This is a genomic window from Polaromonas sp., from assembly GCF_029945925.1.
In the GTDB taxonomy this organism is placed as follows: Bacteria; Pseudomonadota; Gammaproteobacteria; order Burkholderiales; family Burkholderiaceae_C; genus Polaromonas.
Genome location: NZ_JAQSDN010000043.1, coordinates 16398 through 189510 on the forward strand (window position 1 = coordinate 16398; position 173113 = coordinate 189510).

The 173113-nt window shown below is 60.0% G+C and carries 157 protein-coding genes and 1 other RNA gene; 24 read left to right on the plus strand and 134 right to left on the minus strand.

All coding sequences use genetic code 11. The annotated features are described in order from the left end of the window. Positions 1 to 115 precede the first annotated feature (115 nt). The 13 genes from ftsW to PSV40_RS14395 form a co-directional block, all read right to left on the minus strand. A complete protein-coding gene (ftsW, locus tag PSV40_RS14335; protein WP_300538872.1) occupies positions 116 to 1369 on the minus strand; it encodes a putative lipid II flippase FtsW in 1254 nt (417 codons plus the stop codon). Beyond that, positions 1366 to 3282, minus strand: a complete 1917-nt coding sequence (gene murD / locus PSV40_RS14340) for a UDP-N-acetylmuramoyl-L-alanine--D-glutamate ligase (RefSeq protein ID WP_366915021.1) — start codon at positions 3280 to 3282, stop codon at positions 1366 to 1368. Before murD ends, ftsW begins: the two co-directional genes overlap by 4 nt. Next, positions 3279 to 4457, minus strand: a complete 1179-nt coding sequence (gene mraY / locus PSV40_RS14345; protein WP_300538875.1) for a phospho-N-acetylmuramoyl-pentapeptide-transferase — start codon at positions 4455 to 4457, stop codon at positions 3279 to 3281. Before mraY ends, murD begins: the two co-directional genes overlap by 4 nt. Positions 4458 to 4535: 78 nt before the next feature. Continuing rightward, entirely contained in the window at positions 4536 to 5918 is a 1383-nt protein-coding gene (gene murF, locus PSV40_RS14350) for a UDP-N-acetylmuramoyl-tripeptide--D-alanyl-D-alanine ligase (protein WP_300538878.1), read from the minus strand. After that, entirely contained in the window at positions 5915 to 7411 is a 1497-nt protein-coding gene (locus PSV40_RS14355; RefSeq protein ID WP_300538880.1) for a UDP-N-acetylmuramoyl-L-alanyl-D-glutamate--2,6-diaminopimelate ligase, read from the minus strand. Before PSV40_RS14355 ends, murF begins: the two co-directional genes overlap by 4 nt. After that, positions 7411 to 9144 (minus strand): penicillin-binding protein 2, encoded by a 1734-nt coding sequence (locus PSV40_RS14360; RefSeq protein ID WP_300538882.1) that lies wholly within the window; start codon positions 9142 to 9144, stop codon positions 7411 to 7413. Before PSV40_RS14360 ends, PSV40_RS14355 begins: the two co-directional genes overlap by 1 nt. Beyond that, positions 9137 to 9430 (minus strand): cell division protein FtsL, encoded by a 294-nt coding sequence (gene ftsL, locus PSV40_RS14365; protein ID WP_300538884.1) that lies wholly within the window; start codon positions 9428 to 9430, stop codon positions 9137 to 9139. Before ftsL ends, PSV40_RS14360 begins: the two co-directional genes overlap by 8 nt. Before the next feature lie 181 nt (positions 9431 to 9611). After that, positions 9612 to 10565, minus strand: a complete 954-nt coding sequence (gene rsmH, locus PSV40_RS14370) for a 16S rRNA (cytosine(1402)-N(4))-methyltransferase RsmH (RefSeq protein ID WP_300538885.1) — start codon at positions 10563 to 10565, stop codon at positions 9612 to 9614. Between the two features lie 9 nt (positions 10566 to 10574). Continuing rightward, the gene (gene mraZ / locus PSV40_RS14375; RefSeq protein ID WP_300538887.1) at positions 10575 to 11003 is read right to left on the minus strand and encodes a division/cell wall cluster transcriptional repressor MraZ; all 429 of its coding nucleotides are present in this window, start codon (positions 11001 to 11003) and stop codon (positions 10575 to 10577) included. Between the two features lie 410 nt (positions 11004 to 11413). Beyond that, positions 11414 to 13237 (minus strand): STAS domain-containing protein, encoded by a 1824-nt coding sequence (locus PSV40_RS14380; RefSeq protein ID WP_300538889.1) that lies wholly within the window; start codon positions 13235 to 13237, stop codon positions 11414 to 11416. A gap of 37 nt (positions 13238 to 13274) precedes the next feature. Beyond that, complete coding sequence (gene dksA, locus PSV40_RS22855) at positions 13275 to 14408, minus strand: RNA polymerase-binding protein DksA (RefSeq protein WP_366915022.1); 1134 nt, start codon at positions 14406 to 14408, stop codon at positions 13275 to 13277. Positions 14409 to 14720: 312 nt separating this feature from the next. Then, positions 14721 to 15776 (minus strand): GTP-binding protein, encoded by a 1056-nt coding sequence (locus PSV40_RS14390; protein WP_096697481.1) that lies wholly within the window; start codon positions 15774 to 15776, stop codon positions 14721 to 14723. Between the two features lie 243 nt (positions 15777 to 16019). Then, complete coding sequence (locus tag PSV40_RS14395; RefSeq protein ID WP_300538891.1) at positions 16020 to 17201, minus strand: class I SAM-dependent methyltransferase; 1182 nt, start codon at positions 17199 to 17201, stop codon at positions 16020 to 16022. Positions 17202 to 17266: 65 nt separating this feature from the next. Here PSV40_RS14395 and PSV40_RS14400 point away from each other — a divergent pair, with 65 nt between their 5' ends. Beyond that, positions 17267 to 19030 (plus strand): 7TM diverse intracellular signaling domain-containing protein, encoded by a 1764-nt coding sequence (locus PSV40_RS14400; RefSeq protein WP_300538892.1) that lies wholly within the window; start codon positions 17267 to 17269, stop codon positions 19028 to 19030. A gap of 72 nt (positions 19031 to 19102) precedes the next feature. Here the strand turns inward: PSV40_RS14400 and PSV40_RS14405 are convergent, their stop codons facing one another. Genes PSV40_RS14405 through dapF form a run of 3 tightly spaced genes read right to left on the minus strand, consistent with a single transcriptional unit; the run spans position 19103 to position 21755 of the window. Further along, complete coding sequence (locus PSV40_RS14405; protein WP_300538894.1) at positions 19103 to 20110, minus strand: tyrosine recombinase XerC; 1008 nt, start codon at positions 20108 to 20110, stop codon at positions 19103 to 19105. A 13-nt stretch (positions 20111 to 20123) separates the two neighbouring features. Next, positions 20124 to 20828 (minus strand): DUF484 family protein, encoded by a 705-nt coding sequence (locus PSV40_RS14410; RefSeq protein WP_300538896.1) that lies wholly within the window; start codon positions 20826 to 20828, stop codon positions 20124 to 20126. A 39-nt stretch (positions 20829 to 20867) separates the two neighbouring features. Continuing rightward, the gene (gene dapF / locus PSV40_RS14415) at positions 20868 to 21755 is read right to left on the minus strand and encodes a diaminopimelate epimerase (protein ID WP_300538899.1); all 888 of its coding nucleotides are present in this window, start codon (positions 21753 to 21755) and stop codon (positions 20868 to 20870) included. A gap of 67 nt (positions 21756 to 21822) precedes the next feature. Here dapF and PSV40_RS14420 point away from each other — a divergent pair, with 67 nt between their 5' ends. After that, positions 21823 to 22374, plus strand: coding sequence for a carboxymuconolactone decarboxylase family protein (locus PSV40_RS14420; RefSeq protein WP_300538902.1), 552 nt, complete (start codon positions 21823 to 21825; stop codon positions 22372 to 22374). A gap of 144 nt (positions 22375 to 22518) precedes the next feature. Next, positions 22519 to 23817: a lytic murein transglycosylase gene (locus tag PSV40_RS14425; protein ID WP_300538905.1), complete on the plus strand. Its 1299-nt coding sequence runs from the start codon at positions 22519 to 22521 to the stop codon at positions 23815 to 23817. A 13-nt stretch (positions 23818 to 23830) separates the two neighbouring features. On the opposite strand, the gene PSV40_RS14430 is transcribed toward PSV40_RS14425, so the two are convergent. Next, the gene (locus PSV40_RS14430; protein ID WP_300538908.1) at positions 23831 to 24838 is read right to left on the minus strand and encodes a serine hydrolase domain-containing protein; all 1008 of its coding nucleotides are present in this window, start codon (positions 24836 to 24838) and stop codon (positions 23831 to 23833) included. Positions 24839 to 24972: 134 nt separating this feature from the next. Further along, positions 24973 to 25950 carry a tripartite tricarboxylate transporter substrate binding protein gene (locus PSV40_RS14435; protein WP_300538911.1) on the minus strand — a complete coding sequence of 326 codons (978 nt, stop codon included), beginning with the start codon at positions 25948 to 25950 and terminating at the stop codon, positions 24973 to 24975. 145 nt (positions 25951 to 26095) lie between these two features. Between PSV40_RS14435 and PSV40_RS14440 the strand changes: the two genes are divergently transcribed. Then, complete coding sequence (locus PSV40_RS14440) at positions 26096 to 27748, plus strand: MBL fold metallo-hydrolase (protein WP_300538913.1); 1653 nt, start codon at positions 26096 to 26098, stop codon at positions 27746 to 27748. Positions 27749 to 27774: 26 nt separating this feature from the next. On the opposite strand, the gene rnpB is transcribed toward PSV40_RS14440, so the two are convergent. Next, positions 27775 to 28102: RNase P RNA component class A (gene rnpB, locus PSV40_RS14445), an RNA gene on the minus strand. A 124-nt stretch (positions 28103 to 28226) separates the two neighbouring features. Here rnpB and PSV40_RS14450 point away from each other — a divergent pair. After that, complete coding sequence (locus tag PSV40_RS14450; protein WP_300538915.1) at positions 28227 to 29969, plus strand: NAD(P)/FAD-dependent oxidoreductase; 1743 nt, start codon at positions 28227 to 28229, stop codon at positions 29967 to 29969. A gap of 69 nt (positions 29970 to 30038) precedes the next feature. Here the strand turns inward: PSV40_RS14450 and htpX are convergent, their stop codons facing one another. The 11 genes from htpX to PSV40_RS14505 all read right to left on the minus strand — a co-directional run bounded on the left by htpX (position 30039) and on the right by PSV40_RS14505 (position 40581). Then, positions 30039 to 30923, minus strand: coding sequence for a protease HtpX (htpX, locus tag PSV40_RS14455; protein WP_300538918.1), 885 nt, complete (start codon positions 30921 to 30923; stop codon positions 30039 to 30041). A 111-nt stretch (positions 30924 to 31034) separates the two neighbouring features. Beyond that, positions 31035 to 31784, minus strand: a complete 750-nt coding sequence (locus PSV40_RS14460; protein ID WP_300538921.1) for a DUF3025 domain-containing protein — start codon at positions 31782 to 31784, stop codon at positions 31035 to 31037. Further along, a complete protein-coding gene (locus PSV40_RS14465) occupies positions 31781 to 32557 on the minus strand; it encodes an NYN domain-containing protein (RefSeq protein WP_300538923.1) in 777 nt (258 codons plus the stop codon). Before PSV40_RS14465 ends, PSV40_RS14460 begins: the two co-directional genes overlap by 4 nt. After that, entirely contained in the window at positions 32557 to 33600 is a 1044-nt protein-coding gene (gene pyrC / locus PSV40_RS14470) for a dihydroorotase (RefSeq protein WP_300538925.1), read from the minus strand. The genes PSV40_RS14465 and pyrC overlap by 1 nt, the downstream gene beginning before the upstream one ends. 174 nt (positions 33601 to 33774) lie before the next feature. After that, entirely contained in the window at positions 33775 to 34512 is a 738-nt protein-coding gene (locus PSV40_RS14475) for an amino acid ABC transporter ATP-binding protein (RefSeq protein ID WP_300538926.1), read from the minus strand. A 42-nt stretch (positions 34513 to 34554) separates the two neighbouring features. Then, positions 34555 to 35241: an amino acid ABC transporter permease gene (locus PSV40_RS14480; RefSeq protein WP_300538928.1), complete on the minus strand. Its 687-nt coding sequence runs from the start codon at positions 35239 to 35241 to the stop codon at positions 34555 to 34557. 1 nt (position 35242) lies between these two features. Further along, the gene (locus PSV40_RS14485; RefSeq protein ID WP_096697507.1) at positions 35243 to 35965 is read right to left on the minus strand and encodes an amino acid ABC transporter permease; all 723 of its coding nucleotides are present in this window, start codon (positions 35963 to 35965) and stop codon (positions 35243 to 35245) included. A 135-nt stretch (positions 35966 to 36100) separates the two neighbouring features. Next, the gene (locus PSV40_RS14490; protein ID WP_300538931.1) at positions 36101 to 37000 is read right to left on the minus strand and encodes an amino acid ABC transporter substrate-binding protein; all 900 of its coding nucleotides are present in this window, start codon (positions 36998 to 37000) and stop codon (positions 36101 to 36103) included. A 457-nt stretch (positions 37001 to 37457) separates the two neighbouring features. Continuing rightward, complete coding sequence (locus PSV40_RS14495) at positions 37458 to 38411, minus strand: LysR family transcriptional regulator (RefSeq protein ID WP_300538934.1); 954 nt, start codon at positions 38409 to 38411, stop codon at positions 37458 to 37460. Positions 38412 to 38627: 216 nt separating this feature from the next. After that, complete coding sequence (locus tag PSV40_RS14500; RefSeq protein ID WP_300538937.1) at positions 38628 to 39506, minus strand: methyltransferase domain-containing protein; 879 nt, start codon at positions 39504 to 39506, stop codon at positions 38628 to 38630. A 79-nt stretch (positions 39507 to 39585) separates the two neighbouring features. Then, positions 39586 to 40581: a carbon-nitrogen hydrolase family protein gene (locus PSV40_RS14505; RefSeq protein WP_300538940.1), complete on the minus strand. Its 996-nt coding sequence runs from the start codon at positions 40579 to 40581 to the stop codon at positions 39586 to 39588. Here PSV40_RS14505 and PSV40_RS14510 point away from each other — a divergent pair. Both PSV40_RS14510 and PSV40_RS14515 read left to right on the plus strand, forming a co-directional pair. Next, entirely contained in the window at positions 40580 to 40921 is a 342-nt protein-coding gene (locus PSV40_RS14510) for a hypothetical protein (RefSeq protein ID WP_300538943.1), read from the plus strand. The two genes, PSV40_RS14505 and PSV40_RS14510, sit on opposite strands and share 2 nt — an antisense overlap. Before the next feature lie 9 nt (positions 40922 to 40930). Continuing rightward, on the plus strand, positions 40931 to 41620 hold the full coding sequence (locus PSV40_RS14515) for a helix-turn-helix domain-containing protein (protein WP_300538945.1): 690 nt from the start codon (positions 40931 to 40933) through the stop codon (positions 41618 to 41620). Positions 41621 to 41737: 117 nt separating this feature from the next. Here PSV40_RS14515 and PSV40_RS14520 read toward each other — a convergent pair whose 3' ends face one another. Continuing rightward, a complete protein-coding gene (locus PSV40_RS14520; protein ID WP_300538948.1) occupies positions 41738 to 43642 on the minus strand; it encodes an ABC transporter ATP-binding protein/permease in 1905 nt (634 codons plus the stop codon). Positions 43643 to 43689: 47 nt separating this feature from the next. Here PSV40_RS14520 and PSV40_RS14525 point away from each other — a divergent pair, with 47 nt between their 5' ends. Further along, positions 43690 to 44130, plus strand: a complete 441-nt coding sequence (locus PSV40_RS14525) for an acyl-CoA thioesterase (protein WP_300538951.1) — start codon at positions 43690 to 43692, stop codon at positions 44128 to 44130. 62 nt (positions 44131 to 44192) lie between these two features. On the opposite strand, the gene PSV40_RS14530 is transcribed toward PSV40_RS14525, so the two are convergent. Genes PSV40_RS14530 through PSV40_RS14540 form a run of 3 tightly spaced genes read right to left on the minus strand, consistent with a single transcriptional unit; the run spans position 44193 to position 46776 of the window. After that, complete coding sequence (locus PSV40_RS14530) at positions 44193 to 44993, minus strand: crotonase/enoyl-CoA hydratase family protein (protein WP_300538954.1); 801 nt, start codon at positions 44991 to 44993, stop codon at positions 44193 to 44195. After that, positions 44990 to 45385: a hypothetical protein gene (locus tag PSV40_RS14535; RefSeq protein WP_300538957.1), complete on the minus strand. Its 396-nt coding sequence runs from the start codon at positions 45383 to 45385 to the stop codon at positions 44990 to 44992. The genes PSV40_RS14530 and PSV40_RS14535 overlap by 4 nt, the downstream gene beginning before the upstream one ends. Next, complete coding sequence (locus PSV40_RS14540) at positions 45382 to 46776, minus strand: acyclic terpene utilization AtuA family protein (protein WP_300538960.1); 1395 nt, start codon at positions 46774 to 46776, stop codon at positions 45382 to 45384. Before PSV40_RS14540 ends, PSV40_RS14535 begins: the two co-directional genes overlap by 4 nt. Positions 46777 to 46899: 123 nt before the next feature. Here PSV40_RS14540 and PSV40_RS14545 point away from each other — a divergent pair, with 123 nt between their 5' ends. The 7 genes from PSV40_RS14545 to PSV40_RS14575 all read left to right on the plus strand — a co-directional run bounded on the left by PSV40_RS14545 (position 46900) and on the right by PSV40_RS14575 (position 55461). After that, positions 46900 to 47796, plus strand: a complete 897-nt coding sequence (locus PSV40_RS14545; protein WP_300538962.1) for a branched-chain amino acid ABC transporter permease — start codon at positions 46900 to 46902, stop codon at positions 47794 to 47796. Between the two features lie 149 nt (positions 47797 to 47945). Continuing rightward, on the plus strand, positions 47946 to 49022 hold the full coding sequence (locus PSV40_RS14550) for a branched-chain amino acid ABC transporter permease (RefSeq protein ID WP_300538965.1): 1077 nt from the start codon (positions 47946 to 47948) through the stop codon (positions 49020 to 49022). Beyond that, the gene (locus PSV40_RS14555) at positions 49019 to 49870 is read left to right on the plus strand and encodes an ABC transporter ATP-binding protein (protein ID WP_300538967.1); all 852 of its coding nucleotides are present in this window, start codon (positions 49019 to 49021) and stop codon (positions 49868 to 49870) included. Before PSV40_RS14550 ends, PSV40_RS14555 begins: the two co-directional genes overlap by 4 nt. After that, the gene (locus tag PSV40_RS14560; RefSeq protein WP_293593829.1) at positions 49867 to 50664 is read left to right on the plus strand and encodes an ABC transporter ATP-binding protein; all 798 of its coding nucleotides are present in this window, start codon (positions 49867 to 49869) and stop codon (positions 50662 to 50664) included. The genes PSV40_RS14555 and PSV40_RS14560 overlap by 4 nt, the downstream gene beginning before the upstream one ends. Before the next feature lie 139 nt (positions 50665 to 50803). Then, on the plus strand, positions 50804 to 52660 hold the full coding sequence (locus PSV40_RS14565; RefSeq protein WP_300538970.1) for a long-chain fatty acid--CoA ligase: 1857 nt from the start codon (positions 50804 to 50806) through the stop codon (positions 52658 to 52660). 216 nt (positions 52661 to 52876) lie between these two features. After that, entirely contained in the window at positions 52877 to 54103 is a 1227-nt protein-coding gene (locus PSV40_RS14570) for an ABC transporter substrate-binding protein (RefSeq protein ID WP_300538973.1), read from the plus strand. 200 nt (positions 54104 to 54303) lie between these two features. Then, entirely contained in the window at positions 54304 to 55461 is a 1158-nt protein-coding gene (locus PSV40_RS14575; protein ID WP_300538974.1) for an ABC transporter substrate-binding protein, read from the plus strand. Positions 55462 to 55506: 45 nt separating this feature from the next. Here the strand turns inward: PSV40_RS14575 and PSV40_RS14580 are convergent, their stop codons facing one another. The 8 genes from PSV40_RS14580 to PSV40_RS14615 are packed head-to-tail and all read right to left on the minus strand — an operon-like array spanning position 55507 to position 64432. Then, positions 55507 to 55998, minus strand: a complete 492-nt coding sequence (locus PSV40_RS14580) for a thioesterase family protein (protein WP_300538977.1) — start codon at positions 55996 to 55998, stop codon at positions 55507 to 55509. Beyond that, on the minus strand, positions 55995 to 57149 hold the full coding sequence (locus PSV40_RS14585; RefSeq protein WP_300538980.1) for an acyl-CoA dehydrogenase family protein: 1155 nt from the start codon (positions 57147 to 57149) through the stop codon (positions 55995 to 55997). Before PSV40_RS14585 ends, PSV40_RS14580 begins: the two co-directional genes overlap by 4 nt. Next, complete coding sequence (locus PSV40_RS14590) at positions 57146 to 59179, minus strand: biotin carboxylase N-terminal domain-containing protein (protein WP_300538983.1); 2034 nt, start codon at positions 59177 to 59179, stop codon at positions 57146 to 57148. The genes PSV40_RS14585 and PSV40_RS14590 overlap by 4 nt, the downstream gene beginning before the upstream one ends. Further along, positions 59176 to 59964, minus strand: a complete 789-nt coding sequence (locus PSV40_RS14595; protein WP_300538985.1) for an enoyl-CoA hydratase-related protein — start codon at positions 59962 to 59964, stop codon at positions 59176 to 59178. The genes PSV40_RS14590 and PSV40_RS14595 overlap by 4 nt, the downstream gene beginning before the upstream one ends. Positions 59965 to 59978: 14 nt before the next feature. After that, complete coding sequence (locus PSV40_RS14600; RefSeq protein WP_300538988.1) at positions 59979 to 61160, minus strand: acyl-CoA dehydrogenase family protein; 1182 nt, start codon at positions 61158 to 61160, stop codon at positions 59979 to 59981. 25 nt (positions 61161 to 61185) lie between these two features. Continuing rightward, complete coding sequence (locus tag PSV40_RS14605; RefSeq protein ID WP_300538990.1) at positions 61186 to 62829, minus strand: carboxyl transferase domain-containing protein; 1644 nt, start codon at positions 62827 to 62829, stop codon at positions 61186 to 61188. Then, positions 62826 to 63710 carry an SDR family oxidoreductase gene (locus PSV40_RS14610; RefSeq protein WP_300538993.1) on the minus strand — a complete coding sequence of 295 codons (885 nt, stop codon included), beginning with the start codon at positions 63708 to 63710 and terminating at the stop codon, positions 62826 to 62828. The genes PSV40_RS14605 and PSV40_RS14610 overlap by 4 nt, the downstream gene beginning before the upstream one ends. Beyond that, the gene (locus tag PSV40_RS14615; RefSeq protein WP_300538996.1) at positions 63707 to 64432 is read right to left on the minus strand and encodes a TetR/AcrR family transcriptional regulator; all 726 of its coding nucleotides are present in this window, start codon (positions 64430 to 64432) and stop codon (positions 63707 to 63709) included. Before PSV40_RS14615 ends, PSV40_RS14610 begins: the two co-directional genes overlap by 4 nt. 133 nt (positions 64433 to 64565) lie before the next feature. On the opposite strand from PSV40_RS14615, the gene PSV40_RS14620 reads away from it, so the two are divergent. Then, positions 64566 to 65171, plus strand: a complete 606-nt coding sequence (locus PSV40_RS14620; RefSeq protein WP_300538999.1) for a hypothetical protein — start codon at positions 64566 to 64568, stop codon at positions 65169 to 65171. A 10-nt stretch (positions 65172 to 65181) separates the two neighbouring features. On the opposite strand, the gene PSV40_RS14625 is transcribed toward PSV40_RS14620, so the two are convergent. The 21 genes from PSV40_RS14625 to PSV40_RS14725 form a co-directional block, all read right to left on the minus strand. Continuing rightward, positions 65182 to 66465 (minus strand): RNA polymerase sigma factor, encoded by a 1284-nt coding sequence (locus PSV40_RS14625; protein ID WP_300539000.1) that lies wholly within the window; start codon positions 66463 to 66465, stop codon positions 65182 to 65184. 273 nt (positions 66466 to 66738) lie between these two features. Beyond that, positions 66739 to 67131, minus strand: coding sequence for a VOC family protein (locus PSV40_RS14630; RefSeq protein WP_300539003.1), 393 nt, complete (start codon positions 67129 to 67131; stop codon positions 66739 to 66741). A gap of 43 nt (positions 67132 to 67174) precedes the next feature. Next, positions 67175 to 67714, minus strand: a complete 540-nt coding sequence (locus PSV40_RS14635; RefSeq protein ID WP_300539006.1) for an SRPBCC family protein — start codon at positions 67712 to 67714, stop codon at positions 67175 to 67177. Positions 67715 to 67724: 10 nt separating this feature from the next. Continuing rightward, positions 67725 to 68150: a YciI family protein gene (locus PSV40_RS14640; protein ID WP_300539009.1), complete on the minus strand. Its 426-nt coding sequence runs from the start codon at positions 68148 to 68150 to the stop codon at positions 67725 to 67727. A 120-nt stretch (positions 68151 to 68270) separates the two neighbouring features. Next, positions 68271 to 68624 (minus strand): YciI family protein, encoded by a 354-nt coding sequence (locus PSV40_RS14645; RefSeq protein WP_300539012.1) that lies wholly within the window; start codon positions 68622 to 68624, stop codon positions 68271 to 68273. Positions 68625 to 68628: 4 nt separating this feature from the next. Further along, positions 68629 to 69468 (minus strand): NAD(P)-dependent oxidoreductase, encoded by an 840-nt coding sequence (locus tag PSV40_RS14650; protein WP_300539015.1) that lies wholly within the window; start codon positions 69466 to 69468, stop codon positions 68629 to 68631. 72 nt (positions 69469 to 69540) lie between these two features. Next, positions 69541 to 70308: an enoyl-CoA hydratase gene (locus PSV40_RS14655; protein ID WP_300539018.1), complete on the minus strand. Its 768-nt coding sequence runs from the start codon at positions 70306 to 70308 to the stop codon at positions 69541 to 69543. Between the two features lie 275 nt (positions 70309 to 70583). Continuing rightward, entirely contained in the window at positions 70584 to 71393 is an 810-nt protein-coding gene (locus PSV40_RS14660; protein ID WP_300539020.1) for a thioesterase family protein, read from the minus strand. Positions 71394 to 71420: 27 nt separating this feature from the next. Further along, on the minus strand, positions 71421 to 72317 hold the full coding sequence (locus PSV40_RS14665) for an alpha/beta fold hydrolase (RefSeq protein ID WP_300539023.1): 897 nt from the start codon (positions 72315 to 72317) through the stop codon (positions 71421 to 71423). 179 nt (positions 72318 to 72496) lie between these two features. Then, the gene (locus PSV40_RS14670; RefSeq protein ID WP_300539026.1) at positions 72497 to 73693 is read right to left on the minus strand and encodes an acetyl-CoA C-acyltransferase; all 1197 of its coding nucleotides are present in this window, start codon (positions 73691 to 73693) and stop codon (positions 72497 to 72499) included. A gap of 9 nt (positions 73694 to 73702) precedes the next feature. Beyond that, positions 73703 to 74113, minus strand: a complete 411-nt coding sequence (locus PSV40_RS14675) for a DUF559 domain-containing protein (RefSeq protein ID WP_300539029.1) — start codon at positions 74111 to 74113, stop codon at positions 73703 to 73705. A 59-nt stretch (positions 74114 to 74172) separates the two neighbouring features. Further along, on the minus strand, positions 74173 to 74682 hold the full coding sequence (locus PSV40_RS14680) for a DUF4442 domain-containing protein (RefSeq protein WP_300539032.1): 510 nt from the start codon (positions 74680 to 74682) through the stop codon (positions 74173 to 74175). A gap of 160 nt (positions 74683 to 74842) precedes the next feature. Further along, positions 74843 to 77332, minus strand: coding sequence for a 3-hydroxyacyl-CoA dehydrogenase/enoyl-CoA hydratase family protein (locus PSV40_RS14685; RefSeq protein ID WP_300539034.1), 2490 nt, complete (start codon positions 77330 to 77332; stop codon positions 74843 to 74845). Between the two features lie 99 nt (positions 77333 to 77431). Beyond that, a complete protein-coding gene (locus PSV40_RS14690; RefSeq protein ID WP_300539036.1) occupies positions 77432 to 77866 on the minus strand; it encodes a DUF2147 domain-containing protein in 435 nt (144 codons plus the stop codon). Positions 77867 to 77910: 44 nt separating this feature from the next. Continuing rightward, on the minus strand, positions 77911 to 79707 hold the full coding sequence (locus tag PSV40_RS14695) for an acyl-CoA dehydrogenase C-terminal domain-containing protein (protein WP_300539038.1): 1797 nt from the start codon (positions 79705 to 79707) through the stop codon (positions 77911 to 77913). A gap of 25 nt (positions 79708 to 79732) precedes the next feature. Continuing rightward, complete coding sequence (locus tag PSV40_RS14700; protein WP_300539041.1) at positions 79733 to 80512, minus strand: TetR/AcrR family transcriptional regulator; 780 nt, start codon at positions 80510 to 80512, stop codon at positions 79733 to 79735. 110 nt (positions 80513 to 80622) lie between these two features. Continuing rightward, positions 80623 to 83010, minus strand: coding sequence for a PAS domain-containing protein (locus tag PSV40_RS14705; protein WP_300539043.1), 2388 nt, complete (start codon positions 83008 to 83010; stop codon positions 80623 to 80625). Positions 83011 to 83053: 43 nt separating this feature from the next. Further along, on the minus strand, positions 83054 to 83902 hold the full coding sequence (locus tag PSV40_RS14710) for a fumarylacetoacetate hydrolase family protein (RefSeq protein WP_300539046.1): 849 nt from the start codon (positions 83900 to 83902) through the stop codon (positions 83054 to 83056). Between the two features lie 253 nt (positions 83903 to 84155). After that, positions 84156 to 84902 carry an SDR family NAD(P)-dependent oxidoreductase gene (locus PSV40_RS14715; protein WP_300539049.1) on the minus strand — a complete coding sequence of 249 codons (747 nt, stop codon included), beginning with the start codon at positions 84900 to 84902 and terminating at the stop codon, positions 84156 to 84158. Next, positions 84899 to 85642: an SDR family oxidoreductase gene (locus tag PSV40_RS14720; RefSeq protein ID WP_300539051.1), complete on the minus strand. Its 744-nt coding sequence runs from the start codon at positions 85640 to 85642 to the stop codon at positions 84899 to 84901. Before PSV40_RS14720 ends, PSV40_RS14715 begins: the two co-directional genes overlap by 4 nt. Before the next feature lie 30 nt (positions 85643 to 85672). After that, on the minus strand, positions 85673 to 86788 hold the full coding sequence (locus PSV40_RS14725) for a mandelate racemase/muconate lactonizing enzyme family protein (protein ID WP_300539054.1): 1116 nt from the start codon (positions 86786 to 86788) through the stop codon (positions 85673 to 85675). A gap of 143 nt (positions 86789 to 86931) precedes the next feature. On the opposite strand from PSV40_RS14725, the gene PSV40_RS14730 reads away from it, so the two are divergent. The 7 genes from PSV40_RS14730 (at position 86932) to PSV40_RS14760 (ending at position 95022) form a co-directional block, all read left to right on the plus strand. Beyond that, positions 86932 to 87651 carry a FadR/GntR family transcriptional regulator gene (locus PSV40_RS14730; RefSeq protein ID WP_300539056.1) on the plus strand — a complete coding sequence of 240 codons (720 nt, stop codon included), beginning with the start codon at positions 86932 to 86934 and terminating at the stop codon, positions 87649 to 87651. A gap of 55 nt (positions 87652 to 87706) precedes the next feature. Then, complete coding sequence (locus PSV40_RS14735) at positions 87707 to 88693, plus strand: sialic acid TRAP transporter substrate-binding protein SiaP (protein WP_300539058.1); 987 nt, start codon at positions 87707 to 87709, stop codon at positions 88691 to 88693. A gap of 83 nt (positions 88694 to 88776) precedes the next feature. Further along, positions 88777 to 89346 (plus strand): TRAP transporter small permease, encoded by a 570-nt coding sequence (locus PSV40_RS14740; protein ID WP_300539061.1) that lies wholly within the window; start codon positions 88777 to 88779, stop codon positions 89344 to 89346. A gap of 12 nt (positions 89347 to 89358) precedes the next feature. Next, positions 89359 to 90753, plus strand: coding sequence for a TRAP transporter large permease (locus PSV40_RS14745; protein WP_300539063.1), 1395 nt, complete (start codon positions 89359 to 89361; stop codon positions 90751 to 90753). A 38-nt stretch (positions 90754 to 90791) separates the two neighbouring features. Beyond that, positions 90792 to 92318 (plus strand): UxaA family hydrolase, encoded by a 1527-nt coding sequence (locus PSV40_RS14750; RefSeq protein ID WP_300539065.1) that lies wholly within the window; start codon positions 90792 to 90794, stop codon positions 92316 to 92318. 123 nt (positions 92319 to 92441) lie between these two features. Continuing rightward, positions 92442 to 93506: a malate/lactate/ureidoglycolate dehydrogenase gene (locus PSV40_RS14755; RefSeq protein WP_300539067.1), complete on the plus strand. Its 1065-nt coding sequence runs from the start codon at positions 92442 to 92444 to the stop codon at positions 93504 to 93506. Positions 93507 to 93585: 79 nt separating this feature from the next. Further along, entirely contained in the window at positions 93586 to 95022 is a 1437-nt protein-coding gene (locus tag PSV40_RS14760; RefSeq protein ID WP_300539070.1) for a mannitol dehydrogenase family protein, read from the plus strand. 90 nt (positions 95023 to 95112) lie between these two features. Here PSV40_RS14760 and slmA read toward each other — a convergent pair whose 3' ends face one another. The 44 genes from slmA to PSV40_RS14980 all read right to left on the minus strand — a co-directional run bounded on the left by slmA (position 95113) and on the right by PSV40_RS14980 (position 144243). Beyond that, a complete protein-coding gene (slmA, locus tag PSV40_RS14765) occupies positions 95113 to 95748 on the minus strand; it encodes a nucleoid occlusion factor SlmA (RefSeq protein ID WP_096697360.1) in 636 nt (211 codons plus the stop codon). Between the two features lie 148 nt (positions 95749 to 95896). Then, positions 95897 to 97312, minus strand: a complete 1416-nt coding sequence (locus PSV40_RS14770; RefSeq protein WP_300539246.1) for a sensor histidine kinase — start codon at positions 97310 to 97312, stop codon at positions 95897 to 95899. A gap of 87 nt (positions 97313 to 97399) precedes the next feature. After that, on the minus strand, positions 97400 to 98095 hold the full coding sequence (locus PSV40_RS14775; RefSeq protein ID WP_300539074.1) for a response regulator transcription factor: 696 nt from the start codon (positions 98093 to 98095) through the stop codon (positions 97400 to 97402). Between the two features lie 161 nt (positions 98096 to 98256). Continuing rightward, positions 98257 to 99168 carry an acetylglutamate kinase gene (gene argB, locus PSV40_RS14780; RefSeq protein ID WP_300539076.1) on the minus strand — a complete coding sequence of 304 codons (912 nt, stop codon included), beginning with the start codon at positions 99166 to 99168 and terminating at the stop codon, positions 98257 to 98259. Between the two features lie 56 nt (positions 99169 to 99224). Further along, positions 99225 to 101105 carry a nucleoside-diphosphate sugar epimerase/dehydratase gene (locus PSV40_RS14785; protein WP_300539078.1) on the minus strand — a complete coding sequence of 627 codons (1881 nt, stop codon included), beginning with the start codon at positions 101103 to 101105 and terminating at the stop codon, positions 99225 to 99227. A gap of 30 nt (positions 101106 to 101135) precedes the next feature. Continuing rightward, entirely contained in the window at positions 101136 to 101492 is a 357-nt protein-coding gene (locus PSV40_RS14790; RefSeq protein WP_300539080.1) for an H-NS histone family protein, read from the minus strand. Positions 101493 to 101543: 51 nt separating this feature from the next. Next, positions 101544 to 102104: a sugar transferase gene (locus PSV40_RS14795; RefSeq protein WP_300539083.1), complete on the minus strand. Its 561-nt coding sequence runs from the start codon at positions 102102 to 102104 to the stop codon at positions 101544 to 101546. 22 nt (positions 102105 to 102126) lie between these two features. Further along, positions 102127 to 103248, minus strand: coding sequence for a UDP-N-acetylglucosamine 2-epimerase (non-hydrolyzing) (wecB, locus tag PSV40_RS14800; RefSeq protein ID WP_300539085.1), 1122 nt, complete (start codon positions 103246 to 103248; stop codon positions 102127 to 102129). Further along, positions 103241 to 104251, minus strand: coding sequence for a polysaccharide biosynthesis protein (locus tag PSV40_RS14805; RefSeq protein ID WP_300539088.1), 1011 nt, complete (start codon positions 104249 to 104251; stop codon positions 103241 to 103243). The genes wecB and PSV40_RS14805 overlap by 8 nt, the downstream gene beginning before the upstream one ends. Positions 104252 to 104266: 15 nt before the next feature. Next, positions 104267 to 105121 carry an SDR family oxidoreductase gene (locus PSV40_RS14810; RefSeq protein WP_300539091.1) on the minus strand — a complete coding sequence of 285 codons (855 nt, stop codon included), beginning with the start codon at positions 105119 to 105121 and terminating at the stop codon, positions 104267 to 104269. Then, positions 105118 to 107988 carry a glycosyltransferase family 4 protein gene (locus PSV40_RS14815; protein WP_300539094.1) on the minus strand — a complete coding sequence of 957 codons (2871 nt, stop codon included), beginning with the start codon at positions 107986 to 107988 and terminating at the stop codon, positions 105118 to 105120. The genes PSV40_RS14810 and PSV40_RS14815 overlap by 4 nt, the downstream gene beginning before the upstream one ends. Then, entirely contained in the window at positions 107988 to 109133 is a 1146-nt protein-coding gene (locus PSV40_RS14820; RefSeq protein WP_300539097.1) for a glycosyltransferase family 4 protein, read from the minus strand. The genes PSV40_RS14815 and PSV40_RS14820 overlap by 1 nt, the downstream gene beginning before the upstream one ends. Positions 109134 to 109139: 6 nt before the next feature. Next, entirely contained in the window at positions 109140 to 110159 is a 1020-nt protein-coding gene (locus PSV40_RS14825) for a hypothetical protein (RefSeq protein ID WP_300539099.1), read from the minus strand. After that, a complete protein-coding gene (locus PSV40_RS14830; RefSeq protein WP_300539102.1) occupies positions 110159 to 111733 on the minus strand; it encodes an MBOAT family protein in 1575 nt (524 codons plus the stop codon). The genes PSV40_RS14825 and PSV40_RS14830 overlap by 1 nt, the downstream gene beginning before the upstream one ends. Positions 111734 to 111737: 4 nt before the next feature. After that, positions 111738 to 112862, minus strand: coding sequence for a glycoside hydrolase family 99-like domain-containing protein (locus PSV40_RS14835; RefSeq protein ID WP_300539104.1), 1125 nt, complete (start codon positions 112860 to 112862; stop codon positions 111738 to 111740). Beyond that, positions 112855 to 114096: a class I SAM-dependent methyltransferase gene (locus PSV40_RS14840; RefSeq protein WP_300539107.1), complete on the minus strand. Its 1242-nt coding sequence runs from the start codon at positions 114094 to 114096 to the stop codon at positions 112855 to 112857. Before PSV40_RS14840 ends, PSV40_RS14835 begins: the two co-directional genes overlap by 8 nt. Before the next feature lie 21 nt (positions 114097 to 114117). Then, complete coding sequence (locus PSV40_RS14845) at positions 114118 to 115083, minus strand: GDP-mannose 4,6-dehydratase (RefSeq protein WP_300539110.1); 966 nt, start codon at positions 115081 to 115083, stop codon at positions 114118 to 114120. Beyond that, positions 115084 to 116148 (minus strand): glycosyltransferase family 2 protein, encoded by a 1065-nt coding sequence (locus PSV40_RS14850; protein WP_366915024.1) that lies wholly within the window; start codon positions 116146 to 116148, stop codon positions 115084 to 115086. It abuts the gene before it with no gap. An 85-nt stretch (positions 116149 to 116233) separates the two neighbouring features. Next, positions 116234 to 117082 carry a hypothetical protein gene (locus PSV40_RS14855; protein ID WP_300539116.1) on the minus strand — a complete coding sequence of 283 codons (849 nt, stop codon included), beginning with the start codon at positions 117080 to 117082 and terminating at the stop codon, positions 116234 to 116236. Between the two features lie 25 nt (positions 117083 to 117107). Then, the gene (locus PSV40_RS14860; RefSeq protein ID WP_300539119.1) at positions 117108 to 118586 is read right to left on the minus strand and encodes an oligosaccharide flippase family protein; all 1479 of its coding nucleotides are present in this window, start codon (positions 118584 to 118586) and stop codon (positions 117108 to 117110) included. 30 nt (positions 118587 to 118616) lie between these two features. Continuing rightward, positions 118617 to 119702 carry a GDP-mannose 4,6-dehydratase gene (gene gmd / locus PSV40_RS14865; protein ID WP_300539122.1) on the minus strand — a complete coding sequence of 362 codons (1086 nt, stop codon included), beginning with the start codon at positions 119700 to 119702 and terminating at the stop codon, positions 118617 to 118619. 77 nt (positions 119703 to 119779) lie between these two features. Next, positions 119780 to 120727, minus strand: a complete 948-nt coding sequence (locus PSV40_RS14870) for an NAD(P)-dependent oxidoreductase (RefSeq protein WP_300539124.1) — start codon at positions 120725 to 120727, stop codon at positions 119780 to 119782. 5 nt (positions 120728 to 120732) lie between these two features. Continuing rightward, positions 120733 to 122898 carry a GNAT family N-acetyltransferase gene (locus tag PSV40_RS14875; RefSeq protein ID WP_300539127.1) on the minus strand — a complete coding sequence of 722 codons (2166 nt, stop codon included), beginning with the start codon at positions 122896 to 122898 and terminating at the stop codon, positions 120733 to 120735. After that, positions 122895 to 123785 (minus strand): polysaccharide deacetylase family protein, encoded by an 891-nt coding sequence (locus tag PSV40_RS14880; RefSeq protein WP_300539130.1) that lies wholly within the window; start codon positions 123783 to 123785, stop codon positions 122895 to 122897. Before PSV40_RS14880 ends, PSV40_RS14875 begins: the two co-directional genes overlap by 4 nt. Positions 123786 to 123919: 134 nt before the next feature. After that, positions 123920 to 124777 carry a class I SAM-dependent methyltransferase gene (locus PSV40_RS14885; protein ID WP_300539133.1) on the minus strand — a complete coding sequence of 286 codons (858 nt, stop codon included), beginning with the start codon at positions 124775 to 124777 and terminating at the stop codon, positions 123920 to 123922. A gap of 132 nt (positions 124778 to 124909) precedes the next feature. Next, complete coding sequence (locus PSV40_RS14890; RefSeq protein ID WP_300539135.1) at positions 124910 to 125884, minus strand: glycosyltransferase; 975 nt, start codon at positions 125882 to 125884, stop codon at positions 124910 to 124912. Further along, on the minus strand, positions 125881 to 127020 hold the full coding sequence (locus tag PSV40_RS14895; protein ID WP_300539137.1) for a DegT/DnrJ/EryC1/StrS family aminotransferase: 1140 nt from the start codon (positions 127018 to 127020) through the stop codon (positions 125881 to 125883). The genes PSV40_RS14890 and PSV40_RS14895 overlap by 4 nt, the downstream gene beginning before the upstream one ends. Further along, the gene (locus PSV40_RS14900; protein ID WP_300539140.1) at positions 127017 to 127502 is read right to left on the minus strand and encodes a dTDP-4-dehydrorhamnose 3,5-epimerase family protein; all 486 of its coding nucleotides are present in this window, start codon (positions 127500 to 127502) and stop codon (positions 127017 to 127019) included. Before PSV40_RS14900 ends, PSV40_RS14895 begins: the two co-directional genes overlap by 4 nt. A gap of 14 nt (positions 127503 to 127516) precedes the next feature. Further along, a complete protein-coding gene (gene rfbG / locus PSV40_RS14905; protein ID WP_300539143.1) occupies positions 127517 to 128614 on the minus strand; it encodes a CDP-glucose 4,6-dehydratase in 1098 nt (365 codons plus the stop codon). Then, positions 128614 to 129390 (minus strand): glucose-1-phosphate cytidylyltransferase, encoded by a 777-nt coding sequence (gene rfbF / locus PSV40_RS14910; protein ID WP_300539146.1) that lies wholly within the window; start codon positions 129388 to 129390, stop codon positions 128614 to 128616. The genes rfbG and rfbF overlap by 1 nt, the downstream gene beginning before the upstream one ends. A gap of 28 nt (positions 129391 to 129418) precedes the next feature. Beyond that, positions 129419 to 129979 carry a methyltransferase domain-containing protein gene (locus tag PSV40_RS14915; protein ID WP_300539248.1) on the minus strand — a complete coding sequence of 187 codons (561 nt, stop codon included), beginning with the start codon at positions 129977 to 129979 and terminating at the stop codon, positions 129419 to 129421. A 4-nt stretch (positions 129980 to 129983) separates the two neighbouring features. Beyond that, entirely contained in the window at positions 129984 to 131147 is a 1164-nt protein-coding gene (locus tag PSV40_RS14920; RefSeq protein ID WP_300539148.1) for a glycosyltransferase family 4 protein, read from the minus strand. Between the two features lie 38 nt (positions 131148 to 131185). Further along, positions 131186 to 131830: an acyltransferase gene (locus tag PSV40_RS14925; RefSeq protein WP_300539150.1), complete on the minus strand. Its 645-nt coding sequence runs from the start codon at positions 131828 to 131830 to the stop codon at positions 131186 to 131188. A gap of 16 nt (positions 131831 to 131846) precedes the next feature. Beyond that, a complete protein-coding gene (locus tag PSV40_RS14930) occupies positions 131847 to 132785 on the minus strand; it encodes a methyltransferase domain-containing protein (RefSeq protein WP_300539153.1) in 939 nt (312 codons plus the stop codon). A gap of 278 nt (positions 132786 to 133063) precedes the next feature. Next, complete coding sequence (locus tag PSV40_RS14935) at positions 133064 to 133816, minus strand: 3-deoxy-manno-octulosonate cytidylyltransferase (protein ID WP_300539155.1); 753 nt, start codon at positions 133814 to 133816, stop codon at positions 133064 to 133066. A 48-nt stretch (positions 133817 to 133864) separates the two neighbouring features. After that, positions 133865 to 134632, minus strand: a complete 768-nt coding sequence (locus PSV40_RS14940) for an aldolase/citrate lyase family protein (protein WP_366915025.1) — start codon at positions 134630 to 134632, stop codon at positions 133865 to 133867. Beyond that, a complete protein-coding gene (locus PSV40_RS14945) occupies positions 134625 to 135320 on the minus strand; it encodes an HAD hydrolase-like protein (protein WP_300539158.1) in 696 nt (231 codons plus the stop codon). Before PSV40_RS14945 ends, PSV40_RS14940 begins: the two co-directional genes overlap by 8 nt. Then, entirely contained in the window at positions 135296 to 136138 is an 843-nt protein-coding gene (locus PSV40_RS14950; protein ID WP_300539255.1) for an FkbM family methyltransferase, read from the minus strand. Before PSV40_RS14950 ends, PSV40_RS14945 begins: the two co-directional genes overlap by 25 nt. A gap of 47 nt (positions 136139 to 136185) precedes the next feature. After that, on the minus strand, positions 136186 to 137007 hold the full coding sequence (locus PSV40_RS14955; RefSeq protein ID WP_300539160.1) for a class I SAM-dependent methyltransferase: 822 nt from the start codon (positions 137005 to 137007) through the stop codon (positions 136186 to 136188). Between the two features lie 85 nt (positions 137008 to 137092). Beyond that, positions 137093 to 138004: an NAD(P)-dependent oxidoreductase gene (locus tag PSV40_RS14960; RefSeq protein ID WP_300539163.1), complete on the minus strand. Its 912-nt coding sequence runs from the start codon at positions 138002 to 138004 to the stop codon at positions 137093 to 137095. Then, complete coding sequence (locus PSV40_RS14965; RefSeq protein WP_300539166.1) at positions 138004 to 138987, minus strand: phosphoglycerate dehydrogenase; 984 nt, start codon at positions 138985 to 138987, stop codon at positions 138004 to 138006. The genes PSV40_RS14960 and PSV40_RS14965 overlap by 1 nt, the downstream gene beginning before the upstream one ends. 52 nt (positions 138988 to 139039) lie before the next feature. Beyond that, a complete protein-coding gene (locus tag PSV40_RS14970) occupies positions 139040 to 139645 on the minus strand; it encodes an acyltransferase (RefSeq protein ID WP_300539169.1) in 606 nt (201 codons plus the stop codon). Further along, positions 139642 to 142956: a hypothetical protein gene (locus PSV40_RS14975; RefSeq protein ID WP_300539172.1), complete on the minus strand. Its 3315-nt coding sequence runs from the start codon at positions 142954 to 142956 to the stop codon at positions 139642 to 139644. Before PSV40_RS14975 ends, PSV40_RS14970 begins: the two co-directional genes overlap by 4 nt. Positions 142957 to 142989: 33 nt before the next feature. After that, on the minus strand, positions 142990 to 144243 hold the full coding sequence (locus PSV40_RS14980; RefSeq protein WP_300539175.1) for a TIGR04372 family glycosyltransferase: 1254 nt from the start codon (positions 144241 to 144243) through the stop codon (positions 142990 to 142992). A gap of 119 nt (positions 144244 to 144362) precedes the next feature. Here PSV40_RS14980 and PSV40_RS14985 point away from each other — a divergent pair, with 119 nt between their 5' ends. Further along, entirely contained in the window at positions 144363 to 145220 is an 858-nt protein-coding gene (locus PSV40_RS14985) for an SDR family oxidoreductase (RefSeq protein WP_300539177.1), read from the plus strand. A gap of 60 nt (positions 145221 to 145280) precedes the next feature. Here PSV40_RS14985 and PSV40_RS14990 read toward each other — a convergent pair whose 3' ends face one another. The 27 genes from PSV40_RS14990 to PSV40_RS15120 form a co-directional block, all read right to left on the minus strand. Next, positions 145281 to 146315 (minus strand): transketolase C-terminal domain-containing protein, encoded by a 1035-nt coding sequence (locus PSV40_RS14990; protein ID WP_300539180.1) that lies wholly within the window; start codon positions 146313 to 146315, stop codon positions 145281 to 145283. An 8-nt stretch (positions 146316 to 146323) separates the two neighbouring features. After that, positions 146324 to 147298 carry a thiamine pyrophosphate-dependent dehydrogenase E1 component subunit alpha gene (locus tag PSV40_RS14995; protein ID WP_300539182.1) on the minus strand — a complete coding sequence of 325 codons (975 nt, stop codon included), beginning with the start codon at positions 147296 to 147298 and terminating at the stop codon, positions 146324 to 146326. After that, a complete protein-coding gene (locus tag PSV40_RS15000) occupies positions 147295 to 148200 on the minus strand; it encodes an NAD(P)-dependent oxidoreductase (protein ID WP_300539184.1) in 906 nt (301 codons plus the stop codon). Before PSV40_RS15000 ends, PSV40_RS14995 begins: the two co-directional genes overlap by 4 nt. 5 nt (positions 148201 to 148205) lie before the next feature. Continuing rightward, the gene (locus tag PSV40_RS15005; protein ID WP_300539186.1) at positions 148206 to 149489 is read right to left on the minus strand and encodes a nucleotide sugar dehydrogenase; all 1284 of its coding nucleotides are present in this window, start codon (positions 149487 to 149489) and stop codon (positions 148206 to 148208) included. Beyond that, on the minus strand, positions 149489 to 150394 hold the full coding sequence (locus tag PSV40_RS15010; RefSeq protein WP_300539188.1) for an NAD(P)-dependent oxidoreductase: 906 nt from the start codon (positions 150392 to 150394) through the stop codon (positions 149489 to 149491). Before PSV40_RS15010 ends, PSV40_RS15005 begins: the two co-directional genes overlap by 1 nt. 1 nt (position 150395) lies before the next feature. Continuing rightward, entirely contained in the window at positions 150396 to 151319 is a 924-nt protein-coding gene (locus tag PSV40_RS15015) for a Gfo/Idh/MocA family oxidoreductase (RefSeq protein WP_300539190.1), read from the minus strand. Between the two features lie 14 nt (positions 151320 to 151333). Continuing rightward, positions 151334 to 152887, minus strand: a complete 1554-nt coding sequence (locus PSV40_RS15020) for a PfkB family carbohydrate kinase (RefSeq protein ID WP_300539193.1) — start codon at positions 152885 to 152887, stop codon at positions 151334 to 151336. Continuing rightward, entirely contained in the window at positions 152887 to 153894 is a 1008-nt protein-coding gene (locus PSV40_RS15025; protein ID WP_300539196.1) for an NAD-dependent epimerase/dehydratase family protein, read from the minus strand. The genes PSV40_RS15020 and PSV40_RS15025 overlap by 1 nt, the downstream gene beginning before the upstream one ends. After that, a complete protein-coding gene (locus tag PSV40_RS15030; protein ID WP_300539199.1) occupies positions 153891 to 154910 on the minus strand; it encodes an NAD(P)-dependent oxidoreductase in 1020 nt (339 codons plus the stop codon). The genes PSV40_RS15025 and PSV40_RS15030 overlap by 4 nt, the downstream gene beginning before the upstream one ends. A 59-nt stretch (positions 154911 to 154969) precedes the next feature. Beyond that, complete coding sequence (locus PSV40_RS15035) at positions 154970 to 155698, minus strand: transaldolase (protein ID WP_300539202.1); 729 nt, start codon at positions 155696 to 155698, stop codon at positions 154970 to 154972. A gap of 28 nt (positions 155699 to 155726) precedes the next feature. Beyond that, complete coding sequence (locus PSV40_RS15040; RefSeq protein ID WP_300539205.1) at positions 155727 to 156251, minus strand: HAD family hydrolase; 525 nt, start codon at positions 156249 to 156251, stop codon at positions 155727 to 155729. Positions 156252 to 156283: 32 nt separating this feature from the next. Continuing rightward, positions 156284 to 156934 (minus strand): SIS domain-containing protein, encoded by a 651-nt coding sequence (locus PSV40_RS15045; RefSeq protein WP_300539207.1) that lies wholly within the window; start codon positions 156932 to 156934, stop codon positions 156284 to 156286. A gap of 102 nt (positions 156935 to 157036) precedes the next feature. After that, positions 157037 to 158851 carry an ABC transporter ATP-binding protein gene (locus tag PSV40_RS15050; RefSeq protein WP_300539210.1) on the minus strand — a complete coding sequence of 605 codons (1815 nt, stop codon included), beginning with the start codon at positions 158849 to 158851 and terminating at the stop codon, positions 157037 to 157039. A 340-nt stretch (positions 158852 to 159191) separates the two neighbouring features. Next, complete coding sequence (locus PSV40_RS15055) at positions 159192 to 159638, minus strand: class I SAM-dependent methyltransferase (protein ID WP_300539213.1); 447 nt, start codon at positions 159636 to 159638, stop codon at positions 159192 to 159194. A 35-nt stretch (positions 159639 to 159673) separates the two neighbouring features. Next, the gene (locus tag PSV40_RS15060) at positions 159674 to 160759 is read right to left on the minus strand and encodes a FemAB family protein (RefSeq protein WP_300539216.1); all 1086 of its coding nucleotides are present in this window, start codon (positions 160757 to 160759) and stop codon (positions 159674 to 159676) included. Between the two features lie 15 nt (positions 160760 to 160774). Then, positions 160775 to 161707, minus strand: coding sequence for a class I SAM-dependent methyltransferase (locus PSV40_RS15065; protein WP_300539219.1), 933 nt, complete (start codon positions 161705 to 161707; stop codon positions 160775 to 160777). A gap of 326 nt (positions 161708 to 162033) precedes the next feature. After that, positions 162034 to 164103 (minus strand): acyltransferase family protein, encoded by a 2070-nt coding sequence (locus tag PSV40_RS15070; RefSeq protein WP_300539222.1) that lies wholly within the window; start codon positions 164101 to 164103, stop codon positions 162034 to 162036. A gap of 26 nt (positions 164104 to 164129) precedes the next feature. Further along, positions 164130 to 164996 (minus strand): phytanoyl-CoA dioxygenase family protein, encoded by an 867-nt coding sequence (locus PSV40_RS15075; protein ID WP_300539225.1) that lies wholly within the window; start codon positions 164994 to 164996, stop codon positions 164130 to 164132. Positions 164997 to 165030: 34 nt separating this feature from the next. After that, complete coding sequence (gene pseI / locus PSV40_RS15080; protein WP_300539228.1) at positions 165031 to 166074, minus strand: pseudaminic acid synthase; 1044 nt, start codon at positions 166072 to 166074, stop codon at positions 165031 to 165033. Positions 166075 to 166086: 12 nt separating this feature from the next. Further along, entirely contained in the window at positions 166087 to 166779 is a 693-nt protein-coding gene (locus PSV40_RS15085) for a PIG-L deacetylase family protein (RefSeq protein WP_300539230.1), read from the minus strand. Next, positions 166772 to 167464, minus strand: coding sequence for a hypothetical protein (locus tag PSV40_RS15090; RefSeq protein ID WP_300539232.1), 693 nt, complete (start codon positions 167462 to 167464; stop codon positions 166772 to 166774). Before PSV40_RS15090 ends, PSV40_RS15085 begins: the two co-directional genes overlap by 8 nt. 1 nt (position 167465) lies before the next feature. Then, on the minus strand, positions 167466 to 169019 hold the full coding sequence (gene pseG / locus PSV40_RS15095) for a UDP-2,4-diacetamido-2,4,6-trideoxy-beta-L-altropyranose hydrolase (RefSeq protein WP_300539234.1): 1554 nt from the start codon (positions 169017 to 169019) through the stop codon (positions 167466 to 167468). Then, positions 169020 to 169796, minus strand: a complete 777-nt coding sequence (locus tag PSV40_RS15100; protein WP_300539236.1) for a glycosyltransferase family protein — start codon at positions 169794 to 169796, stop codon at positions 169020 to 169022. It lies immediately after the preceding gene. Between the two features lie 115 nt (positions 169797 to 169911). Then, positions 169912 to 171084, minus strand: a complete 1173-nt coding sequence (gene pseC, locus PSV40_RS15105; protein ID WP_300539258.1) for a UDP-4-amino-4,6-dideoxy-N-acetyl-beta-L-altrosamine transaminase — start codon at positions 171082 to 171084, stop codon at positions 169912 to 169914. 5 nt (positions 171085 to 171089) lie between these two features. Continuing rightward, positions 171090 to 171242, minus strand: coding sequence for a hypothetical protein (locus tag PSV40_RS15110; protein WP_300539237.1), 153 nt, complete (start codon positions 171240 to 171242; stop codon positions 171090 to 171092). Then, positions 171229 to 172674 carry a mannose-1-phosphate guanylyltransferase/mannose-6-phosphate isomerase gene (locus PSV40_RS15115; RefSeq protein WP_300539238.1) on the minus strand — a complete coding sequence of 482 codons (1446 nt, stop codon included), beginning with the start codon at positions 172672 to 172674 and terminating at the stop codon, positions 171229 to 171231. The genes PSV40_RS15110 and PSV40_RS15115 overlap by 14 nt, the downstream gene beginning before the upstream one ends. Then, positions 172671 to 173113, minus strand: a 443-nt coding sequence (locus PSV40_RS15120) for a MarR family EPS-associated transcriptional regulator (protein ID WP_300539240.1), incomplete at its 5' end; no start/stop codon positions are given. The genes PSV40_RS15120 and PSV40_RS15115, both read right to left, overlap by 4 nt.

The following is a 173113-nucleotide window of genomic DNA, read 5'->3' on the forward strand; positions in this document are numbered from 1 at the left end:
GCGCTGAACCGGTTTTGGCGAAACAGGCTTTTCATGCGCGGCCTCCGCGCATCAACCAAGCCGCTCCGCGCCTTGCAGCGCTGCGCGCTGAACCGGTTTTGGCGAAACAGGCTTTTCATGCGCGGCCTCCGCGCATCAAAAGCCTGTTTTCATAGTCAATCCGCAGCACCACCGCGAGAGAAATCAGGTTCATCAAAATTGCCGAGCCGCCGTAACTCATGAGCGGCAGGGTTAGCCCCTTGGTCGGCAAGGCGCCCAGGTTCACGCCCATGTTGATGAAGGCCTGGAAACCTATCCAGATACCCACACCCTGGGCCACCAGGCCGGCAAACAGGCGGTCCAGCGCAATCGACTGGCGGCCGATGTGCATGATGCGGCGCGTCATCCACATGAAGGCACCGATCACGCAGAGAACACCCAGCAGACCGAACTCCTCGCCGATCACCGCCAGCAGGAAGTCGGTGTGGGCTTCCGGCAGCCAGTGCAGTTTTTCGATGCTGCCGCCCAGACCCACGCCGAAAATTTCGCCGCGCCCGAAGGCAATCAGCGAATGCGACAGCTGGTAGCCCTTGCCCAGCGCGTATTTGTCGCTCCAGGGATCGAGGTAGGCAAAAATCCGCTCGCGGCGCCAGTCGCTGAGCATCACCATCAGCGCAAAGGCGATCACCACCACGGTGGCGATGACAAAAAACATGCGGGCGTTGACCCCGCCGAGGAAAAGAATGCCCATGGCGATCACCGAGATGACCATGAAGGCGCCCATGTCAGGCTCGGCCAGCAGCAGCAGGCCCACAATGCCGATGGCCACGGCCATGGGCATGACGGCACGGAAAAAGCGCTCCTTGACTTCCATCTTGCGCACCATGTAGTCGGCGGCGTACAGCAGCACCGCAAACTTGGCGAGTTCCGAAGGCTGGAAGTTCATGAAACCCAGCGAGATCCAGCGGCGTGCGCCGTTGACGCCCTTGCCGATGAAGGGGATCAGCACCAGCATCAGCAGCACCAGCGAAGCCACAAACAGCCAGGGTGCGACTTTTTCCCAGGTCGACACCGGCACCTGGAAGGTCAGCAGGGCAACGGCAAAAGCCACTCCCAGCGACAGCGCATGGCGCAGCAGGAAGTGGGTGTGTGCATAACGCGCGAACTTCGGGTTGTCCGGCATGGCGATGGACGCGGAGTACACCATGACCAGGCCCCAGACCAACAGGGCCACCGTGACCCAGATCAGAGACTGGTCCACCCCCGACATGCGGACCGGTACCGACTCGGAGCGCGAGCGGCGCTGGCCGCCCAGCCGGACCGGCAGGCCTTCGGGCACTGCCCCGCCCAGACTGGAGAACCAGCCGGAAAGACGGGCAGCCACCGTCATGACACCACCCCCGCGTCCTGCGCGAGCGCCTGGACGGCGTCGCAAAACACCTGGGCGCGGTGCCCATAGTTGTCGAACATGTCAAAACTCGCGCAGGCCGGCGACATCAACACCGCGTCGCCGGTTTGCGCCTGCCGGGCCGCCAGTTCAACGGCGGCCTGCATGGAGCCGGCATCGAACAGGGGCACACCCGTGCCTTCCAGCGCAGCACGGATCAGGGGTGCATCGCGCCCGATCAGCACGACCGCCCTGGCATGCTGGCGCACCGGTCCGGCCAGCGGAGAAAAGTCCTGCCCCTTGCCCTCGCCCCCGGCGATCAGCACCAGTTTGCGTTCGGCACCCAGACCGGTCAATGCCGCCACGGTGGCGCCCACGTTGGTGCCCTTGCTGTCGTCAAAATACTCGACGTCGCGCACCACCGCAACCGGCGTCACGCGGTGCGGCTCGCCGGTGTATTCACGCAAGCCGTGCAGCATGGACGCCATGTTGCCGCCCACGGCGCCGGCCAGCGCCAGCGCGGCCAGCGCATTGGTGGCGTTGTGGCGGCCTCGGATGCGCAGAGCCTCGACCGGCATCAGGCGCTGGATGTACAGCACCACTTCTTCGTCCTTGCGCCGCTTGATGGTTTCGTCGGCCTCGGCAGCACGCACCAGCCAGGCCATGCCATTGACGGTTTCAATGCCATAGTCACCCGGCCGCTGCGGCATGCCCAGCCCGAAGGTCACGTATTCACGCCACTTCGGCTTTTGCAGCTTGGCCCGCACGGGCTCTGGCAACATGGCCATCACCGCCGGGTCATCACGGTTGAGCACCAGCAGGCCCTGGCTGCCGAAGATGCGCGCCTTGGCGGCTCCGTAGGCCTCCATGCTGCCGTGCCAGTCCAGATGGTCCTGCGTCAGGTTGAGCACCGCGGCTGCGGTGGGCTCAAATCCCTGCACGCCGTCGAGCTGGAAGCTCGACAGCTCCAGCACCCAGACCTCGGGCAAGCTGCCCGCATCGAGGTGCCCGGCCAGCATGTCCAGCAGGTTGGGGCCGATGTTGCCCGCCACCGCCACGGTCTTGCCGCCGTGGGTCACCAGTTGGCCGGTCAGCGAAGTCGTGGTCGTCTTGCCGTTGGTCCCGGTGATTGCCAGCACCTTGGGGGCATAAGCGCGCTCGGCCTGCAGCTCACGCAGGGCGCGGGCGAACAGGTCCAGTTCCCCGCCTGCCCACAAGCCGATGGCCTGCGCTGCCTGCCAGACCGGGGCAAACACCGCAGGCGACAGGCCCGGGCTCTTGAAGACGGCGCGGATGTCATTGCCCTCAACCAGACCGGATTCGAATGCGCCGGCGCGGAAATCGACCTGGGGCAACTCCGCCTGCAAGCTGGCCAGTTGAGGCGGCGTCTCGCGGGTATCGGCCACCGTTACACGCGCGCCCTGCCGCACACACCAGCGCGCCATGGCCAGCCCGGAAGCGCCCAGCCCCAGGATGAGGACATGCTGGCCGTGCAACGCCGACACCACCGTCTCGCCAGATGTTTCGACGGCTGCAGGAGCATCGTCTTCAGCACCACCCTGCACGGTTTCGTCCGTCGGCGGTGGCACTTGCGCCACAGGGGGGATCGGCGCGGCCTGTTCGGGCGCACTCACCTCGGCAAACAATTGCGCGACAAAGGCAGCCGCATCGCGCGCGGCCGTCAGGGTCTCGGGCAGGGGCCGTGCCCCCGCTTTGCCCGCCCCCCCGGTGCGGACCGGGTCCGTTTCTGCCGCCGGGGCCTGTGATGCCGGCTCCCCCAGGGGCAACGCCTCTGGCAACGCCGGCACGGCATCCGGCGCCGGCACAGGCGCCGGCACCAGGCCGTTCGCCTGCGTCACCTCCGCTGGAGGCTCCTCATGCGTTTCGCCGGGGTTGGGGGATTCGTTGGCGTTCATCGCAGTTTCAACGTCGACAGGCCGACCAGGCACAGCAGCATGGTGATGATCCAGAAGCGCACGACCACCTGCGTTTCCTTCCAGCCGCTTTTCTCGAAATGATGGTGCAGGGGCGCCATCCGGAACAGCCGTCGGCCTTCACCAAAACGCTTGCGGGTGTATTTGAAATAGATCACCTGCAGCATCACCGACATGGCTTCGACGACAAAGATGCCGCCCATGATGGCCAGCACGATTTCCTGGCGCACGATGACCGCAATCGTTCCCAGCGCGGCGCCCAGCGCCAGCGCACCCACGTCGCCCATGAAGACCTGCGCGGGGTGGGTGTTGAACCACAGGAAGGCGAGGCCGGCACCGGCCATGGCCGAACAGAAAATCAACAACTCGCCCGCACCCGGGATGTGCGGGAAAAACAGGTATTTCGAATAAACGGCACTGCCGGTCACATAGGCAAACACGCCGAGCGCCGAGCCGACCATCACGACCGGCATGATCGCCAGACCGTCCAGCCCGTCGGTCAGGTTCACGGCATTGCTGGAGCCGACAATCACGAGGTAGGTGAGCAGCACAAAACCAAACACGCCGAGCGGGTAACTGATTTCCTTGAAGAAAGGCAGCTGCAGCCCGGCCTTGGGCGGCAGGTTCACGTCAAAACCGGACTGCACCCAGCTCATGAACAGCTCCAGCACCCGCATGTTGGAGCTTTCCGAAATGCTGAACACCAGGTACAGCGCAGCCACCAGGCCGATCACCGATTGCCAGAAGTATTTTTCCCGCGAGCGCATGCCTTCGGGATCCTTGTGCACCACCTTGCGCCAGTCGTCGGCCCAGCCGATGGCGCCAAACCCGAGCGTGACGATCAGCACAATCCAGACAAAACGGTTGCTCAAGTCAAACCACAGCAACGTGGAAATGCCGATGGACAGCAGGATCAGGACGCCGCCCATGGTCGGTGTGCCACTCTTGCTCAGGTGGGTCTGCATCGCATATTCGCGGATGGGCTGGCCAATCTTGAGATGGGTCAGGCGGCGAATCACGAAAGGTCCGGCGATCAACCCGATCAGCAAGGCGGTCATGGCGGCCATCACCGCGCGAAACGTCAGGTACTGGAACACGCGGAAATAGCCGAATTCCGGCGACATGGTTTGCAGCCACTGGGCCAGGCTAAGCAGCATTGCGTGCCTCCTGCCGAGCCGCCTCAAAGGAGGCACACGCCCCCTCGGGGAGCAGTGAACGCATGTGAACGTGGGGGTTCATTTTTTCTCCTCTTTTTGTTGTTGTGTGTCGGCCGCGATGGCCTGGACCACGCGCTCCATCTTCATGAAGCGTGAACCCTTGACCAGCACGCTGGCCACACCCGGCAAGGCAGCCATCACGGCGATCTTCAGGGCATCGATGTCGTCGCCAAAATGCCGGCCGTTGCCGAAGGCCCTGGCAGCGTCGGCGGACTGCGTGCCCAGCGTGAACACCTGATCGATGCCGCGCTCACGCGCATGGGCACCGACCTCGACATGGAAAGCTGGCCCTTGGTCGCCGACCTCGCCCATGTCGCCCAGCACCAGCAGGCGCGGCCCCGGCAGTTCGGCCAGCACGTCGATGGCAGCGCGCACGGAATCCGGGTTGGCGTTGTAGCTGTCGTCGATCAGCGTGAGGGCGTGGCCCGCCGCCTCGAGCTGGAGGGCGCGCGAGCGGCCCTTGACCGGGACAAAGGCCGACAGCCCGGCAGAAATGGCCGCCAGCGGCGCGCCGGCCGCCAGGGCACAGGCGGTAGCGGCCAGGGCATTTTTGACGTTGTGCCGGCCGGCGATCTGCAGCGAAAAGCCGATATCGCCCTGCGGCGTGCCGGCCACCACCCGCCAGGCGCCGCCCAGCCATTGCGCGGTGCCGGTGACGTCGGCCTCGCCCGACCCGGCAAAAGTCAGCACCGCGCGGGACCCGGCGAGTTCCCGCCACAGCGGTGTGTACAGCTCGTCGGCCGGAAACACCGCGACGCCCGAGGCCGGCAACGCTGCGATGACCGCGCCATTTTCGCGGGCAACGGCCTCCACCGTGGCCATGAACTCCAGGTGTTCGCGCTGCGCATTGTTGACCAGCGCCACGGTGGGCCGGGCCATGGCGGCCAGGCTGGCAATTTCACCGGGGTGGTTCATGCCCAGTTCGACCACCCCGGCCTGGTGGGTGGCACGCAGGCGCAGCAGCGTCAGGGGTACGCCGATGTCGTTGTTGAAATTTCCTTCGGTCGCAAAAGCACCGCCCTGCTTCCAGGCGCGCAGGATGGACGCCATCATTTGCGTGACCGTGGTCTTCCCATTGCTGCCGGTCACGGCGACCAGCGGCAGGCTGAACTGCGCGCGCCAGCCCGCGGCAAGCTGGCCCAGCGCCTGCTTCGAATCGGCCACCAGCAGGCCGGGGAGTTCGGCACCCAGGCCATGCTCGGCCAGGGCCGCCACCGCGCCGGCGCTTTTCGCCTGCACCAGGAAATCATGGGCATCAAAGTGTTCGCCCCTGAGCGCGACAAACAGGTCGCCTGGCTGCAGGCTGCGCGTGTCCGTGTGCACACGCTGGAACCGCAGCGTGCCGTCGCCCACCAGCCGGGCAGACGGCAACCACTGCAGGGCCTGTTGCAGGGTCATCATGCGAGGCCTCCCGGCGCGGCGTGACGGCTCGCACCCTGGTCCAGCGCCGCTTCGGCCTGCGCCTTGTCGGAAAACGGCAGTTTGACGCCCGCGGTTTCCTGGTAACTTTCATGGCCCTTGCCGGCAATCAGGACCACGTCGCCGGCCTGCGCCTGGCCCACCGCGTGAGCGATCGCCCGGGCGCGGTCGGCCTGAACGTGCACCGCATCGCGGCGGGCAAATCCCTGCAGGATCTGGCTGATGATGGCGTCGGGGTTTTCGCTGCGCGGGTTGTCACTGGTCACCACCACCCGGTCCGCCCCTTTTTCCGCGACTGCCGCCATCAGCGGCCGCTTGCTGGCATCACGCTCCCCGCCACAGCCAAAAACGCACCAGAGTTGTCCGGAACGCCCGCTGGCCAGTGGCCGGAGGGCGCCCAGCACCTTCTCGAGTGCATCGGGGGTGTGGGCATAGTCCACCACCACCAGTGGCCGGCCCGGCACCGCAATCGAGTCCATGCGTCCGGGCACCGGCGACAGGTGGGCGCAGGCTTCGACCACGTCCGATAAAGGCAGGCCAAGCGCACGCAAGGCCGCCATCACACCCAACAGGTTGGAAACGTTGTACTGCCCGACCAGCGCGGTCGAGAGCCGATGCCGTTCATCGCCCTCCACCACATCAAAACCCAGAAAATCCAGGCCGTGGTGGATGGCTTGGGCCTGCAGGCGCGCAGGCGCCAGGCAGGACACGGTCCAGACGTCGAGACCCGACTCGCGCAGGGTCACAGCGAGCGCCGCCCCGTGCGTGTCATCGATGTTGATCACCGCCGCTTTCAGGCCGGACCAGCCAAACAGCCGGGCCTTGGCGTCCCAGTAGGCCTGCATGCTCTGGTGGTAGTCGAGGTGGTCCTGCGTGAAATTGGTGAAAATCGCCACGCGTATGTCGGTGGCGTCCAGCCGGTGCTCGGCAATGCCGATCGACGAGGCCTCCAGCGCGCACGCTGAAAAACCGTCGTCGACCCAGCGCCTGAGCTGCTGCTGCAACAGCACCGGATCGGGCGTCGTCAGGCCGTTGAACACCATGGCTTCGGGCTGTCCGATGCCCAGCGTGCCGACCACGCCGCAGCGCCTGCCCAGCTTGCCCAGGGCCTGGGCCAGCCACCAGGCGGTCGAGGTCTTGCCGTTGGTGCCGGTCACGGCCAGCACGTCCAGCTGTTTGCTGGGGTGCTCGAAATAAGCCGCGGCTATCGGTGCTGTCGCCGTTTTCAGGCCGCTGTAGGCCGCGACACGGCTGTCGCTGAAGGCATAGGCTTCCGCTCCCGACTGCTCAACCAGGCAGGCCTGCGCGCCTGCGGCCAGAACATCCGCCACGTACTTGCGCGCATCGGTGGCCGCACCTGGCCAGGCAATAAAACCATCACCGGCACCGACCTTGCGGCTGTCGGTCCAGAGACTGCCGCTCACGCGCTGGTGCAACCAGTGCGCGGCCTGCTCGGGGGTGTGCAGCCGCTCCATCAGAACGACTCCTCCACCGGGTTGGTGACGATCTGCGGTTTGACGGCCATGTCGGGCTGAACGCCCATCATGCGCAATGTCTGCTGCACGACCTCGCTGAATACTGGCGCGGCGGCCAGCCCACCATAGTATTTGCCGTCGCTGGGTTCATCAATCATCACGGCAACAATGATGCGGGGAGCTTCAATCGGTGCCATGCCCGTGAACCATGCGCGATATTTGTTGCTCGCATAGCCCTTGCCGACCTGCTTGTGCGCAGTGCCTGACTTGCCTCCAACCGAATAGCCGACGGTCTGCGCCAGCTGGCCCGTCCCCCCTGGCGCCGCGGCCATCTGCAACATTTTCCTGACGGCACGCGCGTTCTCTGGTGAAAACACCCGCACGCCCGTCGCAGGCTCACTGCTCTTGAGCATGGTCACCGGGATGATCCGGCCGTCATGCGCAAAAGAGGTGTACGAATGCGCCATCTGGAACAGCGAGGCCGACAGGCCATAGCCATAGGCCATCGTGGCCTGCTCGACGGGCCGCCATGACTTCCACGGGCGCAGGCGCCCCGTGACTGCGCCCGGAAATTCGATTTGCGGCTTCTGCCCGTAGCCAAGCGCGACATAGGTGTCCCACATCTCATGCGGGCTCATCTTCTGGGCGATCTTGAGTGCGCCGACATTGCTTGACTTCTGGATGACCCCTTCCACGGTGAGCGTGCCGTAATTGTGGGTGTCGCTGATGGTGAATCCACCGATGCTGATGCGCCCCGGACCGGTTTCGATGAGGGTGGCCGGCTTGACCCTGCCCGCCTCAAGCGCCATGGCCACCGTGATGGGCTTCATGGTTGAGCCCGGCTCAAAAGTATCCGTCACCGCGCGATTGCGCAACTGCTCGCCGGTGAGATTCTGGCGTTTGTCGGGCACATAGCTTGGATAGTTGGCCAGCGCCAGCACTTCGCCCGTGATCGTGTCGAGTACAACCACACTGCCGGCCCTGGCCTTGCGTTCGATCACTGCGTCGCGCAGCTTCTGATAAGCAAAGAACTGCACCTTGCTGTCAACGCTGAGCTGGATGTCCTTGCCCTCCACAGGCGGCACTTGCTCCCCGATACTTTCGACCACGCGCCCCAGCCGGTCCTTGATCACGCGTCGGGAACCGGGCTTGCCCGCCAGATCCTTGTTGAATGTGAGCTCGATCCCTTCCTGTCCGCGGTCCTCCACATTCGTGAAGCCGACCACATGCGCAATGGTCTCACCCTCCGGATACTTGCGCTTGTATTCCTTGCGCTGATAAATGCCCTTGATGCCCAGGCCGTGAATCTGCTGTGCTACAGGCTCGTCAACCTGTCGCTTGACCCATACAAAGGTCTTGTCCTCGTTGGCCAGTTTCTTGTTGAGATCGACTACTGGCATTTCCAGGAGTCTGGCCAGCTCGGCAAGCTGGGCTTTGCTCGCTTCGACATCCTCGGGAATCGCCCAGATGCTCGACGCCGGGACGCTGGACGCCAGGATCAGTCCATTGCGGTCCAGAATGCGGCCCCGATTGGCAGGCAGTTCCAGGGTGCGGGCAAAGCGGACTTCGCCCTGACGCTGGAAGAACTCGTTGCCAACGACCTGTACATACGCCGCGCGGCCGGCCAGCCCGGCAAAGGCCAGCGCAATACCTGCGACGATCAGCTTGCTGCGCCAGACCGGGGTCTTGCTGGCCAGCAGCGGACTGGAGGTGTAACGCACGCTTCTACTCATGGGCGTCACCTGCCGCAGAAGGATTTTTATAGGTGACGTATTGCGTGATGGCTGGCGTTGCCGAACGCATCTGCAACCTGTCCCTGGAGAGCTGCTCCACCCGCAGCGGCGTGGCCTGCGCACGCTTTTCAACCTGCAGACGCTCCTTGTCGGACTCGAGCTGGCGGCTCAGTGCCGTCGTTTTTTCCAGCTCGACAAACAGCCGGCGCGATTCGTACTGCGTGTGCACCAGGTACAGCGCGCTGACCAGCACAGCCACCAGGAGGACCAGATTCAGGCGCGTCATGGCGATGTGGCCCCCACGCTTTTCACTGCGTGTAATGCGCGAGGCCTTGCAGGCCGCGGCTCGCGAGACGCTTCGCCTCTGTCGCCTGTCCAAACCTGCTCAAGCAGGTTTGGAGCCGCAGGCTCCAGCCCCTCAGGGGCTAATTTCCCTTGGGGCGGCCCAGCGGGAAATTGCTGCCGCCTCATGCTGAGGCCCCCGGGTAACGCTGTGTCGCCGCCTGAACAGGCACCTCGGTCCTTTCGGCGACGCGCATCACGGCGCTGCGTGAACGCGGGTTGGCCGCCACTTCTTCGGCGCCAGGCTTGACACGTTCCAGCGCCTTGAGCCGCATGGCCTTGGGCGCGGCAAACGGTACGCGACGGTCGAACACCTCGCGTGAATGTTCGGCGATGAATTGCTTGACGATGCGGTCTTCCAGCGAATGGAAACTGATCACCACCAAACGTCCTCCCGGTTGCAGTACTTTGAGCGAAGCCTCTAGCGCCTGTTGCAGCTCTTCAAGCTCGGCGTTGATGAAAATCCGAAAAGCCTGAAATGTACGCGTTGCAGGGTCCTTGCCCGGCTCGCGGGTTTTGACCGCGCCAGCCACGACCTCGGCCAGTTCAGCGGTGGTTGCAATAACGCCCCGCTCCTGTCGGCGACGATCAATCGCCTTTGCGATCTGCCCAGCAAACCGTTCTTCGCCATATTCACGAATGACCTCCGCAATGGTGTCCGTCTCGGCATCGGCCAGCCACTCGGCCACGCTCTGGCCCCGCGTGCTGTCCATGCGCATGTCCAGCGGCCCGTCGCCGCGGAAGGAAAAACCGCGCGCCGGGTTGTCGATCTGCGGCGAGCTGATGCCCAGGTCCAGCAGGATGCCCGCCGCACTGCCCGCCGGCATCTCGACCAGATGGCTGAAGGCCTGGTGGCGGATGGCAAAGCGCGGGTCGGTGATGGTCTGCGCCTCGGCAATGGCTTCCGGGTCCTTGTCGAAGGCGGTGAGCCGCCCCTGGTCGGACAGCTGCGAAAGAATGAGGCGCGAGTGACCACCGCGCCCGAAGGTCGCGTCGATGTAATGCCCGTCCGGATTGACCTGAAGCGCTGCGACTGCTTCGTTCAACAAGACGGTGCGGTGTGTCCATGTGTCTTGCACCGTCGTCTTTCAGAATGAAAAGTCTCTGAAGACATCGGGCATTTCGCCCTTCATCTGCTCGGCCTCCTGGGCCGCATAGGTCGCCGCATCCCACAGCTCGAAGTAGCTGCCCATGCCAAGCAGCACCGTGTCCCGGCTGATGCCTGCCGCGCTACGCAATTCGGGAGAGACCAGAACGCGCCCGGCGGCGTCCATGTCGACGTCCATGGCGTTGCCCAGAAAAATCCGTTTCCACCACTGTGCCTGCATCGGCAGCTCGGCAATGCGTTCGCGGAATTTCTCCCACTCGTTGCGCGGGAATATCATGAGGCAGCCGTGCGGGTGTTTGGTGATGGTCAGCTGGCTCGATGCGGTGGCGCTGAGCACGTCACGATGCCGGGTTGGCACGGAGAGCCGACCCTTGGTATCGAGAGCTAGAGAAGACGCGCCTTGAAACACCGTTAAAAACCTTTAGAGAACACTTTTCACCACTAAATTGCACTTTTTCCCACTTTAGCAGGAAAGTTTTGCCATGCAAGTGGTTTGCTACAAACTTTTTCAATGAAATCAAGCACTTAGAAACGCTTTTGCAAGCAGGCATCCATTAAAAATCGTTCTAAATTAAGCACTTAGAAGATCCAGTGAAAGTGTTGCTTTAAGCCGGGGCAAACCGGGCTGGCGTCGGCGCTGGTGCCACGCGGGAGAGCGAAGGAGAAAAGAGACCTCGAAGTTCCCGTGGGTCGTAACTGCACCTGCAGAACTGCCTGCCGGTTGCCCGGTGCAGACAGCCTGCGTGTTGCGCAAGAAAGCGCAAGGCAACGATGGCGTTTTTTTGCCCCCTTGCGGACGGGGCGGGGCCTGGCAGACTCCTAGTCGATACGCGTCAGGACCCGGGCGTGCTCCGTGATGCCGATCACGTTGAAGAATGCGGCCACCAGACGGTTGACATCGGTGAACTGCACGGCGCGATTTTCGGCTTCCCGGGCGGAAACCCAGTTGAGCAGGGTCCCGGCTGCAGAAAAATCAACACGAATCAGCTTTGCGCATGAAATCACCATGATGTCTGCGCCCATCAGCTTGGCCTCGAGCTTGTCGAGCACGGCAATGGCGTCCCCCTCGATCTGGCCAGACAGTTCGACAGCATACAGATGGCTCATCTGGGAGTTGCCGCCCATCTCGGTATCGCCCTCCAGTGCGCTGCTGAGGCTGGACGGCACCGAATCGCGGTAGACATCGCCAATGATGGCTTGCCCGGCCACAGCGGTGCCACGCGGCTCCAGCGGCTTGTAGTCGCAGCGCGCACTGTCCCAGGCGGGTGGCGAAACCTCGTACGTCACGCAAAAATCGAGGGCCGTCAGCTCAAACTCGTCAGGCTGGTGGGTCACCCGCAGGGTCTCCATCCGCAGCTGCCACCATCCCTGGGGCGTATCCCGCACCCCGGAGGGGGTCGCGTCCTGCAACACCCGCTCCAATTGCGCCTCCCCCATGAAACGCAGCTGCACGGGTTGTGCGGCCCAGCCGCTGAACACCTTGCACAGGGGCTCAACGGCGTTTTCATCAATCGTTTTGAGGTTTTTCCAGTCAAGCCGCCAGGGCATGGGAGCGCGGGCCAGGGCCGCGCTGAGCGCCGCCACGGTCTGGATGCCCAGATTTGACGGGCAGACCCAGTCCGCAGCCGGTCCGTTGCCGGCGGCCGGGCTGGCTGAACTGGCCGGACCGGACAACTGCTGCACCATCTCGGGCAGGGAAAACCACTGCGGGGCCGAACGGTCGAAACGGCCGACAAACTCGACGGCCAGGTTTTCGAACTTGTCTTGCTGTCCGGTGGCCCGGTACAGGTCAAACAGCGCGAGCCAGGTGTCCGCATGCCTGGCCCGGCTTCCCTGGGGACCCAGCGTCTCAAGCAACCCGGCTTCGGCGCCTGCATCGTCGCCATTGGCAAAACGGATGGAGGCCTCCTCCAGTTCGGGGTCGTGCGCCACCTCCGAGGCATCCACCACGGAAAATTTGGACGCTGAAAAACCAGACGGCTCACCGTCGCGGGAGGCTGCAGAAATGACCGGTCTGGGTGCAGCGGGCTTGGGCGGTGCAGCAGGCGACGTAGCGGTGACACCGGCGGGCAGTTCCGTCATGGGTGCCGGAGCGGGCTGCGGTGACATGGCGGCAGCCCTGGTTTTGGCCAGCGCCGCGGCCAGGGCACCAGGTGCCGTGGACGCATAACTGGCCGGCAACGCGTTGTCCAGCAGCGGGGCGTGGATGCTGAGGTTGGGCTGACCGGCCGGCGTCGCCGGGGAAAGCGAAGAAGGCTCGCTGGCGCCAGCGGCCGCACTTCCATGCTTGGTTTTCCACCATTGCATGGACATTTGCGCTTCAATCTCGTCGATTTTCTTCAGGGTGACGGCGCGGTCGTCCGGCTTGGACGGCATGCTGCTCTGGAAGAAGGAAGGCCGCGCGCCGGGGTCCTGGCCGGTCATGGCCTCCCGCTTGCGCATTTTCCGGAGCATGTCGAATTCGCGCTTGCGCACGAAATCGTTGCGCCGTTTTCGCTCAATCATCTCCTTGAGCATCTGCTTGCTCAGGGCTTCCTCCCGGTCCGACTCCTTGCCTTCAAGTTCCGACCAGTTCGTCGCGGGGTTGCGGACGAACTTCACGACTTTCGAAAGCAAGCCAGGTGTGGTGTCTTCTTTGGCCATCAACAGCGGTTCAGGAGGAAGTGGGCAACGGGAAAGATCAGTCGCCGAACATTTTCTGCTTGAGCTCGCGACGCTGCTGTGCTTCCAGCGACAGGTTGGCCGTCGGACGGGCAATCAGGCGCCCCACGCCGATGGCTTCCCCGGTTTCGTCGCAGTAACCGTAGTCGCCGGAGTCAATGCGGGCGATCGACTGCTCGATTTTCTTGAGCAGCTTGCGCTCACGGTCACGTGTGCGCAGCTCGAGGGCGTGTTCTTCTTCGATGGTCGCGCGATCAGCCGGATCCGGCACCACCACGGTGTCTTCCCGGAGATGCTCGGTGGTTTCACCGGCGCTGTTGTGGATGTCCTGTTTGAGCAGGGACAGCTTGTGCCGGAAAAAGGCCAGCTGCTTCTCGTTCATGTACTCCGAGTCCGGCATGGCCTTGACTTCTTCGTCCGTCAACTCTTCGCCCGGCTTGGTCTTCCAGTTGTTGGCGAGCTTGGGATCTTTTTTCGCCGCCACATGCGGGGGCGGCGCGATCACGCGCTCGGCAATGGTGGAGTAGCTGGCTTTCGCGGCGTCGGGAGAGTGGGTCGGAATCATCGGCGCGGGAGGCGGTGCAAAAGAGGAATTGCGCAAGGAGGCGCGGCGTCCCGGCTTCAGGGCCGGTGTCTGCAACGGTGCGGGCGCCGCAGCAATGCTGGCGGGGCTGGGCGGGGTTTTCACGGCGGGGCCTGCCGCCGTTTTGGTGATCGTTTTGATAATGACTTTTTCTTCAGGTTTGGCGGGGGCCTTGCCCTTCACGGACGGCGGGGCCGGCTTGGTGACGGGTTTGGCGGCTTTGACCGCGGGTTTAACGACAGGGGCGGGTTTGGGCGCCTGGGCAGGCTTGGCAGATTTGACGGCCTTGACGGCCGGACGGCTTTTGGCAACGAGTGTGGGCTTTTTCGCAGCGGGAGCGGCTTTTTTGGCGGGTGCCGCTTTGGGCTTGGCCACCACTTTGGCTTTGGCCACGGGCTTGGCCGACACCTTGGCCTTGGCTTTGGAGGCGGCCGGGGCCGGTTTTTTCACGGCGGTTTTCGAAGCCGCGGGCTTGGCCGCCGCTTTGGTCGTGGCTTTGGCTTGGCCGGCTGACGTGGCTTTTCCAGCGGACTTGACCGCGACCTTGGAGTTTTTCGCTTGAGCTTTCACATTGGGTCTCCTCGTGGAGGCAGCTTCGGGATGCTCCCCATGCTGACTCCGGGCCAAGCTGACTTTCGTCAGCCCAACCTTGTCTTTTACCTGATTGTCTGGTTTGTTCGCCGCCCTACCTGCCGTTTCAAGGCCAGCACTTACCCTGACTTCCCCGCCCTGCCTTTTTGCAGAAGACGACCGGCCAGGGGAGTCGGCGCGCGATTGTAGCGGCTCACCGGGACGCTGGGATGCCCGCGCGCCTAAACGTTGGAGAATGGAGACAATCATGAGGCCCTCCCGCCTTTCAAGGCATTGTGTGGACAGCCTACCTCAAACCAGACACTGCTCCAGGCCCTGGAGAAAAATATCTTTCGGCAGATCGATGCCGATAAAGACCATCTTGCTGACCTTTGTTTCATCCGCCGCCCAGGCCGGCCCCAGGTCGCTGCCCATCAACTGGTGCACGCCCTGGAAAATCACCTTGCGCTCGGTACCCTGCATGTTCAGCACGCCCTTGTAGCGCAACATGCGCGGGCCGTAGATATTGACGACGGCGCCCAGGAAGTCCTCGAGTTTCGCCGGATCAAAAGCGCGCTCCGAACGGAACACAAAACTCTTGACGTCGTCATCGTGATGGTGGTGATGGCCGTGCTTGTCATCCTGCGCGTGGGACGGGTGGTCGCAATGCTCGCCGTGCGCGTGGTCATGGCCGGCATGGTCGTGCTCGTCGGCCTTGAGGAAGTCCGGGTCGATGTCGAGCTTGGCATTGAGGTTGAAGCCGCGCAGGTCAAACACGTCGGCAATCGCCACCTCGCCGAAATGCACGGCTTTCTGCGGCGCGCGCGGGTTCATGTGTTTGAGGCGGTGCATCAGCGCCTGGACTTCGTCCTCGGCCACCAGATCGGCCTTGCTGATGAAGATCTGGTCGGCAAAACCGACCTGGCGGCGCGCCTCCTGGCGGTCATTGAGCTGGGTGGGCGCATGTTTGGCATCGACCAGCGTCAGGATGGAGTCCAGCAGGTACTGCTCGGCGATTTCCTCGTCCATGAAAAAGGTCTGCGCCACCGGGCCGGGGTCGGCCAGGCCGGTGGTCTCGATCACCACGCGCTCAAAATCCAGCAGGCCCTTGCGCTTCTTGGCGGCCAGCAGCTGCAGGGTTTCGCGCAGGTCTTCGCGGATCGAGCAGCAGATGCAGCCGTTGTTCATCTGGATGATGTTTTCCTGCGTGTCGTTGACCAGGATCTCGTTGTCGATGTTTTCCTCGCCGAACTCGTTTTCGATCACGGCGATTTTCTGGCCGTGGGCTTCGGTCAGGATGCGCTTGAGCAGCGTGGTTTTGCCGGCGCCGAGAAAACCGGTCAGGATGGTCACGGGAATCAAACTCATGGTGTCTGCCTAAAAAATACAGGAAAAAAATACAGGGAAAAGCGGGACGGTGGACCCGTGAAGGTGGGGAGTTTAGTCGTCAACGCAAGGCCCTGAAGCGCGCATTGACTCCACACGGGGCCTGTCGGACCACTTTACAGGCCCTGTCAAGCATTCCCGCGCCGGCGCCCATTGTTTGCTATGTTATTAATAGCTGTCTGTGCCCGTCCAGCAAGGACAACAGCCATTTTTGATTGAAGAGTTTTATTTTTTGAGCAGCACCAGCCCCTTGAGGTACTCGCCCTCGGGGAAACTGACGGTCATCGGGTGGTCGGGCGCACCGCCCAGGCGTTCGGTGATGAAGGCATCGACGCCCGCATCGGTGCCGGCGGACGCCACGATCTTGTGAAACAGGTCGGCACTGATGCCGCCCGAACACGAATACGTGAAAAGCACGCCACCGGGCGCCAGGATGGACAGCGCAATGCGGTTGATGTCCTTGTAGGCGCGTGCTGCACGTTCGGCATGGGCCACGGTGGGCGCAAACTTGGGCGGGTCCAGCACGATGGCGTCGAAGGTTTTCCCCTCCTTGTGGAACTGCCGCATCGAGGCATTGACATCGGCGTCGAGCATGGTGGTGCGGCCGGCGTCAAAGCCGTTCAGCGCCACATTGGCCGCGGCTTTTTCAATCGCCGGTCCGGACGAATCGATCGACGTGACATGCGCTGCGCCGCCGGCCAGCGCCGCCACCGTGAAGCCACCGGTGTAGCAATAACAGTTAAGCACGTTCTGGAACTGCAGGCGGCGCGCATGGTCGGCAAACTTGCGGCGGCTGTCGCGCTGATCCAGGTAAAAACCGGTCTTGTGGCCGGTGGCGATGTCCAGGCCCAGCTGCCAGCCGTGTTCGGTGATGGTCAGATCGGTCGCGCCCGAGCCCGCCAGCCAGCCGGTCGCCTCTGGCAACCCTTCAAGGGAACGCACACTGGCGTCAGATCGTTCATAGAGGCGCGTGAGTCCGGTTTCGGCGAGCAGGGCTTCGACGATCACGCTTTTCCAGCGCTCGACGCCGCAGCTGGAAAACTGAGCCACCAGCGTGTCGGCATACCGGTCCACCACCAGGCCCGGCAAGCCGTCGGACTCGCCGTGCACCAGGCGCATCCCGTCACTTTGTATGTCAAAACGGCTTCTGGCCCTTATAGCGCTAGCGATACGCGCTACAAAAAACGAAGCATCGATACGCTCGGCCTCGACAAAACTCCAGACCCGGGCGCGAATCTTCGAACTCGGGCTGAAGGCCGCCCAGCCGAGGAACTGCCCGTCGTGCCCTTCGACCCGCACCGTTTCGCCGGCGTCCGCCCCGCCGCGGGCAATCGCACCGTCAAACACCCAGGGGTGGCGCCGCAGCAGCGAACGCTCCTTGCCTTCTCTCAGCCGTATTGATTTCATGCGTCTATTGTCGCGGCTAAGGTTGGCCTGAAAGCGGCCTCAGGGAAATTTGCGACAATCACTTGATGTTTTTTAAGGGCTTTTCAGCGCATTTTGCAAGCAGCAAGGCATGGATTCATCCGTCCGCCGGCTTATTGGCGGCCTTCGGTCTGGCCCTGATGCTGGCCTTCCTGAGCCTGCCCGCGCTGTCACGCACGGTGCTGGACCTTGACGCGGACAAGCAACCGGTCGCGCTGGCCGACTGGGGCGACTACTGGATAGACCCGCAATCCCGACTGGCAGTCGATCAGGTCGTCAGTCAACGTGACCTGGGCTGGCAGCAGACCCCGGCGCGCGGCATTTACCCCCTGCAGCCCGGCCAGTCGTTGTGGATCCGTTTCATCGTGCCGCCCGCGCCCGACATGGAGCGCTGGCTGCTTGAAATTCCCTACCCTGCGCTGGACCGGGCATCGCTTTACACGCTGGACAGCGCCGGCCAGTGGATAGAGCAGCGCGCCGGCGACCTGACGCCGGTCAACCAGTGGCCCACGCCGCATCGCCACCCCTTGCTGGTGGTCAACTTCAATGCCGAGGACCCTACGCACTACATCCTGCGCATTGAAAATGCCCAAGGGTTCAGTGCGCCCATCCGCTTCGTCAGCTCCGGGCATGTGCTGCGCAGCGAACAGCAGGTGTCGCTGTTCCTGGGGATTTATTTCGGCCTGGCGCTGCTGGGCTGCACCGCCGGCCTGGCCGGCGCTCTCTGGCTGCGGGACAGGGCCTACCTCTACTACGCGGCATGTTCCGCGCTCATCGGCTTGACGCAGGTGGCCATCACCGGCGTGGGCGGCCTGCACCTGTGGCCCGGCTCACCGGTCTGGACGGACCTGTCGCTGACCGTGCTGGCAACCTGGATGCTGGTGTCGCTGCTGCTGCTCAATGCCACCATCGTGTCCCTGGCACAGCGCTCGCGCATGCTCAACCTCCTGGTGTGGGCCGTCGCGCTGCTTGGCGCTGGCCTCTCGGTCGCGCTGGCGGTGACCGACAGCGCGCTGCGCATCACGCTGATGGTGCCCTACCTGGTGCTGGTGCCGGTGTTGCTGCTGGCGATCAATCTCTGGGCCTGGCGGCGCGGCGACCGCTTCGGCGGATGGCTGCTGCTGAGCGCCACCCCGTTTGCCCTTAGCCTGTCGCTGGCCATTGCGCGTTACCTGCAGTGGCTGCCCCTGAGTTTTGCCACCGAGCAGGGGGTGTTGGCGAGCATGGCGCTGCAGATGCCGGCGATGCTGGTGGTGCTGGTCCTGCGCAGCCAGCAGCGCCGCGAGAACAGGCGCAGGATCCAGGGGCTGGACCGGGTCGACCCGTCGACCGGCCTGATCAACGAGCAGGTGTTTGTCGAACGCCTCGCGCGCATGATTGCACGCTCGGAGCGACTCAGGCACCAGGGCGCCGTGCTGATGATCGATCTGGTTAACTGCGAGCAGATACGGCGCGATTTCGGGCGCCGGGCCGCCGAAGAGTTGCCGCTGCGTGTGGCCGAGCGCCTGCTCTCGACGGCGCGCGACATCGACAGCGCTGCACGCCTGTCCGGGCAGCGTTTTGGCATGCTGGTGGAAGGCCCGTTTTCCGCGGAAGAAGCCGCCACGCTGGGCCCGCGCATCGTGGCACGTTGCCTGATGCCCTACAAGGGCCTGCCCGAGGACTGCGCGGCCCAGATTCGCGTGGCTTATGCGCTGGTACCGCGCCAGGGGCCGACCGCCGAGATCGCGCTGGGCCGCCTGGCCCAGCGGCTGACCGGCATTCCGCCCGAAAGCAAGCGCGCGGTGTTCATGCTGCCTGATTACAAGTAAAGCCCCCACGGTCGCTCACTTCGTGTAGCTCCCTGCCCCCCGAGGGGGCCGCTGCGCCTGCGGAGAACCTGATCAGCCTTTTTGCTTGCCCGGGGGTTTGAGGCCCGCCACCGTCGCACGCGGATGCGCGGCGTCGTAAACCTTGGCCAGGTGCTGGAAATCGAGCCGGGTGTAAACCTGTGTGGTGGTGATGTTGGCGTGGCCCAGCAGTTCCTGCACGGCACGCAGGTCGCCGCTGGACTGCAGCACATGGCTGGCAAACGAATGCCGCAGCATGTGCGGATGCACCGGCGTGGCCAGGCCGGCCTGCAGCGAGCGCTGCTTGAGCCGCACCCGGATGTGCTGGGGCGTCAAACGGGTTCCGCGCTGGTTGATGAACAGCGCCGCGTCTTCTTTGGCCCAGGCGCTGCGCAGTACCAGCCAGTCCTGCAGCGCCTCCAGAGCCTTGCTGCCCACCGGCACGCTGCGCCGCTTGGACCCCTTGCCAAGCACATGCGCCTCGGCGGCCTGCACGTCTACCCAGCCGCGTGCCTGGCTGCTGGCCACCGCGTCCAGCCCGGTCAGCTCGCCGATACGCAGACCGCAGCCGTACAGCAGTTCGGTGATGCAGCGGTCCCGGGCCTGCAGGGCCGCGTCGCCGGCGGTGCCGTCGCTGCGCCAGGCGGCCAGTTGCACCGCCTCATCGACACTGAGCGCCTTGGGCAGTGGTTTGGCGGCCTTGGGCGCGCGCAGGTCCTGCACCGGGTTGCTGCTGACCAGGCCTTCGCGGCCCAGCCAGGTGTAAAAGCCGCGCCAGCCCGAGAGGATGAGCGCAATGCCGCGCCCGCTGCGCCCGCCGCTGTGCATCTGGGCCACCCAGCGCCGCATGTGGAGGTTTTGCGCCTGGGTCAGCGCCACGCCGGCCTGCCGGCAGTTCGCCTGCAGTTTTTGCAGGTCCAGCGCATACAGCTCGACGGTGCGCTGCGCCAGCCGCTTTTCGACACGCACATGTTCGAGGTAACGCTCGACCAGCGGATCCGCCTCGGGCACCGGCTGCGCCGCCGCGCCGTCGGTGCTTGCGGGTTGCCCGTGCGCGGCCATGATCAGCGCAGGGTCAGGCTTCGGAGGCGGCCGGCCGCAGGCGCGACAGGGCCGCGCCGGCCAGCTCGCCGATGCGCTCCAGGAAGTCGGTGCCCATGCCGCTGCTGAAACGCTCGGGATCCGACGAGGCCAGCACCAGCATGCCGAAGGCCTGCGGCGACTTGCCCGGACGCAGCGGAATCAGCGCGACCGACAGGGCCTGGGCCGGATCGGGCAGCCAGCTGACGGCCTCGAACCCGGAATTGACGCCGCAGTAGGGTGTGGTCAGCGATGACGCAAAGGTCTGCGTGTCTTCGCTGACCCCTGTTGAAAAGTCTTCCATCGAAAAGATGCCGTTGACGTGCCAGACCTTGATGGCCGCCTGCGGCACGGCGAACTGCGTCTGGATCTCGCGCACTATGGTGTCGGGCAGGTCGCGCGCATGGGCGGTGAGCAGCAGGTTGAGCGTGCACTGCTGCAGCTTGTCGGCAATGCCCACGTTTTCCTGGCCATGGCGGATCATGTCGACGACCCGCGACTCCAGCACCTTGATCTTGTCGCGCAACATGCCGGCCTGGCGCTCCTGCAGGCTCACCGCCCGGCTGCCGTGGCCGCTGGACAGCTGCACGGTGGCCAGCAACTCGGCATGGCGCTCGAAGAAGTCGGGCGTGTTGGCCAGGAAGTTGGCAATGTCGTCTTCGGTGATCGGGTTCTGGATGGAGTGTTCGCTGGGATTCATGTTCTTGGTTTTTCCGTTAAGTCGACAAAATCTGCAGATTCAAAGGTGGTCAGGGACTTCAATGGCGGCTTCAAACACCGTGGTCGCCGGCCCGGTCATCAGCACCGGGGCGGTCGCGGCGTCCAGCCCGCCCTGCCACTCGATGGTCAGGGTGCCGCCATGCGTCAACACGTCCACGCCCGCATCCAGCAGGCCCAAGCGTATGCCAGCGACCACCGCCGCGCAAGCCCCGCTGCCGCAGGCCAGGGTTTCGCCGGCGCCGCGCTCATACACGCGCAGGGCGACCCGGCTGCGCGAGACGACCTGCATGAAGCCGGCGTTGACGCGGCGCGGGAAACGCACGTGGTTCTCGATCAGCGGGCCCGTCTGCAACACGGGCGCGGTCTCCACGTCGTCCACCAGTTGCACCGCATGCGGGTTGCCCATGGACAGAACTGCTACAAAAACAGGAGCTGCCTGCGCCCGTCCATCAAGGGCCAGAGGCCATTTTTGCCAAGAATGCACGGTTTCGGGCGTCAAGCCGGTGGCATCAAAAGGCACCCGCGCCAGGTCGAAGATGGGCGCGCCCATGTCCACCGTGACGCGGCCGTCCGGCTGCATGCGCGGCTCGATGACGCCCGCCAGGGTCCGGACCCTGACCACGTCCTTGTCCGTCAGGCCCTGCTCGCGCACAAAGCGCAAAAAACAGCGTGCACCGTTGCCGCACTGCTCGACCTCGCCGCCATCGGCGTTGTGGATCACGTACTCGAAATCAACACCTGCGCCGGGCGCGGGCCGCACCGACAGGATCTGGTCGGCACCCACGCCGAAGTGACGGTCCGCCAGAAAGCGGTACTGGCCCGGCGTCAGGTTCAGGCGCTGCTGCGTCTCGTCGAGCATGACAAAATCGTTGCCCGCACCCTGCATCTTGGTAAATCGGATTAGCATCCGGGCATTATCCGCCGAGGCTGCGCCGCCCTCCTCCCCACTTCCACAACTTCCGGAAAGACCCATCATGCGCATTCCCGACTGGACGCCCGCCCTCAAGCCTCAACCCCAGGACCTCGTCGAAGCCATCCTGAAACGGCGCGGCGGCACCCTGATCAACCTCGACAAGGCCCTGCTCTGGAGCGAGCCGCTGGCGCGCGCCTGGAACGTCTACCTGGGCGCGGTGCGCACCGGCCTGCCGACCAGCCGCAAGCTGCGCGAGCTGGGCATCTGCACGGTCGCGCTGCTGACCGGTGCGGCCTATGAATACAAACACCACGCGCCGGACTTCCTGGCCGCGGGCGGCACGCAAGCCGAGCTCGATGCGCTCAATGCCCTGGTGAAAGCCGATGCACGCGCCTCGGCGGCGCACCCGGCGCTGGGCGCGGTCGAACAGCTGGTGATCCGTTATGCGGCGCAGATGACGCTGGACGTGAAAGTCAGCGACGACGTGTTCGAGGCGCTGCGCCAGCACTTTGACACCACCGAACTGGTCGAGCTGACCAGCGCGATCGCCACCTACAACATGGTCGCGCGTTTTCTGGTGGCGCTGGGCGTGTCGCCGGAAGACCAGACGTAGAAGAAAAAAACAGCACGAAGGCTCGCCAGGTTCGGGAATCCTGCGACCCGACCTCCTGTGACGCACGCGCCGGCCCTGGTCGTGCGCAATGCAGGGCATGGGTATTGAATGCATCGCTCATCGGGCGTCCATGAAAGGGCGAAAATGAAAAGCATGCAAACACCCACCCGTTTCCCTGTGCCCGCGCGCCGCGGGCTGGCTCCCGTCTTGCTGGCGGTCTTCGCGCTGGCGGGTTGCGCCTCCACACCTTCGGCCGGCACCCGGGCGCCAGCGCCTTCGGCGGCTGTCGCCACACCGGTGCCAGCCGTATCGAGCGAGGACGAACACCAGCAGAAGTTTGCCCGCTGGGTGCTGGAGTTCAGTACCAGCGCACGCGCAGCCGGCATCACCGAGGAGACGCTGCGCCTCGCCTTCGATGGCGTTCGCTTCATTCCGCGCGTGACCGAGCTGGACAGCGCCCAGCCCGAGTTCACCCGCGCCGTCTGGGACTACCTGGACAGCGCGGTGTCGCCGCAGCGCATAGGCCGCGGGCAGGACAGGCTGCTGCAATCGCGACCCGCGATCGATGCCGCCGCAGCGCGCTACGGCGTCCCGGCAGAAATTCTGGTGGCGATCTGGGGCATGGAGAGCAACTACGGCAGCAATACCGGCGACATTCCGACCATTGACGCTCTGGCGACGCTCGGTTTCGAAGGCCGGCGCGAGGCCTGGGCGCGCGGCCAGCTGCTCGCCGCCCTGAACATCCTGCAGAACCGCGACATTGACCGCGCGCAGATGCTGGGGTCGTGGGCCGGCGCGATGGGCCAGACGCAGTTCCTGCCAACGAACTTTCTAGCCTATGCAGTTGATGCCGACGGCGACGGCCGGCGCGACATCTGGGGCAGCCTGCCCGACGTGATGGCCTCGACCGCCAACTTTTTGGCCAAAGCCGGCTGGCAGGCCGGCCAGCCCTGGGGGCTGGAGGTGCGCCTGCCGCCGGGATTCGACCTCGCGCTCGCCGATGCCGACGTGCGCCAGCCGACCTCGGCATGGGCGGCCCAGGGCGTGCAGTCCATGAACGGCGCGCCTCTGCCTGCCCTGGCCGACAGCGCCCTGCTGCTACCGGCCGGCGCCCGCGGGCCGGCCTTCCTGGTCGGCCCCAATTTCCGCACCGTCCTGCGCTACAACAACTCGACCAGTTATGCGCTCGCCATCGGCCTGCTGGCGCAGGCGCTGGCCGGCGGCCCCGCGGTGCAAACAGTCTGGCCGCGTGACGTGCCCCCGCTGTCACGCAGCCAGTTGCTGGCGCTACAGACGGCGCTAAACTCCCGCGGCTTCGACAGCGGGACGCCGGACGGCACGATGGGACCAGCCACGCGGCGCGGCATACGTCTCTACCAGCGCAGCCTGGGCCTGCCGGCGGATGGATATCCGACTTTGGAGTTGCTGCAAGGCTTGCAGTGAGGTTCCTTGCTTCTTACAACTGTCCGATCTGCAACCACTGCACGGACGGGTGCTCACCGGGAACCGTTTTGAGAAGCAGCAGGTGCGCCAACCTCAAGCCACGAGCCGAGTTGGCGAACCACACCACAGCGTCCTGCGTAGTCCGGTTACCAAGAACGTAGGCCCGAAAACCGGGATTGTGTCCCCAGTGGAAGAAGCAATGCTGCGACGGCTCGAGGCCCCAGCCCAAGCCCCAAGCCACGTGCTCGTTGGGCGGATTTATTCCCCTCAGGTCTTCCGCGTTCTCACCCTTGCGCACATGCACTACAGGCTCGAACCAGCGCGCATGCATCTGCGGTGTGAGGCTCTGAGCAGTCTGGACAGCCTGAACGAAGCGCAGATAGTCCGTTGCCGTCGTAAGAAGCGACCAAGAAGCCTGCGCCGTCGCCACTCGGCGCTTGGGCACCGCTTCACCTTCCCATTCATGACCTTGGGCATGGTTGGACGCGAAGCGCTCCTGCCATTCCAGGCTGGAGTCATGCATCTCCAAAGGCCTAAAGACACGTTGCTGGGCCAGTGCCTCCAGCGACATTCCGGTCAGGCTCTGCATTGCACTCTGCAACCAGGCGAATGCGCTACTTCCATAACTGAAACGCTCTCCGGGCGAGAAGTAGGTTTTCAACGGAGCATCCTCGCGCACGATATTGGGCAACCCACTCGTATGCGACAGTACGTGCAGAGCTGTGATCTGCCGGGCTCTTGCGTCGTTAGGTACGTACTCGCCGCAAATCTCAAACAGCGGTGCATTGAGATTCAGCAATCCTTCCTCGGCAAGCTGTAACGCGATAAATGACACGACGGGCTTGGTTAGCGAGGCGGCCTCGAACACCGTGTGTGCGTCGACTGGAGAGTCATCATGGCTGCCCCGGACCCCGAAGACACGCGCGGCCTCCAAGCGACCTGCGTGAAGGGTAGCAAAAGCAAGTCCGGGAATCGCCCGGGAGGCGACCAGCTTTTCGAGGACTTCTTCCAATGCATGCATGCGTGTTGCCTCAACGTGAGTCGGGTGGGCATTGTCGCAGGGTCCTCTTATGACGCCGTAAGATTTTCACCATGCGATCCTGCGAGTCCATGAAAAAAGGGCCCGCAGGCCCTTTTTTTATTTGCACCAGGCGTTCAATCCGCTTTGATCCCATTGTCCTTCACCACCTTGGCCCAGGTGTCAATCTGCTTGTCGATGAAGACACGGGCTGACTCTGAAGAACCGCCAACGATCTCGATGCCTTGGGCGCTGAGTTTTTTGGCGATCTCGGGGTTTTTCAGCGCCTTGTTGACTTCCTCGTTCATGCGTTTGAGGACCTCGGGCGGGGTTTTGGCCGGTGCCAGGATGGCCCACCAGGCCGGCGCATCAAAGCCGGCAAAACCGCTTTCGGCCACCGTCGGCACGTTCGGCAACTCGGCCGCGCGTTTGCTCGTTGTCACCGCCAGCGGACGCAGGCGGCCGCTGTCGATGTGCGGCTTGGTCACAAACACCGAACCGATGGCCAGCGGCACATGGCCGGCGACGGCGTCGCTCATCAGCGGGCCGCCGCCCTTGTAGGGAACGTGCTGCCAGTCGATACCGCCGCTTTTGGAGAGAAGCGACATGGCCAGGTGGCCCAGGCTGCCGGAACCGATGCTGCCGTAGTTCACATTCTTTTTCGCTTTGGCCGCAGCCACCACATCGCCAAAGGTCTTGTACTCCGAACCTGAAAAAGTCGCGAGCACCATGGCCGAGGTGCCGATCAGCGAGACCGGTGCCAGGTCCTTGCGCGTGTCGAACGGCAGGCCGGGAATCAGGCTGGGGTTGACGCCGTGCGTGTCGAACACAAAGGCGAAGGTGTAGCCGTCGGCCGGCGCGGCAGCCACGGCGGCGGTGCCGATGGAACCGGACGCACCACCCTTGTTTTCGACAATGATGTTCTGGCCGAGCTGCTGCGACAGCGGCACGGCGAGAATGCGCGCAACCTGGTCGACCGAGCCGCCGGGTGGGAAAACGGCGACAAACTTGATCGGTTGCTTCGCGGGCCACGTTTGGGCCATCGCGCTCATCGAGGTGGCGCACAGCGTGGCGGCCGTCATGGCCAGGGCGGTTCTGGAAATCCACTGCTTCATGATTCATTCCTGCAAAAAAGGTGGTTGCCAGTATCCCCACGCCGCCGCCGGAACGCCATTGCGGTTAACACTTAGCATGCTACCAATCGCGGCCCGCCACCGACTGCCACAGCCGCCTTCTGCCGTTTCACTGCAAAATCAGCCCATGGTCCGACCCACCCAACTCCTCTACCCGCAACGCGAACCCGCGCCCATCCGCCCCGCCGCCACCGTGCTGCTGCTGCGCGACAGCGCCGAGGGCATCGAAATCCTGATGACGCGGCGCTCGACGACAGCCAGTTTTGCGCCCGGCGCCTACGTGTTTCCGGGCGGCGGCATCGACGCGGCCGATGCGGCCGCGCACGCGCAATCCACCCGCCGCGCGACGCAGACCGACCTGCACCTGACGCAGGCGATTGCCGCCATCCGCGAAAGTTTTGAAGAACTGGGCGTGCTGCTGGCCTGCCATGCCGATGGCAGCCACGCCACCACTGCCGACATTGCAGCGCTGGACCGCCAGGCACCGTTCGCCGCACAGTGCCAGGAACGCGGCCTGACGCTGGCCGGCGACCAGGTCTTTGTGCTGGCGCACTGGGTCACCGACCGCGACCTGCCGCGCCGTTTTGACGTGCCTTTTCTGGTGGCGCGCATGCCCGAGGGCCAGGAGCCGGTGGCCGACGAGAGCGAACAGTTCGAGCCGGTCTGGGTGCGGCCGGCCGATGCCCTGGCACGCCATGAAGCCGGCGGCTTTTTCATCATCTTCCCGACCATACGCACGCTGCAGCGCCTGCAGCATTTCGACACGGTGGACGCCGTGCTGCTGGCCTGCGCCGCGTCCGAGCAGCCGCTCTGGACCTCCTGCCCGCGCGCCGGTTTTCTGGCCGGCGCCGAAGCGCGCTATATGGAGCACGAGGCACCTTATGGCGAACTGGCCCTGACCAGCCCCGACGGCCAGATGGTGCACACGCTGGACTGGCAGACCGCGCGGCCGGTGGCCCTGCTCAAAAACCTGATGCGCCTGACCGCGCCGAATCCCGGCGTGATGACCGGGCCGGGCACCAACAGCTACCTGGTCGGCGACCCGGCCACCGGCTACATCGCGATCGACCCGGGACCGGCCGACACCGACCACCTGCAGCGTCTGTGGCGCGCGGCGGGCGGCAACATCCGCATGATTGTGTGTACCCACTCACACGCCGACCATTCGCCCGGAGCCCAACCGCTGCAGGCCCTGTGCAGCAACACGCCGCCCATCCTGGGCCTGCCGTCGGCGCCGACAGCACGCGCCGCCAGCCAGTTCACGCCGGACCGGTCGCTACAAAATCAGGAGCTGCTCGCGCTTGCGGGACAAGGGCCAGAGGGCGAAATGATGCATACCCTGAAAGTCATCCACACGCCCGGCCACGCGGCCAACCACCTGTGCCTGGTGATGCTCGAAGATGGCATTTTGTTCAGCGGCGACCACATCCTCAACGGCAGCACCACGGTGGTGGACCCGCCCGACGGCAACATGAATGCCTACCTCGATTCGCTGGACCGGCTGAGCAGCGCCTGCGACGAACACGGTATTGATTTCATCGCCCCGGCCCATGGCTATGTGCTGGGTGAGGCCAGAACCGTCATCGCCCAGCTCAAGGCGCACCGCCTCAAACGCGAGGCCAAGATCATCGGCGTGATGCAGGCGCAGCCGCAGGGCTCCATCGACGAGTGGGTGGCATCGGCCTACGACGATGTGGACTCGCGCATCTGGCCGGTGGCCAAACGTTCGCTGCTGGCGCATGTGGAGCGGATTCAGGCGCAGGGCTTGTTCAACCTGTGATGGCTGGAACAGAACCGCATGAAAAAGTGTGAAGCCCGCCGATAGGCCGGATTTTGTGCGGAACGGTTTCCTTGCGGTCGCCGCCCCGTGACTGCCATTAATCTGGGCCGTCTGTCGCCAGACGGCTCGGTGCTACCTACCCGCACACTCCGGGGGCCCCGTCAACGTGTGCCTACTTGGTATTGCTGCGCGTAGAGATTGCTCGTTTCACCCGGACTTAACCGGCTCGTCTCTGTAGCTCTGATCCTCACCTCACGGTGGACAGCTGTTAGCTGCTACGCTGCCCTCTGCAGTCCGGACCTTCCTCCAGTGCGGTGTTTCCACCCTTGCACCAGCGGCAGTCTGGCGTGCTTCACCCCTCTATTATCCCGGCAAATCGCTTGCTACTGATTTGATAGCTGCTTGCGCCCACCCCATCTGGACCCGATGGTTAAAATGCTTCATAGATCCGAAATACAGATCCACGAGGTAACACCCCATGATCCGCCTGACCGAGCTCAAGCTGCCGCTTGACCACCCCGAAGACGCGCTGCCTGCGCTGATTGTCAAGACACTGGGCATCCAGCCTGCCGAGCTGTTGCGCCACAGGATCTACAAACGCAGCTACGACGCGCGCAAACAGAAGCTGCTGCTGGTTTACATCGCCGACGTGGAAGTGGCCCCCACGCTTGTCGCTTCGCGTACTACGCTGCCCCCCGAGGGGGCGCTGCGCCTGCGGCCCGGCAAAGCCGGTTCCGCGGCCCTGGCTGGTGGAGAAGATGCCCCCTCGCTGGAAGCTGAACTGCTGGCAAAGTTCAAGGACAACCCCCACATCCGTCCCGCCCCCGACCAGAGCTACCACCTGTTGGCCCAGGTGGACAACGCACCGGCTGTGCGCCCCGTCGTCGTCGGCTTCGGTCCCTGCGGCATTTTTGCAGCGCTTCTGCTGGCGCAGATGGGTTTCAAACCCATCGTGCTGGAACGCGGCAAGAAGGTGCGCGAACGCACCCAGGACACCTGGGGCCTGTGGCGCAAGGGCGTGCTCAACCCGGAGTCCAACGTGCAGTTCGGCGAGGGCGGCGCCGGCACCTTTTCCGACGGCAAGCTCTGGAGCCAGATCAAGGACCCGCGTTTCCTTGGCCGCAAGGTCATGCTGGAGTTTGTCAAGGCCGGCGCGCCGGAGGAAATCCTGCTGGTCAGCAAGCCGCACATCGGCACCTTCAAGCTGGTCAAGGTGGTGGAACACATGCGCGAGCAGATCACGGCGCTGGGCGGCGAGATCCGCTTCCAGCAGCGCGTCAGCGACGTGCTGATTGAACAGGGGCAGATGCGCGGCCTGACCGTGCAGAACCTGCAGGACGGCAGCAGCTACGAGTTGCGCGCCGACCATGTGGTGCTGGCGCTGGGCCACAGCGCACGCGACACCTTTGCGATGCTGCACGAGCGCGGCGTCTACATGGAGGCCAAGCCGTTCTCGGTGGGTTTCCGCATCGAACACCCACAGGGCCTGATCGACCGCGCGCGGCTCGGACAGCACGCCGGCCACCCGCTGCTGGGCGCGGCCGACTACAAGCTGGTGCACCATGCGGCCAACGGGCGCTCGGTCTACAGTTTCTGCATGTGCCCGGGCGGCACCGTGGTCGCGGCCACCTCCGAGGTGGGGCGTGTCGTGACCAACGGCATGAGCCAGTACTCGCGCAACGAGCGCAACGCCAACGCCGGCATCGTGGTCGGCATCACCCCGGCCGACTACCCGGGCGGGCCGCTGGCCGGCATCACCTTCCAGCGCCAGCTCGAATCACACGCCTTCACGCTGGGTGGCGGCGGCTACGTGGCGCCAGGCCAGCTGGTCGGTGATTTTGTGGCCGGCCAGGCCTCGACGCAGCTCGGCAGCGTGGAGCCTTCCTACAAGCCCGGCGTGCTGATGACCGACCTGGCCAGCGCCCTGCCCGCGTACGCCATCACGGCCATGCGCGAGGCGCTGCCGGCCTTCGGCAAGAAGATCAAGGGCTTCGACATGTTTGATGCCGTGCTGACCGGCGTCGAAACCCGCACCTCGTCACCGCTGCGCATCACGCGCGGCGACGATTTCCAGAGCCTGAACGTCAAGGGCCTGTACCCGGCCGGCGAAGGCGCCGCCTACGCCGGCGGCATCCTGTCGGCGGGCGTGGACGGCATCGAGGTGGCCGAGGCGGTGGCGCGTCGCTTGGTCCCCTCTCCCACTGGGAGAGGGTTAGGGTGAGGGCCGCCTTGAAGTCCGCGCGTCCCCCTCACCCCTGCCCTCTCCCAAAGGGAGAGGGAGCAGACCGGCTCAAACCTGGCCGGGCTGGGCGGATTGCAGCGCGGCAATACGCTCTTCAATCGGCGGGTGCGTCGCAAACAGCTTGCCCATGCTGCCGGTGATGCCCATGGCCTCGACGGTTTTGGGCAACTGGCCGGGCACCATGCCGCCCAGCCGGGCCAGCGCGTTGATCATGGGCTGCCTGCGCCCCATCAGCTGCGCGGCACCGGCGTCGGCGCGGAACTCGCGGTGGCGCGAGAACCAGGCGACCACGATGGCGGCGGCAAAACCAAGCACGATGTCGAGCACGATGGTGCTGACGTAATAACCGATGCCGGGGCCGGAGTTGCTGTCGCTGCCCTTGCGCAGAAAGCTGTCCACCGCGTAACCGATGACGCGGCTGAGGAACACCACAAAGGTGTTCATCACACCCTGGATCAGCGTCATGGTGACCATGTCGCCGTTGGCCACGTGGGCGATTTCATGGCCGAGCACGGCTTCGATCTCTTCACGCGTCATGCCCTGCAGCAGGCCAGTGGAGACGGCGACCAGCGCCGAGTTCTTGAAAGCACCCGTGGCAAAGGCGTTGGGCGCACCTTCGAAAATGCCGACCTCGGGCATGCCGATGCCGGCCGTGGTGGCCAGCTTGCGCACGGTCTCGACGATCCAGGCTTCGTCGGCGTTTTGCGGCTCGTTGATCACGCGCACGCCCGAACTCCACTTGGCCACGGGCTTGCTGATCAGCAACGAGATGATCGCGCCACCAAAACCGATGACCGCGGCAAAGCCCAGCAGCATGCCCAGGTTCAGCCCTTGCGGCGTGAGGTAGCGATTGACGCCCAGCAGGCTGGCGACAATGCCCAGCACCACCACAACGGCGAGGTTGGTCATGACAAATAGAAAAATACGCTTCATGGATGCTCCGTAGAGGTCGGTAAAAACAAGTGCCGCAAAAAAAGGGACTGTTGCAGGCAAATGGGGAGGGTTCAGCCCAAATCAAGCGCCGGATTTTTTACTGGGTGTTGTTTACCGGCGCGGGCGGAATACGAAAGAGTCATCATAAAAGGAAAAGTTCTCGTTATCCGGCCACCAGCCCGGCACACCGAGCACCGGCAAGGGCACAAACGGCTTGGCAGCCAGTTTGTCCGCGCTCAGGTCGGCGGCCACCCAGGCGTCCAGGTCCGCTATGGAATTCATAGCTGGCTGCGCCCGGTAGATATGGGCTGTGATCGGTTTTCGTGGGTAAACCAGCTTTTCCAGCAAGGCATGGCCAAACAGCACCAGCTGCGCCTGCTGCCACAGCGGGCGCAAGTCGACAAACAGGCGCTGCCAGTCCCGCGCGGCGAGCGCGTCCCACAGCGGTGGCGGTGCCGACAGGAAGGCCGCGTTTTCGTCGAACACCGTCAGCGCGTCACGCACCGGCCCGCGCAGCGGCGCCACACCGGCCGCGGCGATTTCTGCGGCCTGCAGCTGGTTGAGTTTTTTCTTGGTCAGCGGAAAACGCATCCAGCACAGCCCGTTGAAGAAGTCGTGCAGGTTGTCGCGCGTCGGAACGGTGCCGGTCTCAAAAATGAACTGCTCGTAGGCCTGGCCGGGCGGCAAGGCAGATTGCGGCACAAAACGCCGCGGCGCGCCGGGCTCCCGGTTCAGCGCCTCGTGGAAAGTCGCGCCGCCTTCAATGGCCAGAGCCACCCGCTCGCCGGGTTCACGCCAGGCGGACAGCCAGGGGCGGCTCCAGTCCACCGGCCAGGCCGCAACTGGCGCGTCAGCGCTCATCCGTTCCTGGCAGACGGCCGCGACAGTCTTTTGTCGCGCACCATCACCGTGGACTTGCCTTCGTCGACGATGTCGAACAGCTGCGAGGCCACCAGCAGCTTGGTCAGCGTGGCGTAGCCGTAGTTGCGGTGGTCGAACGAGGCCTGGTTGGCGATCTGCGTGCCGACCGCACCGACACGCGCCCAACCCTCGTCGTCGGCGGCGGCCTGCACCGCGTTGCGCAGCAGCATGACGAGTTTGGCGTCCTGCTTGAGCTGCGCCGGTGTGGCGCGCAAGGGCGCGGTGGCCACGGCTTCGGCGTCTTCCCGGCCGCCCGCAGGCGCATCGGCTGCGGCAATGGGGCGCAGCTTGTCGAGGTAGAGAAAACGCGAGCACGCGTTGACAAAGGGCTCCGGCGTTTTCTGCGCGCCAAAGCCGTACACGGCTGCACCCTTGGCGCGCAGGTGCATGACCAGCGGGGTGAAGTCGGCGTCGGACGAGACAATGCCGAAGGCGTCGGGCCGGTCGGTGTACAGCAGCTCCAGCGCGTCGATCACCATCGCCATGTCGCTGGCGTTTTTGCCCTTGGTGTAATCGAACTGCTGCATGGGACGGATCGCGTGTTCGTGCAGTGCTTCTTCCCAGCCCTTGAGCTCGCTTTTTTTCCAGTTGCCGTAGGCGCGCCGGATATTCGTCTCGCCGAAGGTCGACAGTTCGTTGAGGATCAGGTCGATCTTGGAGGCCGGCGAATTGTCGGCATCAATCAGCAGCGCAACGCGCGGTTTGCTTTCCATCAGGGCCTCACATCGGTGATCAGTCTCCAGGCCAGCGACTCGCCGGACCGCAGCGGTTTGAGCTCGGCTTCGCCAAAGGCAAAACTCTCAGGCGGCATCCAGCTTTCCTTCTTCAGCGTGATCGTGCCCTGGTTGCGCGGCAGGCCGTAGAAGTCCGCCCCGTTGAAGCTGGCGAAGGCTTCGAGCTTGTCCATGGCGCCCACGGCATCAAAGGCTTCGGCATACAACTCCATCGCCGCGTGGGCGGTGTAACAACCGGCACAGCCTGTGGCGTGTTCCTTCAGATGCGCCGGGTGCGGCGCGCTGTCGGTGCCGAGGAAAAAGCGCGGATTTCCGCCGGTAGCGGCTTCCACCAGGGCAACGCGATGGGTTTCACGTTTGAGCACCGGCAGGCAGTAATAATGCGGGCGGATGCCGCCGGTGAAGATGGCGTTGCGGTTGTACAGCAGGTGATGCGCGGTGAGTGTGGCGCCTAGAAAGCGGCCTGCGTCGCGCACATAATGCGCGGCCTCCTTCGTCGTGATGTGCTCGAACACAATCTTCAGCTCGGGGAAGTCGCGACGCAACGGAATCAGCTGGGTGTCGATGAACACCGCCTCGCGGTCGAACAGGTCGATTTCGGGTGAGGTCACCTCGCCATGCACCAGCAGCAACAGGCCTTCGCGCTGCATGGCCTCCAGCGTCTTGTACGTCTTGCGCAGGTCGGTCACGCCGGCGTCGCTGTTGGTGGTGGCGCCAGCCGGGTACAGCTTGAGCGCGACCACACCGGCGTCCCGGGCGCGTTTGATTTCGTCGGGGGGCAGGTTGTCGGTCAGGTACAGCGTCATCAGCGGCTCGAAGGCCACACCCGCCGGCACGGCGGCCTGGATGCGATCGCGGTAGGCCATGGCCTGCGCGGCCGTGGTGACCGGCGGACGCAGGTTGGGCATGATGATGGCGCGGCCAAACTGCGCCGCGGTGTGCGGCACCACGGTGCGCAAGGCATCGCCGTCGCGCACATGCAGGTGCCAGTCGTCGGGGCGGGTGATGGTTATTTGAGTCATGGCCCCATTGTCCCAAATCTCAGAGCCCCGTCCCAGTACCGATCCCCGTACCCGGCGCGTAGCGAGCGGGATGCAGGGCAAGGCGCGGGTGTCAGGTCACCGGAACGTACTGCGGGTACGTGAGGATGGCCTGATCGAGACCCGCAACGACGCGGTGCGCCCGCGCAGTAGCGCCTAATGCTGCAGGATCTTGTTGAGGAAATCCCGCGTGCGCTCCTGACGGTTCTCCGGGTGGCTGAAGAATTCGTCTTTCGAGCAGTCCTCGAGGATCTTGCCGCCCACGTCCATGAAAATCACGCGGCTGCCGACCTTGCGGGCAAAACCCATCTCGTGCGTGACCACCATCATGGTCATGCCCTCGACGGCCAGGCCCATCATGCAATCGAGCACCTCGCCGACCATTTCGGGGTCTAGCGCCGAGGTCGGCTCGTCGAACAGCATGGCAATCGGGTCCATGCTCAGCGCACGGGCAATCGCCACGCGCTGCTGCTGGCCGCCCGAGAGCTGGCCGGGAAACTTGTCCTTGTGCGCCATCAGGCCCACGCGGTCCAGGTATTTCAGGCCGTGCGTTTTGGCCTCGTCGGGCTTGCGGCCCAGCACCTTGATCTGGGCCAGGGTCAGGTTTTCGGTCACGCTCAGGTGCGGGAACAGCTCGAAGTTCTGGAACACCATGCCGACGCGCGAGCGCAGCTTGGGCAGGTCGGTCTTGGGGTCGTGCACGGCCTGGCCATCGACGTAAATCTCGCCCTTCTGGAAAGGCTCGAGCGCGTTGATGACCTTGATCAGCGTCGATTTGCCCGAGCCGGACGGGCCGCAGACCACAACCACCTCGCCTTTTTCGATCTTTGTGCTGCAGTTGTTGAGCACCTGCACGGCGCCATACCATTTGGAAACTTCTTTGAGTTCGATCATCTTGTATCTCCGGAGAGCTTGGGCAGGTGTTGCCGAAAGGGGTTAGCGAATGATGGCGATCTTGTTCTGCAGCTTCTTGACGATGTACGACAAGCCAAAACAGATCACAAAATAGACCACGGCAGCGAGCAGATAGGCCTCTTCGGGCCGGCCGTAAATCTTGCCGGCGGTGGTCAGGCCCTTGAGCAGGTCGTAGGCGCCGATGGCGTACACCAGCGAGGTATCCTGGAACAGGATGATGGTCTGCGTCAGCAAAATCGGCACCATGTTGCGGAAGGCCTGCGGCAGCACGATCAGGCGCATGTTCTGGGCGTAGGTCATGCCCAGCGCCCTGCCCGCGTTGACCTGGCCGCGCGAGATCGACTGGATGCCGGCGCGCATGATCTCGCTGAAGTAAGCGGCCTCAAATGCGATGAAGGTGATGATGGCCGAAATCTCGGAACGGTTATTGGCACCGCCCGGAATCATGTCGAAAAATGCGGCAGGCATCAGCAGGTAAAACCACAGGATCACCATGACCAGTGGCACCGAACGCATGCCATTGACGTAAAAAGTCGCGGGCAGGGTCAGGACCTTCACCCCGGACAGCCGCATCAAGGCCAGCAGGGTGCCCAGGAGGATGCCGCCTATGGTCGCGATCACCGTCAGTTCGACGCTGAAAATCAGGCCCTTCATGACGAACTTGGAAATGATGTCCCAGCTCAGAAAGCTCCAGTCAAGACCGAACATGTCAGTGCCCCCCACCGGTGCTGCCGGCCACGATGTAGCCCGGAATCTGGACCTTCTTCTCGACAAAAGCCATGACGCGATTGACCGCGAAGGCTGATACGGCATAGAGCACGGTGACAGCCAGGTAAACCTCCACGCCGCGCGAGGTTTCTTCCTGGGCCTGCATGGCGAACATGGTCAGCTCGGCAATCGACACCGCAAAGGCGACAGAAGAGTTCTTGAGCAGGTTCATCGACTCGCTGGTCAGCGGCGGGATGATGATGCGCAGCGCCATCGGCAGGATCACATAACGGTAGGTCTGGGCTGTCGTGAAACCCATGGCCATGCCGGCATAACGCTGGCCACGCGGCAGGGCCTGCACGCCGGCGCGGACCTGCTCGGCAATCCGTGCAGAGGTAAAAAAGCCCAGGGCAAACACGACCAGCAAAAAGCTCGGTACCTGCTGCATGAAAGGAAACATCTTGGGAACGACGAAATACCAGATGAAGATCTGCACCAGCAAAGGCACGTTGCGAAAGACCTCGACCCAGACATTGGCCAGCCGCACCAGCCAGGGGCTGTTGGGCAGCGTGCGCAACGTGCCCATCAGGCCGCCGGCCAGCATGGCCACCACCCAGGAACAGCCCGCCACCGCCAGGGTCCAGCCCCAGGCGTCGAACATCCATTCCAGATACGTCCGGCCGCTGCCGTCGTCATTCAGAAAAACCTGCCAATCCCAATTCATGTTCTCTCCCGCCAGGAATTTTTCAATCTATCCACCGGCAGCCGGCGCTGCATCGCGTTCGCCAAGGCTGCCGCCAAACAACAAACCCCGCCAGCAAAATCACAGACGGGGTTTGAGGTTCAGCTCAAGCCAGGATTACTTCTTGGCGTAGTCTTCCATGGGCTTGTCGTTGGGGTTGGCCCAGGCAGCCTTGGTGCTTTCGCTGACAGGCAGGCCGACACGGCTGTTCTTGGGCGGAATCGGCTGCATGAACCATTTGTCCCAGAGCTTGGCGATGTCGCCGGACTTGATCAGGTCCTTGATGGTGTCTTCGCCGATTTTCTTCAGGGCGGCATCGTCCTTGCGAACCATGATGGCAATCGGCTCGACGCTCAGCACTTCACCGACGATCTTGAAATCGGCCGGGTTCTTGGCAGTGGCAATGTTGCCGGCCAGGATGGATCCGTCCATCACGAAGGCGTCGGCACGGCCGGACTCGAGCAGCAAAAAGCTGTCAGAGTGGTCCTTGCCAAAAACTTCCTTGAAGTCGACACCGCTGGCTCGCTCGTTCTTGCGCAGGGTCTGCACCGAGGTTGTGCCGGTGGTGGTGGCCACGTTTTTGCCATTGAGCTGGACAATCGAGGTGATGCCGGAGTTGGCTTTCACGGCGATGCGGACTTCCTCGACGAAAGTCGTCGGCAGGAAAGCCACGTCTTTCTGGCGCGTTGCGTTGTTGGTGGTCGAGCCGCACTCGATGTCCACCGTGCCGTTTTGCACCAGCGGAATGCGGTTCTGCGAGGTCACTGGCAGGTATTTGATCTCGAGCTTGCGGCCGGCGGCCTTTTCGAGGTTGGCGATCACGCGCTGGCAGATTTCAACGTGGTAACCGGCGTACTTGCCGTCACCCAGGGTGTAAGACAGGGCGCCCGAAGAATCGCGAACACCCATGGTGACGACGCCGGAAGCCTTGACTTTGGCGACGGTGTCGCTGGCCTGGGCAAATGCGCCGCTGGATGCAAGCAATGCGACGGTTAATGCGGCTAGTTTGAGTTTCATGGAGAGTTTCCTTCGGGTTAAATGAAAAGGTTGGTGAATGCCATTCTAAGGAGGGGGTACCGGGGCGAACCCCAAGGTTTACCCCAGCCATGGAAACGGCACCGGGTGGACTGACAGTCCTGGAAAGGGGGCAACGCAGGGGGAGCTGGCAACACCGGGGGAAAATCCTAAAGGTCCGAGAGGTCCGAGAGGTCCGAGAGGTCCGAGAGGTCCCAAAGGGTGAAAGCCGTCAGCGGATCAAACAAAAAAACAGTCCCCAAGATAGTGCGTGCGTTGATTCGATGGAACACGGATGTCCTGACAAGCAGTCTTTGTGCCAACCCGCTGACCGGCCTTCGCAGGCCTCTCCAGAGGGCACGCCAACCCCGCCTTGGCAGAACGTGACGGACTGTAAATTTACGGTTCGTGAAAAGCCAATGCTGTTTGGGTGCGGCATTATGCATATTATTTATAACCACTAAGGGTTGCTACCAAGGCGCGGTTTGCCGGGCGTCTTCGGCTGGGCCTGGCTTTCGAGGTAATGCCACAGGGCCTGCGCCGGGCTTTTGGCCGCGGCCTTGCCGGTCGGCCGCTCACGGTAGACGCGCAGGTCCATGGTCATTTCCAGTCCCTCGCCGGCACTGACCAGTTTTTTGGCCCGCAGTTCCTTCTTGACGGCGCTGAAGGGCAAAAACGCAATGCCGTGGCCTTCCAGCGCCATGGCCTTGAGGCCCTCGGCCATGTCGGTCTCGTACACCCGGTCCAGGTGGATGGCGGTACTCGACTGCTTGAGGATCAGGTCAACCATGTGCCCCAGGTAAGCCCCGGGGGCATAACCCAGGTAAGGCAGGGGCTGGCCGGCCCGCCCCGGCAAGCGGAACAGGGGCGTGCCGTCGGCCTGGGCTTTCACGAAAGGCGCCAGCACTTCCTGCCCCAGGCTGATCATCTCGTAACGGTCGGCATCGAGCTGGAAAGGCTGCGAGTCGTGGTAGTAGGCAATCAGCAGGTCGCAGCTGCCCTCGACCAGGCGCAGCACCGCGTCATGCACGTTGAGCGCAATCAGCCGGCTCTTGATGGGGCCGAATTTTTCGCGCAGGCTGCTGACCCAGGCCGGGAAAAAGGTGAAGGCCAGGGAATGCGGCACGGCGAATTCGATGACGTCATGCGCGGCCGAATTGTGGCCGCGCAGCATGGCGCGCGTCGACTGCAGGCCCTGCAGCATCTCCAGCGACTGGCTGTACAGCGTTTCGCCGGCAGGGGTCAGGCGCGTGGGGTAGGAGCTCCGGTCCACCAGGTCGGTGCCGGCCCAGGCTTCCAGCGCCTGGATGCGGCGTGAAAACGCCGGTTGGGTCACGTGGCGCAGCGTGGCCGAGCGGCTGAAGCTGCGGGTTTCAGCGAGACTGACGAAATCTTCCAGCCATTTGGTTTCCATCCAGGCGATTATTGCCGAGGCAGCTTACGCAACGAAGATGCGGCCGGGCCGACCCGGGACAAGTCAGCACCAGCGCCATGCCGCACGAGGGACGCTGATCCGCCAGCCCCCCCGACCAAGGGCCGGAAAGCCTGCCTGTCGCCCGCCCGACGGAGAGACCTGGTCACTTGTGTCGGGGAAAACCAAGTCGCTGACCGAAATCCCCGCAAGCGCGAGCTATGCAGCAGAAGCCGGTTTGACCGCTGCCCCCACCAGCATTTCACAGGGGCCGATAAAGCCATCAGGGCCTTCGAATTTTTGCAACTCACTCTCGATTTCACGCCAGGTGTCAGCGCGCTCGGCTTCGGACAGCGTGGACATCATCTGGTGCAGCGCACCGAAGGATTCGCGCTCGAAGCGAACACACTCGGCCGCCGACGGCAGACGCACCGGGGCCTGTATTTTTTCCACCACCACTTGCCGGAAACCCGCCCGCTCAAGCGTAGCCGCCAGCACACCATCGGCGCCCAGCGAGAACGGGCCGGGCTGTCCCGGCAGGGGCGGCGGCAAACTGGCACGCCGGCGGATGATGGAAACCGGGATGGAGAAGAACGCGTTTTTCTCAGGCGTCGAATACACGATGGCCCCCATACGCCCGCCCGGCTTCAGCACGTGCTTCATGCCCCTCAGGGCCTTCTGCTGGTCCGGGAAATAGATCAATCCGACACGGGAAATCACGGCATCGAAACTCTCCGCCGGCAGGATGTCCAGCGCCTCGCCGTCGAGTTCACGGGTCGTGACATTCGGCAATCCGGCCTGGCGAGCCGCTGCGGCGGCGTACGCCAGAATCGCTGGCGAAATGTCTGTTGCGAGCACATGCCCGGACGGGCCGGCGCGCTGCGCAGCCGCCAGCGTCTGCTCGCCCGCGCCGGCCGCCACGTCCAGCACGCGGCTACCGGCCCGGACAGCGGTCAAATCCAGCATCCGCCCGGTTGCCTGGCCCAGCCATTGGCCGAGAAAGGGGCCCCAGTCGTGCCAGGCAGGCGCGGCATTTTCCCACTGCGCCCGCGTCGTGGCCTTGAATTTTTCCGGATCAAAGACAGCCTGAGTGTTCATGAGAAATCTCCTGTTGGGTTATGGTGTTGCCAACCCCTGCAGCACCTGTACCCAGACTACCCATGCCAGCCCGTCGGGGCTAGTCCAGAATCTGGACTGCATTCTGACTCGGACGACGCACCACGGTCTCCTGTTCGGCTTCCTCCTCGATAGACATCGGCGTCAACATACGGCGCCGCAGTCCAAAGTGGAAGACATCCGGCCGGGCATAGTGGCCAGCCACATCCAGGTTCCAGCGCGAGCCCGTGATGGCGACCGGATCAATGTCAGCGTACAAAATGCCCTCCTCGCGCGGCAATGGCCCGGCAATGAGTTCCCCTGAAGGCGCGGCGACCGCCGAATCACCGTTCTTGATCCAGTCCCGCCCGGCAACCAGCCCCGCCAGTCCGTGGGCTTTCGGGACATGGTCCACATGCAACACCAACGACGCGGAAGCCACGTAGACACGGCCCTCTTTCGCGATGTGCCGCACAGAGCACAAAGCTGTCTCACCTTCGTCATAGGTCGGAGACAGCAGCACGTCCATGCCCTGCGCATACAGTGCATAGCGCGCCAGGGGCATGTAGTTCTCCCAGCAGATGAGCATGCCGAACCGGCCCAGAGGCGTACTGACTGGCGAAAGCGTGCTCCCGTCGCCCTGGGCCCAGACCAGGCGCTCCGGGCCGGTCGGCACCAGCTTGCGGTGCTTCGCGACAATTTCACCATCCGGCCCCATCAGCACGACGGTGTTGAACAGGCTGGTGCCGCTGGCTTCGGCATTGCGTTCATTCACCCCCAATGCCACGAAGACCCCGGCTGCACGCGCGGCCTCCTGCACGGGCGCCAGTTCGGGCCCGGGCAAGCTGACAGACTGTTCAACCAGTCTTGCGTGCAGCTCAGCCAGACGCGCATGTTCGCGCGGCGCCAGGAACCACACCCAGAATGGATAGGTCGGCACATATGCCTCCGGGAACACCACCAGTTTCGCGCCCTCCCGCGCTGCCCTGGCGATGTAGGCGGCGGCTTTTTCCAGCGCCGCCGCTCGATCAAGCACCACCGGTGCAGCCTGCACGACAGCCAATTTAAATGTGTTCATGCCGGCCTCCCTCCTGATCACAACGAACCGGCAACCGGACCGCTCCGAAAAAATCTCTTGCTTCGTCACCCTTTGCTTTACCCATGGTTCACCTCCATCAATTGACAGAAAAAAACCTGCTGCGGTGATGCACGCCATCGGGCTCGCCAAAATCCGTCGTTTCCATGACCTCTCCGCAAAAACCGCGCCTGAATCGAACCATTGCTGCGGCTCGTGCATAGCCCCGGACAAAAAAACCAGCCGGGTCATCGGCGCCCGAAAGAATGCCCCTCCACCAGCGTATCGCCTGATGCGTCGCCGTCCAGTCCAGAATCTGGACGGCCCACCGACGCAGGCGTAGACTGTCCCGATGATCGATTACGGCCAGTTCTGCACGGTCGCGCGCGGTGCCGAGATATTCGGGGAGCGCTGGACGCCGCTGGTCGTGCGCGAGCTACTCTGCGGCAGCACGCGCTTCAACGACATCCACCGGGGCGTTCCGCGCATGTCCACCACGCTGCTGGCGCAGCGACTGCGCAAGCTGGAGGAAGCTGGTGTCGTGCAGAGGACACAGGCCGGCGCCGTCCGGGAATACCGGCTCACACAGGCAGGCGAGGAGTTGCGACCCATCATTCTGCAAATCGGCCACTGGGGCGCAAGCTGGATTGGCAGCCGGCTGAGGAATGACCAGCTTGATGCGGGTTTCCTGATGTGGGACATACGCCGCTTTGCGCGGGTTGATCAGTTTCCCTCCGGACGCCGCGTGGTGATTCGTTTCCATTTTCGCGACGCGCGCGACCGCGAGCGGCGCTGGTGGCTGGTGGTCGAACACGGCGAAGCGGATCTTTGCCGCGATGACCCCGGCCATGAACTGACACTGACCGTGGAGTCCACCGTGCGCGCGCTGACGGAGGTATGGACCGGAGACAGCGACCCGGGAACGGAACTCTCCACCGGACGCATCCGCGTGATCGGCGCCGAGTGCGACACCCTCAAGCTGTGGCGCTGGCTCGGTCAAAGTGTGTTCGCACCGACCCGCATCACCGCCGGTGGCAAATGATCATCCCGGATCGTTCAAGACGGCGGGATGCTTTCCGGGGAGCACGCGACAGATCCACCGCAAACAAGGGCGAGTTCGTCCCGAGCTTCCATCAGAAGCGGGGATACGGCATGCCCACTACTTCTCTAACCGCTCGTTGCTCTGCTGCTGCAATGCCCACATCTGCGCGTAGCGGCCGCCGCGGACCAGCAGATCATTGTGGTTGCCGCGCTCGATGATCTGCCCGGCCTCCATCACCAGGATTTCATGGGCATCAACCACGGTGGACAGCCGGTGTGCCACCACCAGCGTGGTCTTGTTTTCGGCGATGCTGCGCAGCTCGGCCTGGATGGCGCGTTCGTTGGCCGAGTCCAGCGCCGAGGTGGCCTCATCGAAAATCATGATGGGCGGGTTTTTCAGCAAGGTGCGGGCAATCGCCACACGCTGCTTCTCGCCGCCCGAGAGTTTCAGGCCGCGCTCGCCAACCATGGTGGCGTAACCGGCGGGAGTGGAGGCAATGAAGTCGTGGATGCGGGCCGCGCGCGCGGCTACTTCCACCTGGGCGCGGCTGGCACCGGGCTGGCCGTAGGCGATGTTGTATTCCACCGTGTCGTTGAACAGCACGGTGTCCTGCGGCACGATGCCGATCGCCTGGCGCAGGCTGGACTGCGTCACCTCGCGGATGTCCTGGCCGGCGATGGTGATGCAGCCTCCAGCCACCGCAGGGCTGCCCGGAATGCCCACGTCGTAAAAGCGAAACAGCAGGCGCGCCAGGGTGGACTTGCCGGCGCCCGACGAACCGACCACGGCCACCGTCTTGCCCGGCGGTATCACGAAGCTGATGTTGTGCAGGATGGGCCGGGAGGGCTCGTAGGCAAAACTGACGTTTTCAAACCGGACAGCGGAGTCCAGCGCCGGGGAGCCCTCACCCCTGCCCTCTCCCAGCAGGAGAGGGGGAAAGACCAAAGGCGGCGCGCCGAGCTGGTCGGCGATCTCGCGCTCGCGCTCCATCAGGTTGAACATCTTGGACAGGTCGGTCAGGCTTTGCTTGATCTCGCGGTACAGCACGCCGAGGAAGCCCAGCGGAATGTAGAGCTGGATCATGAAGGCGTTGACCATGACCAGGTCGCCCAGCGTCATGCGGCCGTCCACCACGCCCTGGGTCGCGCGCCAGAGCATGGCCACCAGGCCGGTCGCGATGATCAGCTGCTGGCCGGTGTTGAGCAGGCTCAGCGTGGTCTGGCTCTTGACGGCAGCGGCGCGGTAACGCTTGAGGTTTTCGTCGTAGCGCTGCGCCTCGAACTCCTCGTTGTTGAAGTACTTGACGGTTTCGTAGTTGAGCAGCGAGTCGATCGCGCGGCTGTGCGCCGAGGAGTCGAGTTCGTTCATCTCCTTGCGGAACTTGGTGCGCCATTCGGTCACCGTCACGGTGAAGGTGATGTAGAACACCAGCGCAATGATGGTGATGCCGGCAAACCAGACGTCGAACTTGACCGCCAGCAGGGTCAGCACCAGCGTGACTTCGATCAGCGTCGGGATGATGCTGTACAGCGAATACGAGATCAGCGAATGCACGCCGCGGGTGCCGCGTTCGATGTCGCGCGTCATGCCGCCGGTCTGGCGTTCCAGGTGAAAACGCAGGCTCAGCGCATGCAGGTGGCGGAACACTTCCAGCGAAATGCGCCGCGCGGCGCCCTCGGTGGCCTTGGCAAACACCAGCTCGCGCAGCTCGGTGAACAGCGAGGTTGACAGCCTGAGCAGCCCGTAGCCGACCAGCAAGGCGGCCGGGACGATGAGCACGGCCTGCACATCGCCCGGCTTGAAGCTCATCGCGTCGACCAGGTTTTTAAGCAGCAGCGGCACGCCGACGTTGGCGAGTTTGGCGCCCACCATGAAGGCCAGCGCGGCCATCACGCGCCATTTGTAGTCCCAGAGGTAGGGAAACAGGCGCTGCAGGGTCGCCCAGTCGGAGCGGTTCAACGCAGGTTTGGGAGGCGCGCCCGGGGTGGGCGGCGTTTCGGCGGCGGGGGCATAGGAGCGCATCGGAGACAATTGTCCTGTTGTTTAATTTTTCAATACCGATTGTGCCTATGTCTACCGAAACCGGCCTTCCCCCCCACGCCCTGAACGTCAAGCTGCCTCTCGACAAGGAACTGGTGCTCAAGGTGATTCCGATGCCGGCGGACTGCAACGCCAACGGCGACATTTTTGGCGGCTGGGTCATGGCCCAGGTCGACCTGGCCGGCTCGGTGATCCCCGCGCGTTACGCCGGCGGCCGCATGGCCACCGTCGCGGTCAACGAGTTCATCTTCAAGCAGCCGGTGCGCGTTGGCGACATCCTGTCCTTCTACTCCGAACTCACGCGCATCGGCCGCACCTCGATGACGGTCAAGGTCGAGGTGTATGCCGAACGTTTTGGCTCGCAGGGGAGCTACATCAAGGTGACCGAGGCCAGCGTGACCTATGTGGCCATCGACGACGCCGGCCAGCCGCGGCCGGTGCCGCCGTCGTCGTTACCGCGACCGCAGTAATCTGCTATATTTTCGATAGCTGCTTGCGCACGCCCGACAAGGGCTTGAGGCATATTTGATCATTAAATCTTGCCGTGCCGCCCCTGGCCGTCGGCAAAACGGGCGGCACCCTGCAAGCCTTCGCCGATGCAGCCCCTGCCGCGGTCCCATTCCTGCTTGAGCGCCTGCGGCAAGGGCAGGTCCCACTGGGTGTAGGCACTCTGGCGGTCGGCCAGCAGGGTCTTCTGGGGAAACGCCGCCAGCTGGTGCGCCAGCACCAGCGCCGCCTCACGTGCCGTGCCGGTGGGGACGACCCGGTTGCACAAACCCATCTGCAGGGACTCCATTGCCTCGACCTTGCGCCCGGTCAGGATCAGGTCCATCGCATGGCCCATGCCGACCAGACGCGGCAGGCGCACCGTGCCGCCGTCGATCAGCGGCACGCCGAAACGGCGGCAATACACGCCGAAATAGGCGTCTTCCTCCATCACCCGCATGTCGCACCACAGCGCCAGCTCCATGCCGCCGGCCACGGCTGCGCCGCTGACTGCGGCAATCACCGGCTTGGACAGCAGCAGGCGCGACGGCCCCATGGGGCCCGCCGGGTGTTTGTCTTCCGGCTGAAAGTCCAGCCCGGCAAACACGTCCGATTCAGCACCCGGTGATTCGCGCAGCATTTGCGCGCCAAACTGCAAGTCCCAGCCGGCGCAAAAATGGCCGTGGGCGCCATGGAACACCGCGACTTTCGCGCCGCTGTCTGCATCGAATGCCAAAAAAGCTTCATGCAAGGCGCGGGCAGTCTCGCTGTCCACCGCGTTGCGCACGTCCGGTCGGTCCAGGGTGACGATGCTCACCTCGCCGTCTTTTTCAATATGCACGGTCATTGGTCATCTCCCCACCAGCCGACACGCGGCGCCGCCAGGCAGGCGGCGAGTTCGTCGTCGGTCACGTTGATGTCCATGCGCAGCAGCGCCGCCGCCATGGACTTGCCCAGGTTGTCCAGGCGCAGGTTGCGCGCGCCACCGCCCTGCAAGGCGTCGTGCAGCACCAGCTTGATCGCCAGGATGTTCGGCAGGTACCAGCACTCGACTTCACCCGGCAGCCAGGACGCAAAGTGGGCCTGCACGCGTTGCGCCGTGACTTCGCGCGCCAGCACGGCGTAACCCGCCACGTTCCAGGCAAACAGGCCGAAGTCCACCCAGTCGGCCTTGTCGCCGCTGCGTGCATGGGCCAGCCGGACGAGCTGGATTTTTTGAGTGAGCGTCTTCGTCTTCATGTCTGCAGCAGCTCCACGCGGGTGTTGGGCTCGACCAGGCTGCGATCGATCAGGGCCGGCCAGATGCCCAGCAACTCGCTGGTGTTGTGCAGGCCGTGAAAGCCGCAGGTGTAGGCCGGCCCGCTGAGTCCCATCCACGGGAACAGCCGGCCGAAACCGTCGGCGGCTTTTTTGTCGCGCGTGCGCAGCACCAGACGAACCCAGACCTCGTTGAGGTCTGCCAGCGCGGACGCATCGGGCATAGGCGCCAGCGCACCATGTGCTGAATTGAGGCCCGGGAATTCGACAAACAGGGCCTCGTGCGGCACGCCCTTGTCGGCCAGCTGGGTCTTGACCATCTCGACGGCCGCCAGCGCCTTGTCATGGGCGTCGGGCCAGCTGAAACCCCAGGTCACCTCGGCCTTGAAGCCGTCGCGGTAGCCGCCCACCACCTTCAGCTGGCCGGTGCGTGGCAGGCCGGTGGCGCCGGTCATGCGCACCCGGTCCTGGCCCAGGTCCTCGAGCCGGACCGTTGACAGGTCCAGCACCACATCCGGCGAAAAATACTGGTGCGGGTTGTGCACTTCGTACAGCAGTTGCTGGCGCACGGTGTCGAAGTTGATGCGCCCGCCCGTGTCCGGCGCTTTCATGATCACCGCCTCGCCGTCTTCGCTGACCTCGGCGATCGGGTAGCCGATGTGGGCCAGGTCGGGAATGGCCTTCCAGGCCTGCAGGCTGCCGAAGTTGCCGCCGCTGCCCTGGCCCGAACATTCGAGCAGGTGCCCGACCGCGAGGCCTTGCGCCAGCCGGTTCAGGTCGGCCGGCGTCGCCGCGTCTCCCACGTCGCCGAGATTCCAGTTGAACTCGTGCACCAGGGGCGCAAGGAACAGGGCGGCATCGGCGACGCGGCCGGTGATCACGATGTCGGCGCCCTGCTGCAGTGCGGAGACGATGGGACGCGCGCCGAGATAGGCATTGGCAAACACCATGCGTTCACGCACGGTATCGAACGGGGCGCCGCTGAACATGTGTGCCGGTGCCAGGCCGGACAGCTGCTCCATGACCTCATCGCCTGTCACAACGGCGACGCGCGCGGCCCATCCTTTTGCCGCAAAAGCGTCGCGAACAGCGGCTGCCGCGCCGGCTGGATTGAGTCCGCCGGCGTTGCAGATGAAGCGTACTTTCCGCTGCGCCATCGCCGGCCACAAACGCAAAAGCATGGGCACCACGTCCCTAGCGTAGCCAAGGGAAATGTCGCGTTGCAGATCCTTCTGCAGGATGGCCAGCGTGAGCTCGGCGAGATGGTCGCTGGCGATGTATTGGACCCCGCCGCGTTCGATGCTTGCAAGCACCGGTTCCCATGCGTCTCCGTAGAAACCCAACCCGGCACCAATCCGGATTGATTTTTTCATTGAATGCAGCTCATGATCAGTCCCGTCAGATTCGAGTCAGAAAAAAAGCGGCTTGTCCCGCCTTCCGGCTATGGCTTATTTTTACCAAGCGCCTGCTTTGTAAAAATTTATTGTGGAGTAAAAGTGCAGTTATTGCAATTGATCATCAGCGGCATCGCACAAGGCTGCATTTACGGGCTGATCGCCCTGGGCTTCGTCCTGATTTACAAGGCCACCGAGACGGTGAGCTTCGCCCAGGGCGAGCTCATGATGCTGGGCGCCTTCGGCGGGCTGGCCTGCATGACCATGCTGGGTTTTCCGTTCTGGCTGGCCATCCTCAGCGCCATCGCCGGCATGGCGCTGTTCGGTGTGCTGCTCGAGCGGCTGGTGATAAGGCCCATCCTGGGCCAGCCGGCTTTTTCCATCGTGATGCTGACCATTGGTGTCGGCTACGTGGCGCGCGGGCTGATCACCATGATTCCCGGCATAGGCACGGAAACCCACACCCTGCCCGTGCCCTACAAGGACATGATCTGGCAGATCGGCGGCGACGCCAATGCACAGGGCGCCCTGATTCTCAATGTCGAGCAGATGGCCGTCATCGGCAGCACCGCCGTGTTGTGCCTGCTGCTGTTTGCACTCTTCAAGTACAGCAAGCTGGGCATTGCCATGCAGGCCTCGTCGCAAAACCAGCTGGCCGCCTACTACATGGGCATTCCGGTCAAGCGGCTCAACGGCCTGGTCTGGGGCCTGGCTGCCGCTGTGGCCGCCATCGCCGGACTGCTGCTCGCGCCCATTACCTTTGTGCACGCCAACATGGGTTTCATCGGCTTGAAGGCTTTTCCGGCGGCGGTGGTCGGCGGCTTCGGCAGCCTGCCCGGCGCCATCGTGGGCGGCCTGATCATCGGCATCGTCGAATCGCTGGCCGGCTTTTATGCGCCGGACGGCATCAAGGATGTGGCTGCCTACATCGTGGTGCTGATCATGCTCATGGTCAAACCCAACGGGCTGTTCGGCGAAAAACTGCGGAAGAAGGTATAGGTATGGCCCCCACGCTTTTCACTTCGTGTAATGCGCTGCCCCCCGAGGGGGCCGCTGCGCCTGCGGGCCGGCAAAGCCGGACCCGCGGCCCCTGCTGGAAAAAGAGTATCCCGCTCCCGTTTTCAGTGCACTCATAAAAAACAGAACACATGCGCTTCATATTTAAAACTGACTACGGGCAGGACATCAACCTTGCCAAGCACGGCGGCCACATCTTCTGGTACAGCGCGCTGGTGCTGTTGCTGGTCGCCGCGCCCTGGCTCTTCGCCGAGTACTGGCTGGCACAGCTGACCTTCATCCTGATCTATTCCATCGCCGGCCTGGGGCTGATGCTGCTGGCTGGATTCACCGGCCTGTTCTCGCTGGGGCATGCGGCCTTTCTCGGGGTGGGCGCCTACACCCAGGCGGTGATGACCAATGCCGGCGTGCCTTTTCCGATAGCGCTGGCCTGCGCGGCCGGCCTGTCGGCCGCCGTGGGCCTGGTTGTCGGGCTGCCGGCCCTGCGCGTCAAGGGTATCTACCTCGGCATTGCCACCCTGTCCTTCGGCTTTATCGTCGAAGAAGTGTTTGCTCGGTGGGAGTCTGTCACCGGCGGCAACTCGGGCATCCACATCAAGGCGCCCGACCTGTTCGGCTGGAAGTTGAACAGCGGGGAGGAGTTTTATTTTCTTTGCCTGGTGATTGCCATCGGCGCCACGCTGGCCATTCTCAACCTGCTGCGGTCGCCCACCGGGCGCGCCTTCGTGGCGATTCGCGACTCGGAAATTTCGGCCCAAAGCATGGGTATTCACCTGGCGCGCTACAAGACGCTGTCGTTCGCGCTGTCCGCCGCGCTCGCCGGCATTGCCGGAGCGCTCTACGCCCACAAGCTGCAGTTCATCTCGCCCGAGCAGTTCAACATCCTGCAGTCGATTGACCTGCTGCTGATGATTGTGGTCGGCGGCCTGGGGTCGGTGCATGGGGCTTTTCTTGGCGCCATCTTCCTGATCTCGATGCCGCAGGCCATCGCGCTGGTCAAAGACTACCTGCCGGCCTTCATCGGGCAGGCCCCTGGCCTGCAGGGCCTGGTGTACGGCCTGGTGCTGATTGGTTTTGTCCTTTTTGAGCCCCTGGGTCTGTATGGGCGCTGGCTGAAGATACGCACCTACCTGCAGACCTTTCCCTTCTATCGCAAGGGCATGTTCAAGCGCCAGAAATCTTTTCAAAAGTCGGATCGCCTGAAATGAGCGCCATACAACCATCCGCCATGCAGCCCCTGCTGTCTGCAAAAAATCTCAGCGTGCGCTTTGGCGGCGTGCTGGCTGTCAACAACGTCAGCTTTGATGTCAAGCAGGGCGAGGTGTTCACCCTGATCGGCCCCAACGGTGCCGGCAAGACCACGGTGTTCAACCTGATCAGCCGCATCTACACGCCCACCTCCGGTGAGATCGACTACCTGGGCGCAAAACTGACCGACCAGCCGCCGCACAAGATCGCCGCACTCGGTATCGCGCGCACCTTCCAGAACATCGAGCTGTTCGAACATGCCACCGTGCTGCACAACCTGCTGATCGGCCGGCATACGCACCGGCAGACCGGTTTATGGAGCGAGATCTTCTTCACCAAAAAGACGCGCGAAGCCGAAATCCAGGCGCGCGAAAAGGCCGAGCAGATCATCGACCTGCTGGACCTGCAACACCACCGCGATTCCTATGTGGCCGGCCTGCCCTACGGCGTGCGCAAGGTGGTGGAGCTGGCGCGTGCGCTGTGCACCGAACCCAAGCTGCTGCTGCTTGACGAGCCTTCCTCGGGGCTCAATGTGGAGGAAACCGACGACATGGCCTTCTGGATCCAGGACATCAAAAATGAGCTGGGCATCACGGTGCTGATGGTCGAGCATGACATGACGCTGGTCTCCAAGGTGTCCGACCGCGTGCTGGCCATGAACCAGGGCGAAGTGCTCGCCATGGGCACGCCGCGCGAGGTGCAGAACGACCCCGGCGTGATCGAAGCCTACCTCGGCTCCATCGACGACGTGTCCTCGCTGCGGCGCGAACACAAGTCCCCCATCCTGCGAAGCGAGGTGGACGCATGAGCGCCGTACCTCCACCGGTGAGCGACCAGCCCGTGCTCAAGCTGCTCAACGTCGAAAGCTCCTACGGGCCCATCAAGGCCATACGCGGGGTCAGCCTGCAGGTGCGCCGCGGCGAAATTGCCACCGTGCTGGGCTCCAACGGCGCCGGCAAGACCACCATTTTGAAAACCATCTCCGGCATCATCGACCCGCGCAAGGGTTCGATCGAATTCAAGGGCGGCAACATCACGGCGCAGGACCCGGCCTACATCGTGCAGCAGGGCCTGAGCCATGTGCCCGAAGGCCGCGAGGTGTTCCCGCTGCTCAGCGTGCGCGACAACCTGCTGATGGGCGCCTATACCCGCAAGGACCGCGATGGCGTTGCGCGGGACATCGAGGTCGTCTTCGGCTACTTTCCCATCCTGCGCGAACGCGCGCTGCAGGACGCCGGCCTGCTGTCGGGCGGCCAGCAGCAGATGTTGTCGATCTCGCGCGCCCTGATGGCCTCGCCCGACCTGATCCTGCTCGACGAACCGAGCCTGGGCCTCAGCCCCAAGCTGACCAAGGAGATCTTCGAGATCGTGGTGCGCATTAACCGCGAACGCGGCACCACCATTTTGCTGGTCGAACAAAACGCCAACATGGCCCTGAACGCCTCCGACTACGGCTACGTGCTGGAAAACGGCCGCATCGTGATGGAAGACACCTGTGCCCGCCTGCGGGAAAAGGAAGACATCAAGGAGTTCTACCTGGGCATGAAGGAAGACGGTGTGCGCAGCGAGCGGCGCTGGAAGAAGAAAAAGACGTGGCGATGAAGAGCATGTATCCCAGAGCCAAATTCACCTGCTTGTGTCATTGCGGACGGGATCCGCAATCCATGTTCCTCGAACCACATTTGCACGCGCGGCATGGATCCCGGATCAGGTCCGGGATGACAGCCGTGTGGAGAAACGTATGAGCAATCTTTGGGACCTTTCCCACATCCAGCCCGAAACCCGTGTGGTGCTTGAAGGCGAAACCATTCCCGAACTGTTCTGGAACGGTGTGGCGCAGCGCCAGGACAAAGTCTGGATGCGCCAGAAAAAGCTGGGGATCTGGCGCAGCTGGTCCTGGAACCAGACCGGCGAAGCCGTGCGCGAGATTGCCGGCGGCCTGATCAGCCTGGGTTTTGCGCCCGGTGAATGCGCCTCCATCCTCTCAAACACGGTGATCGAATGGGTGCTGGCCGACCTCGCCGTGCTGAGCTGCGGCGGTGTCGCCAATGGCATCTACCCGACCGATGCGGCTTCACAGGTGCACTACCTGTGCGAAGACTCTGCTACCCGCATCCTGTTTGTCGAGGACGACGAGCAGCTCGACAAGGCCCTGGAAGTGCGCACACAGCTTCCCGGGCTGCGCAAGATCGTGGTGTTCGACATGGAAGGCCTGCGCGACCTCGACGAGGCGGATGTCATCAGTCTTGCCGGCCTGCGCGAACTGGGCCGCAGCTACCTTGCGCAGCATGCCGATGCGGTCGAGGCGCGTGTCAAGGCCTGCAAGCCCGAAGACCTGGCCATCCTGGTCTACACCTCAGGCACCACCGGCAAACCGAAGGGGGCCATGCACAGCCACCGGGGCCTGGTGTTCACCGCGCGTGGCTACAACACTCTCGTGGCGCAGGACGAGAACGACGAGCGCATGTGTTTCCTGCCGCTGTGCCACATTGCCGAGCGTATGGGCGGCGAGTACTTTGCCATGTACACGGGCGCCAAACTCAACTTTGTCGAGAACCCCGAAACCATTCCTGAAAACGTGCGCGAAATAGCGCCCACGGTGTTTACCGCCGTGCCCCGCGTCTGGGAGAAGTTCTATTCGGGTGTGATGATCGCGCTCAAGGAAGCCAGCCGCCTGCAGCAGGCCGCTTACGCCTGGGGCATCGGCGTGGGTAGCGAGATCGCCGAGCGGGTCATGGCCGGCCAGCCGGTCAGCAGCTGGCTCAAGCTGAAGTTCACCATCGCCCGCTGGATTGCGCTGGACAACGCGCGCAAACTGATCGGTATCCACCGCGCGCGGTTTTGCGTGACCGGCGCCGCACCGATTTCGCCGGAGCTGGTCAAGTGGTACATGGCGCTCGGTGTGCCCATGCTGGAGGTCTGGGGCATGACGGAAACCTGCGGTGCGTCGACCGGTGTACCGGCCAGCCGCATCAAGCCGGGCTCCATCGGGCCGGCTGCGGGTTACAACGAAATGAAGCTTGATCCGGCCACCGGTGAAATCCTGGTGCGCGGCACCAATGTCTTCATGGGTTACCTGAACCTGCCGGAGAAGACCGCAGAGACGATCGATGCCGATGGCTGGCTGCACACCGGCGACGTCGGCCTGGTGGACGAGGAAGGTTTTTACCGCATCACCGACCGCATGAAGGACATCATCATCACGGCCGGCGGAAAAAACGTGACGCCCAGCGAACTGGAAAACGAGCTGAAGTTTTCGCCCTACATCACCGATGCGGTGGTGATCGGCGATAAACGCCCCTACCTCACCGCCATCATCATGATTGACCAGGAGAACGTCGAAAAGTATGCGCAGGATCACGACGTTCCTTTCAGCAACTACCAGAGCCTGACGCGTTCGGCGGAAGTCCAGGAGCTGATCCAGGCCGAGCTGGACCGGGTCAACAAGAAGTTCGCCCGTGTCGAGCAGATCAAGAAGTTTTTCCTGCTTGAAACGCAGCTGAGTGCGGAAGACGAAGAACTGACACCGACCATGAAACTCAAGCGCAAACTGGTCGAGAAAAAGTACGCCGACACCATCGAAGCGATGTACCGCTAGCCCACCCACCGGCCTCACGCTGAGGCTACCCCCTTCCCTTTTCTCCTGTCGCCAGGCATGCAAGCCCGGCGCTGATGGCCTGCTCATGCCCTTTTTTCCCGAAAACAGTTACTGCGCTTGCAACGACATCCTGATTTGACTGCTGGCGTCAGGATGCCAGGCGTGCCCGCGCCTGAGACACGCCAGCGATAGACCACCTATAAACCGGAGACTTCGATGAATTTCAGAACCACAGCAGCCCTCGCCCTACTGGCGCTCAGTGCCGGCCACGCCGCAGCCCAGCAGGGCGTCACCAAAACCGAGATCACCCTCGGCTCCATCCAGGACCTGTCCGGCCCGCTGGCCGGCTTCGGCAAGCAGATCCGCATGGGAATGACGTTGCGCGTGGAAGAACTCAACGAGCAGGGCGGCGTCAATGGACGCAAGGTCAAGCTGTTGATCGAAGACTCTGGCTATGACCCCAAGAAGGCCATCCTGGCCGCGCAGAAGCTGGTCAACCAGGACAAGATTTTCATGATGGTCGGCCACATCGGCACGGCGCAGAACCTGGCGGCCATGCCGGTCCAGTTCGAGAAGAACGTCATCAACTTCTTTCCGATCACCGCAGCGCGCGAGATGTACGAGCCTTTCCACCGCCTCAAATACGCGTTTGCCGCCACTTACTATGACCAGATACGTATTGCCACACCCAAACTGGTGAAGGACCGCAGCATCAAGAGTGTCTGCATCATTTACCAGGACGACGATTTCGGCCAGGAAGTGCTGCGCGGCGCCGAAGCCGGACTCAAAACCATAGACATGGCATTCGCCGAAAAAACTTCCTACAAACGCGGCGCGACCGATTTCTCTTCGCAGGTGGCGAAGATGAAGGCCTCCGGCTGCCAGATGGTGGTGCTTGGCACCATCATTCGCGAAACCATAGGCGCGATTGGCGAGTCCCGAAAGACCGGCTTCAACCCCCTCTTTCTGGGCTCCAGCGCCGCCTACACCGACCTGATCCACAAGCTGGGCGGCAAGGCCATGGACGGGCTGTTCACGACCATGACCTCGCAACACCCCTACCTGGACGCGGCCGAACAACCCGTGCGCTTCTGGGCCAACAAGTACAAGACCAAGTTCAACGATGATCCGACGGTGTTCTCGGTCTATGGCTACGCCGCCGTCGATGCCTTCATTCGTGGCGCCCAGAAAGCCGGCACCGACCTCAGCACCGACAGCTTCATCAAGGCCATGGACACCATGGTGATCCCGCGCGACATGTTCGGCACGGCGGAGGCCAGCTTCAGCCCGACCAAACGCCTGGGCAACAACTTCTCGCGGCTTTCCCAGCTGCAGGAGGGCCGCTGGAAGGTGGTGTCCGAATACGTGGCATTCAACGGCCTGCGCCCCGTGCTGCAGAAGAACGGCACCTGGAAGATTGGTTCGGATCAGTTCAAGGACTAAACCTGCGCCGGGGCCCGGATCAGGAACTACCCTGACAGGGTCGCGCATGTGACAAGGCCGCCTTCGGGCGGCTTTTTTTCCTTTTTGCGCACGAACTGCAATGGCAGGGGTGCCCCCTAAGTGAATACGCCAGCTTGACAGGCGCGGGCGAAGGTTAAGAATGCCAAGCTGCAAGCACCCTCGTTTTACAGGAGACATCCATGAAATTCAAAACCACCCTGGCACTGGCCGCCCTGGCGCTCAGTACCGGCTACGCCACAGCCCAGCAGGGCGTGAGCAAGACCGAAATCACCCTGGGTTCGATCCAGGACCTGTCCGGCCCCATCGCGGGTTTCGGCAAGCAGGCCCGGCTGGGCATGCTGTTGCGGGTTGACGAGATCAATGAGCAGGGTGGCATCAATGGCCGCAAGCTGAAAATCATCGTCGAAGACTCGGCCTACGATCCGAAAAAAGCCGTGCTGGCTGCCCAGAAGCTGGTCAACCAGGACAAGATTTTCATGATGGTCGGCCACATCGGCACGGCGCAGAACCTGGCGGCCATGCCGGTCCAGTTCGACAAAAACGTCATCAACTTCTTCCCCATCACCGCGGCGCGCGAGATGTATGAGCCCTTCCACAAGCTCAAATACTCTTTTGCCGCCACCTACTTCGACCAGATACGCAACGCTGCGCCCAAACTGGCCAGGGAAAAAGGCGTCAAGAAGGTCTGCACCATGTACCAGGATGACGAGTTTGGCCTGGAAGTGATGCGCGGCGGTGAAGCGGGCCTCAAGGCCATCGGCATGGAATTCGCCGAAAAAACGTCTTACAAGCGTGGTGCGACCGATTTCTCCTCGCAGGTTGCGAAGATGAAAGCCGCCGGCTGCGAGATGGTCGTGCTTGGCACCATCATCCGCGAAACCATTGGCGCCATTGGTGAATCACGCAAGACCGGCTTCAATCCGATCTTCCTGGGTTCCAGCGCGGCTTACACCGACCTGATCCACAAGCTGGGCGGCCCGGCCATGAACGGCCTCTATGCCACTATGACGGTGCAGAACCCCTACCTTGACGAGGCTTCACAGCCCATCCGCTTCTGGGCCAACAAGTACAAGACCAAGTTCAACGAGGACCCCACCGTCTTCTCGGTCTACGGCTACAACATCATCGACACCTTTGCCAAGGTCGCGCAGAAGGCCGGCCCCAACCTGGCGACGGAAAGCTTCATCAAGGTGATGGACACCATGAGCATCCCGCCCGACATGTTCGGCAGCGCACCAGCCACCTTCTCACCCACCAAGCGCCTGGGCAGCGATGCCTCGCGCCTGTCGCAGATCACCGACGGCAAATGGAAAGTGGTTTCCGAGTACATCAAGTAAGCGGACGGCCTCATTCATCAAAAAGCCGCCTTCGGGCGGCTTTTTTCATGAGACGATGTAAGCGCCCGCCCCCGTGGACAGCAGCTTGCCGTCGGCGCCGAGAAACTCCATGCGGGTGGACGCGACGCGTGAACCCAGGCGCATGACCTCGGCGCGCAGTTCAAAAAACTCGCCGATGGCGGGCCGCAGGTAATCCACCCGCAGGTCAATGGTGCCCAGTTTGGAGAAGCGGTGCATGCGCTGGGCCGGGGTTTCATCCATGTGGCGTGCACCGATCGCAGCCATGATGGCCAGCCCCGCCATGGCGTCGAGCCCCGCGCTCACGACCCCGCCATGGATGCGGTTGTAGGCATAGTGGCCCACCAGCGAAGGCTGCATGTCGATGCGGCCAACCACGCCTTCGGGACGGACCGACACTACCTTCAGGCCCAGGGCCTGGTTGAAGACAATTTTTTCTTCGAAAAGTGTTTTCAGGGCAGCAATGAACTCGGGCTCGAATTCGACGGCGCCGGCAGGCGGTGGGGTGGTTCTGGTCATAGGCCCAATTGTCGTGCAGCGAGGTCCTTCATGATTTCCTCGGCGCCGCCGCCAATCATCATGACCTTGACCTCGCGGTAAATACGTTCGCTTTTGGTGCCGCGCATGAAACCCATGCCGCCCAGGATCTGCACCGCCTGGTCCGCGCAGAACTGCATGGTTTGCGTCGCGTGGTTCTTCAGCATGCAGACATGGGCGACCCATTCGGGGCCCTGGTCGCCGGCGTCGGCACGGTCGGCCACCGCATCGACCCAGGCCTGCGTCGAGGCGATGCGCATCTGCATGTCCACCAGCTTGTGGCGGATCACCTGCTTGTCGACCAGCGTGCTGCCGAAGGTCTTGCGCTGGCGCGCCCAGTCCAGTGCCTCGTCGTAACAGGCCTGGGCAAAACCCAGCGCCGCGGCCGCCATGGCCATACGCTCGCCGTTGAAGTTGCCCATGATGATCTTGAAACCACCGCCCTCTTCGCCCAGAAGATGGCTGGCCGGCACACGCACACCGTCAAAACGAAGCTGCGCGGTGTCCGAGCACCACCAGCCCATTTTCTCCAGCCGGGTGCGCGACAGGCCCGGGCTGTCGCCAGGCACCAGAATCATCGAGATACCCCCGGAACCTTTGCTTTCGCTGGTGCGCACCGCCACCGTGATGAAGTCCGCGCGCATGCCCGAGGTGATAAAGACCTTCTCCCCGTCGATCACATAGTCCGCGCCGTCACGCCGGGCGGTCGTGCGCAAGGCCGCCACATCGGAGCCGCCGCCCGGCTCGGTGATGGCCAGCGCTGCAATTTTTTCGCCGCGCAGCACCGGCGGAATCACCGCCTGCTGCAGGGCCGCCGAGCCATGCGCCAGCACCGGCGGCAGGCCGATGTTGTGCGAAAACAGGCTGGCCAGCACACCGCCGCTGCCGCTGTAGCGGCACAGCGCCAGGGTCATCGCGTTGCGCAGCCGCCAGGATGCCGGGGTGCCGCCCAGTGCCTCGGGGTAACCCAGCGCCAGCAGGCCCAGGTCAGCCGCCTGGTGATACAGGGCGCGCGGAAACTCGCCGGCGTCATCCCACTGGCCGACGTGCGGGGCGATGTCGTTCTGCGCGAAACGTTTGACCGACGCGGTGATGTCGGCCAGCATGTCGAGATCGGTGGAGGAAGGATTCATGCTTCAAACCTCAACAAGAGCTGACCGGGCGCCGTCTGCTGGCCGGGTTCCACGGAAACGGCCGCCACCACCGCATCCCGCGTCGCACAGACCGCATGTTCGAGTTTCATCGACTCGATGACCAGCAAGGTGTCGCCGCGCTTCACCGATTCGCCGGCACGCACCCTGACCGCGATCACCTTGCCATTAAATGGCGCCCGGAGCTCCGTGGCCTGGCTGCTGGAGGCAACCCCGGCCGCAGGCTCAAAACTCGCGTCCTTGAGCCAGACATCGGTCGCGCCGACCTGCACATGCCAGCGCCCGTCGGCCACCCGGCACGCCTGCACCGTGCGGCTCAGGCCGTCTACCGTGACACGCATCCGTCCGTCGCTGCCACGCACACAGGCGGCCGCGTGCTGGTGCGCGCCCGACGTAACTTCCAGCCCGCCCGCGCCCGTTTCCGTCACGGTGATGGCCAGCACCTGTTCACCATGCAACACGCGCAGCGCTTTGCCGAACGGACAGGGCAAGGCCTGCGCAGCGCCGGCGCCACCGTGGAAGTGCAACCCCAGGACAGCGGACAACACCACCTGCGTTTGCTGGTCCTGCAAGGTCTTGCGGATATCGTCACCGTGTTCGGCCAGGAAGGGAATCAGCGCCCGGCCGGCGCGGAACACCGGGTGCGCCAGGCACGCCGCCAGAAAAGCGCGGTTGGTCGGCAGCCCCAGCACCTGCGTGCCGGCCAGCGCGGCCATCAGGCCGTCCATGGCCTCCGCCCGCGTGGCCCCATGCACGATCAGCTTGCCGAGCATGGAGTCGTAAAACGGCGTGACCGCCAAGCCCTGGACGATGGCGTGATCAAAGCGCAGAGCCCTCACCCCCGCCCTCTCCCCGGGGGAGAGGGTGCCGAAAGCTGGCTCGCGAAATTGCATCACCGTGCCGGTATGCGGCGTGAAGTTATCGTCCTCCGCACACAGGCGCACCTCGATCGCATGGCCTTGGAACGTCACTTCGTCCTGGCGCAGCGGCAACGGCTCTCCCTGCGCGATGCGGAGTTGCCACTCGACCAGATCCAGCCCCGTCAGCGCTTCGGTGACCGGATGCTCGACCTGAAGGCGTGTGTTCATCTCCATGAGATAGAACGGATTGCCCCCCTCTCCCTCTGGGAGAGGGCTGGGGTGAGGGCCAGCGTCCACCAAAAACTCCACCGTGCCAGCGCCCACGTAACCGGCCGCCTGCGCCAGCGCGACCGCGCAGGCGCCCATGCGCTCACGCAGGTCAGCGTTCACTGCCGGGCTCGGCGACTCCTCAATCAGCTTCTGGTGACGCCGCTGTACCGAACAATCACGCTCACCCAGATGAATGCAGTGTCCGTGCGAATCGGCAAACACCTGCACCTCCACATGACGCGGCTGCAGCAGTGCGCGTTCGAGCAGCAACTCGTCGCTGCCAAAAGATGACAGGGCTTCGGACCGTGCACTGGCCAGCGCAGCTTGCAGTTGGGACGGCTCCAGCACCAGGCGCATGCCGCGGCCGCCGCCGCCTGCCGCGGCTTTCACCATCAGCGGGTAACCCAGCTTGTCCGCCTCGGCCGTCAAGCACGTGTCGGACTGGTCCGGGCCCTGGTAACCGCTCAGGCAGGGCACGTTTTGCTGCAGCGCCAGGTTCTTGGCGCTGGCCTTGTTTCCCAGCGCACGAATAGCGGCCGGTGGTGGCCCGACCCAGGTCAGGCCAGCGTCGAGCACAGCCTGCGCAAACCCGGCGTTCTCGCTCAGGAAGCCGTAGCCGGGATGCACCGCATCGGCGCCGGCTGCCTTCGCGGCGGCCAGCAGCTTGTCGATGCGCAAATAGGAGTCGGCCGAGAGCGTGCCGCCCAGCGCCACCGCACTGCCCGCTTCCTGCACATGCAGGGCCTGCGCGTCGGCATCGGAATACACGGCCACGGTGGCAATCCCCATGCGGTGCGCGGTGCGCATGATGCGGCGGGCGATTTCGCCGCGGTTGGCAATCAAGAGGCGGCTTATGCTGGTGGTCGGGATCGTGGTGCTCATGCCGCCCACCCGGGCTTGCGCTTTTGCGCAAAGGCCGCGAGGCCTTCGGCGGCCTCGGGGCTGCGCAGGTTTGCTGCAAATTTGATAGCTGCTTGCGCAGGCAGGTCAAGGTCTGGAGCCTGATTCAGCATGTAAAGCAAAGCCTTGGTGTGGGCCACAGCTCCCGGGGCCGCCCGGCGCAGCGCGCTGATGCGCCGCGCCACGGCGGCCGGCAGATCGTCGGCAACCTCGTCCACCAGCCCTTGTGCCAGGGCTTGCTGTGCGGAAAGTTTTTCTCCGGACAGCATCAGCTGCCGTGCCAGCCTGTCACCCAGACGCCGGTGTACAAACGGTGCAATCTGCGCCGGCACCACGCCCAGCGTGACTTCCGGCGCGGCAAACACCGCGAAGGGCGTGGCCAGCACGAAGTCGCCACAACACAGCAGCCCCAGGCCACCGCCCATGGCCGGGCCGTCTGCGGCCACCAGGAGGATCTGCGGCAGGGCACACAGGCTGCCCAGCAGGTGGCCAAAACCGGCGTTCATGGCAATCAACGGGTCGGTCTGCCCGGGTGGCAAGGCCTGCCCTATGGCCTGGGCAAAGCCGCCCAGACTCCCGCCGGCGCAAAACGCACCGCCGCTGCCCTGCAGCACCACAAAGCGCAAGGCGCTGTCCTGCGCGGCGCGTTCACAGGCCTGTGCCAGCGCGGTCACCAGCTCGTCGGTCAGCGCGTTGCGCGTGGCCGGGTCGTGAAGGGTCCAGTGTTCGACCTCACCCGAGCGGGTGATCTGCAGCTTGTCGCTCATGGCCGTGGTCATCTTCAGGCAGCGGGTTTTTTGCTGCTTTTGGCCAGGCCCATGTACTTGGCGATGATGCCCATCATCACCTCGTCGGCACCGCCGCCTATCGAGGCGAGCCGGCCGTCGCGGAACATGCGTGCCACCTTGTTCTCCCAGGTAAACCCCATGCCGCCCCAGAACTGCAGGCAGGTGTCGGGCACCAGGCGGTTCAGGCGCCCGGCCTTGAGCTTGGCCATGGAGGCCAGCTCGGTCACGTCCTGGCCCTGCACATACAGCTCACAGGCGCGGTAGGTCATGGCGCGCAAGCTCTCGACCTCGGTCTTCATTTCGGCCAGCTTGAACTGCACCCATTGCTGGTCGGCCAGCGTCGCACCGAAAAGCTTGCGCTCGTGCGCCCACTCCACCGTCCAGTTGATGCAGTTGGTGAGCGACTGGATACAACTGGCCGCGCACCACAGCCGCTCTTCCTGGAACTGCATCATCTGGTACATGAAGCCCGAGCCTTCCGCGCCTATCAGGTAGCGCTGCGGCACGCGTACCTCGTCGAAATAGATCAGGCCGGTGTCGCTGGCGTTCATGCCGATCTTCTTGATCTTCTTGCCGACTGTTATGCCCTTGCGCAGCTTGCCCTTCTCGCGCATCGGCACCATGACCAGGCTTTTGTTCTTGTGCTGCGGGCCGTCGCCGGTGTTGACCAGCATGCACATCCAGTCGGCCTGCAGGCTGTTGGTGATCCACATCTTCTGGCCGCTGATCACATAGTCATCGCCATCCTTGCGTGCATGGCTTTTGATAGCTGCCACGTCGCTGCCGGCGCCCGGCTCGCTGACACCGATACAGCCGACCGTGTCGCCCGCAATCGCCGGGGCGAGGAACTCGCGCTTGAGCTCGTCGCTGCCGAAACGCGCCAGCGCTGGCGTGCACATGTCTGTCTGCACACCAATGGCCATGGGGATGCCGCCGCAATCGATATGGCCCAGCGCCTCGGCCATGGCGACACCGTAGGAATAGTCCAGTCCCGCGCCGCCATAGGCCTCGGGTTTGGTCAGGCCCAGCATGCCCAGCTTGCCGAGTTTCTTGAAAACCTCATGGGCGGGGAAAATTTCAGCCGCCTCCCACTCGTCAACATGCGGGTTGATCTCGGCGGCTATAAAACGCTTGAGGATTTTCTGGATTTCGAGGTGCTCGTGGGTGTATTGCATTTTTGTCTCCTGAGGTCTATTCCGTTCACATGCGCGCCACGCCGAACTGCATGGGCCGCAGTTGCCGGGTTTCGGCATCGGCACACATGGCCAGGCACTGCGCCAGCACCGCGCGGGTATCACGCGGATCGATCACGCCGTCGTCGAGCAGCAGACCCGAGGTGTAGAAGGCATCGGCCTGCGCCTCGAACACGGCGACGATCTTGTCGAACTGGGCCTGCGACTGCGCCGCATCCACAGGGAGGCCTTTGCGCGCCATCGCCGCCTCCGTCACGATCTGCATGGTGCGCGCCGCCTGCTCGCCGCCCATGACCGCGGTTTTGGCACTGGGCCAGCTGAACAGGAAACGCGGTGCATAACCGCGACCGCACATGCCGTAGTTGCCGGCACCAAACGAGGCGCCGCACTGGATGGTGATCTGCGGCACGGTCGCGTTGGTCACCGCCTGGATCATCTTGGAACCGTGTTTGATCATGCCGCCCTGCTCGGCGTCCTTGCCGACCATGTAGCCGGTGGTGTTCTGCAGGTAAATGATGGGGTGGCCGAGCTGGCACATCAGCTGAATGAAATGGGTGGCCTTGTTGGCGCCCGCCACGTCGATGGGGCCGTTGTTGCTGATGATGCCCACCGCGTGGCCGTCGATTGCTGCCTGCACACACACCGTGGCGGCGCCGTAGAGGGCCTTGAAGGGCAGGAAGTCCGAGCCATCAACCAGCCGGGCAATCACTTCATGCATGTCCACCGGCTGGCGCAGATCGCCGGCCATCAGCCCGAGCAGCTCATCGGCCGGGTACAGCGGCTCGCTTGCTACTGAATCCATAGCTGCTTGCGCACGTCCTGCCTGGGCTGGATGCCGATTTGACCATGCAGTTTGGGCCACAATCTGGCGCGCCAGGCCCAGCGCCTGGCGATCATCCTCGGCCAGCTGCTCGCCCAGGCCCGACACGCTGGTGTGCATCCCGGCGCCGCCCAGCTCCTCTTCGGTGGCCACCTCGCCGGTGGCCGCCATCAGCAGCGGCGGGCCAGCCAGAAAGGCGCGCGAGCGGTTTCGCACCATGATCACCACATCACTGAGCCCCGGCATGTAGGCCCCGCCCGCCGTGCCGGAACCGTGCTGCACCGTGACGACCGGAATGCCCGCCGCCGACAGGCGCGCGAGGTTGCGGAAAAGGGAGCCGCCGTGCACAAAACCCTCGACGCGGTAACGCATCAGGTTGGCGCCGGCGCTCTCCACCAGGTGAATGAAGGGCAGCTTGTTCTGCAGCGCGATCTCCTGCACACGCAGAATTTTTTCCAGCCCCATGGCCTGGATCGCGCCGGCCTCGATGCCCGAGTCGCTGGCCACGACCATGCAGCGCACGCCCTGGATAAAACCTATGCCGGCCACGATGCCACCACCGGGCACGGACAGCACCGGGTCCTTGTGGTCCTGCATGAACCCCGCCAGCGAACACAAAGGCAGCCAGGGCGCGCCCGGGTCCAGCAGCAGCGCCACACGTTCACGCGGCAACAACTGGCCGCGTTTGTCGAACACCGGTTTCGATTTGGCTGACGCCTGCGTGGCACGGGCCTCCAGCGCACGCAGCGCTGCAATGCGCGCGAGCATGGCTTCGCGCCGCTGCACGGCCACGCTGCCCTGCGCGTTCCAGGCCGACTGGAAAACCGTCATGACTGAAAGACCTTGGGCGTCGTGGCCAGATGAAAACCGTCAAACGGCTTGACGGCATCACGCCGCTGCGCCTCGGCATCGGGCAGGCGCATGGGCCAGCCCATGCGCGCCTGCGGCCGCGCGCCGTCCACGCGCAGCACGGTGCCGCTGATGAAACTGGCCGCGGGGCTCAGCAAAAACACGATGGCGGCCGAGGTTTCCGCCTCGGTGCCGAAGCGGCCCAGCGGCACGGTGCTGCGCATCTCGCGCAACATCACCCCGGCCTCGGGCGGGTAGTGGTCCATGCCGCTCGAGGCGATGTAACCCGGCGCCACCGCGTTGACGCGCACACCGCTGTGCGCCCACTCGGCTGCCGCGGTTTCGGTGAAGCTGACCATGCCGGCACGCGCGGCACCGCTGTGGCCCATGGAGGGCATGGAACCCCAGATGTCGGCGACGATGTTGACGATGCTGCCGCCGTGCTCCGCCATGGACTGCAGGTAACACTCGCGCGCCATCAGGAAGCCGCCCGTCAGGTTGGTGTTGATGACCGCTTCCCAGCCCTTGGCGCTGATGCTTTCCAGCGGCGCGATGTACTGCCCACCCGCGTTGTTGACCAGGGCATTGATGCGGCCATGCGCAATCACAATCGCCGCGACCGTGACCTTCACCGCCTCTTCCTGGCGAATGTCGCAGGGGTGGAAACTGGCGCGGCCGCCGGCGGCCACAATCTCGCCGGCCACGTCATGCAGCTTTTCGAGCTTGCGGCCGATCAACACCACATGCGCGCCCAGGGCCGCCAGCTCATGCGCCGTGCAGCGGCCTATGCCGGAGCCGCCGCCGGTCACCGCCACCACCTTGCCGGCAAACAGGCCGGCGCTGAAGACGGAACGGTAAGTCATGTGCGGGCTTTCCTTGTGGAGGGCGTCCGGTCTTCGCCGATGAACAGCGCCATGGCCGCGTCGGCCAGCTCATCGAGCGACGCACCCTTTCTGGCATCAAACCACTGCGCCGACCAGTTCAGCGCACCAAAAATCAGCAAGCGCGCCAGCTTCACCGGGGCCTGCAGCCGGCCCTGGTCGCTCAGGGCCTGGAGCACCGGCTCCCAGACCGACTCGTAGTCGCCCTGCAGCCTGGCCAGCAATGCGCGCTGCCTGGCCGTGATGGAACGCGACTCATACAGCATCACGGGAATGAAATCGCTGCCCGGGCCCAGCAACACGTCGAAATGATTACGGATCAACACGTGCAGCAAAGCCGCCGCGTCGGGTGCGGACGGCGCCGCCGCCTCCAGCGCCGCCGCCTGCCGGGCCATCGCCGAGCGCATGCCCTCCTCCATCACGGCATAAAGCAGCGCACCCTTGCTTTTGAAATGGTAGAAGGGCGAGCCGCTGTGCATGCCAACGGCTGCCGCGATATCGCGCGTGCTGGTGCCGTCAAAGCCCTTGCGGCGAAACAGCCGCGCGGCGGTGTTGACCAGTTCCACCCGCCGGTTGCCATCGTCGCGTTCGCCGGGCGTCTTGCGCGGACGACCGCGCGGCCGCTTTTCAGCGGCGGCGACAACCGCCGCAGGCAGGGCCAGGGCACGGCCGGCAGGGCGGGTACGCGCAGGTGTTTTGTCCATGGAAACAGACCATAACAAAAGCCGTTATTTTTAGCAAGCGCTTGCTTTGTAAAAATAGACACGGACTGCGGCACGGCCCCGGAACCCCAGCTGACTACACTGGGGACCTTCCCAAAACAAAACCGAAACATTGATGGACATCTTCTTTCTGGCGCTGATGGTCGCCGCCGGCGCTTATGCGCTCAAATCGGGCTACGAACGCAAACGCATCGCCCTGCTGGGCAGCCACCTCGGCCAGTACCAGATCGAAAAACTCATGGAAAGCCTGACCGAAGGCTACATGCGCGCACTTCGCGAGGACGATCTGGAGCGCCGCGCAAGCATCTGGAACCTGTTGACGAGCACCGAGACCAAGCTGTGCGAGCAGTTCAACAACTTCGTGGCCGGGTTCTCCCGGGTGGAAGGCGCCGCCGCACGGGTGAGCAGGCTCCCCCTGCCCCTGCCTTACGCCGACAGGCTCTTTCCGGCTGCGACATTCGACTTGCGCCAGGTCCTGCTGGTGCATGCCGAGGGCATCACGCGCGCCGCGAAAAACACGCCCGAACAATCGCCCAAGAACAAGGCCTTCACCCTGTCCGCTGAAGTTTTCCTGATGCAACACACCTGCCACTGGTTCTGCAAGTCCAAGGCCGTCGCCTCGGCCCGGCTGCTGGTCCGCCACAAGACGTCTTATGAGCAGGTGCTGGCGTCGGTCGCACCAGAAACGCGCCGGGCCTACCTCGCGCTGGTCGGCCCCTGAATCGATGCAGTCAGGGGAGCAGCCCCTGCGCTCGCTCGAGCAGCAATTCACGCTCGCGCAAATTGCCCGCCAGCGCCGCGGCGCGTTCAAACTCCTGGCGCGCCTCGCCGTTGCGGCCCAGCCTGGCGAGCAGGTCGCCGCGCACGCCGGGCAGCCACTGGTAGTTCTGCAGGGACTTGTCCTCGCGCAAGCTATCGATGATGGCCAGGCCGGCGGCCGGGCCGAAGGCCATGCTGACGGCCACCGCGCGGTTGAGTTCCACCACCGGTGAGGGTGCGGTTTGTGCCAGCGCGTCGTACAGGGCGGCAATACGCACCCAGTCGGTCTCTGCCGACGTCGGCGCGCGCGCATGGCAGGCTGCGATAGCGGCCTGCAGCGCATACGGCCCCAGGGCACGGGCCGACGACTCGGCCAGCGCCATGGCCATGTCGAGCGCGGCCAGCCCCCTGCCGATCAGGAGATGGTCCCAGCGCGCCCGGTTCTGGTCGGCAAGCAGTATCGGCCGGCCGGCGGCATCGACCCGGGCCGCCATGCGCGAGGCCTGCAGTTCCATCAGTGCCAGCAAACCCTGCACCTCGGACTCGCCCCTTGCCAGGCCGGCCAGCATGCGGCCCAGACGCAGCGCTTCGTCGGTCAGCGCGGGCCGCATCCAGTGGTCCCCGGCGGTGGCGGTGTAACCCTCGTTGAACAGCAGGTAGACCACCTCCAGCACCGAGGCCAGGCGAGCGCCCAGTTCATCGCCGCGCGGGACTTCAAAAGGCACCCGCGCCTCGGCCAGGGTGCGCTTGGCGCGCACGATGCGCTGGGCCATCGTGGGTTCGGACACCAGGAAAGCGCGGGCGATTTCGTGGGTGGTCAGGCCGCCCAGCAGCTTGAGCGTCAGCGCCAGCCGCGCCTCGGTGGAAAGCACCGGGTGGCAGGCGGTGAAGATCAGGCGCAGCAGGTCGTCGCCGATCTCGTCCTGCCTGGCCTCGTCGAGCGCATCCACAAAATCGGGCACGACCAGCGCGTCCTGCGCCTCCAGCTCATGGCCGATCTGCTCCAGCTTTTCGCCCTGCATCTTCTGGTGCCGCAGGTGATCCAGCGCGCGGTTTTTGGCCACCCGCATCAGCCAGGCGCCGGGGTTGTCCGGCACACCCTTGCCGGGCCAGCTTTCCAGCGCAGCAACCAGCGCGTCCTGTGCGAGCTCCTCGGCCAGCCCGATCTCGCGCACCATGCGCGCCACCGAGGCCACGATCTTCGCGGACTCGATGCGCCAGACGGCTGAAATCGCCTCATGGGTGGAGGAATGCATGAATCAATGGTAGCGGCAGAGCCAGAGCTGGGAGTAAGGCGCACCCAGAGGTATTAGTCAGGCAGGGGCCGCGGGTCCGGCTCTGCCGGCCCGCAGGCGCAGCGGCCCCCTCGGGGGGGATCCTTCGACAGGCCCAGGACAACGGATACGCAACAAGCGACCATGAGGACTTTTCTCTTTCCAGCAGGGGCCGCGGGTCCGGCTCTGCCGGCCCGCAGGCGCAGCGCCCCCTCGGGGGGCAGCGTAGTACACGAAGTGACAAGCGTGGGGGCGCTACTTCTTCATCCAGAAAACCTCCCAGACATGGCCGTCCAGGTCGGTGAAGCCGTGGCTGTACATGAAGCCATGGTCCTGCGACGGATTGGGCGCGGTGCCGCCGGCGGCCAGCGCCTTTTTCACCAACTCGTCCACCTCGGCACGGCTCTCGCACGACAGGGCAATCAGCACCTCGGTGGTTTTGGTTGCATCGGCAATCGGCTTTTTGGTGAAGCCCTGGAAGAAGGGCTCGACCAGCAGCATCACATAGTTGTGATCCTCGCTGATCACCATGCAGGCGCCCTGCTCGTTGGTGAACTGCGGGTTGAAGGAAAAGCCCAGGCTCTTGAAGAAGGCCTGGCTCTTTTCCATGTTCTTGATGGGCAAGTTGACAAAAATCTGGCGGGTCATGGCTGTTCCTTTGAGGATGGTTGAGGCAAGACAGGGGCGGCCCTCAGGCCTGCTCCGCCCTGGCCTTGAGGTTGGCGAGGCCGGCGTCGAAGTCGGTGCCAATCATCTTGTCCATGTTGAAAATCACACCCATGAACTTCGACAGGAAAGACGCAGGGCCGTCCATGGCCCAAGTGACCTGTGTGGTCTGACCTCCGGGTACCAGCGAAAAGGTGATGAGGTTGTCGGCCTTGAACGGCGCAGTCATGACCAGGCGCATCTTCAGCTGCGAAGGCGCGCTGACCTGCACGATTTCAAAGCTGCCGCTGCCTGATTTTTTGCTCTCGAAGTCGTAGTGAGCGCCGGGCCCAATGAACGGGCCGCTGTAGCTGCCTTTCATCTCCGGGGCTTTCAGCGCATACGGGTTCCATGAATTGAAAGCATGCACGTCGTTGACTAGCGGGAAGATTTTTTCTGCCGGCGCAGCGATGCTGGTGCTGCGCGACACGCGGAAAGTGTCAGGCCGTTGCAAAGCAATGACCGCGACGACAGCGATGGCCAGCACGACCAGCCCCAGCAGGGTGAGCAAGGTGGTTTTGATCATGGCGCGCTCCTTACTTCTGGCTGGGCGTGTTTATTTCGCGGAAACGCTGGACCTGCTCGCTGGGCTCGAAGTCGTCCAGTTCATACAACTGACGAACCTCGATCACGGCCGGCGCGTTTTCGCCGACAGGGTTGGGGAAACGGCGCGACCACTCCAGCGCCTCCTCGCGGTTGCGCACCTGGATGGTGGTGAAGCCGGCGATCAGCTCCTTGGCTTCCGCGAAAGGACCGTCAATCACGGTGCGCTTCTGGCCGTCGTAGTGGATGCGCCAGCCCTTGCGGCTGGGCTGCAGGCCACTGGCGTCGAGCAGCACGCCGGCCTGGGCCAGCTCCTCGTGGAAGTCGGCCATGGCAGCCATCAGTTTTTCGTCGGGGGTCTGCGGGGTGGTCTCGGCCTCGAACTCGGGCGTCGACTTCACAATGATCATGAATCGCATCCTGGTACTCCTTGTGTGCGGCAGCCAGAATCCCTGGCCTCCTGTGGACACGACGAAGCAGCCGATGCGGAATCGACAAACCGGAAGTAAGTAGAAACCCCTGGATTCGGGTTCCCGACCTCAGAGGAAACAGGGGCCGGTGGCCCGAACCTCCAGCGTGGCCCATTCAGCGGCGGGGCAGCGGGCGGCAATCGCCAGGGCTTGCTCCCGGGTTGTGCAGTTCACCAGAAAGAAGCCGCCCACCATTTCCTTGGCTTCGGCAAACGGGCCATCCAGCACCTGCGGCTTGCCGGCGCTCACACGCACGCGGGCGGCGCTGTCCTGCGAGCCCAGCGACTCCACGCCAAGCAACACGCCCTCTGATTTCAGCTCGTCGGCAAACTTCAGCATGCGCCCGTACACCGCCTCGCCTTCGGCCTGGCTGCGGGTCAGGCGCTGGCCGACGGGTTCGTGGATGAGCAGCATGTAGGGCATCGTTCTAGTCCACAAAGAAGTCGGGTATGAAATTCTTCGTGCCCGGTGTCACCGAATACTTCTCCAGATCGGTCACGCCGTGCGCGGCCAGCAGCTCGTCGTCAATGTAGAAACGGCCGGTGGCCGGGTTCGGACTGGTCAGGATCAGCCAGGCCGCGTCCGAAAGAATCTCCGGCTTGCGGCACAGCTTCAGGTCCACGCCGGGAATCATCTGCAGGGCCGCCGTGGCAATGGCGGTGCGCGGCCACAGGCTGTTGACGGCAATGCCGTATTTTTTGAACTCGCCCGAATGGCCCAAAGTGCACATGCTCATGCCGTACTTGGCCATGGTGTAGGCCGTGTGGTTCTCGAACCAATGGGGCTTCATGCTCAGCGGCGGCGACATGGTGAGCACCTGCGGCTTGCGCCCGGCCTGCGCAGATTTTTTCAGTTCGGCCAGGCAGGCCTGGGTGCACAGGTAGGTGCCGCGCGCGTTGATGCCGTTCATCAGGTCGTAACGCTTCATCGGTGTGTGTTCGGTGTCGGTCAGGCTGATGGCGCTGGCGTTGTTGACCAGGATGTCGATGCCGCCGAAAGCCTCCACCGCTTTGGCCACCGCCGCCGTCACCGCGTCTTCGTCACGGATATCCACCGCCAGCGGCAGCGCCTGACCACCGGCGGCCTTCACCGCTTCGGCCGCGCTGTAAATCGTGCCCGGCAGCTTGGGGTTGGGGTCGGTGGTTTTGGCCAGGATCACGATGTTGGCGCCGTCGGCCGCGGCACGGGTGGCCATGGCCAGGCCGATGCCGCGCGAGGCGCCGGTGATGAACAGGGTTTTGCCTTTGAGACCGGGGACTGAACTCATGATGCCTCCTGAATGCTACACAATCAATAGCTGCCTGCGCTTACCACATAAGGGCTGCAGGCCAATTTGACCTCAAACCCTGGAAAAATCCGGCTTGCGCTTTGCCATGAAGGCGCCGAACGCTTCGCGGGCGGCCGGCTCCTTGAGCATGCGGCCAAAACTCACACCTTCTTCGGCCATGCGCTCGGCAACCATGCCGGCCTGGCCTTTTTTCATCAAGCGCTTGGTTTCCACCAGCGAGCTCAGCGGCTTGGCCGCGAGTTTTTGCGCCTGGCGCTGCGCCAGCGCGTTGGCCTCAAGCGGCGGAACGATGCGATTGATCAGGCCCATCTCGAGCGCCGACTCGGCCGTGAAGGGTTCACCGAGCAGCAGCGCCTCGGCCGCACGTGCATAACCCATGAGCTGCGGCGCCAGAAAGCTCGACGCCGCCTCGGGGCAAAGGCCCAGGTTCACAAACGGCATGGAAAACCCGGCGTTGTCGCCGGCATAAACCAGGTCGCAATGCAGCAGCAGGGTGGTGCCTATGCCCACCGCGGGGCCACACACGGCAGCCACCAGCGGTTTGGGGAAGGTGCTGATGCCGCGCAGAAAGCGGAACACCGGCGACTCGTGGGTGGCGGGCGGGCCGTTGAGGAAATCACCGATGTCGTTGCCGGCCGAAAAAATGCTTTCGTGGCCCTGGATCACCACTGCGCGCACCGCCGCGTCCGCGTTCGCTACGTCCAGCGCATCGGCCATGGCGGCGTACATGGCCGAGGTGATGGAGTTTTTCTTCTCGACCCGGTTCAGGGTGATGGTCATCACCGCAGCGTCGGTGTGGACCAGGATGTCTGTGCTCATGTATTGCTTTCCAGTATTTGTTTGACGAAATAGATACAGACGCTAACTCGTCCAGGCCAGCCGGGACCGCGGAACCGGCCTTGGCCCGTCCTGAGCCTGCTGAGGGGCCGGGCCGCAGGCAACGGCCCCCTCGGGCAGCGAGTTACACGCAGCGAACGAACGTGGGGGCGGTCTTTTCAAGCAGGGGCCGCGGATCTGGCTTTGCCAGTCCGCAGGCGCAGCGGCCCCCTCGGGGGGCAGCGACGACACGACAGTGCGGAGCGTGGGGGCCATATTCACTCCTTGTAATAAACGACCTGGTGTGTGGTCACCAGCAATTGCCCGGCTTCATTCCACAACTGCGCCGTCTGGTCGAAATAACCGCTGCGAAAGGCCTGGGCCTGGGTCTGCCCCAGCAGGTAACCGTTGCCGGTGGCCTGCAGCATGGCTGCGTCGGCATGGTAATACACCGTCATCGACACCGTGCCTACCGGCACCAGCAGCGGCCGGCGGCGCCAGACGCGCGGATAGAACACATCCGACAGCGCCGTGAGCGAGGCGAAATCCAGCGGCCGGGGCGGGTCGTCGCGCAGCCACAGCAGGGTGCGGCTCGCACCCTGGTCGGCTCCGTGCCATTCGGTGGGAATCGCGCCCTCGGCAAAACGCATCTCATAACGTTGGACCCACTCGACCCGGGTCGGGCCACCGGCCCGGGCGACATCGGCGGGGGCCGCGACGGCCGGCATGGCGTGTTCGTCGGTGCCCCAGGTGTCGCGCCGCAGGCCGAAAAAAGCGGTGCCGATCAGCACCGTCTCGCCGTTCTGTTGCATCTCGATGACCCAGTGCTGGGTCGAGCGGTTGGTGCGCGCGGGGCGCGCACTCACGGCAAACGGACCATCGGCCAGCGCGGCGGCAAAGTTGACGGTCAGCGAAATCGGATCCCCCAGGCGCTGCGGATGCTGCAGCACGGCATTCAAGGCCTGCGCCGCCGTGAGACCGCCGAAGGGTCCGACCATGTTGGCATAGGCCGCGCTGGTGTGACCGAGACATGTCCCGTCGGCCTGCGCCTGCAAGGCCACTGCGGTATCAAAAGGATGAAAACTCATGGTCGGAGTATGCCGCCGCCGTCGGTCTCAGGCAGTCGTGCCGGGGACGCCAGCCGCCGGGCGGGCCTGACGCATGCGCTCCAGAATCTGCACCGTGTGCGGCCACAGGTTCTGACGGAACTGCTGCCTGAAAAAGCCGAAATGGCCGATGCGCTTGACGCCCAGGTCAGCCGGCGTGATGCGCTCAAAACTGCGCGAGGCGCCGCTGTAGAGGTTGATCAGGTTTTGCGTGCCGCGCCAGGTCATCAGTTCATCGTCCGTGATGGACAGCGCCTGCACCGGAAACCTGGCCTGCGCATAGGCCAGGCGCGCGCCTTCGCCTTCGGCGCCCACGCTGTAGAGCGGGTTCAGGCACCATTTGCGCCACTGCAGCATCACGCCAGCCGGCAGGTCGCCGACTTTCTTCAGTTTGCGTCCCGGGAAGTAGCCGAACAGGCGCGTGGCCAGCGGCACCAGCAGGTACCAGAAGTACAACACCATGCGCTTGAGCTGCGGCGCGTTGTCGCGCCAGTAACCGCTGCCGGCGGCAATGCTGACCAGGCCGTCGACCTGGTGCTGGTTTTTCAGGAAACCCGGCAGCTGCGCGCCCAGGCTGTGACCCAGCAGGTAAAGCGGCGCATCCGGCAAAGCGGCCTTGGCCGAGGCCACCACCGCGTCGTAGTCGCTGGCCCAGTCGAAAAGATCGGCCTGGAAGCCACGCAGCGAGCCATCCGGCGTACCCGGCAGCGACTCGCCGGAACCGCGGTAGTCAAACGTCGTAACCCGGAAGCCCTGGCCCGACAACCACTGGGCAAACGGCGCGTAATAGTCTTGCCGAACCCCCATCGCGCCGCCAATGACGACGCTGGCCCGCGCAGGCGTGCCGGCCTCGTAAACCCGCAAGGCGAGCTGTGATGTGCCCGATTCAAGAAGCTGCTGTTGCATGTTTGTCTCCAAAATTTGCATACCGGTCTTCGCCGGTTTAACCACCACAACTGCCAGGGCGTAGCGAGCGGGATGCAGTGCTAGGCGCGGGCGCCCGAAGAAAACCGGAGCGACCTTCAGGGTCGTGAGGATTTTCTTGGGGCTGCAACGACGCAATGCGCCCGCGCAGTAGCCCCAACTCAGACCCGTTCGAAGATGCCTGCGGCGCCTTGCCCCATCCCCACACACATCGTCACCATGCCGTACTTGAGCTGGTGCCGGTGCAGCGCATGGATCACCGTGGCGGCACGAATCGCGCCGGTGGCGCCCAGCGGGTGGCCCAGCGCAATCGCGCCGCCCATCGGGTTCACTTTCGCCGCATTCAGGCCCAGCGTGTTGATGACCGCCAGCGACTGCGCGGCAAACGCTTCATTCAATTCATACCAGTCGATGTCGTCCTGCTGCAGGCCGGCATAACGCAAGGCAGCGGGAATCGCCTCGATCGGGCCTATACCCATGATGTGCGGCGGCACGCCCTTGGCCGCGTAGCTGACAAAACGCGCGAGCGGCTTCAGCCCGTGTTCCTTCACCGCTTTTTCGCTGGCCAGGATCAGCGCGCCGGCGCCGTCCGAGGTTTGCGAGCTGTTGCCCGCCGTGACCGAACCGCGCGCGGCGAACACTGTCTTGAGCTTGGCCAGGCCTTCGAGCGAGGTGTCGGGGCGCGGACCTTCGTCCAGGCTGACGGTACGGGTTTTGCTGATGACTTCGCCGGTCTCCAGGTCCGGCGAACGGTCGGTGACCTCGACCGGCGTAATCTCGGCCGTGAACTCGCCGGCCTGCTGTGCCTTGATGGCCTTCTGGTGCGACTCGACCGCAAACTGGTCCTGCGCCTCGCGCGACACCTTCCACTGCTGCGCGACTTTTTCAGCCGTCAGGCCCATGCCGTAGGCAATGCCGATGTTCTCGTCGTTGGCAAACATGGCCGGCGACAGCGAGGGCGAGTTGCCCGACATCGGCACCATGCTCATGCTTTCGGCGCCGGCGGCGATCATCACATCGGCCTCGCCGACACGAATGCGGTCGGCTGCCATCTGGATGGCGGAGAGGCCCGACGCGCAAAAGCGGTTGACGGTGATGCCGCCCACGCTGGTCGGCAAGCCGGCCAGCACCGCACCGATACGCGCGATGTTCAGGCCCTGCGGGCCCTCGGGAATGGCACAGCCGCAAATCAGGTCCTCGATCGCTTTCGGGTCCAGCGTGGGCACCTGCGCGAGCGCGGCATGCAGCGCACGCACCAGCAGCTCATCGGGGCGGGTGTTGCGGAAAAACCCCCGGTGCGAGCGCCCAATGGGCGTGCGCGTGGCGGCAACGATGTAGGCTTCCTGGACTTGTTTCATGGCTTTCCTTTATGGGGTAATTTCAGACTCCTTCCCCCTCTGGGGGAAGGTTGGGATGGGGGCGGCCGAGGCCAACTCATTCAATCGATTGAAGATTGCCTCGACCATCGACTGCAGATCAGAAAATGGCAAATTGGCGGGGAAACGCATCACCTCAAATCCTTGTCTGCTGAAAAAAGTGTCGCGCCTGCCGTCATAAGCTTGTCGATCACCATGCTGCGATCCATCAATTTCGACAATCAGTCGGGGAGCAAGACAGGCAAAATCAGCGACATACGCACCCATCGGGTGCTGGCGCCGGAATTTGAATCCCAGTTGCTCGCCACGCAGCCTCTGCCAAAGTAAACACTCGCCGTCGGTCATGTCGCGCCGAAGGGACTTGGCGAAAGTCCTGGCATTGACAGTGGCTTGGTTCTGCATATCGGCTGCCCCCCATCCCTGCCTTCCCCCAGTGGGGGAAGGGGCAAGACAAGATAGATTCATTCACTTTTCCTCGGGCCGGAGGGAATCCAGGCCCAGACAAATTCGCATTCGACCGGGTTCACACCGGCCTCATCCAGCACGGTGACGGACACCGTCACTTCGCCCTTGTCGCTGGCCTGCATGGCGGCGCGCTGCTCGTCGCTCAAGGTGGCCACGGCGCGTAGCGCGCCGGTGGCGCGCTTTTTGAACGCCATCTTCAGCTCCTTGGCCAGCGGCGTGCAGTCATCACGCACATTCATGCCGACCACCATGCCGGTGGCGGTTTCCGCCAGCAGGTTCATCGCCGAAGCATGGATGCCGCCAATGTGGTTCTGCACCTTCTTCTCGTTCTTGATGCCGATCTCGACCCTGCTGACTGTCATCTCCAGAAAGTCCAGCCCCGCCGTGCCGGTGAAAGGCACGGCGCGGTGCATCACCACACCGCGAAACCAGGTGCGCGCAAAAGCCGGCAGGTCGGACAGCCGGTCCAGCTGGCGTTCGAGGCGGTTGGGGAAATGAGTGCTCATGGACTTTGATCGGTTGTGCGAAGTAGCGTGCGTGATTGACAAAGCGTAGCGAGGAGGCATCAGGCCAGGCGCGGGCGCCCGGAAGCACTTGGCCCGTACTTCTGTACGTGAGGATTGATTCTGGGCTGCAACGACGCATGATGCCTCCGCAGTAGCTTGATCAGTTGCGCACAGGTTTGCCCGTGCTCATCATGCCCATGATCCGCTCCTGCGTTTTCGGGTGTTCCAGCAGCGAACAGAAGGCCTTGCGCTCCAGCGTCATCACGTATTCCTCGGTCACCAGCGAGCCGGCATCGACATCGCCGCCGCAGACCACGTTGGCGATCAGGCTGGCAATGTGGAAGTCGTGCGCGCTGATGAAGCCGCCGTCGCGCATGTTGACCAGCTGGCCCTTGATGGTCGCCAGGCCGCTACGGCCGACCACCGGAAACGGCCGCTTGTGCGGTGCGCGGTAGCCGGAGTTGAACAGCGCGCGGGCCTCGTTCAAGGCGACAAACAACAGCTCGTCCTTGTGGGGCACGATCACGTCGCTGTCGAGCAGGTAGCCGATCTTGCGGCTCTCAATGGCGCTGGTGCCGACCTTGGCCATGGCCGCGGCGGTGAAGCCCTCAGTCAGGAAAGGCAACATGTCCTTGCTGGTGGAGCTTGCCGCGTTCTCCGCAGCGCGGCGCGCAATATAGGTCAGGCCGCCGGCACCCGGCACCAGGCCGACACCGACTTCGACCAGGCCGATGTAGCTTTCCATCGCGGCCACGCGTTTGGCCGAGTACACCGCCAGCTCGCAGCCGCCGCCCAGCGCCAGGCCGCGAACGGCCGACACCACGGGAACGGCCGCATAACGCAGCTTGAGCATCACGTTCTGCATCTCGGCCTCGGCGCCTTCCACGGCCGAGACACCGGCCATCATGAAGGCCGGCAGCATGGCCTGCAGGTCGGCACCGGCCGAGAACATCTCGTCGTTCGACCAGATCACCAGGCCCTTGTAGCTTTTCTCGGCGAGGTCCACGCCCATCGCCAGGCCTTCCACCACATCGGGGCTGATGGCGTGCATCTTGGTCTTGATGCTGGCGATCAGCACATCGCCCTGTTCACCAGCCAGCGTCCACAAACGGATCGCGTCATCTTCGTGCAGCGTCGTGCCGGCGGTCATGAAGTCGGGCAGCGCCTCGCCCAGCAGTTTTTCGGGGAAATGCTGGCGGTCGTAGACGGGAAGCGCGCGGCGCGCCACAAATTTGCCGGCCGAAGCGCTCCAGGAACCCTGCGCCGTGTGCACGCCGCCGGCATCCGCCACCGGGCCCTTGAAAACCCACTCGGGCAGCGGCGCCTTGCACAGCGCCTTGCCTGCATCGATGTCTTCCTGGATCATCGTCGCCACGTCCAGCCAGCCGGCTTCCTGCCACAACTCGAACGGTCCCTGCTTCATGCCGAAGCCCCAGCGCATGGCCTGGTCGACATCGCGCGCGTTGTCGGCAATGCTGGCCAGATGCACGGCGGCGTAGTGAAAGCTGTTGCGCAGGATGGCCCAGAGGAACTGGCCCTGCGGTCCTTCGGCGTTGCGCAGCAGGCGCAGGCGCTCGGCGGCCGGCCGCTTGAGCATGCGGGTGTACACCTCGTCGGCCTTCTGGCCGCCGGGCACGTACTCCTCGCTCTCCAGCTCGAAGCGCAGGATGTCGCGCCCCACCTTCTTGTAGAAACCGGCCCTGGACTTCTGGCCCAGGTTGCCCAGTTCCAGCAGTTTTTTCAGCACATCGGGCGTGCCGAAGCTGGCGTAGAACGGATCGCTCTTTTCGTCCAGGTTGTCCTGCAGGGTCTTGATGACGTGGGCCATGGTGTCCAGGCCCACCACGTCGGCGGTGCGGAAGGTGCCGCTGCTGGCGCGGCCCAGCTTCTTGCCGGTCAGGTCATCGACCACGTCATAGGTCAGGCCGAAGTTCTCGACCTCCTTCATCGTCGCCAGCATGCCGGCAATGCCGACGCGGTTGGCCACGAAATTGGGTGTGTCGTGGGCGCGGATCACGCCCTTGCCCAGGCCGCTGGTCACAAAGGCTTCGAGGTCGTCGAGCACCCTGGGGTCGGTGGTCGGCGTGTTGATCAGCTCGACCAGCGTCATGTAACGCGGCGGGTTGAAGAAGTGGATGCCGCAAAAACGCGGCTTGATGGATTCCGGCAATGCCTCGCTGAGTTTGGTGATCGACAGGCCCGAGGTGTTGCTCGCGACGATGGCGCCTTCACCGATGAAAGGCGCGATCTTGTGGTACAGGTCGGTCTTCCAGTCCATGCGTTCGGCAATCGCCTCGATGATCAGGTCGCACTCCTTGAGAACATCCATGTGTTCCTCGTAGTTGGCCTGCTGGATAAGGGCCGCGTCTTCGGGCACGCCCAGCGGTGCGGGCTTGAGCTTTTTCAGGCCTTCGATCGCGCGGCTGACGATGCCGTTTTTCGGGCCTGTTCCGCCGCCGGGCCGCCCCAAGGTGGAAGCGGCCCCCTCGGGGGGCAGCGAACCACGCGAGGCGGGGAGCGTGGGGGCGCCGTTATCGGGCAGGTCAAACAGCACCACCGGCACCTTGAGGTTGACCAGATGGGCGGCGATCTGCGCACCCATCACGCCGGCACCGAGCACGGCGACTTTTTTGACTTGGAATCTTGACATGTCTTCTCCTGTTACCTCTCCCCGTGGGAGAGGGTTAGGGTGAGGGCTCTCCAAGGCCGCCCTCACCCCCGCCCTCTCCCCGAAGGAGAGGGAGTTAAATCAATTAATGCGCACCCAGGTCTGGGTGCGCCCGAAGGGACCGAACGAGCCCCGGACTTCAAGTTTTTTGCCGCCTTCGACGGGCGTCAGGCGCAGCGTGTAGTTGCGGCCGTTTTCGGGGTCCAGGATCTTGCCGCCCTCCCACACCTCTTTGCCCTCGGTCTTTTTAGCGCCGCGAATGATCTCCAGACCCAGAATGGGTTTGTCCTTGCGGTCATCGCTGCATTGGTCGCAGACGTCGTCAGGCTTGACGTCCTTGCCCAGGCGCGTGGCAATCTTGCCGCTGAGCACACCGGCGCTCTCGGCAATCCGGATCTCGGCCTTGGCCTCGCCGGTCTTGTCGTCCACATTGCGCCACAGGCCGACAGGTGTCATCTGGGCCAGGGCCGGGAAGGCAACCGCTCCCAAAAATATAGCTGTCAGCGCACGGTACATAAGGGCTCCAGGGCTAAAAGGCATGTAAAACAAACGTCAGCCGGTCAGGCCAGCGCGGCGTCCGTGTCCATCAGCGCCTTGCTGCCGCTACGCGCGGTGCGCATCAGCGTCGCGGTCTCGGGGAACAGTTTCGCGAAGTAGAAGCGCGCCGTCTGCACCTTGGCCAGATAGAAGGAGTCGGCATTGCCGGCAGCGATTTCGCGCAGCGCGGTTTGCGCCATGCGCGCCCAGAAGTAACCAAACACCAGGTGGCCGGCGACGCGCAGGTAGTCCACCGCCGCCGCGCCCACTTCGTCAGGGTTCTGGAAACCCTTGAAGCCGAGCTCGGTCGTGAACTTGGTCATCTGGTCGGCCAGGTAGGCCAGCGGATTGATGAACTCGGCCATCTTCTCATTGACGCCTTCCTCGGCAATCAGGGCGCCGATGATCTTGCCGAATTTTTTCAGCGTGGCGCCGTTGTTGCCGAGCACCTTGCGGCCCAGCAGATCCAGCGACTGGATCGTGTTGGTGCCTTCGTAAATCATGTTGATGCGGTTGTCGCGCACGAACTGCTCCATGCCCCATTCCTTGATGAAGCCGTGGCCGCCGAAAACCTGCATGCAGGCGTTGGTGGAAATATGGCCGTTGTCGGTCAGGAAGGCCTTCACGATGGGCGTGAGCAGCGCGACGATTTCGCCGGAATCCTTGCGGACCTTCTCGTCGGGGTGGTGCAGTTCCTTGTCGAGCAGCATCGTGCAGTAGATCGCCAGCGCACGGCCGCCCTCGGCATAAGCCTTGGCGGTCAGCAGCATCTTGCGCACATCGGGGTGCACGATGATCGGATCGGCCGGCTTGTCCTTGGCTTTCACGCCCGACAGCGAACGCATCTGGATGCGGTCCTTGGCGTAGGCCAGCGCGTTCTGGTAGGCCACTTCGGTCAGGCCCAGCGACTGGTTGCCGACGCCCAGGCGGGCGGCGTTCATCATGACGAACATGGCGGCCAGGCCCTTGTTGGGTGCGCCCACCATGGTGCCGACGGCGCCCTCAAGCACGATTTGCGCGGTGGCGTTGCCGTGGATGCCCATCTTGTGTTCCAGGCTGCCGCAGTAAATGCCGTTGCGGGAACCGATGGCGCCGTCTTCCCCGACATTGAATTTCGGCACAAGGAACAGGCTGATGCCTTTGCTGCCCTGCGGTGCATCGGGCAGGCGGGCCAGCACCAGGTGCAGGATGTTTTCGGTCATGTCGTGTTCACCGGCGCTGATGAAAATCTTGTTGCCGGTGAGTTTGTAGGTACCGTCTGCCTGGGGCTCGGCTTTTGTGCGCAGCAGGCCCAGGTCGGTGCCGCAATGCGGCTCGGTCAGGCACATGGTGCCGGTCCACTCGCCGCTGACCAATTTTGGCAGGTAGAGCTTTTTCTGCGCGTCCGTGCCGTGGGCATGCAGCGCCTCGTAGGCGCCGTGCGACAGGCCGGGGTACATGGTCCAGGCCTGGTTGGCGGAGTTCAGCATTTCGTAGACGCACTGGTTCACGACAAAGGGCAGGCCCTGGCCGCCGTATTCGGGGTCGCAGGACAACGCTGCCCAGCCGCCTTCGACGTACTTGGCATAGGCTTCCTTGAAACCCTTGGGCGGTGTCACCTCGTGCGTGGCCTGGTCCAGTTTGCAGCCTTCCGTGTCGCCGCTGATGTTCAGGGGGAAGGTCACTTCGGCGGCAAACTTGCCGGCTTCCTCGAGCACGGCATTGATGGTGTCCGCGTCCACATCGGCGTGTTTCGGCAGGGCCTTGAACTCGTCGGTGACCTTGAGCACTTCGTGCATGACGAACTGCATGTCGCGCAGTGGCGGGTTGTATTGAGGCATGGAAAGATCCTTTGATGGGAAGGGATTAAACGGAAGAGCCGAAAGAAATGGAGGAAGCGGAAGAGGCGAAAGAGTCAGGAATAGGCACGGCGCCGCCCGTCAGTGATGCAGAGGTGATGGGTGGCGCCAGCGCGCCGGCGGCGTCGCTGCCGTAACGCGCCAGGATGCTCTGGAAGGCGCGCAATGTCCGGTCTATGGAACCAGGCGTCTTGAGAAAGCGGGCTTCGTAATGCAAGGCCAGGATCAGGCCGTGGATCTCGAAGGCAATCTGGCGCTCGTCGGCGTCCGCACGCAAATGGCCGGCCTCCTTGGCCAGCACCACCGCGCGGTACATGGCCGCCAGCCAGGTCTGCACCGAGGTGGCCAGCGCGTCGCGCACCGGGCCGGGCCGGTCGTCAAATTCGACGGCGCCGCTGATGAAGATGCAGCCCGACTGCAGCTCGACCGCGACCTGTTTCATCCAGTTGCCGAACAGGGCCTGCACACGCGGCAGGCCTTTGGGCTCTTTCAGCGCGGGGTAAAAAACCTCTTCTTCAAAACGCGCGAAATACTCGCGGATGACCGATATCTGCAATTCTTCGCGGGAGCCGAAGTGGGCAAACACGCCCGACTTGCTCATGTGCATGACTTCGGCCAGGGCGCCAATGCTCAGGCCTTCCAGGCCGATCTGCGTGGCCAGTCCGAGGGCGGCATCCACGATGGCAGCCTTGGTCTGCTGGCCTTTCTGCATGCCGGCATGCGCCGCGCGAGCACTTTCCCGGGGACCCGGGCGGGCTGTCTTGACAGGAAGTTCGGTAACAGACATGGGCGCCAGACAAAAAAAAAGAACGACCGTTCTATTTTGCCGCAAAACCTGCCCCGTTCAACGCAAGCGCCAGGAAATACCGATTTATAGGGTTGAGGCCCTAGGCTGGGTCAGGGTAAACCCTTGTCAACATCAGACTCAGGGACCGGAAATTCGGCGATCCAGGCGGAAAGCTGCTGCGGATCAAAGGGCTTGGTCAGGTGCCGGTTGAAACCTGCAGCCAGGGCCTTCTGCCGGTCATCGTCCTGGCCCCAGCCGGTCGCTGCGATCAGCAGCGGGCGGTCGCCCCAGGGCTGGGCGCGCACCAGCCGTGCGACTTCATACCCATTGAGGCCGGGCATGCCGATATCGAGCACCAGCACATCGGGCCGCAAGCGCATCGCCAGGTCAGCCGCCTCCCGTCCGTCATTGGCCGTGTGCACGAGGTAGCCGTCCATGCGAAGCAGTTCGGCCAGCACATCGACTGCGTCGCGGTTGTCGTCGGCGAGCAGCACGGTCCGGGCCTGCGGCGGGCCCGGGGCCGGCAAGGTCGCAGCCGGGCTGGCGACGACTTGTTGCCTGTCGGCGGAATACGGCAGCTTCACGACAAAGCGGCTGCCGCGGCCCGGGCCTTCGCTGAAGGCCGACACCGTGCCGCCGTGCAGCTCGACCAGCCCCTTGGCCAGTGCCAGTCCGATGCCCAGACCGCCTTCCGAGCGGTCCAGCGCCGATTTCTCCTGGGCGAACATGGTGAAGATGTTTTCGATGGCCGCCTGGCTCAGGCCAATGCCGCTGTCCGTCACCGTGAAACTCAGCCAGTCCACCTCGACCTGCACGTCGAACCCGATCTGACCTCCTTCGTCGGTGTATTTCACGGCGTTGTTCAGCAGGTTGGACAGCACCTGCGCCAGCCTGAGCGGATCGGCCACCAGCTGCAGGCCGTCGCCGCCGATCGTGGCCACCAGAACGTGCCGCTTGGCCTGCGCCAGGGGACGCACCGTTTCCAGGACGGACTCCACCAGATCGTCGACAGCCAGGGGCACTTTCTTCAGGACCACCCTGCGCTGGGTGATGCGGGCGACATCGATCAGGTCGTCCAGCAGGCGGGCCATGTGACCCACCTGGCGTCCAATCACCTCCACGGCATGTTCTCGCGCCGCTGGTTGGGAAGCCGGAGAGCCGAGCAACTGCGCGGCGGCACGAATCGGCGCCAGCGGGTTGCGCAGTTCGTGCGCCAGCGTCGCCAGAAACTCGTCTTTCTGGCGGTCCGCATCGCGCAACGCCTGGTGGTTTTTTTTCGCGTCCTCAATGTCGGTGGTGGTGCCAAACCAGCGCAGCACGCGGCCATCGGCGTCGAGTTGCGGCACGGCGCGCGCCTTGAACCAGCGGTAAGCGCCGCCCGCACCGCGCAGGCGGTAGTCCACCTGCCACTCCTGGTTGCCGCCGCGCACCCGCGCCCAGTTCTCCCGGGCCACGACGCGGTCATCGGGATGCAAAAAAGCCATCCAGCCATTGCCGAGCGCACTTTCCGCGGTCTGGCCGGTGTAAGCCTGCCACTGGGAATTGAATCGCTCCAGCGGACCATCGGCCGCGGCCACCCAGGCGATGGCGGGGATGCTGTTGGAAAAAGCCAGCAGGGCCTGCTGGATGCGCTGCAATTCGGTGACCTCGTGCCCCTGCACAAACACGCCGTTGACCGCACCCTTCGCATCCCGCAGCGGCTGATAGACAAAATCCAGCCAGGCCTCGGTAGGAGGCGCATCACGTTCGTGATTGAGCATCAGGCGCACGGACCGGCCCACATAGGGTTCCCCGGTAGTAAACACTTGGTCCAGCAGTTTGACAAAACCCTGCTCGACCACCTCGGGCAAGGCCAGGGCCAGGGGCTTGCCGATCACGTCGCGAAAACCGGTCAGTTGCACATAGGCCTGGTTGGCAATTTCAAACACATGGTCGGGTCCGCGCATGATGGCGATGAAGCCGGGCGCCTGGCTGAACAGCGACTGCAGCCGCTCCTGTTCCGCGCGCTGATGGCGTTCGGCCAACACCATGCCGGTGGTTTCCGTGCAGGCGCAGAAAAAGCCGGCGACACCACCGGCCTCGTCACGCACCGGCGACCATGAAAACGTGAACCAGGTGTCTTCGTCGTAGCCGTGGCGTCGCATGCGTAGCGGCAGGTTTTCCATGAAGAAGGCCTCGCCGCCGACCGCGCGTGCCACCAGGGGCACGAGCTCGACACGGATTTCATGCCAGATATCGAGAAACGGCTGCCCCATGCCCGCAGGATGTTTGGCGCCCATGATCTCGCCGTAGGCGTCGTTGTACAGCGTGTTCAGCGCCGGTCCCCAGGCAACGAACATGGGGAAGGCCGAACCCAGCATCAGGCTGACCACCGAGCGCAGCGACTGGGGCCACTGCTGCGGCGGACCCAGCCCCGGACCCGACCAGTCCATGCCACGCATCAGGCGCGAGGTGGAGGTGTCGCCGGAGAGAAAAGGCAGGTCGGAGGCGGCGCTCATCCGCCGCAGTTTACCTGCCGCGGTGCCGGCCTGGCAGCCAGGATTACAGCTTGAACGGAACCACCACCTGGCGCTGCTCGCCCAGGCCTTCAATGCCCAGGGTCATGACGTCGCCCTTTTTCAGGAACAAGGGCGGCTTCATGCCCATGCCCACGCCGGGCGGTGTGCCGGTGGTGATCACATCGCCGGGCATCAAGGTCATGAACTGGCTGACATAACTGATGATTTTGGCGACGCTGAAAATCATGGTTTTGGTGCTGCCGGTCTGCGCCCGCTGGCCGTTGAGGTCCAGCCACATCGCCAGCTTTTGCGGATTCGGCACATCGTCGCGCGTGACCAGCCAGGGGCCGATCGGACCGAAGGTGTCGCAGCCCTTGCCCTTGTCCCAGGTGCCGCCGCGCTCGATCTGGTATTCACGCTCACTGACGTCGTTGATGGTGCAGTAGCCGGCCACAAAATTGAGCGCGTCCTTCTGCGAGACATAACGCGCGCGGGTGCCGATCACCACGCCGAGTTCGACCTCCCAGTCGGACTTGACCGAACCCTTGGGCAACATGACCGGATCGTTGGCCCCCTGGATGCAGGTGGTGGCCTTCATGAACACGATGGGTTCTTTCGGAATCGGCAGGCCCGACTCGGCCGCGTGGTCGGCATAGTTCAGGCCAATGGCGATGAACTTGCCGACACCGGCAACCGGGCTGCCCAGACGCGGCTTGCCTTTGACCAGCGGCAGGTTCGCCGCCTTGAGCTTGCGCAGCTTGGCCAGTGCGCCATCACCGAGCTGGTCGGGGCCAATGTCCTTGACCACGCCGCTCAGGTCGCGCAGTTTGCCCTCGGCATCGATGAGACCTGGTTTTTCCTTGCCAGGGTTGCCGTAACGAACGAGTTTCATGGTTTTTCCTTTAAAAAAAAGAGGTGCGAAATGGGGCGTCCAGAAATTCGATTATCGGGATGCAGGGCGAGGCGCACGGGGTTTTTGGGGTCAGAGCCCAAATTCGCCGTGCCTTCGGCACACCTGGAAGGCGCGGTGCGACGCACCGCAGCGAAATTGGCGTCTGACCCCAATAACCCCTTGGGTGCATGAGGATTCCGAGCACCGCGCAACGAAGCCATGCGCCCGAGAATCGGATTGATGGATGTCCCCATCAGTAGGTGGAGCGGCCGCCCGACAGGTCAAACACCGCGCCGGTCGAGAACGAACATTCTTCGGTGCACAGCCAGACCACCATGGCGGCCACCTCGTCGGGCGTGCCGAAGCGGCCCATCGGTATTTTCGACAGCATGAAGGCAATGTGTTCCGGCGTCATCTGGTCAAAAATCGCGGTCTTCACGGCGGCCGGCGTGACGCAGTTGACGCGCACGCTGGTATCGGCGAGTTCCTTGCCCAGCGACTTGGTCAGCGCAATCACCCCCGCCTTGCTGGCGCTGTAGGCGCTGGCATTCGGGTTGCCGTCCTTGCCGGCCACCGAGGCGATGTTGACAATGCGGCCGTAGTTGTTGGCGCGCAGATGCGGCGCCCATTCACGGCAGCACAGGAACAGGCCGTTGAGGTTGACGGCCATCACCTGCTCCCACGCATCGACCGGGTAATCCCAGAGCTTGACGTTGGGGCCGGTCACGCCGGCGCTGTTGACCAGCGCATCGACCTTGGGAGCCAACAGCAACGTCGCCTGGACCGCCGCGCGCACCGAGGCATGCTGCGACACGTCCACCGCCACCGCCGAGGCCCGCGGACCCAACGCGGCCGCCGCCTGCTTTGCCGCCGCTTCGTCGCGGTCCCACAGCGTGACACTGCCGCCGGACTGGATCAGCCGCTGCGCAATGGCGTAACCCAGGCCGGTGGCACCACCGGTGACCACCGCGTGCCGGCCCTGGAAGTCGAGCTGGTTCATATGGTCATGCCACCATCGATGTTGTAGTGCTGGCCGGTGACAAAGGCTGCTTCATCGCTGGCCAGGAAGGTCACGACGGGTGCAATCTCGTGGGCCTGCGCGAGCCGGCCCATGGGCTGGCGGGCAATGAAATTCCTGCGCGCTTCCACCGGGTCTTCAAACACATTGATGCGGTCCTGCAGCGAGGGCGTATCGACGGTACCGGGGCAGATGCAGTTGCAGCGTATGCCCTGCATCACAAAGTCGGCCGCCACACTTTTTGTCAGGCCGATCACCGCCGCCTTGGACGCGCCATAGACAAACCGGTTGGGAAGCCCCTTGATGCTGACCACACTGGCCATGTTGATGATGCTGCCGCTGCCCTTGCCGCCGTTGTTGGCGAGCATGCGCGGCAGTGCCGCCTGGATGGTCCAGAACTGCGAGCGCACATTGAGGTTGAAAGCGAACTCCCACTCTTCGTCGGTGGCCTGCAGGGCCGTGCCCGCGTGCACAAAACCCGCGCAATTGAACAGCACGTCGAGCGCCGGCAGGCCGGCGATCGCCTTCTGGATCGCCGCCTTGTCGAGCACGTCCAGCGCCATGGTGCGGATATTGGGCATGCCCGCATAACTTTCCAGCAGCTTCGCATTGACGTCGGTCGCCCAGACCTGCGCACCTTCTGCCGCCATGGCCAGCGCACTGGCCTTGCCTATGCCCTGGCCGGCGGCCGTGATCAGTGCGGTTTTCCCTTGGAGTCTCATGTCTTTTCCTTGGTTGATTGTTTGATTGATTTATTGATTCAGGGTGGTGTCGGCAAGCTGCCGCTTTTCGATGACAGGCCAGTCCCACGCCATGCCCAGGCCGGGCGCATCGGGCGGCCAGGCATAACCGCCCTCGACCCGGATGCGGCTGGTCGTGATGTCGTCGAGCTGCGGGATGTATTCAACCCAGGCCGCATTGGGAACGGCGGCGCACAGGCTCACATGCAGCTCCATCAGGAAATGCGGACAGACGGGCACGCCAAACCCTTCGGCCAGATGGGCCACCTTGATCCATGGGGTGATGCCGCCTATGCGCGCCACATCGGGCTGGACAATGCTGCAGGCGCCCTGTTCCAGGTATTCGCGGAACTGGCTCAGGTGGTACATCGACTCACCCACGGCCACCGGGATGGCGGTCTGGGCGCGCAGTTGCCTGTGCCCCGACACGTCTTCGGCCGCCATGGGCTCCTCCAGCCAGGCCAGGTCCAGCCCCGCAAAGGCGGCCGCCCGGCGCACCGCCTCCGGGCGGTTGAAACCCTGGTTCGCGTCGACCATGATGTCAAAGCCCGGGCCCACCGCGTCCCGCACGGCGGACAGCCGTGCCACGTCCTCGCTGACATGCGGCCTGCCCACCTTGATCTTCGCGCCCCGGAAACCCTGGGCCTGGGCCGCCAGCGTCTGCGCCACCAGCTCGTCGGCACCCAGGTGCAGCCAGCCGCCCTCGGTGGTGTACACCGGGACACGCGATTGCGCGCCACCGAGCAACTGCCACAGGGGCAAGTCCTGGCGGCGTGCGCGCCAGTCCCACAAGGCGGTGTCCACGCAGGCCAGCGCCAGGCTGGTGATGGCCCCCACGGCCGTGGCGTGGGTGTGGAAAAACAGGTCTTTCCAGATCGCCTCGACATGCAGCGGGTTGCGGCCCAGCAGGCGCGGCGCGAGGTGGTCGTGCAGCAAGGCCATGACCGATGAGCCGCCGGTGCCTATGGTGTAGGCATAACCGGTGCCCTCCACGCCGTCACTGCAGCGCAGGGTGAGCAGCAGGGTCTCCTGCGTCACAAAGGACTGGATGGCGTCGGTGCGCACGACCTTGGGCGGCAGGTTGACTTGGCGCAGGCGGACGGACTCAATCGTGACGGGCGCGGTCATGGGCGGACGCGGAGGAAAAACATGGCAGGAAACATTACAGGGTTTAGCCGGATGGCCGGAAGGGCTGGAATCATGGGATTATCAATTGGTCTTACCACTTGTCCACTTCTGGCTAACCCTTAATTCATCCCCGCACTGAAAAAATGCCGCTGCAAACCGTCGAACCGCAACGCCTTTATCGCCAGATCGCCGAGCAGCTGCGCTCGCTGATCAGCAAGGGGGAATTTGCGGCCGGCACGCGCCTGCCGGCAGAACGCGACCTGGCCAAACAGCTCGGCGTGAGCCGGCCGTCGGTGCGGGAAGCACTGATTGCCATGGAAGTCGAAGGCTGGGTCGAGGTGCGCACCGGCTCCGGTGTGTATGTGCTGGACCGGTCGGTGCGGGCCAGCCGGTCCAAGGGGCCGCAGGTCACACTGACCGAATGGGGGCCCCTGGAACTGATACGCGCACGCCGCGTGGTGGAGGGTGAGATCGCCTCGATGGCCGCTCTCCAGGCCAGGCGCAAGGACATCGACGCCATGCGCGCCGCCATTGACATGATGGTCACCGACGCCAACCGCGGCGTGCTGCCGCTGGACGGCGACCGGGCCTTCCACAGCGCGATTGTCGAGGCTTGCGGCAACGTGGTGCTGATCGAAACCGTGCAGAGTTTCTGGGACTCCCGCCGCGGCCCGCTGTTCACGCGCCTGACCGGCTACTTCGAGACGATGAAATCATGGCAATCGGCGATTGCCGAACACGAAGCGATCCTGGCCGCCATCTGCGCGCACGACGGCCCCGCCGCCCGCACCGCGATGCATACCCACATGGACAAGTCCCATTCCCGATTCAGCGCGAGCTGGCGCCGCGCGAAGACAAGCTGAAGGAAGCGCCCGGCAATTCATCTTATCGACCCTTTCTTTTAACCGAGGAGACAACATGACAAAACGATTCACTCTAAAAACAATAGCATGCTGCGCAATCATGGCGGGCACCCTGGGCACATTTGGCATGGCCAATGCGCAGACCAAACTGAAATGGGCGCACGTCTATGAAACGTCCGAGCCCTATCACAAATGGTCGGTCTGGGCGGCCGACGAGTTCAAGAAACGCACCAACGGCAAGTACGAGATCCAGGTCTTCCCGGCTTCCAGCCTGGGCAAGGAAAGCGACATCAACCAGGGCCTGCAACTCGGCACGGTGGACATCATCCTGACCGGCGCTTCCTTCGCTTCCAACTCCTTTCCGCGCCTGGCCGTGAGTTACTACCCCTTCACCTTCCGCGACGCCGACCATGTGGTCAAGTATGGCAAGAGCGATGTCTTCAGGGAACTGGCCGAGGGCTACAAAAAGGCCACCGGCAACACGGTGACCGCGCTGACCTACTATGGCGCGCGCCACGCCACCAGCAACAAGCTGTTCACCAACTGCGACCAGATGAAGGGCCTGAAGATGCGGGTGCCCGATTCTCCGGCCTACACCGCGCTGCCGCGCGCCTGCGGGGCGAACCCGACACCCATCGCGTTTGCCGAGGTCTACCTGGCGCTGCAGAACGGCACCGTCGACGCGCAGGAAAATCCGCTGCCGACCATCGAAGCCAAAAAATTCTTCGAGGTGCAGAAGAACATCATCCTGACCGGCCACATCTCCGACGCGCTGCTCACGGTGATTTCGCCCAGCACCATGGCCAGGCTGTCGCCGGCCGAGCAGAAGCTGCTCGCCGACATCACGCAGGAAGCCGCCGAAAAGGCCACCAACGACATCCGCAAGCGCGAAGGCGAGCTGGTGGAAGAGTTCAAGAAAAAGGGCAACAACGTGGTGACGGTTGACCGCGCCGACTTCCAGCAGCGCGTGCTCAAGGCCATCACCTTCGAATCCATGAAGCTCGACAAGAAGGACTGGGACCGCATCATCGCCATCAAGTAACCGAAGTCACCCCCCGGGCCGGGCCCGCCGACACATCGGCCGCCCGGCCTTTCGACAAGTTCAGGACGATCGGAACCCAAAAGATGGAAACCATTGACGACATGGCCCCCGTGATGGGGGCGGACGGACAGTTTCACGCGCAGGACGAAGCCGTGGACCTTTCCGACACCAAACTGGAAGCCTGGGTGGCGCTGGGCTTCTTCTGGATCCTGGGCGCCACGGTGTTCTACCAGTTCTTTACCCGTTATGTGCTCAACGACTCGGCGGCCTGGACCGAGGAGATCGCGCGTTACCTGCTGATCGCCGTGGTTTTCACCGGCGCGACCATCGGTGTGGTCAAGAACAACCACATCCAGGTGGACTTTTTCTACAAGTTCATGCCCACACCGATGGCACGCGCCATGGCAACCGCCGTCGATGTGCTGCGCGCGGGCTTCTTCGCCGCAGCCGCCGTGTTGACCGTGATGATGATGCTCAAGCTGGGCAGCAATTCGCGCATGACCATGGTCGACCTGCCCATGAACTGGGTCTACGGCATTTGCCTGCTGGGCTTTGCCGCCATGGCCTTCCGCTCCGTCCAGATTGCGCTGTTCCACCACCGGCGCGGCTACTCCGTCCTGGAACGTCCCGAGTCCTCGATGGACGACAAATAACACCCATACAACATGCTCAAAATCATTTTCCTGCTGCTCATGAGTGGCGGCATTCCGGTGGCCATCGCCATGGCGGGTTCGGCCCTGATCTATATCTGGTGGACGGGCACCCTGCCGGCTTTCGTGGTGATCCACCGCATGGTCAGCGGCATCGACAGCTTTCCGCTGCTGGCGGTTCCGTTTTTCATCCTGGCCGGCAACCTGATGAACAACGCCGGCATCACCAACCGCATCTACAACTACGCGCTGGCGCTGGTCGGCTGGCTCAAGGGCGGCCTGGGCCATGTGAATGTGGTGGGTTCGGTGGTGTTCGCCGGCATGAGCGGCACCGCGATTGCCGACGCCGCCGGCCTGGGAACCATCGAGATCAAGGCCATGACCGACCACGGCTACAGCAAGGAGTTCGCCGTCGGCGTCACCGCAGCATCGGCCACGCTCGGGCCCATCATTCCGCCCAGCCTGCCCTTCGTGATTTACGGGATGATGGCCAACGTCAGTGTCGGGGCGCTGTTTCTGGCCGGCATCCTGCCGGGCATCCTGATGGGCGTGCTGATGATGCTGACCGTGGCTTACTTTGCCCACAAGAACGGCTGGGGCGCCGACATCAAGTTCGAGTGGCCCCGCGTAATCAAGGCACTGGTCGAAACCCTGGTGGTGGCCGGCTGGCCGCTGGCGCTCTGGCTGCTGATCACCAAGGCGGGCTTTCCGCCACAGATCACCGTGTTTGTCGGCCTGATCGTGCTGTTTGCCGCCGACAAGTTTTTCAACTTCCAGGCCGTTCTGCCCATCATGACGCCGGTGCTGCTGATAGGCGGCATGACCACCGGCATCTTCACGCCCACCGAAGGCGCCATTGCCGCCTGCCTCTGGGCCATGGTGCTGGGCCTGGCCTGGTACCGCACGCTGAACTGGAAAATGTTCGTCAAGGTCTGCCTGGACACGGTGGAAACCACCGCCACGGTGCTGTTCATTGTGGCGGCGGCCAGCATCTTCGGCTGGATGCTCACCGCCACCGGCGTCACCGCAGCGATTTCCGAGTGGGTGCTCGGTTTCACCAAGGAGCCCTGGGTGTTCCTGCTGCTGGCCAACCTGCTGATGCTGTTTGTCGGCTGCTTTCTCGAACCCACGGCCGCCATCACCATCCTGGTGCCGATTCTTGTACCGATCTGCCAGCAGCTGGGCATCGACCTGGTCCACTTCGGCCTGGTGATGGTGCTCAACCTGATGATAGGTTTGCTGCATCCGCCCATGGGCATGGTGCTGTTTGTGCTGGCACGGGTGGCCAAACTCTCGGTCGAGCGCACCACCATCGCCATCCTGCCCTGGCTGGTGCCCCTGCTCGGCTCGCTGGTCGTCATCACCTATTTTCCGAAACTGGTGCTCTGGCTGCCAAAAATGGTTTACTGAAACTTTTCACCGAGATGGCCCATCGCCCTGACCCCACCATGACTCCTTTTATCCGCCTTCATCCCGCCGACGACGTCCTGATTGCCCGCGCCCAGCTGGTGGGCGGCACCCAGGTCGAAAACATCACTGTCAAGGGCCTGATCCCGCCCGGCCACAAGGTCGCCACGCGCGCACTGGCCGCCGGCGAGGCGGTGCGGCGCTACAACCAGATCATCGGTTTTGCCAGCAAGGCGATTGCACCCGGTGACCATGTGCACACGCACAACCTCGACATGGGTCCCGACAAGGGCGACTTTGCGCGCGACTATGCCTTTGGCGCCGACGTGAAACCCGCCGCCCCGCGGCGCGAGGCCACCTTCATGGGTATCAAGCGGGCCGACGGGCGCGTGGCCACGCGCAACTACATCGGCATCCTGTCCAGCGTCAACTGCTCGGCGACCGCCGCGCGTGCCATTGCCGATCATTTTTCGCGGCAAACCAACCCGGCCGCGCTCAAGGACTTTCCCAACGTGGACGGCGTGGTGGCGCTGACACACGGCACCGGCTGCGGCATGGACTCCGAGGGCTTGGGGCTGAAAATCCTCGAGCGCACGCTGGCCGGCTACGCGACCCATGCCAACTTTGCCGGCGTGCTGGTGGTGGGCCTGGGCTGCGAGGCCAACCAGATCAACGCCTGGCTCGCACACAGCGCGCTGCGCGAAGGCGACAACTTCCGCGTCTTCAACATCCAGGACACCGGCGGCACGCGCAAGACGGTGGACAAGGGGATTGCGCTGATCAAAGAGATGCTGCCGCGCGCCAACGCGGTAAAACGCGAACCCTGCAGCGCGGCCCACATCACCATCGGCCTGCAATGCGGCGGCTCCGACGGTTATTCGGGCATCAGCGCGAACCCGGCACTGGGCGCGGCGGTAGACCTGCTGGTGGCGCATGGCGGCACCGCCATCCTCAGCGAAACCCCCGAAATTTACGGTGCCGAGCACCTGCTGACGCGCCGCGCCGTGCGTCCCGACATCGCCGAAAAACTGATCGCCCGCATCAAGTGGTGGGAGCACTACACCGAGATCAACGAGGGCGAGATGAACAACAACCCCTCGCCCGGCAACAAGGCCGGCGGCCTGACCACGATTCTCGAAAAATCGCTGGGCGCCGTGGCCAAGGGCGGCACCAGCAACCTCGAAGCAGTCTACGAATACGCCGAACCCGTGGACGCACACGGCTTTGTCTACATGGACACGCCGGGTTACGACCCGGTCAGCGCCACCGGCCAGGTGGCCGGCGGCGCCAACCTGATCTGCTTCACCACCGGGCGCGGTTCGGCCTACGGCTGCGCGCCCTCGCCTTCGCTCAAGCTCGCCACCAACTCGGCCCTGTGGCAGCGCCAGGAGGAAGACATGGACATCAACTGCGGCGAGATCATCGACGGCGGTGTGTCCGTCCAGGAGATGGGCCAGCGGATTTTCGACATGGTGCTGGCCACCGCCTCGGGCGCGCAGAGCAAAAGCGAACAACACGGCTATGGGCAAAACGAATTTGTGCCCTGGCAAGTCGGCGCGGTCATGTAGGCCCATTCTTCACTCCCTCTCCTTCCGGGAGAGGGCGGGGGTGAGGGCACTGCGCACTGGGCTACCCTCACCCTGACCCTCTCCCTGAGGGAGAGGGAACAACATCCACAAAGCTGGAACATCATGCAAAAAACCCTCCCAGCCCAAGCACTGCAAGCGCAGATAGCTACTGTTTTAATAGCGGCCGGCAGCGCTGCCGAAGAAGCCGCTGCCGTGGCGGCCAACCTGGTGCTGGCCAACCTGAGCGGCCACGACTCGCATGGCGTGGGCATGCTGCCGCGTTATGTGGACGCGGTGCTCGAGGGCGGCCTGCATCCCAACACCGGCGTGAAAGTGGTGCTCGACACCGGCTCCCTCCTCACGCTGGACGGCCAGCGCGGCTACGGCCAGATCGTCGGCGCGCAGGCCATGGCGCTGGGCATGGAACGCGCCCAAACCCACGGCAGCTGCATCATGACGCTAGCCAACGCGCACCACCTGGGGCGCATCGGGCACTTCGCCGAAATGGCCGTGGCCCAGGGGCTGGTGTCAATACATTTTGTCAATGTGCTGTCCCGGCCGGTGGTTGCACCTTTCGGCGGTGCTGACGGCCGCTACGGGACCAACCCGTGCTGCATAGGTGTACCTCTCGCAGGACGCGATCCGTTTGTGTTGGACTTTGCCACGAGCCGCGTCGCGCAGGGAAAAATGCGCGTCGCCCACAACGAAGGCCGGCGTGTGGAGCCCGGCACACTGATCGACGAACACGGCCGACCCACCACCGACCCCGGCGTGGTCGTGGTGCCGCAGAGCAATGGCCTGTTCGGCGCGCTGCTGGCCTTTGGCGAACACAAGGGTTACGGCATGGCCGTGGCCTGCGAGCTGCTGGGCGGCGCGCTGACCGGCAGCGGCACCTGGCACAAGCCAACCGACCCGGCCGTGCGCGCGGTGATCAACGGCATGCTGACCATCCTTATCGACCCGGCCAGGCTCGGGACCCAGGCCACGTTTGCGCAGGAAGCGCTGGCTTTTGTCGACTGGCTCCAGGCCGGGCCGGTGGCGCCGGGGTTTGACGCGGTGCAGATCGCCGGTGACCCGGAGCGGGCTTACCGCGCGCAACGACAGGACCAAGGCATTGCAGTCGATGCCCAGACCTGGCAGGAGATCGTGGCCGCGGGCCACAAGGTCGGGGTGTCGCTGCCCGATTGACGCCTTCCAGCCACTGCCCGCGGTCACACTATGAAATTGATAGCTGCCTGCGCTTGCCCTGTGTGGGCTGGAGGCCAAAATGACCATGAAGTCTGCTGAAACGGCGACCCGGCTGAGCAGCGCCTGCCTGCCCGCCCTCGCCGCGCGCGGCATCCCGGTCCCGACCTACCCGCGCCAGGGCCTGCCCGGCGTCGTGCACCTCGGCCTGGGCGCCTTCCACCGTGCGCACCAGGCGCTGGTGTTTGATGCGCTGCTGCAGCGCGGCGACACGCGCTGGGGCGTGTTCGGCGTGGCCATGCGCAGCACGCAGCTGGCCGATGCCTTGAACGCGCAGGACGGCCTCTACGCGGTGCAGGTGGCCAGCAGCGCCGGCAGCCAATGGCAGGTCGGCGGCGCGATCTGGCAGACCGCCGTCGCCGCGCGCGAGCCGGCCCGGGTGGTGCAGGCGCTGGCGGCGCCCGCCACGCGCTGGGTCACGCTGACCGTCACGGAAAAAGGCTACGGGCCGGCCCTGGCCGACCTGCTGGTGCAAGGCCTGGCCGCGCGCCATGCCGCCGGCCTGCCGGGCCTGACCATTGCGTCCTGCGACAACCTGGCGCACAACGGGCGCAAGCTACAGGCCCTGTGTGTGAACGCCGCGCGGCAGCTGAGCCCCGCTCTGGCGGACTGGGTCGAGCGCACCTGCGCCTTCCCCAACAGCATGGTGGACCGCATCGTGCCCGCGGCCACGCCGCAGCGCCTGGCCGCCGCGCACGAGGCCCTGGGTGTGGCCGACGAAGCTGCCCTGGGCACCGAGGCCTTCTGGGAGTGGGTGATTGAGCGGCGCTTTGCCGACTCTGGCGACGCCGATGTGCTGGCCGCCGCCGGCGTGACGGTGGTGGACGACGTGGCCCCGTTCGAGGACGCCAAGCTGCGCCTGCTCAACGGCAGCCACACCGCCATGGCCTGTTTGGGCGCGGTGGCCGGCTGGCCAGTGATCGGCGAATGCATCACCCAGCCGGCGGTGCGCAGCTTCATCCACGGCCTGATGACCCACGAGGTCGGCCCCCAGCTCAGCCGCCCGGACTGGGCCGGCTACCGGGACGCCCTGCTCGCACGGTTTGCCAACCCCGCGCTGCAACACAGCGTGCACCAGATCGCCACCGATTCCTCGCAGAAGATCCCGCAGCGCTGGCCGCCCTCGGTGCTGGGCGCGCTGCGCGCCGGCCTGCCGGTGGACCGCCTCGCGTTTGCCGCCGCGGCCTGGATGCGTTATGTGCGCGGCAGCGACGAGCAGGGAGGCGCTTATGCCATGAACGACCCGATGGCCGGCGAACTGCAGGCGCTGGCGCTGGCCCATGCCGGCGATGCCGCGGCTACCGTGCAGGCGCTGGGCACATTGCGGGTGATCTGGGGCGAGGTCCTGCCGGACAACACGCACTGGCTGGCACTGGTGGCGCGGCAGTTGGACCTCATCGACCGGCTCGGAATCCTGGCGGCGCTGGCGCAGCTGCAGGCCAACCTGGACGACGCCTGAGCCCGTGACCGGCACCCCGGCGTTGTGAACAAAATCGGCCTCCAGCCCTTACGGATCGGGCGCGAGATGCTCTCCTTTTGAGAGTGAGGATTAACCCAGCACCACGGCCAGGCTGGCGTCGAGGTGCTCGGTTGGCAGGCGCTTGAAGCCCGAGCGCGAGAAGCGCTGCAGGCGACCCATCATGAAAGCCACGATGACCGAGGCCTGAACCTGCGCCTGGACGGTCGGTGTGGCGGCGCCGTCGGCCCCGGCCGCATCGCGCAGGTTTTGCTTGAGGCTGGACTCGAGCTTGTCGAAAAACTGGTTCATGCGCTCCTGCAGGCGTTCGTTTTCGAACACCAGGGCGTCGCCGGCCATCACGCGGGTCATGCCGGGGTTTTTCTCGGCAAACTGCAGCAGCATGATGACCAGCCGGCGGGTGCGCTGCGCCGGGTCGGTCTCGCGTTCGGCGATCTGGTTGACCAGGGTGAACACGGTCTGCTCGATGAACTCGATCAGGCCCTCAAACATCTGTGCCTTGCTGGCAAAGTGGCGGTATAGCGCCGCCTCACTGACCTCGAGCCGGGCCGCCAGGGCCGAGGTGGTGATGCGCTCCGCACCGGGCTGCTCCAGCATGGTCGCGAGCGCCTGCAGGATCTGCACGCGGCGCTCGCCCGGCTTGGGGCGCTTGCGCGGCGCAGCCGGCGTGGAGAGCTCGGGACTCACGTCAGACTCAAACTCGGACATAGGGCATGCAGTGCGTTGTTGTAAGAGATGTTTCAAAACTGGGCCGACGCTTTGGATTCTCGCACAGCCAGAGGGGGCTTTCGGCCGGCGCCGGTCAGGGGCAAACCCGCGTGCCCGGCCCTGCAACAACGTGGTTTTTCGGGCGCGCTCAGGTTGGGGAACGCATCACCAGCCGCACCCGTAGGCCGCAGGCGACACCCTCCCGGCTGCCGGCGGCCTCCAGCGTCAGCTGCGCTCGGTGGGCGCGCGCGATTTCGTCGGCGATCGCCAGCCCCAGCCCGTTGCCCTCCCCGCCGGTGCCGGGCACCCGGTAAAAACGCTCCAGCACGCGGGCGCGCTCGGCGGCAGGGATGCCCGGCCCGTCGTCTTCCACCTCGAGAAAAACCTGCGCCTCGCCCGCCGCATCCCGCGTCTCCAGCGGGCCGCAGCGTATCGTGACCGTGCCGCCCGGCGCCGTGTACTTGACGGCGTTGTCCACCAGGTTGCCGAGCAGTTCGCGCAGCAGCCACGCGTGGCCCGAGACCTGGGCAAAACGCACTTCCAGCCCCAGGTCGATGCCTTTGGCCGAGGCCGCATCCAGGTGCAGGGCCAGCACCGACTCGCACAGGTCCTTGAGGTCCACCCGATGCACCGGCTGGCCCGCCATCTGGGAGGCATCGGCCCGCGACAGGGCCAGCAGCTGGTTGGCCAGCTGCGAGGTACGCCGGGTGGCGCTGCGCAGCGCCATGATCTTGTCGGCCGACAGGGTCAGCTGCCGGCCTGCCGCGGGCGCCATGGCCGCCTGCGCCCAGGCTTCCACCTGGGCCTGCAGCCCCGCCAGCGGGGTGCGCAGCTGATGCGCGGCATCGGCCACAAAGCGGCGCTGGCCCTCGGCCTGGTCGTTGACCAGCGCAAACAGGCGGTTCAGTGAGGCCACCAGCGGCCGCACTTCGCCCGGCGTGCTCTGCGGGTCGATGGCGCTGAGGTCGCGCGGGGACCGGCGCTCGACCGCATCCTTGAGCGCCAGCAAGGGCCGCAGGGCCCGGTTGACGGCCCAGTTGACGGCCAGGGCGGCGGCCAGCACCAGAATCAGGTTGGGCAGCAGCACCTTGAAAAACACCGAACGCACCCACTGCTGGCGGGCATCCGAGCCATCGGCCAGCTGCAGGATCAGCTCGCCCGCCGCGGTTCTGACGCGCTGCACCACCACCCGGTAGGTGACGCCGTTTTCCTCCATGCTGTGAAACTCGGGCTCGCGGGTGGTGGGCACCACCATGCTGATCCAGGCGTCGCCGGCCAGAAAACGGCCTTCGGCATCCGACACCCGGTAACCGGCAAACCCGGCGCGCGCCTTGATGAACTCCTCGACCGGCGGCGCCAGCAGCATCACCGGGCTGTCGTCGGCCGTGCGGCCGGGGGCGAGCACCGAGTCGGCCAGCAGGGGCGTCAGGCGCCGCAGTTGCTGGTCCTGCTGCAGGGCGGCGTTGCCCGCCGCCTCGTAGTCGAAGTAAATACTCACCAAGGCAAACAGGCTCAGGGGTGCCAGCAGCAGCAGCAGCAGGCGGCGCTGCAGCCCGGATTTCATGGCCGCAGGTACGCGCAAGGCGGCGGTTTTTTCCGCGACAGCCGCCGTGGCCGGGTCAGCGCCGGTGTTCTCACGCATCAGGTTAGCCTAGCCGGCCGGCGCGTCCAGCGACCCGCCGCCCACCAGCTCCAGCCGGTAACCAAAGCCGCGAATGGACCGCAGGGCGATGCCGTGCGGCTCCAGCTTGCCACGCAGGCGCGAGACGTAGACCTCGATCGCGTTGGGGGTGATTTCCTTGTCCCAGCCGGTCAGCGCGGCGAGCAGTTTTTCCTTGCTGGCAGGTTTGGGCGCGTGGATGAGCAAATACTCCATCACCGTCCATTCGCGCGGTCCCAGATCAATCAGCTGGCCGTTGGCGCGCGCCTGGCGGTTCGCCGAGTCAAGCTCCAATGCGCCGAAACTCAACATGGCGCTGGTGGCCGCCTGCGAGCGGCGCAGCAGCGCACGCAGGCGCGCGAGCAGTTCGGGCAGTTCAAAGGGCTTGACCATGTAGTCGTCCGCCCCCAGGTCCAGGCCCTGCACCCGGTCTTCCAGGGCGTCGCGCGCCGTGAGGATCAGCACCGGCATGGCCAGCCCCCGCACGCGCAGCCGGCGCGTGAGCTCCAGGCCGTCAATTTTGGGCAGGCCGATGTCGATGATGGCGGCGTCAAAACTCTCGCCCTGCAGCACCTCTTCGGCACGCTCGGCACTGCCGACCCAGTCCACCGCGTAACCGGCATCGGACAGCCCCAGCTTGATGCCGCTGGCCAGCATCACGTCGTCTTCAACGAGGAGAAGTCTCATAAGACTGGAGTAAGTTGGAAAACGCGTTCAGGAAGCGTTGCGAGCGGCTGTCAGGCTAGGCGCACGGAGCACAGCAACCGGAATGTGCTTCAGGCACATGAGGATTGCGAGCACCGCGCAACAACGCATGGCAGACGCGCAGTAGCTTCATGGGCGCGTTTTCAGTGCGATCGGATCATGGTGCCGTACGCCTGGTCGGTCAGGATCTCCAGCAGCATGGCGTGTGGCACGCGGCCGTCGATGATGTGCACCGAGTTCACCCCGCTTTTGGCCGCGTCCAGCGCACCCTCGATCTTGGGCAACATGCCGCCCGAGATGGTGCCGTCGGCAAACAGCTCGTCGATTTCACGGGCGCTGAGGTCGGTCAGCAGTTCGCCGGCCTTGTTGAGCACACCGGGCGTGTTCGTCAGCAGCACCAGCTTTTCGGCCTTCAGCACAATGGCCAGCTTGCCCGCCACCACATCGGCGTTGATGTTGTAGCTTTCATTGTGCTCGCCAAAGCCGATCGGGCTGATCACGGGAATGAAGGCGTCGTCCTGCAGCGCCTTGACGACACTGGGGTCGATGCTGAGGATATCGCCGACAAACCCGATGTCGTGCTCCTTGGCCGGGTCGTCCTTGTCGGCCATCTTGAGTTTCTGCGCCCGGATCAGGCCGCCGTCGCGCCCGGTCAGGCCCACCGCCTTGCCGCCGGCCTGGTTGATCAGGCCCACGATATCCTGCTGCACCTGGCCCGCCAGCACCCACTCCACCACTTCCATGGTTTCCTCATCGGTCACGCGCATGCCCTGGACGAATTGCCCCTTTTTGCCGAGGCGGTTCAGTGCCGTTTCAATCTGCGGCCCGCCGCCATGCACCACCACCGGGTTCATGCCGACCAGCTTGAGCAGAACCACATCCTCGGCAAAGTCCGCCTGCAGCGCCGGGTCGGTCATGGCATTGCCGCCGTACTTGATGACCAGCGTCTTGCCGTGGAACTTGCGGATGTAGGGCAGCGCCTGCGCCAGGATTTCGGCCTTGTCGCGCGGGCCTACGTGGGAGAGGTCGGGGTCGGAGTGGGAAGAATGGTTCATTGCGGGATTTTTTAGTGGAGGACCAAATTGTGCTGCATAGCAGCAAGATCGGGAATTCAGGTGGACTGGGCAGCCTGCCCGCCATAACCGTGGACACATGCCCGAAGCACGGCCTTGATGGCGGGCACATCGCTGCTGTCAGCGGCACGTCGCAGTGTCTGCAAGTGCACTTCGAGGACGGGCCAAGTCAGGTAATCTTCATGCGCTTTCATGATGCGCGGGTGTGTGGTGGACGACGGGTTGTCGCCAATCAGCAACTCTTCGTACAGTTTTTCACCGGGTCGCAAACCCGTGATTGCAATTTCAATATCACCGCTCACATTGACTTCGTCGCGCACGCTCAGGCCAGACAGCTCCACCATACGGCGGGCCAGATCCATGATTCTGACGGGCTCGCCCATGTCCAGCACAAACACTTCACCGCCTCCAGCCATGGCACCTGCCTGCAGCACCAACTGGGCCGCCTCGGGAATGGTCATGAAATACCGGGTGACTTCCGGGTGCGTTACCGTCAACGGGCCGCCACTGGCGAGCTGCCTGCGAAACAGGGGGACCACACTGCCGCTGGAACCCAGCACGTTGCCGAAGCGAACCATGCCAAAACATGTGGTTGATTCTCCGGCTTGCCCAGCCAAAGCCTGCAAAACAAGTTCGGCCATGCGCTTGCTGGCCCCCATGACGTTGGTGGGGCGCACAGCCTTGTCAGTAGACACCAGTATGAACTGGGTGACTCCACTTTCAATGGCTGCGCGCGCCATGTTGAGCGTACCGAAAACATTATTGGCAATGCCCTCTGCCGGATTGGATTCCACCATGGGCACATGCTTGTAGGCCGCCGCATGGTAAACCGTAGCAGGTCGGTAGGTGTGGCAGATTTCCTGCAGGCGCCGGGGGCTGGCCACACTTCCCAACAGCGGCACCAGTTCGCAGCCAAATCTTTGAGCCACACACAGACCCTGCAATTCCTGGTGAATGCTGTAAAGACCAAATTCGTTGTGGTCCAGCAACAGCAACTGACGAGGATGTTCAGCCAGAATCTGCCGGCACAACTCACTGCCGATGCTGCCACCCGCACCAGTCACAAGAACTACCTTGTCTGCCAGATTGCGGGCCAGCAAGTCCGTGTTGGGCGGCACCGTGTCGCGGCCCAGCAGATCTTCAATGTCAAGTTCCTTGAAATCCTGTACCGTGACGCGCCCCGTGGCCAAATCGGCCAAGCCCGGCAAGGTGCGAATATGAACAGGCACCGAGCGCAGGCTGTCGATGATCCGGTTGCGCCGTTCGCGGGAGGAGCTGGGCAAAGCCAGCAAAATGTCCGTCACGCCCAGCCGGGCCACCAAGCCAGGCACTTCTGACGGGGCGAACACCGGTACACCGTTGATACTGCGGCCCACCTTGGCCGCGTCATCATCGACAAAACCCAGCAAAGAAAATTGCCTGGAGATGCCCATTGCCGAGGCTGTTTGCACACCCGCCGTGCCCGCGCCGTAAATCAGGAGGCGGCCTTCGGCCGGCCTTTGTGCACTTCCCAGACCCGCCAGCCAGAATCGGGCCACTGCCCGGCTGGTCCCCACAAGCAGCAAAAAGATCAATGGCTGCAACACACCCACGCTACGCGGCACACCGGGCCACTGCTGCCACAACAACACAGCCATAAAGACCATGCCAAACACCACCACGGCCTGCCCGGTGGCTTTCAACGCCGCTTGCCCTGTGTATCTGAAGATGGCCCGATAAAGACCAAACTTGATGAATACAGGGATCGCCAGCAGCGGCGCCAGTCCATACACCCACCATTGCGCCTCGCTGGGCGAATGCAATTCATCCAGTCTGAGCGTGAACGCTATCCAGGTGGAAAGCAATGCCAGAACAACGTCGACCGCAATAACCACCGCCAGCTTGACCACCCGTGGCCAGCTCAAAATTCTGCTCTGCATTGATCCCCCTGACCTGCCCTCTGATTCACACTAGCTTTTGACGGCGAACTCTTCTTTGGTTTTGCCTTGAGCCATCAAAGCGGCCAACCAGCGCGGCGTCAAGCCACGCCCACTCCAGGTTTCACCAGCCGGCCCCCGGTATTTTGCTGCCAGCGTAGAAGTGCTTTTCTTTTTCCCAGTACCGCCCCCACGGGTCGCGGCCACCTTCTTTGACTTCACCTTTGCGCCACCCGATTTTCCGGAACTGAGGTCTTTGACGGTAATGCCAAAAGCTTCCATCATTACCAGTATTTCATGCACTGTTTTATCAAACTCCCTCGACTTGATTTCATTGGCCTGTTTCTGCAATTTTTCAATTTGACCTTGAATTTCAACCAGATTACTCATGCCGGCACCTTTCATTGATTTAAAACGTTCGACTGAAATTTGAAAATAATTCTAATGCGTTACATTATCTCTTCTCAAAACCTTTAAAAATGTCAAACATATAATTTTTATATCCAGCAAGGAAGATTTTTTATTTAGATATTCAATTTCCAGTGCCACTTTTTGTGGAATGGGCAACTCATCGCGTCCATTGACCTGCGCCCATCCCGTCAGGCCCGGCAACAGATTATGAATGCCATTGCGCGTGCGCAATTCGATCAAATCATGCTGATTAAACAATGCTGGCCGGGGTCCGACAAAACTCATGTCGCCCTTGACGATACTCCATAACTGGGGCAATTCATCCAGGCTGCTTTTCCGTAAAAAGCTGCCGATCGGCGTGAGATAACTATTCGCATCAGCAAGTAAATGGGTGGCGACTGCAGGCGTACCAATTTTCATGCTGCGGAACTTCGGCATCCTGAAAATCATGTTCCGCCGTCCCACGCGGTCCGACCAGTACAGGACAGGACCCGGAGACGTCAGTTTGACTGCCAAGGCCAACAACAGTAGCGGCAAAGCGAAAATACATATCGCCAGAACTGCCAGCGACAGATCAAACAAACGCTTCATCAGGCAAACAGGGAAACGGGCATCATTTGCGCCAGACAACGCGGTTGATATAACCCGTATAACTGAGTACCAAACGAACAATTTTTCGCGATACGTCCGCAGACGCATAGTCGGCAACCGGGCGCATCGGCCCGTACTCGGCAGATTGCTCACATACCACCTTCACCGCATCCAGAACTTCCTGCGACTTGAGCCCACACATGATCAGAATACCCTCGTCCATGCCTTCAGGACGCTCGTGCGCATAACGGATCGTTATGGCCGGCAAATTCAGCAATGACGCTTCTTCGGTGATGGTGCCACTGTCTGAAATCACACACATCGACTCCATCTGCAATTTGACAAAATCAAAGAAGCCGAATGGTTTTGCAAAATCGATCAAGGGGTCGATGTCGGTCAATCCCAAAGCATCCAACCGCTTGCGTGTGCGTGGATGGGTGGAAACAATGATGGGATACCCGTAGGTACTGGCGAGGAGGTTCAGGGTTGTGACCAGATCGCGGAGATTTTCCGGCGTGTCAACATTTTCTTCCCGGTGCGCACTGACTACAAAAAACTGTTTGGACTTGAGGCCAAGGCGCCCCAGCACATCCGATGCCTCTATGCCCGGCATGTAGTGTTTCAAGACCTCATCCATGTGAGAGCCGGTTTTAATAATGGTTTCAGGGCGAATACCTTCCGCGATCAAATACCGCCGCGCGTGCTCGGTCAGAACGAGGTTGATGTCGCTGAGGTGATCCAGAACCTTGCGGTTCAGCTCTTCAGGCACCCGCTGGTCGAAGCATCTGTTTCCCGCCTCCATGTGGAATACCGGGATCTTGCGCCGCTTCGCCGAAATCACCGCAAGGCAGGAATTAGTGTCGCCATAAAGCAATACCGCATCCGGTTTTTCCTTCTCGAACACCTCGTCCGCCTTGATGATCACCTGCCCAATGGTCTGGGCAGCCGTCTCGCCGACCGCACCCAGGAAATAGTCGGGTTTTCGGATCTGTAGATCCTCGAAAAAGATCTGGTTGAGCTCATAGTCGTAGTTCTGACCGGTGTGTACAAGCACATGGCGGGTGTGCTTGTCCAGTTCAGCAATCACGCGACTCATCTTGATGAGCTCCGGGCGTGTACCAACAATCGTCATGACCTTAAGCATTGAGTTTTTCCTGAATGAAGTCCAGCTTTTTCAGCAGGGTTTTGATCTGCGCAACGTCCAGCAACTGGGTGTTGTGCGATGTGTAATCATCAAGATGGGAAATTTTCTCTTCCCCATCGCTGAAGTACTTGGCGTAGTTGAGGTCTCGATTGTCAGCCGGGATGCGGTAGTAGTCGCCCATATCATCCACCCTCGCCATCTCCTCCCTGGACACCAGGGTTTCATAAAGCTTTTCTCCGTGGCGGGTGCCGATCGTGCGCACCGAGCTTTTCCCCGGAAACAGCGAAATCAGCGCCTGCGCAAGGTCCGCAACCGTTGAAGCCGGCGCTTTCTGGACAAAAATATCGCCCTGTTTACCATGCTCAAACGCATGCAGCACCAAGTTCACCGAGTCATCGAGCGACATCAGAAAACGGGTCATTCCAGGATCGGTGATCGTGAGAGGTTTGCCTTCCTGCAGCTGAGAGACAAACAAGGGAATGACAGAACCGCGGGAAGCCATCACATTGCCGTAGCGTGTTGCGCAGAGCACGGTTTCGCCTTCGTTTTGCATGCGCGCCTTCGCCACCATCAATTTCTCCATCATGGCTTTTGATACGCCCATGGCATTGATGGGATAAACCGCCTTGTCCGTACTGAGCACCACCACGCGTTCCACGCCCTTCTCAATGGCGGCATTCATGACGTTCTCGGCGCCAATAACGTTGGTTAACACCGCCTCCATTGGATAGAATTCGCATGAAGGCACCTGTTTGAGTGCTGCCGCGTGGAATACATAATCCACCCCCTTCATCGCCTGAAGAATGCTGTCGTAATTGCGGATATCGCCGATATAGAACTTCAGCTTTTCATTGTTCAGGCCGATACGCATCTCCTCCTGTTTTTTTTCATCGCGGCTGAAAATCCGGATTTCCCGAACATCGGTTGACAGGAAACGCTTCAGCACAGCGTGGCCAAAAGAGCCCGTACCACCCGTGATCATTAATATTTTATTATTGAACATTATTTCACTCTCGCATTATCTTGATGCGTACATGGATTGAATTAACTCCGGCCAGGAAGGCGCGATGTAACCGGTTTCCTTGGAAAAACGCTCAGAAACAAGGGAGCGGTTAATCGCAAAAGACTCGTCCCGGATGATCTCAATTGACTTGCCATAGACCTTTGCGATCAGACACAGCAATTCAAATTTATTGATGGCTTCGGCCCCGACATGATACAAGCCGGACAGATCAGTGCAGGGGATCACGATGTCGCGCACAACCTGCGCAAACACGGTGCTCGGTAAACCGGAAAAAATGGCGCGCTCAAAACCATTGCATTTACCTTCCTGTGACAAAAACCATGCGAGCAACCCATAGGTGCTTTGGAGTTCATGGCCAATGGTGGAGGTGCGTAGGGTAACGGCATGCGGATAACTTACTTCACCCAAAAACTTTGTCTTGCCATAGACGTCCCGGGCATCAGCCGGGTCATCCTCGACATAGGCCCCCTTCAAGCCGGAAAACACACAGTCCGTGCTCACGTGGATCAACCGGGCACGCGCCACAGCACAGAGCTCCGCAATGCGATGAGGCAACAAGGCATTGATCGGGATCGCCAGGACGGGATCGTCGGATTCCTTGTGGTGCTTCGTCAATCCGATGCAGTTGACGACCACCGCCGGCTGCACCCGCGAGAAAACCCGCACGAGTGCATCATGGTTGTCAATGTCAACCCCGGGTAGCAGCTTGCTGGCAACAGCAGCCGAGAAAAAGCGCTTTGCATCGGCGGAGCGCAGGGTCCCAAAAACCTCCCACGCCTTGTTTTCGCCAAGCACACGAAACATGGCACTTCCAATCATTCCGCTGGCTCCCAATACCAGAATTCTCATTGTTTTTTCCTGTGGTTTTCGGCAACCGCCTTGAAGTGCCCAATCAACTGATCCGTCAGCATGTTGTGATCGAAATGGTCCTTGAAGTAACGCCTGCCATTCTCGCCAAGTATTGCCCTGTCCTCCGCCGTCATTTGGAAAAGCCTCAGCACGGCATCAGCGAGCGCCTTTGCATCACCCGCCGGACAAGTCAGTCCAGCATGGGCTTCATTGACCAGACGTGCTCCCTCCCCGTTCAACGACGCAACGATAGGCCTGCCAGAGGCCATATACGCTTGCACCTTGTTGGGTACCGTAGCGGCAAAAATAGGCTCGTCCGCAAGCGAAACAAGCAATGCTCCTGCCTTCTGCATCAGGCCGGGCATGGTCTCAACGGGATACCTTCCGGGAAGGTGCAGATTCGTCAGCTTCAGCACCTCGACCTGCTGGAGCATCCAGTCCCGGCGACTGCCCTGACCGATCACCACAAAACGGATGTCGGAGTGATCTTTTAGCAGATGCGCCGCTTGCACAATGACATCAACAGCTTGGCCTGCGCCAATATTGCCAGCAAAAACAACCGGGAAGCCATGATCGAGCACCGGAATCTCCGGGAGCACCACTGTCGATGGTGAACCAAAGGTATCGTCAACCGAGTTGGGGTAATACCGGACAGTTTTTCCGGGCGCCAGCGCGTTTACAAAAGGCAGAAAACCCCAGGACTGGGCCAGTAGCAGGTCTGCACGCCGATAGACAAGGCCCACCAACCAGCCGACTTTTGCGAGCACCCCCCGATTCTTCACATACCCAGTCGCTTCCAGGCTCTCCGGCCACAAGTCCTGAACCCAGATGATTACCGGTCTTCGTTTTAGCCAGCCAATCATCAACGCCGGAATGGCCTGGAAAATGGGGGAAACGCCGTATACAAAAATCGCTTCGTAGTCACGCGATCTCAACAGCCAAGGTCCCAAAACCACACCGGAAAAGATGAACGAAAGATAATTGATAACCAGCCGTAGCGCACCTTTGCTGCCACGCGGAATCAACGGGATACGGTACAACGTTGCTCCATGCCATCGCTCGGTCTGGCAACCGAGAATACGATAGCCGGAATGAAGCCGCCCTTCGGGGTAATTAGGCTTCCCGGTCAACACATCGACATCAACACCTTTTTCCACCAAGGTCTTCACCAGATCATTGATACGAAAACTTTCCGGCCAGAAATACTGGCTGACAATCAGGATGCGCACGGTTTTTTGATCTGCTTTGAGGGCTTTGGCAGGGCCGGCCGGACTCAAGCTGGAGAAATCGGCTTTAGCGGCTGATGAATTTTCGCCTGCAGACGACCACCAGTTCAGGCAGGCGCCGAGCGTCATTGAAAGAAATACCCAGGTTGGGAATAACTGGGGTGTCCTCAAAAACAATCCAGAGGTAAAACAAAAGGCAAGTCCGGTCAATGCATAGGCGGAGAAAATACCCGGAGAATTTAGACTCTTCTTGATCCCCACCCAGAATAACACCGACCAGAGCAAGAACCAGATCGTCAGCGATACAGCGCCGCCAATAGCATATATCGACATAAAAGAATTGTCGCTGATATATTCGAGCAACGTGCGGCCACTCACGGACTCCATCATTTTCCCGGCATCACTCGTAACCGCCATAGTCTCCATACCTTTAGCCGCGGCCCCAATGCTGTTAGCCGCAGACTGGATACTTCCACCCAAATCTTCAAATGCCGTCGGCAGAATAGCAGTTAGTTTTACCATCAAGGCTGATTTTGGCAACCACTCTGACAGCGAGACCAGCCACCGATCCAAATGCTGCATTGTGGGGGAAAAAACCTTCATCACAAAGATCCAGAATATATCGACTGGCAATTCCAAAAATCTTTGCAGATTTGCGCGCAGCGTATTTAAGAATGCATAAGGTGAAGGAGTTGCATATGTAATCAACAAGGCAGAGGCAGCAAATGCGAACACAAAAGCGAGGGGCGGCCAAAGCCAGTCGAGTGCTTTTTGTTGTATATGTTTTCTGCTGAAAAACAGTAGCATTGAAGCGGAGGAAAGATTGACAATGGACAACATCAACCCGCTTCTTGAGGAAGACAGAAGAAGCGACAATATGACCAGCAACATGGCGCCAAAAGCAATCCGGCGGGAAATCCAACCCAGATGAAACACCAGCGAAATCAGTGCCACCATCAGTGCACTCCATAGCCCAAATACGTTCGGGTTAAACAAAGTACCGCTGGTTCGATATGAAAAGCCGGTCACATAATATGTCCCCGCCCAAACTACCCCAGTGACGATTTCATAAAAACCGCCAGCGATCATAAGTAGCCCCAAAACAACCAGTGCTGTGAGCCACTCCTTCCGACGGGAAACAAAATAATCACGCCCCTGGCTCACTCCAATGGAAAATACAAGCATGCCAGCCCACATACAAATGGAAAATATCGACTCCTTCAAAATCGTTAATAATTTTCCGGAAGAAATTCCTGGATAATTTACTGCACCATAAACCATAGACATCAGAAACAAGGCCAGAAGAAGAAGAATATCCAGTCTAAAAAAAGGACTGCCCCTGATTGAATTCAATGGATGCTGCATGCGCAAAATTAAAAGTACGCCGCAATAAATCAGAAAACCGGCACCGACCAGTTTGACGCCTAAATCGCTGCTCTGATAGTGCAACGCATTCAGAGTATCTATTCCACTACCCGTGGCCGCCGCAAAAATTGCATACCCGCCGTGCAGACCAAGATAAATAAGCATGGCCACCAATACTGCACCGATGCTTTTTCTTATATAAAGGTAATAAATCAACCCAAAAATCCAGATCAGATTTGGGATCGAGTTCCATAAAAAATATTTATCCCCAGGCATCAGTTTCTTTTCTTGATGTGAATTAGCCGCTCATACAAATCAATGTATGAAAGAACGACAACATTCCACGTGAAATATTGGGAAACAAACCTTTTGATCATCAATCCAGCAGGCTTGATGATTTCAGGTTGCGATAACACATTCAGTAGCCCCTGCTCCAAGCCTTGAACTGAAGCAGGGACTATCCAGCCACCGCCTACTTCCTGCAACTGCTCAAAGCCGCACTGATCTGTCAACAGAACCGGAGTCCCGCACATACCGGCCTCGATGGCCACAATCGACATGGCCTCATGCCGGGAAGGCACCGCGAGGAGATCAGCAGCATGGTAGGCATCCGATTTTTCGCCGCCCCCCAAATAGCCGACAAAGTGGACACGCTGTTCAACCCCATGACTTTTAGCCATCGCCTTCAGCTGCTCCAACATGCCTCCATCAGGTCCCGCAAACACAAGATCAACATCGAGGATCCTGTCTTTGAGGATACAAAATGCCTCCAGCAGGAGGTCCGGGCCCTTTATCACGTTCAAGCGCCCGACAAAAAGAACAAAGCGCCGCGCACCGAGCGAATGCCTGCTGCGAAATTCTTTCGTGTTTTGGGATAAAAAATCGGATTCCGCAATGCCATTAGGCAACACAACGACTTTCTCCGGCGCTATACCTGACGCAATAAAGTAATCTTTTTCCGCCTGCGTCACGGCAATGCATGTTGTAGCGTTTTTGACTATCCTTGATCCAACCGCCAGATTGTAAATTTTCTTCAGAAGTTTTGACCGCCCGAAAATGGAAAGTGCACCAGCCGGACAAACGACGTAAGGCTTTCTCGCCCTTTGGATGGCCCAGTAAACCACTGCGTTTAGCACCGTCCAGTGCCCGATCAGATGAACGATGTCGGATTCATCGACCAAGCGCTGGATATGATGAAACGAAACCCGGGGCACATAAAAGCGCCGGAACAAGCAGGGCAGTGCAATTACTGCGCTATCGCCCAAGGCTTTTTTCCGTTGATCACTCAAGCCGGTATCTATGGTCAATATACGGCAGCGCACATCCGCCAACCCTAAAAATCTGGCCATCTGAAAGGTTCTCTCGGCTTCCCCGCCACCTGTCACCGGGTCAAAGTTGCTGCACACACTCAGGACATTCATGTCAGCTTATTTCTCGCCTGCAGTCTGGAGCCGTTCAGCGATCGCTGATGCCATGATGCGATAACCGGACGGACTGAGATGAGTATCGTTGGGAAGATAAAGATCAATGGTATTGGCTACATTTTTCTGAAACAGGTTTCGCAGATCGACCGAATCGACCCCGGCGGCTGCGATGGACGAAAAAATGTCAGGGTATTCGGCCGTGGCCGCCGCACGAAGCATATAAGAGCGGTAAACAGTTGACTTGTCTGGCACCACAACAATAACCAGGCGCAATTTCCCCAGTCGGTTCTGGATATTTTTCAGGTTTTCAACAGCGGCAGCGATGTCCTGCTGAGTCCAGGTTTTTTTGCTGTCGTCCTCCGCGTAATACAAGAGCCTGTTTGCCTGGATATTCGAAAACAGGTTGGCATTTGAAAGAGGGACATTGATCGCCTCACCGGAATTGATGCTTCCCGCCTGCCAGCGTATGCGCAGGGCGTTTCCAGCCGTCTGGACAAGATAAAACGCGTCAAGCGTTACTCCAGGGATCAGGCTGGTTGACCGTGTTTTATCAGGTGCGGCGCTCGCCAGGGGTGTGCTGGATGCACACCTCCTGTCGCTTCTGAAAACTGGAACGAAGCTGCGTTCAGCTACCTCAATGATGATGGTCCGTACGTCCGAAGCAGTCTGCGCAACAACCCAGTTCAACCAGTTGTCGATACACCCCACATCCTTGAACTCAAATGACAGTGTTTCCAATTTGCTTGATTCGAAAAGGTACGACTGCCAGATATTCGGATGCGAAAAGGAGTCCCCCAGCACAAGGATCTGCTGATGAGTGAGCAAAGGGCCGTTTGCCTGTATCACTGGAGATGACTGCAAGAGGGTTGGACCAAAATCACGCTCGGGCCATTTGCCAATACGGGTAAGGTCACCCGAAAGCGGTTTAAAAAACAGTGATAAACCGATGGCAGCCAGCAACAGCACAAGCGCCGTTCCGGAAAACCACGCGACATAAACCACAAAATTGCGATCAGGTTTCATCAAAACTGGTAGTAAAGAAATGGGCTTACCTTGTCGAGCTTGCTTACTGCCAGATAAAACAGGCACCCAAGCAAAATTCCAACCCAGGGTTTGGGTTGCCAGGCAAGCGTCCACTTGCCCAAACCAGCCTTGGCTCGACCTTGCCCGTCATAGTTGAACAGCTCCTGGCAGTTGGGCGCCAGCCAGACAATGAACATACCCGCCAGCAGCAACCTGGCAAATGGACCAATACCGCCCATGGCACCCATGGCGGGAATATTGATAAAAACGCCGTCAAAACTCACTCCGGACGGTAGAAATCGGCCGAGGGCTCCAATACTTTCGACAACCGCGCCCACTTTGGACGGCAGGGAAATCCCGCCATAGCCAAAGCACCCCTTCAGCAGCAGGACGGCCGCGTTGAAAGAATCTGCCCGAAAAAAAATCCAGGCGACTACCACACATACAAATGTCAATGCCGCCGCGACGAAACGGTAACTTTTCCCCTGAATGCCTTGGACAGGGAGCCATTTTCCAAAAATACTGCGCCAAGCATGATTAATAACCAGATATACCCCGTGCAACGCTCCCCATATAACGAAGGTCCAGTTTGCCCCGTGCCACAATCCCCCCAGCACCATGGTGACCACGAGATTGACATGGCGCCAGGTGGCGCCTTTACGGTTTCCCCCAAGAGGAATGTAGAGGTAATCACGGAGGAATTGCGAAAGTGTCATGTGCCAGCGCCGCCAGAATTCAATGATGCTGGACGCTTTGTAGGGTGAGTTGAAGTTGATGGGCAGCTTGATTCCAAACAGCAATGAGACTCCGATAGCCATGTCGCAATAGCCAGAAAAATCAAAGTACAGCTGCAGGGTAAAAGCCAGCGCGCCTGTCCATGCCTCAATGAAATCAGGCTGAATTCCCCGCTCCGCGGCGGAAAATACAGGGCCTGTGTATTCGGCAAAACTGTCCGCAAGAAGCACTTTCTTGACCAGACCTATTGTAAAAATACTCAACCCAACAGCGACATTGTCCAGCCGTATTCGATAAGTCTCGCTGCGGGCGAACTGGGGCATCATTTGCCCGTGATGAAGTACCGGACCAGCGATCAAGTGCGGGAAGTAGGTGACGAACAACAGGTAGTGATTGAAGTTGTATTCACGAGCGATGCCTCTGTGAACATCAACCAGATAGGCTATCTGGGTAAATGTGAAGAACGAGATTCCAAGAGGCAGGACGATGCTGACAAAAGAGATCGAATCACCACTGATGGCATTGATATTGCCAATGAAAAAGTTCGCATATTTGTAAAATCCCAACAACGCCAGGTTCACGACAACGGCAAGAACCAGGAATGACTTGGCTCGCGTGCGCGTCAGTGCGTGGCCAACCAAGTAGCCCATGCTGTAGTTAAAAACAATGGAAAACAGCAGCAACCAGATATATTTGGGTGACCACCAGCCATAAAAAAACAGCGAAGCCAGCGAGAGCCACAGCGCACTGATGTTGTGCCCAAAACGCGCAAGAAAGAAAAAACCTGCAAATACAACCGGCAAAAATAGGAACAAGAATTCGTAGGAGTTGAAAAGCACGCGACTACCCTACAACCCGTTTGAGTGCCTCGAGGTACTGGAGACCCCATTTGGTATCCGGCTCAAGATAGTTCCCTTCAGCCCATTCATTCCAGGATTTCAGAAAAACAATTCTGTGCTCTTCTTCGCGGCCAGCGACAGCCTGGACAGCATCCCGTAAATGTTGCTCAAAAAGTTGAGGGGTTGAATTTGCCAGGACCAGCCCCTTGCGCCCTTTTCTGGGCGTGTTGTCCCAGTTAGGGAAAACGCAGGGATAAGCCTCACAGTCGAGTTGATTGAGGTCTGGCACCAAGTGCTTGATGGCTTCACGATATTCGACCACACGGGGTCCGCCCAACGGCAGTCTTCGGCGAATGCCCCAGGCGATTCTTGAAACTTCATTGACGACCGCATTTGAGGTGTTGGTTACAGCCAGCGTGGACATTGTCACGGCATCCAGTCCCAGTTCCGTGGCGCTCTCAAAATCCAGCATGTTGATCCCGACGATATGCAGACCAGGGAGGCCTGCTTTTAACGCCAGTCCACGCCAGAAGTCAAATCGCCTTTTGGCCTCCGGCACATCGGTAGGCTTGAAAATGACAAGCATGGGTTTGCCATCAACCCTGATGTAACGATGATCTGCGAACGCCTTCAGCAGGTACTCGAAATGCGCCCTATCATCCTCTTCCCCAGGATAGGTCTGATCGATCAACAACCGGTGAGGCTCATCCTTCCAGATACCGCTCCATGAGTGATTGGCCCAACCCAGGCAGAACGGAAAATCTGGCTGGCCTGAGTGCAGGACTTCATTGAAAGGCCGCTCCAGCATGCGGCGACCTCCAAACCAATAGTGCCAATAACAAAAGCCCTCAACACCGAAACTCGCGGCCATCTCTGCCTGCGCAACTCTGGTTTCCGGCAGTCTTAAATCATAAAATCCCAGATCTGCGGGGACGCGGGGCTGCTCATGCCCTTTGAACAAGGCCTTTGCGCTGGCAACATTGGTCCACTCGGTAAACCCCTTACCCCACCACAAATCGTTTTCGGGAGTCGGATGGAACTGAGGCAAATAAAAGGCAATAATGCGGGCCGTTTTTTCCGGACCAGAACAATGCGGCAAATCACCTTGACCCGGGGCGGCGTTATGCAATTTTTACCACCTCAACTTCAGGTAACGGGAACACCAAGTTCATACCTGAAAATTTCTTGTTGCTGACAAAAAAACTTCTGAAGTGCCAAGGCAACACCATGACGTAGTCGGGGGTTTTGGCGAGCAACTCGGCCTCGGGAATAATGGGTATCCAGGTTCCGGGCGTAAAACAGCCGAATTTTTCAGAATTGACCTCCCCTACAAACGGGATCTCATTTTCAGTCAAATTACAGTACTGCAGAAGGACATTTCCCTTGGTGGACGCACCCAAAGCAGCGACCGTTTTGCCTTCAGCTCGGGCCACTTGGAGAAACGCAAGCAAATCACGTCTGGTACGAGCCGCACGATCAGCAAAGGCATGAAAAGGCGCAAGCGTGTCAAGCCCCCTTGAACGCTCAGTGTCGAGAATTTTCTGGACCGCCGGCACCGGGACTTCGTCTCCTGAACCTTTTGCCACGGTGATCGAGAAACTGCCCCCGTTTACATCATTGAACTCAACATCCAGAATCCTGAATCCAACCCGATCAGCCATCCACTTGATCTGGCTCAACGCGTAAAACTCCAGATGTTCATGGCACACCGTGTCATAGGAGTTGGTGTCCAGCATTGTCGGCATGTAGCTCTGCTCAAATACCCAGATCCCGTCATCGGCCAGAACTTCATGAACTTCCTGCATAAAAGCCATCGGGGCTTCCAGGTCGTAAAACATCGAGAATGAAGTAACGACCTTGGCCTTTTTCCCTGGAAAGCGTTCTTTGACCAGGGCGGCCGAGAAAAAGTCGGGGATCAAATCAATATGTTTTGGGTAATAGGCGTGGAATTTGATGCCCGTTGGATCGATCCCTGCAAGCACAAGCCCCTCGGATGGATAAGCCTTCAATGTAGTGCTGTCGTTGCTCCCAATATCCAGAACCAGGTCACCGGCACGCAGGTCGACTTGCCCAAGGATTCTTTTGACCTTGCCATGCAAGTGCGCCACCATGCTGGCGTTGAGGCCTGAGCGGTATCCATAATTCTCGCCGTACATTTCGGCAAGATCGTAGGAGTGCTCCATCTGCAATAGACCACAAGTCTCGGAGCCGCCCACGCATTTCACCAGCCGCAGTGGGCCGATTGTCACGTTTGCATTTTTTTTTCGGGGAAACACTCCTGTGAGCATTTGCTCGCCCAAATCCAGTACGCATTCGAGTTGCGTATTGCCACAGATCCTGCACTTACTGACCTTTTTGTACATTGTTAATGTCCTGTTAAATATTCATGTTTTTGCATCGAGCAATTGCAGATCAGCATCGACCATCATGCTTACAAGCGTCCTGAATCCAATCTCGGGACTCCAGCCCAGCTCACGCTTGGCCTTCGCGGCTGACCCCACGAGCAAGGCCGGTTCATTCGGGCGATAAGAATCCTCACCTTCCCGCACGTAGTCCCGATAGTCGAGTCCGAGATGTGCAAACGCATACTCACATAGTTCCCGCACTGAATGACTTTCGCCTGTGCACACAACATAGTCATCCGGGCGAGATTGTTGCAACATCAACCACATTGCGCGGACATAATCTCCGGCAAATCCCCAGTCGCGCCGCGCATCCAGGTTGCCGAGACTCAATTGCGTTCCAAGCCCTAATTTTATTCTCGCGGCTTCGTATGTAATCTTCCTGGTGACAAACGACAGACCTCGACGGGGACTTTCGTGGTTGAACAAAATGGCTGAAGCTGCGAACATATCGTAGCGCTGGCGATAAATGCGAATCGAGGCATCCGCAAAAACCTTTGCAGCGCCGTAAGGGCTTCGAGGATTCGTACGTGTGCATTCCGTTTGAGGGCTTTCAACAGCCTCGCCAAAAATTTCACGGCTTGAAGCTTGGCATAACCGGATTTCAGTATCTACTTCCCGTATGGCCTCAAGGATGCGCAACACAGCCAATCCGTTGACGTCACCAATTCCCACAGGGTCGTCATACATGCCGGAGCCTGACGAATAGGCTGCAAGATTGTAAATCTCTGAAGGTTTGACACGTTCGATCACCTCCTTCATTTCAGCCTGGCTAGACATGTTCCACTTCACCAACTCGACTCTTTGCGCCAGCTCTACCGGAAGCTTTGCACGAGCAACGCCTACATCCCGCACCGCCCCAATCACACGGTACGCTTTCCCGAGCAACAGCTCGGCCAAATAACAGCCGTCCTGCCCCGTTATTCCGGTAATCAGTGCAACTTTCATTCAGGACAAGGGCTTCACGCCAAAAGCCTTAGCCAGCCTGAAGCTGGCTGCTGTCGCGTGCCGGCTGTGGAGCAGGTCGTATAAAGCCATTCCGGAGGTTTTGGCCCTCAGGGAAAAATATAAAACCATGATGAAGTTGGCTGCAGAAGCAGGAAACCGGCTTATCAGCCAGGCAGTCCGACTTTCCAGACCGCGCCTGCTCTCTGGCCAGAACTTGCGAAATTCATTGATGGAATAAGAACCCATAGCTCTCTGGTGAAACAATGCCTTGACACTGCGCCATGGTTGCTTGCGGCAAACCGCGCGCTTGGCATCGTCCGAATACTCAGGAAATGACCATATGAGTTGAGGCCACTTGAACATCCAGATTTCAAACCCGCGCGGGGTCCACATCGCGTTGCCGTAGCGAATTTCGATCAATGGATCGCTGATGACAAGAACGTCGTCAATGGAGGGCTTTTGAAATATGACGCCTACATGAATGAAGAGAGATCCATAGTAGGCAGGTCGCTCCCTGGTCATCCATTTTTCTCTTTTGATGACGACACAGCCAATAAACGAAAGGTATGAACCAACCTCTCTGAGAAATTCATCCTTTCGGGAACCGGAATAACAAACATCCTCCAAGAAATCAAGACGCCGCTTTTCCATGACCACCGAAAGATCAGCGCTCCTTACCTCCGCATTCACCACGATCAGATCGGGACTGGCCTTCATCGCGGTCAAAACCCGTTGAATAGCACCGGGCTTCAGCAGGTCATCATCCGTCATCAGCCAGCAGTATTTCCCTGTGGCGTAGGCGACAGCCTTGTCGTAATCGGCGTCCACGCCCGAATTGGTCAACTCACGACGATAAACAATTTGCGGATAGCGTGCGCAATATTGCGCCATCACCTCGGCCGTATTGTCCGGCGAGGCGCCATCAACGATGACAAGCTGAACACCGTCTTCGATCTGATCCACGATCGAGTCGAGGGTTTTTCCAATGAAGCGAGCTCTATTCAATGTCGCTATGCATATGGACAACTCAAACATGGTAGACGGTAATGGCCGAGAATCAATCATTTACAACACAGCAGAAATTGAACGTACGACTGAAATGTCAATTAAGTACTTCAGTTTACCTTTTTAGATTACAGACAATATCTTATTAAATCACTACGAATTTCTGGTCCGCAATTAATTCAAACTGCTCAGCGCTTGATTTTCTGAATTTCTTGAATTGCGATTTATTTTCCGCAAACTTCAATCCCTCTACTCCATCCAGGAAACTTTCATCAAAACAATCTGGGTCTACAAAAAATCCGTTTACGCCATTTCGATCAACCGTAATAAACTGATAGCCGTAGGATTTGAAAAAATTCGTCCAGCCAGAAATGGAGACGCCGTAGTAGAGATGGCTGGGGTGGGCCTTTGTGAACACAAAGTCGGACTGATATTCGACCGTTGTGCTCCGCTCGGGACCATAAACAGAATTGTATTCAACTACAAATATTTTCGGCCTGAAGCCATTATCGAAAATGGCTTTTGCAATATAATAGTCATTGCCATCAATATCGAGCGAGAACACATCCGGGTCATGGTGAAATGCCAGCGCTTTAATGTCACGCACACTTTCTACGGTAACAAACATGTCGCGAATCTCCGCGCCAATGCTATAGCCAATAACCGTTCTTTTGGCCCGCTCCACCAAATGGGCGCTGCCTTCAATCAGTAGCCCACTGTATTTTTCGGCGACCAGCAGCCACCCGGTGTTGTTTTCAATGCCGTCAGCAGCACCGATCTCGATAAAGTAGCGATTGCTGCGGAGCAATTGCTTGCGCAATACATCAAGAATTCCGTCTTCGCCGTTCTGGCTGAAACCTGAGAACTCCCAACTCCCGGGCTTGCTCAAGTCTATATTTCGCGCGCCCATCATTGCGGCGCCTTTACTCAATGCAATAGCTATACGCTGCCTGTCTCGCATGTCAAGCAGATAATTAGTGGCTTTTCTGATCATACTTTTTTCGTTATAAAAATCAAATTCAGACGCTGGATTTTACCCAGCCAAATTTACTCAACACAATGAGTCGCAATTTTGAAGATAAAGCGGTAGCCACCATGGCGGCTGTGAATGCTAAAAATATTCCAAAAATCAGTTTTCCGTAAACAGAATGCACCATCGCCTGAGACCATAGCCCGCCCAGTAAACCAACAATTGCGGTCACGATAAAAGGGATGCCCACATCTTGAAAGAACCAGGCAAAAGCGATCCCCTTAAGCAAATGACGATGCGTCAGCCACGTACCAATTATCAAGTACACCACGTGCAAAGCCAGCCATGCCATGGCTGCTCCCTGTGCCCCCCGTGTCAAGGTTAACAGAACAATCAAGGGCACCAGCAAAATGATCAAGATCAGCGTGATGAAAATGGGCAGACGCGTTTCTCCATATGCCAATTGCAGCGCATAAGGCATATACATGATGCCATGCAAAGCTGATCCGACCACCAGCAGCTTTACAAGAGGCGCAACGCTCTCTGCGATTCCCACGTTGCCCGTCCATGCGGTTAGAAGCTCTTCAGCGAAAAGTACCAGAAACATTGCAAGGGGAAAAAGCACGATCGCCAAGACTCGGGTACTTAAACGGTAGGCCTCTTCAAGTTGAAGAGTATTGCCGCTTGCCACCATTGCCGAAAACCGCGGATAGATGACGTTGAAAAATGGTGTGACCACCGCATACAAGCCGCTCACAACTACGGTTGCGAGCATATATTTCCCAAACTCTTCCAGTCCTAGCAACTTACTCAGAATGACCTTGTCCAACTGGGACAATATGATTCCAGATAACGCGATCAAGCTCATTCCGGCCGAAAAACGCCAAACCTTTTTTAGTGCGCTCCAATCAAATCTCTGAAACTGTTCAACACCCATGACCTGCCATGCTGCCATACGCATAATTCCTGCGTAGACAAGACCTACTACCGCCTGCCAGATAAAGAACGCTTCAATAGTTGGAGATATAAATTCGAGTATGCCTATCGCGCCCAAACTTCCAAGGGTCACCATTACAATATTGATACTGCTCGATACTGCCAGGCGTTGTGCTCCCAATAGAGCTCCTTGGTATAGTCCAACTGGCCAACGAGCAGCGACAACAACTCCCATCAAAACTACAGCATGGGAAACAGTATCCGGCGATAATTTATTTAACTGCAACCAATATTGCGAGATGAATGGCGCAAAAATGAAAACTGCTACGGCGATTGCAACCGCCATTGCCCAATAGATAACTGCGAGGGTATGTAGGAGACTTCTGGCCTCGCGCATGTTACCGGACGCCGTACAGCGTGCAACCTCGCGGTTGATCGTTGGCGCCATGCCCATATCCAGCAACTGAAACAACGCCTGAGTCGTGACAAAAAACCCGATCAACCCATAAGACTCAATACCCAAGTATTTAAGATACAGTGGTACAACCGCCAGACTGAGAATTGCCGACCACCCCGAGTTGGCCAGCCCCACGAGCAAATTGCGTTCCAATCTCACGTGCACTTACTCGTGATAGGCATTCGCATAGTAGCCGTGCTTTTTCACCAGTTCATCACGTTCTGCGGATTTGAGGTCTTCGCGCACCATCTCCTGAACCAGTTCGAAAAAAGTGATCTTGGGTTCCCAGCCGAGCTTGGCTTTGGCCTTGGAGGGATCTCCGAGAAGAGTTTCAACCTCCGTGGGTCTGAAGTAACGTGGATCCACCGAAACAATACATTTCCTGGACGCGTTATAGCCCTTCTCCTGCAGCCCCTCTCCCTCCCACCGAATGTCCATGCCCAGCTCTTTCGCTGCAATGCTGACAAAATCGCGAACACTGTATTGCACTCCGGTGGCAATCACAAAGTCCTCCGGCTGTTCTTGCTGCAGCATGAGCCACTGCATTTCTACATAGTCCTTGGCGTGACCCCAGTCGCGCAAGGCATTCAGGTTGCCCAGGTAGAGATGTTCTTGCAAGCCCAGCTTGATGCGAGCCAAGGCTCTTGTGATTTTCCGGGTGACAAAGTTTTCTCCACGAATGGGGGATTCATGATTGAAAAGAATCCCGTTACACGCATACATACCATATGCCTCGCGGTAGTTGACGGTGATCCAGTATGCATACAACTTCGCGACCGCATAAGGTGAACGCGGGTAAAAAGGCGTGGTTTCCTTCTGCGGTATTTCCTGAACCAGGCCATACAGCTCAGAAGTTGACGCTTGGTAAAAGCGCGTTTTCTTCTCCAGGCCCAAAATCCGGATGGCTTCAAGCATGCGCAACGGCCCCATTGCGTCCACGTCTGCGGTGTATTCTGGTGACTCAAAGCTCACGGCCACGTGGCTCATGGCGGCAAGGTTGTAGATTTCGTCGGGCTGAATCTTCTGGATCAGACGAACCAGGTTCGAGGAATCCGTCAAGTCACCGTGATGCAGGAAAAAGCGCACATCTTCCTCATGCGGGTCATGGTACAGATGGTCAATTCTGGCGGTGTTGAACGACGATGCCCGGCGCTTGATGCCGTGCACAACATAGCCTTTGCTCAACAGAAGCTCTGCCAGGTAGGCGCCGTCCTGCCCTGTGACGCCAGTGATTAATGCAGTTTTTTTCATGGGGGATTTTCAGTTTGACTTGATATTGTCGAGGTCTTGGGCAGTGCGCTATCCGGCGTCACAATCCCACTTTTTCTTCAAAGACTGTTAGATCGGTACCAATCGGAATAATGCCTCAACCCGACTTCAAACTCAACGGGGCGCGTAAAGCCCATATCCAGCAGTTTGCGAGGGTCGTAGTTGCAAAGCGGATTCACATTGTTTCTGCCGAGTAGTTTTAAAAAGAGGGAAAGCAGATGCAGTGGAATGGAAATCGTTGGGATACGGTAGTCGGTCAATCCGAGCTGGCGCATAAGAAACTGCTCTACATCAGCAAAATTGTTTCTGGAATTATCGTCTTCTGAAATTATAAAAATCCCGCCCCCAAAATTCTCTTTGTATTCGACCATGAAGATCACCGCGGCAACCACGTTGCCCACGTGAACTAGATTCATGCGGCGCCTGTTGAAAAGGCAAGACTTCAAATAATTGCGTATAGTTTTCCTGGCCATCAGGTTGCCGATGAGTTTTTTCAACGACCCCCCTTCCGGGCCAAAAACGGAAGTAGGACGCAAAATCGCAACATCAAAACTACCGACTGCAGCATCAACCACGGCTTTTTCGATCTTCAGTTTGGTAACGCCATACTCACTCACCGGATTACAAGGCGTTTCCTCGGTAATGATGTTGTCGGGCACGCGCCCCACGACGGCGGCCGTGCTGCAATGAATCAGGCGTCTTATGTTTGCATCCTTGCACGCCTCGAGCAAATTGGCAGTCGCGGCGAGATTTTCACTTTCACCTCCCCCCTGAAGGTAAGCAAGGTGCACAACAGTACAGCCGGGCTCCAGGAACCCCTTCAAGGAATCCGGCATGAAAAGATTTCCTTCAACGACCTCGACACCGGAACCAAATTGCGCGGACCCAGGGGTCCGTTGATTCCGCCTGGAAAGTACCTTGATACGGACATTTCCAAGCCGCCTGAGCTGGGCAACAAGATGTCTTCCTATGTACCCGGAGGCACCCGTGATAGCAACTGTTTCCATAGGTCTCACAACTTCCAATATTCACCAACAGACTCATACGGCTTTCCCTTCAAGCCCAATTTGAAGGCGGCAATTCCAGGCGTATCGTCTTCATTGATCCCCCCCAGATCGAACCACTCCAGACCCAATTGTTTGAGAGACACCGTGGCGTTCCACAACAAATACTGATTCGCCTTGAGGCGCCGGCCAGCAGGGCCGTTCCAGCCAAGCAGATAGGTCGCCGCGGCCCCATGACGAACCAGACAAATGCCTCCAACAGCCTCTTCGCCATGCATGGCGCGCAATATGAGCAACTGGGATTCTGCAGGCAAATGGGCACGCAAGGCCAGTAACAAGGCTACAGGAGCACCTGTAAAGCCTTTCTCCAGCATCAGCTCCCGATATCTTTCCATCATCCATTCGAAGAGGTAGTCATCACTGCCAGACTCCAGGCGCAAGCCATGCTTTTCAGCGGATATCAACGCAGTGCGCCATTTGCCATCAAGTTTTTTCCGCAGTTCACTCAACTCCATCCTCAAGTCAATCCACACCGATTCCCATGCTACCGGGGAAAACTGGCGAAAGCCCAACCCCGCCATCAGGTCCAGATGCGGCCCCGAGAGGTCAAGCTCCGGCGCTGCGGCAAGGACCTTGCCGCGGAAGACGTTTCCCAAGCTTGCCAGTTCCGTCCAGACTGCCGTCACTTCCGCCAAACCCGGCGGTTTCAAAAATAGAGGACCCCGATTGATGCGTGAAACACGCAGTATCCCGGCTACAGACTTTTGCAGCAGCTGCACGAAGGCAATGATCTCACCTCCGCGGTAAAAAACGCCGCGCTTCACTCGCCAGCCAGAATCCGCCAATTTGGCTTCGCCATACGCCCAGCTTTGAAGCAGGCTGGAACGACCGGACTGCACCATCCACTCGCTCCACTGACCCGGGGATGCATCGCCCCAAACAAGCCGAAGCTGCGATTGCCCCCCTGGAGGCGGGCCGGACGGACCGCGATGTCTTACCATCTCCCGCACAACCAGGCTCTGATGTACCGGCAGGTATACCCGCGTGTGACGTAAATGCCAAGCGTTGGCGTGCTGCTCCCTGTCCAGCATCACTTCAGGCGGCAAATCGGGCCACGTCGTCACCGGCAAGCCCTGGCCCTGCCAACGGTCGTACATGGCTTCGGCGCGGCGGATGGAGTCAGCCTGATAAGCGCCAAGGTAAGGTGTCCACGCCCGGCTCTCAGATCGCTCGGCGAGCATGGGCAAGTCGCCCACACTCGCATTATCGTCGACGAGCAAGGCATCCCAGAGCAGTTGGTGACGCTGACGGTGTCGAGCTACCCGGCCAAGGTCGCCAATCAGCCCCCCCAACAGGCGCCGGCCAAGCCCGCTCGGCGAGGGTGCAACCACCGCCTGAGCCGCAGCCTCGCTCGAGTCCGGGGACTCGGCAAATGGCGTGGTCATCCCGCGCAGCCCGCGAAAACCCAGTTTTTGCAGTACACGCTTGGTCAGCCAGAACCACGCGTGGACTTGACTGCTTTTGACGGCCGGACCCATTTGCTGTTGCAAATCGCGAAGCTGGCCAGCCCAGGTGAGAGGTGGGCCAAAAGACGTGACGATGGCTTGCCCCAAAACTCCCGGACCATTTGGGCGCACCACCAATACGGCACCATCCGGGACAGACAGGTGCTTGTGGGGGCTGTAAATGACGAAATCGCCGCCAGATCCAACGCCATCCAGCGGACGCAACACATGTGCAGCGTCCTCAATCAACCATGCCCCGTAGTGTCGGCAAAAGTCGCTTGCCGGCGCAGGATGCACGGGGCGGCCGAAATAGTGGACCAGCAAAAACATGTCCGGGGGGTTGATCCCCGCCAACTTCCGACACGCAACCATGTCGGGCTCCATTTGGGGGGTCAGCGGGTAAAACACCAGCTTGAACCCCGTCAGCCGCAATGCATGCAAAGAAGAATTACAGAAAAAGTCCGGCAACCAGGCCGTTGGCTGAGTTGAGGACGTCCGACTTTTCCGCCATAGCGCAATGAGCGCAAGGGACCAGGCGGACCGCGACAGCCAGCCGGCACTCTCGCCGTCCCGATGCCATGGCGCCGCGAGCGCCGCATCAGGGAGCGGCCGGCGCATCATTGCACCGAAAAGCTTGCTCCAGGCAGGCAAAGGAGCCTGGGTCATCATTCGCGGAGATTCCAGGCATCCAGCCTTGCTCGTGACGGGGCGTAATGGGCATCTGCTGCGCCCTCAAGAAACGCGCCCAGAAGCTTGTTGGGAAATACCGTGTAATTGGAAAATTCGTCCTGAAATTCGGCTGAATCGCGCCGCAACGCAAACGGCGAGCCCCCCTGTGCATTGTCTCCGCGCAACCCGCTGTAAATGAAGCGGAAACGGCGCCTCGCCACGGCCAGAGCCTCCTCACTGAAACTCGCAAGATTTCCGAAGGTGTAGGAAAAATGATCGATGGAGACACCAAGACGTTGCTCCAGCGTGTCGGCGCTCGACGTGATTTCCCGCTCCAGCCCGTCGGGGGAATCAACGCCAGACAAGCGCGCATGGGTGCCCGTGTGGCAGCCAATGGCGTGCCCCTGCTCCAGCAGCGCTTCAAGATCGCCCCAGCCCATGTTGCCCCAGTGCGCCGGCAGCTCCTCCGCGCGTGTCCCCGGGTAAATGCGCTCGGCAATCAGCCGTCGGGCCTCGAGGCGGTCCGTGATGCCCACAAGCCCGGAAACCGCAAAAAATAGTGCCTGAATGCCCATGGGGTTCAGTACTTCCTCCGCCACCACACGATTGGAGGTAAACCCATCGTCAAAAGTCAAAAGCAAATTGCGTCCGTGAATCGGCTCTTTGCCGGAGACCATCGATTCGAATTGCTCAACTGAAACGAAATTCCAGGAACGTTGCAGCCAACGCAGCTGGGAAGCAAAATTTGCCTGATCAGCAGGCGCAATATCATGATAGAGAAGAACCCGAAGCTGGTTCCCAGGCACAAGCCCAACTGATCGACCAACTGCCTTTAGCACCCTGACGGGGTAGTAGGCCGCAGCCAGAATATGGTGATGCAATGACATTGCAATGACATCAGGCTTTGTTCAACTCAATGCTGCTCGGCAAACGGAATGAACCAAAGCGCGCAGAGAGTGAGGGGAGATGAGAAAACGTCATTGGAAGCAGATGCAAAAAAGCTGCGAAAAATAGGCCGGCCTCAGGGCTTTTGACAGTGAAAGGAACGCTGCCTGGCGAACCAACCGAGAAAACCAGCATTGTTCGACAGCAAGGCGTCAAGCTTACCAAACACGCTTCCCGGCCTCCCGGGCGCCGTAAAGCGTAACTCAGGGCTGTACAGTATTTCGGACCAGCGCTCCGAGACCGTGCTGCCGAAAGTGGCCGCAATGGACTCTTTTTGATCATCCGAGGCCCGGGCCAGCCAGAATGATCCCTCCACCCACCCTTTCGTCAGGTAACCCCGGCCAAGCAGGCGGCGGAGCCAACGAATGTGTGGCTGGACGTTCAGCGAATAGTTGGCAAATACACCGCCACTCTTGAGAACCCGACAAGCCTCTGACACGGCCTTGCCGAAATCAGGGATGTGCTGGAACGTCTGAACGGTCCAGATGCCGTCAAAACCGGCGAAGTTTTCGTCTATCGTGAACGGCAACGCAGTGGCGTCGGCATGCATGAGCCCCACTTGATGGCCAACCAGACTGCCGAGTACATTCCTGGCGTGCGGCAGGTTCGAACGCACAAAATCCACAATTAGCACACCTACATCCGGACGTGTCTGCGCAATACGGCGCCAGTGCCAGCCCCAGCAACCGCCGACATCCAGAATCAGCCCGCCCCGCGGGATGGTCGCCAGGAAACGGTCGACCTCATGGTCCATCACTGGTATCGAATGGCTGGCGCTGAGTGCAGCGAGATAATTGTCGTAGCACTCCGCGGCAACGCGCTCGCGCAGTTCGATTTCTGCTGATTGAGCCGTGCACACCATCGGCATGCCGCCATAAATCCCGTCGGAGTCAGCCTCGCGAGAATGAAGAAGATTTTCCAGCTGCGCAATCATGTGTTTTGGACCGCTTTCAATAGCCAATGCTTGGCGGGGAGATGCCGCAGAAACCCGGAGAAACAAACGTCCGTGTCGCACCCAAAATTTTTTGTTCCAGATCTGGCGACAAGTACATACAGATTTTCGAATTCAGGCAGTTTCCTTCGGAGTGACCGAACCAAACACGCCCCTGTGAATAGACTCAACAAACGCATAAGGCAAAAAACTTGCGCACCATATCAGGCAGGCCTTCAAATCGCGAACCGGATCATTGCGAATACGCTTTCGCGCCGCTACGCCTTGCCCTTTTTTCCAGTACATCTTCGCCTCTGCAAGTGCCAGCCCATGCCATGCCAATGTCACGTCACGGGAATAGGTTTCGACAATTTTTGGCAGTTGCTCAAGCTTTTCAAGCATGCTTTTGGTTTCATGGATAAACGATTCAGGCGCCTTCCAGGTGAGGCTCTGATCGTGTACCCGCCATTTCGCAAGGACATCCGGCGAGAAATCAATTTTCCAGTCCAAACCAACCCGTACAAAAAGATCGTGCTCCTCGATCATGTTGAAGTTCACATCGAACCAGTGATCCAGCGAATCCAGCGCAGTCTTTCTCACAACTGCCGTCTCAAGGGAGACCAGATAGTTATTCAACAAATCTGGAAATCGATACCCTCTGTAAGGCGTCTTTCCTGAATAAAGTCGCTTCTGGAATCCTTCTTCATTGAAGAAATAGGTGTCCGAGTAAACAAGCCCCACGTCCTTGTCCGCCACGAACAGGGGGACCTGGCGCTCAAGCTTTGTAGGCAACCAGAGATCATCACAGTCCAGGAAAGCGATGAACTCGCCCCGACTTTGGGCAATAGCCAGATTGCGGGCGTGTCCTAGCGGCACGGTGGTGTCCCCCCGAAAGTAACGCAGGCGACCATCCCCATAAGACTGGGCAATCGCTGCACTGTTGTCACTGGAGGCGTTGTCCCAGAAAATAATCTCCCAGTGCGGATAAGTCTGCGCGTATACGGAATCTATCGCTTCCCGCAGGTACTTTGCACTATTGAGGCAATTCATGATGACGCTCACCACGGGCGGCACGGCTTGACCCGGCATCGACACCTGCTGGGTGTTCATTGGATCAGGGCTTTCAAATGAACACACACGGCTTCGACATCCTTTTCTGTAAGGTCCACGTGTAGCGGCAATGTAAGCAGCTCAGGGAATGTCCGGTCAGTTACCGGCAATGGCAACGCATCTGGATCACGGAAGAGCGTAAGGTCGTGATTGGGCTGGTAATGGACACCCGTTTGTATGCCCCGCTCAAGAAGCTTGGCCTGCAATGCCTTGCGATCCAACATGCCCCGGATTCGCACCGGGTAAATATGTGGCACAACCTGGCTGTAATCCCTCGGCAATGGAAAGATGCGCAGATGGCCGATCAGCAACTCATCGTATCGGCGAGCCAGCCGCTGGCGCGTGGCGGCCATTACGGGAAATCGCTCAAGCTGTTCAAGGCCTATCGCTGCCATGATATTGCTCATGTGATAGCGCCACCCTTGGGCAGTGACGTCAAACTCCCAGCTTCGCTGGCCCGAATATCGCTTTTCCGAGTCCTTTTCGACGCCCAGCAGACGTGCATCTTGAGTCCTGCGCAGCACAACCTCGTCATTCGTCACAATGCAGCCGCCCTCGCCGCAGGTCATGTTCTTGATGCCGTCAAAGCTGAAGCATGCGATGTCACCGAACCCGCCCACCCGCTCACCCCGCTGACGTGTACCAAATGCATGTGCCGCATCCTCAATAACCCTCAGGCCATGGCGCCGGGCGAAGGCGTACAAACCATCAAGATCGCCAATCCCACCGCTGTAATGCACAGGCATGACGGCTTTTGTTCGTGCCGTCAGTCGCCGCTCGGCATCCTTCCAGTCCAGGAGGCAGGTCTGTGGATCGATATCGCAGGCTACCGGCCGAGCCCCCGTGGCAGAGATTGCCTGGAAAGATGCCACATAGGTCAGCGAAGGCACCAACACCTCATCGCCGGAACCAATGCCACAGGCCTGCACAGCCAAATGCACCGCTGCAGTGCCGCTCGAGACGCACAGCGCGGTTCTGCCAAAAAAGTGACTGAGCGCAAGCTCCAGCTGCTGAACCTCTGCGCCCATACCAAGGTACTCGCGATCCAGCACACCCATCACGGCATGCTTTTCAGCTGCACCAATGGACGATTTGGAGAGGCGAATCAACTTCTGAGAACCCGGGCTTTGAGTCATGGCGTCCTCCCATCCCATCTATAGGGGATCACGGGATCATTGAGAGGGCAAACTTCACTCTCATGAGGGTCATGAGGTGAATCAGCACAATTGACCAGTAACGCAGGCGTAGCACCCAAGCAGCCAAAACCATACCAGACCCCAGGAGGGATACGCAAGCGTAAATAAGCGTCCGGCCGTCCCAGCTCCAGCTCTTGCAGCTGCCCCTTCGTGGTGGACTCTGCGCGGTCGTCATACATCACCATGCGAATCCGCCCCACCGGCACCGCCAGGACTTGAGTCTGCATGCGGTGACGTTTCCACGCCTTGACGGCGCCAGGCTGGACCTCGGAAAAATAACACTCTCCAAAGCGGGTGAAATCCGGTGCATCGCTGCGAAGCATGTGCAACACCGCGCCGCGCTCATCCGTAATCTGGCGCAGACCCGCAAGGGTCACGCCCATGATCGCACTGGTTATAGGGTTTTGGTTGGCGGCGGCCATGTACTCATCTCTCTCTAATGAGACCAAGCCCGGTCTCTCTCGATACCCGCACGCTCATAAGTGGAAATTTGATCCATCGTCAGGGCATACATGTCAGCCTTCTCTTTGTAGAAAGCGGTGTACCAGTCGCCTGTCAGCCGGATGGTTTCGGCGTAATCCAGGTTGGGCACCCATTTCAATTCGAGCAAGGCCTTATCGCAATTGAGCTTGAGCAGGCCCGCTTCGTGGAAAGGAATATCGGCAGTGACACTGTAGGCTTGGTCAGAGCTGTCGAAACCCCAACGCCCCCCTAGATCCCCCAGCAACTCGACCACACTGCGATTTTGCTCGGCCCGCGGGCCAAAGTTGAACGCTTCGCCGTGTAACTGTGACCGCTGGTCAAGTGCCTGGCCAAGCGTCAGGTAGCCGCTCAAGGGCTCCAGCACGTGTTGCCAGGGTCGGGTAGCTTGAGGGCTGCGTATCTCCACTTTCCCCCCCTCGCTCCAAGCCCGCATGCAATCGACCACGATACGGTCCTTTGCCCAATCGCCACCACCAATAACATTTCCCGCCCGCGCTACCGCCAGGCGAACTGGATGTTTGTCCTGAAAAAACGAATGCAGGTAGGAGTTAATAACCAGCTCCGCTGCACCTTTTGAACCACTGTAGACGTCCTTGCCGCCCAGCTTGTCGGTTTCACGATACCCCCACACCCATTCCACGTTGTCATAACACTTGTCACTGGTGACGAGCACCGCAGCGCAGGGCTTTACCAGTTGCCGTAGCGCCTCGAGAATATTCATCGTTCCGACCACATTGGTCGATATCGTCTCTGCCGGATCAGCATAGGAGGCCGAAACAATGGCCTGGGCAGCAAGATGAAAAACAAAATCAGGCTGCTCGAGCAAGACGAGCTCCCGCATCGCAGCAAGGTCACGGATGTCTGCCTGAACATGCCTGATGCGGCCGGCCAGCGACAACTCCTCAAACATCGAAGGTTGGGTCGGCACATCTTTTGACACGCCGACCACGTCTGCGCCCAGCTTGAGCAGCCAGGCAGTCAGCCAGCTCCCCTTGAAGCCGGTATGCCCGGTAATGAGTACGCGCCGTCCGTGATAACTATTGGCAAACATCAATTGACCTGCTTGATCCACGGAGCGTGGCCGCTGTCCCAAGCAGACTGCAAGGCATCACGGTCGCGCACGGTATCCATGCACTGCCAGTAGCCGGGATGCTCATAGGCCATTAGCTGCCCCTCTGCGGCCAGCGTCTCCAGCGGCGCTTGCTCTAGCACTGTCGCATCGTCTGCAAGGTAATCAAAAACACCAGGCTCAAATACAAAAAAACCGCCATTGATCCAGCCTTCGCCGGACTGCGGCTTTTCCTTGAAGTCCAGCACCCTGCCGCCCCCGATGTGCAGCCCGCCAAAACGCGCGGACGGCCGCACGGCAGTCACCGTCGCCAGTTTTCCATGGCCGCGATGAAAAGCAAGCAGTGCGGTGAGATCCACATCCGACACACCGTCCCCGTAGGTCAACATGAATGTGCCGGTTGATTGAAGGTGTGATTTCAGACGCAGCAGACGCCCACCAGTCATGCTGTTCGTGCCGGTGTCTATGAGCGACACCTGCCAATCTTCGGCAGTCGGATTCGAATAATCAACCCGTCCGGTTTTCAGATGCACGGTCAAATCACTGAGCCGGGCATGGTAGTTAAGCAGGTAGTCCTTGATCACCCCGCCCTTGTAACCCAACGCCAGAGTAAAGTCATTGAAACCATGGCGCTCATAAATTTTCATGATGTGCCAAAGCATTGGTTGCCCGCCAATTTCCACCATGGGTTTCGGTTTGAGTTGCGTTTCCTCGCTCAACCGGGTACCCAAGCCGCCGCATAAGATAACTGTTTTCACGCTTGTTCTGCCTGGATATATGTCTGGGTCATGGGACAACTCGCGGCTTTTCAAGCGTCAAGCGCAAGTCATGGATAAGGTTGGATATCAGGTAGTTGCCAATCAGGCCCACGATTTTTTTGCTCCATGCGCGCCTGACATGTATTTCGCCCACACCGGGCAGCGCAAAGTAAGGGCTGAACGGTGCCAAAACAAATTCTTCCTCGATTATCCTGAAACGCGCTTTAGTGTAATAGGGGCGCTCCTGACAGTAACTTGAATCCGGATCAAAAAACCGGAAGGTGATTTCGTGAAACCCCCGCTTGTGCGTCGGGTCTGCATGCGCGCACCAGCTGTTCCAGTAGGGAACGCTCACCATGCAGCGGCCACCCGGTGCCAGTATCCTGGATATTTCTTCCATGGCCCTCATGAAGTCGTTCAGGTGCTCAAGGACGTCATACATCTTGATTTCTTCGATGGATCCGTCTTCCCATGGCCAAGGGTACTGATTGAGGTCATGGACCACGTCAATGCCAGCCAGGTCTGCCACGTCATGATTGACGTAGCCGTTCAGGACATCCGTACCCGCACCCAGATTGACTTTCATCATCAAGTCATCCACCTGAAACCAGCAGCAGGCGATGGAATTTCCTGGCCATGGCCTGTCCGCTGTGTTTGCTGATATGCAGCCGGGCCCTTGCCGCCCGGCGCTGCGTTTCTTCCCGATTCGACATGATCTCAACCAGCGCTTCGGCAATTTCGTCTGGCGCCTCCGGCTGGACGAGCGTAGCGATGTCGGTCGAGACAAACTCGGGCACCGCGCCCACCCGCGTCGCCATGACGGGTGTTCCGGCAGACATGGCTTCGGCAATCGTCAAGCCAAAGCCTTCAAAATCTTTGGTGAGCATGGCCAGAAGGTCAAACTGGCGCATCAGCGCGCCGACGCCCCCTTCGACGTAGCCCGCAAACCGAACCCTGGAGGCTACCCCGATTTTTTGGGCCATGGCTTCAAGCCGCTGCTGTTCAGCCGTTTCACCGCTTCCGACAAAGACCACCACGACTTTTGCCAGTGCCGCAACCGGCAACTCACCTAACGCCAACACCAGGTCTTCCTGCCCCTTGTAGCGCTCCAGGCGGCCCACCATGCCGACTACAAACGCATCGCCCGCAATGCCCAGGCTGGCTCGCAAGTTCGGGGCTGCCTCTTCGTTTGCGGGCGCAAGGTCAACGCCGTTATGGATGACGCGAATGGGATTGCGCACGGTAAAAAACCCCCGTTGCTCGATCAAGGTTTCGCGGGTCGCGCGGGATACGGCCACCAAGTCCGTGGCCCATCGCTGCACACCGATGTCAATCAGGGATTCAACGTTGTAGCGCAGCGCAGCGCGCGCAATGGCGCAATGGTGGATCAGCAACATTCTTGTGCGAATGCCTGCCGCGGCGCCCGCCCAGACGGCCGCCAAGCTGCCCCAGGCGCCCGGGTAACCACCGTTGTCCACCAGCAATGCATCAAAGATGCCATTTCGACTGAAAACGTCCTGCGCCCGACGCTTCATCAGCCAGAAGCGCAAGGGTAGCGAAAAATGCCGGATCACCCTGGTCAACACCGACAAACCGGTGTTGGCACCCTCGGGAAAGGACACCAATGTCACGGCCGGAATTTTACTCAGCGCGCGCGCGATGCGCGCCACACCCTGGTTGCCGGCATTGGAGAAGATCACGAACCGGTCATTGGCGTCCGGCCAGTTTTGCAACAACGTCAGCAGGTGGGTGTCCACCCCCCCCCATGAATCCTGCTCCCACCAGATGGCGATTCTCATGCCTGCACTCCGGCTTCAGGCAACCGGCTTCCGATTTTTTTAGCCGGCACGCCGCCGACGATTTCATAGGGCATCACATCTCGCACCACTACGGCATGGGCGCCAATGATCGCGCCCTTGCCCACAACGACGCCCCGCAAAATGGTTGCATTGGCCCCTATCCAGACATCATCACCCACTTGAATGGCCAAAGGCCTCTCACCCTGATGCATCATGGGCACTGAAAGATCTGAGTATTCGTGGTCGGCGGTGCGAAACGAAACATTGTCCGCAATCATCACATTGGCACCCAGAGTGAGGTCACAGGTCAGCCCGAAAATCACGCCGCCATTGATGCTGCACCCGTCACCAATCGTCAGGCGGCCACGACCCCGGATGCTGACGCGCGGGTAAAACACAACACCGCTACCTATATTCACAACCAGTGCTTCCCGAAAATCCGGGTCGAATTCCGGCGTCCCGACAAAGCGCGCATCTTCGCCAAGCCGCTCAAAATAATGGCCAAACCGCAGGACGGTCCACACCGTCACCCGCATGACCCGTAGCGAATACAGGAGGTGCTCTACACGCTGGGAGCGACTGCTCACGCCAACGCGCAGGGCCACGACCAGCTTGATGAGCGCATTGGAAAGGGATTTCACAAGCTGGTTCCGTGCCTCAAAGCCCAAACGACTCGCGAATCCTCAGCCACTCGCCCATGTCTTCAGTAGGCGAGGGACGAGACGACTTTTGTGCGTCACATTCGACAACCTTCTCGGCGATGAGCACTTGGTGATCCCTGAGGTGCGGAAGGTAACGGAACAAGGCCTTGCGGACCATGCCCTTGAAGCCTTTGTAGCGGCTCTGCCTGTAAACCTGACCATTGGCATCGAAGTAATAATCGCCCTGCTCGCGCTCGAAGTACTGGTGCTCCTGCAGCGTGAACCCGCAATACTCCAGGAAGAAAGCCAGCTCGCCCCGCGACAGCTCCTTGAAGTGCGGACGCCAGTCGCCACGGTAAAAAAGGTGGGAACGGACTGGCGGTATGTTGGGGCTCTCACCGCGCCTGAGCATGGGCACGATATAACCCAGCGCGGTGATGTTGTCGGTCGTGATGATCAGCTTGCCACCCATGCGAAGCGACTTGTTGATCCTGTCCAGGCAATCGATGGGATTCACCAGATGCTCGATCACGTCCAGGAAGATGCAGCAATCGACACCCGAGAAAGGCCATTCCCGGACGGCCTTGGGCTGGATGAATTCCGGGTCAAGCTCCGTCTCGAAAAGCGTGCCGCCCAGCTTTTCCATCTCGGTTTTGTATTCAGCGGAAAAACCAAGGCCTATGCCGATGTATGCCACGCCCTGGCCAAAAAAGTGCCGGATGATCTTGATAAAGCTCCCGGGGTAGGAGCCGATGTCCATGACCGACCGAAGCTTGCCCTGGCTTGCCAGCGTCTCCAGATAGCCCAAGACGTGCCAGTAACGGACCAGGCTGACGAGGACGCTGTGCTTGCCCCGCACATCCTTCTGGTGGGTGTCTTCGTTAAGCTCCCAAGGGAAAGGCGCGTACGCCGCGGCAAACTGCCTGAAAGATTCGATGCTGGTGCTGGTTTTCATGTTTACTTGAGCTTACCCGTCAACGCGCCATGGCCACAGGAACCATTCACCTCATTTACCAGCCGGATAAATGCTATGAAATTAGTAGCTATCTGCACCCGATTCTAAAGGGCTACAGGTCTTTTTTATGCTTAAAAAACCGTTTTCAGGGCCTAGGAGGCCCAAAATCGCCGTTCCAGTGGCTTTTGGGCAGCCTTCTAAAGACCTGCAGCCGCGGGAAGCGCCGGAAAAGGCGCATCGCCCACAACAAACTCAACGGGGAACCGACAAGACGACCGTCAGCCCACGGCCTTGGACTTCATGATCTGCTCCACTCGGGCAAGGTCGTCCGGCGTGTCCACTGAATAGGAGCTGTGGCTGGTGGGAATCATCTTGACCTTCATTCCGTGCTCCAGCACGCGCATCATGTCCACCGACTCAGCAACCTCCAGGGGCGTCGGCATCATGCGGGTGTACTCCAGCAGGAAGTCCCGGCGAAACGGAATGATGCAGACCTGCTTGTGCATGGGCACCACCTCCACTTTGGCACGGGTGGGGATGGGCTCGCGCGAGAAATAGATCGCGTTGCCCTGCAGGTCGCAAACCACCTTGATGCAGTTGCGGTCCTCGAACTCCTTGGCGGACTCAATCGTGCCGAGCAAATTGACAACCTTGATGGCCGGATCCGACAGCATGGGACTGACGGCCTCGGAAATCATGTCCGGGTGCGTCATGGGCTCATCGCCCTGCACCATCACCACGATGTCATAGGTCACGCCATCTTCCTTTTCCAGCACCTCCAGCGCCTCGGCACAGCGGTCCGATGCCCGCTCGTGGTGGCTACCGGTCATGATGGCCCGTCCGCCTATGCTCCGAACGTAGTCAGCGATTTCCTGGTCACAAGTCGCCACAGCCGTCACCGTCAGCAGCGGGTTCTTGGCCACCCTTTCGTAAACATGACCAATCATGGGCTTCCCTAGCAATGTTGCCATGGGCTTGCCCGGAAACCGGCTGCTGCCCATGCGGGCGGGGATAAGAGCAACGATATTCACACGAACTCCTTCATTGGAAAATCAAATACAGGCAGAAAGAAACAAGTCTCATGCGCCCACCTTGGGCCGGGTGACTGCCTGATTAAACATGACAGCATCGATCGAATAAGCCAGAAACCGGTAGCCTTCCGAGATTCGCTGGTTCAGTTGTTCTGCAGACGGGGCAACCACATGGATGCCGCAGGGGACCTTGCGCGCCAGCGCCAACTTGAGAATTTTCGCCATGGCGGACAAAAAATCAGGATGGTCAAATTGCGCCGTCAACCCCATGGAAGCAGACAGGTCGTAAGGCCCGATCAGCACCGCATCCAATCCGTCCACATCGAGAATCGATTCCAGGTTGTCAACCGCCCGGCCGTGTTCGAGCATCGCCACCAGCAAAGGCGCCTGAGCTTCCTCCCGGTAGGCTTCAAAGTGCTTGCCGAAAAGGTTGGCGCGCGAGAAACCCACGCCTCGCGTACCTGCGGGCGGCCAGCGACAGGCGTCACGCACCGCCGCGAGTTGCCCCGCAGTTTCGATCATGGGCACAATCACGCCGCCGGCACCTGAATCAAGAGCCTGCTTGCAATCCTTGGCATGCCCATGCGCCAGACGCACCATCGGCAAGGTGCCCCCCAGCTCCAGCGCTCGAAACAGATCGGGCAGCTGGTGCGCAGATACCGGTCCATGCTCCATATCAACAGCCACCCAGTCATAGCCGGCCTGCCCCATGATCTCGGCCACCGAAGTATCGGGAATTTGCATCCAACTGCCGATGGAGTGATCACCTTGGCGCAGGCGGCTCCGGATTTCCCGGATGGCATTCAGTTTATTCATGATTTAACTTGTCAAATGTTGGCCCGGAATAGCGCGCTTGCAAAGATCGGTTCAGCCCGGTGCGCCTGAGCAGAAATGAAACCCCGTTGGCGTCAGCCGCTTCAAGATCGGTTTCAGAGTCCCCGATCATCAAGGCCTGCCCCGACGGGCATTTTAGATGCTGTAGAACACGACTGATGGCCTCTGTTTTAGGCGTTGGGGCACCGTAAACCTCCCGAAAGCAGTGGGCGATCTCGAGCGCTCTCAATATCTGTTCAATTTCCTGCTGGGGTGTAGCGGTGACCAGCACAAAATACTGAGAGGCATGCCTCGCCAGCAAATACTCACGTACTCCGGGAACCCAGGCCGCATCAATCACCGCTTGCTGCACCAGGCTCGAGAACCTGTCACAGAAATGCTGGATATTGGCTGCGGTAGCCGTTTCGCCAGCCCACTCAAGATAGATGGGCATCTTCTTGTAGCGGGAAACCCCACCATGCGCCTCGTGGTGTTGCCTGACACGATCGGCCACCTCCTGCCCATAAGGCAGAAAGAGCTGCTCAAAACCGACCGTCTTGACCGCAACCGAATCCTTGATGACCCCATCGAAGTCCCAGAAAACAATTCGCATTGCCGACAACACGTGATCATTCGGCACGATGCCGGCTTCTAGGCGATTCGGGATCATCTTGTCGCCGCGCGGCGCCATATCTGGTTGAACACAGGAGTTCCGGCGGACATTTCAGAATGGCGTTTTTCGATCAATTCCAAACCGCATTCACTGAGATATCTGAATGAATCTACTGACTGCTCCGTAAATTCCTCGTTGATCTCAATCAATACGCCCTTAACCTTAGCCAGGACGTCGAAACCACCCTTGAGAATCAGATGCTCGATGCCATCCACATCCATCTTGATGTAGTCCGGCTGCGCAAGTTCAAGACGCTTGACCGCGTCATCCATAGAGAGCCCCAAGGTCCGAAACTCAAACACTTTGATCAACGGTTTGTTGTCATACGAATACGACTCCCCGAAGGTAGACAGCGCTCCGCCCCAATCAGTCATCGACATGTTCAAGGTGCTTGTAGCAAGTCGGTCCGCAAGAGGTAACGGCATCATGGTGACCTTGCCTGTAAGGTCATTCAGAAAAATATTCCTTGCAAGCAGCTCCAGATTGAATACCGATGGCTCGAACGCAAATACCGTGCAGCCTCTGGCCTTTGCCGCATAACAGGAGTAAAGCCCTACGTTCGCGCCAATATCCCAAACTACTGACCCCTGCTCCATGCGGTCTATCCACTGGAGAGTTTCGGGCTCCTTGGTTGAAAAGGTTTCTATCCGGAAGTGGTTCATGCTGTTCGGTACAGCAAAAGTAAGTTCAATGCCATTGTGCTGTGTTGTAGCGGTCCTGCTCAAGGCAGTACTCAACACCTGCTCCAACAAATAGCGACCGACCTCTGTTTTGACAGCGGTATCCATGGCGAACCTGATGGCAGACTTGACGAAGTTCTTAATTGCTTTTATCACTTGTTCCAATTCTTGCGTGTTTTAACTATGGGCAGCCAGTACCAATCTCACGGCTTTTTCAGACAGGCGACATATTTCCGCTGTTTGATCTTGGCAAAAAACAGCGGGTTTCTTCTTTTTAGAAACAGGGCCAATTGCACGGAAGCCCGTGCTTCAAGGTAATTCAACACCTCAAAGGACTCTGTCGATACATATCTGTCCCTGTACAACTTCTTCAGTGGTATGACATCGTCACATAAAACATGACCACCGCTGGCGCAAAGATGGTAAGCACTGCACAAGTCCCACGCCACCTCTGGGTAGAGGTGCCCTCCATCAACCCAAATCAGGTCAAATTTTTCGCTGGTTTTCTCCAGCAGAAAAAACGAGTTTGTTTCTATCAGCTTGATGTTTTCATTGGCAAGGTTTGCGGCCTGCTTTTTCTTGTATCGCTGGAAAGCAGAGTCCTCCTCGCGGTCATAAAAATCCCTCAGCAAAGGATCGCTTGCCGGCAAGTCAACCGTTGTTATTTTTGCATCAGGGAAGAGTCTGGACAGAATGGACGTGAATTCGCCATCAAAGGTGCCGATTTCAAGGATGTTACGAATCCCGGGCGTTGAAATGCTCAGGGCACTGAAAACCAGCCAGTGAATGCTGTCGTTTTCATAATCAAAATCCCTGCCACGCATTACCTGCAAGATTTTGTTCAACACAGTTTGCGCCTGTGCAAGATCAAGAGAATTTTTCTCAAACTTCGAGTTCTCCGTCGCTTCCAGGCTTTCGGCGTCGTGAATAAATTTCCGATAACAGGTTCGGTAATAATCATCCACATGGCGGGAAGCCCTGTTCAGATATCTGACTGGATTCAGGTATTTTGAAAATCCCGTCATACAGACGCCCCGCATGAGCCTGCTATTGCATCAAAAAGTGCATGCACTGATTGTCGGATGGCTTTAAAAAAGTGTGTCATGGAATTCAATTTTCTGGACTGGCCAGCAGGCTGGCGCGGACTTCGTCGATCAACTGCAGCAAGCCCTGCCCCAGATCTACATGCATGGGGGGAACGTACTTGCGACCGAGCTTCGGCTGGTAAGCATAAGGTGTTCTCACATAGTGGCCGGTCTGCTCGCCTGGTATGAACTCCACGGCATCTGGCTTGCCCAGAATCTCAGCCAGCATCTTCAGCAAATCCACCACGCGCATGGGCTCCTGCCCGGTGAGCACCACGCTCTGGTTGCGAAATTCATCCCCGAGCGCGGCCACGCTGGCCTGGGCAGCATCCTCAACGTGAATATATTCGCGCAGAGCATCCGGGCTTCCCTGGTAACGAACCACGCCACTTTCAAGGGCCTGGCGAACGATGCGCAGAAGGCCGTTCCCGACATCGGCACGAGGCCCGTACAGCGAGCCATAACGCAGGATGGTGTAGTCCAGGCCGAAGGCGCGCTGGTACTCCTCTACATAATGTTCTGCGGCCTGTTTGCTACAGCGATAAAACCCCCCTTCACGGCTATACACATAAACCGTGCTGGCATACACAAAGCGTTTGACATTGTTCCTGCGACACGCCTCGAGCACCTGAACGTTGCCGAGTACGTTGATCTCTACAGTCTTGAGGGGCTGATCCAGGGCCTGATTCAGATCGGCCAAGGCCGCAAAGTTATAAACCGCTTGCGCGCCAGCAACAGCGGTCTGCAGTTTTTCGACGTCGAGCAGGTCACCAACAATCATCTCCTGGTCTGGACGCGCCCACGGTGAGGCCACCCTGTCATAGATGCGAACCCCGTACCCGGCTTCGCTCAACTGGTCAGCCACGTGGGAACCGATAAAACCGCTCCCACCAATAACCGTGACCACACGGCGTTGTATGTTGCGAAGAGTGCCCATCACAGCCCCTGGCTTTGAACGTCGTACTCGGCTTGGGGCACTTCACTGGTCAATGGCTTTCCCGAGAGAAAACGCACAGCCTCTTCAGTGGCCTCAATCTCCATGCGGGTGCGGCAGTCGACCGACATGGACCCCATATGTGCCGTCAGCAGGCAACGCTCGATCTGCGAAAGGGGGCCGGCATAAGGCTCATGCTCAAACACATCAATGGCCGCGCCGCTCAGATGCCCGGCCATCATGACGTCATGAAGATCGCCTTCATTGATAATGCCGCCGCGGGCGGTATTGATGATGATGGCATCCGGCTTCATGCTCAACAACTGCTCGCGCCGGATCATGTTCTTGGTCAGGCGTGTCAGCGGCAGGTGCAGGCTGATGAGGTCTGCCTCTTTATAGATCTGCTCCTTGGTGACCCAGTCGAGCTTGAACTCGCGGTTCAACTCGTAGTTGGGCATGGTGTCGTTCACCAGAATCCGGGGCGTACCAAACGCCTTGGTGCGACGCAGCACGCGGGTACCAATCCGGCCCACGCCAATGATGCCCACCGTAATCTCCGCCAGGCGCCTGCCGAAAATGCGTTGCCACTTACCCTCGTGCATCTGTGCATTGGAAACATGCACAGAACGCAACAGCGTCAGCATCATTCCCAGCGTCAACTCCGCAACGGCCGGTGCCGGCGCGTCTGGTGTGTAGGCAACCCGGATGCCGCGTTTCTTCGCGGCCATCAGGTCCACACCATCCAGCCCCACTCCTACCCGGGAAATCAGTTTGAGCTTGGGCGCGCGTGCCATCACCTTCTCGGTGATAAGTTCGGTGCCGGCAATGATGACGTCGAAGTCGGCCACCATATCGGCGAGCTGGTCCTCGGTCAACTTCTTGTTAAGCGGATTGATCAGGTAGTCGATGCCAGCGTTTTCAAGCAGCTCCAGAGGGAGCCGGTTTTTATCGCCAAACGGAACGGTGGTAATCAGGGCTTTTGCCATTTTTTGTTGCCTCTCAACAGATCGTGTATTGGGGTAAGGGGCGAGTTCTTGCTCAACCGGCGTTCGCTGACTGTTCCCGCTCGCGCGCCTTGATTCGCCTGGCCGGTACACCCGCATAGATGGACCAGGGTTCAGTGCCGCCCTTGAGCACGGAACCAGCCGCCAGGACAACGCCCTCTTCAAGGACCGAGCCGGGCAGTATCGTGCAGTTGGCATAAATCAGGCAATGGCTTTTAATGGTCACCGGTGCCACAACATCTACTTCGTGATTCAAGCCATCGTGGGAAACCGTCAGGATATGGCAGTTGAGTGAAATCGTGACATTGTCACCAATCACGATACGGTCGTTCGTTCCGAGGTAAGTGTTTCGATTAATCTGGAAATTCTTTCCGGCAATCAGGTTGTGCGGGTATTCGGTGAACGCACCGGCACGAATCACGGTACTTGAATAATCTGCCAATTGAACACCGGCCAGTCGCCACAAAACAGCCCTGACAACAGCGCAACCGAAAAAGTCAGGCAGCAAATTTCCAAGGCCGATGAGCAACACGCCTCGAAACCGCCCACTCTGAAAATCGTTTTTCATATAACAGGCAAATGCCCAGGTAGCCTTGACCATCCGAAATGAGGCCAGTCTGGATATCAATGTCGTCTTCATCCGGACATACCCTGCTGGCGCGGCAGGTCGCCCAGTTGGCCAAGCTCCGTCCAGAAACGCGTGGCTGCCAAGCCATCGAACTTGTAAAAATACCGTTTCAGGGTGCGCGAAACTTCCGGGGCGAGACCAGTTGCAGCCTTGACTTGGTCGAGTTCTGAAAGGACCCTCAGCAATTCTTGCTGGGTGGTGACGTGGTCAACGCCGGGTTCGTCCTCAACCATGGGAGGCTGTTCGGGGTTCAAGACCCGTACGGATGGGACGCCCACAAAAAAAGACTCCAGCGCTATTCCCGAGTAACTGCAAACCACAAGACTCGCGCTTTCCATCAACTGCACGGTGGACTTGGACGGGTCAAAACCTATCTCCAGGGCGATTTCATTTCGGCGTATCAGTTCGTTGATCCATTCCTGACTCACCGTCGGATGTTTTGACAGCATGACGCGCCACCCGGGAAGCGCCCGTAACCCTGCCAGTACTTTCAAGATGATCTCCTCGTCACCCACCGAAGGTGCCAGTAGCAGGATGCGATCATCGCTGGGCACGCTTTGAAGCCTGCGACCCTGGCTGTAAACACGATAGAGACTATCGTATTTAAGGCATCCCGTGATCCGGATGTTACCGGCAGGATAAAAGCCAGAAAGAATGTCGGCAAACTGTGAGCCATGCACGAAGTAGTAGTCCGGCATGGGCGAAATGCTACGCTTGTCTTCGAGGCCTGAGCGATTGAATTCCGAGTAGCGGTGATAGAACCCCATTTTGTTTTTATAGATGGTGGCATGCTGTATCGACACCCAGCGATGCCTGGGGGAATTTTTCTTTGTCGCGAAATAGACCGCCCGCATGGGCGCGAGAGTTTCGCCGTAAGTCACCAGGGCTTTGTCACCACCACTGCTTTGCAGCCAGCGTTCAAACATGGCTGCATAGGTCAAGCTCCAGGGGAGCATGGACATAAAGCTTTTCTGCATTTCCAGTATCAGAATGTCGGAGAACTCGGCGTGCCCTACCCGCACGCCTTGTTGTTGCAATCTCTTCGCCATTTTGCTGAATTTGAAGTAGTTCCCTATCAATGAGGCGTGTATCTGGATGATGTCAGCTAGAAACAGATACCTGTCGAGAATTTCCACATCCCGCTGCAGCCTGGATGCATAGTCCGTCAATTTCTTGCGCCAGAGGCCGGGGTGCAGAAAATCTGCGCTTTTGATATTCAACCGAAAAATGAAGGCTGAAGTAAAGCCATGTTTGTGATCATCCAGCGGTACTTGTTCGTACATTCTGTCGCAAAACCCGCCGCGGGCATGGATGAGGTTGTATTCAAGGCCATGAAACCAGACGCGCTCCCCACCTGTCTCAGGGCGCTTGGGCAAAAACCTCAGCAACAACCATTTACCCAGTTCCTTGAACAGGCTTTTCAGTATTCCAGCGTAAACGGTGCCATGGCTGAGCGGACTCATCGGACTGAGCTGCTTGTCTGCCAACCCGCACAACCTCTCATGCAGCGCCTGGTACCAGACGTAGTCAACCGCGGTGTCCTTGGCAATCAAGGTGCTCGCCCACCAAAGCGGAAAGCCGCGCCACTGCAATGCGTTTTTGATACCGGAACGATCTGCCCACTGGGCCACCCAAGTGATGTACAGCTCACGGGTTTGATCCCATGACCAATCAAGCTGTGGGCATTCAGTGCCGAACAGCAGCGCGCGGTCATTTATCACCGACCCTTCAGGTCGCTCCAGTAGGGCATCCAATTCGGCAGGTGTGCGCGCCACACCTCCTTCAGCGAAGATGACCGCGGAAGCAATTTCCGCCGCACTATAACCATTGGCTAAAGGCTCATAGATGTAATACGGAATGTCATGGTAAGTCGCTTCGGCGACCGCCGAGCTGATGCCTCCGATTATTCTGCGAGTGCTCGCCACATGGTCAGAAAATGGCCCCTCCAGCAGGGTCACCTTGTCGAGATAGCCTGTACTCTCCAGGATGGGCAGCAGCCATTCCCTTTCAGTATGGTGCTTGATTTTTATGGCCAATTTCTCAAAACCAGCATCCGTCGCACTTCTTAACGCATCCACCAGGGTGTTGGGACGTGAACCGTTACGCCCATCCATCCCCAGGTCGTTTGGAATCCACGTCATGATAATCGCGTCGAAGGTTTTTGGAGCGTTATCCTTCAGTACATGGTTATCCAAAATGGGGGGGGCTACCGTCACCACCTCTTGCACATCCAGCCTGCTCTTTAATATGCGGCGTTCGTGCTGACAAGCGATGGCGTAAATGCGGTCAAACATGGCCGGCCCCAAAGACGCTTTGCCAATGCGCTTCTCTATATCAACAATCAGATAACCGTCAACCAACCATGACACCTTGATGCCTTTGGTCTTCGCCAGGTGGGCTGCAATCAGATAGGGCTCGTAAAACTCCGACCCCACCACCAGTTCTGCAGGCTTGTACGAGTCCAGCATGTCCTGGTAGGCGGCGACGGTCCAGACAAAGTAACCGCGATAAAGCTGGTACCTGCCGACCATGGATTCCGACAGTGCCTCAATCAACTCATTGTCCCAATGAACGTTGACGCGCTGCAAAACATCCACCAGCCGAGCCGGCTCTAGCAGGGCCTCAAAGTCGTTCGGAACATGTCGTTCAGCATCCAACAAACACCGCGGCGGTAGCGTGCGCGTATACGCACCCCGCCACGGCCAACGCGAATTCACGCTGATCCATCCTTGCTGTCGAGCGGAAAAACGTGACATGGTCCAGTCACTTAAGGCCAGTGTTTTATTACGCAGCAACCTCAAAAACGGAGTTTGCAATTTCCGTAGAAAATTGGCACGCCGATCAATCGGAGGCATACCCAAGACACGATCAGCAAGGGTACATAACGGCGACACCATGCGATGCCCCGGATCGTAAACCTGAACCTGCGGCGCAAACTTTTTCGCAATGTTCAGGAACGCTGCTGGCTCATTGCAGGAAATATATACGCAGGCATAACGGCTACACCAGTATTTGAGCGCGAAATATTCACGACAAACGCTCGATATATTGATCAGCAATCCAGCCGAAAAAGCATCTGCAACTGAAAAATGATCGCCTTCACAATTTTCTTTTCCGTCCTCATCCCTGTACCAGTTAAAACTAAGAAAGTTGATCGCTTCATCAGTACGGTCTTCGAAATTATGGTGGTCAAAAAAAAGGGGGACAGCTTCACCCAACAAAATGGGGAGGTAGTCTTCGTGAGCAATAAGTTGCGCATCAGCCCCATGGCGCTGGCGTACCCACGCCAAATCGTCCCTATGGTGAAGAAGGTAGGCGTTCATCTGGCTGCGCGGTGAAAGCGTGGCATACAGAGGTCAGAGTGACCTGAGAAATTTGGTGCCCAGCCGATGAACAAACCCGTCCTTGTACTGACTTTGATATTGCGCCGAGCCCGCGATGATATTGCCCGCGACATGCTGAAGCTCTTCGTCTACACAAGATTCCACCCATGAACCTTCAATTCGAGCGTGCATCTCCTCAACCGCCTCCTTGATTTCCTGTGGCGTGTTTTCCCGCCATTCAATATTTCTGCTCCAGTAAAAATCGCTGGATTTGAAATATGTCTCGGACTCGCGCCGGATAATCTCGGGCAGTGACAGACGCTGGCCGGATTTTGCGTCATAAAGATGTTTGAAAATGATCAGCGAATTTCTGAAAAAGTAAGTAGTGTCAAGGTAGGCTAGGAGATTAACGCAAACAATCGGCTTCCGGGCTATTGCCGCGAGGGCATCAAGACCGGAGCCCGTGGAAATCATGAACGTACAGTTAAAACACAACCAAAGATCCAGAAATTCAGTGCGCAGCCCGGAATGCGAGTAATCAAAAATTCTTGGATTGCTTGACTTGAGCGGATTTGCCGTAAATTTGCCCATTCGAATGACCCAATAACCTTGGTCAGCAAGAAATTCAAACGCCTCTACGTAGTTAGTGACGTCGGAATTTCGAAATGCGTTGTAATCGGAAGGCAACCCGACAGGATTGAGCCTGACGTCATGCGCATTGTCTCTCACCTGAACGCAGACGAATTTCTCGTTCGGCAAGATACCAAGCTTTCTTAAAAATGCATCGCCAACCAAGTTTTCCTCTGCAGTAAATCGTATCTGTGGAGCGATTCTTCCCAGCAAGTCTTCCGGATCTGCCGTGGCGTGAAGCTCGCCATAAGAAATGCGATAGTGCGGTTCCCAGTTAGGAAAAAGCTTATTGAACCTATGCAAATAATAATAAAACCGGCTGACCGGCAAATGGCGCTCTACAATTTTTTTCCAATATTTATTGGAATGCCAGGTGCTCTCAAAAAAATAGAGATCCAGCACATTCTTGTCTGGTGTCAGGCAAAGCGCGGAGCGCGACAAATGCATCTCGGGGTCCACAACAGCATGACCAAGAAGCCTGCTCGGCAACCAAGTGAATCGAATAGTCTTGAAGGGCTTTGCCAGCCTGATCAAAAATACAAGTACAAGGCATAGCGGAGCGACAAGGACGAACACCAAGCCTGTTGCGGCTTTAGCCCTCAGCATCGGCCACCCACCTGACCTAATTTGCGAGATCTGCTGTTTTATAAATCGCATTATTGTTTAGTTTGTTGTGCACAAAAAGTTTTCTGCCAGTCCCTCATTTTGACAGCGTATTAGAAGTGCCGGTTAAACTAGAATTTTCTATCCAGACATGTGAGTTCATGAGGTCAGCTATGTCCCTTACCGGAAAAACCGCTTTGATTACTGGAGCCAGCAGAGGGCTCGGCAGGGAACTCGCTCGCTCTCTTTGGATAAAGGGCGCCAATCTCATTCTCGTTGCCAGCAATGAAAATCTCCTTCAGCTCACCCTTAACGGTTTATCTCGAAGCCCTGAGCAAAAATTGCAGTGCATTCCTTGTGATTTTGGCAATGAAAAAAGCCTGGCTGAACTGGGAGAAAAATTAAAATATTTAAATATTGATGCGGTAATCAATAACGCCGCAACTCAAGGACCGATCGGACAGCTTGGGGATAATGACTGGGACGACTGGAAACGCACCATTCAAATAAACCTCTTCGCACCAGCATATATTTGCCGTCTGCTGGTACCGCTCATGGTCAACCGAAAAACCGGCGGGTCGATCATCAACCTGTCCGGCGGGGGTGCTGTCGGGCCTAGGGCCCATTTTTCCGCATACGCTTCATCCAAGGCCGGATTGGTAGGGTTTAGCGCCACCCTAGCGGAAGAGCTAAAGGGTTCTGGCGTACGGGTCAACTGCATCGCACCCGGTCCCCTGCCTACGGACATGCTTAGGGAAGTGGTAGAAGTGGGAAGTGATATCGCTGGTGAAAACGAATTCAGACTGGCATCCAAAATCGTCGAGCAAAACAGCGAGTCTTTTTCCCGTGTGGCTGAGCTTTGCGCTTTCCTGATCTCCGAGAAATCGAAAGAGATTTCCGGAAAACTGATAAGTGCAATTTGGGATCCCTGGGAACGACTGAACGAGTTGGCTAGCGTTCTGAATAATTCGGACATTTACACCTTGCGCAGAATTGTTCCCGAAGACAGGGGAAAGTCTTGGGGCAAATGAATGACTCGGGAATTCGTCTTTTTTTTTTCTCTGCCCGGCGATCCCTCACGCGGCATACTTTTAATACGGTCCCTTAAAGGTGTCAGCGCGATCAATCAAACCAAGGCTGCCACCGTCTTTCCCGAGCATGACCATTGCAGCCTTGGCAATGGTGCTTGCCGACGGATAAAAAACCTTTTCCAGAGAATGCGACACGGGAGCAGGACAATCTGCCAGCGAAATTCGGCGGACAGGTGCTTTCAGTGATTTGAACGCCTTTTCCGCAACCAGAGCAGCGACCTCACTCGCTATTCCGCACAGTTCCCAACTTGTATCTGCAGCAATCAGCCGGCCGGTTTTCCGGACCGACTCGAGGATAGTTTCTTCGTCGAGCGGACGTATGGAACGCAGATCGACAACCTCCACAGACACACCGTTTTTCTCGAGTTCGTCAGCCGCATCGAGTGCTTCAACCGACATGTATGACGTAGCAACGATGGTGATGTCTTTTCCTTGTCGTATTACAGCTGCTTTGCCAAGAGGCACAGGCGTGGCTTCCTCTGGAACCGGCCCACTCGTGTCATACAAAGACCGATGCTCCAGCATGACAACTGGCCCAGTGTGTTTGAGCGCACTCAGCATCAGCCCCTTGGCATCTGCCGGAAATGCAGGCATAACCACCGTCAACCCTGGAAAATGCGCGAGGGGCGCCTGAATGCTTTGCGAATGAGTTGATCCCTGGCCCCATCCACGCCCAATAATGGCTCGCACAACGACAGGAGCGATCCCCGCATTACCACCGTACATGTAACGCCACTTGGCCGAGAGCTGCAACAGCATATCGAATGACAGAAACATAAAATCCACTCTCGGGTGAACAATGATTGGACGTTTGCCAACAGCTGCTGCACCGATAAGAATCCCCGTCAGTCCGTTTTCCATTGCGGGCGCGTCGAACACGCGCCCAGGACCAAATCGCTTGGTCGCTTCCACAGTTGACCCGAAAATTCCAGACGGGTAATTCACTGAAATTCCGGTAATGAAAATATTGGGATCCCGCTCCATTGCCTGGACCATGCCCTCCGAAAGCGCCTGGGAGTATTTAAGTTGTCGCATACGCGCTTTCAATAGACGTTATCGAACAAGGTTGACGTTTCCGGCCAGGGGCTCTTCTTCCCCTGAACAATGGCCTCGTTCACTTCGGCGTCGACTTCCGACTGCCATTGCTTCAGATCGCCGGCGCTGGCCATACCCTGAGTTACAAGCAAGTTGCCAGATCGAACAAGTGGACATTTTTCCATCCACTCTTCCAGTTCCTTTTTAGTTCGATAGGCACGATTAACCTCGTAGTCCCAAAGTGGTCCCACATGCTCCCGCCAGCGATAGGTCATGCACTCAAGAAACGTCGGACCCTCGCCTGCACGGCAGGCGTCCACTGCCGATTGCGCAGCTTGATACACCGCATTCACATCGTTGCCATCAACTCGTTCGGCGCGAAGCTTGAAACTACGCGCACGTTCACACAAATCTGTTCCGTCAGCCTGCCTGACCGACATCGGGCTCTCCGTCGCATAAAGATTGTTCTCGCATACAAACAGTACCGGCAATTTGTGGACAGACGCGTAGTTGAAGCTTTCCCAGACACTGCCTTCATCACATGCACCTTCGCCAAAAAAACCGACTGCAATATGAGGAAGCTTGTCCATGCTGAATGCCAATGCGCTACCAGCCGCAAGTGCACTGGAGTGACCCAATATAGGAGACGACCCGACAAATCCGACGGACCGGTCTGTCAGGTGAACAGAACCGCCTCGGCCCCTGGAGCAGCCGGCTTCACGCCCCAGCAGTTCTGCAACCAACCCCAGAAGATCGCCGCCTTTCGCGAGATAGTGTGTATGGCACCGATGATGGGTGTACACGACATCCTGAATCGTCAGCGCCTTGCTCACACCCACAGCGACTGCCTCCTGACCGATTCCAAAATGTGTAGGCGTGCGCATACTGCCGGTCCGGTACTCATCAGCAAGGATTTCTTCAGTTCTGCGTATGCGTAAAAGCTCCCTGTAAAAATGAACCTGCAGATCTTTATTTGTATTCATGATGTTTGAATCGGATCGACCGATACGTTTAGCAAAAGCTGGTGGTGGATTTCTTCAAAGCCCTGCTTTCCGGAGACAAATCTGAAATCGGGAAAGGATTTGACCAAATTGGTGATGTCGTAATGGCGATGTGTCACCGCACTGATGCGCGGGGTTTCAGTGATTTCAATCTCATCAGCAAACTCGTCAACAACAAGTTCTGCAATTTCGCGAAAGGATTTTGATACCCCAGTGGCGATATTGAGAATACCCGTGCCGCGTGTCATTAGACATTTGATTGTGAGCGCGGCGACATCGTCAACGTGCACATGATCGCGAGTTTCTTCACCGCCACCGAAGAGTGCAATCTTTTTATCCTTGAGCGCTGAGCGCAAAAACCGATTGGGGCCATACGCGTTATGGGTATCACCCAACCCATACACCAATGTGGGACGCAACACCAGCAGGGGAATATTTTTCAGGTTGCGCGCCATAACTTCGCGAGTCAGGTGCATCACACCGTAAAGATCTTTGGGAGACGGTGGTGTGCTCTCAGTCACACGACTGACAGCGGAATCATAGACCGCATCAGAACTGAAATAAACCAGATGCGAACATCCGCTTTTTTCAATCGCAACACAGACGTTCTGCATCATTGCGAGGTTTTTCATCAGCGTTGCGACGTCGCGCCCCTTGTCCGGGGTACGTGCCGCCAGCATCACCACCGCGTCGCCAGCCGTGATCAGGGAAGCCAGCTTGGGCGCTGCGTCGGCGGATGCCAGGTCGATATCGGACGAAGTCAACGCAAGGTTGGAAATTTCATCTACATCAAGCCGCTTTTTCAGCGCCTGGCCGATAAACCCACGGGCGCCCAACAGCACCACGCGCTGGGGCTTCTTGTAAATACCGCTTTGCAGAGTCATGATGATCAGCAGCCTCCAGGAAAGGAGCTAACGCCAAGCGTGCGATAGTCAAGGCCTGCATCGCGACAGGCTGCCGCCTTGAGGACTGCATAAGGATCCAGTACTAATTTGCCATGCATGCTCTTGGCAATCTCGCGCGGATCCACTCCGGAGAACTGACTCCATGGCGTCATCAATACCAGGACGTCTGCCCCTTCGCAGGTTTCAAGTTCAGACATTGCGTCATGAATTAGGGGATGAGGCACAACGCTTGCGGGAACCACCGGGTCATATACCCGAACCCGAAATGGCTTGAGGTGCCCAAGCAAAGCTATCGAAGGCGAGTTTTTGACGGAATTTGTGTCCTGCTTGTAGGCCAAACCCAGTACAGCAATCAGGGGATCGTCAACTTTTGACAGTAACTCGCGATAGAGGACGCCGAGGACCCAGTCACGGCGGTGGTGGCTGTTTGCTATCCACGCACGAACCACGCCTGCATCAGTGCCATACCTGTCCGCATAGCTGCACACCGTCGCGAGATCCCGCTCAAGGTTGCCACCGGCAATCCCCAGCCCGGGGGCAAGATAGGAATACGGACCGATCCTCCTGTCAAGCTTGAGCGCCGGGACAATTTCAGACCAGTCAGCGCCAATATGCTCACACAACTCGGCAAGCGTGTTCGCCACGCTAACCGATGCAACCAGGCACATGTTGATGGAAATTTTTGCAAGCTCTGCACTCTCGTAGCGCATGGGCAAAACAGGACAGCCATGCGCCGCCAGAAACACGCGATAAGGCTCCGGCAATGGCCGGCGCGGGTCCGCGCAGCCCACAATATAACGTTCAGGTTGCAACGCGCGCTCCACCGCACGGCCAAAAATCAGCGTCTCTACTTGGTAATAAAGGATTCGACCCTCTCGCTGCTTCGTGCGTGTAAAACCAGGCGGCACCTGTGACAAAACAACAATGACTGTATCGTCACGTGAAGCCTCGAGAACGCGGCCAAGCAGGTTGTTGATTGGTCCCAGGTCGCTGCCGCCGAAATCGTCGGTGGGTACGTCGGGTGCCACATAGACCACGTCACAAGCCTGCAAATCAGCGGCATTGGAGGTAAAGGAAAGGCTGGCCCGGTTCTTCGCCATCAGTTCGTCGAGCGACGGCTCGGAGACCGGCAACACCCCCTTGAGCAAGGGCGCAATGCGCTGGAGATCAGGGTCAAAGCAAATCACCCTGAACCCTTTTTCGGCGGCCGAGATGCCGGAAACAAGACCCAGATGGGTCATGCCCGCAAAACCAAGAACGGGTCGCATCAGCCTGCACTCCCGTTCATCCGGGCGGCATATATCTTTTCGAGGCCTTCGCGCCAGCCTTTGAAAGCAAAACCCGGAAAAGCCTGAAGCACCGCCTGATTGTCGAATGCGCGATAGCCGTTGTGCGGCATGGGGCCAGACCTTCGGCTACCGCGCACAGATACCTTGCCGGGAAAAGATGCAGACGCAAAGTCGGCCAGCTCCCTGAATGATGCAACCGCACCTGATACCGCATTGGCAATGCCTGAACTTCTGTGCATGATCACCAGTCCGGCCAGCTCGGCCACATCTTCAACGTCGACATGGTCGCGGAGTTCTTCACCTTCACCAAACAGTGATATATCCTCGCCTGCTGCAGCAAGCCTTCCAAAGCGATTGGGTCCATAACCGTTATGCGGATCGTCATTGCCGTAAACCAGCGTCGGCCTGATGAGCATCAACGGGCCTTGGTGAGCGTGCCGCAACGCGATTTCCCTGCTCAGATGCATGGCGCCATGCAGGCCGCCGGGTTCCGCGCATGATTTTTCGGTCAACGGTTTTGTGCTGTCGCGGTACACCGCGTCCGAACTGAGATATACAAGGTGCGCGACGGGACGACGTTGCAACGCCAGGCACACCGCTTCAATCATGCGAATGTTTTCGGCCAGCATCGCAACATCCTTGCACGGTGCTTTGGCAGACGCAACAACGAGCACGTCTTCTGGCCGCAGCAACCCGGCCAGTTGTTCCGCCGCACCCGGTTTGAGCAAATCAAGCGCCGGTCGCCCCACAGCAAGAGTCGAAATTCCATTCGCCTCAAGCCGCCGCCGAATGGCGCCGGCAATAAAACCGCCGCCTCCCAGCACCACCACGCGCGCCGGCTTTCGGGCCTGCAAGTACTCATGCGAAAGTGCCACGGCCGTCATGTCAGGCCTCTGCCCCGGGGATCTCACGAGCCAAACCGACCAGCACGTCGTTGATCCAGATGTCGTTGTCGATATTGCTTTGGCCTTTTTTGCAAAGGTTCTTGAAATGTGTGTATTCCAGCTCCCAGGTAGGGTCCGCCTGCACAAGTGTCGTTGACTCCTCGTCTGGACGCCCGCTCGGAAGCACGCGGTCCCGGACGGTCATCGTGCTCGGGCCCCACTTGCAAAGTGACTGGATGTGCGCGCTGCCGCCCTCGGCAAAGATGTCGCAAAAGAAATGATTGCGCCATGACAGCAAAGCCACCTCCATCTGCAGAACAGGGGAACCGTTCGCCCCAAAGGACACGTGGTCAGGTGCGCGGTTTTCGAAGCAATTCGCGGAGAAGACCTTAAAAGGGGCGGCCGGTTTACCAAACCAGAAGAGTGCTGTATCCAGCAGGTGCGATCCGAGGTCAGGCAGCACGCCCGCGCCTTGGTCGCGCCACGCGGAATCCCGGACAAGCCGCGCCGTGCCATTGCCGTAAAACATTCGCACGCTATAGATACGGCCCAACCGGCCAGATTCGATCAGCTTTTTCATGCCCACAAAATGAGGCTCGAAGCGGTGGTTGTATGCGGTGTAGCAAACAGCGCAGTTCTTCGCAGCCAATTCCCTGAGAGCCACAAGGTCGGCCTGCTTTTCTGCGAACAGGGGTTTTTCAACCAGCAAGTGCTTGCCGTTGGACAGCAGGTAAGTGATCAACTCAAGCTTGGGCTCGTCGGGGATGCAGAGCAGAGCTGCATCGTACGAAGAAAGGGGGACATCCTGCACATTTCTGTAATCGGCATCTGCATGGAATGGATCCACGGTCGCAACAGCTTCGGCACCTGCCACAGCAAGGCGTTTGCGACCTTGCACACCCAAACCCACAACAATAACGCGCATGGAAGTCAATTTTGTTACTCGTACCTGGCCTGCTTTTCAACCGCATCGATCTTTTTCAGTACCAGTTCAGGTGTGACAGGCCAGTTGCCGTCATGTTCACATTCAACGCCCGCAGCCATGTTGCCAAGGATCGAGGCAATGACATCGTTTTTGGTAGCGACCAGTGCCAGCGTTGAGTAGGCGAGCAAGGCGTCGCCCGCGCCAACTGCATCGACCACGTGGCCGGCAAATGTATCAATGCTGAAGAATGCGCGCGGATCACCTGGCGGCAAAGTCGAGCGATAGGTGATGATGCCGCGCTCACCGCACTTGAGCATCAGCGTGCCGCAACCCGAGCGATTGAGCAGCTCAAGCGCCAGCGGCCTGACCACCGAATCCTGGTCCCCAAGCGCAAACCGTGCTTCACGTTCGTTGGGCGTGATGAGGTCGAAGTTCTGAAACTCCAGGATATTGCCCCACCGGCTGGCTACCTGGCTGTCGGCTACCCGAAAAACGCCTTCTGGAATGGCCGAGGTTAAGGAGGGAATCGTGCCGCGATTGAACATGCCGTGACGAAAGTCGCTGAACACAACGGCCTGGCTGTTGCCGTCGGCGATCTGACGCTTCAACTGCTCAACAATCCTGTCAGAAATGGACCGGTTGTCGAGGGTGTCGATCTTGAGCATGCGGTAGGTTTCGGCGACGATGGCGTTTTTATTCGTCGTGGGCCGTGTCTCGTCAATGATGGGCAGGCAGTGGACGCCAAACGCCTTGAGGTCGTCCAGCACAAAGCTCTTGTATGCATCATTGCCCAGCACCGTCGAGAAGGTCACGTCCGCACCGGCGGCCCGTAAATGTTTGGCCACTACGCCGGCACCGCCGACATAGTCGACTTTTCTTTCAAAACGCACGCTCATGGTCGGCGTTTTGGTCATGCCACCGATCATGCTGCAATAGGTATAACTGTCGACAATGGTGTCGCCGACAACGTGGACGCGAAGGCCCTTGAGCTTGTCCAGCGTGTCGCGCAAGTCCTGAAAGCTCACGCCCTCAGCCTCCATCAGCGTCATCAGCTTGTCGACGGCAATGGAAGGTGGCGCCAACTCGATCAGTGCCGACGACGAATACACGATGTCGCCTGGGGTGAAGATGACTTCCCCGCCGTAACTGTCGAGGACTGCAATTTCTTCCTGCGTCTTGGGGTGCACGGCGCCTGCGGTGTACTCGTAACCTTTGGCAAAATAGTCGGGCTGGATGATGGCGAGATTTTTAAGCGGTGTCGCATCGCTGTCCACCACCACGTAATCGACCATCTCCAGCGCAGCGAGGTTCATGGCGCGAAGATCCTGGGGCACATAGGGACGCATATTGCCCTTCTTGATGTGCTCGTCCGCCGTCAGGCTGGCAATCACGACGTCAGCCTTGGTCTTTGCATACAGCAGATGCCGCACATGACCGGGATGAACCACGTCGAACGTGCCGTGACACATGATCACTTTTTTCTGCCGCGGGCGCTGGCCGATAGCATCGCGAATCTGCTGCGCCGACATGATCTTGTGCGAAAAGAGGTGCTTGCTCGCTGAGTCCATCAGGTTTTTCCTTGGGGGGACATGTATTCAAACCAGGTCTTGGTGGCGTTGGCAATCGACCCGGGATTCCACAGCGGGGCATTGCGCCAATAGTCGATGTTGGCCACGATGTTGGCTACGCCCTGCTCAAAGCTGACTTCCTGCCGCCAGCCCAGTTCACTGGTGATGCGGCTGATGTCTGCCCAGGTCACGTCGGGTTCACCCGGGCGCTTGGGGATATACGTCACGTCCCCACCCAGCAACTCAATAAGGCGATTGACCGACTGCGGGTTGCCTGCGCCCAGGTTGTAAACGCTTCCGGTACGCGACGTTTCCGCAGCCGCCAGGAATGCACGCGCCACGTCGGTTACATAAAGAAAGTCACGCGCCTGCGTGCCATCCCCCACGACTGTGTACGGCGTTCCGGCAATCTTCTGGCGAAGGAATACGCCAAACACGGCGCCGTAGGCTCCAGAAGTTCTGGAGCGCGTGCCATACGCATTGAAGATGCGTATGGAATTCACTGGCAGCTTGTAAACCTGGTGCCAATGAAACGCGGCCTGCTCCCCTTGGTACTTTGAAAGCGCGTAGGGGTAACCGGTATTGATAGGGTGGTCTTCCCGGGTCGGCACGTCTGCCAGGCCATAGCAGGAAGAAGATGCGGCATAAACGAACTTTTCCACGCCGGCGTGACGGGCACATTCAAGCATGTGCACGGTACCCTGCACGTTGGCGGACATGTATTCCATGGGCCGTTCTATCGAAGGAACGATATCACCGATGCCGGCAAAGTGGATGACATATTTGGCACCGGTGAACAGTGCATCGTCGGGCGCGAAACTGCGAATGTCGCGCAACTCAACCTGCAGGTCGGGATTGCTTCTGTGATGCGCCAGGTTTTCTTCCCGGCCGCCAATCAAGCTGTCAATCACGCGCACGGCGAAGCCGCGTTCAAGCAGCAGATCCACCATGTGGCTGCCGATAAAACCGGCCCCGCCCGTGACAACGGCGACTGGGCGGCCCGTCATTTCGCGCCGACAGCCTTCATGGTGCGAACGTTGTAATAACGGTCATCTTCGAAGCTGTTAGGCAACTTGCCCTTGCGGAACGCTTCACACAGGTCTCGCACAGCGTCTTCAACCGAATGAGTTGGCTCGAAGCCAAGCGCGCGCTTGATTTTTCCGGAGTTGATGTGATACGAGCGAAGGTCGTCCGAGGTTGTCGTCACGATCGGAATGTCACCTTTCTCCGGAAACTCCTCTTCAACGACTTTTTTCACCGCCTTGGCGATGTCCATGATGCTCAGATTCTGAAAGCCGCAATTGAACACCTGGTTGGCAATCTTTTCGTCGGGAGCCGTGAGCAAAAGCTTGCACAGGTCAGCGTAATCCTGCACATGAAGGTTGGGCCTGAGCTGCGCCCCCCCGAACACCGTAATTTTCCCCTTATTCACTGCATGATTCGTCAAAATATTCACGGAAAGGTCAAGGCGTTGCCGCGGTGCATAGCCGCAGACCGTCGCCGGGCGAAAGACCACACCGACAAATTCTTCGTTGGTATGTTTGAGCAGTAGCGGCTCGCACATACCCTTGTACTTGTTGTACAGGGTGAGGGGCACAAGCGGGTGATCTTCCGTGACGTCCGGCGAATCAGACACGCCGTAAACAGAACTCGACGACGCAAATACAAACCGCTTGACGCCAGCTTTTTTGGCAGCGATTACCACCGGTTCGAAGGAGTCGAGATTGACCGACGTCGACAGGTGCTCGTCAAGCTCAAAGCTTGCATCATTGGAGATGCAGGCAAGGTGCAAGACGCTGTCGTTACCAGCGCAGGCGGCCGCCACGGCAGCCGTGTCGCGCACATCACCCTGGATGATTTTCAGCCTGGGGTTACCCTTGGGCAAATGTTCGCTGCCGTACCAGACAAGAATGTCAAAGACAGTAACTTCCCAGCCCTCTTCAAGCAGCTGAGGCACCAGCAGGCTGCCGCAATAACCACCACCACCAATAACCAGCACCTTCTTGTTCATATCTTTGCCCATTTACAAATTGCTATTGCGATAAAGAAAGGCGGCCAAAGAAGCAGCCAACCGGGATTGCATCAGCCCTTGACAGCGATTTTGTAGCCAGCGGCCTGCGCGTCCTTGTAGAACATCTGCACGGTTTCAAGCGAGTACTGATCCAGGTCCTTGCCGACCAGAGACAGCTTTTTAAGGATGTCGTTGGTTGCCGTGATGATGTGACAGCCGACAGAGTCAGCCTGGAAAATATTGAGGAGCTCACGAGGACTGGCCCAGATCAATTCCGACTTTGGCTTGTCGCGCATGATCCTCACGGCATCCGCCATCAGCGGAACCGGGTCGCGCCCGGTGTCAGCGATGCGTCCTGCAAATACCGAAATAATGGCAGGAACGTCTGACGCCAGACGGGCTGTCACATTCCGTACCTGATCCAGCGTTGTCAACGCGGTCACGTTGAGCGCGACGCCGGCCTTGGAAAGCCGCTCGATCAGGGGGCCGGCAAATTCCTTGCGGGTATTGGTCACGGGAATCTTCACGCTGACATTCTTTCCCCAAGATGCGATCTCAAGAGCCTGGCGCTCCATTTCGTCAAAGTCATCGGCAAACACCTCAAACGAAATTGGCCGGTCGGGGATGGCCTCGAGCACCTGATGCGCAAAAGCCTTGTAGTCCTGGATGCCAGCTTTGCGCATCAAGGTCGGGTTGGTGGTAAACCCCTTGATCATCGGGTTGGCGTACATCTCCTTGATGCCGGCGAGGTCGGCGCCGTCGGCAAAAAGTTTGACTTTCAAATTTGTTGTTGCGCTCATTTTTAAAACCGTTCTTTTCTATCGTTAGTCAATTTTCCAGAATCAGTCGACCGGCTTCTTCAAGCGACATGACGATCGCATCAGGCGCCTCGTCAAGCTTTTCCCTGTAGCCGTAATCGATAAAAAAGGTGTGGCAACCTGCCGCCTTTCCGGCATTCACGTCACGCCACCTGTCACCCACCATAAAACTCCTGGCCAGATCAATTTGCCACTCGCCCGCCGCCTCAATCAGCATGCCAGGCCGGGGCTTGCGGCAATCGCAGTTGTCTGCATCAACGTGGTAACAAACCTTCACGTCGTCGCAAATACCTGCCGCGCGCAATTTTCCGTGCATCGCCTCAACCACTTCACGCTTTTGCACGCCGGTCGCCACATCGGGCTGGTTGGTCACAACGACCACCAAGAAACCTGCATCACGAAGCGCCCGGGAAGTGGCCTCAACCCCAGGGAGAAATTCAAACTCTTCAAGCGCAGCCGGTGGATAGGGCTTGCCGTCGCGCACAACTGCACGGTTGATGACGCCATCACGGTCCAGGAAAACTGCCCGCCTCACGCTGTTGACCTGTCAGATGGACGGAGCCACGCTTACCATTTCGTCGCCATCTGCTGGAGATCGGGATGGGACACCAGGCAATGCCACACCACCGCCTGGAATGCCTCCGTGTGAGGTGTGATCCGCGATGCGTCAACCACCGGCACGACCACCACCGCGTCACCAACCTGCTTGGTGTAGCCACCGTCGCGGCCGACAACTCCCATGATGGTCAGTCCGCGGGACTTGGCTTCCTTCAGCCCGTGAACGATGTTGGCGCTGACGTTTTTCTCGACATCGCCGCCACCCACTGAAAACACAAAAATGCCGTCATTCTTATTGGCCTTGCTGACGCGCAGCCAAGCGGCAAAAACCGTGTCCCATCCTTCGTCGTTGGTGCGCGCGGTGAGCTCCGACACGTTGTCAACCGGCGTATAGGCCTCAATGCCGCAGAGTTTGCGAAAGTCATTGACTGCATGGCTGCAGTTCGCAGCGCTGCCCCCAACACCCAGCAGAAAAAGGCGCCCACCACGATCGCGCAAGGCCACCAGTTCAGCCACCAGCTTTTCAATGGCTGCAATGTCAATCGCTTTGGCAACCTGCGTAACTTCTTCAAAGTATTTTGTCGTATGCATTTGATATGGGTAAGTTTCGGGGCAAGTGGGCAGAGGAAAAAATACGATATTGAAAACCCGAAGGCTCAAACCGATTTCATTACGCCAGAGCGCCTCGGCAAGGTGCAGGTATTGTAATGGATGCCCCGGTGTGCAACTCGGGACACTGCAAAGGGAAAAAGCAGGTTTTTCTCAACCATTTCCGTGCGCCATTTTCTGGAAAGTCGGGCTATTTTGAATCAGGACCTCATAGCTTCCCTGCGCAATAACCCCGCCACCTCCCAGCTCAACGATAGTGTCGCAGCGGCGCACCGTCGTCAGACGGTGGGCAATGAGTAGAACGGTGAGGTTTCGGTCAAGGCCTTCTATCGCCTCCATGACGGATTGCTCTGTGGCGCTGTCTAGGGCGCTGGTGGCCTCGTCAAAAACCAGCACGCTGGCCTGCTTATAGAGCGCACGGGCGATGCCAATACGCTGGCGCTGCCCGCCTGAAAGCCGCACGCCTCGTTCGCCCACCATGGCTTCATAGCCATCAACGCCCTTTTCAATGAAATCGGCTATCTGCGCCTGCCGTGCCGCCAGCCGAACCCTGGTCATGTCGATATCGGCGGCAGGCACGCCAAACGCGATGTTTTCAGCCAGGCTGGCATCCGCCAGGTAAACACTCTGCGGCACATGGGCGATGGTCCGCTGCCAAGCCCTGAGCCGCGGACCGGTGACGGGGTGGCCGTCGACCAGAAGCTGACCTTCGGATGGCTCAAGCAAACCCATCAGCAAGTCGAGCGCGGTGCTTTTTCCGCTGCCCGTGCTGCCGACAAAACCGACCCGGCTGCCGCGTGGAATGACCAGGTTCAGGCCGTCAAGAACCCAGGGGCCGCCTGGCAGATATCGAAAGCGCACTGATTCAAAACGGATGCTGTCGCCAAAGGCAAGCGGCGCGGGAGCAGGCAGCAGCATCTCGGCGGGCAATGGCTGGTCAAGCAAGTCAAGTGCATCTGTCAGGGATGCCTGGCTTGCCACGATGGTTGCCCAAGCGCTATAGGCTTGCTGCAGTGCAGGCAACAGGCGTTGCGCGCCCAGCGCCAAGGCACCCAGCACGGGCAAGGCGCTGGCCACTCCGCCACTTCTCTGGCTCAACCCATACGCCAGCGCAGCGATCAGCACCATGCCCAGTGCTTCCATGGCATAGCGGGGTGCCTGGCTGATGATGGCATTTTTGCTTTGCGCCTGCCGTAGAGGCTGGTCGGCCCGCCGGTAAATATCGCAGTACACGGGCTGCGCGCCGTCGAGCAGCACATCGCGCACACCGCCGAGTCCCTCCTGCAGAGCCTTGATGACCTGCGTCTGCTCGTAAGCAATACGCTGGCTGTTCCGCAGCAAAGTGCGGCGCGACAGCAAGGTAATCAGGCCATAGCTCACACCGAAGGCGAATGTCGCAACCAATGCCACCAGCGGGTCGATGGCTACAAGCGCGGCGGTTACGGCAACCAGCAGCACGACCGAGCTGACCAAGGTCATGAACTGCAACAACACGGTCACCGCGCTGCCGACTTTATTGGTGATGCCGCTGATCACTTCACTGCTGTTGCGTGCGAGGTGCACTCTGTAGGGCTGGTAAAGCGTGCGGCGGTACATTTCCAGACTCAGGTCGGCAGCGCCGGCAAACGCCAGACGGGTACTGACTGACAGCAACAAAATGCGGAACACGCCCGCCACCAATGCGGCAGCCGCGAAGGCCAGCGTCAAAGGCAATACCAGGCGGTCTGCCGAGGCGATGCCCAAAGCCCGCGCCACGTCAGCGACAAACGGATAAGTGAAGACGCGCTCGGGCGCCGTCAGAACGCCAAGAAAGGGCAATACCGCGCCCAAGCTGACGACTTCGGCAAATGCACTCACCAGCGTCAACACCATCAGCAACAGGAACTGGTACTGACGGCGCTTGCTGTTGTGGCGCCACAGCCTCAGCAGCGAAGCAGCGACCCGGCTATTTGCTGTGTTTGATGTCATTTGCCTGGGGCAGGCGCCCATGTTTTATCACAGCAGCCTGCACCCAGCAGGATCCGCCAAACTGATTTCCAAGTCCCAAAATGCCTGGATGATCCCGGAAAGCCGAGTCTGTTCATCAATTGAACGGATTATAACGCCGGCTTTCTTTCGGAGGCAATACAGCTTGAGCCGCGCACTACGGCAATTGGTGCAAGGAAATCTTTCTTGTCTGGTTACGGAAGACCACCTGGAAACCAAAAGTCGCCAGCGTGGCCTTATGCACATCATTCGCGTAAGCAATGACGGACTGATGTGTCTTGAAATGCTCAAGATTGATGGAGATAAATTTTTCCAGGATCACCTAGTCAAAAGGATTAAACATAAAAACAAGATTTGTAGCTTGCGGCAAAATAAATGCGGCAGCATCACCTTCCACAAAGGAAACCTCCGGACGCGAAAACCTGCTGTTATTAGCCTGCGCTATTGCAAAAATAGGTCTCGAAAATTCAATTCCGATAACCCCCTGAAATCTTTTTTGTTTGGCTGCAAAAAAACACGCTTTGCCTTTCCCCGAGCCAAGATCGACGAAGTTTTTAAAAACCAATCCTGTCTTTTGTGCCTCATCCAGCAGTTCCCGGAGATTCCGGCACCAAACGGCGTAATAAGAGGTAGCGTGAAAAACCGCCTCCGTATGGTCTGACGTCAACGCCGCATGCGGCACTACCCCACCGAGGTCCAGTCCATTGGTTTTCTCAAAGAACCAGTCGTCCAGGTCAAACGCTTTTCTTTTGATCTTTTCAAGAAGCATCGGACAGCCTTTTTCTTACTCGGATATACATGGCTTCAAGATTCAGCCAAATCCGCAACCGCTGAATCCAGAGATCTTTTGAGAATCAGTCGCGGAAATGTATGGGTTGCGAAACCATTTTGAAACAGCACAATAGCCTTCTGCTTGTCACTCAGAGCCGGTGGTTCTGCCGGAAAGGGACGGCCGCCGATGAAGTACCACCGAACGCCACGGCGTTTCAACTCTTCAATGGCTTCATGCTGGATGACATGGCCAATGGGTTTGTCAAACAGGTTCCGGTCGTAAGCGCCGACCGAATAATAACCTTCATCGCGGGTTACGTGAAACAGCGCACCACCCACCATGCGGTCACCGTGATCCTTCAGGTGCACCAGGAAAATTTCGCCTTTGAGCAGAGTCAGGTACTGCAGGTCCCAGCTTTCCTCCGACCGGGTGGCGCGCCCCGCGGCGGCCAGGTGCAGCGCCCTGAATTCCTGCCAAATTTCTGTATTACCCTCCGCGCCCAGCACGCCTACATTGAAATGCTGCTTGCCGGAGGTGATAAGCGACTTATAACTCTTGCGAAAGCGGTTCTTGATGGCAGCGATGTCCATCGACAGGTCCACAAAGATGTCATGCCTGAGCGTCGCCTCGGCGCCGCGCTGCATCGCCTGTAGGTGCCATTCACCCAAGCCGGATTTGGCGGAAAAGGACTCCCGGCTTTCCCAAGCAGGTACGCCATTTTCTCGGCAAAAAAAGTCTGCAAAATCCAGGCAGCCTGCAATCACTTTTTTTACCGACCTCAGCGCCAGCCGCTGATCAAACACCGGGGGCAGGAGCATGCCACCGCAGGAGCCAAAAGCAATGCTTTCACCACCCATGACGCTAAGTGGCCAGATAGCGGCGGGCTGCTTGTCGTAGTAGATAAGCAGCGATACATCAGTGAAGTCGGCTCGGTTGCCAATCCAGTAGGAAGAGTCGTAGTCGATAGACGTGCCGGAATATTTGACCGGCAGGTAGTCGACGCGATCAGACACCCTGCTCCAGTCACTGACAACGTCGCGGCGGTACCTCGCCTCCAGCCCCGACTGCTTCAGCGCTGAATCAAAAGCCTGGGCAGCAGCACTTGATTTGTTTTCCATGGTTTCGCGGTTGCCTCAAACACCAAGCTTCGAAGCCACGACCCCGTGCGCCGTCGTCAGCAGCGGCACACCGCGCAGGACCGGATAGGCGAGACCGGAGTCCTTGCTGAAAAGGGCATCGCCGACATCGGTAAGTGGCGTTGCGGTCAAAGGGCAACGCCACGCCGGCGCTGGACCAGCGGCTTGTGCAGGTCGGTTACCTTTTTCAAGTACCAACACGCCGCTGGGGTTGAGCGGGTTTTCTATGTGTTCGAGCAGGCGATAGTCCTTGACCGTTGCGCCGAGGCGCTCGGCCGTTTGCCTGAGGCCCCGCACATAGCCGTGGTGCGTCATGCGCGCCTGCGCCGCCGGGCTGGCCAGTTCGTAAATAGGCTCGACCAGCACGACTGCATGCCTAGCCAGCCGGAGAAGTTCAGCGATGGCCTGCTCTTCCCGACCGCCGTTGGGCTCCAGCGAATGCGAGGTGTAGACCACATCGACACTTGAATCTTCCAGAGGGATCTCAAACAGGTCAGCAACAAAAAGCCTGGCGGTCACATCGTTCTCCGTCAGCCATGCCAGTCCTTCGCTGCAGCGCGACCAGCTGATGTCAAAGCCCAGCGCATGCTGAGGCACCGTGCCGAGCACCTTCAACACGCCAGCCAAGGTAGTCGCTTCGCCACAACCGACTTCAAGGATGGAGCCCTGTGCCGGCATGTAAGGGGCAAGCAGTTGTGCGAGTTGGCCGCACCAGCGCTCGCGGCCCTGCGGATTTGCCCGGGCGCCGGCGACATACGAACCGGCCTGCAGGTCATACGCCAGAAGTGTCGAGACCACGGAGTTGCTGGCATCACCGGTTGCCTTGCGCAGAAACTCCATGGCGTTTTCACCGCGCGCATAGGCAGCCCTTACTTCCAGAATCAGGGCGCGGAGGTCGCCCCTGTTTTTTACCGCATCGCCATGATCCATTTGCCGCCCAGCTCCTCTAATGTGTTTGTTGTTGGAGGGCGCCCACCACCCCCGCGAAATTGCAGCCTATCGTACCCAAGACTTTGCTCCGGCAAACCGCGACGCATTGCGATAGCCCGGCAAGATTTTCATCAAATAGATGGCTACATGGCCTTGGATAAATGACTAAAGGCAGATTTGGCCCCCAAAAGCAAGAAAGGTCCAGTTTTTGATATTTCAAGACCTGCCATTCGGCTGCTCAGGAAGGGAAAGTGCCTGCAGCCCAATAGACACAACATTTATAGCTATCAAATAAGTAGTACAGAGGACCGACATCACCCAGCCTGTTAATTGTCGATGAACGCGGCAATAGCCGCACCGAGTTTTCCTTCTGCGAACGCGCGGGACGTAGCAGGCGTCAGGTGACCGGAGTCGTGGGTGGTGAGGTCGAGGCGATCAGGACCCAAGCTAACCAGGCATGCCCTGTTTTGGTCACAGAAAAAATCAATAGCCGACACATACGATGTCGTCGGCGTGTTGATGATATCTCGGCGCAACTGCCTGTCTACCGCAAACATCTCCGGCTGCAAATGATCCTGAAGCCGCGCGGGGGGAGCCGGCCAGTACCGGTACGCCACCAGTTGCGGCAACGACTCTGTCCATTGCGGCACCGGTCCGACCACGATGACGTGTTTTGCACCCCGGCGGGAAACTTCAGCGACCAGGTCCGGCCAGTTGGTGGATGCATGGCCGATCGCCTGCGTGATGATGACAACGTCGGGTTTGACTTTGGCAATCGTCTGCAAAGCTAACTCATTGGCCAAATTGCAGCCCCGCGCTTCCTCCGTCGTGCGGTCAGTTTGTTCAATGGCCGCGTGGCATGAACCACTGGTGACCTGCAGGATGTTCAAAGACTTGCCGTTGCTCTGCCTGCGGCGCTGGAGCGCATCCAGCCCCGGCCTCAAATGCATCGCGTGGGAGTCGCCCCACAGCAACACGATTGGACTGCCGGCGGGAACAATACAGGGCGCGTCCAGCGTCGGCTTGACGTCACCCGGCCCGCCGTAAACGCTGCAGTCGGTCCGGTAGGCGGCAACGGTGGTGCGCCGGTAAGCTGAGTTAGGTGACGACATGTCGTACCGCTTGAAGAACTCGCCACGGCCGGCACCGTTCATTTTGTATTGCATGAAGGCCATCTGTGCCCCTGCCAGCACGGGAATGCCGATAACAAGTGCGATAAACAGGCTTCGGGTTGTCCGGCTTCGGTTCGGGGACGTCCTGACCCGCTTTTCAATCACGAGGTAAGTGAACACCGCCAAAGCAAACGCCACCAGCAAAGCAGCCATCTTCGGGCCGCGCTGGATGACCCACCCGGCAACCTTGCGGCTGTTGTCGGAGCCGGCAAACTCCAGGGCATCGACGATCAGCGTGTGGAGGGCCAGCAGATCAACCCGCTTTGCGATCAGGGGCGCCCAATGAAGCGCGGGCCAGTGCCAGAGATAGAGCGGGTAGCTCACCAGTCCGATGAACACCACGGACGGCTGCGACAGCAAATGCCGGTTGATCCATGCGCCGGGGCCGGCTGCGATCAGCAACACCGCGCCGAGTGTCGGCATGATGGCGGGCCACCCAGGATAAGCCACGCCATCTGTCACGACTGCAATAGAAACAACTATCAACGCCATGCCGGCGAGCGAGACGATTTGGCGAAGCGGCCTGCTTCCTTGCGGTGACTGCAGGATCGGGTTACTCTGCAATGCAGCCATGGCCAACAGCGCGCCGCAAAGCAATTGCCAGAACCGCGTGAACGGCAGGTAAAACGCAGCCGAAGGGTGCGTTTCGACAAGGACAATATTCAGCAGGAAGGACGCAAGCGCAAGCGCTGCGATGACAACGGAACGGTGACGCTTCAACCTCCAGACAAGAACAAGCGCCACTGGCCAGAGCATGTAAAACTGCTCTTCGACGCCAAGTGACCAGAGATGCAGCAATGTGTTTTGCGCGGCCGCCGTATCGAAGTAGTCGGTCGTTCGCAGGACAAGAAAATTATAAAAAAACAGGGCGCCCGCCATCACCTCCTTGCCCAACGGCAGGTTCTGGTCAGGCAGCAACAGGGTCAGACCCAGGCCGAGCGTTACCAGCAACACAAAAATCAGCGCAGGAAAAATCCGCCTGATCCGGCGAGCATAGAAGTCGCGGTAGCTGAAGGTACCCCCTTCAATGCCGCGCATGATGATGCTCGAAATCAGGAAGCCGGAAATGACGAAGAAAACATCGACGCCGACAAAGCCACCGGGAAGACGCTCGGGAAAGGCGTGAAAAGCCACGACAGCCAGTACCGCCAAGGCGCGCAGGCCATCAATGTCCGGGCGATATGCCATGTCCGCTTCCTGCGGGGCATGGGTCGGAGTCAGCATGCAATGCGGTCTGACGGCACGCCGCGTCAGGCGGCCTTGCGCTGACGGCTTTTCTCCAGCCCGTCGAAACGCAGGTCAATGCCTTTTTCCCTGCACAGCTGGATGATCTCGGGATCATCAAAGTGGCAGGCCGGCCAATGGGCAACATTCGATGGATGCTCCGCGCGGTCCTTGATGAAGCGATCAAGGCTCACCGAAGGCGCGCCGAAAGATGCAAACATGACGGCTCGCGGACCTTCATAGGGTCGCGTCCACGATTTCGGAATGTATTTTTCAAAACGCGGGTTGATGCACAAGCCCGGAAAGGCCTTCAGCCGCACGGCATAGCCACTGTGAAAAAGGCGGTGGTTCCAGATCACCAGGTCACCGGGTTCGGTGTCAAGGTTGACAGCCCTTCCCAAACGGAATGATGCGAGCTTGAGCGGGCCATGCGGTGACGCAGAAGAGAATAACCGCTTGAGGCTGCTACGCCCCAGGAAAGCATGCCGGTGGGAACCACGCCGGACTTTCAGGCCGCCGCTATGCCGCACATGGTCCTGCATGTAAAGGCCGATGCGCAGAACGGGGTGATCGGTGCTGGACGGGTCTTCGAAGTCGCCGAGCGAATCCTTGTGAAACCCCCTGGAGCCTTCATTAGCGTCATAGCGAACAGTGCTGTCGCCGAAGTAGACCACTTTTGGCCCAAGGAGAATCTTCAATACATTGACGATACGGTCCTCAAGCATGATGGAACGCAGTGGCGCGGCGCTGAGTGCGTCGCCGTCCAAACCCGACATCCTCGTGAGCTCTGCAATCGTATTTTTGAAGCCGGCAGTTTCGGATGGACTGAACAGGCCCTTGACCAGTACATAGCCGTCTCTTTTGTAGTTTTCGAGAATTTCAGAAGCGTTCACTTTTGTTCCTTCAGGCAAATGCCGGCCACCGCCTTCATCCGCAAATATCCCAGTCCAGCGCCGTGCCGCGTTTCACATCCCGCGCGACCTTTTTACCCATGAATACACTGATGTATTTCGTCGGTAACCCGAGGCCAGGCCGGATGGCACGGAGATTGTCCACCGTCAGCACCTCACCCGCCTTCAGGTCTTTCACCACATACAGTGAGCGGCGAAACTGAAGCGATTTCATTTCGGCATCGGTCGGGCCGTAACTTACCTGTCCCATAGCCTGCCAAGCGCGTTCGGTTTCCACCACCAGTTGGGCCATTTCAGCGGGCTCCATCGAAAAGCTGCTGTCGACCCCGCCATCTGCACGGCTAAGCGTGAAATGTTTCTCTATAACGGTAGCGCCCAGTGCAACGCTGGCCACCGACACGCCGACGCCCATGGTGTGGTCCGACAGCCCCACCTCGCAACCAAACAGATCCTTGAAGTGCGGAATGGTCAGGATGTTTGTATTGGCCGCTGTCGCCGGGTAAGTGCTGGTGCACTTGAGAAGCACCAGATCACTGCAGCCGGCTTCACGCGCGGCGCGAACGGTTTCATCAAGCTCGGCTGCCGTGGCCATGCCGGTTGAAATGATCAGCGGCCTGCCCGTTGCGGCCACCCGCCTTATCAAAGGCAGGTCGGTGTTTTCGAACGAGGCGATTTTGTAGCAGGGAACATCCAGGCTTTCAAGAAAGTCCACCGCCGTGTCATCGAATGGCGTACTGAAGGCGATGATGCCCAGTTCGCGTGCCCTGTCAAAAATCGGTCTATGCCAGTCCCATGGCGTATAGGCCTTACCATACAATTTGTAGAGTGAAGTGCCAGTCCACAAACTCTTGGGGTCGCTGATGTGGAACTCGCGCTCGTCCAGATCAAGCGTCATGGTCTCCGGTGTGTAGGTCTGGATCTTCAGCGCATGCGCGCCGGTCTTCGCTGCAGCCTCGACAATTTCGAGCGCTCGCGCCAATGACTGGTTGTGGTTACCTGACATCTCGGCAATCACAAAGGGAGGGGCGTCCCGCCCAATTATTCGATTTGCTATTCGCATAAAAACCTGCTTTTAGTCAATGACTTTGCGTCCCAACATGAATGCCTCAGCAGCATCCACGCCGACGGTCGCCCCGCGCCACGCCGCCAACGCGCTAACCGCTTGCAGTGAACGAGGGTGCGGAAATGCCCTGAGCTCAGTCTCGTAGACTTCAAGTGCCTTCAGTTTTTTGGCCATGGTCGCCGATATGTCGACAAACCAGTTTGGAACAAACGGCGCCGCGGAACCAGCGGGCCGCCATTCGGTGGAAGAAGGCACCTCAAAAAACAACAGCTCCCTGACGTGGTACTCCGGCAAAGGCCGGCATGCGGTAATGACGGCATGATGCACCACCTGATGATCAACATTGACATCGCCGGCATGATGCGTGAATACAGTCGAAGGCTGATGGCGCAGCAGGAATTTTTCGACTTGCCTGACGACATCAAGTAGTACCAAACTATCCAACCGGTTGTCGGGCAACATCAGGATTTCCACGGTAGAGCAGCCCAGTACTTTGCAGGCGTTCTCGGCAGCGGCTTTACGTGCTGCCATCTTGTTCGCATCTGAGCCTCGATCCGGGATTTCAGGTCGTGAACTCTCGCCGTCAGCCAGCAACAAAATATGAACGGCACGGCCCTCGCTGGCCATGCGCGCCAACGTGCCGCCACATCCCAACACCTCATCGTCGGGATGCGCGGCCACAACAGCGACCGAATTATTCATTGGACCTTCTCCTGATTCGCACTTTTGCTTCGATGAACTCTTCGTTCATTCGGGCCCCGGAAAACTCAAACTGCAAAGATCCAGTCTTCAGGAAGGCTTGCGGATAACCAACGGCGTCCAACATACGAATATGGTCATACACCTGCTTGAGCTCCTCTAGCCGCGAGAGGTCTCCATCCTCAGGCCGCCGACGTTTGAATTCAACAACATCGCCTTTCTGAGGCAGCGGCGGTGGTCGTTTTTCCACAATTTCGACAATCATCTCTACCGTCAAATCTGCCGCTTGCTGCAGGATATCTTCGGCCGTCCCCACGAGAGACAGTGGCCGCTTCAAGTACAACGGCCCGGCATCCAGTTCCTTAACGCATTTGAATGCTGACAGCATGGTGTCGCAATTCCCGCGCACGATCAGATTTTGCAGAGGGCTTCCACCTCGTCCGTACGGAAGATCTGTCATGTGAAAAATCACACAATCAAAACCTGAATAAACATCCTCGGGAATCAACCACGACCAATGGGGGAAGAACACAAAAATCGGCTTTATCTTCTCCAGGGTATTGAAGGTCAGGTCTTCACGAGACCTCACCCGGACAACTTCGTAGCCCGGCAAATCGTCACGAACCCGCTGTTCCAGATCGTCGTGCCGTGCGTGCGGCGTGGCGATAACGATTGCTGACCGAGCCATATTAAGAACTTTTAACCTCGGAAATGTATTTCACGGTTGCCGGCTCATCGCTCAGGACAGAAAAGCCTAGAGATTCAAACACTTTCCGGGATGCAAAATTCCCCGCTTTGACCTCGCCGAAAACGATGGCATCGGCCTCTTCGCTCCGAAGCTGCGACAAGGCGACCTCCAACAAACGGCGTCCCAAACCAAGTCCACGAAAAACGGGCGATAGTGAGTAGTCTACAACCCAGACAGCCTCCGAAAGCTCAAAGCGCACCTGCCCAAGCGCCTCACCCTCACCCGTTTCGACAACATAAATACGGCAACCAGTGATGTTTTCCAGGCGGCCAAGAAGCCATTGCCTGTGCGCTTGCGAAGTAATCTGCGAGCCGGAAAATGCATTGGCCCGGGTTACAGGGTCATTGGCCCACTCCAGTAATATCGCTTCGTCTGCAATGGCAGCCTTGCGAATGCGCATAGGCAGGATAGAGGTAACAGTCATTGCCCCCCAAACCCGATCGACACCTTTGCCATCAACAACCTGCCGGCCGTCTGAAAACTTGTCTTGAAGTACTCCATGCGCAGTCAATTCGCGCAAAGCCCTCAAAAAATCAAGCTCATCCACATCGTCCTGATCGCCCAGCCAGCGTATCAGTTGGCGACGGTGAAGCTCTGCAGCTATCGGACGCTGGTTGTCAGCCAAAGTGACGACAAGGGCGGGAAGACCCATGCGGAGACGCTCCCAACTTGTTGCTCCTCCCGCACCAATCGCCAGATCAGCCCGCCGCATCAAAGGAGCAAGACTGGGAAGATTGCTGTGCAAGTGAATATTCCCGTGCCCCTGCACCTGGTGGTGAATCGCATTTGCATGGGGACTACCAGTACTGAGCACCACATCAACCCCGATGTCCGGACGGTTCAGCGCCAGAACAGCAGAAATACAGCGACCTGTCAGGTTGTGCTGATCCGCACCACCAAAGAAAACAAGAATGCGACGAACGGATTTCCTGATAATTGCGGCATCACCAGGAACGTCAATGTAATCACGCTGCAACAGGGCGTATTCTGGCCCCAAAAGAAGGCGACACGACTCAGATACTTTGCCGGCATAGCGAATATCAAGGTCCGCGACCAAATTTTGATCTAACAGCAGGTCACAACAATGCTGCCTGTCAGCAAGATCGTCAATGACCATCAAGCGTTTCACCGAGGGCGCAACAAGAGTTTCCCAGCGTTGATCGATTGCGTAGTGATCGACCACCAGCCAGTCCCATATGCAACCGGTCAATGCATTGACGGTTTCGCTTGCATCCTCATCTTGAGTAGAGCCCAGCCAATGTGAGTGGTGTAACTTGCCCGGCAGTAGATTCGTCTGACCGCTTTTCAATACGGTCAGTTCACATTCTTTCTTTCTCACCATGAGCTGCAAATGCGTAGGCAAGTCCCGGCTGATGAAACGGACCAAGGCGCCTTTCTTGCTCAACGTTTCCGCAAGGGTCAGGCACCGCATTAGATGCCCCGTACCCATTTGACTTGAGGCATCTACGCGAACTGCAATTCGCATTTTGCTCATCTAGCCATTCTGTAAATTCTGCCGGGCACGTTTTAGCTTTTCCGCGATGCTCAAGGTACTGCCTTCATTGCGCACCAAATGCCGGTTGGCAGAAAAAAACTCCGGGTGCTGCCGCTGCAAATCGAGCACCTCACCCCACGTGAAATCGATGCGGGGATGGAAATGCTGGAATACTTTTTCGACCACGACGAAATCAACCTGTTCGTCCACAGTCCAGCGCAAGGCTGCAAGGTCTTCGTTGTGCTCCATACCCGCAGTTGAAAACTGCCCCGATTCACGCAGATAGGGCGTCACGTGTTCCCGGTCATGAGGCTTGGAGGTCTCCCGACTGGCTCGCTCGAGTGCCTCGAAACTACAAACTTCTACAGACAAGCCATCTGGATAAGTGGGTGGGTCGACATTGCTGAAATAATCCACACCTGCTGCTTTAAAGCGACGAATGACTTCATCCACCAGCGCGGGGTCGGTCAAGGGACAATCGGCAGTGATACGCACCACAATGTCGGCATGATGTACTTTTGCGGCGTGGACAAAGCGATCGAGAACGTCGTTTTCGCTTCCCAGTTCGCAGGCGTAACCCAGCTTTTTTACATGCTCGATGAGTGTTCGGTTCCGAGCATCCTCAGAAGTGGCGACGACAATCTCGTCTACCTCTCCGGCCTGGGAAAGGCGCGAGAGAAGCAGCTCAATCATTGGTTTGCCGTCAATCGGCTTCATGACCTTGTTCGGCAAACGGGTAGAACCCATTCGGGCCTGAACGAGCGCAACAACCTTCATACCCGACACCTCCCCAGTAGTTTGATCAGGTTCATTGCACGGCAACGCAAACAGGCTCCTCCGCAAGTACCGCCTGGAAATTCGTCGCAACCTGTCAAGGCTTTGGCGCGCACGTCTAAAAAATCGTCTGGTGACCTATGGGGGTTCCCAATAGTCGAACCACTTCCAATTGCTGATCCTGCGTCAAAGCCGGAAAAAGCGGCAGGCTGATAGCCTCCGAATAGTAGCGCTCGGCTTCAGGGAAATCTGTGGCGTTGAATCCTTGGCGAGCGTAATAAGGGTGGTGATAAACCGGTATGTAGTGGAGGTTTACTCCAATGCCATTGACGCGCAACCGCTCAAAAACCTCCCGATGGCTTGCTTTTATTTCATCCAGGCGCAGCCTGACGACGTACAAATGCATCGCAGAGTAGCTATCAGCATGCTGCCATGGCGTGATTGCCGGAAAGTCTTTCAGCAATTCCCCATACCGCGCCGCCAGCGACTGCCTTTTTGTCACAAATTCATCCAGCCGCTGCATCTGACTCAAACCCAAGGCGGCCTGCAGGTCCGTCAGGCGGTAGTTGTAACCTAATTCAATCTGCTCGTAGTACCACGGCCCGTCTGCTGCGCTAATCATCTCTGACGCGTCGCGGGTAATACCATGGCTGCGTAAACGCGCGATTTTCCCGAAAAGGGCAAGGTCGTTGGTCATCGCCGCACCACCCTCCCCACTTGTGATTATTTTCACGGGGTGAAAGCTGAAAACCGTGATGTCGCTGTAACGACAGTTGCCGATCGGCTCGCCCTTGTATCGGCCACCCAGCGCGTGTGAGGCATCTTCGATGATTTTGAAACCGTACTTCTGGCCAAGCGCATGAATGCCGGCCATGTCACAGGGCTGTCCACACAAATGCACGGGAATCACAACCTTGGGCAATTTTCCAGATTTTTCAGCTCTATCCAGTTTTTCCGCCAGGCGTTCCACGCTGAGGTTGTAGCTCTGCGGGTCAATATCGACAAAATCAACCGAGGCACCACAATAGACCGCGCAATTAGCGGTCGCAACAAAGGTAATTGGGGTTGTCCACACCACATCCCCGACGCCCACGTCCAAAGCCAAGCAGGCCAGATGCAAAGCGCTTGTCGCACTGGTCGCAGCTGCCGCATAACGGGCACCGCAGTAACCGGCAAGCGCTTTTTCAAATGCTGGAACGACAGGCCCTTGGGTAAGAAAGTCGGAACGAAGGACTTTGACGACAGCTTCGATATCGGCTTCGCTGATGTCTTGGCGGCCATAGGGAATCATGGCCATCAGATACCTCGTTTTGTATAACGATAATGCAGCCCCAACGCATGCGTTGTGTTGATCAGGCTTGCAGGGAAGATTGCGCTTACCAATACATGTATTGCGCGTTTTTTCCGTTTTGAATTCACTTCTTTTGCCCCTTTTTCAACCGCGTCCATACGTATCTTCCATCCGCACGATATCGTCTTCACCCAGATAGGAGCCGGTCTGCACCTCAATGATTTCAAGCGGAACTGTACCGGGGTTGGTCAATCTGTGAGTCTGCCCCTGCGGAATATAGGTGCTCTGGTTTTCGGTGAGAACCATGCGCTTGTCGCCATTGATGACTTCAGCGGTACCGCTTACAACCACCCAATGCTCGGCACGATGGTGGTGCATCTGCAAGGACAGAGACGCGCCCGGCCGTACCGTAATGCGCTTGACCTGATGGTTCTGACCGACGTCGACGCTGTCATACCAGCCCCAGGGACGGGCGACAAGCCGGTGCTGCACAGCCTGGGACGCGTCCAGCGCCTCCAGCTTGGCGACCACCTCCTTGACGCCTTCAGATTGACCCGTATGGGCGACCAGCAAGGCGTCGGGGGTGTCGATGATGAACAACTCCTGCGTCCCCAAAGCCACCACTGGCCTGCCGCCTCCTGCATGAATATAGGTATTGCGCGAGCGCAGATGATGCGCATTTTTTGCATCTCCACCTGCATGATTGCCTTCCGCCTGCGAGCCGGCCAAGTCCGCCACGGCGTTCCAGCTACCCACGTCGCTCCAGACGCCATCAAACGGGAACACGACCACATTGGCGGCGCGCTCCATCACCGCGTAGTCGATGGACTGGCTACGGCAACCGGTAAACACCTGCGCGTCGGGGCGTGTAAACAACCCATCCTGCTGCGACTGCTGCATGGCCATCCGGCACACATCCAGAATGTCCGGCGCATGGGCCTGCAAGGCATCCAGCAGCGCCTGTGCGCAGACAAGAAAGATGCCCGCGTTCCACAGGTATTGACCGCTGGCCAAAAACTCAAGGGCCTTTGCTGCATCCGGCTTTTCCACAAAACGGGCAACCTTGAAACTCCCGTCCCCGCAAGACTGCCCTTTTTGGATGTATCCGTAGGCCGTGCTGGGCATGCTGGGCTGCACACCGAAAGTAACCAGCTGCCCGGCCTGCGCAGCGGCAGCGGCCGAACGCACCATGGTGACAAAGGCAGGCATATTGGGGATGTGGTGGTCTGCCGGGCAAAACAGCAGCAAGGCATCTGCAGGGGCCGCGAGCGCAGCAAGCGCCATGGCTGCCGCAGTATTTTTTGGCTGCGGCTCCAGGATCTGGCGCACCACAACGCCCGCCTGCTCGGCCACGTCGGCCACGAGGAAACGATGGTCTTCCGAAGATATACAGGTAATGCCCGCACCAGTGGGGTCAGCAAGCAGCGCCAGGCGCTCCAGCGTGAGCTGCAACAGCGATTTCTCACCCACCAGGGGAATGAACTGCTTGGGGAACGCCTTGCGCGACAAAGGCCAGAGCCGCGTGCCGCTGCCGCCACAAAGAACAACCGGGTGAATGGCAGCAAAGCCCGGGGTGCCAGAGCCCGTCACGACCGCTCCACTTCCCGGCGCAGCGCCTCAATCTCCTTCTGGAGCAGCTCAAACTCTGCCAGCTTGCGCTGCAAAAAGGCTTTCGTCAGGGCACTTTTTTCCTCGATGCCGGACGGCGTGAGTACATAGGAATAAGCCATCTTGTTGTCGCTACGCCTGAAGTTGTTGGCTTTGACCAGCCCCTTGTCAACCAGCGCCCGCAGGCAGTAATTGACCTTGCCAAGGCTCACCCCAAAACGTTCCGCCAGCCCCCGCTGACTGGCAGCAGGCTCTTGGGTCAGCTGGCACAAAAGGTAGTAAGGCAGATCTTGGGGTGCCATCGTCTGTTTTGATATGTTCATGACTTGAACGCATTGTAAACATATGCGTCGCTGGCGGATAGCCAGAGCCTTGTCCAACGAGGTATGAGCCTGAAGGAGGCGCGTATTTCCAACGAAAA

Bases quoted from the DNA above. Each gene is read 5' to 3' on its own strand.
- ftsW (WP_300538872.1), bottom strand. From the start codon at position 1,369: ATGACGGTGGCTGCCCGTCTTTCCGGCTGGTTCTCCAGTCTGGGCGGG.
- murD (WP_366915021.1), bottom strand. From the start codon at position 3,282: ATGAACGCCAACGAATCCCCCAACCCCGGCGAAACGCATGAGGAGCCT.
- mraY (WP_300538875.1), bottom strand. From the start codon at position 4,457: ATGCTGCTTAGCCTGGCCCAGTGGCTGCAAACCATGTCGCCGGAATTC.
- murF (WP_300538878.1), bottom strand. From the start codon at position 5,918: ATGATGACCCTGCAACAGGCCCTGCAGTGGTTGCCGTCTGCCCGGCTG.
- PSV40_RS14355 (WP_300538880.1), bottom strand. From the start codon at position 7,411: ATGGAGCGGCTGCACACCCCCGAGCAGGCCGCGCACTGGTTGCACCAG.
- PSV40_RS14360 (WP_300538882.1), bottom strand. From the start codon at position 9,144: ATGAGTAGAAGCGTGCGTTACACCTCCAGTCCGCTGCTGGCCAGCAAG.
- ftsL (WP_300538884.1), bottom strand. From the start codon at position 9,430: ATGACGCGCCTGAATCTGGTCCTCCTGGTGGCTGTGCTGGTCAGCGCG.
- PSV40_RS14380 (WP_300538889.1), bottom strand. From the start codon at position 13,237: ATGGCCAAAGAAGACACCACACCTGGCTTGCTTTCGAAAGTCGTGAAG.
- PSV40_RS14390 (WP_096697481.1), bottom strand. From the start codon at position 15,776: ATGAGTTTGATTCCCGTGACCATCCTGACCGGTTTTCTCGGCGCCGGC.
- PSV40_RS14395 (WP_300538891.1), bottom strand. From the start codon at position 17,201: ATGAAATCAATACGGCTGAGAGAAGGCAAGGAGCGTTCGCTGCTGCGG.
- PSV40_RS14400 (WP_300538892.1), top strand. From the start codon at position 17,267: ATGTTTTTTAAGGGCTTTTCAGCGCATTTTGCAAGCAGCAAGGCATGG.
- PSV40_RS14405 (WP_300538894.1), bottom strand. From the start codon at position 20,110: ATGGCCGCGCACGGGCAACCCGCAAGCACCGACGGCGCGGCGGCGCAG.
- PSV40_RS14410 (WP_300538896.1), bottom strand. From the start codon at position 20,828: ATGAATCCCAGCGAACACTCCATCCAGAACCCGATCACCGAAGACGAC.
- dapF (WP_300538899.1), bottom strand. From the start codon at position 21,755: ATGCTAATCCGATTTACCAAGATGCAGGGTGCGGGCAACGATTTTGTC.
- PSV40_RS14420 (WP_300538902.1), top strand. From the start codon at position 21,823: ATGCGCATTCCCGACTGGACGCCCGCCCTCAAGCCTCAACCCCAGGAC.
- PSV40_RS14425 (WP_300538905.1), top strand. From the start codon at position 22,519: ATGAAAAGCATGCAAACACCCACCCGTTTCCCTGTGCCCGCGCGCCGC.
- PSV40_RS14430 (WP_300538908.1), bottom strand. From the start codon at position 24,838: ATGCATGCATTGGAAGAAGTCCTCGAAAAGCTGGTCGCCTCCCGGGCG.
- PSV40_RS14435 (WP_300538911.1), bottom strand. From the start codon at position 25,950: ATGAAGCAGTGGATTTCCAGAACCGCCCTGGCCATGACGGCCGCCACG.
- PSV40_RS14440 (WP_300538913.1), top strand. From the start codon at position 26,096: ATGGTCCGACCCACCCAACTCCTCTACCCGCAACGCGAACCCGCGCCC.
- PSV40_RS14450 (WP_300538915.1), top strand. From the start codon at position 28,227: ATGATCCGCCTGACCGAGCTCAAGCTGCCGCTTGACCACCCCGAAGAC.
- htpX (WP_300538918.1), bottom strand. From the start codon at position 30,923: ATGAAGCGTATTTTTCTATTTGTCATGACCAACCTCGCCGTTGTGGTG.
- PSV40_RS14460 (WP_300538921.1), bottom strand. From the start codon at position 31,784: ATGAGCGCTGACGCGCCAGTTGCGGCCTGGCCGGTGGACTGGAGCCGC.
- PSV40_RS14465 (WP_300538923.1), bottom strand. From the start codon at position 32,557: ATGGAAAGCAAACCGCGCGTTGCGCTGCTGATTGATGCCGACAATTCG.
- pyrC (WP_300538925.1), bottom strand. From the start codon at position 33,600: ATGACTCAAATAACCATCACCCGCCCCGACGACTGGCACCTGCATGTG.
- PSV40_RS14475 (WP_300538926.1), bottom strand. From the start codon at position 34,512: ATGATCGAACTCAAAGAAGTTTCCAAATGGTATGGCGCCGTGCAGGTG.
- PSV40_RS14480 (WP_300538928.1), bottom strand. From the start codon at position 35,241: ATGTTCGGTCTTGACTGGAGCTTTCTGAGCTGGGACATCATTTCCAAG.
- PSV40_RS14485 (WP_096697507.1), bottom strand. From the start codon at position 35,965: ATGAATTGGGATTGGCAGGTTTTTCTGAATGACGACGGCAGCGGCCGG.
- PSV40_RS14490 (WP_300538931.1), bottom strand. From the start codon at position 37,000: ATGAAACTCAAACTAGCCGCATTAACCGTCGCATTGCTTGCATCCAGC.
- PSV40_RS14495 (WP_300538934.1), bottom strand. From the start codon at position 38,411: ATGGAAACCAAATGGCTGGAAGATTTCGTCAGTCTCGCTGAAACCCGC.
- PSV40_RS14500 (WP_300538937.1), bottom strand. From the start codon at position 39,506: ATGAACACTCAGGCTGTCTTTGATCCGGAAAAATTCAAGGCCACGACG.
- PSV40_RS14510 (WP_300538943.1), top strand. From the start codon at position 40,580: ATGCCGGCCTCCCTCCTGATCACAACGAACCGGCAACCGGACCGCTCC.
- PSV40_RS14505 (WP_300538940.1), bottom strand. From the start codon at position 40,581: ATGAACACATTTAAATTGGCTGTCGTGCAGGCTGCACCGGTGGTGCTT.
- PSV40_RS14515 (WP_300538945.1), top strand. From the start codon at position 40,931: ATGATCGATTACGGCCAGTTCTGCACGGTCGCGCGCGGTGCCGAGATA.
- PSV40_RS14520 (WP_300538948.1), bottom strand. From the start codon at position 43,642: ATGCGCTCCTATGCCCCCGCCGCCGAAACGCCGCCCACCCCGGGCGCG.
- PSV40_RS14525 (WP_300538951.1), top strand. From the start codon at position 43,690: ATGTCTACCGAAACCGGCCTTCCCCCCCACGCCCTGAACGTCAAGCTG.
- PSV40_RS14530 (WP_300538954.1), bottom strand. From the start codon at position 44,993: ATGACCGTGCATATTGAAAAAGACGGCGAGGTGAGCATCGTCACCCTG.
- PSV40_RS14535 (WP_300538957.1), bottom strand. From the start codon at position 45,385: ATGAAGACGAAGACGCTCACTCAAAAAATCCAGCTCGTCCGGCTGGCC.
- PSV40_RS14540 (WP_300538960.1), bottom strand. From the start codon at position 46,776: ATGAAAAAATCAATCCGGATTGGTGCCGGGTTGGGTTTCTACGGAGAC.
- PSV40_RS14550 (WP_300538965.1), top strand. From the start codon at position 47,946: ATGCGCTTCATATTTAAAACTGACTACGGGCAGGACATCAACCTTGCC.
- PSV40_RS14555 (WP_300538967.1), top strand. From the start codon at position 49,019: ATGAGCGCCATACAACCATCCGCCATGCAGCCCCTGCTGTCTGCAAAA.
- PSV40_RS14560 (WP_293593829.1), top strand. From the start codon at position 49,867: ATGAGCGCCGTACCTCCACCGGTGAGCGACCAGCCCGTGCTCAAGCTG.
- PSV40_RS14565 (WP_300538970.1), top strand. From the start codon at position 50,804: ATGAGCAATCTTTGGGACCTTTCCCACATCCAGCCCGAAACCCGTGTG.
- PSV40_RS14570 (WP_300538973.1), top strand. From the start codon at position 52,877: ATGAATTTCAGAACCACAGCAGCCCTCGCCCTACTGGCGCTCAGTGCC.
- PSV40_RS14575 (WP_300538974.1), top strand. From the start codon at position 54,304: ATGAAATTCAAAACCACCCTGGCACTGGCCGCCCTGGCGCTCAGTACC.
- PSV40_RS14580 (WP_300538977.1), bottom strand. From the start codon at position 55,998: ATGACCAGAACCACCCCACCGCCTGCCGGCGCCGTCGAATTCGAGCCC.
- PSV40_RS14585 (WP_300538980.1), bottom strand. From the start codon at position 57,149: ATGAATCCTTCCTCCACCGATCTCGACATGCTGGCCGACATCACCGCG.
- PSV40_RS14590 (WP_300538983.1), bottom strand. From the start codon at position 59,179: ATGAGCACCACGATCCCGACCACCAGCATAAGCCGCCTCTTGATTGCC.
- PSV40_RS14595 (WP_300538985.1), bottom strand. From the start codon at position 59,964: ATGAGCGACAAGCTGCAGATCACCCGCTCGGGTGAGGTCGAACACTGG.
- PSV40_RS14600 (WP_300538988.1), bottom strand. From the start codon at position 61,160: ATGCAATACACCCACGAGCACCTCGAAATCCAGAAAATCCTCAAGCGT.
- PSV40_RS14605 (WP_300538990.1), bottom strand. From the start codon at position 62,829: ATGACGGTTTTCCAGTCGGCCTGGAACGCGCAGGGCAGCGTGGCCGTG.
- PSV40_RS14610 (WP_300538993.1), bottom strand. From the start codon at position 63,710: ATGACTTACCGTTCCGTCTTCAGCGCCGGCCTGTTTGCCGGCAAGGTG.
- PSV40_RS14615 (WP_300538996.1), bottom strand. From the start codon at position 64,432: ATGGACAAAACACCTGCGCGTACCCGCCCTGCCGGCCGTGCCCTGGCC.
- PSV40_RS14620 (WP_300538999.1), top strand. From the start codon at position 64,566: ATGGACATCTTCTTTCTGGCGCTGATGGTCGCCGCCGGCGCTTATGCG.
- PSV40_RS14625 (WP_300539000.1), bottom strand. From the start codon at position 66,465: ATGCATTCCTCCACCCATGAGGCGATTTCAGCCGTCTGGCGCATCGAG.
- PSV40_RS14630 (WP_300539003.1), bottom strand. From the start codon at position 67,131: ATGACCCGCCAGATTTTTGTCAACTTGCCCATCAAGAACATGGAAAAG.
- PSV40_RS14635 (WP_300539006.1), bottom strand. From the start codon at position 67,714: ATGATCAAAACCACCTTGCTCACCCTGCTGGGGCTGGTCGTGCTGGCC.
- PSV40_RS14640 (WP_300539009.1), bottom strand. From the start codon at position 68,150: ATGCGATTCATGATCATTGTGAAGTCGACGCCCGAGTTCGAGGCCGAG.
- PSV40_RS14645 (WP_300539012.1), bottom strand. From the start codon at position 68,624: ATGCCCTACATGCTGCTCATCCACGAACCCGTCGGCCAGCGCCTGACC.
- PSV40_RS14650 (WP_300539015.1), bottom strand. From the start codon at position 69,468: ATGAGTTCAGTCCCCGGTCTCAAAGGCAAAACCCTGTTCATCACCGGC.
- PSV40_RS14655 (WP_300539018.1), bottom strand. From the start codon at position 70,308: ATGAGCACAGACATCCTGGTCCACACCGACGCTGCGGTGATGACCATC.
- PSV40_RS14660 (WP_300539020.1), bottom strand. From the start codon at position 71,393: ATGAGTTTTCATCCTTTTGATACCGCAGTGGCCTTGCAGGCGCAGGCC.
- PSV40_RS14665 (WP_300539023.1), bottom strand. From the start codon at position 72,317: ATGCAACAGCAGCTTCTTGAATCGGGCACATCACAGCTCGCCTTGCGG.
- PSV40_RS14670 (WP_300539026.1), bottom strand. From the start codon at position 73,693: ATGAAACAAGTCCAGGAAGCCTACATCGTTGCCGCCACGCGCACGCCC.
- PSV40_RS14675 (WP_300539029.1), bottom strand. From the start codon at position 74,113: ATGCAGAACCAAGCCACTGTCAATGCCAGGACTTTCGCCAAGTCCCTT.
- PSV40_RS14680 (WP_300539032.1), bottom strand. From the start codon at position 74,682: ATGAGCACTCATTTCCCCAACCGCCTCGAACGCCAGCTGGACCGGCTG.
- PSV40_RS14685 (WP_300539034.1), bottom strand. From the start codon at position 77,332: ATGTCAAGATTCCAAGTCAAAAAAGTCGCCGTGCTCGGTGCCGGCGTG.
- PSV40_RS14690 (WP_300539036.1), bottom strand. From the start codon at position 77,866: ATGTACCGTGCGCTGACAGCTATATTTTTGGGAGCGGTTGCCTTCCCG.
- PSV40_RS14695 (WP_300539038.1), bottom strand. From the start codon at position 79,707: ATGCCTCAATACAACCCGCCACTGCGCGACATGCAGTTCGTCATGCAC.
- PSV40_RS14700 (WP_300539041.1), bottom strand. From the start codon at position 80,512: ATGTCTGTTACCGAACTTCCTGTCAAGACAGCCCGCCCGGGTCCCCGG.
- PSV40_RS14705 (WP_300539043.1), bottom strand. From the start codon at position 83,010: ATGAGCGCCGCCTCCGACCTGCCTTTTCTCTCCGGCGACACCTCCACC.
- PSV40_RS14710 (WP_300539046.1), bottom strand. From the start codon at position 83,902: ATGAAACTCGTTCGTTACGGCAACCCTGGCAAGGAAAAACCAGGTCTC.
- PSV40_RS14715 (WP_300539049.1), bottom strand. From the start codon at position 84,902: ATGAACCAGCTCGACTTCCAGGGCCGGCACGCGGTGGTCACCGGTGGT.
- PSV40_RS14720 (WP_300539051.1), bottom strand. From the start codon at position 85,642: ATGAGACTCCAAGGGAAAACCGCACTGATCACGGCCGCCGGCCAGGGC.
- PSV40_RS14725 (WP_300539054.1), bottom strand. From the start codon at position 86,788: ATGACCGCGCCCGTCACGATTGAGTCCGTCCGCCTGCGCCAAGTCAAC.
- PSV40_RS14730 (WP_300539056.1), top strand. From the start codon at position 86,932: ATGCCGCTGCAAACCGTCGAACCGCAACGCCTTTATCGCCAGATCGCC.
- PSV40_RS14735 (WP_300539058.1), top strand. From the start codon at position 87,707: ATGACAAAACGATTCACTCTAAAAACAATAGCATGCTGCGCAATCATG.
- PSV40_RS14740 (WP_300539061.1), top strand. From the start codon at position 88,777: ATGGAAACCATTGACGACATGGCCCCCGTGATGGGGGCGGACGGACAG.
- PSV40_RS14745 (WP_300539063.1), top strand. From the start codon at position 89,359: ATGCTCAAAATCATTTTCCTGCTGCTCATGAGTGGCGGCATTCCGGTG.
- PSV40_RS14750 (WP_300539065.1), top strand. From the start codon at position 90,792: ATGACTCCTTTTATCCGCCTTCATCCCGCCGACGACGTCCTGATTGCC.
- PSV40_RS14755 (WP_300539067.1), top strand. From the start codon at position 92,442: ATGCAAAAAACCCTCCCAGCCCAAGCACTGCAAGCGCAGATAGCTACT.
- PSV40_RS14760 (WP_300539070.1), top strand. From the start codon at position 93,586: ATGACCATGAAGTCTGCTGAAACGGCGACCCGGCTGAGCAGCGCCTGC.
- slmA (WP_096697360.1), bottom strand. From the start codon at position 95,748: ATGTCCGAGTTTGAGTCTGACGTGAGTCCCGAGCTCTCCACGCCGGCT.
- PSV40_RS14770 (WP_300539246.1), bottom strand. From the start codon at position 97,312: ATGAAATCCGGGCTGCAGCGCCGCCTGCTGCTGCTGCTGCTGGCACCC.
- PSV40_RS14775 (WP_300539074.1), bottom strand. From the start codon at position 98,095: ATGAGACTTCTCCTCGTTGAAGACGACGTGATGCTGGCCAGCGGCATC.
- argB (WP_300539076.1), bottom strand. From the start codon at position 99,168: ATGAACCATTCTTCCCACTCCGACCCCGACCTCTCCCACGTAGGCCCG.
- PSV40_RS14785 (WP_300539078.1), bottom strand. From the start codon at position 101,105: ATGCAGAGCAGAATTTTGAGCTGGCCACGGGTGGTCAAGCTGGCGGTG.
- PSV40_RS14790 (WP_300539080.1), bottom strand. From the start codon at position 101,492: ATGAGTAATCTGGTTGAAATTCAAGGTCAAATTGAAAAATTGCAGAAA.
- PSV40_RS14795 (WP_300539083.1), bottom strand. From the start codon at position 102,104: ATGAAGCGTTTGTTTGATCTGTCGCTGGCAGTTCTGGCGATATGTATT.
- wecB (WP_300539085.1), bottom strand. From the start codon at position 103,248: ATGCTTAAGGTCATGACGATTGTTGGTACACGCCCGGAGCTCATCAAG.
- PSV40_RS14805 (WP_300539088.1), bottom strand. From the start codon at position 104,251: ATGTTCAATAATAAAATATTAATGATCACGGGTGGTACGGGCTCTTTT.
- PSV40_RS14810 (WP_300539091.1), bottom strand. From the start codon at position 105,121: ATGAGAATTCTGGTATTGGGAGCCAGCGGAATGATTGGAAGTGCCATG.
- PSV40_RS14815 (WP_300539094.1), bottom strand. From the start codon at position 107,988: ATGCCTGGGGATAAATATTTTTTATGGAACTCGATCCCAAATCTGATC.
- PSV40_RS14820 (WP_300539097.1), bottom strand. From the start codon at position 109,133: ATGAATGTCCTGAGTGTGTGCAGCAACTTTGACCCGGTGACAGGTGGC.
- PSV40_RS14825 (WP_300539099.1), bottom strand. From the start codon at position 110,159: ATGAAACCTGATCGCAATTTTGTGGTTTATGTCGCGTGGTTTTCCGGA.
- PSV40_RS14840 (WP_300539107.1), bottom strand. From the start codon at position 114,096: ATGTACAAAAAGGTCAGTAAGTGCAGGATCTGTGGCAATACGCAACTC.
- PSV40_RS14845 (WP_300539110.1), bottom strand. From the start codon at position 115,083: ATGAAAGTTGCACTGATTACCGGAATAACGGGGCAGGACGGCTGTTAT.
- PSV40_RS14850 (WP_366915024.1), bottom strand. From the start codon at position 116,148: ATGATTGATTCTCGGCCATTACCGTCTACCATGTTTGAGTTGTCCATA.
- PSV40_RS14855 (WP_300539116.1), bottom strand. From the start codon at position 117,082: ATGATCAGAAAAGCCACTAATTATCTGCTTGACATGCGAGACAGGCAG.
- gmd (WP_300539122.1), bottom strand. From the start codon at position 119,702: ATGAAAAAAACTGCATTAATCACTGGCGTCACAGGGCAGGACGGCGCC.
- PSV40_RS14870 (WP_300539124.1), bottom strand. From the start codon at position 120,727: ATGGAAACAGTTGCTATCACGGGTGCCTCCGGGTACATAGGAAGACAT.
- PSV40_RS14875 (WP_300539127.1), bottom strand. From the start codon at position 122,898: ATGATGACCCAGGCTCCTTTGCCTGCCTGGAGCAAGCTTTTCGGTGCA.
- PSV40_RS14880 (WP_300539130.1), bottom strand. From the start codon at position 123,785: ATGTCATTGCATCACCATATTCTGGCTGCGGCCTACTACCCCGTCAGG.
- PSV40_RS14885 (WP_300539133.1), bottom strand. From the start codon at position 124,777: ATGATTGCGCAGCTGGAAAATCTTCTTCATTCTCGCGAGGCTGACTCC.
- PSV40_RS14890 (WP_300539135.1), bottom strand. From the start codon at position 125,884: ATGAACACCCAGCAGGTGTCGATGCCGGGTCAAGCCGTGCCGCCCGTG.
- PSV40_RS14895 (WP_300539137.1), bottom strand. From the start codon at position 127,020: ATGACTCAAAGCCCGGGTTCTCAGAAGTTGATTCGCCTCTCCAAATCG.
- PSV40_RS14900 (WP_300539140.1), bottom strand. From the start codon at position 127,502: ATGGCCGCCGCCAACCAAAACCCTATAACCAGTGCGATCATGGGCGTG.
- rfbG (WP_300539143.1), bottom strand. From the start codon at position 128,614: ATGTTTGCCAATAGTTATCACGGACGGCGCGTACTCATTACCGGGCAT.
- PSV40_RS14915 (WP_300539248.1), bottom strand. From the start codon at position 129,979: ATGATGAAAGTCAATCTGGGTGCGGGTACGGATGTCCTGAACGGCTAC.
- PSV40_RS14930 (WP_300539153.1), bottom strand. From the start codon at position 132,785: ATGAAAACCAGCACCAGCATCGAATCTTTCAGGCAGTTTGCCGCGGCG.
- PSV40_RS14940 (WP_366915025.1), bottom strand. From the start codon at position 134,632: ATGAATAAACTGAATGCCATCCGGGAAATCCGGAGCCGCCTGCGCCAA.
- PSV40_RS14945 (WP_300539158.1), bottom strand. From the start codon at position 135,320: ATGGCGCCGCGCGGCGACAAGATGATCCCGAATCGCCTAGAAGCCGGC.
- PSV40_RS14955 (WP_300539160.1), bottom strand. From the start codon at position 137,007: ATGACGGGATTTTCAAAATACCTGAATCCAGTCAGATATCTGAACAGG.
- PSV40_RS14960 (WP_300539163.1), bottom strand. From the start codon at position 138,004: ATGGGCACTCTTCGCAACATACAACGCCGTGTGGTCACGGTTATTGGT.
- PSV40_RS14965 (WP_300539166.1), bottom strand. From the start codon at position 138,987: ATGGCAAAAGCCCTGATTACCACCGTTCCGTTTGGCGATAAAAACCGG.
- PSV40_RS14970 (WP_300539169.1), bottom strand. From the start codon at position 139,645: ATGAAGACGACATTGATATCCAGACTGGCCTCATTTCGGATGGTCAAG.
- PSV40_RS14975 (WP_300539172.1), bottom strand. From the start codon at position 142,956: ATGAACGCCTACCTTCTTCACCATAGGGACGATTTGGCGTGGGTACGC.
- PSV40_RS14980 (WP_300539175.1), bottom strand. From the start codon at position 144,243: ATGCGATTTATAAAACAGCAGATCTCGCAAATTAGGTCAGGTGGGTGG.
- PSV40_RS14985 (WP_300539177.1), top strand. From the start codon at position 144,363: ATGTCCCTTACCGGAAAAACCGCTTTGATTACTGGAGCCAGCAGAGGG.
- PSV40_RS14990 (WP_300539180.1), bottom strand. From the start codon at position 146,315: ATGCGACAACTTAAATACTCCCAGGCGCTTTCGGAGGGCATGGTCCAG.
- PSV40_RS14995 (WP_300539182.1), bottom strand. From the start codon at position 147,298: ATGAATACAAATAAAGATCTGCAGGTTCATTTTTACAGGGAGCTTTTA.
- PSV40_RS15000 (WP_300539184.1), bottom strand. From the start codon at position 148,200: ATGACTCTGCAAAGCGGTATTTACAAGAAGCCCCAGCGCGTGGTGCTG.
- PSV40_RS15005 (WP_300539186.1), bottom strand. From the start codon at position 149,489: ATGCGACCCGTTCTTGGTTTTGCGGGCATGACCCATCTGGGTCTTGTT.
- PSV40_RS15010 (WP_300539188.1), bottom strand. From the start codon at position 150,394: ATGACGGCCGTGGCACTTTCGCATGAGTACTTGCAGGCCCGAAAGCCG.
- PSV40_RS15015 (WP_300539190.1), bottom strand. From the start codon at position 151,319: ATGCGCGTTATTGTTGTGGGTTTGGGTGTGCAAGGTCGCAAACGCCTT.
- PSV40_RS15020 (WP_300539193.1), bottom strand. From the start codon at position 152,887: ATGGACTCAGCGAGCAAGCACCTCTTTTCGCACAAGATCATGTCGGCG.
- PSV40_RS15025 (WP_300539196.1), bottom strand. From the start codon at position 153,894: ATGACGGGCCGCCCAGTCGCCGTTGTCACGGGCGGGGCCGGTTTTATC.
- PSV40_RS15030 (WP_300539199.1), bottom strand. From the start codon at position 154,910: ATGGGCAAAGATATGAACAAGAAGGTGCTGGTTATTGGTGGTGGTGGT.
- PSV40_RS15035 (WP_300539202.1), bottom strand. From the start codon at position 155,698: ATGAGCGCAACAACAAATTTGAAAGTCAAACTTTTTGCCGACGGCGCC.
- PSV40_RS15050 (WP_300539210.1), bottom strand. From the start codon at position 158,851: ATGACATCAAACACAGCAAATAGCCGGGTCGCTGCTTCGCTGCTGAGG.
- PSV40_RS15055 (WP_300539213.1), bottom strand. From the start codon at position 159,638: ATGCTTCTTGAAAAGATCAAAAGAAAAGCGTTTGACCTGGACGACTGG.
- PSV40_RS15060 (WP_300539216.1), bottom strand. From the start codon at position 160,759: ATGGAAAACAAATCAAGTGCTGCTGCCCAGGCTTTTGATTCAGCGCTG.
- PSV40_RS15065 (WP_300539219.1), bottom strand. From the start codon at position 161,707: ATGGATCATGGCGATGCGGTAAAAAACAGGGGCGACCTCCGCGCCCTG.
- PSV40_RS15070 (WP_300539222.1), bottom strand. From the start codon at position 164,103: ATGCTGACTCCGACCCATGCCCCGCAGGAAGCGGACATGGCATATCGC.
- pseI (WP_300539228.1), bottom strand. From the start codon at position 166,074: ATGCGAATAGCAAATCGAATAATTGGGCGGGACGCCCCTCCCTTTGTG.
- PSV40_RS15085 (WP_300539230.1), bottom strand. From the start codon at position 166,779: ATGAATAATTCGGTCGCTGTTGTGGCCGCGCATCCCGACGATGAGGTG.
- PSV40_RS15090 (WP_300539232.1), bottom strand. From the start codon at position 167,464: ATGGCTCGGTCAGCAATCGTTATCGCCACGCCGCACGCACGGCACGAC.
- pseG (WP_300539234.1), bottom strand. From the start codon at position 169,019: ATGAGCAAAATGCGAATTGCAGTTCGCGTAGATGCCTCAAGTCAAATG.
- PSV40_RS15100 (WP_300539236.1), bottom strand. From the start codon at position 169,796: ATGAAGGTTGTTGCGCTCGTTCAGGCCCGAATGGGTTCTACCCGTTTG.
- pseC (WP_300539258.1), bottom strand. From the start codon at position 171,084: ATGATTCCCTATGGCCGCCAAGACATCAGCGAAGCCGATATCGAAGCT.
- PSV40_RS15110 (WP_300539237.1), bottom strand. From the start codon at position 171,242: ATGGACGCGGTTGAAAAAGGGGCAAAAGAAGTGAATTCAAAACGGAAA.